At 63.4% G+C, this 204,208-nt stretch carries 180 protein-coding genes (1 of these 180 only partly in view); 67 read left to right on the top strand and 113 right to left on the bottom strand.

The features are described 5' to 3' along the window. The 7 genes from malQ to glgB form a co-directional block, all read left to right on the top strand. On the top strand, nucleotides 1–353 hold the 3' portion of the coding sequence (gene malQ, locus C1H69_RS17935) for a 4-alpha-glucanotransferase (RefSeq protein WP_102654746.1). The gene continues 1,765 nt to the left of window position 1, outside the view; only the last 353 of its 2,118 coding nucleotides appear in the window; the start codon falls outside the window, past its left edge; it ends in the stop codon at nucleotides 351–353. Continuing rightward, on the top strand, nucleotides 346–3,138 hold the full coding sequence (treY, locus tag C1H69_RS17940) for a malto-oligosyltrehalose synthase (protein WP_102654747.1): 2,793 nt from the start codon (nucleotides 346–348) through the stop codon (nucleotides 3,136–3,138). The genes malQ and treY overlap by 8 nt, the downstream gene beginning before the upstream one ends. Before the next feature lies 1 nt (nucleotide 3,139). After that, entirely contained in the window at nucleotides 3,140–3,868 is a 729-nt protein-coding gene (locus tag C1H69_RS17945; RefSeq protein ID WP_102654748.1) for a DUF2934 domain-containing protein, read from the top strand. A 61-nt stretch (nucleotides 3,869–3,929) separates the two neighbouring features. Beyond that, nucleotides 3,930–6,137: a glycogen debranching protein GlgX gene (glgX, locus tag C1H69_RS17950; protein ID WP_102654915.1), complete on the top strand. Its 2,208-nt coding sequence runs from the start codon at nucleotides 3,930–3,932 to the stop codon at nucleotides 6,135–6,137. Nucleotides 6,138–6,188: 51 nt separating this feature from the next. Further along, a complete protein-coding gene (locus tag C1H69_RS17955; protein WP_102654749.1) occupies nucleotides 6,189–8,240 on the top strand; it encodes an alpha-1,4-glucan--maltose-1-phosphate maltosyltransferase in 2,052 nt (683 codons plus the stop codon). 16 nt (nucleotides 8,241–8,256) lie between these two features. Continuing rightward, complete coding sequence (gene treS, locus C1H69_RS17960; protein WP_102654750.1) at nucleotides 8,257–11,607, top strand: maltose alpha-D-glucosyltransferase; 3,351 nt, start codon at nucleotides 8,257–8,259, stop codon at nucleotides 11,605–11,607. Next, entirely contained in the window at nucleotides 11,600–13,822 is a 2,223-nt protein-coding gene (gene glgB / locus C1H69_RS17965) for a 1,4-alpha-glucan branching protein GlgB (RefSeq protein WP_102654751.1), read from the top strand. Before treS ends, glgB begins: the two co-directional genes overlap by 8 nt. Before the next feature lie 163 nt (nucleotides 13,823–13,985). Here glgB and C1H69_RS17970 read toward each other — a convergent pair whose 3' ends face one another. The 7 genes from C1H69_RS17970 to doeA all read right to left on the bottom strand — a co-directional run bounded on the left by C1H69_RS17970 (nucleotide 13,986) and on the right by doeA (nucleotide 22,084). Continuing rightward, nucleotides 13,986–14,933, bottom strand: a complete 948-nt coding sequence (locus C1H69_RS17970) for a cyclodeaminase (protein WP_102654752.1) — start codon at nucleotides 14,931–14,933, stop codon at nucleotides 13,986–13,988. 41 nt (nucleotides 14,934–14,974) lie between these two features. After that, nucleotides 14,975–15,970, bottom strand: coding sequence for a hydroxyectoine utilization dehydratase EutB (eutB, locus tag C1H69_RS17975; RefSeq protein ID WP_102654916.1), 996 nt, complete (start codon nucleotides 15,968–15,970; stop codon nucleotides 14,975–14,977). 116 nt (nucleotides 15,971–16,086) lie between these two features. Beyond that, complete coding sequence (locus C1H69_RS17980; RefSeq protein ID WP_102654753.1) at nucleotides 16,087–17,511, bottom strand: aspartate aminotransferase family protein; 1,425 nt, start codon at nucleotides 17,509–17,511, stop codon at nucleotides 16,087–16,089. A gap of 102 nt (nucleotides 17,512–17,613) precedes the next feature. Further along, on the bottom strand, nucleotides 17,614–19,107 hold the full coding sequence (locus C1H69_RS17985; protein ID WP_102654754.1) for an NAD-dependent succinate-semialdehyde dehydrogenase: 1,494 nt from the start codon (nucleotides 19,105–19,107) through the stop codon (nucleotides 17,614–17,616). A 204-nt stretch (nucleotides 19,108–19,311) separates the two neighbouring features. Then, a complete protein-coding gene (locus tag C1H69_RS17990) occupies nucleotides 19,312–19,785 on the bottom strand; it encodes an Lrp/AsnC family transcriptional regulator (protein WP_102654755.1) in 474 nt (157 codons plus the stop codon). A 44-nt stretch (nucleotides 19,786–19,829) separates the two neighbouring features. Beyond that, on the bottom strand, nucleotides 19,830–20,843 hold the full coding sequence (gene doeB / locus C1H69_RS17995; RefSeq protein WP_102654756.1) for a N(2)-acetyl-L-2,4-diaminobutanoate deacetylase DoeB: 1,014 nt from the start codon (nucleotides 20,841–20,843) through the stop codon (nucleotides 19,830–19,832). A gap of 41 nt (nucleotides 20,844–20,884) precedes the next feature. Further along, the gene (gene doeA / locus C1H69_RS18000) at nucleotides 20,885–22,084 is read right to left on the bottom strand and encodes an ectoine hydrolase DoeA (RefSeq protein WP_102654757.1); all 1,200 of its coding nucleotides are present in this window, start codon (nucleotides 22,082–22,084) and stop codon (nucleotides 20,885–20,887) included. Nucleotides 22,085–22,292: 208 nt separating this feature from the next. On the opposite strand from doeA, the gene ehuR reads away from it, so the two are divergent. Continuing rightward, nucleotides 22,293–23,699, top strand: coding sequence for a MocR-like ectoine utilization transcription factor EhuR (gene ehuR, locus C1H69_RS18005; RefSeq protein WP_102654758.1), 1,407 nt, complete (start codon nucleotides 22,293–22,295; stop codon nucleotides 23,697–23,699). A 43-nt stretch (nucleotides 23,700–23,742) separates the two neighbouring features. Beyond that, complete coding sequence (locus C1H69_RS18010) at nucleotides 23,743–24,678, top strand: 2-hydroxyacid dehydrogenase (protein ID WP_102654759.1); 936 nt, start codon at nucleotides 23,743–23,745, stop codon at nucleotides 24,676–24,678. A 48-nt stretch (nucleotides 24,679–24,726) separates the two neighbouring features. Here the strand turns inward: C1H69_RS18010 and C1H69_RS18015 are convergent, their stop codons facing one another. Next, entirely contained in the window at nucleotides 24,727–26,349 is a 1,623-nt protein-coding gene (locus tag C1H69_RS18015) for a methyl-accepting chemotaxis protein (protein WP_102654760.1), read from the bottom strand. Between the two features lie 555 nt (nucleotides 26,350–26,904). Between C1H69_RS18015 and C1H69_RS18020 the strand changes: the two genes are divergently transcribed. From C1H69_RS18020 to C1H69_RS18060, 9 genes are all read left to right on the top strand, one after another. Then, nucleotides 26,905–27,471, top strand: coding sequence for a nicotinamidase (locus C1H69_RS18020; protein ID WP_205738537.1), 567 nt, complete (start codon nucleotides 26,905–26,907; stop codon nucleotides 27,469–27,471). Continuing rightward, nucleotides 27,468–28,853 carry a nicotinate phosphoribosyltransferase gene (locus tag C1H69_RS18025; RefSeq protein ID WP_102654761.1) on the top strand — a complete coding sequence of 462 codons (1,386 nt, stop codon included), beginning with the start codon at nucleotides 27,468–27,470 and terminating at the stop codon, nucleotides 28,851–28,853. Before C1H69_RS18020 ends, C1H69_RS18025 begins: the two co-directional genes overlap by 4 nt. 95 nt (nucleotides 28,854–28,948) lie before the next feature. Then, nucleotides 28,949–29,662, top strand: a complete 714-nt coding sequence (locus C1H69_RS18030) for a hypothetical protein (RefSeq protein ID WP_102654762.1) — start codon at nucleotides 28,949–28,951, stop codon at nucleotides 29,660–29,662. Nucleotides 29,663–29,798: 136 nt separating this feature from the next. Beyond that, a complete protein-coding gene (locus C1H69_RS18035; protein ID WP_102654918.1) occupies nucleotides 29,799–30,725 on the top strand; it encodes a LysO family transporter in 927 nt (308 codons plus the stop codon). Between the two features lie 99 nt (nucleotides 30,726–30,824). Next, nucleotides 30,825–32,081 carry an efflux RND transporter periplasmic adaptor subunit gene (locus tag C1H69_RS18040; RefSeq protein ID WP_102654763.1) on the top strand — a complete coding sequence of 419 codons (1,257 nt, stop codon included), beginning with the start codon at nucleotides 30,825–30,827 and terminating at the stop codon, nucleotides 32,079–32,081. Next, nucleotides 32,078–35,182, top strand: coding sequence for an efflux RND transporter permease subunit (locus C1H69_RS18045; RefSeq protein WP_102654764.1), 3,105 nt, complete (start codon nucleotides 32,078–32,080; stop codon nucleotides 35,180–35,182). The genes C1H69_RS18040 and C1H69_RS18045 overlap by 4 nt, the downstream gene beginning before the upstream one ends. Further along, the gene (locus C1H69_RS18050; RefSeq protein ID WP_102654765.1) at nucleotides 35,179–36,618 is read left to right on the top strand and encodes an ATP-binding protein; all 1,440 of its coding nucleotides are present in this window, start codon (nucleotides 35,179–35,181) and stop codon (nucleotides 36,616–36,618) included. The genes C1H69_RS18045 and C1H69_RS18050 overlap by 4 nt, the downstream gene beginning before the upstream one ends. Nucleotides 36,619–36,633: 15 nt before the next feature. Beyond that, the gene (locus C1H69_RS18055) at nucleotides 36,634–37,353 is read left to right on the top strand and encodes a response regulator (protein WP_102654766.1); all 720 of its coding nucleotides are present in this window, start codon (nucleotides 36,634–36,636) and stop codon (nucleotides 37,351–37,353) included. Nucleotides 37,354–37,563: 210 nt separating this feature from the next. Then, nucleotides 37,564–38,220 carry a hypothetical protein gene (locus C1H69_RS18060; protein WP_102654767.1) on the top strand — a complete coding sequence of 219 codons (657 nt, stop codon included), beginning with the start codon at nucleotides 37,564–37,566 and terminating at the stop codon, nucleotides 38,218–38,220. 87 nt (nucleotides 38,221–38,307) lie between these two features. Here the strand turns inward: C1H69_RS18060 and C1H69_RS18065 are convergent, their stop codons facing one another. The 3 genes from C1H69_RS18065 to C1H69_RS18075 form a co-directional block, all read right to left on the bottom strand. After that, nucleotides 38,308–39,627, bottom strand: a complete 1,320-nt coding sequence (locus tag C1H69_RS18065; RefSeq protein ID WP_102654768.1) for a TRAP transporter large permease — start codon at nucleotides 39,625–39,627, stop codon at nucleotides 38,308–38,310. After that, a complete protein-coding gene (locus tag C1H69_RS18070; protein ID WP_102654769.1) occupies nucleotides 39,624–40,220 on the bottom strand; it encodes a TRAP transporter small permease subunit in 597 nt (198 codons plus the stop codon). The genes C1H69_RS18065 and C1H69_RS18070 overlap by 4 nt, the downstream gene beginning before the upstream one ends. 100 nt (nucleotides 40,221–40,320) lie before the next feature. Beyond that, complete coding sequence (locus C1H69_RS18075; RefSeq protein ID WP_205738538.1) at nucleotides 40,321–41,511, bottom strand: TRAP transporter substrate-binding protein; 1,191 nt, start codon at nucleotides 41,509–41,511, stop codon at nucleotides 40,321–40,323. Between the two features lie 438 nt (nucleotides 41,512–41,949). On the opposite strand from C1H69_RS18075, the gene betT reads away from it, so the two are divergent. Both betT and dauA read left to right on the top strand, forming a co-directional pair. Then, complete coding sequence (gene betT, locus C1H69_RS18085; protein ID WP_102654771.1) at nucleotides 41,950–43,995, top strand: choline BCCT transporter BetT; 2,046 nt, start codon at nucleotides 41,950–41,952, stop codon at nucleotides 43,993–43,995. A gap of 148 nt (nucleotides 43,996–44,143) precedes the next feature. Beyond that, the gene (gene dauA / locus C1H69_RS18090) at nucleotides 44,144–45,889 is read left to right on the top strand and encodes a C4-dicarboxylic acid transporter DauA (RefSeq protein ID WP_102654772.1); all 1,746 of its coding nucleotides are present in this window, start codon (nucleotides 44,144–44,146) and stop codon (nucleotides 45,887–45,889) included. Nucleotide 45,890: 1 nt separating this feature from the next. On the opposite strand, the gene C1H69_RS18095 is transcribed toward dauA, so the two are convergent. From C1H69_RS18095 to exaC, 5 genes are all read right to left on the bottom strand, one after another. Beyond that, nucleotides 45,891–46,307: a secondary thiamine-phosphate synthase enzyme YjbQ gene (locus C1H69_RS18095; RefSeq protein WP_102654773.1), complete on the bottom strand. Its 417-nt coding sequence runs from the start codon at nucleotides 46,305–46,307 to the stop codon at nucleotides 45,891–45,893. A gap of 106 nt (nucleotides 46,308–46,413) precedes the next feature. Then, a complete protein-coding gene (locus C1H69_RS18100; protein ID WP_102654774.1) occupies nucleotides 46,414–46,845 on the bottom strand; it encodes a hypothetical protein in 432 nt (143 codons plus the stop codon). Beyond that, complete coding sequence (locus C1H69_RS18105) at nucleotides 46,842–47,795, bottom strand: alpha/beta fold hydrolase (RefSeq protein WP_102654775.1); 954 nt, start codon at nucleotides 47,793–47,795, stop codon at nucleotides 46,842–46,844. The genes C1H69_RS18100 and C1H69_RS18105 overlap by 4 nt, the downstream gene beginning before the upstream one ends. 198 nt (nucleotides 47,796–47,993) lie before the next feature. Next, nucleotides 47,994–49,022 carry an alcohol dehydrogenase AdhP gene (adhP, locus tag C1H69_RS18110; protein WP_102654776.1) on the bottom strand — a complete coding sequence of 343 codons (1,029 nt, stop codon included), beginning with the start codon at nucleotides 49,020–49,022 and terminating at the stop codon, nucleotides 47,994–47,996. 144 nt (nucleotides 49,023–49,166) lie between these two features. Beyond that, nucleotides 49,167–50,687, bottom strand: a complete 1,521-nt coding sequence (gene exaC, locus C1H69_RS18115; protein ID WP_102654777.1) for an acetaldehyde dehydrogenase ExaC — start codon at nucleotides 50,685–50,687, stop codon at nucleotides 49,167–49,169. 133 nt (nucleotides 50,688–50,820) lie between these two features. On the opposite strand from exaC, the gene C1H69_RS18120 reads away from it, so the two are divergent. Both C1H69_RS18120 and C1H69_RS18125 read left to right on the top strand, forming a co-directional pair. Beyond that, a complete protein-coding gene (locus C1H69_RS18120) occupies nucleotides 50,821–51,477 on the top strand; it encodes a LuxR C-terminal-related transcriptional regulator (protein ID WP_102654920.1) in 657 nt (218 codons plus the stop codon). 135 nt (nucleotides 51,478–51,612) lie between these two features. Then, on the top strand, nucleotides 51,613–52,881 hold the full coding sequence (locus C1H69_RS18125) for a PQQ-dependent sugar dehydrogenase (RefSeq protein ID WP_240609993.1): 1,269 nt from the start codon (nucleotides 51,613–51,615) through the stop codon (nucleotides 52,879–52,881). Nucleotides 52,882–52,908: 27 nt separating this feature from the next. Here the strand turns inward: C1H69_RS18125 and C1H69_RS18130 are convergent, their stop codons facing one another. From C1H69_RS18130 to C1H69_RS18150, 5 genes are all read right to left on the bottom strand, one after another. Further along, nucleotides 52,909–54,417 (bottom strand): hybrid sensor histidine kinase/response regulator, encoded by a 1,509-nt coding sequence (locus tag C1H69_RS18130; protein WP_102654779.1) that lies wholly within the window; start codon nucleotides 54,415–54,417, stop codon nucleotides 52,909–52,911. Next, nucleotides 54,356–55,543 (bottom strand): nitric oxide-sensing protein NosP, encoded by a 1,188-nt coding sequence (gene nosP, locus C1H69_RS18135; protein WP_102654780.1) that lies wholly within the window; start codon nucleotides 55,541–55,543, stop codon nucleotides 54,356–54,358. The genes C1H69_RS18130 and nosP overlap by 62 nt, the downstream gene beginning before the upstream one ends. Before the next feature lie 56 nt (nucleotides 55,544–55,599). Next, nucleotides 55,600–57,816 carry an ATP-binding protein gene (locus C1H69_RS18140; RefSeq protein WP_240609994.1) on the bottom strand — a complete coding sequence of 739 codons (2,217 nt, stop codon included), beginning with the start codon at nucleotides 57,814–57,816 and terminating at the stop codon, nucleotides 55,600–55,602. A gap of 9 nt (nucleotides 57,817–57,825) precedes the next feature. Continuing rightward, nucleotides 57,826–58,350 (bottom strand): putative pterin-binding protein, encoded by a 525-nt coding sequence (locus tag C1H69_RS18145; protein WP_240609995.1) that lies wholly within the window; start codon nucleotides 58,348–58,350, stop codon nucleotides 57,826–57,828. 105 nt (nucleotides 58,351–58,455) lie between these two features. Continuing rightward, nucleotides 58,456–59,271 carry a DUF2189 domain-containing protein gene (locus tag C1H69_RS18150; RefSeq protein ID WP_102654922.1) on the bottom strand — a complete coding sequence of 272 codons (816 nt, stop codon included), beginning with the start codon at nucleotides 59,269–59,271 and terminating at the stop codon, nucleotides 58,456–58,458. Between the two features lie 331 nt (nucleotides 59,272–59,602). On the opposite strand from C1H69_RS18150, the gene C1H69_RS18155 reads away from it, so the two are divergent. The 4 genes from C1H69_RS18155 (at nucleotide 59,603) to soxZ (ending at nucleotide 63,243) form a co-directional block, all read left to right on the top strand. Further along, a complete protein-coding gene (locus C1H69_RS18155) occupies nucleotides 59,603–59,938 on the top strand; it encodes a c-type cytochrome (RefSeq protein WP_102654782.1) in 336 nt (111 codons plus the stop codon). A gap of 15 nt (nucleotides 59,939–59,953) precedes the next feature. Then, nucleotides 59,954–61,264 (top strand): NAD(P)/FAD-dependent oxidoreductase, encoded by a 1,311-nt coding sequence (locus C1H69_RS18160; RefSeq protein WP_102654783.1) that lies wholly within the window; start codon nucleotides 59,954–59,956, stop codon nucleotides 61,262–61,264. 105 nt (nucleotides 61,265–61,369) lie between these two features. Beyond that, a complete protein-coding gene (locus tag C1H69_RS18165) occupies nucleotides 61,370–62,395 on the top strand; it encodes a YeeE/YedE family protein (protein ID WP_102654784.1) in 1,026 nt (341 codons plus the stop codon). Nucleotides 62,396–62,415: 20 nt separating this feature from the next. Further along, nucleotides 62,416–63,243 (top strand): thiosulfate oxidation carrier complex protein SoxZ, encoded by an 828-nt coding sequence (soxZ, locus tag C1H69_RS18170; RefSeq protein ID WP_102654785.1) that lies wholly within the window; start codon nucleotides 62,416–62,418, stop codon nucleotides 63,241–63,243. 5 nt (nucleotides 63,244–63,248) lie between these two features. Here the strand turns inward: soxZ and C1H69_RS18175 are convergent, their stop codons facing one another. The 17 genes from C1H69_RS18175 to C1H69_RS18250 form a co-directional block, all read right to left on the bottom strand. Beyond that, nucleotides 63,249–63,500 (bottom strand): hypothetical protein, encoded by a 252-nt coding sequence (locus C1H69_RS18175; RefSeq protein WP_276308779.1) that lies wholly within the window; start codon nucleotides 63,498–63,500, stop codon nucleotides 63,249–63,251. Then, nucleotides 63,448–63,819 (bottom strand): cupin domain-containing protein, encoded by a 372-nt coding sequence (locus tag C1H69_RS23200; RefSeq protein ID WP_165789528.1) that lies wholly within the window; start codon nucleotides 63,817–63,819, stop codon nucleotides 63,448–63,450. The genes C1H69_RS18175 and C1H69_RS23200 overlap by 53 nt, the downstream gene beginning before the upstream one ends. 1,042 nt (nucleotides 63,820–64,861) lie before the next feature. Next, nucleotides 64,862–65,629, bottom strand: a complete 768-nt coding sequence (locus C1H69_RS18180) for a hypothetical protein (RefSeq protein ID WP_133154994.1) — start codon at nucleotides 65,627–65,629, stop codon at nucleotides 64,862–64,864. A gap of 444 nt (nucleotides 65,630–66,073) precedes the next feature. Continuing rightward, nucleotides 66,074–66,502 carry a universal stress protein gene (locus C1H69_RS18185; RefSeq protein ID WP_102654788.1) on the bottom strand — a complete coding sequence of 143 codons (429 nt, stop codon included), beginning with the start codon at nucleotides 66,500–66,502 and terminating at the stop codon, nucleotides 66,074–66,076. Between the two features lie 12 nt (nucleotides 66,503–66,514). After that, nucleotides 66,515–69,109, bottom strand: a complete 2,595-nt coding sequence (locus C1H69_RS18190; protein WP_102654789.1) for a TRAP transporter permease — start codon at nucleotides 69,107–69,109, stop codon at nucleotides 66,515–66,517. A 132-nt stretch (nucleotides 69,110–69,241) separates the two neighbouring features. Beyond that, nucleotides 69,242–70,222, bottom strand: a complete 981-nt coding sequence (locus tag C1H69_RS18195) for a TAXI family TRAP transporter solute-binding subunit (protein ID WP_102654790.1) — start codon at nucleotides 70,220–70,222, stop codon at nucleotides 69,242–69,244. Between the two features lie 282 nt (nucleotides 70,223–70,504). Continuing rightward, complete coding sequence (locus C1H69_RS18200; protein WP_133154995.1) at nucleotides 70,505–70,795, bottom strand: hypothetical protein; 291 nt, start codon at nucleotides 70,793–70,795, stop codon at nucleotides 70,505–70,507. A gap of 108 nt (nucleotides 70,796–70,903) precedes the next feature. Next, nucleotides 70,904–72,208, bottom strand: coding sequence for a TRAP transporter large permease (locus C1H69_RS18205; protein ID WP_102654792.1), 1,305 nt, complete (start codon nucleotides 72,206–72,208; stop codon nucleotides 70,904–70,906). Next, nucleotides 72,198–72,677 (bottom strand): TRAP transporter small permease, encoded by a 480-nt coding sequence (locus C1H69_RS18210; protein ID WP_102654793.1) that lies wholly within the window; start codon nucleotides 72,675–72,677, stop codon nucleotides 72,198–72,200. The genes C1H69_RS18205 and C1H69_RS18210 overlap by 11 nt, the downstream gene beginning before the upstream one ends. A gap of 60 nt (nucleotides 72,678–72,737) precedes the next feature. Next, nucleotides 72,738–73,748 carry a DctP family TRAP transporter solute-binding subunit gene (locus C1H69_RS18215; RefSeq protein WP_102654794.1) on the bottom strand — a complete coding sequence of 337 codons (1,011 nt, stop codon included), beginning with the start codon at nucleotides 73,746–73,748 and terminating at the stop codon, nucleotides 72,738–72,740. Nucleotides 73,749–73,888: 140 nt separating this feature from the next. Beyond that, nucleotides 73,889–74,923 carry a LacI family DNA-binding transcriptional regulator gene (locus tag C1H69_RS18220; RefSeq protein WP_102654795.1) on the bottom strand — a complete coding sequence of 345 codons (1,035 nt, stop codon included), beginning with the start codon at nucleotides 74,921–74,923 and terminating at the stop codon, nucleotides 73,889–73,891. 123 nt (nucleotides 74,924–75,046) lie between these two features. Further along, complete coding sequence (kce, locus tag C1H69_RS18225) at nucleotides 75,047–75,979, bottom strand: 3,5-dioxohexanoate:acetyl-CoA acetone transferase (RefSeq protein WP_102654796.1); 933 nt, start codon at nucleotides 75,977–75,979, stop codon at nucleotides 75,047–75,049. A 25-nt stretch (nucleotides 75,980–76,004) separates the two neighbouring features. Then, nucleotides 76,005–76,940 carry a 3-hydroxyacyl-CoA dehydrogenase gene (locus C1H69_RS18230; protein ID WP_102654797.1) on the bottom strand — a complete coding sequence of 312 codons (936 nt, stop codon included), beginning with the start codon at nucleotides 76,938–76,940 and terminating at the stop codon, nucleotides 76,005–76,007. Between the two features lie 24 nt (nucleotides 76,941–76,964). Beyond that, nucleotides 76,965–77,738: an SDR family oxidoreductase gene (locus C1H69_RS18235; protein WP_102654798.1), complete on the bottom strand. Its 774-nt coding sequence runs from the start codon at nucleotides 77,736–77,738 to the stop codon at nucleotides 76,965–76,967. Nucleotides 77,739–77,771: 33 nt separating this feature from the next. Next, nucleotides 77,772–79,043 (bottom strand): TRAP transporter large permease, encoded by a 1,272-nt coding sequence (locus C1H69_RS18240; protein WP_102654799.1) that lies wholly within the window; start codon nucleotides 79,041–79,043, stop codon nucleotides 77,772–77,774. 2 nt (nucleotides 79,044–79,045) lie between these two features. Beyond that, entirely contained in the window at nucleotides 79,046–79,567 is a 522-nt protein-coding gene (locus C1H69_RS18245; protein ID WP_102654800.1) for a TRAP transporter small permease, read from the bottom strand. Nucleotides 79,568–79,632: 65 nt separating this feature from the next. Continuing rightward, the gene (locus C1H69_RS18250) at nucleotides 79,633–80,631 is read right to left on the bottom strand and encodes a TRAP transporter substrate-binding protein (RefSeq protein WP_102654801.1); all 999 of its coding nucleotides are present in this window, start codon (nucleotides 80,629–80,631) and stop codon (nucleotides 79,633–79,635) included. Between the two features lie 379 nt (nucleotides 80,632–81,010). On the opposite strand from C1H69_RS18250, the gene C1H69_RS18255 reads away from it, so the two are divergent. After that, nucleotides 81,011–81,871 (top strand): DMT family transporter, encoded by an 861-nt coding sequence (locus C1H69_RS18255; protein WP_102654802.1) that lies wholly within the window; start codon nucleotides 81,011–81,013, stop codon nucleotides 81,869–81,871. Nucleotides 81,872–81,883: 12 nt separating this feature from the next. Here the strand turns inward: C1H69_RS18255 and C1H69_RS18260 are convergent, their stop codons facing one another. From C1H69_RS18260 to C1H69_RS18345, 18 genes are all read right to left on the bottom strand, one after another. Continuing rightward, entirely contained in the window at nucleotides 81,884–82,399 is a 516-nt protein-coding gene (locus C1H69_RS18260) for a DUF192 domain-containing protein (protein WP_102654923.1), read from the bottom strand. Between the two features lie 122 nt (nucleotides 82,400–82,521). Next, the gene (locus tag C1H69_RS18265) at nucleotides 82,522–83,250 is read right to left on the bottom strand and encodes a GntR family transcriptional regulator (protein WP_102654803.1); all 729 of its coding nucleotides are present in this window, start codon (nucleotides 83,248–83,250) and stop codon (nucleotides 82,522–82,524) included. Between the two features lie 98 nt (nucleotides 83,251–83,348). Further along, a complete protein-coding gene (pyk, locus tag C1H69_RS18270) occupies nucleotides 83,349–84,836 on the bottom strand; it encodes a pyruvate kinase (RefSeq protein ID WP_102654804.1) in 1,488 nt (495 codons plus the stop codon). Continuing rightward, the gene (locus tag C1H69_RS18275; protein WP_102654805.1) at nucleotides 84,833–86,143 is read right to left on the bottom strand and encodes a glycerate kinase type-2 family protein; all 1,311 of its coding nucleotides are present in this window, start codon (nucleotides 86,141–86,143) and stop codon (nucleotides 84,833–84,835) included. Before C1H69_RS18275 ends, pyk begins: the two co-directional genes overlap by 4 nt. Before the next feature lie 201 nt (nucleotides 86,144–86,344). Then, the gene (locus C1H69_RS18280; RefSeq protein WP_102654806.1) at nucleotides 86,345–87,229 is read right to left on the bottom strand and encodes a 2-hydroxy-3-oxopropionate reductase; all 885 of its coding nucleotides are present in this window, start codon (nucleotides 87,227–87,229) and stop codon (nucleotides 86,345–86,347) included. Nucleotides 87,230–87,439: 210 nt separating this feature from the next. Then, the gene (gene hyi, locus C1H69_RS18285; RefSeq protein ID WP_102654807.1) at nucleotides 87,440–88,219 is read right to left on the bottom strand and encodes a hydroxypyruvate isomerase; all 780 of its coding nucleotides are present in this window, start codon (nucleotides 88,217–88,219) and stop codon (nucleotides 87,440–87,442) included. 208 nt (nucleotides 88,220–88,427) lie between these two features. Continuing rightward, complete coding sequence (gene gcl / locus C1H69_RS18290) at nucleotides 88,428–90,203, bottom strand: glyoxylate carboligase (protein WP_102654808.1); 1,776 nt, start codon at nucleotides 90,201–90,203, stop codon at nucleotides 88,428–88,430. Nucleotides 90,204–90,452: 249 nt separating this feature from the next. After that, nucleotides 90,453–91,181: an amino acid ABC transporter ATP-binding protein gene (locus C1H69_RS18295; RefSeq protein ID WP_102654809.1), complete on the bottom strand. Its 729-nt coding sequence runs from the start codon at nucleotides 91,179–91,181 to the stop codon at nucleotides 90,453–90,455. Further along, on the bottom strand, nucleotides 91,162–91,818 hold the full coding sequence (locus tag C1H69_RS18300) for an amino acid ABC transporter permease (RefSeq protein ID WP_102654810.1): 657 nt from the start codon (nucleotides 91,816–91,818) through the stop codon (nucleotides 91,162–91,164). Before C1H69_RS18300 ends, C1H69_RS18295 begins: the two co-directional genes overlap by 20 nt. Continuing rightward, nucleotides 91,815–92,492, bottom strand: coding sequence for an amino acid ABC transporter permease (locus C1H69_RS18305; RefSeq protein WP_102654811.1), 678 nt, complete (start codon nucleotides 92,490–92,492; stop codon nucleotides 91,815–91,817). Before C1H69_RS18305 ends, C1H69_RS18300 begins: the two co-directional genes overlap by 4 nt. Nucleotides 92,493–92,501: 9 nt before the next feature. Then, entirely contained in the window at nucleotides 92,502–93,329 is an 828-nt protein-coding gene (locus tag C1H69_RS18310; protein ID WP_422666911.1) for a transporter substrate-binding domain-containing protein, read from the bottom strand. Nucleotides 93,330–93,619: 290 nt separating this feature from the next. Next, nucleotides 93,620–94,300: an aspartate/glutamate racemase family protein gene (locus C1H69_RS18315; RefSeq protein WP_102654812.1), complete on the bottom strand. Its 681-nt coding sequence runs from the start codon at nucleotides 94,298–94,300 to the stop codon at nucleotides 93,620–93,622. Between the two features lie 66 nt (nucleotides 94,301–94,366). Then, entirely contained in the window at nucleotides 94,367–95,092 is a 726-nt protein-coding gene (locus C1H69_RS18320) for a GntR family transcriptional regulator (RefSeq protein ID WP_102654813.1), read from the bottom strand. Next, nucleotides 95,092–96,099, bottom strand: coding sequence for an ABC transporter ATP-binding protein (locus tag C1H69_RS18325; protein WP_102654814.1), 1,008 nt, complete (start codon nucleotides 96,097–96,099; stop codon nucleotides 95,092–95,094). Before C1H69_RS18325 ends, C1H69_RS18320 begins: the two co-directional genes overlap by 1 nt. Then, nucleotides 96,096–97,193, bottom strand: a complete 1,098-nt coding sequence (locus C1H69_RS18330; RefSeq protein WP_240609996.1) for an ABC transporter ATP-binding protein — start codon at nucleotides 97,191–97,193, stop codon at nucleotides 96,096–96,098. Before C1H69_RS18330 ends, C1H69_RS18325 begins: the two co-directional genes overlap by 4 nt. Next, complete coding sequence (locus tag C1H69_RS18335; protein WP_240609997.1) at nucleotides 97,190–98,083, bottom strand: ABC transporter permease; 894 nt, start codon at nucleotides 98,081–98,083, stop codon at nucleotides 97,190–97,192. The genes C1H69_RS18330 and C1H69_RS18335 overlap by 4 nt, the downstream gene beginning before the upstream one ends. 21 nt (nucleotides 98,084–98,104) lie before the next feature. Beyond that, complete coding sequence (locus tag C1H69_RS18340) at nucleotides 98,105–99,055, bottom strand: ABC transporter permease (RefSeq protein ID WP_240609998.1); 951 nt, start codon at nucleotides 99,053–99,055, stop codon at nucleotides 98,105–98,107. Between the two features lie 117 nt (nucleotides 99,056–99,172). Beyond that, nucleotides 99,173–100,750: an ABC transporter substrate-binding protein gene (locus C1H69_RS18345; protein WP_240609999.1), complete on the bottom strand. Its 1,578-nt coding sequence runs from the start codon at nucleotides 100,748–100,750 to the stop codon at nucleotides 99,173–99,175. On the opposite strand from C1H69_RS18345, the gene C1H69_RS23665 reads away from it, so the two are divergent. The 4 genes from C1H69_RS23665 to C1H69_RS18360 all read left to right on the top strand — a co-directional run bounded on the left by C1H69_RS23665 (nucleotide 100,743) and on the right by C1H69_RS18360 (nucleotide 106,090). Then, a complete protein-coding gene (locus tag C1H69_RS23665) occupies nucleotides 100,743–101,063 on the top strand; it encodes a hypothetical protein (protein ID WP_165789524.1) in 321 nt (106 codons plus the stop codon). The two genes, C1H69_RS18345 and C1H69_RS23665, sit on opposite strands and share 8 nt — an antisense overlap. Before the next feature lie 298 nt (nucleotides 101,064–101,361). Then, a complete protein-coding gene (locus C1H69_RS18350) occupies nucleotides 101,362–103,389 on the top strand; it encodes a TonB-dependent receptor plug domain-containing protein (protein ID WP_102654817.1) in 2,028 nt (675 codons plus the stop codon). A gap of 23 nt (nucleotides 103,390–103,412) precedes the next feature. Next, nucleotides 103,413–104,756 carry an ABC transporter substrate-binding protein gene (locus C1H69_RS18355; RefSeq protein WP_102654818.1) on the top strand — a complete coding sequence of 448 codons (1,344 nt, stop codon included), beginning with the start codon at nucleotides 103,413–103,415 and terminating at the stop codon, nucleotides 104,754–104,756. Then, nucleotides 104,753–106,090 carry a di-heme oxidoreductase family protein gene (locus C1H69_RS18360; RefSeq protein ID WP_102654819.1) on the top strand — a complete coding sequence of 446 codons (1,338 nt, stop codon included), beginning with the start codon at nucleotides 104,753–104,755 and terminating at the stop codon, nucleotides 106,088–106,090. The genes C1H69_RS18355 and C1H69_RS18360 overlap by 4 nt, the downstream gene beginning before the upstream one ends. 32 nt (nucleotides 106,091–106,122) lie before the next feature. Here the strand turns inward: C1H69_RS18360 and C1H69_RS18365 are convergent, their stop codons facing one another. From C1H69_RS18365 to C1H69_RS18375, 3 genes are all read right to left on the bottom strand, one after another. After that, entirely contained in the window at nucleotides 106,123–106,611 is a 489-nt protein-coding gene (locus C1H69_RS18365) for an ureidoglycolate lyase (RefSeq protein WP_102654820.1), read from the bottom strand. A gap of 17 nt (nucleotides 106,612–106,628) precedes the next feature. Continuing rightward, nucleotides 106,629–107,465 (bottom strand): bifunctional allantoicase/(S)-ureidoglycine aminohydrolase, encoded by an 837-nt coding sequence (locus tag C1H69_RS18370; protein WP_102654821.1) that lies wholly within the window; start codon nucleotides 107,463–107,465, stop codon nucleotides 106,629–106,631. 210 nt (nucleotides 107,466–107,675) lie between these two features. Beyond that, entirely contained in the window at nucleotides 107,676–108,533 is an 858-nt protein-coding gene (locus C1H69_RS18375) for a MurR/RpiR family transcriptional regulator (protein ID WP_165789530.1), read from the bottom strand. Nucleotides 108,534–108,671: 138 nt separating this feature from the next. Here C1H69_RS18375 and C1H69_RS18380 point away from each other — a divergent pair, with 138 nt between their 5' ends. After that, on the top strand, nucleotides 108,672–110,117 hold the full coding sequence (locus tag C1H69_RS18380) for a YfcC family protein (protein ID WP_102654822.1): 1,446 nt from the start codon (nucleotides 108,672–108,674) through the stop codon (nucleotides 110,115–110,117). A gap of 98 nt (nucleotides 110,118–110,215) precedes the next feature. Here the strand turns inward: C1H69_RS18380 and puuE are convergent, their stop codons facing one another. Beyond that, the gene (gene puuE / locus C1H69_RS18385) at nucleotides 110,216–111,151 is read right to left on the bottom strand and encodes an allantoinase PuuE (RefSeq protein ID WP_102654823.1); all 936 of its coding nucleotides are present in this window, start codon (nucleotides 111,149–111,151) and stop codon (nucleotides 110,216–110,218) included. 557 nt (nucleotides 111,152–111,708) lie between these two features. Here puuE and C1H69_RS18390 point away from each other — a divergent pair. After that, nucleotides 111,709–112,455, top strand: a complete 747-nt coding sequence (locus C1H69_RS18390) for an aspartate/glutamate racemase family protein (RefSeq protein ID WP_102654824.1) — start codon at nucleotides 111,709–111,711, stop codon at nucleotides 112,453–112,455. Between the two features lie 123 nt (nucleotides 112,456–112,578). After that, complete coding sequence (locus C1H69_RS18395) at nucleotides 112,579–113,949, top strand: NCS1 family transporter (RefSeq protein ID WP_205738539.1); 1,371 nt, start codon at nucleotides 112,579–112,581, stop codon at nucleotides 113,947–113,949. A 313-nt stretch (nucleotides 113,950–114,262) separates the two neighbouring features. On the opposite strand, the gene C1H69_RS18405 is transcribed toward C1H69_RS18395, so the two are convergent. From C1H69_RS18405 to uraH, 3 genes are all read right to left on the bottom strand, one after another. Beyond that, nucleotides 114,263–115,009 (bottom strand): GntR family transcriptional regulator, encoded by a 747-nt coding sequence (locus C1H69_RS18405; RefSeq protein ID WP_240610000.1) that lies wholly within the window; start codon nucleotides 115,007–115,009, stop codon nucleotides 114,263–114,265. A 160-nt stretch (nucleotides 115,010–115,169) separates the two neighbouring features. Further along, the gene (locus C1H69_RS18410) at nucleotides 115,170–116,375 is read right to left on the bottom strand and encodes a urate hydroxylase PuuD (RefSeq protein WP_102654826.1); all 1,206 of its coding nucleotides are present in this window, start codon (nucleotides 116,373–116,375) and stop codon (nucleotides 115,170–115,172) included. 92 nt (nucleotides 116,376–116,467) lie between these two features. Continuing rightward, complete coding sequence (uraH, locus tag C1H69_RS18415; RefSeq protein ID WP_102654827.1) at nucleotides 116,468–116,821, bottom strand: hydroxyisourate hydrolase; 354 nt, start codon at nucleotides 116,819–116,821, stop codon at nucleotides 116,468–116,470. A gap of 170 nt (nucleotides 116,822–116,991) precedes the next feature. Here uraH and uraD point away from each other — a divergent pair, with 170 nt between their 5' ends. Then, nucleotides 116,992–117,519, top strand: coding sequence for a 2-oxo-4-hydroxy-4-carboxy-5-ureidoimidazoline decarboxylase (uraD, locus tag C1H69_RS18420; protein WP_102654828.1), 528 nt, complete (start codon nucleotides 116,992–116,994; stop codon nucleotides 117,517–117,519). A 245-nt stretch (nucleotides 117,520–117,764) separates the two neighbouring features. Further along, nucleotides 117,765–119,156 carry a uracil-xanthine permease family protein gene (locus tag C1H69_RS18425; RefSeq protein ID WP_102654829.1) on the top strand — a complete coding sequence of 464 codons (1,392 nt, stop codon included), beginning with the start codon at nucleotides 117,765–117,767 and terminating at the stop codon, nucleotides 119,154–119,156. Between the two features lie 215 nt (nucleotides 119,157–119,371). Here C1H69_RS18425 and C1H69_RS18430 read toward each other — a convergent pair whose 3' ends face one another. After that, entirely contained in the window at nucleotides 119,372–119,737 is a 366-nt protein-coding gene (locus C1H69_RS18430; protein WP_102654830.1) for a hypothetical protein, read from the bottom strand. 441 nt (nucleotides 119,738–120,178) lie between these two features. On the opposite strand from C1H69_RS18430, the gene C1H69_RS18435 reads away from it, so the two are divergent. After that, entirely contained in the window at nucleotides 120,179–120,796 is a 618-nt protein-coding gene (locus C1H69_RS18435) for a phosphoribosyltransferase (RefSeq protein ID WP_102654831.1), read from the top strand. 107 nt (nucleotides 120,797–120,903) lie between these two features. Here C1H69_RS18435 and C1H69_RS18440 read toward each other — a convergent pair whose 3' ends face one another. The 3 genes from C1H69_RS18440 to C1H69_RS18450 all read right to left on the bottom strand — a co-directional run bounded on the left by C1H69_RS18440 (nucleotide 120,904) and on the right by C1H69_RS18450 (nucleotide 122,823). Then, entirely contained in the window at nucleotides 120,904–121,263 is a 360-nt protein-coding gene (locus C1H69_RS18440; RefSeq protein ID WP_102654832.1) for a phasin family protein, read from the bottom strand. A gap of 102 nt (nucleotides 121,264–121,365) precedes the next feature. Further along, entirely contained in the window at nucleotides 121,366–122,055 is a 690-nt protein-coding gene (locus tag C1H69_RS18445; protein ID WP_102654833.1) for a glutathione binding-like protein, read from the bottom strand. Between the two features lie 60 nt (nucleotides 122,056–122,115). Then, a complete protein-coding gene (locus C1H69_RS18450) occupies nucleotides 122,116–122,823 on the bottom strand; it encodes a glutathione S-transferase N-terminal domain-containing protein (protein ID WP_102654834.1) in 708 nt (235 codons plus the stop codon). 368 nt (nucleotides 122,824–123,191) lie between these two features. Between C1H69_RS18450 and C1H69_RS18455 the strand changes: the two genes are divergently transcribed. Next, nucleotides 123,192–124,892, top strand: coding sequence for an L-lactate permease (locus tag C1H69_RS18455; RefSeq protein WP_102654835.1), 1,701 nt, complete (start codon nucleotides 123,192–123,194; stop codon nucleotides 124,890–124,892). A gap of 84 nt (nucleotides 124,893–124,976) precedes the next feature. Here the strand turns inward: C1H69_RS18455 and C1H69_RS18460 are convergent, their stop codons facing one another. The 9 genes from C1H69_RS18460 to C1H69_RS18500 form a co-directional block, all read right to left on the bottom strand. Further along, nucleotides 124,977–125,501 (bottom strand): gamma carbonic anhydrase family protein, encoded by a 525-nt coding sequence (locus C1H69_RS18460; protein WP_102654836.1) that lies wholly within the window; start codon nucleotides 125,499–125,501, stop codon nucleotides 124,977–124,979. Nucleotides 125,502–125,588: 87 nt separating this feature from the next. Then, nucleotides 125,589–128,597 (bottom strand): FAD-binding and (Fe-S)-binding domain-containing protein, encoded by a 3,009-nt coding sequence (locus tag C1H69_RS18465; protein WP_102654837.1) that lies wholly within the window; start codon nucleotides 128,595–128,597, stop codon nucleotides 125,589–125,591. Beyond that, the gene (locus C1H69_RS18470; protein WP_102654838.1) at nucleotides 128,594–129,802 is read right to left on the bottom strand and encodes a pyridoxal-phosphate-dependent aminotransferase family protein; all 1,209 of its coding nucleotides are present in this window, start codon (nucleotides 129,800–129,802) and stop codon (nucleotides 128,594–128,596) included. Before C1H69_RS18470 ends, C1H69_RS18465 begins: the two co-directional genes overlap by 4 nt. A 74-nt stretch (nucleotides 129,803–129,876) precedes the next feature. Beyond that, nucleotides 129,877–131,067: a CaiB/BaiF CoA transferase family protein gene (locus tag C1H69_RS18475; RefSeq protein ID WP_102654930.1), complete on the bottom strand. Its 1,191-nt coding sequence runs from the start codon at nucleotides 131,065–131,067 to the stop codon at nucleotides 129,877–129,879. A gap of 20 nt (nucleotides 131,068–131,087) precedes the next feature. Beyond that, entirely contained in the window at nucleotides 131,088–131,873 is a 786-nt protein-coding gene (locus C1H69_RS18480) for an enoyl-CoA hydratase/isomerase family protein (RefSeq protein ID WP_102654839.1), read from the bottom strand. 68 nt (nucleotides 131,874–131,941) lie between these two features. After that, nucleotides 131,942–133,225: a TRAP transporter large permease gene (locus C1H69_RS18485; protein ID WP_205738540.1), complete on the bottom strand. Its 1,284-nt coding sequence runs from the start codon at nucleotides 133,223–133,225 to the stop codon at nucleotides 131,942–131,944. Between the two features lie 9 nt (nucleotides 133,226–133,234). After that, on the bottom strand, nucleotides 133,235–133,792 hold the full coding sequence (locus tag C1H69_RS18490; RefSeq protein WP_102654840.1) for a TRAP transporter small permease: 558 nt from the start codon (nucleotides 133,790–133,792) through the stop codon (nucleotides 133,235–133,237). A gap of 70 nt (nucleotides 133,793–133,862) precedes the next feature. Further along, nucleotides 133,863–134,843, bottom strand: coding sequence for a TRAP transporter substrate-binding protein (locus C1H69_RS18495; RefSeq protein WP_102654841.1), 981 nt, complete (start codon nucleotides 134,841–134,843; stop codon nucleotides 133,863–133,865). Nucleotides 134,844–135,213: 370 nt separating this feature from the next. Continuing rightward, a complete protein-coding gene (locus C1H69_RS18500; RefSeq protein WP_102654842.1) occupies nucleotides 135,214–135,678 on the bottom strand; it encodes a GlcG/HbpS family heme-binding protein in 465 nt (154 codons plus the stop codon). A gap of 215 nt (nucleotides 135,679–135,893) precedes the next feature. Between C1H69_RS18500 and C1H69_RS18505 the strand changes: the two genes are divergently transcribed. Next, nucleotides 135,894–136,577, top strand: coding sequence for a GntR family transcriptional regulator (locus C1H69_RS18505; RefSeq protein ID WP_102654843.1), 684 nt, complete (start codon nucleotides 135,894–135,896; stop codon nucleotides 136,575–136,577). Nucleotides 136,578–136,581: 4 nt separating this feature from the next. On the opposite strand, the gene glcC is transcribed toward C1H69_RS18505, so the two are convergent. Next, complete coding sequence (glcC, locus tag C1H69_RS18510) at nucleotides 136,582–137,358, bottom strand: transcriptional regulator GlcC (RefSeq protein ID WP_102654844.1); 777 nt, start codon at nucleotides 137,356–137,358, stop codon at nucleotides 136,582–136,584. Nucleotides 137,359–137,561: 203 nt separating this feature from the next. Between glcC and glcD the strand changes: the two genes are divergently transcribed. The 5 genes from glcD to C1H69_RS18535 all read left to right on the top strand — a co-directional run bounded on the left by glcD (nucleotide 137,562) and on the right by C1H69_RS18535 (nucleotide 142,497). Further along, nucleotides 137,562–139,064, top strand: a complete 1,503-nt coding sequence (gene glcD / locus C1H69_RS18515; RefSeq protein WP_102654845.1) for a glycolate oxidase subunit GlcD — start codon at nucleotides 137,562–137,564, stop codon at nucleotides 139,062–139,064. A gap of 2 nt (nucleotides 139,065–139,066) precedes the next feature. Continuing rightward, on the top strand, nucleotides 139,067–140,173 hold the full coding sequence (gene glcE, locus C1H69_RS18520) for a glycolate oxidase subunit GlcE (RefSeq protein ID WP_102654846.1): 1,107 nt from the start codon (nucleotides 139,067–139,069) through the stop codon (nucleotides 140,171–140,173). A 23-nt stretch (nucleotides 140,174–140,196) separates the two neighbouring features. Continuing rightward, nucleotides 140,197–141,447, top strand: coding sequence for a glycolate oxidase subunit GlcF (gene glcF, locus C1H69_RS18525; protein WP_102654847.1), 1,251 nt, complete (start codon nucleotides 140,197–140,199; stop codon nucleotides 141,445–141,447). A 169-nt stretch (nucleotides 141,448–141,616) separates the two neighbouring features. Then, the gene (locus C1H69_RS18530) at nucleotides 141,617–142,018 is read left to right on the top strand and encodes a GlcG/HbpS family heme-binding protein (RefSeq protein WP_102654848.1); all 402 of its coding nucleotides are present in this window, start codon (nucleotides 141,617–141,619) and stop codon (nucleotides 142,016–142,018) included. Nucleotides 142,019–142,245: 227 nt separating this feature from the next. Next, nucleotides 142,246–142,497 (top strand): hypothetical protein, encoded by a 252-nt coding sequence (locus C1H69_RS18535; RefSeq protein ID WP_102654849.1) that lies wholly within the window; start codon nucleotides 142,246–142,248, stop codon nucleotides 142,495–142,497. 46 nt (nucleotides 142,498–142,543) lie between these two features. Here C1H69_RS18535 and C1H69_RS18540 read toward each other — a convergent pair whose 3' ends face one another. Continuing rightward, nucleotides 142,544–143,473: a choline sulfate utilization transcriptional regulator gene (locus C1H69_RS18540; protein WP_102654850.1), complete on the bottom strand. Its 930-nt coding sequence runs from the start codon at nucleotides 143,471–143,473 to the stop codon at nucleotides 142,544–142,546. 137 nt (nucleotides 143,474–143,610) lie between these two features. Here C1H69_RS18540 and betC point away from each other — a divergent pair, with 137 nt between their 5' ends. The 6 genes from betC (at nucleotide 143,611) to C1H69_RS18575 (ending at nucleotide 150,858) form a co-directional block, all read left to right on the top strand. Continuing rightward, complete coding sequence (gene betC, locus C1H69_RS18545) at nucleotides 143,611–145,203, top strand: choline-sulfatase (RefSeq protein ID WP_102654851.1); 1,593 nt, start codon at nucleotides 143,611–143,613, stop codon at nucleotides 145,201–145,203. 81 nt (nucleotides 145,204–145,284) lie between these two features. Continuing rightward, nucleotides 145,285–146,925 carry a BCCT family transporter gene (locus C1H69_RS18550; protein WP_102654852.1) on the top strand — a complete coding sequence of 547 codons (1,641 nt, stop codon included), beginning with the start codon at nucleotides 145,285–145,287 and terminating at the stop codon, nucleotides 146,923–146,925. Nucleotides 146,926–146,980: 55 nt separating this feature from the next. Continuing rightward, a complete protein-coding gene (locus C1H69_RS18555; protein WP_102654853.1) occupies nucleotides 146,981–147,247 on the top strand; it encodes a DksA/TraR family C4-type zinc finger protein in 267 nt (88 codons plus the stop codon). Nucleotides 147,248–147,400: 153 nt separating this feature from the next. Further along, on the top strand, nucleotides 147,401–148,300 hold the full coding sequence (locus tag C1H69_RS18560; RefSeq protein ID WP_102654854.1) for a DMT family transporter: 900 nt from the start codon (nucleotides 147,401–147,403) through the stop codon (nucleotides 148,298–148,300). A gap of 406 nt (nucleotides 148,301–148,706) precedes the next feature. Further along, nucleotides 148,707–150,284 carry a catalase gene (locus C1H69_RS18570; protein WP_276308780.1) on the top strand — a complete coding sequence of 526 codons (1,578 nt, stop codon included), beginning with the start codon at nucleotides 148,707–148,709 and terminating at the stop codon, nucleotides 150,282–150,284. A 43-nt stretch (nucleotides 150,285–150,327) separates the two neighbouring features. Beyond that, a complete protein-coding gene (locus C1H69_RS18575; RefSeq protein ID WP_102654856.1) occupies nucleotides 150,328–150,858 on the top strand; it encodes an ankyrin repeat domain-containing protein in 531 nt (176 codons plus the stop codon). Nucleotides 150,859–150,975: 117 nt separating this feature from the next. On the opposite strand, the gene C1H69_RS18580 is transcribed toward C1H69_RS18575, so the two are convergent. Next, nucleotides 150,976–151,356, bottom strand: coding sequence for a hypothetical protein (locus C1H69_RS18580; RefSeq protein ID WP_133154996.1), 381 nt, complete (start codon nucleotides 151,354–151,356; stop codon nucleotides 150,976–150,978). A 109-nt stretch (nucleotides 151,357–151,465) separates the two neighbouring features. Between C1H69_RS18580 and C1H69_RS18585 the strand changes: the two genes are divergently transcribed. Then, on the top strand, nucleotides 151,466–152,026 hold the full coding sequence (locus tag C1H69_RS18585) for a gamma-glutamylcyclotransferase (protein ID WP_102654858.1): 561 nt from the start codon (nucleotides 151,466–151,468) through the stop codon (nucleotides 152,024–152,026). Here C1H69_RS18585 and C1H69_RS18590 read toward each other — a convergent pair. From C1H69_RS18590 to C1H69_RS18640, 11 genes are all read right to left on the bottom strand, one after another. Further along, entirely contained in the window at nucleotides 152,023–153,750 is a 1,728-nt protein-coding gene (locus C1H69_RS18590) for a GMC family oxidoreductase (RefSeq protein WP_102654859.1), read from the bottom strand. The genes C1H69_RS18585 and C1H69_RS18590 overlap by 4 nt on opposite strands. Further along, entirely contained in the window at nucleotides 153,740–155,167 is a 1,428-nt protein-coding gene (locus tag C1H69_RS18595; RefSeq protein ID WP_102654860.1) for an aldehyde dehydrogenase family protein, read from the bottom strand. The genes C1H69_RS18590 and C1H69_RS18595 overlap by 11 nt, the downstream gene beginning before the upstream one ends. Nucleotides 155,168–155,184: 17 nt before the next feature. After that, the gene (locus tag C1H69_RS18600) at nucleotides 155,185–156,636 is read right to left on the bottom strand and encodes an NAD-dependent succinate-semialdehyde dehydrogenase (protein WP_102654861.1); all 1,452 of its coding nucleotides are present in this window, start codon (nucleotides 156,634–156,636) and stop codon (nucleotides 155,185–155,187) included. A gap of 61 nt (nucleotides 156,637–156,697) precedes the next feature. Further along, nucleotides 156,698–157,621, bottom strand: a complete 924-nt coding sequence (locus C1H69_RS18605; protein WP_102654862.1) for a 2-hydroxyacid dehydrogenase — start codon at nucleotides 157,619–157,621, stop codon at nucleotides 156,698–156,700. Between the two features lie 14 nt (nucleotides 157,622–157,635). Continuing rightward, the gene (locus C1H69_RS18610; RefSeq protein ID WP_102654863.1) at nucleotides 157,636–158,466 is read right to left on the bottom strand and encodes a GNAT family N-acetyltransferase; all 831 of its coding nucleotides are present in this window, start codon (nucleotides 158,464–158,466) and stop codon (nucleotides 157,636–157,638) included. A 56-nt stretch (nucleotides 158,467–158,522) separates the two neighbouring features. Then, a complete protein-coding gene (locus C1H69_RS18615) occupies nucleotides 158,523–159,314 on the bottom strand; it encodes an ABC transporter permease (RefSeq protein WP_102654864.1) in 792 nt (263 codons plus the stop codon). Further along, on the bottom strand, nucleotides 159,311–160,213 hold the full coding sequence (locus C1H69_RS18620; protein ID WP_240610001.1) for an ABC transporter permease: 903 nt from the start codon (nucleotides 160,211–160,213) through the stop codon (nucleotides 159,311–159,313). The genes C1H69_RS18615 and C1H69_RS18620 overlap by 4 nt, the downstream gene beginning before the upstream one ends. Nucleotides 160,214–160,327: 114 nt before the next feature. Next, complete coding sequence (locus C1H69_RS18625; protein ID WP_240610002.1) at nucleotides 160,328–161,383, bottom strand: ABC transporter substrate-binding protein; 1,056 nt, start codon at nucleotides 161,381–161,383, stop codon at nucleotides 160,328–160,330. Nucleotides 161,384–161,610: 227 nt separating this feature from the next. Continuing rightward, on the bottom strand, nucleotides 161,611–162,918 hold the full coding sequence (locus C1H69_RS18630; protein WP_102654865.1) for an NAD(P)/FAD-dependent oxidoreductase: 1,308 nt from the start codon (nucleotides 162,916–162,918) through the stop codon (nucleotides 161,611–161,613). Between the two features lies 1 nt (nucleotide 162,919). Then, complete coding sequence (locus C1H69_RS18635; RefSeq protein ID WP_102654866.1) at nucleotides 162,920–163,618, bottom strand: HAD-IA family hydrolase; 699 nt, start codon at nucleotides 163,616–163,618, stop codon at nucleotides 162,920–162,922. A gap of 35 nt (nucleotides 163,619–163,653) precedes the next feature. Then, nucleotides 163,654–164,787: an ABC transporter ATP-binding protein gene (locus C1H69_RS18640; RefSeq protein ID WP_102654867.1), complete on the bottom strand. Its 1,134-nt coding sequence runs from the start codon at nucleotides 164,785–164,787 to the stop codon at nucleotides 163,654–163,656. A 109-nt stretch (nucleotides 164,788–164,896) separates the two neighbouring features. Here C1H69_RS18640 and C1H69_RS18645 point away from each other — a divergent pair, with 109 nt between their 5' ends. Further along, nucleotides 164,897–165,856, top strand: coding sequence for a LysR family transcriptional regulator (locus C1H69_RS18645; protein WP_102654868.1), 960 nt, complete (start codon nucleotides 164,897–164,899; stop codon nucleotides 165,854–165,856). Nucleotides 165,857–165,991: 135 nt separating this feature from the next. Here C1H69_RS18645 and C1H69_RS18650 read toward each other — a convergent pair whose 3' ends face one another. The 4 genes from C1H69_RS18650 to C1H69_RS18665 all read right to left on the bottom strand — a co-directional run bounded on the left by C1H69_RS18650 (nucleotide 165,992) and on the right by C1H69_RS18665 (nucleotide 170,480). Next, on the bottom strand, nucleotides 165,992–166,834 hold the full coding sequence (locus C1H69_RS18650) for a carbohydrate ABC transporter permease (RefSeq protein ID WP_102654869.1): 843 nt from the start codon (nucleotides 166,832–166,834) through the stop codon (nucleotides 165,992–165,994). A gap of 28 nt (nucleotides 166,835–166,862) precedes the next feature. Further along, nucleotides 166,863–167,723, bottom strand: a complete 861-nt coding sequence (locus tag C1H69_RS18655; RefSeq protein ID WP_102654870.1) for a carbohydrate ABC transporter permease — start codon at nucleotides 167,721–167,723, stop codon at nucleotides 166,863–166,865. 286 nt (nucleotides 167,724–168,009) lie between these two features. After that, complete coding sequence (locus tag C1H69_RS18660) at nucleotides 168,010–169,302, bottom strand: ABC transporter substrate-binding protein (protein WP_102654871.1); 1,293 nt, start codon at nucleotides 169,300–169,302, stop codon at nucleotides 168,010–168,012. After that, entirely contained in the window at nucleotides 169,299–170,480 is a 1,182-nt protein-coding gene (locus C1H69_RS18665) for an ABC transporter ATP-binding protein (protein ID WP_102654872.1), read from the bottom strand. Before C1H69_RS18665 ends, C1H69_RS18660 begins: the two co-directional genes overlap by 4 nt. 258 nt (nucleotides 170,481–170,738) lie before the next feature. Between C1H69_RS18665 and C1H69_RS18670 the strand changes: the two genes are divergently transcribed. Both C1H69_RS18670 and C1H69_RS18675 read left to right on the top strand, forming a co-directional pair. Beyond that, on the top strand, nucleotides 170,739–172,325 hold the full coding sequence (locus tag C1H69_RS18670) for a bifunctional GNAT family N-acetyltransferase/carbon-nitrogen hydrolase family protein (RefSeq protein WP_102654873.1): 1,587 nt from the start codon (nucleotides 170,739–170,741) through the stop codon (nucleotides 172,323–172,325). 4 nt (nucleotides 172,326–172,329) lie between these two features. Next, nucleotides 172,330–173,181, top strand: a complete 852-nt coding sequence (locus C1H69_RS18675; RefSeq protein ID WP_102654874.1) for a M90 family metallopeptidase — start codon at nucleotides 172,330–172,332, stop codon at nucleotides 173,179–173,181. Between the two features lie 60 nt (nucleotides 173,182–173,241). Here the strand turns inward: C1H69_RS18675 and C1H69_RS18680 are convergent, their stop codons facing one another. The 10 genes from C1H69_RS18680 to ltnD form a co-directional block, all read right to left on the bottom strand. Further along, nucleotides 173,242–174,129: an NAD(P)-dependent oxidoreductase gene (locus C1H69_RS18680; protein WP_102654875.1), complete on the bottom strand. Its 888-nt coding sequence runs from the start codon at nucleotides 174,127–174,129 to the stop codon at nucleotides 173,242–173,244. Nucleotides 174,130–174,155: 26 nt separating this feature from the next. Continuing rightward, the gene (locus C1H69_RS18685; protein WP_102654876.1) at nucleotides 174,156–175,616 is read right to left on the bottom strand and encodes an aldehyde dehydrogenase family protein; all 1,461 of its coding nucleotides are present in this window, start codon (nucleotides 175,614–175,616) and stop codon (nucleotides 174,156–174,158) included. A 50-nt stretch (nucleotides 175,617–175,666) separates the two neighbouring features. Further along, nucleotides 175,667–176,941, bottom strand: a complete 1,275-nt coding sequence (locus C1H69_RS18690; protein ID WP_102654877.1) for a TRAP transporter large permease — start codon at nucleotides 176,939–176,941, stop codon at nucleotides 175,667–175,669. Beyond that, a complete protein-coding gene (locus C1H69_RS18695) occupies nucleotides 176,938–177,534 on the bottom strand; it encodes a TRAP transporter small permease (protein WP_102654878.1) in 597 nt (198 codons plus the stop codon). The genes C1H69_RS18690 and C1H69_RS18695 overlap by 4 nt, the downstream gene beginning before the upstream one ends. A gap of 59 nt (nucleotides 177,535–177,593) precedes the next feature. Beyond that, nucleotides 177,594–178,601: a TRAP transporter substrate-binding protein gene (locus C1H69_RS18700; protein WP_102654879.1), complete on the bottom strand. Its 1,008-nt coding sequence runs from the start codon at nucleotides 178,599–178,601 to the stop codon at nucleotides 177,594–177,596. Nucleotides 178,602–178,668: 67 nt separating this feature from the next. After that, nucleotides 178,669–179,631, bottom strand: coding sequence for a D-erythronate dehydrogenase (gene denD / locus C1H69_RS18705; protein WP_102654880.1), 963 nt, complete (start codon nucleotides 179,629–179,631; stop codon nucleotides 178,669–178,671). A gap of 66 nt (nucleotides 179,632–179,697) precedes the next feature. After that, nucleotides 179,698–180,522: a 2-oxo-tetronate isomerase gene (otnI, locus tag C1H69_RS18710; protein WP_102654881.1), complete on the bottom strand. Its 825-nt coding sequence runs from the start codon at nucleotides 180,520–180,522 to the stop codon at nucleotides 179,698–179,700. A gap of 39 nt (nucleotides 180,523–180,561) precedes the next feature. After that, entirely contained in the window at nucleotides 180,562–181,209 is a 648-nt protein-coding gene (gene otnC / locus C1H69_RS18715) for a 3-oxo-tetronate 4-phosphate decarboxylase (protein WP_102654882.1), read from the bottom strand. Beyond that, nucleotides 181,206–182,516, bottom strand: coding sequence for a 3-oxo-tetronate kinase (otnK, locus tag C1H69_RS18720; RefSeq protein ID WP_102654883.1), 1,311 nt, complete (start codon nucleotides 182,514–182,516; stop codon nucleotides 181,206–181,208). Before otnK ends, otnC begins: the two co-directional genes overlap by 4 nt. A gap of 2 nt (nucleotides 182,517–182,518) precedes the next feature. Continuing rightward, nucleotides 182,519–183,454: an L-threonate dehydrogenase gene (ltnD, locus tag C1H69_RS18725; RefSeq protein ID WP_240610003.1), complete on the bottom strand. Its 936-nt coding sequence runs from the start codon at nucleotides 183,452–183,454 to the stop codon at nucleotides 182,519–182,521. A gap of 94 nt (nucleotides 183,455–183,548) precedes the next feature. Between ltnD and C1H69_RS18730 the strand changes: the two genes are divergently transcribed. Continuing rightward, a complete protein-coding gene (locus C1H69_RS18730; protein WP_102654884.1) occupies nucleotides 183,549–184,580 on the top strand; it encodes a LacI family DNA-binding transcriptional regulator in 1,032 nt (343 codons plus the stop codon). Between the two features lie 31 nt (nucleotides 184,581–184,611). Here the strand turns inward: C1H69_RS18730 and C1H69_RS18735 are convergent, their stop codons facing one another. Next, nucleotides 184,612–185,520 (bottom strand): LysR family transcriptional regulator, encoded by a 909-nt coding sequence (locus tag C1H69_RS18735; RefSeq protein ID WP_102654885.1) that lies wholly within the window; start codon nucleotides 185,518–185,520, stop codon nucleotides 184,612–184,614. A 131-nt stretch (nucleotides 185,521–185,651) separates the two neighbouring features. On the opposite strand from C1H69_RS18735, the gene C1H69_RS18740 reads away from it, so the two are divergent. From C1H69_RS18740 to C1H69_RS18755, 4 genes are all read left to right on the top strand, one after another. Further along, a complete protein-coding gene (locus C1H69_RS18740; RefSeq protein ID WP_102654886.1) occupies nucleotides 185,652–186,533 on the top strand; it encodes an alpha/beta fold hydrolase in 882 nt (293 codons plus the stop codon). A 10-nt stretch (nucleotides 186,534–186,543) separates the two neighbouring features. Further along, nucleotides 186,544–187,620, top strand: coding sequence for a tartrate dehydrogenase (locus tag C1H69_RS18745; protein WP_102654887.1), 1,077 nt, complete (start codon nucleotides 186,544–186,546; stop codon nucleotides 187,618–187,620). Nucleotides 187,621–187,737: 117 nt separating this feature from the next. After that, entirely contained in the window at nucleotides 187,738–189,126 is a 1,389-nt protein-coding gene (locus C1H69_RS18750; protein ID WP_102654888.1) for an NAD(P)/FAD-dependent oxidoreductase, read from the top strand. Between the two features lie 11 nt (nucleotides 189,127–189,137). Further along, complete coding sequence (locus C1H69_RS18755) at nucleotides 189,138–189,485, top strand: DUF5368 family protein (RefSeq protein ID WP_102654889.1); 348 nt, start codon at nucleotides 189,138–189,140, stop codon at nucleotides 189,483–189,485. Nucleotides 189,486–189,510: 25 nt separating this feature from the next. On the opposite strand, the gene C1H69_RS24250 is transcribed toward C1H69_RS18755, so the two are convergent. Both C1H69_RS24250 and C1H69_RS18760 read right to left on the bottom strand, forming a co-directional pair. Next, nucleotides 189,511–189,657 (bottom strand): hypothetical protein, encoded by a 147-nt coding sequence (locus C1H69_RS24250; protein ID WP_240610004.1) that lies wholly within the window; start codon nucleotides 189,655–189,657, stop codon nucleotides 189,511–189,513. After that, on the bottom strand, nucleotides 189,626–190,123 hold the full coding sequence (locus tag C1H69_RS18760) for a dihydrodipicolinate synthase family protein (protein WP_240610005.1): 498 nt from the start codon (nucleotides 190,121–190,123) through the stop codon (nucleotides 189,626–189,628). Before C1H69_RS18760 ends, C1H69_RS24250 begins: the two co-directional genes overlap by 32 nt. Before the next feature lie 135 nt (nucleotides 190,124–190,258). On the opposite strand from C1H69_RS18760, the gene C1H69_RS18765 reads away from it, so the two are divergent. Next, nucleotides 190,259–190,699: a hemerythrin domain-containing protein gene (locus C1H69_RS18765; RefSeq protein ID WP_102654890.1), complete on the top strand. Its 441-nt coding sequence runs from the start codon at nucleotides 190,259–190,261 to the stop codon at nucleotides 190,697–190,699. A 74-nt stretch (nucleotides 190,700–190,773) separates the two neighbouring features. Here the strand turns inward: C1H69_RS18765 and wrbA are convergent, their stop codons facing one another. Both wrbA and C1H69_RS18775 read right to left on the bottom strand, forming a co-directional pair. Beyond that, nucleotides 190,774–191,373, bottom strand: coding sequence for an NAD(P)H:quinone oxidoreductase (wrbA, locus tag C1H69_RS18770; protein ID WP_102654891.1), 600 nt, complete (start codon nucleotides 191,371–191,373; stop codon nucleotides 190,774–190,776). 120 nt (nucleotides 191,374–191,493) lie between these two features. After that, nucleotides 191,494–192,417 (bottom strand): class I SAM-dependent methyltransferase, encoded by a 924-nt coding sequence (locus tag C1H69_RS18775; protein WP_102654892.1) that lies wholly within the window; start codon nucleotides 192,415–192,417, stop codon nucleotides 191,494–191,496. Between the two features lie 191 nt (nucleotides 192,418–192,608). Here C1H69_RS18775 and C1H69_RS18780 point away from each other — a divergent pair, with 191 nt between their 5' ends. From C1H69_RS18780 to C1H69_RS18805, 6 genes are all read left to right on the top strand, one after another. Then, nucleotides 192,609–193,610 carry a succinylglutamate desuccinylase gene (locus tag C1H69_RS18780; protein ID WP_102654893.1) on the top strand — a complete coding sequence of 334 codons (1,002 nt, stop codon included), beginning with the start codon at nucleotides 192,609–192,611 and terminating at the stop codon, nucleotides 193,608–193,610. 198 nt (nucleotides 193,611–193,808) lie between these two features. After that, a complete protein-coding gene (locus C1H69_RS18785; protein WP_102654894.1) occupies nucleotides 193,809–194,579 on the top strand; it encodes an ABC transporter ATP-binding protein in 771 nt (256 codons plus the stop codon). 12 nt (nucleotides 194,580–194,591) lie between these two features. Further along, nucleotides 194,592–195,293: an ABC transporter permease gene (locus C1H69_RS18790; protein ID WP_102654895.1), complete on the top strand. Its 702-nt coding sequence runs from the start codon at nucleotides 194,592–194,594 to the stop codon at nucleotides 195,291–195,293. A 1-nt stretch (nucleotide 195,294) separates the two neighbouring features. Beyond that, nucleotides 195,295–196,020: an ABC transporter permease gene (locus tag C1H69_RS18795; RefSeq protein ID WP_102654896.1), complete on the top strand. Its 726-nt coding sequence runs from the start codon at nucleotides 195,295–195,297 to the stop codon at nucleotides 196,018–196,020. A 129-nt stretch (nucleotides 196,021–196,149) separates the two neighbouring features. Then, a complete protein-coding gene (locus C1H69_RS18800) occupies nucleotides 196,150–196,917 on the top strand; it encodes a transporter substrate-binding domain-containing protein (RefSeq protein WP_102654897.1) in 768 nt (255 codons plus the stop codon). A gap of 63 nt (nucleotides 196,918–196,980) precedes the next feature. Then, the gene (locus tag C1H69_RS18805) at nucleotides 196,981–197,748 is read left to right on the top strand and encodes a transporter substrate-binding domain-containing protein (protein ID WP_102654898.1); all 768 of its coding nucleotides are present in this window, start codon (nucleotides 196,981–196,983) and stop codon (nucleotides 197,746–197,748) included. Nucleotides 197,749–197,835: 87 nt separating this feature from the next. Here the strand turns inward: C1H69_RS18805 and cadR are convergent, their stop codons facing one another. Beyond that, nucleotides 197,836–198,294 (bottom strand): Cd(II)/Pb(II)-responsive transcriptional regulator, encoded by a 459-nt coding sequence (cadR, locus tag C1H69_RS18810; RefSeq protein WP_102654899.1) that lies wholly within the window; start codon nucleotides 198,292–198,294, stop codon nucleotides 197,836–197,838. Nucleotides 198,295–198,372: 78 nt separating this feature from the next. Here cadR and C1H69_RS18815 point away from each other — a divergent pair, with 78 nt between their 5' ends. After that, nucleotides 198,373–200,649: a heavy metal translocating P-type ATPase gene (locus tag C1H69_RS18815; RefSeq protein ID WP_102654900.1), complete on the top strand. Its 2,277-nt coding sequence runs from the start codon at nucleotides 198,373–198,375 to the stop codon at nucleotides 200,647–200,649. 7 nt (nucleotides 200,650–200,656) lie between these two features. Here the strand turns inward: C1H69_RS18815 and C1H69_RS18820 are convergent, their stop codons facing one another. From C1H69_RS18820 to C1H69_RS18830, 3 genes are read right to left on the bottom strand one after another with little or no spacing between them, the layout of a single operon-like run. Then, nucleotides 200,657–201,373 carry a glutamine amidotransferase-related protein gene (locus tag C1H69_RS18820; protein WP_102654901.1) on the bottom strand — a complete coding sequence of 239 codons (717 nt, stop codon included), beginning with the start codon at nucleotides 201,371–201,373 and terminating at the stop codon, nucleotides 200,657–200,659. Between the two features lie 20 nt (nucleotides 201,374–201,393). Beyond that, complete coding sequence (locus C1H69_RS18825) at nucleotides 201,394–202,569, bottom strand: iron-containing alcohol dehydrogenase (protein ID WP_102654902.1); 1,176 nt, start codon at nucleotides 202,567–202,569, stop codon at nucleotides 201,394–201,396. A 24-nt stretch (nucleotides 202,570–202,593) separates the two neighbouring features. Continuing rightward, nucleotides 202,594–203,979: an aldehyde dehydrogenase family protein gene (locus C1H69_RS18830; RefSeq protein ID WP_102654903.1), complete on the bottom strand. Its 1,386-nt coding sequence runs from the start codon at nucleotides 203,977–203,979 to the stop codon at nucleotides 202,594–202,596. Nucleotides 203,980–204,208: the final 229 nt, after the last annotated feature.

Here is a 204,208-nt window from a genome sequence, read left to right on the forward strand (position 1 = left end):
GCGGAGCGCGCGCTCGCCTGGCCCGGTCACTGGGGCTGCTGGATGCACAGGCGCCGACCAAGGCGCTGGACGCCGCCGACCTGCCCGTCTCACGGGTACTCGATGCCTGTGCGCACCGGCTGGGGCTCACTCCAGCACCGCTCGCCCTGCTACCGGTAGAGGACGCACTGGGCCTGGAAGAGCAGGCCAACCTGCCAGGCACTCTCGATGAGCATCCCAACTGGCGACGTCGCTGGGGGGACGACGCCAGCCATCTGCTGACCTCGAACGAGGCAAGACAGCGCCTGGCCACGCTGGACGAGGCGCGCCGGGAAGCGCATCACGACGCCAAGGGAGGGAGCCCCGGTGAATGATATCCGCGCCACCGTTCGCCTGCAGTTTCACCGCGGCTTCACTCTGGACGATGCCGCCGAGTGGGTCGGCTACTACGCCAGGCTCGGCATCAGCCATGTCTATGCGTCGCCGCTGCAGATGTCGCGTACCGGTTCGCCCCACGGCTACGACGGCATCGACCCGACCCGAATCGATCCGGAGCTCGGCGGCGAAGCGGCCCTCGAACGTCTGACAAGCCGGCTGCGGGCCCATGGCATGGGGCTGATCCTCGACATCGTGCCCAACCACATGGCGGTGGGCGGATCGCAGACCTCCTGGTGGCAGGACGTTCTCGCCTGGGGCCAAGAGAGTCCCTATGCCGAGTTCTTCGATATCGACTGGCATTCTCCCGACCCGCTCCTGGCCGGCAGGCTGTTATTACCCTTCCTCGGCAGCCCCTATGCCGACACGCTGTGTGGTGGCGAGCTCCTGTTACGCCACGAGCCGGCGGCGATGGACTTCCATGTGGCCTATCACGAGCATCGCTTTCCCATCGATCCGCGACGCCATGGCGACATCCTGCGCCTGGCCGAGTACGAGGCGCTGCGGGACCTGGCGCCACGCTTCGATGCCCTGCAGCAGCGTGAAGACGCCTATACCGCCGTTAACGACTGTCGCCATGAGCTACGCCAGGCGCTGGCGGAACCGGCCGCTCAACAGGCGCTGAGGCGAGCCCTGGCTCTGTTCGACGGCAGCACCGGGAGCGGCGCCATCCGCCTGCACGACCTGCTGGAGGGCCAGCGCTATCGCCTGGCCTGGTGGCGCACGGGGGCCGACGAGATCAATTGGCGGCGCTTCTTCGACATCAACGAACTCGGCGGACTGCGCATCGAACAGCCCGACGTCTTCGAAACGGTACACGCCCTGCCGCTGCGCCTGGTGGAACAGGGCTGGATCGACGGGCTGCGCATCGATCACATCGATGGCTTGGCCGACCCGCGTGGCTACTGCCACCGCCTGCGTGCCCGCCTGGGTCAGCTGCAGCAGCGTCGACCGGATGGTGTGGTGCGCCATGTGGCGATCTTCCTCGAGAAGATCCTTGCCGCCGACGAGACCCTGCATCGCGACTGGGGCGTGGACGGCACCACCGGCTACGAACTGATGAACGGGATCTCGGCCCTGCAGCACGACCCGGCCGGTGCCAAACCTCTACGCGACCTGTGGCGCGACGTGAGCGGGCGAACCGCCGACTTCCTCGACGAAGTGCGTCTGGCTCGGCGTGAGGTACTCGACAGCCTGTTGGCCAGCGAGTTCGAGGCCTGCACTCGTGCCCTGCACGCCATCGCCCGCCACTCTCTGGCGACCCGCGATGTCACCCTGGCGGCGGTGCGACGCGCGCTGGAAGCGCTGATCGTGCATTTCCCGGTCTACCGTACCTACGCCGATGACGGCGGCCGCCCAGAGCTCGATGCACCCTTTTTCGTCCAGGCCATGGCCGGCGCCCGGTGCGAGTTGAGCCCACCCGATGCCAGGGTACTGGAATCCCTCGAGCGCTGGCTGGGGGGCGAGGCGCCCGCCGATGTCGATGACCCCGAAGAGCGCGGGTTGCGCCGGCGGGCCATTGCGCGCTTTCAACAGCTCACGTCACCGGTGGCGGCAAAGGCCGTGGAGGACACCGCCGGCTACCGCTGCGCGCCGCTGATTTCGCGCAACGACGTGGGCTTCGATGGCGAACACTTCAGCCACACGCCACGGCAGTTCCACGACGCCAACGCCTGGCGGGCGCGCCACTTCCCCCATGGTCTGGTCGCGACCGCCACCCATGACCACAAGCGCGGTGAGGACGTGCGTGCCCGGCTGGCCGCACTGAGCGAGAACGCCACCGGCTTCGCCACCCGGGTCGAACGCTGGCGTGAACGGGCCGCGCCGCTGCGCCAATCGCTCGTCAGCGGGCCTGCCCCCTCCCCCGGCGACGAGCTGCTGCTCTATCAACTGTTGCTCGGGGCCTGGCCGCCGACGCTAGCCCGCCACGACGACGACGCCATGCATCGCTTCGCCGAGCGCCTCGCCCGGTGGCAGCGGAAGGCCCTGCGCGAAGCCAAGCTGCGCAGCCACTGGCTATGGCCCGACGAGGCCTACGAGACGGCCTGTCGCGACTACCTGCTGACGTTGCTCTCCTGCCCCGAGCTGTGCGAGGAGATCGAAGCGGCGGCGCGCGAGCTCGACCTGCCGGGTGCCCTCAACGGCTTGGTCCAGACGGCGCTGCGGCTGACCGTGCCCGGCATACCGGACCTCTACCAGGGCTGCGAGTTCTGGGACTACAGCCTGGTCGACCCCGACAACCGCCGCCCGGTCGATCACGACGCACGTCAGGCGACGCTCGATGAGCAGCGAGAGCCCATGGAGGCTCTGACCAACTGGCGGGACGGCGCCGTCAAACAGCTCCTGATCGCACGCCTGCTAGCGCTGCGGTGTTCCCATCGTGACCTCTTCATGCATGGCGACTACCGGGAATTGCCGCTCGCAGGCGAGCAGGCCGAGAGGTTGGTCGCCTTCTTGCGGCAGCATGCCGGCCAGCAGCTGCTGGTGGTGGTGCCGCGCCTGGCTACCGGCCTGCTGGCAGGTGCGAAACGACCCCAGGTACCACCGGCGCAGTGGGGCAACACCCGCTTGTCGATTTCCGACGAGCCGAACTGCATTTGGCAAAGCATGCTGTCCGGTACCACGCTGAGAGTGACCCACGAAAGCATCCCCGCCGGGGAGCTGCTGAGCGAGTTTCCCGTCGGCATCTATAGACGGGATATCCATAGGCAAAAGGAGAGCTAGGATGGCTGACGAAGAGCGCGTACGGAACCTGGCCCACAAGATCTGGGAATCGGAAGGTCGCCCCGAAGGACAGCAGCAACGTCACTGGGACATGGCACTGAGAATCATCACCGCAGGGAAAGAGGAGGGCATCGACACCGAATTCGAAGAGGTCGGCGAACCGGTGGAGGAGCCGCCGATTCTCGAGGAGGACCTGCCGCTGGAGGATGACGAGATCGGCATTCAGGAGAACCGGCTGCCGTTGGAGAGACCGGACGGCGAACCCGACTTCGACGAACTGCCCTACCGCGATGATCGCGACGTGGCACAGGACATTCCAGTGCAGGATCGCGCCAACCCGGGGCCCGCTCCGGCAGACCCTGAACCCACGGCGGCCTCTACCCGCCCGCTGCCGGCCGAGGAAGCAACGAGCACCGGTGCGCAGCATCAGGCCACCGCCAACCGAGGGGGACCGGACGCTCCGGCAATAGCCCCCGAGCCCGGCCCCGGGCCGCTCGAGCCCATGCCACCGGAGTCCGCCACGGCCAAGCGCGCCCGCAAGCCGCGCCGCGAAGACGACGGCTTGACCCGGCCCGACGCCACCGATACTTCCCAGGTGCCGGGGAAGACGGCCGAGCGCAGCAACAAGCGAGGAGCCGGGACGGGCGACAACGCGACGGAGCCGGGATCACCCACCGCCAAGAGCGGCAAGACCACGGGAGGCAGCAGCCGTGCAAAGCCTCGGAAGTGATTGAGGGGAGCGTGAACGACGCAGGGCGGGAATCCCGCAGCCATCAAGGACGATCATGACGATGAGCACGAGACGAGAGCCACAAGAGGGCGAGCCCGCCGTGACGGCCAACGAAATGCCCGGAGTGATCCGGCATTCGCGCGTGCGCGAAGGCTGGCCCTTCCCGCTGGGCGCGACCTGGGATGGACTGGGTGTGAATTTCGCCCTGTTCTCGGTCCACGCCACCAAGGTGGAGCTGTGCCTGTTCGACGAAAGCGGTACCCGAGAGGTGGAGCACATCGAGCTCCCCGAATATACCGACGAGGTATGGCACGGCTATCTGCCCGATGCCCGACCCGGCCAGCTATACGGCTATCGCGTTCATGGCCCCTATGCCCCGGAAGCGGGCCATCGCTTCAACCCCCACAAGCTGCTGCTCGACCCCTATGCCAAGCAGATCGTCGGTGACTTGACCTGGGACGAAGCGCTGTTCGGCTATACCATCGGCCACCCCGAAGGCGATCTCAGCTTCGATACCCGCGATAGCGCCTCCTTCATGCCGCGCTGCCGGGTGATCGATCCTGCCTTCACCTGGGGCCGCTCCCGCGGAATCCAGTTGCCCTGGGACCGCACCGTGATCTACGAAACCCACGTGCGCGGCTATACCATGCGCCACCCGGAGGTACCCGAGGCGCTGCGCGGTACCTTCTCGGGGCTGATGGTCAACGAAGTGGTCGACTATATCCGCTCGCTCGGGGTGTCGTCGGTGGAGCTGCTGCCGATCCATGCCTTCGTCGACGACCGGCACCTGCTCGAACGCGGGCTGCGCAACTATTGGGGCTACAACACCCTGGGCTTCTTCGCCCCCCACGCAGGCTACCTCACCGGCGATAACATCAACGAGCTCAAGCAGATGGTGGCCTGCTACCATGCCGCCGATCTCGAGGTGATCCTCGACGTGGTCTACAACCACACCGCCGAGGGCAACGAACTCGGCCCGACCCTGTCGCTCAAGGGCATCGACAACGCCTCCTACTATCGGCTGTTGCCCGAGGAGGCACGCTACTACATCGACGACACCGGTACCGGCAACACCCTCAACCTGAGCCACCCGCGGGTACTACAGATGGTGACCGACTCGCTGCGCTACTGGGCCACCGAGATGCGGATCGACGGCTTTCGCTTCGACCTGGCGACTATCCTGGGGCGCGAGCCCCACGGCTTCGACGAGGGCGGTGGCTTCCTCGACTCCTGCCGCCAGGACCCGATCCTGAGCCAGGTAAAGCTGATCGCCGAGCCTTGGGACTGCGGCCCCGGCGGATACCAGGTCGGAGGCTTCCCTCCAGGCTGGGCGGAATGGAACGACCGTTTCCGCGACACCACCCGCGCCTTCTGGCGCGGAGACGAGGGCCAGCTGGCCGAACTCGCTTCACGACTGATGGGCTCGGCTGATCTGTTCGACCGCCGCGGGCGCCGCCCCTTCGCCTCGGTCAACTTCGTCACCGCCCACGACGGCTTCACGCTGTATGATCTGGTGGCCTATGACGACAAGCACAACGAGGCCAACGGCGAGGACAACCAGGACGGCCACGACCACAACCTGTCGTGGAACCATGGCGAGGAGGGCCCCACCGCCGACCCGGAAATTCAGTCGCTGCGCCTGCGTCAGATCCGCAATCTCCTGGCCACCCTGCTGTTTTCCCAGGGCACACCGATGCTGCTCGCCGGCGACGAACTGCTGCGCACCCAGGGGGGCAACAACAACGCCTACTGCCAGGACAACGAGACCAGCTGGCTCGACTGGAACCTGAAGGGCGACGCCCACGACATGATCGAGACCGTGCGACGCCTCATCGAGCTGCGCCTTCGTTACCCCATCCTGCGCCGCGGTCGCTTCCTCTCCGGCGAGTACAACGAGGAGATGGGGCTCAGGGAAGTGACCTGGCTTGCCGCCGACGGCAGCGAGATGGACGTGGAGCGCTGGGAAGATCCGGCATCATGCAGCCTCGGGCTGCTGCTGGATGGGCGTGCCCGGCCCTCGGGCATTCGTCGCGTCGGCGATGATCGCTCACTGCTGATCCTGTTCAACGCCCACCATGAGCCGCTTTCCTTCCATCTGCCCGAGGTGCCTCGCGGCAACGGCTGGGTGTGCCGACTCGATACCAGCCAGACCCTGGAAATCGAACCCGCTCTCTGCCACTTCGGCGATAGCCGGACAGTAGAGGCTCGTTCACTGGTACTGCTCGAGTTATTCAGAGACCTCTCCGGGGCCACCGAAGCACGGGCATGAACCTGGCCGTTCCGAACGGCCATGGGGAGAATGACAACAGAGGAGCGCGAGATGAGTTCACCTCCGTATCCAGACCCCGGGAGCAGCCAGGCGCAAGAGCTGGTCCAAGGCGATGTCCTGGCCGCCATCCACGCACCGCGCATTGCCATCGAAGCCGTACAGCCATCGCTCGATCACGGACGATTCGCCGCCAAGGCCATCGTCGATGAGCCGGTCATCGTCACCGCGAACATCTTTGCCGACGGGCATGACGTGCTGGCAGCCGCCATTTGCTGGTACGACGATGAGGGCCGGCAGCATCGTGAACCCATGCACGCAGTGCAGCCGCGGGGACATGACATCTATCAGGGAAGCTTCACGCCCCACCGGGTGGGACGGCACGGCTTCATCATCGAGGCCTGGTGGGATATTTACGGCTCCTACCGCCACGAGCTCTCGAAGAAATACCAGGCGGGCATACCGGTCGGGCTCGAGCTGGAGGAGGGCCGGCGGATCATCGTCCAGGCCATCGAGTGCAATGAAGGCGAACTCAAGGAAGCACTTGAAGCCCTTCATGAGCGCTTCCAACGACTCGGGAACGAGGCCGAGCGGGTCTCATTGCTGCTCGATGGCGACACGGCGAAGCGGATGGAGGAAGCGGATGCCCGCCCACACCTGGTCCACAGTGACGTCCTCTATGCCCTGGATGTGGAGCGCCTCAAGGCGCGTTTCTCGAGCTGGTACGAACTCTTTCCCCGCTCGGAGACGGACACCCCGAATCGCCACGGCACTTTCCGAGATGTGCACAGGCGCCTTCCCATGATACGTGACATGGGCTTCGACGTGCTCTATTTCCCGCCCATTCACCCCGTCGGCCGCACACATCGCAAGGGACCCAACAATACGCTCGAAGCGGGACCGGACGACCCCGGCAGCCCCTATGCCATCGGCAGCGAGGAGGGAGGCCATGAAGCGCTTCATCCCGAACTGGGCACGCGAGAGGATTTCCGAAACCTGGTGCGGGTTGCCGCCGATCACGGCCTGGAAATCGCGCTGGACTTCGCCATCCAATGCTCGCCCGATCATCCCTGGCTCAGCGAGCACCCCGGCTGGTTCTCATGGCGCCCCGATGGGTCTATCCGCTACGCGGAGAACCCGCCCAAGAAATATCAGGATATCGTCAACGTCGACTTCTATGCCGAGGACGCGATTCCCTCGCTCTGGATCGAGCTACGAAACATCGTACAGGGCTGGATCGACGAAGGCGTGAAGATCTTTCGCGTCGACAATCCCCATACCAAGCCGCTGCCCTTCTGGGAGTGGTTGATCGCCGATATCCGCCGCCGCGACCCCTCGGTGATATTCCTTTCCGAAGCCTTCACCCGGCCAGCCATGATGCTGCGACTCGGCAAGCTGGGATTCACCCAAAGCTATACCTACTTCACGTGGCGCCATACCAAGCAAGAGCTGACGGAGTATTTCACCCAGTTGAACGAGTCACCGCTGCGGGAGGGGTACCGACCCAACTTCTTCGTCAACACACCGGACATCAACCCCTACTTTCTACAATCCTCCGGGCGGCCAGGCTTTCTGCAGCGCGCGGCCCTTGCTGCCCTGGGTGCGGGCTCATGGGGCATGTATTCCGGCTTCGAGCTGTGCGAGGGCGCACCGGTGCCGGGCAAGGAGGAGTATCTCGATTCGGAGAAGTACGAGATCCGGCCGCGCGACTATACCGCACCCGGCAACATCACCTACGAGATTGCCCAGCTCAACCGCATCCGCCGTGAGAACCCCGCCCTGCAGACCCACCTGGGCCTTGCCTTCTACACGGTGCACAACGAGAGAATCCTGCTCTTCGGCAAACGCACCGAAGCGCGGGACAACTTCATCCTCGCCGCCGTCAACCTGGACCCGTTCGAGGCTCAGGAAGGAGTTTTCGAGTTACCGCTGTGGGAGTTCGGGCTGCCTGACGACGCCACGCTCCAGGGGGAGGACCTGATGAGCGGACACCGCTGGACCTGGCATGGCAAGTGGCAATCGCTACGACTCGAGCCATGGCGGCAGCCGTTCGCCATCTGGCGCATTCGCCCGGTTCATCAGGCGCCAGCACGCATACCCAAATAGCGAAGAGGGCAAGGCCATGATGGATGCCAGCAGCGACACACATGCCGTCGAGACCATCGATTTTCTTGACGATCCCCTGTGGTACAAGGACGCCGTGATCTATCAGGTGCACGTCAAGTCGTTCTTCGATGCCAATGACGACGGCATCGGCGATTTCAAAGGGTTGATCGAGAAACTCGACTATATCGTCAGCCTCGGCGTGAACACCATCTGGGTTCTGCCGTTTTACCCCTCGCCACGACGCGACGACGGCTATGACATCGCCGAATATACCGGCGTCAGCCCCGACTACGGCACCCTGGAGGATGCCCGCCGCTTCATCGACGAAGCGCATCGGCGTGGGTTGCGAGTGCTGACCGAACTGGTCATCAACCATACCTCCGATCAACACGAATGGTTCCAGCGCGCCCGGCGGGAACCGCCGGGCTCACCGGAGCGCGACTTCTACGTATGGTCGGACACCGACCAGAAATATCCCGGCACGCGCATCATCTTTCTCGACACCGAAGCCTCCAACTGGACCTGGGACCCGGTAGCGGGCGCCTACTATTGGCATCGCTTCTATTCGCACCAGCCCGATCTCAACTTCGACAATCCGCAGGTGCTCGATGAGGTGCTCCAGGTCATGGAGTACTGGCTCGACATGGGAGTCGACGGCCTGCGCCTGGATGCGATTCCGTATCTGGTCGAACGCGAAGGCACCAACAATGAAAACCTGCCCGAGACCCATGAGGTGCTCAAGAAGATTCGAGCGGTGATCGACGAGCGCTATCCCGACCGCATGCTGCTCGCCGAGGCCAACCAATGGCCGGAGGACACCCAGCCCTATTTCGGCGACGGCGATGAGTGTCACATGGCGTTCCACTTCCCGCTGATGCCACGCATGTACATGGCCCTGGCCCAGGAGGATCGCTTCCCGATTACCGACATACTCCGCCAGACGCCGGAGATTCCCGCCACCTGCCAGTGGGCCATCTTCCTGCGCAACCACGACGAGTTGACGCTGGAGATGGTCACCGGCAAGGAGCGCGACTATCTCTGGAACCACTACGCCGCCGACCGCCGGGCACGGATAAACCTGGGAATACGCCGGCGCCTGGCGCCACTGCTGGAGCGCGACCGTCGGCGTATCGAACTGCTCAACAGCCTGCTGTTATCGATGCCTGGCACGCCGGTGCTCTACTACGGTGACGAGATCGGCATGGGCGACAACATTTATCTGGGCGACCGCGACGGAGTGCGCACGCCGATGCAGTGGTCGGTGGATCGCAACGGCGGCTTCTCCCGAGCCGATCCGGCAAGTCTCGTGCTGCCGTCAATCATGGATCCGCTCTACGGCTATCAAGCCGTCAACGTCGAGTCCCAATTGCGCGATCCGCACTCGTTGCTGAACAACATGCGACGCCTGCTCGCGGTGCGCGACCAGCACCGGACCTTCAGCCGCGGCACCATGCGTCCACTCTACCCGGCCAACCGGCACATACTCGCCTACCTTCGCGAGATGGTGCTGGACAACGGTGACGCGGAAACGCTGCTGTGCGTGGCCAACATGGCGCGCACCGCCCAGGCGGTGGAGATCGACCTTTCCGCCTTCGCCGGCCAGGTGCCGGTGGAGATGGTCGGCGGCAGCGCTTTCCCCCCGATCGGGCGGATACCGTACCTGCTCACCCTGCCGCCCTATGGCTTCTTCTGGTTTCTGCTGGCACCGGAGACCGCCATGCCGGAGTGGCACGTGCCAGCCCCCGAACCCATGCCTGAGTTCGTCACCCTCATCATAAAGAAGCAGCTCGAGGATATCTTCCAAGCCCCGGCGCGGCAGCTGCTCGAGCGTGAAACGCTGCCCAGCTACCTGCCCAAGCGACGCTGGTTCGCTACCAAGCAGGCGCGTATCGACCAGGTACGCATGCTCTACGTGACTCGCCTCGAGCACAGCCAGCACTCCATGCTGATCACGGAGCTGGAGGTTCAACACGCTCACGGCATCGAACGCTACCAGCTGCCCCTGGCGTTTCTCGGCGAGGAGGAGCAAGAGCAGACCAGCGCCCTGACTCAGCAGCTCGCCATGGCCCGTGTCCGCCGCTTCCACGAGGTGGGATTGCTGACCGATGCGCTGACACTGGACGCTTTCGCCCTGGCGGTTCTCGACGCCATGCGCCGAAGCGCCAAACTGCCTTGCGACACTGGCGAGATCCGTTTTCTGCCCACCGCCATCTTCGCCGAGCTGGAACTGCCCGAATCCCCGGATGTCGTGCACCAGACCGCGGAGCAGTCCAACAGCTCGGTGGTCATCGGCCGCCAGCTGGTAATCAAGCTGTTCCGGCGTCTGGAATCGGGCCTGCACCCCGAGGCGGAGATCGGCCGCTATCTCACCGAGCGGGGCTTTTCCCATATCGCTGCGCTGCATGGCGAAGTGACCCGCTTCGATGAGCAGGGCACGCCACAGACGCTGATGATTCTGCAGAGTTTCATCGACAACCAGGGCGATGCCTGGGCGTGGACCCGTGCCACGCTGGGACGCTCGGTTCGCGAGGCAATGGCAGATCGGGAGTTGGGGTACGACAGGAAACTCGATGAGACGGTTTACGGCGCCAGCGAGGAGCTGGAGGCTTTCGCCACCACGTTGGGCAAGCGCCTGGGCGAGATGCACGTCGTGCTGGGCTCGCCCAGTGACGACCCGGCCTTCCGCCCTGAGATTGCCCATGGCGCCCATGTCGGGCAGTGGGCGCGCCGGGTGCGTGAACGCGTCGAGGAGGCCCTGGTGCTGCTGGAGCGCCACCAGGCGTCCTGCACCGATGCCGAGCGGCAGCTGGCGGAACGGATCCTGGCCGGCCGCGACACTCTCTCGGCCGCCATCGACCCCATTGCGAACCTGGCCGAGGGCAGTCTCCTCATCCGTATTCACGGCGACCTGCACCTCGGCCAGGTGCTGGTGGCGCACGACGATGCCTACATCATCGATTTCGAGGGCGAGCCGGCCCGGCCGCTGGAGGAGCGCCGGGCCAAGGACAGCCCGCTGAGAGACGTCGCGGGAATGCTGCGCTCCTTCGACTACGCCTTTGCCCAGATGGAAGAGGCATACGCGGGCGGCGAAGGCGATGAGGCGCAGGCCGGCCATGACGCGGCGGAACACTGCCTGCTACGCGCTCGCCAGGCGTTCCTCAACGCCTATTGGCAGGCCACGCTGGCACTGCCGCACGAGTGGAAGCACCCGGCCGGCGCGGCCGCGGCGGTCGACCTGTTCGTCCTCGAGAAAACCGCCTATGAAATCACCTACGAGATGTTCAATCGCCCCGCCTGGCTGGGCGTGCCGCTGCGTGGCCTGGCAGCGATCGTCGAACAATTGAGCGAAGGAGAGCCACATGCCTGATTTCACCACCAGGCCCATGCAGGACAAGACCCTGTGGCTACCGGAGGATGAAGCGGAGGCCCTGACGCGCGGCACGCACGGCAACCCGTTCTCGGTACTCGGTATCCATGAGAGCGACGACGGCCATTACCTGCGGACCTTCCTGCCCGGCGCGCTGGGGGTGGATGTCCTCGACCGCCAGGACGGTTCCCTGTGCTGCTGCCTGACGGGCATGCAGGTGCCCGGGCTCTTCGCCGCCCGGCTGCCGCACACCGCCCCCTATACCCTGCGCATCCGCTGGACCAGCGGGGAACAGCTTACCGAAGACCCTTACAGCTTCGGCCTGCTGCTCGGCGAAACGGACCTCTACCTCATTGGCGAGGGCACTCACCGCCGTCTGGGGCAATGCCTGGGCGCACAACCGATGGAGATCGAGGGTATCACGGGCGTACGTTTCGCCGTGTGGGCTCCCAACGCTCGTCGAGTCTCGGTTGTCGGCTCCTTCAACGACTGGGACGGGCGACGCCACGTGATGCGCCTGCGCCATCCCGCGGGGGTATGGGAGCTGTTCGTTCCGCGTATCGGTCCGCGGGAGTCCTACAAGTACGAAATCCTCGAGGCTAACGGCGCACTCGGCCTGCGGGCCGACCCGGTGGCGCTAGCCACCGAGACACCACCGGGCACCGCCTCGGTGATCGCCGACACCACGCCCTTCACCTGGCACGACGAGGCATGGCTCGCTCGGCGCCACTCGGTGCATGCGCCGAACCGGCCGCTCAGCATCTACGAGGTGCATGCCGCCTCATGGCGCAAGCACGGCGGCGACAACGGCGAGCTCTACAGCTGGCGCGAACTCGCCGAACACCTGGTCCCTTACGTGCTGGAGATGGGCTTCACCCACGTCGAGCTGCTGCCCATCATGGAACACCCCTTCGGCGGTTCCTGGGGTTACCAGCCGCTGAGCCAGTTCGCCCCCAGCGGACGCTTCGGCATGCCCGCCGACTTCGCCTTCTTCGTCGATGCCTGCCACCGGGCGGGTCTCGGCGTGATTCTCGATTGGGTACCGGCTCACTTCCCCACCGACCCGCATGGCCTGGCACGCTTCGACGGCACTGCGCTTTACGAATACGAACACCCCTTCGAGGGCTTCCACCAGGACTGGGACACCTACATCTACAACCTGGGGAGACGCGAGGTCCATGGTTTCCTGCTGGCTTCGGCACTTCACTGGCTGCGGCATTTCCATGTCGATGCGCTGCGCGTCGACGCCGTTGCGTCGATGCTCTATCGCAACTACTCGCGCAATGAGGGCGAGTGGATTCCGAACAAGCATGGCGGCCATGAAAACCTCGAGACGATCGACTTTCTGCGTCACCTCAACGAGGTGGTAGCCAACGAAGTGCCCGGTGCCATGATGATCGCCGAGGAATCCACGGCCTGGCCCGGCGTCACCCGATCCACCGCCGAAGGTGCGCTAGGCTTCACCTACAAATGGAACATGGGCTGGATGCACGACACTCTGAACTATATCGGAGAGGACCCCATTCATCGCCGCCATCACCACCACAATATGACCTTTCCCATGGTCTATGCCTTCTCCGAGCGCTACGTGCTGCCGATCTCTCACGACGAAGTGGTCCACGGCAAGGGCTCGCTGATAGGAAAGATGCCCGGTGATGAGTGGCAGCAGTTCGCCAACCTGCGTGCCTACCTCGCCATCATGTGGACACAGCCCGGCAAGAAGCTGCTGTTCATGGGCTGCGAGTTCGGCCAGTGGCGCGAGTGGAGCCACGATCGCGAACTCGACTGGTCGCTGCTCGGCGAACCTCGCCATGCCGGCATTCGCCAGTTGCTTACCGACCTCAACCGGCTCTATGCGGAACATCCCGCGCTGCATGAATGCGACAGCGAGCCCCGGGGTTTCACCTGGGTGGTGAGCGACGATGACGATAATAGCGTCTTTGCCTGGCTACGCCTGAGCGCGACGGGCGAACCGATGCTGGTGGTCGCCAACATGACGCCGGTGCCCCGGGAGGGTTACCGCCTGGGCGTACCCCGCCCGGGATGCTGGGAAACCATCTTCAACAGCGACGCCGGGTGCTATGGCGGCTCCAACCTGGGCGTCCCGGGCCAGTTGATGACGGATGACGCGCCTCTTCACGGCCAGATCGCCAGCCTATCGATGACGCTACCACCGCTGGCGGTGGTGATACTGCGACCTGCCGAGCCGGCCTGAGCCGGCCTGAGCCGGCCTGGTTGATCACGCGCCATCGTCGACGGTTCCCAGCCCGACCCGTTCGACGTCCCGGTTTCCATGAGGAACAGAAGCGCAAGCGGCTGGGCGAGGCGCATGGGACCGAAAGTCGGACGACCCAAGGCAACATGGAACCGGAAGTCCTTCAGTCGGCGTGCAGACGGGTCAAGGCGAAGCCTGCAATGGCGGTATCCTGGACACCGGTCCCCGTCAAGTCGCAGACGGTAATGGCCGCCTCCGTCACCCGCAGTTTCTGATTTTCCGCAACCACTCTTCCCAGTTCATGAACCTTGAACGGAGTCGCCCGACCGGCAAATGCCTTCAACTCACCGTTGTTCTCGCTCTGCGCATGCGTGTCGCAGACGAAGGCGTCGGCACGGGTCAACACCGACGCGTCGAGCTCACGCTTCTCCGGGCTGTCGGAGCCCATGGCGGTGACATGCACGCCCTCGGGCAGGTCACGGGCATGCAGCAGCGGTACTCGCGACGGGGTGGTGGTGACGACGATATCGGCCTGTCGGCAGGCATCGTGCACGCGGTCATGGACATGGACGGCGACCCCTTGCTCCCGCATGCGCTCGGCGCAGGCCTCGGCGGCCTCGCGACGGCGTGCCCAGATGTCGACGGTATCGATGTCGCGCACCAGACGAAGCGCTTCGACCTGCCGCTTCGCCTGCTCACCCGCTCCCAGCACCGCCACTCGACGGCTGTTCTTGCGGGACAGGTGCTTGGCGGCAATGGCCCCGGCCAGTGCCGTGCGCGCCATGGTCAGGTAGCCTTCGTCGAAGAGCACGGCTTCCACCAGCCCGGTCTCGGCGGAGAAGACCATCATCAGACCATTGAGACTCGGCAAGCCACGTTCGGGATTATCGAAGGCGCCGGTGCTGACCTTGATGGCATAGCGCTCCCATCCTGCTATGTGGGCGGTCTTGACGTCGACCTCGCTATTGAACTCCTCCATGGACATCGACAGGATCGGCGGCTGTACCGCCTCGCCCTGCCCTAGCGCGGCAAAGCCGGCCTCCACCCGGGCCAGGGCCTCCAGGTCGATCTTGACCACCGCTTCGATGTCGGCGCGCTGGTAGAGCCGCATGAACACCTCCTGGCTGTAGCCCGGTTGATGCTGTATTCACCCTATCGATTGGCCATTCTCCGTGCCCGGTCGAAGGTTTCAAGGGACACGCCGTTGCCGGAGACGATCAGCGCCACGCGCTGCCCCCGCACCTCGATCTGGTGCTCGGCGATGGCGGCCAGGCCAACGGCGGCGGCACCTTCCACCAACATCTTCTCATGCTCGAGGAGATCGACCATGGCATGGGCGATTGCCGGCTCCGACACCTGATAATGGTCATCCATCACCTCATCCACCAGCGCCAGGGTGCAGCGATTGTCGAGCCCGATACCGCCACCCAGGGAGTCGCCCAGGCTCTCGATCTCCTCCACCTCGACGGGGCGACCCGCCCTGAGGCTCTCCCACATCGCCGCCCCCCGGGAAAGGCTGACACCGGTGATCCGGGTACCGGGGCGAATGGCCTTGATCGCCGCGCCGATGCCGCCCAGCAGCCCACCGCCGGAGAGCCCGACGATCACCTGGTCGAGTTCCGGTGCGTCTTCCATGAGTTCGATACCGATGGTGCCCTGCCCCGCGGCGATCAGCGGGTCGTCGAAAGGCGGGATCAGCGTCATGCCCTGATCGCGCACGAGGCGCTCGGCTTCACCGAAGGCCTCGTCCTGGCTCCGTCCGATGCGCCTGGCTTCGACACCCAACGCCTCGATGGCGGCCACCTTGTTGTCCGGCACCAGGCGCGAGAGACAGATCACCGCCGGCACGCCGAGGCGGGAAGCGGCAAGGGCCACCGCCCGACCATGATTGCCGGTGGAGGCAGTGGTGACGCCTGCATTGAGCGCATCGCGACCATGACGCTCGATCAGTGCCGCGATCATGTTGGTGGCACCCCGCAGCTTGAAGGCCCCGCTGGGCTGGCAGGTTTCCAGCTTCAGATGGATATCGGCATCGAAGCGTGCGGAGAGCGCCGCCGAGCGGACCAGCGGCGAGCGCACCACCCGGCCGGCGATGCGCTGGCGTGCCTCATAAACCAGGGCCGGCGTAACCCCATGACGTGGCAGCATGGTCATCTCTCGCGATCGTATCGGGTACGAACCCAAGCCGGACCACAAGGGTCCGGCTTGGGTACTGAACTCGAGTATAGCGACCCCTGCCGCGGCTCCCCACGGCAGAGTCACCGTCAGTTGACTGACATGGTGACCTCGAGAGCGCCTTCGCGGACCAGTTCGTCGGTCACCTTGTCCACCGCACGCCTGGCACGGGCAACGATCTCGTCGACTTCGGCGCGGGTGGTGGTCAGCGGTGGCGCAAAGCCCAGGATATCGCCCTGGGGCATGGCGCGCGCGATCAGGTTCTCGTCGAGTGCCGCGGCGGCAATACGCGGACCGACCTTGAGCGCCGGGTCGAAGTCCTCGCGACGGGTCGGGTCGGCGGAAAATTCCAGCGCCGCCAGCATGCCCACGCCACGCACGTTGCCCACCGCCGGGTGATCGCCGAAGGCGGCCTGCATCTGCCGCTGCAGGTAGGCGCCGGTCTCGGCGGCGTTCTGCGTCAAGCCTTCCCGCTCGATGATCGCCAGGTTGGCCAGGCCCGCGGCGCAGCCCAGGGCGTGACCGGAATAGGTCCAGCCGTGACCGATGGGACCGTACTCCCCGGTGCCCTGCTCGAGCACCGCCCACACCCGGTCGCCGACGATCACGCCGGAAAGCGGCTGGTAGGCGCTGGTCAGGCCCTTGGCCACGGTGATCAGGTCGGGCTTGATGCCGTAGTGGTGGCTGCCGAAGTCGGTGCCGATCCGCCCGAAGCCGCAGACCACCTCGTCGGCGATCAGCAGTATGTCGTACTTGGCCAGCACCGCCTGGATCTCGCTCCAGTAGCCTTCCGGCGGCGGCACGATACCGCCGGTGCCGAGCACCGGCTCGCCGATGAAGGCGGCCACGGTTTCCGGCCCCTCGGCCAGGATCATCTCCTCGAGCCTGGCCGCGCAGTGCGTCGAGAACTCGCGTTCGGTCATGCCTTCCAGCTCCGCGGCGCGCTGGTAGTAGAACGGCGCCTCGGTATGACGAATGGTATCGATGGGCAGGTCGAAGTGGTCGTGGAACGCCTTGAGGCCGGTCAACGAGCCGGAGGCGATACCGGAGCCGTGATAGCCGCGCATGCGCGAGATGACCTTCTTCTTCCGCGGACGACCCAGCACGTTGTTGTAGTAGCGCACGATCTTGAGCTGGGTCTCGTTGGCGTCAGAGCCTGACATGCCGTAGTAGACCTTGGACATGCCGGGACCGGCGAGCTCGAGGATCTTCTCGGACAGCGCGATCTGCGGCTCGTTGGAGTGCCCCACATAGGTGTGATAGTAGGAAAGTTCGAGCGCCTGCTGGTAGATGGCCTCGGCCACCTCGGTGCGGCCATAGCCGATGTTGACGCAGTACAGCCCGGCGAACCCGTCGATGAACTCGCGGCCGTCCTTGTCGACGATATGGATGCCCTTGCCACCGGTAATCACGCGACCCGGTGCATCGCCATGGGCGAAGTCGCGCAGGTGGGTGGAGGCGTGGAAGGTGACCTTGCGGTCACGCTCGATCAGATCGCGGTGCTGCTGGTTCATGGTGCCCTCTATATTCGATTTGATAGCAGTTCTTTTCCCGCGGCTTCCCGGCGACAGGGGCCGCTCTTTCTCAAATTCTTAGGCCTGGCGAGCCCTGCATCCCTAACTGCCCGACACCGATGGCATGGCACCCAGGCAGTAGTACTTCGTCTCCAGGAACTCGTCGATGCCGGTGATACCTCCTTCGCGCCCCAGCCCCGACTGCTTGACGCCGCCGAAGGGAACGGGCGGGCCGGTCATCTTCACCGAGTTGACGCTGACCATGCCGAACTCCAGCGCCCGCAGCAGCTTCCAGATACGGCGGATGTCATGGGTATAGACGTAGGCGGCGAGGCCATATTCGGTGTCGTTGGCCATCTCGATCACCTGGTCGTCGTCACTGTACGCGGTCACACCGGCCACCGGTGCAAAATTCTCTTCCCGCCATACCGTCATCTTCGGCGTCACCCCGGTCAGCAGGGTGGGCATGAAGAAGTTGGGGCCTGGCGCCTGGCTCTGGTCGCCGGACACCAGGGTGGCGCCCCGGGAGATCGCATCGTCGACGATCGCGGCGGCCTTCTCCACGGCCTGACGATGAATCAATGGCCCCAGGTCGATCTCGCTCTCCAGGCCATTGCCCACGGTCAGCGCCGCCATGCGCTCGGCGAAATGTTCGACGAACTCGTCATGGATCGACTCGTGCACCAGGATGCGGTTGGCTGCCAGGCAGTCCTGTCCGGCGGTCTGGAACTTGGCCGCCGCCGCGGCGAAGGCGGCCTCCCCGGGGTCCATGTCCGGTCCGACGATGAAGGGTGCGTTGCCGCCGAGCTCCATGGAGAGACGCTTGACGGTACCGGCGCTCTGCTCGATCAGCAGCTTTCCCACCCGGGTGGAGCCGGTGAATGACAGCGCCTTGACCCGCTCCTCGCCGCACAGGATCTTCGACACCTCGGCGGGCTCGCCCAGCACGACGTTGAACACCCCATCCGGAATGCCGGCACGCTCGGCCAGTTCAGCCAGGGCCAGCGCCGAGAAGGGCGTTTCCCCGGCTGGCTTGACGATCACCGGGCAGCCCGCGGCCATGGCGGCGGCGGCCTTGCGGGTGATCATCGCCAGCGGGAAGTTCCAGGGCGTGATCAACGCCGCGATACCCACCGGCTCCTTGAGGGTGCCCAGTGCCGCATTGGGGATGTGGCTGGGAATGGTCTCGCCGAAGGTGCGCTTGCCCTCCTCGGCGAACCAGCGCACGAAGCTGGCGCCATACTCGACTTCACCGCGGGCATCCGGCAGCGGCTTGCCCTGCTCCAGGGTCATCAGCTTGGCCAGGTCCTCACGGTTGGCCTGCAACAGGTCGTACCAGGCCAGCAGGCGCTCGCAGCGCTCGTCGGCACGCAGCGCGCGCCAATGGACGAAGGCCGCCTCGGCAGCGTCCACGGCCTCGCGGATCTGATGGGCTTCCAACCAGGGAATATGGCCCAGCGCCTCGCCCGTGGCGGGATCGAACACCGCCTCCTCCCGGCCGCCGTCACCATGGGTCCATTTGCCGTTCACATAGGCGTACTGGCGGAACAGGCGAGGATCGTCGAGTTGTACGGACGGAATAGTGGACAGTTTCATGGGTACCTCCCCTGACACCGGCCCAACCTGATCGTGCTTAGCCGGCAATGACAAAAATGGCCAAGCAGCCCGATGGCTGCTCGATGTGTATAGGGTAAGGGCCAAGAGGCGTCAGGACTTTTCGATCACTGTCATGTCCGATTCGTTTTTTTTTGTCCTTTGCCGTTAAGTTGCGGTTTTTTCTGCGCCTCCACATTCCCGGGCTCAGGCCAGGCCTTCTGGCAACAGGTGCGGGCTCTTCTGCTTGACCGTCTTGGTCACGATGTAGGTGAAGTAGCGCTCGATACCGACGTCGGAAATCAACCACTCGTCGATCAGGCGCTGGTAGGCATCGACCGAACCGCTCTCCACCTTGATCAGGTAGTCGACGCCGCCACCCACCGCCACGCATTCCGTGACCTCGGGGGTTTCGTGCACCAGCGCCTCGAAGCGGGCGAAGCTGGCCGCATTGTGCTGCTTGAGCTCGATTTGAACCCACACCGGCGTGCGGCGCACCAGGGCATCGGGATTGATGCGGGCACTATAGCCTTCGATGATGCCGGCCTTTTCCAGGCGTCGTACCCGCTCCCAGCAGGGGCTGACCGAAAGGCTGATGGCCTCGGCCAGCCTGGACTTGGTAATGCGCCCATCACGAGACAGTATTTCGAGGATTTTCAGGTCGTAGCGGTCGAGCTTCATGTTCTTTTTCAGATTCCTTGCGTCTATCAAGAGTCCTGGGCTCCTTAACCCAGGCTGTCTACCACTTCGGCAATGACCGCAAGGGTGTCCCCCATACCGACCTGTGCCGGAAAACGCCGGGCCGCCAGGATGCCGCTGCGGCCCGCACGGTACTCCACGGGCGGAGTGCCGCTGCGGGTCATGTCATAGACCCGGGCGATCACCTGCCCCTTCTCCACCTCATCGCCCAGCGCCAGGGTCAGTTCGAGCAGACCCGAGTGCTCACTCTGCACGTAGCAGCTGGCATCGGGCATATCCAGGTACACCTGGGGCTCGGCCGGCATTTCCACCTCGCCCTGAACCAGCCCGAAATGGATCAGGAAATTGCGTACGCCACGCTCGGTGATGGCCAGGCTTTCCGGTGTCGACGTGCCTCCGCCGCCCAGTTCGGTGGCCACGAACACCTTGCCCTGGCTCTCCACGGCGGTATCGAACAGCGCCGCGGCATCGAGCTCGAACATCATCATGGCGTAGGGGGCGCCGAAAGCCTTGGCGCCTTCCAGCGCCTGTCGCTGCTGCTCGGGGTTTTCCAGCACATGCGAGGCGCCGAAGGGAATGATGTCCAGGGTACGCCCACCGGAGTGCAGATCAAGCACGACATCGCACATCGGCGTCATGACCCGGGTGAAATAGTCGGCGATCCTTTCCGTCACCGTGCCATCCGGGTCGCCCGGAAAGCTGCGATTGAGATTGCCTCCGTCCATTGGCGAGGTACGCCTGCCGGCCATGGCGGCCGGTGCATTCATCATCGGCACGATGATCACGCGGCCACTCACCTCCCCGGCCTCGAGCTCGCTGGCAAGCTTGAGCAGAGTCGTGATGCCCTCGTACTCATCTCCATGATTGCCGCCAGTCAGCAGGGCCGTGGGCCCCGCGCCATTCTTGACCACGGTGACGGGAATCATCACCGCCCCCCAGGCCGATTCATCGTGGGAAATCGGCAATTTGAGGAAGCCATGCTGGACGCCATCGGCCTCGAAGTCGACAGTGGCGGAAATCGGGCTGGGTCGCTTGCTCATGTTGCCTACTCCTTGTTTTCGAACAGCCTTGTCGAACCGCGTCATTTCACGAACAGCTGGCGGGGAAAGTTGGCCAGTGTCTCGCAACCGGTTTCGGTGATCAGGATACATTCCGTGATTTCCAGCCCCCACTCCTCGTCCCACAGGCCGGGCATGAAATGGAAGGTCATGCCGGGCTTAAGAATGGTTTCATCCGACGGGCGCAGGCTCATGGTGCGCTCCCCCCAGTCCGGCGGATAGCTGATACCGATGGGATAACCGCAGCGGGCACCGCCACGGTCGAAGCCATACTTGTCCATGGCGGCGCCCAGCGCCATGGCGATATCCGCCGTGCGGTTGCCGGGCTTGGCCACGGCCAGGCCATTCTCGATGCCTTCGAGCAGCGCCGACTCGGCCCGTACGAATTCGGCGGGGGGCCTGCCGAGGAAAACCGTCCGCGACATGGGTGCATGGTAGCGCTTGTAGCAGCCGGCGATCTCGAAGAAGGTGCCTTCACCCTCGCGAAACGGCGTGTCGTCCCAGGTCAGATGGGGGGCCGCCGCATCCTTGCCGGTGGGCAGCATGGGCACGATGGCGGGATAGTCGCCGCCATGGACCTTGCCGTTCGCGTCGGTCCACCCCTCGATGCCCACCCGGTAGATCTCCGAGACGAGCTTGCTCTTGGGCAGCCCGGGTTCGACCATCTCGAGGATGCGTGAGTGCATCCCTTCGACGATCTTGCCGGCGACCCGCATGTAGGCGATTTCCTGCGGTGACTTGATCGACCGGCACCAGTTGACCAGCGAGTTGGCATCCATGAAGCGGGCATGGGGAAGCTCGCGCAACAGAGACTGGTAAGCCTTGGCGGAGAAATAGTAATTATCCATTTCCATGCCCACCACCCCTTCGTGCCAGCCCCGATCCGGCAGGATGGTCTGGGCGAGATAGTCCATGGGGTGCATGTCCGGATTCTGCACGTAGTAATCCGGGTAGTAGGTGATATTGTCCGGGTCCATCCAGCACGTGCGAAGCGCACCGTTCGCATCCATGCGCCGGCCATACCAGACCGGCTCCCCTTCCAGGCCAAGCAGCACGCACTGGTGCACATAGAAGGACCAGCCGTCATAGCCGGTCAGCCAGGCCATGTTGGAAGGATCACTGATGATCAGCACGTCGATGCCTCGACCGGCCATCTCGGCCCGCACCTTCCATAGGCGGCTTGCATATTCCTCACGAGTGAAAGGCAGGTTTACCTGGATCATGGGGCACTCGCCATCGCATCACCAATAACCGGCCGTCTCCAGAAGGAGAGGGCCGGGCCACGGGGGAGCGGTCATTGTCAGCGATTCATGAACCGCCGTGATAATTGTCATGATTCATCCTGCCAAAAGCCATGACAATTGCCAGTCAATGCCGCTAGGCGGATACTAGCACCACCCCTTGGTTGACGGTCAAAGGCTTTATTGCATCATGACAATTGATCTGACTCCGTACCTGACCGACACGGGCCCGAAGTACCTGGCCATCGCCCGCGCACTTTCCGAGGCGATTCGACAGGGTGAACTCACCCCCGGTACGCGGCTGCCTCCTCATCGCCAGTTGGCCGAGAGCCTGGCGGTCAGCGTGCAGACCGTGTCGCGTGCCTATGCGCAGGCGGAAAAGATGGGCCTGCTACAGGCACGCGTTGGCAGCGGCACCTGGGTCAACGCCCTGGATGACGCCCGGGAAACCGCCTATCTGCGTGGCCACGAGCCGCGCCACGAGAGCCCCCTGATCGATCTTTCCATCGCTCACCCGGTCTGCCCGCCCAGCCATCACCTGCGCTTTCGGCAGGTGCTGGTCGAACTGGCCGACCACGCCAATCCGGACGTCATCACCGCCTGCCGTCCGATTGCCGGGCTGCCGCATCAACGGGAGCGAGCCAGCGTCTGGCTCCAGACCCGGCTGGACGTACCCGGCGACATGGAAGACAGGGTCCTCTGCAATGGTGCCGCGCATGGGCTGATGCTGGCGGTCTCCAGCGTCGTGCAACACGGCGACCTGGTGCTGACCGAGGCTCTCACCGACCACGGTCTGATCGCCCTGTCACGCACCCTGGGCTTCCAGCTGCGCGGGGTGGCCATCGATGCCGAAGGCGTCATTCCAGAAGCGCTGGAGTCGGCCTGCCACCGCTTCAAACCACGCGCCGTCTACCTGACCCCGACCCAGCTCAACCCCACCGGCGCCACCATGAGCGAGGCGCGGCGTGACGCCGTGGCAGACGTGCTGATCCGCCACCGCGTCTGGTTGATCGAGGACGACGTTCACGCCTTGCTCGAAGCGCCCGGTCTGTCGCCGATCACGGCTCGCATTCCCCAGTTGGGCTTTCATGTCACCAGCCTGACCAAGGTCACCGTGCCGGGTGTGCGTGCCGGCTATCTCACCGTGCCTCGCGGCCAGCTGCATCACGCCCTGCCACGCATGCGGGCCACCACCTGGATGGCCACGCCACTGATCTTCGAGATCGCCGATCGCTGGATCGCCGATGGTACCGTGGAGGTGATGGCCGCCGAGCAGCGCGACCTGCTCGCGGAACGCCAGGCGCTGGCGGCCAGGCTGCTGGGACATCATGCGATGTTCTCCCGGCCGACCAGCCTGCACGTGTGGATAACGTTGCCCGATGCCTGGCGGGCCGAAGAGCTGCAGCAGCAGGCCGAGCAGGAGGGCCTGGCCATTACCACGGCAGTCCCGTTCATGGTGGAACAGACCCCGCCGCCGCGTCGCATCCGGGTGAGCCTGGGAGCCGAACAGGATATCGCTCGCCTGGAAGATGGCCTGAAACGGCTGGCCGTATTGCTCGACGAAGCACCGCCGCCCATGATGCAGATCGTGTACTGATCCCACCGCACTGATCTTACCGACCCAAGGAGATGCCTTCGCCATGCGTGTATTGCTCCATATCGACAACGCCGGAACCTGGCGCGACGCTCTGGCCGAACACCTGCCGGAGGCCGAGATCATCGTCAGCGATGACCTGGCCTCCCGACGCACGGGCGTGGATTACCTGGCGGCATGGAAGCCTCCCGCCGAGCTGCTGCGCGAGCAGACGCGCCTCAAGGGCATCATCAACCTGGGCGCCGGGGTCGACGCCCTGCTCAACAATCCCGGCCGGCCGAAGGGCGTTCCCATCGTCAAGCTGCGCGATGCCGGCATGGCCAGCCTGATCGGCGACTACGTGCGCTACGGCGTCCTGCACTTCCAGCGTGACTTCGACCGCTACCGCCGACAGCAGGCGCGCACGGAATGGCGGGAACACGCCGTGGACGACAAGCAGGATTGGCCTGTCGGCGTACTCGGCCTCGGCGCCATCGGAGCCAAGGTGGCCGACATGGTCGCCACCGACGGCTTTCCCGTCCATGGATGGAGCCGCTCGCCCAAGCAGCTTGCGGGTATCGCCTGCCATCACGGCGACGCCGGCCTGGCCGAGCTGCTCGGCCAGGTGCGCACGCTGGTACTGCTGCTACCCGATACCCGTTCGACCCGGCACATCATCAATGCCGAGACACTGGCCGCCCTGCCGGAAGGCGCCAGCCTGGTCAATCCCGGGCGCGGCACCCTGATCGATGAAGCCGCACTGCTGGATGCGCTGGGCGAAGGAGAAGAGGAGGGTCGGCTGCGCGGCGCCATCCTGGATGCCTTCCCGGAAGAGCCGTTGCCCCGGGAGAGTCCGCTCTGGTCGCATCCACGAATCTGGGTGACACCGCACATGGCCGGACCGACTCCGTTGCGTGACGCCGTCGGCCAGGTCGCCGAGACGATCCGCGCCTTCGAGGCCGGCGACGAGGTGGAAACCGTCGACCTCGAGGCGGGCTATTGAGTCAGTGCGTACCGCCGCGCTGCGGCGGCATGCAGGCGCTCAGACGAGTTAGGCCGGCCGCGGATCATACTCGAGCGCCGGCTGTCGAACCGCAGTCGTCTCCGCCGACCGGTGCTGTTGCGCTTCGATACGAAACCACATGACTTCCTGAACCAGCATCGCCACCTGGCTGCGCAGGGCTTCCGCTTCGCCGGCCGCCTGCTCGACCAGGGCTGCGTTCTGCTGTGTCACCCGGTCCATCTGGCCGACTGCGGTATTGACCTGCCCGATGCCGATGCGCTGTTCTCCCGATGCCGAGGCAATCTCCTCCATCAGGTCGGTCACTCGCGTCACGGCACCGACGACCTCCTGGATGGTGCTGCCCGTCTTCTCGACGAGTTCCGCGCCCTGACCGACCCGCTGATGCGAAGATTCGATCAGGACTCGAATCTCGCGTGAGGCGTCGGCGCTACGACTGGCCAGAGTACGCACTTCGCCAGCCACTACCGCGAAGCCACGGCCTTGTTCGCCTGCCCGGGCTGCTTCCACCGAGGCATTGAGAGCCAGAATGCTGGTCTGGAAGGCGATCGAGTCGATCACCTCGATGATGTCCTTCACCCGCCCCGCGCTCTGCGCAATGTCCTGCATCGTGGCGACGACGTTTTCCATCATCTCGCCGCCCTGATGCGCCGTCTGCCGGGCCTCGAGGGCCAACTGGCTGGCCACCTGAGCATTCTCGGCATTCTGACCCACCGTCTGCGTCAACTCTTCCATGCTCGAGGCGGTCTCCTCGATCGACGCGGCTTGCTGCTCGGTGCGAGCGGAGAGGTTCTGGTTGCCGATCACGATCTGGTCAACCCCTTCATCGATTCTCTCGGTACCTCGATGAATGTTCTCGAGCGATGCCACCAAGCGCAGGCGCATGCTCTCGATGCCTGCCAGCAAGCTGGTGTCGTCGCCGGCCCTGAGCGTCAGGGGTTGGGTCAGGTCGCCACCCGCGATCCGTCGCACCAATTCCCGGGCATGACGGGGGTCGCCGCCGAGACTCCTGAGCACGTCACGGATGATCCAGCCCATGGCCAGTGTAAGGAGTATGCCGATGCCAAGCAGCAGCAGTCCCAGTTCGATCAAGCTCTCCCAGAAGGCGGCATTGATGTCGTCCATGTAGACGCCCGCGACCAGGTCCCAATTCCAGCCGGGCACGCGCTGCACGTAGCTCATCTTCGGCACCTCCACCGAGCCGGCCTGGCTACGCTGGGACAGGTAGGCGACGAAACCGCCCGCCTGGGGGTCGCGGTCCGCCGCCGCCTTCAATTCCCGGTAGAGATAGAGCCCATTGTTGTCCTGGAAGTCGCGCATGGAGTCGCCCAGGGCTCGCCTGGGATGCGCCACGATCCGGATGTCGCTGTCGAAGGCGAAGATATAGCCATCCTCACCGAAACTGAGATTGGCCAGGCTCTCGATAGCCCTCGTCCGTGCCTCTTCGAGAGTCAGTTCACCACGCTCGGCGCGGGCGGAGAGGCTCGCCACCATGTCGCGTGCGCTGCCCACGAAGTATTCGAGGCTGGCGATCCGTTCCTGCAGCAGCCCCGCCCGCTTGTCGTAGGCCGTCCAACCCACCAGGACCAGCATACCTATCCACATCAGCCCCAGTGTCGCCCATAGCTTGGTACTCGTTGCCCAATTACGCATCTTTCTTACCCTTGAAGTTCGTCAGAGGAAAATCGAGGTCATGCGAGAGAACCGAAAGCGCACCGGCGACCTCGGCTCGTTCATCGACGGACCTGGCGGCCCGTTCTCGTTGTGGAAGTCACGCCGGCTGCGGCAGCCAGGCGATCACCAATAGCGGTAACGTCAGCGCCAGTAGGAACTGGCGCGACATGGGAATGCGATGTAGGGGATTTTTCATATACCTTCCTGCCGAACGTGAACGATATCGGAATGTGTCGGAACGTGGCTGACGTGGCGTGCCGTTGTTCTTGTGATAGTCGCCGGCGGCAGGTGCATGTCGGGCGGTCTACTTCGTGGCGAACGTCGCCGTATGCATGACACCGCCATGCATACTTCGGCCTCAACCGAAGAAACTTGAGCTTTTCAGTCAGGTTCTGACAGCCGATTTGACCGGTGCCATGCTTCATCTCGACATTTTCCGCCTGCCTCGTGCCATCGCCCCTTTCGGCCTACACGCCCGGCACCAGAAGGGATACGCTGGGAGATACCACTCACCGACCTCCCCGGAGGCGCGCAATGACGATGCAAGTGGACTATGGCCCCCATGACGTACTGCTGGTCGTGGACATGCAGAACGATTTCTGCGAGGGCGGCGCTCTGGCGGTTACCGGCGGCAGCGCCCTGGTGCCGGGCATCAATGCCGAGATCCAGGCGGCCCGGGCGGGTGGTGCCCTGGTGGTCGCCTCCCGGGACTGGCATCCCGTCGACCATGTGAGCTTCACGCATCGCGGTGGCCCCTGGCCGGTACACTGCGTACAGGACACCCCCGGCGCCGCCTTTCACCCCGACCTTGCCCTGCCCGAAGAAGCGATACGGGTCAGCAAGGCCACCGCCTTCGATGCCGATGCCTACTCCGCCTTCGACGGTACCGGCCTGGACGGTTATCTGCGGGGTCGCGGCATCAAGCGGGTCGTCCTCTGTGGCCTGGCCATGGACGTCTGCGTGCAGGCCACGGCTCAGGACGCCCGGCGGAAGGGGTTCGAGGTCCTGCTTCTCGCGCGGCTTACCGAACCTGTCGCAGGCGAAGCCCGGGACATCTGCAGCCGTGAACTCGAAGAGGCCGGTATCGAGGTCCAGACATGAACGGGCAGACTCCCGTTCAGGTCGAAGACGGCGAACTGGCCCTGCTCACCGACCTCTACCAGTTGACCATGCTGCAGGCCTACTGGAAGGAGGAGATGCACGAGCGAGCCACCTTCAGCCTGTACTTCCGCAAGCTGCCGCCTACCCGACGCTTCATGCTCGCCTGCGGCCAGCAACACGCCGCCGCCCTGGCCAGCCGGGTCCGCTTCTCGGCCTATTCATTGAAGCAGTTGTCCGAAACCGGTCGGTTTGACGAGGCCTTTCTCCACTGGCTGGCCGGCTTTCGCTTCAGTGGAGACATCTGGGCCCTGCCGGAAGGTACACCGGTGTTCCAGAACGAACCCTTCCTGGAGGTGGACGCCCCGATCGCCGAGGCACAGCTGCTCGAGAGCCTGATCATGAATCTGGTACAGCTCGAGACCGTGCTGGCTTCCAAGGCGGTACGCATCGTAATGGCCGCCCGGGGTCGCCCCGTCGTCGACTTCGGGCTGCGCCGCATGCATGGCGTCGATGCCGCCGTACGCGGCGTGCGCGCCTACCGCACCGCGGGGCTGGCGGGCACCAGCAACGTACTGGGAGGGCTGCGCCACGGCCTGCCCCTGAGCGGTACCATGGCGCACAGCTATGTGCTGGCCCACGACGACGAGCGCGATTCCTTCCGTTCCTTCGCTCGCCACTATCCGGGCACCACCCTGCTGGTGGACACCCACGATACCCTCGAGGGCGTGCGCAAGATCATCGAACTGATGGAGGAAGAGCCCGGGCTTGGCATCAGTGCCATCAGGCTGGACTCCGGCGACCTGGGCATCCTCGCTCACCGCGCCCGCGCCCTGCTCGATGAAGCCGGCCTCGACACCATCGGGATCATAGCCAGCAGCGGCCTCGACGAACACCAGATAGAGGCGCTGATCGCTGACGATACCCCCATCGATGCCTTCGGCGTCGGTACCCAGATGGGCGTCTCGGCCGATGCCCCGGTCATCGACCTCTCCTACAAGCTGGTGGAATATGCCGGGATACCGCGGGTCAAGCACTCAACGGGCAAGATCAACCTGCCCGGGCGCAAGCAGCTCTTCCGCCGGCGGGATGCCGACGGCACCTATCTGGGCGATATCATTGCCCGTCGCGAAGAGAGCATCGACGGCGCCGTGCCGCTGCTGGTGCCGCTGGTATGCGAGGGAAGGGTCGATCAGGAGCACATGGCCGGCGCCGAGCGGGCCCGCGAGCGGGTCGCGCAGGCCCTGACCCAGCTGCCGGCCGACCTGCGCCGCCTCGACCCGGGTGAAACCGACTACCCGGTGGAACTGAGCCCGGCGCTGCAACGCCTGCAGTCGGAACTGTCGCTCGCGCCTCTGAAACGCAAACGGCCCCGCGAACGATAGGCGCACGAGAAGACGGCGCTGGTCGAGAGTGGGGAACCCAATCCGTTTCCTCGCGTTCACACCCTAGTCTCTTCACGACTCCAGGCGGATCTCCCATGACCCGATCGATGCGTCTCCGTTGCATGCTGTCCTTGGCATTCTCCCTGCTTCTGGTTCCGGGGGTCGCCCCGGCTGGTGTGGCGGAGTCGGCCAATGACGACATGTCGGCGCAAGCCGCCTCCCCGCAACCCTTCAGCGCCAGGTATCGCCTGGAGGTGAGCGGCTGGCCCAATGCCACCATCGATCATCAGCTGATCCGCGAAAGCGGACACTGGCAAAGCCGGATGAAGGCGGCCATCGCCGTGGCACGAGGCAACGAGCGCAGCCGCTTCGTCATTACCCCGGAGGGTGCCCGTTCGGTGAACTACGCCAGTGGCTATTCGCTGCTCGGCATCGGCGGTGACTACCGGCTTGGAAGCGACGACCTTGCCGATCGCCCCGATCGCCAAACGGCGCTGTTCGAACTCTCTCGACGCGCCGTGAATGGCGATTGCAGGCAGGGGGCCGAATGCCGCCTGGTCTATCAGGATCATCGCGGCCGGGAGGAGATTCTCGATTATCGGGTACTGGACCGTGAACACCTGCAACTGCCGGCCGGTGAGTTCGATGCGGTCAAGGTCGAGGTCATCGATCGTGAAACCCCCGATCGTCAGATGATCTTCCACTTCCACCCCGAACTCCCCGGGCTGCTCCTGGCCGTGGACTATCGTCGCGACGGCAAGCGCAGCAGCCGGCTTTCACTCACTTCGCTGGACGTGAAGAGCCGGTAAGCGCGACCGGGTCCTCGCCCTTGACTCTCCCTGATGCCACCCACTTGCGCCCGGTACGCAGCGGGCCTGCATAAAGGCTGTTAAAGTGGGGCGCTTTTTCGCCGCCCTGGCGGCCATGACGAGGGAAGAGGTCTCGATGCTGACCGGGCTGTTGATCGTTCTATTGCCGCTGCTGTTGGGCTATCTGGTGCCGGTACGCCATGCCGGGCTGATGAATCTGATCAACCGCGGCGTCAACGCCTCGGTCTATGTCATCCTGCTGCTGATGGGAGTGAGCCTGGCCGGCCTCGACAACCTGGCACGGGAGCTGTCGCGCATGGGGGAGCAGGCGCTGCTGCTGTTCAGCGTCATTACCGCCGTGAACCTGACGGCATTGTGGTGGCTGTCCCGCCGACTCGGGCTTCGCTTCGCCCCCTCCCCGGTCGTCGCGAATGCGCCGACCACCAAGCTTGCCGCCATGGTCGGCTCCCTGTCGCTGGTGGCGGTCGTGGTCTTCGGAGTGCTGATTGGGCTTGCCCTGAGCTGGCTTGGCGGCCAGGGTGTCTTCACCGGCGCCGAACGGCTGGCCGAATGGGCACTCTATGCCCTGCTGGCCCTGATCGGCTGTCAGCTGCGCAACTCGGGCATGCCACTCAAGCAGATTCTCCTCAATCGGCACGGCCTGGCCATTGCCACGACCCTGGCAGCCAGTTCCCTGATCGGTGGTCTGATCGCGGCACCGCTACTCGGCCTGCACTGGAACGAAGGGTTGGCGCTGGCTTCGGGATTCGGCTGGTACTCGCTGTCCGGCATTCTGGTCGGCGATCAGCTTGGGCCCCTGCTGGGCGGCGTGGCCTTCTTCAATGACCTGGCCCGAGAGCTGCTGGCCTTCATCCTGATTCCGCTGCTGATCCAGCGTCACGCCCCCTTGACCATCGGCTATGGCGGGGCGACTTCCATGGATTTCACCCTGCCGGTGATCCAACAGCACGGCGGCGTGGCCTGCGTACCCATCGCCGTGGTCAGCGGCTTCATCCTGTCGCTGCTATCGCCGCCATTGATCCTCTTCTTCCTGTCGTTCTGAGCCGTGGGGATAACTTGCACACTGCTTGCATGATTCATGACTATTGGCTGCATGGCGTACCGCGACACTGTCGGGGCCCCTTCTCCCCATGAGCCCGCCATGCCCATTCCCACCGCTTCTCCGCGAGCGCTTCATCGCGCCTTTCCTATCGCTCGACAGAGAGGCCGCTTTCACCTTGGAGCCCTGCTTGCCCTGCTGGTATCGGCCGTGGGTCTGGCCACGGCATGGTGGCTGATCAGCCAGCCCCCCAGGGTGGAGAGGCGGATGGCTGTCGAAACACCACCGCCACTGGTCGATGTCGTCGTCGCCCAGCAGCGCGCTGCGGCGCCCGCCCTGCACGGTTTTGGCCGGGTCATCGCCGAACGCGAGGCACACCTGGCAAGCCGCGTCGCCGGACAGCTGTTGGACTTCGCCCCCGGTACACTACCCGGCATGGTGGTGGAGGCTGGCGCCCCGCTGGCTCACCTGGATGATGCCGACCTTCGCCTGGCCCTGCGTGAAGCCGAAGCGGCACTGGTACAGGCCCAGGCGCAGTTGGCCATGGAGCGCGGCGAACAGCAACGAGCCCAGGCGGAATATCAGAGTTTCGGCCGCGACCTGCCGGCCGACCGGCGTGCCCTGGTTCTGCGTGAGCCCCAATTGCGTGTCGCCGAGGCAGAAGTCGAGCGGGCCAGCACCGCCCGCGACAGGGCACGCCTCGATCTGGAACGCGCCACCCTGTCCGCCCCGTGGCGCGGTATGGTGCAGGCACGCCTGTTGGGTGCCGGCAGCGAGGTGACCAGTGGTACCGAACTGCTGCACCTGGTCGACGTGTCGCGTTTCTGGGTACGGGCATCGCTTCCTGGCGAAGCGCTCGCCTGGCTCGCTCCCGCCGCGGGAGAAGAGTCCGGCAGCCCGGTCGCGCTGACCAGCCGGGGCTGGCCCATCGGACACGAGCGGCATGGTGCATTGATCGCCGTGCTGCCAGCGCTGGAAGAGAATGGCCTGCAGGCGCAGCTCCTGGTCGCGGTGGACGATCCCCTTGGCCTGGACGGCAAGGCCCCGCCCCTTCGTCTCGGCGACGTGGTGCGGTTGGATTTCACCACGAACCCTCAGGCCGACCTGTTCGTTCTGCCTGCCGCCGCCCTGCGCCCCGGCGATGAGGTCTGGGTCCTGGATGAGGATAACCGGCTGCGCCGACGATCCGTGGACGTCGTTCATCTCAGCGACGACCGGGTGCTGCTGGGCGCCGGACTGGAGAATGATCTGCAGGTGGTGGTTTCCCAGCTCGGCCAGCCCCGCGAGGGGATGCGTCTGCGGCCTCGAGTGGCCGATGGCGAACGCCCGGCCGGTGCCGACAGGGAGCCCGCCACATGATGCGCCGCGGCCCCATTGCCTGGATGGTCAACCACGGCGTGGCCCCCAACCTTTTGATGCTGCTGCTCATCATCGGGGGGCTGATGGCATCGATGACCATCAAGAAGGAGGTGTTCCCCGACTTCGAGCTGGAAATCATCCATGTTGCCATCGGCTACCCCGGCGCCACCCCCGAGGAGGTGGAGCGCAGCCTATTGCTGCCCATGGAGGCGGCACTGGCCGACGTGGACGGTATCGACGAGCTGACCGCCACGGCCAACGAGAGCGCCGGCCGGGTTTCCGCCACCCTGGTCGATGGCGTCGAGGTGATGCGGGTCTATCAGGAGATCCAGCAGGCCATCAACGCCATCACCATTCTGCCCGCTGCCGCCGACCCGCCGCGCTTCAGCCTCGCCGGACGCTCGCGTAGCGTCATGAGCCTGCAGGTCCATGGCTGGGTGGACGAGCGCCTGCTCCACGATGTCGCCGAGGACATCCGGGCCGACCTGCAGGCCTCTCCCGGCATCTCCCGGGTGGAGCTTTCCGGCAATCGCGATCGCGAGATCCAGGTGCAGCTCGACGAGGAGGCCATGCGGCGATATGGCATCGATCACCGTCAGATGGCGAGCCGCATCAGCGACGAAGCCCTCGATCTGGCCAGCGGCCGACTGGCCACCAGCGAGGGGGAGTGGCTGATCCGCTACCAGGGACGCCGCGACGAAGCCCGGGAATTCGCCAATCTGCCAATCATCGGCACACAGGATGGCGGACAACTGAGGCTGGGCGATATCGCCAGGGTCGCAGACGGCTTCGCCGAAACCGACAGCGAGGTGCTGTTCAACGGGGACCCCGGCATCAGTCTGGAGGTCTACCAGATCGGCAACCAGACACCGATCGGCATTTCCGACGCCGTTGCGGCACAACTCGACCGGCTGCGGGCGAGCCTGCCCGAAGGGGTCAGCCTGAGCGTGTCGCGGGACAACTCCGAGGTCTACCGCGACCGCCTCTCCCTGCTGCTCAAGAACGCCTGGCAGGGATTGGCACTGGTGCTGGTGTTGATGGCGCTGTTTCTCGAGGCTCGCCTGGCCTTCTGGGTCACTCTGGGCATCCCTACCGCCTTCCTCGGCGCCATGTTGTTCCTCCCCTGGTTGGGCGTATCGCTCAACATGATGTCGATGTTCGCCTTCATCATCGCGCTGGGCATCGTGGTCGATGACGCCATCATGGTCGGTGAAAACATCCACAGCTACCGTGAACAGGGCCATTCGCTGCGCGAAGCCGCGGTGCGCGGAGCTCGTGAAATGGCGGTGCCGATCAGCTTCGCCATCCTTTCCAACATCGTCGCCTTCCTGCCGCTGCTGTTCCTGCCCGGCTTCCTGGGCATGATCTTCGCCGTGGTCCCGGTGGTGGTGGTCACGGTGTTCCTCGTCTCCTGGCTGGAGGCGCTGTTCATCCTGCCAGGCCACCTGGCACACCGGGCCGGGGGCCGCCAGAGCCCTGCCTGGCTGCAGCCGCTGGATCGCCTGCGCCGGGGCCTGCAGGGAGGTCTCGCACATTTCACCCACCACCAGTTCGCCCCTTTCCTGCAGCGGGCCCTGGATCAGCGACTGCTGACCGTGAGCCTGGCCATCACCGTGCTGATGATTTCCATCGCCTGGTCCATGAGTGGCCGACTGGGCTTTTCGCTGATGCCGCGAGCGGAGTCCGACCGGGTTCAGGCCACGGTGACGCTGCCCGTCGGCAGCCCCATCAGCGAGGACCGAAGAGTACGCGACCAGTTGTTGGGCAGCGCACTGTCGCTGAGCGAGCAGGACGACGGCCCACGTTTTTCTTCCACCCGAGCCCAGATCGACGGCGACCGGCTGAATGTGCGTCTCACCCTGGCAAGCGACAGCCTGGACGACTGGCCGCCCTCCCGGGTGGCGGCTGCATGGCGCGAGGCGGCCGGCGACTTTACGGGCGTGCAATCGGTACGCTTCGAGTCGGACGTTGGCGGCCCAGGCCAGGGCGCCGGCCTGACCCTGAGGCTCTCGCACCCGGATAGCCGGGCACTCGAGGCCGCGGCCCTCCGGCTGGCCGATGAGCTGGAGGAGCTCGAGGGGCTCACCGATATCGATAGCGGGCTGGCGGATGGCAAGCCACAGCTGGAGATGCGCCTGTCGGCCGAAGGCCGCTCCCTGGGCTTGACCGGCGCTGACCTGGCCGGCCAGTTGCGCGGCCCTCTGCAGGGTGTCACCGCGGTGGAACAATTCGTGGGACGTCACGAGATCAGCGTGGTGGTCAGGCTTCCCCGAGACGACAGGAACAGCCTGAGCGACCTGTACCTGCTGTCGATACGTACGCCGGATGGCCTGGAAGTGCCGCTGCATCGGGTGGCCGAGATCCACCTGGGCAAGGCCGCCACCACGCTGGAACGTATCGACGGCCGTCGCAGTATCAGCGTGACCGCCGAGGTCGACAGCGAAACCCAGGTCAATCAGATTCTGGGCACGCTGCAGGCCGATATCGTTCCTGCCCTGCAAGCAGGCTGGCCGGGCCTGGAAGTCGCGCCGGGTGGCCGTCAGCAGGAAACGGAGGATAATCTCTCGACACTGTCCCAGGCCGCCTGGCTGACGCTGATCGCACTCTATGCGCTGCTGGCGATTCCCTTCCGCAGCTATCTGCAGCCGCTGCTGATACTGGTCGCGATTCCCTTTGGCATCATTGGCGCCATGGCCGGCCACATGATCATGGGCTATGGCCTGTCGGTGATCAGCCTGATGGGCATGCTGGCACTCTCCGGAGTGGTCATCAACGATGCCCTGGTCCTCATCGATTATGCCAACCGACGCCGCCGGGAAGGCATGGGCGCACGCGAAGCCATCGTCGCTGCGGCTACACGGCGCATGCGTCCCATCTTGATGACGACCATGACGACCTTCCTGGGGCTTGCACCCATGATCTTCGAAACCTCTCGCCAGGCCCGTTTCATGATTCCCATGGCCATCTCGCTGGGTTTCGGCATGCTCTTCGCCACCGTGATCCTGCTGGTACTGGTACCCTGCCTCTACCTGATGCTGGAACGCCTGCGTGAACGCCTGGCCGGTCATGCCCACCCCTCTTCACAGGAGCCGACGCGATGAGCCTTCGCCTGCCCCGACTCGCCATCTCGCACCTGGGCGTCAAGCTGTTCGTGATTATCCTGGTGGTCAACGTGGGGATTGCCGGACTGGTTTTTCTTGCGGTGTCACGCAGCCTCGACCGCGGCTTCATCGACTACCTGGAAACGACCCAGGCCAGCCGGGCCGAGACCCTGGCCGAAGGGCTGGGCCAGGAATGGGCGCGGCGTGGCGGCTGGCAGTGGCTGCGCGACTCGCCTCCCGCCTGGCAGGGCCTGGTTCGCCAGCAGCTGTGGCCTGGCGAGGGGCCACCCGCCCATGGCATCGAGCGGCGCTTGGGCGATGCCCGGGATTTCGTGCTGCACGATTCCGAAGGGCTGCCGGTCATCGGCCTGTCTCCCGGCGGCCGCGAGATGGCCGCGGAGCTGCACTGGCTCCCCATCGAGCACGATGGCCAGCAGGTGGGCACGCTTGGCTATCGGCCGCCCCAGCAGTTGATGGCGCGGATGGATCGCATCTTTCTTGCGCGTCAGCAGCGCAATCTGGGTATCATCACCGCGGCCCTGAGCATGGCCTCGCTGCTGCTTGCCGGCGGGCTGGCCTGGTGGCTGGGACGCCGCACCCGCAGCATGGCCCTGGCCACCCGTCGGCTCACCGAAGGGGACTACAGCACTCGCCTGCCCGAGCAAGGGCGCGACGAGCTCTCGCGCCTGGCCAGCGACTTCAACGTGCTGGCCGCCACCCTGGAAGCCAGCCGTGAGGCCCGGGCCCGCTGGGTCTCGGATATCGCCCATGAGCTGCGCACGCCCCTGGCGGTCCTGCGCGGCGAGATCGAAGCCATGCAGGACGGTATACGCCCCTTCGATGAGGACAATCTTTACTCGCTCTCGCAAGAGGTGGGCCAATTGGAGCGCCTGGTTGCCGACTTGCGCCTGCTTTCCCAGAGCGATGCCGGTGCCCTCGAGGTACAGCTGGCTCCCCTGGACCTGGCCGAGAGCCTCGCCTCACGGCTCGATGAGGCCACCGGATGGCTCGACGACAGCGGCCTCGAGCTCGCCGTGTCAGTCCACAAGCCGGCCTGGATTCGCGGCGATGCCCGGCGTTTGCGCCAGCTGTGGACCATCCTGCTCGACAACAGCTGCGCCTATACCAATCCACCGGGCTTGCTGGAGGTCAGTCTGTCCCACCAGGGCGACCGGGTACGCATCATCTGGCAGGATAGCCCTCCCGGTGTGCCCGAAGCGGCCCTCGACCGGCTCACCGAGCGGCTCTACCGGGTCGAGGGTTCGCGTAACCGTGCCAGTGGGGGCAGTGGCCTGGGATTATCCATCGCCAGTGCACTGGTCAAGAGTCACGGCGGCACCATGCAGGCCTCCGCCTCCCCTCTGGGTGGGTTATGCTGGACCATTGAATTTCCCGTCCTGGAAAATGACCGTCGAAGCCGACAAGAAGCCGATTGAGGCTGGAGCAAACCCATGCGCGACCCCCATTCCCCCCGCGATACGCTGCTGATCGTCGAGGACGAACCCAAGATCGCCCGATTGGTGGCCGATTACCTCGAAGGCAGTGGTTTCACCACACACCATATCGACCATGGCGACGACGTCCTGCCCTGGCTGCAGAAACGCATGGCCGGTGACCTCATACCGGCCCTGGTGCTTCTCGACCTGATGCTGCCGGGCACCGACGGCCTGACACTTTGTCGCGAGATTCGTCAGCGCTGGCCGACACTGGCCGTGATCATGCTTACCGCCCGAGTGGAAGAAGTCGACCGCCTGCTGGGCCTGGAACTCGGCGCCGATGACTATATCTGCAAACCCTTCAGCCCACGGGAGGTGGTGGCCCGAGTCAAGGCAGTGCTTCGCCGCAGTCAGGCCGCACAGTATCCGGGGACGGTCAACGGCAGCAACCTGGAGCTGGACGACGATGGCTGGCGCGCCCTGGCCGACGGCAACGACCTGGGGCTGACCGCGGTGGAATACCAGTTGCTCAAGGTGATGATGCAGGCCCCGGGGCGTATCTTCTCCCGCGACCAATTGATGGACCGCATGTATCGCGACCATCGCATCGTCTCCGAGCGTACCGTGGACAGCCATGTGAAAAAGCTGCGCAAGAAGATCGCCGACGCCTGGCCGGAGCGCGAGATCATTCGCTCCGTCTATGGCGTGGGCTACAAGTACCAGCCGGAGGAATGACAGGCCCGGTCGCTCTCGCCTCACATTGGCGGCGTGCGCCGAGAATTGGGGTTCGCGGTGAACGAATGCGCGAAGAAAACTGCCCTATACCCAGCCACTCGGAATCGTCATTGATTGCATGATTCGTGCACGCTAGGTGCACAGGGATCAACGACACTGAATGCATCAACAGAGCGCAAACTTTCTTTGCACCGTAAAAGGAGTGACCCCATGCTTCGACTGACCCAACACAAACTTCTGCTGCCCGCCCTGCTCGCCATCGCCATCGCCCCGATGTCGCTCGCTGCCGCTGCCGCACCCGGCCAAGGCGACAGCAGCTGGAGTGAGCAGCGCCAGGAACGCTTCGAGGAGCAGCGCCAGGCCCTGTTCGAGCGTGCCGGCATCGATGACGAGACACGCGCCAGCCTGGAGGAAGCCCATGGCGAGCATCACCAGGCACTTCGCGAGCTGCACGAACAGCACCGCGAACGGATGGACGAGATCCTCGATGACGAACAGCGTGAGGCCCTGCGCGACGCCAAGCGGGAGATGCGCAAGGGGCACCATGCCGAGCGCCGTGATAGCCATCGACAGGGCATGCAGGAGCGCTTGAGCACCCTGGTCGACAGCTGGGAGCTCTCCGACGAGGAGCGCGAGCGGCTGACTGAGCTTCGCGAATCCCTCTATGCCGACATGCAGGAGCTGCGTGGCCAGAGCTTCGATTCCCGCGAGGAGCGTCGCGAGGCCTGGCAGGCGCTGCGTGACGAGCACCGGGAAGCGCTTGGCGAGCTGCTGACCGAAGAGCAGATCGAGGCGATGAAGGCCATGATGCAGCCGAGCGGCCACAAGGGCCACGGCAAGGGGCATGGCAAGCACCGCTCAAGCTGACTATCGATACCCGCCGTAAACGCATCAGGCCCGACTCGTGTCGGGCCTGATGCGTTGCGGAGAGCGTCAGTCCATCACGCCGGGCGGCTAGCCATACAGCACGCCCGGCAGCCAGAAGACGATATCCGGCACCACGTAGAGGATGAACATGGCCACGAACACCATCAGCAGGAAGGGAGTGACGCCGAGGAAGATGTCGTTGAGTTCGACTCCCTTGGGGGCGACACCCTTGAGATAGAACGCCGACATGGCCATGGGCGGCGTCATGAACGACGTCTGGATGTTCAACGCCACCAGCACGCCGAAGAACAGTGGATCGATGCCGAACATGTACAGCAGCGGCAGGAAGATCGGCACGAAGATGATGATGATCTCGGTCCACTCCAGCGGCCAGCCGAGCAGGAAGATCATCAACTGAGCCAGCAACAGGAATTGTAGCGGTGTCAGCGCCAGCCCGCTGATCCAGTGCTCGATCAACGAGTGACCGTCGAGCAGCGAGAACACCGAGGAGAAGATCCAGGAACCGACGAACAGCCAGCACACCATGGCGCTGGTACGCGCGGTGAGGAACACCGCCTCGCGCAGCCGGGCCAGGGTCAGCTGCCGGTAGGCCGCTGCCAGCAGGATGGCCCCCAGCGCCCCGATTCCAGCCGCTTCATGGGGCGTGGCCAGACCGAACAGGATCGCTCCCAGCACCGACATGATCAGGACGAACAGGGGGACGAAAGAGGTCAGCAATCCCCAGTAGACCCGCCCCAGCGGCACATTCAGTTTCTCGGCGGAAAGCTTGGGCGCCACCTTGGGGTTGATCATCGCCCGGCCCATCACATAGACGATGTACAGCCCCGCCAGCAGCAGGCCCGGCAGCAGCGCCGCGGCATAGAGTCGTACCACCGACACCCCTGCCATTGCCCCGTAGAGGATCAGCATGATGCTCGGCGGAATCAGGATGCCGAGACACCCCCCCGCACAGATCACCCCACTGGACAGACGCTTGTCGTAGCCGGCGTTGAGCATGGCCGGCAGTGCCAACAGGCCCATCAGCGTTACGACGGCCCCCACGATGCCCGTTGCCGTGGCAAAGAGGGCACAGGTGGCCAGGCTGGCCACTGCCAGTGAAGCCGGCATGCCGCGGGCCGCCAGTTGCAGGCTCAAGAACAACCTGTCGAGGATATTCGCCCGCTCGACCATGTATCCCATGAAAAGGAAGAGAGGCACCGCGATCAGCACGTCGTTGGACATGACGCCGTAGGCTCGCTGCACCAGCAGCGAGAAGATGATATCGCCGATGGCGAAGTAGCCGAACCCGATACCCATGGCGATCAGCGTGAAGGCGATGGGAAAGCCAAGCATGATCAGAATGACCAGTGTGCCCAGCATCAGGATACCGATTTCCGGTTCACTCATTGCCTGTTCTCCCCTGACTGTTTCCGGGCGGCGAGGATTTCATCCTGTTTGTTGATCGGAATGGCGATCTCTTCCACATCGCCGAGGCGACGTGGCCATAGGCCGTTTTTCAGGCACAGGATGCAGCGGCTGACCTCGGCGACGCCCTGCAGCGCCAGCAGGGCGGCACAGGCGGGGATCACGAACTTGTAGGGGTAGATCGGCGGCCCCCCCGGGGTGTAGGAGCTATGCTCGTTCTGGCGCAAGGAGACGGAAAAGAAATCCCAGCCGTAGAACAGCAAGGCAAAGATGCCCGGATAGAAAAAGACCAGATAGAGCGCGAGGTCCAAGCCTGCCTGGACCCGCAGCGGAAAGTGACGTGAGACCACGTCGGCCCGTACATGGGCATTGTGGGCCAGGGCATAGGCACCGCTCATCATGAACAGGGTGCCGTAGAGCATATAGCTGGTGTCATAGGCCCAGGTCGTCGGCGCTCCCATCGCGTAGCGCATGAAGACTTCGTAGCTGACCACGAAGGTCAGGATCAGGATCGCCCAGGCGAACGTCTTGCCCACCCAGGTACTGACATGGTCAATGAAGAAGATGAAGCGCATGCGAACCCCTCACCAACGGCTGCATCACCATCGGACGGATGATGCAGCCGAGAGACGGACCCGGCGCCCTCCTGGCACCGAGAGACGGACGGCCCATGGCCTAAAGGACGGTGGAGGTATCCGTTGGCAACTTTCCATAGAAGTGCTGGTAGGCGGGCTCCTTCGGCGTGTTCCCCTCGAGATGGAAACCCACTACACGCTCGCAGTACTCGCGCTGGTGGTCGACCACCTTCTTGAAGAACGGATTCCGGGACTCGCGCTCGATGACCACATCCCACGCCTCGAGCTGGGCCTGGAGTACCGAGTCTGGCGTAATGTAGGTCTGCACGCCCTGCTCCTCGCGCATGCCGTTGAGGTCCCGCGGGTAGCGCTCCATCGCCTTCCAGTACATTTCAGATGAGGCCGCCTTGGCGGCGTATTCGAGGATCGCCTGGAATTCGTCGGGCAGGCTGTCGTGCCGGGTCTTGTTGAAGATGATCTCGAAGGCCTCGCAGTCCTGATGGTAGCTGCGCAGCATCCAGGTCTTGCTGACATCGGGGAAGCCGAGCAGGCGATCCGAGGAGGGGTTGTTGAACTCGGCCCCATCGAGCAGGCCGCGGTCCATGGCGGGCACGATGTCGCCGCCACCCATGATGGTCACCGCCGCGCCGAACTCGTTCATCAGATCGGCGCCGAGACCCACCGTGCGGTACTTGAGACCGCGCAGGTCGTCGGCGCTGGTGATCGGCTCCTTGAACCAACCCAGGGCCTGGGTCGGCATGGGCCCGGTCTGGTAGCCTACCAGCGGCAGCTCCAGCATCTCCAGCAGCTCGGCATACAGTTCACTGCCACCACCGGTCCAGAACCAGGCCAGGAACTGATGTGCATCCCACCCAAAGGGCGGTGGAGTGCCGAACAGCGAAAACGCCTTGTGCTTGCCGTACCAGTAGGCCGTCACCCCATGACCGCCATCCAGTGCACCAGAGATGACCGCGTCCTGCAGTTGCAGCGCCCCCACCACCGCGCCGGCCGGTAACAGGTTGAGCCGCAGCCGACCACCGGACATCTCGTTGACGATGCGTACGTAATCGCCGGCAAACTCATGAAAGATATCCTGGTTCGGCCAGGTGCTCTGGAAGCGCAGCGTGGTGGTCTGGGCCACGGCTATGCTGGGAAAGCCTACGGCCGCAACGGCGCCGGCTCCTACTGCTGCGGCGGAACCCGTAAGGAAGCGGCGGCGCGATTGGCGATCGATGGCGGTGACTGTCTTGCTTTCGTCCGACTGAGCGGCCGGTGTCTGATCGTGTGCCATTGGGTACTCCGGAAATTATCGTTGTTCTGGTGTGTACCCGACAGGCCGAGCTGCGGCCTGATCGGTCGTCCCGAAGGCATCCCTGTCACCGCTGGCGCGGCACGCTCAAGCTACCTGCTTGCAGTCGGTTACATTATGTATAGCCGGGGCAACAGCTTATGCAAGACGTTTCCCCCCTTTTCTTGACAGTCGATGGCAGGACAGGACACGGGGTTGAAGCCTTGGCAGGATATGCGTATTTTATTTGAACGTTCATTTAAAAAAACGACCCCCGTCTTGGCATCATGGGTCCTTGTCAACCGCACCAGAAAGGGACCGACCGGCCTGTAGCCCGGCTTGATCCAGGCGTGCTTTCGATTGTGCGGAACAATCCACAGCGCGTCTCGCAGCCAAAGAAAAGACGGGAGGTATGTATCCACCAGACAGGAGTTCGCCTGCATGGCGCACGACAATCCTCCCGGACGACGCGACCGGCTCAATGCCGTGGTGTTCCACGGCTCGGTATCCGGCATCCTGGTTTTTCTCATTCTCACCATGATTTATACCGAGGAGGCCGGGGCCTTCTTCGACACCGGACTGGCCTGGGTCAGCCAAACCTTCGGCTGGTACTACATGCTGGCCATCGTGGCCTATCTAGTCTTCGTGATACTGATCGGCTGCTCGCGCTTCGGCAGTATACGTCTGGGCCCCGACCACTCCCGGCCCGAGTTCTCACTGCTCTCCTGGTCCGCGATGCTGTTCGCCGCGGGTATCGGCATCGATCTGCTGTTCTTCAGTGTTGCCGAGCCGGTGGCCCATTACCTGGCACCGCCGGACATGACACCGGAAAGTCAGGAGGCGATGCGTGCCGCCGTGGTGCAAACCTTCATGCACTGGGGGCTGTCGGGCTGGGGTCTCTACGTGCTGGTGGGAATGGCACTGGCCTACTTCAGCTATCGCCATCGTCTGCCACTGGCCATCCGCAGCGCACTCTATCCACTACTGGGCAAGCGCATCCATGGTCCCATCGGACACGCCGTGGATATCACGGCCGTTATCTCGACCGTTTTCGGTATCGCCACCAGCCTGGGTATCGGCGTGATGCAGCTCAATTACGGGCTCGCCTATATGTTCGATGTGCCCGAAAGCCTCTCTGTCCAGGTGCTGCTGATCGGCCTGGTCGTGATATTGGCCACTATTTCAGTGGTCAGCGGCGTGGAAAAGGGCATCCGCCGTCTGTCGGAATTCAATATGCTCCTGGCACTGGCCCTGCTGCTGTTCGTGCTGTTCCAGGGTCACACTCTGCAATTGCTCGACATGGCGGTGAACAATATCGGTGACTACCTGGCCGGCTTCGTGGCGAAGAGCTTCGATACCTACGCCTTCGCGGGTGAGGAAGCCAACGAGTGGAAGATGTGGTGGACGATCTTCTTCTGGGGCTGGTGGATCGCCTGGACACCGTTCGTCGGCCTGTTTCTGGCACGTATCTCACGTGGGCGTACGATTCGCGAATTCGTCGCCGGGGCGCTCGGTATCCCGTTGGCCTTCATGATGGTGTGGATGTCGGTATTCGGTAACAGTGGCATCGATCTGGTCGCCAACCAGGGGATCATCGAACTCGGCGAACAAGCGCTGAACACCCCCCAGACCACGATGTATACCCTGCTGGAGCACTACCCCTACATGGGCCTGACTGCCGCAGTAGTCACCGTGCTGGGTATCGTCTTCTTCATCACATCGGCGGATTCAGGGGCCCTGGTACTGGCCAACTTCACCTCGATCCTGTCCGACGTGAACCATGATGCCCCGGTATCCCTGCGCATCTTCTGGTCGGCTGTCATTGGCCTGGTCACGGTTGCCCTGTTGATGGCCGGTGGCCTGGCGGCCCTTCAGAGCGCCGTCGTCGTCACTGCCCTGCCCTTCTCGCTGGTGCTCTTCGCTATCATGCTGGGCATGGTCAAGGCATTGAAGCTGGAAGGCCGCAAGGCGGAAGCGCGGCGCCAGATCGCCGGGACCGCTCCTGGCGGTGACTGGCGCGAACGTCTCGACCGGGCACTGGACACTTCCACCCGAGCCGGGGCTGCCGCCACCATCGAACATGCCATCCGTCCGGCACTGACCCAGTTCGCCCAGGAACTGGAGAGTCGCGGCCAGAGCGCCAATGTCACCGAGGCACATATCGAAGGCGAGCCGCTATCGAGCCTTACCCTGCAAGTGGACCTGGAGAATGCGGCAAGCTTCGTCTATCAGGTGAGCCCCCACCGGATGCGTACCCCGAGCTTCCTGCCGGCCGATGACGACTACTATGTACGCCTCGATGTCTACCTCTCCGAAGGGGGGCTGGAGAAGGATCTCAATGGCTATACCCGAGGCCAGGTGATCGGTGACGTACTGTCGGAGTACGAGCGTCACCTGCATTTCCTGGCGCTTGCCGGTCAAGGCGGCTCCGTGCAGGCAATGCCCGGCTCCGTGGGTGAGCCTCCGCTGGAGGCGGCCCGATCCTGACTGGGTTCCTGGGGTCTGCAGCATCGGAACGGCGTCTCCCCCGGCGGGGTTTTCATTGCTCTTCGCCCGCCTCATACCTTGGCCGCCTTGTGGCAAGCCGTTGCCACGGCGTAGCGTAATGAACCACAGTTCGTCATCAGGAACCGTCATGTCTCTCCATCGCGACAAGTCCAGTTACCACCTCCCTGTCCCCGGCAGCGCCCTGATCTCGGCATGGCGTGAAGGCTACGGGCTGGCCGAGTTGAAGCGCGACCTGATGGCCGGCCTGACCATCGGCATCGTCGCCGTGCCGCTCTCCATGGCCCTGGCCATCGCCACGGGCGTGCCTCCCCAGCATGGGCTTTATACCGCCATCGTAGCCGGCGCCATCATTGCACTGACCGGCGGCTCACGCTTCAATATCTCCGGCCCCACCGCCGCCTTCGTGGTGATCCTGTTTCCCATCGTCGCCAGCCATGGTATCGGCGGGCTACTGATCGCCACCCTGATGGCAGGCATGATCCTGGTGGCACTGGGGCTGGCCCGTCTGGGTAGCCTCATACAGTTCGTGCCCTACCCGGTGGTGCTGGGTTTCACCGCCGGCATCGCGGTCGTGATAGCACTGCTGCAGATACCGGACTTCCTGGGCCTGGCCGGGGTCGAACTCGGCGATAGCACGCTCGACAACCTGGCCGTGATCGCCCGCGCCGTGCCGACCCTGGCGCCCGCCGAACTGGGGGTGGGCCTGGTCACGCTGGCCACCCTGATTCTCTGGCCGCGCCTCAAGCTACCGGTGCCGGCGCCCCTGGCCGGGCTGCTCATCGGTACGCTGGCCGCGTTGGCGATCAACCCGCTGGGGGTCGAAATCGATACCATCGCATCACGCTTCACCTGGGAGTTCCAAGGACAGAGCGGCAACGGTATCCCGCCCTTCGCTCCCGGCCTGGTCGTACCATGGCGCCTGCCGGGACCGGATGGCACCCCCCTGGTGGTGGACTTCGCGCTCATTCGCGAACTGCTCGGCCCGGCACTGGCGATTGCCATGCTGGCGGCCATCGAATCGCTGCTCTGTGCGGTCGTCGCGGATGGCCTGACCCGTACCCGACATGACCCCAATGCCGAATTGGTGGGACAGGGGGTGGGCAACATGGTGGTACCCTTCTTCGGCGGCATCACGGCCACCGCGGCGCTGGCTCGCACCGCCACCAATATCCGCAGCGGTGCCTTTTCGCCGGTCGCCGCCGTGGTGCACTCGCTGGTGGTGCTGCTGGCGGTAGTGGCATTCGCCGGCGTGCTGGGGCTCGTCCCCATGGCGGCACTGGCGGCACTGCTGTTCATCATTGCCTGGAACATGAGCGAGGCACGCCACTTCGCCCATACCTTGAAGAGCGCCCCGGGCAGCGACGTCGCCATACTCGTGATCTGCTTCGTGCTGACCGTGATCTTCGACATGGTGCTGGCGGTAGCGGTGGGGATCGGTCTCGCCGCGGCGCTGTTCATCCGACGCATGGCCGGGCTTACCCATGCCCGCCGGCTCGAACCCGGCGACAGTGACCAGGCCAGGGACCTGCCGCGGCAAGTCGCTCTCTATGACGTCAATGGCCCCCTCTTCTTCGGCGCTGCCGAGAAAGCCATCTCATCGCTGCGCGTGGTGGACCCGGAAGTGAAAGTGGTGATGCTGGACATGCGCGACGTACCGAGCCTCGACACCACCGCCATCGTCGCCCTGCAATCGCTGGTCGAGGAGCTACGCACACGGGAAGTGGGGCTGATCTTCATCGCCATGCCGGCACGCATGGTGATGAAGCTGCGCCGTGCCGGACTCTACCGGGAAACCGGACGGCTCGCCGCCGTGCGCCACCTGGATCATGCCCGTCGCCTGGCCGACCATTGGCTGGCCGAGCGGGAGACGTGAATCACTCCCCCTGGAAGGTGGCGATCAGCCGACGGGAGCCGCCATCGTCGCGATGCTCACCAAGCCAGATACCCTGCCAGGTGCCCAGCGCCAGGCGGCCGTCGCGCACCGCCAGGCTCAACTGGGTGCCGAGCAGGCTGGCACAGACATGGGCCGGCATGTCGTCGGGACCTTCCAGAGTGTGGCGAAAATAGGGCAGGTCGCCGGGAATGCGATCCCGCAGGAAGGCGTCCATATCGTGGCGAACATCCGGATCGGCATTCTCGTTGAGGGTCAGCGATGCCGAGGTGTGCAGCAGTTGCAGGTGCAGCAGGCCCACCGATACCTCACGCAGCCATGGCAGGCCGGCGACCTCCCCGGTAATCAGATGAAAGCCGCGAGAACGCGGCGTCAAGCGCAGCTCCTGCTGTTTCCACATGGTCAGTACCCTGGGGTGAGTGTTGTCGCCATGCTAGCGAAGTTCATGCTCCCTCGACCAGTTCGAAACGCGCCAGTTGGGTGGCTCGCACGCTGACCTCCGCCCCTTAGTCGGTGCCACGCCGACGCTCCCAAATCAGATGCACGGCCAGCGGCGCCAGCACCACGGCGGGCACCAGCAGCGTGAAACCGACCCGGGCATGATAGACCGACGACAGCACGTTCTGCTCAATGGCCACCACGCTACTGGCGATGCCGATGGCAACGGCCGCCAGCACCAGCACGAACCAAACCAGATGCGCCCGACGCAGGCTGCTGACACCGAAGCGCAGGAAGCCCACCGCAAGCCGCCAGGCCGCCAGGATGCCGAGCAGCTTGACCAGCATGCCCAAATCGAACGCCAGCAGCGTCGCTTGCATCTGCGGAATCGGGTAGGCCACATAGGTGAGCGGAACGAGCAGCGCCATCAGCAGGGTCAGCGGCAGGAGCAGCAGCACTACCTCGGCGAGCACTATCCACTTTCTGCCAGCCAGCATCATGCGTTCTCCTCCATGAAGACACGGGTGGCATCGGCCAGTTGAACCGGTGCAGTGAACACCAGCGTGTGGGCGATGTTCGGCAGCACCTGCAGTTCCCCCCGCGGCAGGCGCCGTGCAAGCATTTCGGCGAAGGCCTGGTGGGTGATCGGATCGTACTCGCCACGGATCACCAGGGCCGGCGCCTCGACCTCGCGCACCTTCTCCTCGATGGGGTCGGTCACCTGAAAGACATAGGAGCGAATCATGCGCCAGATCCCCGCCTTGCCGTACTCGGGCATCGTGACCTCGCCCAGCATCTCGGGGTTATAGGGCTCGTTCTGTCGCCAACGGACGAACTGCCAGAAGGTCGAGCGCTCGTCAGGCGGCGTGGTGGGCCCCTGCAGGATCAGGCGATCGGCCCGCTCGGGATAGCGCATGGCCAGGTCGACGATGACCTGACAGCCGAAGGAGTTACCGAGAAAGGAGGCACGCTCGAGGCCGATTGCGTCCATCCAGGCCACCAGCCACTCCGACATCCGGGGGATGCTGAGCACCTCGCCGGGGTCGCCGCTGTCGCCATAGCCCGGTATGTCGGGCACATAGACAGGAAAGTCGGAAGCCAGCTCACGGGCGGTGGGAATCATGTAGCGCCCGGAAAGGCCAGAGCCATGTATCAACACCAGCGGTGGCGCACCGGGCGGTGCAGCCTCGGTTGCCACCAGGGCGTGTAGCGAGACGCCGCGCACCTGCGTTCGCTGTGGCTCGAGCGGTCCACGGTCCAACCATTCATCCAACGGTGGCAGCGCCGGCGCGAAGAGCGCGTCGTCATTGTCGCCGCAGCCGACCAGCGCCAATGTGGCTCCGCCGATACCGAGCCGAAGAAAACGGCGGCGGCTCATGGCACTCGGCCGCCGCCGATCGTTTTCGCTGATGCCTCGAGGCATCTCCCTGGCATCGTATGGGGTCGTCATCCTGACTCCCTGTTGCCTGCATGCCTTCCCATGGCTCGACCACCAGATGACCAAGTGGCCATCTGGTGGTCGAGCCTCGCTCTAGTGACACTAGCCAGCCATCAGGCTGGTGTCCAACGCAGCGACCTGCCGCCGTCGGGATGACTCGTCGGTGACGACGACCCTTCTCGACGAAATCTCGGCAGCAACGCCCCGGCCTCAACCGGTCATGTCGAGAACGATTCGCCCCTCTATCTGGCCATCGATCATGCGTTGGAAGACATCGTTGATGTTTTCCAGCCTGTCGGTAGCCACCGTGGCCTTCACCTTGCCCTCGCCGGCGAAATCCAATGCCTCCTGCAGGTCGCTTCGGGTCCCGACGATGGAGCCCCGGATAGTGATGCCATTGAGTACGGTCTCGAAGATCGGCAGCGGAAAGTCACCTGGCGGCAGGCCGTTGAGCACCAGGGTGCCTCCGCGGCGCAGCATGCGCTGCGCCTGGTCGAAGGCCTTCGGCGACACCGCAGTGACCAGGGCCCCGTGAGCGCCACCGATCTCCTGCTTGAGGTAAACGGCGGGATCGGTCTCGAGGGCATTGACCGTGACGGTCGCACCCAGACGCTCGGCCAGTGCCAGCTTGCCGTCGTCGATATCCACCGCCGCCACGTTGAGTCCCATGGCCTTGGCGTACTGCACGGCCATGTGCCCCAGGCCACCGATGCCGGAGATCACCACCCACTGCCCCGGGCGGGTATCGGTCATCTTCAGGCCCTTGTAGACCGTGACCCCGGCGCACAGCACCGGTGCGATCTCGAGGAAGTCGATATTGTCCGGCAACAGCCCCACGAAGCCGGCATCCGCCAGGGTATAGTCGGCAAACCCGCCGTTGACCGAATAGCCCGTGTTCTGCTGCGATTCGCACAGGGTTTCCCAGCCACCCAGGCAGTGCTCGCAGTAACCACAGGCAGAATACAGCCAGGGCACCCCGACCCGGTCGCCCTCCTTGACATGCTTGACGCCCTGTCCAACCGCCACGATGTGGCCGACGCCTTCGTGTCCCGGAATGAAGGGCGGATTCGGCTTGACCGGCCAGTCACCATGGGCGGCATGCAGGTCGGTATGACATACCCCGGACGCCGCCACCTTGACCAGTATCTCACCGGCCTGCGGTCGAGGCACCTCGACCTCCTCGATGACCAGCGGCTCTCCGAATTTCCTTACCACAGCGGCTTTCATTGTTGTGTCCATCTTGCATCTCCTTGGTTGTCGGGCAGCGAGGCGCCACCCGGTACTTGCGGATCGCCAGGGGGGTCATGGAGCGGTGGTCCGCTCACGCGTGGTCTGTCATGAGACGCCCGGGTTGCGAACCCGGGCGTCGGTAGAATGGAGGTATTAGAAGAAGCCCAGCGGATTGGTATCGTAGCTCACCAGCAGGTTCTTGGTCTGCTGGTAGTGCTCGAGCGCGACCTTGTGGGTCTCGCGGCCGACGCCGGACTTCTTGTAGCCACCGAAAGCGGCGTGAGCCGGGTACTGGTGGTAACAGTTGGTCCAGACACGACCGGCCTGGATGCCGCGCCCCATGCGGAAGGCGACATTCATGTCACGGCTCCAGACCCCGGCGCCGAGGCCAAACTCGGTATCGTTGGCAATGGCCAGGGCCTCTTCCTCGTCCTTGAAGGTGGTCACGGCCACGACCGGGCCGAAGATCTCCTCCTGGAAGACGCGCATCCGGTTGTTGCCCTTGAGCAGGGTCGGCTGGATGTAGAAGCCTTTGTCGTAGGCGGGGTCGAAGCTCTCCTTGTCCCCGCCGGTGAGAAACTCGGCGCCCTCCTCACGGGCGATGTCCATGTAGGACATGATCTTGTCGAACTGTTCCTGGGAGGCCTGGGCGCCGACCTGCACGTCGGTATCCAGCGGATTCCCCCGCTTGATGGCACGGGTACGCTCCATGACCTTGGTCATGAAGTCCTCGTACATGCTCTCCTGGATCAGCGCCCGGGAGGGGCAGGTGCACACCTCGCCCTGATTGAAGAAGGCCAGTACCAGGCCCTCCACCGCCTTGTCGATGAATTCGGGCTCGGCATTCATGATGTCGGCGAAGTAGATGTTCGGCGACTTGCCCCCCAGCTCCACCGTCGAGGGGATGATGTTCTCGGCGGCGCACTTGAGGATATGCGAGCCCACCGGGGTGGAGCCGGTGAAGGCGATCTTGGCGATACGCTTGCTGGTGGCCAGGGCCTGGCCGGCCTCGGCGCCGTAGCCGTTGACGATATTGACCACACCGGCCGGCAGCAGGTCGCCGACCAGCTCCATCAGTTTGAGGATCGACGCCGGCGTCTGTTCGGCGGGCTTGAGCACCACGCAGTTGCCCGCGGCCAGCGCCGGGGCCAGCTTCCAGGTGGCCATCAGCAGCGGGAAATTCCAGGGGATGATCTGCCCCACCACGCCCAGCGGCTCATGAAAATGGTAGGCCACGGTATTGGCATCGATGTCGGCGGCGGTGCCCTCCTGGGCGCGGATGCAACTCGCGAAATACCGGAAGTGGTCGACGGCCAGCGGAATATCGGCGTTGAGCGTCTCGCGCACCGCCTTGCCGTTGTCCCAGGTTTCGGCGACGGCAAGCATTTCCAGATTCTGTTCGATACGGTCGGCTATCTTGAGCAGGATGTTGCTGCGCTCCGCCGCCGAGGTCTTGCCCCAGGCGGGGGCGGACTGGTGGGCGGCATCCAGCGCCTTCTCGATATCCTCGGCGGTGGAACGGGGAATCTCGCAGATCACCTCCCCGTTGACCGGGCTGATATTGTCGAAGTATTGCCCCTTCACCGGCGGGACGAACTCACCACCGATATAGTTGCCATAGCGCTTCTCGAAGGTGACGACCGAGCCGGAGTGACCGGGATTGGCATAGATCATGGCGTTGCTCCTGATATTATCGTTATGGGTAGTGACAACACTCAGTATTGGTCAACGAAGCAAAGTGCGACATACTCCCGTCGCAGGAGATGGGCTCGTTCCTTGGTAGGAGAGTTGACAGGAGATGCCCCCCATACACACCCTGATGGTCGCCGACGACCATCCTCTATTTCGTGACGCCCTCGGCGCCGTGCTTGCCATGGGGCTGCCCCAGTGTCGTCTTCTCGAGGCGGGCAGTCTGGCCGGCGCCCTGCATCAGCTAGCCGATCATGACGACCTCGATCTGTTACTGCTGGATCTGGATCTGCCCGATGCCGAAGGGTTGGCGGGTCTTGCGCAGCTTCGCGATGCCCTGCCCGATCTGCCGGTCGCCATTCTCTCCGCCGAACAGGACCGGCGTATCGTGCTCGAAGCCATCGACATGGGAGCCGTCGGGTATATCCCCAAGTCCACCCCTCGCGATGCCTTGCTGGCTGCCCTCACCCACATCCTGGCGGGACAGGTGTATCTTCCCCCGGCCATCATGCGGCGACCTCCGCCCATCCTGTCCGCCGAACCTCCCACGCCAGGAGCCGCCATCACCCCTCGCCTCGCCTCGCTGACCGGCAAGCAGCTGGAGGTGCTGGAGCAGATGGCGAAAGGGGAATCCAACAAGCAGATCGCCCGGGAGCTCGGCATTGCCGAAACCACGGTGAAGACTCACGTCTCGGCCATACTCCGCAAGCTTGGCGTCAACAGTCGCGTCCAGGCCATCGTGGCCGCCAGAGACTGGCCGCAGGAACCGCGCTAGCCAGCCGGAGTTCCTCGGTTGCCTCGACTCCCTCCTTGTTCTATAGAGCCCGCTTTCCTACGCTGAAGCTGGGCAGGCGATCACGCGTTCCTTTCTCCTCCCACCTTCGACATCGCCTGCAAGGAGCAACGCGACATGGTACGAAAAGGACTCTTCCCCTCTATGTCCCCCGCCCTTCGTGTCTTCCCTCTCTCGCGACTCGCCCTGGGCATTGCGGTCGGCATGGGGGTCAGCGGCCTGGCCCATGCCGAGGTAGAGATCGTCAACGACGAGGTGGCCTCGGCCGTGGAAACAGAAGAAAACACGATTCGCATCGTGCAGGTGGCCAGCAGCCTGGAACACCCCTGGTCGGTGGCCTGGCTGCCAGATGGCCGAATGCTCGTCACGGAGCGACCCGGCAACCTGTATCTGATCGATGATGACGAGGTAACCCAGGTCGGCAATCTGCCCAAGATCGATACCGACGAGGATCAATTGACGGCACCCGAAGGCGGCAACCAGGGTGGGTTGCTGGATATCGCCGTACATCCGGACTACGAGGAAAACGGCTGGATCTACTTCACCTACTCCAGCCCGGGTGACGACGATTCCGTCATGGGAGACGAGGAGTACGGCACCGGCACGGCCCTTAGCCGAGCTCGGCTAAGTGACGATGGCAGCGAACTCGTCGACGTCGAGCCGATCTATGCCCAGGTGCCGCGGACGGCCCCGGGCCGCCACTACGGCTCACGCATCGTCTTCCCTGGAGACGGCAGCGTGATGTTCTCCATTGGCGACCGCGGCATTCGCTATCCGTCCCAGGATCTTACCGACCCGGGCGGCTCGATTCTTCGCCTCCACGAGGATGGCGGGGCACATGAAGACAATCCATTCGTCAACATGGAGCCCGGCAACCTGCGCCCCGAGATCTTCTCCTTTGGCCACCGCAATAACCAGGGCCTGGCCCTGCACCCGGAAACCGGCGTCCTGTGGGCGACGGACCACGGGCCCTCGGGTGGTGGCGACCAGGTCTACCAGGTCGAGGCGGGCAACAATCATGGTTGGCCTCAGGTCTCGTTCGGCACGGAGTACGATACCGATGAATTCATCGGTATCGGTCAGGAAGCCCCCGGCGTCGTACCCCCGGTGCACTGGTGGGACTATACCGTGGCACCGTCGGGCATGGCCTTCTATACCGGTGAGGAGATCCCCGGCTGGCAAGGAAACCTGTTCGTCGGCTCGCTCTATGCGGAACAGCTGCACCGCCTGGTGCTGAATGGCGACAGCGTGGAACATGAGGAGATCCTGCTGGAGGAAGATGGCGTGGGACGCATCCGCGACGTGCGCCAAGGCCCCGATGGGCTGCTCTACTTCCTGACCGATGAGGAGGATGGCGGCCTGTATCGTCTGGAGCCCGACGCCTGAGCCTGCGGCTAGCCCCTCGCCAAGGGGCTAGCCGCTTTCCTGCGCTCGCTGGTGGCTCGAGAGATGCTGCAGGAGTGCCATGCGCAACCGGAGTGGCTTGAGCGGCTTCAGCAGACAGCCGAACCCCTGCTCCCTGGCGCGACCCTTGAGCGCGGCATCGTGGTTGGCCGTGATCACCAATACCGGCAGGGATGGAAAACGCTCTCGTACCAGGGCAGCCACTTCCAGTCCATCCGGCTCTCCCTCCGTCAAGTGATAGTCCACGATCAGCATATCCGGGGCCGGCGCCGACCCGAGCCCGGACAGGCCGGCGGATGTCGTTACCCGACATCCCCAGCCGCCGAGCAGCGCCTCCATTCCTTCACAGATGGCAGGGTCGTTATCGATCACCCAGATCCGCGCCCCTTCGAGCAGGCGCGTGCCTGAATGGGGCTCGTGTCGCGGCCACGTCATTACCGTATCGAGCTGCCCGTAGGGCACCAGAATCGAGAATTGCGAGCCGATATCCGGGCTCGACACCAGCGAAAGCCGATGCCCCAGCATGCCCGTGATGCGATCGACGATGGCCAGGCCAAGCCCCAATCCCCGATCGGCCTGACCCTTCCCCGCACTGCCACGGCGAAATTCGAGGAAGATTTCCTCACGCTGGGACTCGTGAATGCCGCTGCCGGTATCGGCCACCAGAATCTCGAGGCCATCAAGGCGTCTGCGACACCCCAACAGCACACGCCCTCTTTCGGTATAGCGAATCGCATTGCTGAGCAGGTTGCGGATCACCCGTGCCAACAGCGCCAGGTCGGAATTCACCACCCTATTGCTGCATACGTAACGCAATTCCAGATTCCTGGCCGCCGCGATCTGACGGTATTCATCGGCCAGCACATCCAGTAGCTCGTTGACACGAAAGGCCGCAATATCCGGCTTGAGCACACCGGCGTCGAGACGAGAGATATCCACCAGGGTACCAAGCAACGTCTCCACATCCTTGAGGGATCGACCGATGTGCCCTACCAGGCGCTGTGAATCGGCCGGCACCTCATGCTCACTCAGTGCGCTGGTGAAGAGCCGGGCGGCGTTCAGGGGCTGCAGCAGATCATGACTGACCGCAGCCAGGAACTTGGTCTTCGACAGGTTGGCCGCCTCCGCCTCGGCCTTGGCATCCCGCAGGCGCCGCTCGGTTTCACAGCGTACCGCTATCTCCTCACGGAGCTTGGCATTGACGTCACCCAGCTCGGCATTCGCCTGCCCCAGGGCGTTGTTCACCTGGCCAAGCTCCCCAAGGGTTCGCTGCAGTGTCTCGGTACGCTCACGCACCTGCTCGGCCAACAGGACGGAATGCTCGAAGGCCGCGTAGGGCGCGCCACCCGCCATGCCGCCTGACTCGACCCGCTCGATCAACGAGGCACAGATCCGCCTCAAGCGAGCATTCTCGTCCTGCAGCGCCCGCTCCCGCTCGCCGGGCTCCCGGGGCAGTTCAGGCGGGTGGACAAGATCCAATGGCGACCCCGGTGAACGTCTGGTTGATATGCATGCCATGGAGCTGTTCCCCGTAGGTATTGAAACCAACGACTCTCGACCACCCCAATAGCCGTGACGCCTCGTCCACCTGCGCCAGCGCTTCCAGCTCGAGGCGCCGGAGGAAGCAGTCGCATCCAATGACGACCACCGGCTCACCCAGGCGTTCACGGAGCCCCTGCAAGGTGGCCTGCAGATCGTCCAGCAGTGGAGCCGGCTGCATGGCAGTGAGTACGATGCCGTTTTCCACGGCGCAGTAGAAACTGAGGCTGCCGTCAGCATTGACGCTCTGGATGGAACGGACATAGTGCTGATCACCGATGCGTACCGCCAGCGGATGGCGGGCGAAGGTATCCGATTCCAGGGCGGCGACCGGAAGCCCCACCAGGCGGGCGTATTCCTCGGCGGCCGGAGCGGCATTGAGTTCCAGCACACGCCGCCGCTCACGGTCCGCTCGAGTGACGACCAGTTTTTCCTCTCGCGCCCGAAGATGGTGAGTGGTGAAGACGTCAAAGGGCAAGCGGGTACGGAACATCACCACCACGGCCGCTTCACTATGGAACCGTCCATCGCTGTAGACATGGGTATGGGCCAGCCGGTTGTCGTCACCGGCAGAGCCGCCGAAGCTGGGTATGCTGCCCAGGGCCGTATCGAGGGTAGCCAACACCTGCTCTTCACTGCTGGAGAGGCCATCGAGCAGTGTCAGGGCAAAGCTTCCTCCCCGCTCGAGTGCCGGTGACGCCTGTCGGCAGGTTTCCAGCAATTCGCTGGTCAGCCGCTGTGCCTGGAGCAGGTCGAAACCCTCCAGGTCCGTGATCAAGACATGGGAGATGGCAAAGGCGCGGCAGTCGAAACCGATGGCCACGATACAGCCCCGGCAATAACCGGCCGGGGTGATTTCTCCTGCCGTGGTACAGCCACAGAGCGCCACGCCACCGAAGGCTTCGCTCATGGCATCACCCAGCGTCGTCAGCGAATACTCCGCGCTGCAGAAGAACAGCACGAAGCCGAGCTCGGGATGGCGCAGCGCCACGGCCAGTTCACGAGCCGCAGCGTACGGGTCCCGCTGGGAACTGTAAGCGGTACCGACTGGCGGAACCTGGGTCAGCGGTTCAGGAGCCAAGATTTCGGTGACAAGAGGGTCCATGGCAAGACTCATCGGTTGTTTTCATCAGTGTAGGTTTCTTCGTGACGGTACGCCGACTACCTACCGTGACCATTGTCGCCCTCGACAGGCTTCGCCATTCGCTCTGCCAGCCATCGTTCCAGCGCCAGCAGAGTCGAAGGGATGGTGTTTTCGAGGGTCAGCAGTTCAGCCGCCGCCTCCCCGTGGCGCTCCTGATGGGCCCGCAGTTCCAGGCGCTGGGCCACGGCCGCGAGTTCGCGGGCACCCAGGCTGGCGGACTCCCCCCTGAGGCGATGTGCCACCGCCGCAAGGTCCGGCATGTCGCCCTCGGCAACGGCGGTCATCATGGCTTGGCTATACGACTGCAACTGGTCCCGATGCACGGCCATCAGTGACGCCAGTGCCGTGGCACCCAGGGAGTCCAGAAGCTCGTCGAGGGCTTGCTGATCCAGCTCGGCACCAGGAGACGCACCTTCCATTGCCTCGCGGGACGCCGGCTCGGGAAGGAAGCGCCGCAGGCAGTCCGCCAACTGTGCACGGCTGAGCGGCTTGGTCAGGTAATCGGTCATGCCCGCCGCCAGGCAGCGCGCACGTTCCGCCCCGGGCCCGCCAGCGGTCATCGCCACGATCGGCACCCCACTGCGCCAACCACCCATTTCACGTAGGTGGCGGGCCGTTTCCAGTCCATCCATTCCCGGCATCTGTACGTCCAGGAAGATCAGGTCAAAACCGTTCCGCCGAACCGCGTCCAGCGCGTCGGGCCCACTGCTGGTCACCTCGACCCGACACCCCAGGCGTTCCAGCATCGCCACCGCCACCTGCTGATTGACCGGATTGTCCTCCACCAGCAGCACATCGCCACCCACCTCCGGCGGCTGAACCAGGGCCGCTGGCATGCCTTCCGGGGAAACCTCGGCAGGCTCCAGGGGCAGCTCGACCCAGAATCGGCTGCCCTCCCCGGGCTGGCTGTCGACACCGATCTTCCCTCCCATGGCTTCCACCAGCCGTCGGGAAATGGCCAGGCCAAGCCCGGTACCTCCGTAGCGGCGTGCCGTGGAGGCATCGCCCTGACGGAAAGGTTCGAACAGCCAGTCGCGCTGATTCTCGACAATGCCAGGCCCGGTATCGCATACGGCAAGATCGAGCCATCCATCGACGGTCGTTCTTGCCTCGATGCGCACTTCACCATGATCCGTGAACTTGATGGCATTGGAGAGCAGATTGAGCAGAACCTGCCGCAAGCGAGCCGGGTCACCCATCATCCGGGTCGGCAAGGAGGGTGACAGCCGGGTCTTCAATGTCAGCCCCTTGGCTTCGGCATGAGGTGTGAACAGGTGGCAGGCATCCTCGATGAGGGTGGCCAACGATATCGGGTGACGCTCCAGCTCCAGCCGACCGGATTCGATCTTCGAGAAATCGAGTATGTCGTTGATCAGTTCCAGCAGCCGATCGGCACTGGTATGAAGGATTCGGGCGTACTCCCGGGAGCGCGAGTCCAGCGGCTGATCCATCAGCAGGTCGCTCATGCCGATAACCCCATTGAGGGGGGTACGTATCTCGTGGCTGACCGTGGCAAGAAATTCGGATTTCGCCTGGTTTGCCGACTCGGCACGATGGGCGGTGGCCTGGAGGTCGTGGCTGAGCGTCTCCAGCGAGCGTCGGGCGGCAGCGTTGTCACGCACCTCCCGCACCAGGAAGATCACCATCAGCAGCCCCGCCAGGCTCATGTTCACGATCATGGCCAACAGTAGGGCATACAGTGACTGCAGCACCCGGCGGTCCCGAGTGGCCGACTCGGCAAGATAACCGTTGATGGCGATGATCAACTGTTCGGTGATCGCACCGACGCTCTCCAGTTGGGTATCCAGTGCATGACGCCCGGCGCTATCGAGGCGCTCGAACGCTTGTAGCATGGCGTCGATCTCGTCCAGCTTCGCCACCAGTTCGGGAAACAGGCGGCGCACGGCGGGAATCCGGTCGAGCAGGTCGGTGACATCCCCCCGTTGGAGGAGATTGATACGACTATAGATCAGCTCGAAGCGCAGCCTGAGAGTGTCCGGTGCCTGGGCGTTTTCCAACCCCAGCGCCAGGTCACTGCGCAGTTGGATGATATCGCGGTCGAGCTTGTAAGCGTGCCAGGCGGCATCGCTGCCCACCGCCTGGTAGAGCCCTTCCTGACGCCAGGCAGCCAGCCCCACCACGACCAGGGCCGCGGCAAAGAACAGCACCACGGCCACGGCCCTAAGCTTGAATTTGAGGGGAAAGCGCCGCATGGCGTAGGCCATCTTCCGCATCAGCCACGATCAGGGCACATGGATGGTGCCCACATGCCAGACCGAGCGAAAGCGAATGGTTTCAGTGAGCAGTTCGGGGTGATCGTCGAAGGGATAAAGAACGAACACCGGCCCCAGATCGCGCACCGCGATGGCCTCGCCATCACGCTCGATCGCAAGAATGACATCGTAATCATGGAAATCGGTGACCGGGATTTCCGCCTCGAAGCCATTCAGGGCGTGTACCCGCGCGGTATCGCCACGCGCTCCAGCGGCATCGAGAATGGCGCGTACCAGCGGTCCCTTGAAGCGACCGACACCCTCGGTCCACGGTGTCTCGGTCTCGATGACCGACGGAGAGAGCGACATCAGCAGCGTTCTATCCAGATGCAGCTCGTCTCCCATGTTGGGGTGCTCGATGTCACCGGTCACACGCAGCATGACGTCTCCTTCCGGAGGCGGCAACGGCCCGGCAAGAGCTGGTACCGGCATGGCCCCGGCCAGCATGAGACTGAAGATGAACGCAAAACGGCAACGCTTTACTCGAGATATCATGGCAGCTCACAGGTCACTGATAGTGCCGCCAAGGTTACGCGAAACGCAAAAAAAGGTCAGGCAGGAAAAGAGACTGGGGGGCCATGGCCCCCCAGGGTGACACGGTCAGGTGGTGACCTTATCGACCGGCTCACAGCGTACCAGGTCCTCGTAGGCGTGCCAGCTGGCGTGCCCCAGTACCGGAAGGATCAGCGCCAGCCCGATGTAGAAGGTCAGCACCCCCACCAGCACACAGCCCGTCAGAATCACGGCCCAGAGCAACATGGGACGGAAATTCCGGGCCACCGAGCGCACACTCGCTTCGATGCCTTCCATGAAGGTCAGGTCCTGATCCATCAGAGTCGGAATGGCTACCACGCTGATGGTAAAGGCCCCAAAGGCCAGGACCGCGCCGATGGCCGTCCCCACGGCGATCAAGCCGAGACCTTGCGGCGTCGTGAGCAGCGATGCGTAGAGGGCCGCGGGCCCGGGTGCCTCGAAGCCGTAGAACAGCGCAAACAGCAACGTCGCCAGGCGAATCCAGGCCAGGAAGAAGATCATCATCATCAGACCCATCATCGCCAGCTGACCGGCGTGCGGGCGCCACGCGTTGAAGGCATCTCCCAGGTGGGGGGATCGATTGGCTTCAAGCGCCCGGCTGATGCCGTAGGAGCCCACCGCCACCAGCGGCCCGAGGAACATGAAGCCCGCCATCAGGGGCAGTAGCCAATGCCAGAGATCGAGCATGACGGCACCAAGGGTTATCGCAATGCTCAAACCGACCCAGAACATGCCGTAGGCCAGGCTGACGGCCGTTGCCTGGCGGAAATCCTCGAAGCCCGCGGCCAGCCAGGCCCTGGGTCTATCCATGCCAATGGGGTTGATCGTGATCTTCACAGTGGGCACCGATGACTGCCCCGTTGATCTTGTTGTTGCGTTCATATGCTTACCCCGTATGGTCGCCATGAGAAGGGACGAAGAAAGCGCCTTTCCAGTCGGGCTCCGGATGACGTCTTGTTATCTTCATACACGATCAATGTAGTTGACCTGACGCAAGAATGCCGGTCAGAAGTATCAACGCAGCCCTCGACGTAAGCACGATTGACTTCTGTCGGATAGGCGATCACTTGAACGGCCTAAAGGGCATAAGCGACAAGCATATATGCGCGCACTGGAATAACGGAATGCCAAAGGGTTCCTTCCTGGCAGCGTCATGAAGGAAGTAACATTCCGTAGCAAACTCCGACAAGAACTCCGATGAGGGAGCCTTACGATGAAACGGGTTTTCCACACGGCAGCGATGCTGTCGACGAGTACGTTGCTCCTGATGGGCATGGCCCCGCTGGCTGTCGCCGAGGAAACGTTCTCGAGCGCCCAACTCGACGTCATGGCGGGAAGCTGTGCCAACTGTCATGGCACCGATGGCCGCCTTTCCGGAAGCGTGCCCCCGATTGCCGGTCGACCTGCCACGCTGCTGGAATCACGCCTATTGGGCTTCAAGAATGATGAGGTGGCCGACACCACCATCATGAATCGCATTGCCGCCGGCTTCAGCGACGACGAACTCGCCGCTCTGGCGAAACACTTCTCCAATATCGATCCTCAATAGCAAGGGAGCGCCAACATGAGCCAGCAGCACAAACGTGACGGGTTTTCCCGCCGCCAGCTGATCAAGGGCATGGGTGCGGCCTCCCTGCTGCCGCTGATCGGCGGTGTGGCACCGTTCGCCATCGGTGGCCAGCATGCCGGACGTGTCGTCGTCGTCGGTGGCGGCTTCGGGGGAGCCACGGCCGCCAAGTACCTCAAGCGTGCCAACCCGGCCATCGAAGTCATTCTGGTGGAGCCGGCCGAGACCTTCTATACCTGTCCGTTCAGCAACCTGTACCTTGGCGGGCTGCGTGACATGCGCTCCATTGCACATGGTTATGACGAGCTCACCGACCGTTACGGCGTCCGGGTGATCCATGCCATGGCGGAAGATGTGGATACCGACTCCCGTGAGGTGATTCTTTCCACCGGCAGGCATCTCGACTATGACCGACTGGTGCTGTCTCCCGGTATCGACATCCGCTGGAACGCCCTTGAAGGCTACGATGAAGACGCCGCCGACAAGGCGCCACACGCCTGGAAGGCCGGCCCCCAGACCGAGCTGCTGCGCAGCCAGCTGCAAGACATGGAAGATGGCGGCACCTTCGTGATGGTGGCACCGGACAATCCCTTCCGCTGCCCACCGGGGCCCTATGAGCGTGCCAGCATGGTGGCTCACTACCTCTCGCAGCATAAACCCAGGTCCAAGGTGCTGATCCTCGACGCCAAGGACAACTTCTCCAAGCAGGGCCTGTTCACCGCCGGCTGGGAACAGCTTTATGGCGACCGCATCGAATGGGTCGGCCTCTCGAATGACGGCCGCGTGACTCGGGTCGATGCCGGCAGACTGGAAGTGGAAACCGAGTTCGGCACCGTTCACAAGGCCGACGTACTCAACGTGATCCCTCCCCAGAAGGCTGGCTGGATCGCCGAACGCGCCGGTGTCACCGACGACTCCGGATGGGTACCGGTGAAACCCGACACCTTCGAGTCTCGGCAGGTCGAGAATGTCTATGTGGTGGGAGACGCCACCGTGGCGGCACCGATGCCGAAATCCGGTTTCTGCGCCAATGCCCAGGCCAAGGTGGTGGCCGCGGCCATTGCCGCTTCCCTGGAGTCGCGTCCGGCTCCCGAAGCCTACTGGACCAACACCTGCTATAGCCTGATCGGCCCCGAGTACGGCATCTCGGTAGCGGGGGTCTATCGGGTCCAGGAGGGCGCGATCGCCGAGGTATCCGGCGGATTGAGTCCCGCTGATGCGCCTGCGGAGACCCGGGCCCTGGAGGCCGAATATGCCGTGGGCTGGTACAATGCCATCTGCCAGGATACCTGGGGGACCAGTACCTGAGACTCGCAGTGAGGCCATCGGTATAATGTGCGGGCCATCTGAACGATGGCCCCTTTTTCATTCACTGGGTTGTTACCTGTTCATTTCGACAAGGACCCCATCGTCATGAGCCATACCGAGCTGGTGGTCTGGGCGGGTCTTGCGATCGGCGTGCTGTTCGGCGCCGCCGGCCAGGCCTCCGGCTTCTGCCTGATGCGCGGCCTGGCCAACCGCTGGACCCGCCGGGACAGCAACAAGTTACGCAGCTTCGCCCTGGCCATGGCTACCGCCCTGCTTGGTAGCCAGGCACTGGAAGCCGTCGGCCTGGTGTCCCTGGGTAACTCCTTGTATCCCACCCCCGCTCCCTCCTGGCTGGCCATTCCGCTGGGTGGCGTGCTGTTCGGCTACGGCATGGTGCTGGCCAACGGCTGCGGCGCCCGCTCCCTGGTACTGCTGGGCAGCGGCAACCTGCGCAGCTTCGTGGTGCTGGTCTGCCTGGGGCTGGCCGCCTACATGGCGCTTTCCGGCGTCCTGGCCCCGCTGCGAATCCGGCTGGAGGACGCCACCACGCTCGCCCTTCCGGCCCGCGACCTGCCGCAGCTGGCCGGTGTGCCGGGTTGGCTGCCCGCACTCGTACTGGGCGGCGGACTGCTACTCTGGGTCATGCGTTCGAGCCAGTTTCGCGCCTCGCCACGGGAATGGCTGGGCGGGCTCCTCATCGGTGCCTTGGTGCCGGCAGGCTGGTACGTCACCGGGGTGCTCGGTTTCGATGATTTCGAACCGGTTCGCCTGGCCAGCCTGACGTTCATCGCCCCCATTGGCGAATCCCTGCAGTACCTGATGCTTTCCACCGGCACCCGGCTCGGCTTCGGCGTCAGCGTGGCAGGAGGTGTCATCGCAGGGGCACTGGCCACGGCCCTGGTACGCCGTGACTTCCACTGGCAGGGCTTCACCGGCCCCGGCCACATGGGCCGCAGCATGGCCGGGGGAACCTTGATGGGCATCGGAGGCGTCATGTCCCTGGGCTGTTCCATCGGCCAGGGACTGTCCGGTTTCTCGACACTCTCCCTGGCCACTTTCGCCGCATTGGCGGGTATCGTTGCCGGCGCTCGACTGGGAATCACCGGTCCCCTGTCACTGTCCAAGATCTGACCCTTTACCTGGAGGAACCCATGCGCTCGCCCCGTCCCGCTCGCCATGATGCTCTTCGCCGCCGGCTGTTGCGTAGCCTGGTTGCCACCCTGACGGGTATCGGCCTGTTCGGCCTGACCCTGCCGGCCCTGGCAGACGGGCCCTGGCAGCGCCTGGAGGCCACCCAGGCGGTACTGGGCGGCGCCACCCCCAGTACCAGGGGTCTGGTTCTCGACCTCCCCCACGTGTCGGAAGACGGTTCGGCCGTTGCCCTGACGGTTGGTTTCGACGGCGAACTGGAGGAGAACGATTACATCGAGCGGATCGACCTGTTTGCGGTCGACAACCCCTCTCCCGAGATAGCGACGTTCCACTTCACACCCATGAATGGCAAGCCGGAGGTCTCCACCCGAGTGAGGCTAAACGAAACCCAGGATGTGATTGCCATCGCCACCAGCCATCAAGGGGAGCGTTTCGCCACGGCAAGAGAGGTGCGCATCACCGTCAGCGGCTGCCTGATGCGCAACGGGAATGACCAGCCGGAGCCGCTATCCAGCCCGCGTGTCAGCGTCCCGTCCAGCTTCTCCGTCGGGGAACCGGAGGAGATTCGCACCCTCATCAACCACCCCATGGAAACCGGGCTGCGCGAAGGACCGGATGGCGAAACCCTGCCGCGCCATATCATCGAGCGCTTCACCGTGAGCGTGAACGGCGAAACCGCCTTCGAGGCCGAACTGCACCAGTCGGTCTCCGCCAACCCCTACCTGCGTTTCCATCTTGCCCCCGAGAACAGCGGCGAGGCACTCTTCGAATGGTTCGACGACAGCGGGGAGAGCGCCCGGCATGAGGTGGAGCTTTCCGTTGGCTGATGCTTTCAAGTCGTCACCCTGCCCGGCACCGCTTGCTCATCCAGGCGGATATCCTCCGCTATCGCACCTTTGTTCAGTCGGATCACGCGCTGGGCAAAGGCAATGGTTTCATTACGGTGGGCGATAGTGATGCGCGTCATGGGAAGTCCGCCCAGCAACTGCACCACATGCTGTTCGCTATGCAGATCAAGATGACTGGTTGCCTCATCCAGCGCAAGAATGCGCGGCTTCTTGTAAAGCGCCCGCGCCAGCAGCACGCGCTGCTTCTGTCCGCCGGGTCGCACCCTTGCGCATATAATCGTAGATCACCGGCTTGATATAACGATATTCCAGTCGTCCCACATTGACGTAGGATTCGAGATACTCCTCTTTTGGCACCTCATAGCCATTCATCAACTTGAAACTACGATCAGCAGCATCCGCCCGCTCGTAAATTTCGCTGATCTGGCCCCAGGAGATATCTATCCCCTGGATAGCTTTCCTGAACAGGCAAGGCTTCTTGTAGAGGTATTCAGAAGAAAATTCCTTCTTATCAATCCCAAAGTCAACATCTAATTTGTTTTCTATAAAATTCACTATTTAAACCCTTGTTCTTTAGCAGATTAACACATAAAAAAACATACCAAGCAGTCATGAAAAGCCAACTTTTCTTCTTTCCATACATATTAAGAGTGGCATCACGGAAAAACACTCTCCCAAGCCGAATTTCTATGACTTTATTTTTCTGACTTATGGTCTTTTATCATCCTATCAACAAGAAACATTCCCACCAAGGATGAGACAGCACTTGCATTTCTTTGATAGGCATCACCACTTATTTCAAAGTATAATGTTGAAACTGCACAAATCAAAGTCAAGGCAGTAAAAAAACAAATCATAAAAAACCTTAAAGCATCAATTTTTTCCGACATCATCAACACCTATTTACTTGGTTAAAAACACCTAACAACCAAGTAGCACTATAGAGTGCTACTTGGCCCCATATTAATTAATAGCTGGTTCCATCCCCATAGTCAGTTCCATCAAATACTTGGCTAACAGCATATCCTCCTAGGCCGGCTCCAGCTCCACCACCCAAAAACCTCCCTATATATCGACCGGCCACCACTCCAGTAACCGCTCCCGCTGGACCAAGCGCCGACCCTATCGCACCTCCCACATAACCTCCTACAGCACTTCCAGCGACTTGCCCCGCCTTTGCTGCTACCGCCCCTCCCACTCCTACTGCCGCAGCTTGAGCAGTACTATCACCACCCCCGACCAAACTCAACTATTGAACACTAAGCTCGCGCACTGTTTTCTCCTTTTATAAATTTAATAGCAGTAACATATAGACTCACCACGCCGATCCCCGAGAAAAGAAGACCATATGTAATAGATGAGTAGCTCTTACCAAAATACTCAGGAACAATCATCAAAAACGCTCCCCCTACCACTATAAGCCCACCCCCGGCGGAAACACTCTTGCAAATATCTTTTGCTTTTGGTTTATAACAAAAAATCTTTTCATCACTTTCTCTCCAAGATATTATACATAAAAATCACTTTACTCACAGACACTCCCCTTAAGCCTTACCCAATCTTAAAGTATTTAACAACCCCCATAAAAACAATAACTTCATTCGGTAAAAGTCTCCCGCTTTCCTATCACGGAATAAACTGGTTCCAATGCCCACTCATAGAGTCGGCGCCGATCCTGCACGATATCGGCCTCCAACAGCATGCCGGTCTGCAAAGGCTGCGGTGCGCCATAGACATTGATAAATTGCGCATCCAGTTCCACCGTGATCCGGTAGTAGAGATCGGCGCTTTCCGACGTTTCCGTCAGGGCGCTGGCGATATGCACAGGAAGCTCTTGGAGTGCATAAGGCGTCATCACCAGTTGCGTGACCGTTCCCCGGGTCATGCCGAAACGCTGGTAAGGATAGGCGGCGTGGCGCATCAGCTCTTGCTGGCGCTGTAGTTGCTGTTCGGCGAGGGCAGCACGGCGCTGTAAAAGCCGCAGCTCACCAGTGAAGCCTTCGTGTTCCTCATCGATAGTGCGTAGTCGGTTGTCCAGCATGCGCGACTGGCCTTCCAGACGCTCATCGGCCAAGAGGCGGTTGCGCTCCAGCAGTAGAAGTCGCTGGTTGAGTTGTTTGGCGATCAACTGCTCGGTGCCGCCCGCACCGCTGAAGCGCTCACCGGAGATAGTGAATAGTGTGTCACCAGACTCGACCGCTTGCCCCTCGATCACCTCGATGCTGGAAAGCACACCCGCCGTATGAGCCGTCAGGCGCAGTACGCCCTGCTCAGGCATGAGCAACCCAACCACAGTGGCCTTGCGGGTATAAGTACCGAAGTAACCAAAGGCCGCCACCAAGGCAGTGAACAGCAATGCCAACATGGCGGCTACCGTGTAACCCCAAGGCTGGTGAATCTGGACACTGCCGAGCTTTCTCGACACCCCGACCCTCGCCGCCGTTCGAAACAGACCCGATGGCTCGCCCATCACCGCCTCCCTTGCGTACATCCACCTGTCAGAGCCAGGCAATCTTCATGTTCTTTTGGTATCTTTTATACACAAACCTTAAAGATAATCAATCTCAATAGCGTTTAAAAATCAAATTGAGGAAAATGTCGCGATGGACGAATGACTAAACGAGGTGGGGCTTGTTGCCCTGGGAGGAGGATGTTCTGACATCCCGCATAGGCAAGGCATGTAAGCCAGACATGTGGAAAAGGCTCGCGATGCCAGTGAACTAGAGGTTTGCTGAGGCCAGCCCCCATGACGCAAATGCCCCGGCCGCTTACACGACCGGGGCGCCTGCGTTACGTGGGGTGCTGCCAATCAACGCACGATCATGACCGACATCTTCGAGTGATGAACCACGTGTTCGGCGTTGGGTCCGAGCACGTAGTCGGCGAACTTGCGCTTGTTGTGCGACGCCATCACGATCAGGTCGACATCAAGTTTCTTTGCCATCTTGATGATCGCCTCCCAGGGCGAGCCATCGACGATCACGGACTGCACCTTGATGTCGTCCGGCACGTGCTCGGCAATGAAGCGATGCTGCGCTTCCGACAGCGCCTCATGCGCCTTTTTCGAGAAATCGCGCGGGAAGTAGGAGCCCACCAGCGGCATGTGGTAGTCCGGCAGAACCGTCACCACATGCAGCGAGGCACCGAAGGTACGGCACAGGGTCAATGCCACGGGTAGCGCCTTGCCCCAGGAGCTCTCCTCGTTGAGATCCACCGACAGCAGAATCTTCTTGTACATGGTCTCCCCTCCTCAGGTGGCGCCGGCCACCGATGGTTGATGCCGGCGACGGCGCTGCAACAACACGACCAGGCCGAACACCAGGAAGCCCGGTATCCACATCCACTCCCTGGCCCAGCGGTCGACCGGCGCCAGAACCTCGATGATCTCCTGGTCGAAGTCAAAGCCGAGGTCAGCCGCGAGGCTGCCGAACTCGACGAAGTCGACCAGGGTCTGGTCGCCATCGACCCACAGTTCCATGCCCAGACGCTCCATTCGCTCCTCGGCCGTGTCGCCACGCGGCACCGGCACCAGGAGGTAAGTGGTCATGGAATCGCCGAAGGCGTCCTCACCGGCGATCCGTACCCGCAATTGACTGCCGTCATCCACCTCCGACAACGCCTGGGCGAACTCGCTCGGCGGCACCGATTCGTAGGGATCGTGGATCCTGTCCATCCAGAAACCGGGGCGGAACAGGGTGAACGCCACCAGCAGCAGCAGCAGCGACTCGTACCAGCGGCTACGCACCAGAAGATACCCCTGGGTACCCGCTGCGAAGATCAGCATGGCGATGGTGGCCACGATGAACACCACGATGCCCTGCAACCACCCCACATCGATCAGCAGTAAATCGGTATTGAAGATGAACAGGAACGGCAATGCCGCAGTACGCAGACTATAGTAGAACGCCTGGAAGCCAGTACGCAGCGGATCGCCGCCTGACACCGCCGCTGCGGCAAACGAGGCCAGCCCCACGGGAGGTGTCACGTCAGCCATGATGCCGAAGTAGAACACGAACAGGTGCACCGCGATAAGAGGCACGATCAGGCCGCTCTGTTGCCCCAGCAGCACGACCACCGGCGCCATCAGCGCCGATACCACGATGTAGTTGGCGGTGGTGGGCAGGCCCATGCCGAGAATCAGGCTGAGCAGCGCAGTCAGCAGCAGAACCAGCATCAGGTTGCCCATGGAGAGGATCTCCACCACATCGGCCAGGACCAGGCCCACGCCAGTCTGGGAGACCGCCCCTACCACGATGCCCGCGGTGGCGGTGGCGATACCGATGCCGATCATGTTGCGAGCCCCCGCCACCAGGCCCTCCCACAGGTCGAGGAAGCCTTCCTTGATATCGGCGATCAGGCTACTGCGACCGCGGAAGAAGGCGGTGATGGGGCGCTGGGTGATCATGATGAAAATCATGAGTACCGTGGCCCAGAAAGCCGACAGGCCTGGCGACAGACGCTCGACCATCAGACACCAGACCAGCACGATGACCGGCAGGATATAGTGCAGACCGACCATCAACGTGGGCTTCGTCCGGGGCAGCTTGAGAACCTTGGAATTCGGGTCGTCGAGCTCCAGTTCGGGGTAGTAGGAGCCGAGCTTGAGCAGCCCCACGTAAACCACGGTCAGCCCGCCCCCGATCACCCAGGGCGTGGCATTGCCCAGGAGAGGCTTGAGCCAGCCGAGTCCGTAGTAGACGGCAAATGACAGGGCCATCAACAGGATCAGGCCGGTGAGGAAACCAAGCACCTTGTTGAGGAAAGGCCGCGCCGGGTTGCTCGACGGCAACCCCTTCATGTCGGCCTTGAGCGCCTCCAGGTGAACGATGTACAAGAGGGCGATATAGGAGATCATCGCCGGCAGGAAGGCATGCCGGATGACTTCGACGTAGGGAATGCCGACATACTCGACCATCAGGAAGGCCGCTGCCCCCATCACCGGCGGCATGATCTGGCCATTGACCGAGGCGGCCACCTCCACCGCCCCGGCCTTCTCGGCAGGGTAGCCGACCCGTTTCATCATCGGAATGGTGAAAGTGCCGGTGGTGACGGTATTGGCTATGGAAGAACCGGAAATCAAGCCGGTCATGCCCGATGCCACCACGGCCGCCTTGGCGGGCCCGCCCTTGTAGTGTCCGAGCAGCGAGAAGGCCACCTTGATGAAATAGTTACCGGCGCCTGCCTTGTCCAGCAGGGCACCAAACAGGACGAAGAGAAAAACGAAGCTGGTCGATACCCCCAGGGCAATGCCAAAGACCCCCTGGGCGGTCAGCCACTGGTGATTGATCAGGCCGTAGAAACTGACCCCGCGGTGGGCGAGAATGCCCGGCATATAGGGGCCGAACAGCGAATAAAGGAGAAATACCGTGGCAACGATCATCAGCGGCGGGCCAAGGGCGCGTCGGGTGGCCTCGAGCAGCACCAGAATACCGACGATACCGATGATCACGTCCTGCAGCAGCGGCGACCCTGGTCGGTCGGAGAGCTCGGCATAGAAGAGAAACAGATAGGCCGCGCAGAAGGCACCGACCAGCGCCAGTATCCAATCCTGGATCGGTATGCGATCGCGGGGTGAACGCTTCAGCGCCGGATAGGCCATGAATGCCAGGAACATGGCGAAGGCAAGGTGGATCGACCTCGCTTCCGTGGCATTGAACACCCCGAAGCGGAAGATATAGGGTAGCGGCGAGGCAATCCAGAGCTGGAACAACGACCAGGCGGCGGCCACCCCAACCAGCAGTTTGCCGGGGGCTCCCAACGGCTTTCGCGCCCCGGTGTCGCTGGACGCGACCATGTCCTCGAGGTCGACCTCGGGTTGTCGGGATATCGTCTTTTCATCAGTCATTTAACGTCCTGCCCACTATCGCTTGACTTGAGGATAGCCTGAACATTCCACATGAATTGGCCCAAACAGATGCGCGGACCCCCTTGGGTCCGCGCATCCTTCACCGGAGGGTCAGCACCCTCTGGCCAAAGCTTACTCGATCCAGCCACGCTCACGATAGTAGCGCTCCGCGCCATCATGCAGCGGTGCGGTCAGACCATCGGAGATCATCTCTTCCTCGGTGAGGCCCTCGAACGCCGGATGCAGTCGCTTGAAGCGATCGAAGTTCTCGAATACGGCCTTGACGGTTTCGTAGACGATCTCTTCGTCGAGATCTGCATGAGTGACGAAGGTCGCCGCCACGCCGAAGGTCTCGATGTCTTCATCGTTGCCGCGATAGAGACCACCCGGGATCACCGACCGGGTGTAGTACGGGTATTCGTCGAGCAGGGCATCGATCTCGTCACCGGTAACCGGGATCAGCCTGGCATCGATAGTCGTCGTGGCTTCCTGGATGGACCCGTTGGGATGTCCTACCACATAGACCATGGCATCGATGTTGTTGTCCGACAGCGCGGCGGCCTGCTCGGCGGCATCCAGCTGAGAGGCCAGCGAGAAGGTATCGGTGTCCCAGCCCATGGCGTCCATCACCAGGTTCATGGTGTTGCGCTGACCGGAGCCCGGGTTGCCGATGTTGACACGCTTGTCGGGGAAATCGCTGAAGTGCTCGATGCCGGAGTCGGCACGGGCGACGACGGTCAGCGGCTCGCCATGCATGGTGAACACGGCACGCATGTCTTCCCAGGCGCCATCGGATTCGAAATTGGCCTCACCATGATAGGAACGATACTGGACGTCGGACTGCACGACACCCATGTCCAGTTCGCCGCTCCTCATGCCGTTGACGTTGGCCACGGAGCCACCAGTGGACGGGGCGTTGCAGCGAATGTTGTGCTCGTCGCTGCCGCGGTTGACCATACGACAGACGGACTGGCCGACGACGTAGTAGACGCCGGTCTGGCCACCAGTGCCGATGGTGATGTAGCGATCCTGCGCCACGGCCGGAGCAGAGAACATCGCTGCACCCAGCAGAGCACCGGAGAAGGTAGCCGCAGAAAAAACATGGCGTTTCATGAACACACCTCTTGACGTTGTAAGCAAGCTGACGTTGCCGTAGCAACGTCTTGATAGCAATCGTAACCCACGACCGCTAGCGGTCTTGACCGCTTCCCTCTACTTTAGCGAAAAAAACGCCTGCTTGATGAGTATCTTGACCAACGAAGACAAGTGTAACCATCCTTGACGTTTAGTGGGCGTTAATTTTTCCGCCTACGCACAGGCCAGGCGGCATCGTTGCAAGTTCCTGGCCATATTCGCAACGAATGTCGCCGAACGAGAGGGAAAACGGCACACGTTCTAGCGGCAGGCGCGCCGATAGCGTGCCTCCAGCTCGCGGCGCTCGCGTAGCTGACGAGTTCCCACCACACTGCCATCGCGCAGCAGCGCGATACGCTCGGCCAGGTCGCGGCAGTCCAGCACCGGGGGCTCATCGGGCACGCCCGGCGCGGCGGGGCTCGCTGGCGTGGCGGGCTCGCCCGACTGCGGCAGGACCTCCAGCGGGATCACCACCTCCACCTTGGGGCGCGGCCGCGCGTCCGGGTTACGTTCGCTGTGACGCTGCGCCTCGGCCTGCGGGGCAACGACCATCGGCGTCAGCACGAGAACGGCAGCGAGCCGGAAATAGTGGCCTTGCGGCATCAGCCTTCCTTATCATCAATGCGTTTATCCCCAGCTTAGCGCCTGCCGGCCACCGGGTCAGATGTTGTAGCCCAGCACACCGGGCAGCCACAAGGCAATCTGGGGAAAGATCGCGACGAGCGCCAGCGCACTGGCCATGGCCAGCACGAACAGCAGTGACCAGCCGATGGTCTGTTCCAGGCGGATCTTGGCAATCTCGGTGGTCACCATCAGGTTCACCGCCACGGGCGGCGTGAACTGACCTATGGCAATGTTCATCGCCAACAGGATTCCGAACCAGACCGGGTTCCATTCGAAGTGCTGCATCACCGGAATGAGGATCGGCATCATGATCAGGTAGATGGAAATGGCATCGAGCAGCATGCCGGCCACCAGTACCGCCAGCATGATCAGGACCAGCAACAGCACTCCGCTGTCGGACAGACCGATGATCCACTCCGCCAGGTGGCGGAAGGTACCGAGCATGGTACCCGCCCAGGCAAAGATGCCCGCCAAGGAGATGATCAACATGACCACGCCGGAAATCACTGCCGCTTCACCAAACAGTCCCCAGAGATCCTTGAGGCCGATCTCGCGAGTCAGGAACAGTCCCACCAGGATGCCGTAGGCCACGGCGACCACGGCGGCCTCGGTGGGCGTGAAGAGCCCGGAGCGCAGGCCGCCCAGGATCAGCACCGGGGCAAAGAGTGCCGGCAGGGCCTGCTTGAAGGTCTCCCCCACTTTCAGCTGTTCTGCCTGGGGCATGGCATGGCGGCCTTCCCAGCCATAGCGTTTCGAGACCAGTAGAGCCGGCACCAGCAGGGCCAGGCCGGCGAGAATGCCGGGTAACAGGCCGGCGGCGAACAGGGCCCGCAGATCGACGCCCGGCACCACGATGGAGTAGAGAATCAGCGCCACCGAAGGCGGGATCAGAATCGCCGTGGACGCCGATGCCGCAATCAGCGTGGCCGAGAAGGGTTTCGGGTAGCCGGCCTTGGTCATGCTGGGCAGCATGACCATCGCCACCGCGGCGGCATCCGCTGGCCCCGAGCCGCTCATCCCGCCCATGATCATGCAGACCAGCACCGCCACCAGCGCCAAGCCGCCATGGCGTTGGCCGATCAGGGCCTGAGCGAAGCGCACCAGGCGCAGCGCCACTCCGGCGCGTTCGAAGATCAGCCCCGTCATGATGAACAGTGGAATAGCGATCAGGGGATACTTGGCAATGCTGTTGTAGGTGTTGGTACCCAGTGTGGCCAGCATCTCGGGCGATAGTCCGATGAGGATGCCAACGGCACCCGACAGCGCCAACGAGAAGGCCACCGGCACCCCGGCGACAAGCAGCCCGGCAAAGGCCAGGATCATCCACAGGTCAGGGCTCATTGGCGAGCCTCCCGCTCAGACGATCGAGGGTCTGCTGGACCAGGCGTACCAGCATCGCCACCGCCAGTAGCGGCAACCACAGCAGATACCACCACTGCGGCAGGCCGAGCCCCGGCGACAGAGACCCCCACTGGTACTCCTCCCAGGTCAGCTTGCCGCCGAACCAGACGATCAGTCCCAGCACGCAGGCGCCGCAGAGTCCCTGGAAGAAAATCAGGGCCTTGCGCGGCCCCGGAGGCAGGGCGCGTTCGACCATCCCGATACGGATATGGCCATTGCGGCGAAGTGCCACCGAGGCACCGGCGAAGGACAGGACCACCAGCAGGAACACCGAGAACTCCTCGGTGAAGGCCAACGAACCGCCGGTCACATAACGGGTCACGACATTACCCAGGCTGATCAGCGAGATGATCGCCAGCGCCAGCGAGCCCAGCCAGCGCTCCGGCCTGGCATCAGGAGAATACTTCATGGGAGCCTCGCGGAAAGCAGGCTGGCCCCGTGCAGGGGCCAGCAGGGTTGGCGGAGCGGATCAGCGCGCGTCGATCGCTTCCTGCGCCGTATCGACCAGTTCCTTGCCGATTCGCGGACTCCACTTGTCGTAGACGCTGGCAGTCGCCTGCACGAACGCCTCATGCTGCTCCTCGGTCAGCTCGGTGACCTGCACGCCGCGCTCCCGGATGGCGGCCAGGCGCTCGCTCTCCTCCTCGCGAGTCATGGCGATCTCCCACTCGCCGGCTTCGACGGCGGTTTCGCGAAGGATTTCCCGGTCCTCTGCCGACAGGGAATCCCAGACGCGCTGGTTCACCGCAAAGATGAGCGGATCATTCATGTAGTTCCAGAGCGTGAGGTATTCCTGGCCAACCTGGTCGATACGCGACACATCGAATACCGACAGCGGGTTCTCCTGGCCATCGACGGCACCGGTGGTCAATGCCGGCTGTGCATCGGTCCAGCTCATCTGGGTAGGGTCGGCCCCCAGTGTGTTGAACGTGTCCTGGAACAGCGGAGAACCCACCACACGAATCTTCAGCCCATCCAGGTCACCGGGTTCGCTGATCGGACCGCGGGAATTGGAGAGCTGGCGGAAGCCATTCTCGCCCCACGCCAGCGGGATCACGCCGCGGGACTCGATGGCCTCGAAGATCATGTCGCCGGCCTCGCCCCCGGTCACGGCATCCACCGCATCCTCATCCGGCATGAAGAACGGCAGCGAGAACAGGTTGAGCTCCGGCACCTGGGGCGACCAGTTGATAGTGGACCCCACTGCCATATCGATCAAACCAGAGCGCATGGCGGAAAATTCCCGGGTCTGGTCGCCGGCCACCAGCTGGGAGTTGGGATAGACGCGCAGGGTCAGGCGACCCTCGGTGCGCTCTTCCACCAGCTCGGCCCACTTCTCGGCGGCCTGGCCCCAGGGAAAGGCGTCGGACAATACGGTGGATACGGAAAGCTCACGGGCCTGGGCGGACAGCGAGGCGGTGAGCATGGCGGCGCCGGCCAGGGCCGCGGCGAAACGGGTGAGTGGTCTGGCGGATGTCATGACGTGTCCTTGCAACAGGGGCCGGTACAGGAAAGCACGGCCGTGATTATCGTTCTGGGCTGATGCCTCTGATGTTATGACGTGCTGGATCGTGCCACGGCTTCGATATTCCATGAAGTCGCACGTTGAATGCCAGCGTCTCATGCTACCGGGCCAGGAGGGCTCCTGCGGGCCGGACGTCGCGTACTGCGCCGAACCATGGGGGCTACCGGCAGCTTGATATATTGTGGCTCCGTCTGGCTCCCGTGGATCTGGGCCAGCAACAGCTCCGTCGCCTTCATTATCATTTCATCGACGGGTTGCCTGAGGGTGGTCAACGAGTGACTCGGCCAGGCCGCCATGGGCATGTCATCGAAACCGATGACGGAGACATCATCCGGCACCGAAAGATTGAACTCGTGTCGGATGATCTCCATCGCCGCGATCGCCATGAGATCATTTGCCGCGAATATCCCATCCGGTACCACATGGGCGGAAAACAGGCGGCGCGTCGCGAAACAGGCATCGTCATAGCGATAGTTGCCCACGTCCATCGCATGGCATGTCAGGCCATGCTCCTCGAGCCCATCGAAAAAGCCCTCCTGGCGCTGGCCGCTGGTCGATGAATCAACCAGCCCGGCGAGAAAGGCGATACGACTGAGCCCAAGGGTAGCCAGATGGCTGGCTGCCCAGTAGCCGCCACGGTAATTATCACTGCCGACCTGGCTGATACCCGCATGGTTGACGGTACGGTTGATGATGACGACCGGAATGTCGAAATCCGCCACCGCCTTGGCCTGGCTACTGTCGATGGTGATCGCCAGCATCAGGACGCCCTCGACCTGGCTCTTAATGATGTCGTCGATGACCGCATCGAAATCCCTTCCGGGCGGGGCAAAGAACAGCAGCAGGTGGTAGCCCTGCTCCTGAAAGAAGCGGGACGCCTTCTCCAGGACGAAGGAGTAGAAGGGGTTCTCGAGACTGTAGGTGACGACGGCGATCGTCCTGCTTGATCGTGTTATCAACGAACGGGCGATCGTGTTCGGCCGATAGCCCAGTTCACGAGCCGCCTCCATGACTTTCTTCCGGGTCTTCTCCGAGACCTTGGCCGTCGGGGAAAAGCTGCGGCTGACCGCCGACTGGGATACGCCGGCCAACCTGGCCACGTCCCGGGATGTAACGGACTTCCTCTTCATTGATCACGCTCGCAGTAGACGCATGCATGGCGCCGTTTACCCGGTTCCCGGAGGGCTCACGCCCAGTGCTCGTACTCCCGCACTCCTGGCACCCGGCGAAAAGACGGCTGCTGTTTCAGGCCTCTAGAAGCCTACCCTGTCGGCACCCTTCAGCTGTAGCGTTTCCCGAGCCTCGTCGGGGGTCGCCACGGCGTACGACAAACCCTCGAGGATTGTGCGCACCTTGCGCACCTGGCTGGCATTGCTGTCGGCCAGTTGCCCCGGCCCCAGCCACAACGAGTCCTCAAGCCCCACCCTCACGTGCCCGCCCATCGCGGCGGCCTGGGCAGCAATTCTCATCTGGCTGCTGCCGGCTCCCAGTACCGACCAGGCGTAGTCATCCCCGAACAGGCGATTGGCGGTTCGCCGCATGTGCAAGACGTCCTCAGGGTGAGGGCCGATGCCGCCCAATATCCCGAATACGCTCTGCACGAAGACGCGGCCCGTGATGATGCCACGATCCATCAGGTTGCGCAGGCTGTAGAGATGGCCGATGTCATAGCATTCACACTCGAAGCGCGTCCCGTTGCGGGCGCCCAGCGTCATGGCCTTCTCGATGTCGGCGAAGGTGTTCTTGAATACCAGGTCACGGCTGTTCTCGAGATGTGCCAGCTCCCAGTCGTGCTCGAACTCGCGGAAGCGTTCGAGCATCGGGAATAGACCGAAATTCATTGATCCCATGTTCATCGATGCCAGTTCCGGCTTGAACTCCATGGCCGGCTGCATGCGCTCCTCCACCGTCATATGGGGGCTGCCGCCGGTGGTCAGGTTGATCACCGCATTGGTGGCTGCCTTGATCTTCGGCAGGAATTTTTCGAACACCGCGGGGTCCTGGGTCGGCTTGCCGGTTTCGGGGTCCCGCGCATGCAGGTGCAGGATGGACGCTCCCGCTTCGGCGGCGGCGATGGCCGCCTCGGTGATCTCCTCGGGAGTCACCGGCAGATGCGGCGACATCGAAGGGGTATGGATCGCGCCGGTGACGGCACAGGTGATGATGACTTTGCGTTGCGTCGCCATGAGTGTTCCTCGCAATGGTTGGCTTTCAATCGTTCCGGGTGGCGTGCTGGTGGGCCATCAGCGCCATGAGGCGACGATCCCGCCATGCCTGGCGCTCGGCCAGCCCCTCCCCGGGCAGCTCGTCGCGCCGCTCGGCATCAAGCCTTGCCAAGGTCTCGGGAGCCCAGGGGTCGGCGGCATCGCGCTGTAGATCGATGTCACGATAGAGCGGACCGTAGCGGCGCCCGTAGTCGATCACCCCCGCCGGCGCGTTGAGATCGATGGTCTCCAGGGGGCCCATGAAGGACCAGCGCAGCCCGAGGCCATGCTTGACGGTCTTGTCCAGGTCGGCTGCCGATACATAACCATCGCGGAACAGCCGCAGCGCCTCGTTGAGCAGCGCACCCTGGAGCCGGTTGAGAATGAAGCCCTGCACCTCCCTGCGTACCAGGATGGGGATTTGATCGATTGCCGCCATCAGTTGCATGGTGCGCTCGACCACCGCATCGGTCGTCGCCGGGGTCGGCACCACCTCGACCAGCGGTATGAGATAGGGCGGATTGACCGGGTGGGCGACCAGGCAACGCTCGGGATACCGCAGGTGCCCGGTGAAGCGCGAGGCTGCGATGCCGGATGTCGAGCTTGCCAGGATCGTCGTCGGTGAAACCACCGACTCTATCTGGGCATAGATACGGCACTTGGCCTCGACATCCTCGGGGCCGCACTCCTGCAGGTAGTCGGCGCCGGCCAGCGCCCGTTCGAGATCGGCCTCGACCCTGATCCGCGACATCACGCCTTCCGGGTCCTCGACCAGCCCGAACTCGACGAGGTCATCAAGGGATCGGCGAATGGCCCCGCGTGCCTTCGCCAGCGCCTGGGCATCGACATCGAAGAGGCACACCGGTAGCCCCGCTCGGGCAAAGACGATGGCCCAGGCGCGGCCAATCAGGCCGGCCCCCACCACCGCAGCGTGAGTTGTCATTGTTCTCTCCTGTTTACGCGATACTCAAAGGGATTCCACGTTGGCGCAGACGCTGAGCGCCTGGCCCGAGATGCTGGAGCCGCCGGGCGCCGCCAGGAACAGCGCCATGGCCGCGATATCGGTGGGCTCCACCATCTTGCGCATGGAGATCTTTGCGAGGTTTTCCTGCTCCATCTCGGCGTAGCCGATTTCCCGCTTGGCGGCGCGCTCCTCGATCACCCGCTCGATACGCGGACCACGCACGATGCCGGGCAGGATCGCATTGACCCGTACACCCGCGGGGCCAAGCTCGCAGGCCAGACTCTTGGTCAGCCCCACTACCGCCCACTTGCTGGCGGCGTAGGGCGTGCGATAGGCGAACCCCAGCCGGCCGGCCACCGAGGCCATGTTGATCAATAACCCTTCGCTGTCACGCAGGAGGCCGGCGGCCAGCCTGGCTACGTAGTATTGGCCATTGAGATTGACATCGATGGTCTGGCGCCAGGCATCGGGTTCGATCTCGTCGACACCACCGGTCGGGCCGGTAATACCCGCGTTGTTGACCACCACGTCCAGACCGCCCAGGCCGCTCGCCGCCTCGAACAGCGCCTCTACATCCGCCTCGCGACTCACGTCAGCCCGGGTGAAGCCAACCCCTTCCGGCAGATTTCCGGCCGCCTCGACGTCGATGTCGCAGACATGCACCCGGGCTCCTGCTTCATGAAAGGCGCGGGTAATGGCCAGGCCGATACCATTGGCACCCGCGGTGACCAGTACTCGGAGTCCTTGGCGTGGAACGAGGCTTTCAATGACTTGCATTTCGCGTCTCCTTGCAGTGAAAAAGCCCATCTGTCAGCGCAAAGATGGCAGCCAGGTGGAGAGAAAAGGCACCACGCTAATGATAAAAACATTCACCATAACGATGGCAACAAAAGGCAGGACAGCGTAGGAAAGCCTGGCCACGCCTACCTTGGATATCTGGGATGCCACGAAGAGATTCAGGCCGACCGGTGGCGTGAACATACCCATGGCCAGGTTGACCACCATAATGATGCCGAAATGGACCGGGTCGAACCCAAAGCTGATTGCAATCGGCAGCAAGATAGGTACGAAAATCAGGATCGCTGCCGCTGCCTCGATGAACATCCCGGCCATAAACAACAGCACATTGACAAGAATAATGAAAGTTATCGGGCTATCGATAGCGTCGACGACGTAATTGGAAATCATTGCCGGCACTCTCAAGCTCTGAAGAATTCTCCCATAGAGCCCTGCGGCACCGATAATGCTGAGAACGACAGCCGTGGTGATCGCCGCCTCTTGCAGAATACCGACGATATCCTTGAGCTTGATTTCCCGGTAGATGACGAAGCCAACCAGAAAGGAGTAAACCACCGCAATCACCGCCGCCTCGGTGGGGGTAAAGATACCGCCATAGATACCACCAAGGATGATGACTGGCATAAGAATCGCAAGGATCGCCTTCTTCCCGGCCTCCCCTACTTCGCGTAACGAGCTTCTCTCTCCACCACCGTGGCCATGGTGGCGGGCATAAAAATAAGCGAAGATCAGCAGGCTCACGGTAATCATCAGACCTGGGAATATTCCCGCCACGAACATGTCTCCTACGGAGACATTAGCCGCAATCCCATAGAGGATCAGGGGAATACTGGGAGGGATAATGACTCCAAGAGCTCCGGAAGCTGCCTGATTGGCCGACGCATAGCTGGCAGAGTATCCACTGGCAATCATCGCGGGAATCAGAATTGAACCGATGGCAGCCGTGGTCGCGGCTCCTGATCCAGAAATGGCGGCAAAGAACAGAGAGGTGACGATGGCAACCATGGCCAGCCCTCCGGTCATGCTACCCACCAGGGTATTGGAGAAGTCCACTAGGCGTTTGGAAATTCCGCCGCTCTGCATCAGATAGCCGGCCAGAATGAAGAAGGGGATTGCCATCAACGGAAAGGAATTGATCGAGGTAATGAACTGTTGGACTACGATCAACATCGGCATGAGATCCCCATGCCAGACCGTTATCGCCGAAGCCAGACCCAGGGAGAAAGCGATAGGCACGCCAACAATGAACAAACCAATCAGCAGCAGGAACAACAGCAAGGCCATGGTCACTCTCCCTGTATCTTGATACCGGCATCGTCTTTCTCGATGCCGAGAATCTCGTCAATCAGCAAGGCCACGGAGTTGACCAGAATGACAATGCCGCCAGCGGGTACGGCAAGGTAGGGCCACATCATCGAGATACGGGTACTGGGCGCGGTCTGGCTGGCGACCCGGCCCACCATTTCGAAGCCGTACTTGACCAGGATGAAAGCGAAGACAGCCGAGGAGAGGATGATCAGAATCCGGAACAGGCATGACACCCGGGGTCCGGCGAACTCGAGTACGATATCGATCGAGATCAGCAACCCCTTGCGATAGGCGTAACCCGCGCCGACGAACGTAAGCCAGATCATGGCAAACCGCGCGATCTCTGCGGAAAAGTAGAGCGGCCTTCCCACCACGAATCTCGCAAAGACCTGCCAGAAAATCAGCACGGTCATCAGCAGCAGCAGTGCGGCAAGCACCCAGCCAATCACACGGTTGAATAGCTCGATGCCGTCGTTGGTAAGCATCAGAAACTTCTTCATGGCGGCCTCTTTTCACAGGCACGACCTTCCCGGAAGCGGATGGTCCGCCTCCGGGAGGCCATGGTTCAGTGGTTGAAGTTGACCGCGGCTTCGACGAGCTCTTCACCAACCGTGGAGGACCACTTCTCGATCACCGGACTTACGGCGTCGCGAAACGGCTCGATATCCGGCTGGGTCACGGTCATGCCCAACTCTTCGAGCTGGACCAGATAGCGCTGTTCGAGCTCCTGGCTGGCCTCACGCTGCACCGGCAGGGCGATCTGCGCCGCTTCCAGAATGATGTCCTGGTCCTCTTCACTGAACGAGTTGAACAGATCGAGGCCCATCATCAGCGGAGCCGGCGAATAGACGTGCCGGGTAATGTTCAGATAATCCTGCACTTCATAGAAGTTGACGTCATAGATGGTTGGCAGCGGGTTCTCCTGGCTATCCATGACGCCTTGCTGGAGCGCGGTATAGACCTCGGTCCAGGCCATCGGTGTGGCGTTGGCGCCCAGCGCCTCCCAGGTGTCCACTTGTACGCGGCTCTCCTGGGTGCGGTGGTTGATGCCGCGAAGGTCATCGGGATGGTTCAGTGCCCGCACCGAGTTGGTGTTATGGCGGAAGCCGTTTTCCATCCAGGCCAGGATCTTGACGTTCATCTGCTCTTCGGCGAGCTGGGCCAGCTCCTCGCCATGCTCACTGTCAAGAAAGGCGTAGGCGTGTTCATGATCCTCGAAGACATAGGGCAGGTCGAAGAGCAGGAACTGATCGACAAAACCACCCATCGGGCCAGTGGAAGAGATCCCGGCATCGACGATGCCGAAACCCATGCCCTCTATCACCTCGCGCTCGGCGCCCAGGGCGTTATCGTAGTGTGGGTCGATCGTCAGGCGCCCTTCGGAGAGCCGCTCGAGTTCCTCACCGAACTTGAGTACGCCGATGCCCTGCTGGGAATCGGCCCCCAGTGGCAGGCTGACATCGATCGTGCGCTCGGTTCCGGCCTGCACGGCCGACACCATGGCGAGCGACAGGGCCGAGGCCAGGGCGGTCTTGCGAAAGATGGCGTGATGAATACTCGTCATGCTGTACTCCTTTCGATGCCGACGACAGCGGTGGAGCCTGAGCCGTCGATCAGGTTGTCGTTGTAATGAGGACACCGTTCGCCCATGAGGCCATGCCTCTTTGGACGAGCTCCTCTACTTCTAGCCCACTGAAGATACGTATTCAAACTATCCTAAAAAAACACGCAACAATAATTAGATAAGTGACTATTTAAAAAGAAAATATACTTTAGTATTAACATGTGCATACGTATTCAAGATACGTACCACTTTGCCAGATCTGATCGATCCGGGCCCAGCCTCGAGAGCCCGACAGACGAAAACGGTATGATGGTGTGCCTTGCCATAGGGCGCCGCGCGGCTCGCCGGGCCCCCTCATTGCCGAACAGGAAGCCGCTGGATGCCACTTCGAGACCTGCTGCTGGGCCTGCTGATCGTCGCCATCTGGGCCCTGAACATCATCGTCATCAAACTGGGGGTCGAGGAGCTGCCACCCCTGCTGCTTACCACCCTTCGCTTTATCCTGGTCGCGGCTCTGCTCGTGCCCTTCCATCCAGTGGCCAGGCACCAGTTGCCCTTCCTGCTGTTGCTGTCGATGACCTTCGGCACGCTGCATTTCGCGTTGCTGTTCATCGGCCTGGGGCAGGCCGAGGCCGGTACCGGCGCGCTGCTGGTGCAGATGGGAACGCCCTTCGCCACCCTGCTCGCGGTGATTTTCCTGGGCGAGCGTCTGAATGGCCGGCGCATGGTTGGTTTGGCGCTCTCTTTCGGCGGAGTGGTGATACTCGCCGGGGGGCCCAGCCTGCCCTCCCCGCTTCCCATGGCACTGCTACTGCTCAGCGCCCTGGGCTGGGCGGTGTCACAACTGCTGATCAAGCGTGGACCCAACATCGCCCCCATGGCACTGGCAGGCTGGGTGGCGCTATTCGCCATCCCCCAGGTGGGGCTCGGATCATGGTGGTTCGAGAGTGGCCAGATGGAAGCCATCGGCCAGGCCGGCTGGGCCGGCTGGGGAGCGGTTTTCTATACGGCGGTGATGTCGTCCATCGTTGCCTACGGCCTCTGGTACGGCCTGCTGCGGCGCCATCCGGTCAACCGACTGGCGCCTCTCAGCCTGTTGGTGCCGGTAGGAGCCGTGCTGCTTGGCGTGATCCTGCTGGGCGAGCACCTGAACGGCCATATCCTCGCCGGGGGCGCGCTGGTCATCGCCGGGGTCGCTCTGATCGTCATACGGTTCAAACGCCGCAGTTCGGTATCGTGAGCCCAGCCGATGTCATTCGACCGACCTGGTCGTCACGCAACCCGCTGGCCGTCCCGGCCAGTCGACGCAGTCGCCTACGCCGATACCACGCTCGGTGAAATAGCCGGCATTGACCTCCAGCGCCGCCAGATAGCTCGCCCCGGCCAACGTGGCCGGGCAGTCCGCCGGGTTATCCGAGCGGCAGGGTTGCATGGTGTGGACCGCCGCAATACGCCCTTGCGAATCGATGAAAGCGATGTCCAGGGGGATGCGGGTACGATACATCCAGAAGCCGCTACCGGCCGGCTGGAGACGATCATAAACGAAGAGCATGCCCGCCTCCGGATCGAGGTGATCCCGATCCATCAGACCAAACTGGCGCTGGGCCGTCGTGCGTGCCATTTCCACCTCGAGACGGTGAGCCTCCCGCCCCGTCTCGATGATCAGAGATTCGACCTCGAGATTCCCCGGAGGCTCGGCCGCGGCCGGCCAATACCAGGCCAGCATGACGATCATCAGCACTACCAGAGCGGACAGGGCCATTCGCATCGAGGATTTGTCCAAGTGATTCGAAGCCATCATGACGGCACCTTCTCCAGTAAGCCTTGTCCGAAAAGTCGGCGTGCCGCGGGGCGAAGCGGCGGCCACGGTGGGCATGCCAGCCCCGGGGGTCAGCTCACCTCTTTCTGGCCGAGAATCTCCATCAGGTCAATACGCGTCTCCCGGGCACTGAGATCAAGCAGGTTTTCCAGCGCCAGCAGGTGGTCATGTATACAGCGCCTCGCCGCCTCTCCTTCTCCCCTCCCGAGATGGACGAGCAGCGCGGGGTGATCCTCCGCCAGGTAGCAACTCGAGAGACCGGCACGCTTGTAGAGCGCGATGACGATGGAGGTGCGCAGGATCAGGTCGGTGAGCATCGCGCCCAGAACCCGGTTGGGCGACTGGTCGGCGAGCAGATGGTGAATCGCCAACGAATGTTCGATACGGGCGGGTTCATCGCCACGGGCATGGGCCTCGGCCTCGTACTCCACGAGCGTGTCGATGGCGTCCAGCTGCGTGTCGGCGAGACGACCGGCCAGCAGTGCCACCACCTCGCCCTCCACCAGGCGGCGGGCACCGAAGGTCTCCCGAGTCTCCTCGATGCTCGGCGCCCGCACCCGCGCCACCTGATTCGGATGCTGGGTGACCACATGGTCGGCGGCCAGGCGAGTCAGTGCCTTGCGCACCACCGAACGGCTGACACCGAAAATGTCACCCAGCGCCACCTCCGGCAGCCGGGTACCCGGCGGCAGGCGTTGCGTCAACACGGCATTACGCACCTTGTCGACGATGAATCGGTCGCTGATGCGCCCTCCCGCACGCGTCTCGGCGGCGACTTCCTCCTGCCAGGTACTGCTCATGGTACGGTTTCTCCCGTCTTCGTCATGAGAATACCTTCGCATGTTTGGTACAAGCTGGCCACACAAAGAGCGCTTTCTGTATACAAAGCCATGTCGGCTTAGCCAGCCCGATGCCGTTCATTCACATCCAGTATCTTCATCGTATTGGTTCCGCCATGGGCATCCATGTGATCGCCCCGGGTCAGAATGACATGATCCCCTGGCATGGCGATCCCCTGCTCCACCAGCAGCGCCAACGCCAGGTCATTGAGCTCCGCGGCTTCCATCTCGCTGGTGTCGAAGGGCAGCGAGACCACGCCGCGATAGAGCGCCATGCGCCGCTGCGCCACCGGGCTGTGGGCAAGCCCCACGATCGGCAGCCCTGAACGAATCCGCGAGGCGATCAGCGGCGTGTACCCCGTTGACGTCATGCAGGCAATGGCAGCCACCCCCGAGAGGTGGTTGGCGGCGTACATGGCCGACAGCGCGATGGTCTCGTCGATCTTCGAGAAACCCTCGTGGATGCGGTGACCGGACTCCTGGGCGATGCGTTCACGCTCGGCCCCCAGGCAGACCCGCTGCATGGCGTCGAGGGTCTCGACCGGGTAGTCGCCGGCGGCGGTCTCGGCGGACAACATCACCGCGTCGGTGCCGTCGAGCACGGCGTTGGCCACGTCGAATACCTCGGCACGGGTGGGCAACGGCGAGCCGATCATCGACTCCATCATCTGGGTGGCGGTGATCACCGCCCGGTTGAGCGTGCGAGCGCGCTTGATGATGCGCTTCTGCGTACCGATCAGCTTGGCATCGCCGATCTCCACGCCAAGGTCGCCACGCGCCACCATCACCGCCTCGCTGGCTTCGATGATGCCATCCAGGGTCGCCTCGTCGGCCACCGCCTCGGCCCGCTCGAGCTTGGCGACGAGACCGATCTCGCGCCCGGCCTCGCCCAGGAGTTCCCGCGCCTCGTGCATGTCGGCGGCACTGCGGGGAAACGACACGGCCAGGTAGTCCACGCCGATATCGATGGCCTCCCTGAGGTCGGCACGGTCCTTTTCGGTGAGGGCCGGGGCCGAGAGCCCGCCGCCCTCCTTGTTGATGCCCTTGTTGTTGGAAAGCTTGCCGCCCACCGCCACCACGGTATGGATTTCCTGTCCCTGGACCTTTTCCACCACGAGCACCAGACGACCGTCATCGAGCAGCAGCCGGTCGCCGGTCGTCACGTCATCCACCAACTGCTTGTACTCGCAACCCACGCGCCGGGCACTGCCGGCTTCGGTATCCATGGCCATGTCGAGCACGAAGGGCTGGCCTTCCTCGAGCTCCACGGGGCCTTCCTTGAAGCGGGCGATACGGATCTTGGGCCCCTGCAGGTCGCCCAGCGCCGCCACACTCTTTCCCAGACGAGTGGCGATCTCGCGAACGGCGGCCAGGCGGCGGCGATGATCTTCCGGTGAGCCATGGGAGAAGTTGAGTCGCACCACATCGACACCGGTTCGGATCATGGCCTCCAGCACACCGTCGCGGTCGCTGGCCGGCCCCAGGGTGGCAACGATCTTGGTACGACGAATGGGGGCGTGGATGGGGGCGTGGGGGGGAAGCGTCATGGTGTCCTCGGCAAGACCAGAATGGCACGGAAATCGTTGACGTTGGTGCGTGTCGGCCCGGTGACGATGAGCCGGTCCAGCGTCTCGAAGAAAGTATACGCGTCGTTGCGTGACAGGTAATCGGCGGGATCGAGGCCGAGTTCGCGGGCACGGGCCCAGTCGCCGGGGACGAACAGTGCACCGGCATTGTCCTCGGAGCCGTCGATTCCGTCGGTGTCGATGGCGAGGGCATGGATGCCTTCCGTGCCTTCGAGGGCCTCGTACAGGCCCAGCAGGTACTCCACGTTGCGCCCGCCACGCCCTTCGCCACGCACGGTGACACTGGTCTCGCCGCCGGAAAGGATCAGCAGCGGAGCATCGACCCGATCGCGCTCGTCGAGCGCCAGGCGCGCATGGGCCCGGCCCAGCTCGCGCGCCTCGCCTTCCAGGTCGTCACCCAGCACATGCACCGTCAGGCCGGCCTTCCCGGCAGCCTGCCTGGCCGCTTCGAGGGCATCGTGCGCCCTGGCCAGCACGACACTGTCGTCCCGGGCGAAATCCTCATCCCGGGGAGCGGGCGCGCGCCGGCTCTCCTGCAGATGGCGGCGCACGTTGTCCGGAATGGCAATGGCGTACCGCTCGAGTACCGCCAGGGCATCGGCCGGGGTCGAGGCATCGGGCAGGGTCGGCCCGGAGGCGATCAGCGACGGTTCGTCGCCGGGCACATCCGAGATCAGCCAGGTCACCACCTGGGCGGGATGCGCCGCCGCCGCCAGCCGCCCCCCCTTGATGGAAGAAAGGTGACGCCGCACGATATTGATCCGGCTGATCGGCGCGCCGCAGCGCAGCAGCTCACGGTTGATCGCCTGCTTGTCGGCCAGGGTGATGCCCGGAGCCGGCAGCGTCATCAATGCGGAACCGCCACCGGAGATCAGCCCGATCACCCTGTCCCGGGACGACAGGCCCTCGACCGCCTCGAGCATGCGTCGAGCGGCCTTCTCTCCGAGGTCATCCGGCATCGGGTGCGAGGCTTCCAGCACCTCGATGACGGCACAGTCGGCGCCATGACCGTAGCGAGTCACCACCAGGCCGGAGAGCGCCGCATCGGGACAACGCGCCTGCCAGGCACGTTCCAGCGCCGCCGCCATGGAGGCGGCGGCCTTGCCCGCGCCGACGACGACGGTACGTCCCGGCGGTGGGTCGGGCAGCAGGTCGGCCACCAGGGTGTCGGGGTGCACGGCGGAAATGGCGGTGCTGGCCAGGTCATGCAGCCAGGCGGCAACATCCACCGTGTGATCGAAAGGGGGGAGAGAAGCAGGGGCTTGCATTGGTGACACCTCGCAGCGGGGCCGATACCCGTTCGACGGTAGCAGCAGGGAGAGGGTAAAAAAAGCCCGACGGCGAGCGGCTTTCAGCCGGAGCCCCGCCACCGGGCCAAAGGCCACAAACGCGTGGCCAGGCGGGCGACGACCCGACGCCCGCCTCAAGGGAAGTTTCAATAGGCTGAACTTCCCCAGGGAACCGCTTTTCTAGCGACCGATCTCGTGATCCGCCAGCGCCTCCAGGGCACGCAGGATGCCGGCGTGATCCCAATCGGCCCCGCCATGGGCGGCGCAGGCCTGGAACAGCTGCTGGGCGTTGGCCGTGCCCGGCAGCGACAGGTTCAGGCTACGCGCGCCCTCCAGGGCCAGGTTGAGGTCCTTCTGGTGCAGGCGAATGCGGAACCCCGGGTCGAAGGTACGCTTGATCATGCGTTCGCCGTGCACGTCGAGGATCTTCGACTGGGCGAGGCCCCCGAGCAGCGATTCACGCACCTTGGCCACGTCGGCACCGGCCTTCGAGGCGAACAGCAGGCCCTCGGCCACCGCTTCGATGGTCAGGGCCACCACGATCTGGTTGGCCACCTTGCAGGTCTGCCCGGCACCGTGACCGCCGATATGGGTAATGGTCTTGCCCATCACCTCGAGGATCGGCCGGGCCCGCTCGAAGCCCTCCTCGGTCGCACCCACCATGATGGTCAGGGCCGCATTGATGGCTCCCCCTTCGCCGCCGGAGACCGGCGCATCGACATACTCCCCCCCGGCCTCGTGGATGCGCTTGGCGAAACCCTGGGTGGCGATGGGCGCGATCGAGCTCATGTCGATCACCAGGGTACCGGGCCTGAGCCCCTCGACGATGCCATTCTCGCCGAACAGCACCGTTTCGACGTCCGGGGTGTCCGGCACCATGGTGATGATGACGTCGGAAGCCTCGGCCACCGCCTTCGGGTCGGCGGCCACCTTGGCGCCCTTCTCGGCCAGGGTGGCGTCGAGGGTGCCGCGCTTGACGGTAACGAGTTCGTGGCCGGCATCCAGCAGATGCCCCGCCATGGGGCGACCCATGATGCCGAGGCCAATGAAACCGATCTTGCTCATGATATGTCTCCTGTCTGGCTTGTTATTGATGTCGCCTAAGCAACCACTCCGGAAGCAATTGCTCGTTGGTATCCGGGCGGGCGGCGGGGACCGGTCGCAGAGGAGGTCTTTTGCCAATGGATGGCAAAAGTAGCGCCCAGGGATGGGTTCACAGCGCCTCCTCGCAGACCGGTCGCCGACGCCCCCGCGCCCAGTACCGTGGCCTGCTGCTCAGTTCAGCGCCCGATCCAGCCAGCCCAGCCCCTCTTTCGTCGTCGTGGCCGGCTTGTACTCGCAGCCGATCCAACCGCTGTAGCCCAGCCGGTCGAGATGGTCGAACAGGAAGGGGTAGTGGATCTCGCCGGTGCCGGGCTCGTGGCGCCCCGGGTTGTCGGCCAGTTGCACGTGGGCGATGCGTTCCAGGTGCTTCTCGATGGTGGGCGCCAGGTCTCCTTCCATGATCTGCATATGATAGATGTCGTACTGCAGCTTGAGGTTGTCGCTGCCCACCTCGTCGAAGATCGCCAGCGCCTGTTCGGTGCGGTTGAGGAAGAAACCGGGGATGTCGCGGGTGTTGATCGGCTCGGCCAGCAGCAGGATGCCGGCGGCCTCGAGCGTCTCGGCGGCATAGCGCAGGTTCTCCACCAGGGTGCGCCGCGCCTGATCCTCGCTCACGCCTTGCGGCTGGATGCCGGCCAGGCAGTTGACCTGCTTGCAGCCCAGCACCGTGGCGTAGTCGATGGCTTGCTCGACCCCGGCGCGAAACTCCTCCACCCGGTCCGGATGGCAGGCGATGCCACGCTCACCGGCGCCCCAGTCACCGGCCGGCAGGTTGTGCAGCACCTGGGTGAGGTCGTGCTCGTCGAGGCGCGCCTTGAGTTCAGTGGCCGGGTAGTCGTAGGGAAAGAGGTACTCGACGCCCTTGAAGCCGGCGTCGGCGGCGGCCTTGAAGCGGTCGAGGAAATCCTCCTCGGTGAACAGCATGCTGAGGTTGGCGGCAAACTTGGGCATGGTTTGACTCCTTGGGTCGTGGCCAGGACTCGCGCTGTGCTGTCAGACGGGGCTGCCCCGGCGATAGGACTGCGAGGAGGCGCTGTGAACCCATCCCTGGGCGCTACCTTCGCCATCCATGGCGAAGGACCTCCTCTACGTCCTGTCCCCGGTGCCCCTCGGCGCGGCCTGCCAATCAATCGAAACGGTGTAATCCCGCGGCGTTTTCCTAGGTGAGCTGAGTGATCGAAGTGGGCGCATCCGCCCCCTCGTCGGCCAGCGCCTCGAACTCGTTGATGGCGTCGAGGTCGGTGCCCATGGCAATGTTGGTCACCCGTTCCAGGATGATCTCGACCACCACCGGCACGCGATGCTCGGCCATCAGCTCGCGGGCCCTCGTGAAGGCGGGGGCGATCTCGTCGGGCCGGGTGACACGCAGCGCCTTGCAGCCGAGCCCCTCGACCACCGAGACGTGATCGACGCCGTAATCGTTGATCTCCGGACAGTTGATGTTCTCGAAGGAGAGCTGCACGCAGTAGTCCATGTCGAAGCCGCGCTGGGCCTGGCGGATCAAGCCCAGGTAGGAGTTGTTCACCAGCACGTGGATATAGGGCAGCCGGAACTGCGCTCCGACCGCCAGTTCCTCGACCATGAACTGGAAATCGTAGTCACCGGAGAGCGCGACCACCTGGGCGTCCGGATCGGCACGGCAAACGCCCAGTGCCGCCGGGATCGTCCAGCCCAGAGGACCCGCCTGGCCGCAGTTGATCCAATGCCGTGGCTGGTAGGTGTGAAGGAACTGGGCGCCGGCGATCTGCGACAGGCCGATGGTGCTGACATAGCGGGTGTTCCTGCCGAAGACCCTGTTCATCTCCTCGTAGACCCGCTGCGGCTTGACCGGCACGTCGTCGAAATGCGTCTTGCGCAGCAGCGTGCGCTTGCGTTCCTGGCATGCTTCGGCCCACTCGCTGCGATCCTTCAGCCTGCCGGCTTCCTTCCATTCCCTGGCCACCTCGATGAACAGGGCCAGTGCCGCCTTGGCATCGGAGACGATGCCGTAGTCGGGGCCGAAGATACGCCCGATCTGGGTCGGCTCGATATCCACGTGGACGAATTTGCGCCCGCGAGTATAGGTCTCGATATTGCCCGTGTGGCGATTCGCCCAGCGGTTGCCGATACCCAACACGAAGTCGGACGCCAGCAGGGTCGCGTTGCCGTAACGATGAGAGGTCTGCAGCCCCACCATGCCGGCCATCAGCGGGTGGTCGTCCGGGATGGTGCCCCACCCCATCAGCGTCGGGATCACCGGCACACCGGTCAGCTCGGCGAATTCTGTCAGCAGATCGCTGGCATCGGCGTTGATGATCCCCCCGCCGGCGACGAGCAGCGGCCGCTCCGATTCATTGAGCATCGCAATGGCCTTCTCGACCTGGGCACGCGAAGCGCCGGGCTTGTAGGCCGGCAGCGGCTCGTAGGTATCGGGGTCGAACTCGATCTCGCTCATCTGCACGTCGATGGGCAGGTCGATCAGGACCGGACCGGGGCGCGAGGAGCGCATCAGTTGGAAGGCCTGCTGGAAGGCGCGCGGCACCTGGGCCGGCTCCAGCACGGTAACGGCCCACTTGGTGACCGGACCGGCAATGGCCTGGATATCCACCGCCTGGAAATCCTCCTTGTGCAGCTTGGCGCGGGGCGCCTGGCCGGTAATGCACAGGATGGGAATCGAATCGGCGGTAGCCGAGTAGAGGCCGGTGATCATATCGGTACCGGCGGGGCCGGATGTCCCGATACAGACCCCGATGTTACCGGCCCTGGTCCGGGTGTAACCCTCGGCCATGTGCGAGGCGCCCTCCACGTGCCGGGCCAGCAGGTGATCGATGCCGCCGACCTTGCGCATGGCGGCATAGAAGGGATTGATGGCGGCGCCGGGAACACCGAAGGCAACGTCGACGCCTTCCTTCCTGAGCACGTGAACGGCGGCTTCTGCTGCGGTCATGCGAGCCATGATGCATCCTCCAGTGAGAGGTTTTTATTTTTTGGAAAATATTTCTGTATATGGAGACTAGGCTTGGCGTCCCAAGGCGTCAAGATTTCATGGAAAATATTTTCATATATTTTTTCGAACAGAAAACGACCCAGGCAATGTCAGTCACCTGGGTCGTTATTGGCTCGCCAGAAGCCGCAACAGAAGGTCAGCCGGGGAGGACTCGATGGCTGTGTTGCATCTCCACAAACGTGCCTCCCCCAGGAACGCCTACAGAATAGCGGAGATGAATTGTTTCAACTCCGACGTTTCGGGGTGCTCGAAAAGCGTCCGGGGCGGCCCCTGCTCGTGAATCCTCCCCTGGTGCATGAAGACGACCCGGTCGGCGACATCATGGGCGAACTTCATCTCGTGAGTGACCAGGATCAGTGTCATGCCCTCCTTGGCCAACGCCTCCAGCACACGCAGCACCTCACCCACCAGTTCCGGGTCCAGAGCCGAGGTCACCTCGTCACAAAGCAGGACCTTGGGGTTCATGGCCAGGGCCCGGGCGATGGCCACCCGCTGCTGCTGGCCACCGGAAAGCTGTGCGGGGTAGGCATCGAACTTCTCCAGCATGCCGACCTTGTCGAGCACTTCCCTGGCCAACCGCTCGGCGACCGTCTTGTCGACGCCCCGCACGACAGTGGGCGCCAGCATGACGTTGTCGCCCACCGTCTTGTGCGGGAAAAGGTTGAAGCTCTGAAAGACCATGCCGACGTTCCGGCTCAAATCGTTGGGCGTCATGGCGCCGGCGTCGAGATGCTGCCCGGCTATCTCGATGGTACCGCCATCGTGCTGTTCGAGCTGGTTCAGGCAGCGTAGCAGGGTGCTTTTCCCGGAGCCGCTGCGCCCGATGATGGCCACGACTTCGCCTGATGCGACATCGAGATCCACCCCCTTGAGAACCTCCAGCTCACCAAAGGACTTGTGCAGATCCTTAACGCAAACCAGCGTCATATAGTTGTCTCTCCAGATGGCGCGAATAGCATGAAAGCGGGTAGCACAGGGCGAAGTAGAACAGTGCCACGAGCGCGAAGATGGTGAAGGGCGCGAAGGTCGCGTTGTTGAGCATGGTGCCGGCCCTGGTCAGTTCGACGAAGCCGATCACCGATGCCAGTGCCGTGCCCTTGATCACCTGCACCGAAAAGCCCACCGTTGGCGGCACCGAGAGGCGCAACGCCTGGGGCAGGATCACATGGCGCATCGTTTCCAGATAGTTCATCCCCAGCACGCGGGAGGCCTGCCACTGCCCCTTCGGAACCGCCTCGACACACCCCCGCCAGATATCGCAGAGAAAGGCGCTGGTGAACAGGATCAGGGCGACCGAGGCGGCCGCCCACGCTGAGACATTGAAACCCAGCGCCGCCGCACCGAAGAAGGCCAGGAACATCTGCATCAATAGTGGCGTACCCTGAAAGATATCCACATAGATATTGATCGGATACCTGAGCCACTTCGTTCCCGACAGGCGCAGCACGGTCAACACGAAGCCCAACGTCGCACCGCCGACGAAGGCGATCAGCGACAGTACCACTGTCCAGCGCGCCGCCAGCAGGAGGTTTCGGACGATATCCCACAAGGTGAAGTCGATCATGCATGTTCCCCCTGCCGATAGGCGAAGAGCCTGCGTCCGGCCAGCAGGAAGGTCTGCCGCATGCCGATCGCCAGCAACAGGTAGATGAGAGTAACCAGCAGGTACGCCTCGAAGCTTCGGAAATTACGCGATTGGATGAAGTTGGCCGCGTAGGTAAGGTCGTACACCGAAATCTGCGAGACCACCGCCGAGCCGAGCATGACGATGATGCATTGGCTGATCAGCGCGGGATAGATACGCGAGAAGGCGGGAATCAACACCACATGGCGATAGCTCTGCAGTGACGACATGCCCAGGGCACGAGCCGCTTCCAGTTGCCCACGAGCCGTCGACTCGATACCGGCGCGCAGGATTTCCGCGGAATACGCCGCCAGGTTCAGCGTCATGGCCAGGAACGCCGCCGTGATGGCGTCGATCCGGATACCCAATGCCGGCAAGCCGAAGAAAATGAAGAAAAGCTGAACGATGAAAGGGGTATTGCGTATCAACTCGACGTAACCGCCCAGGGCCATGCCTACCCAAGCGGCCGCATTCAGCCGGAGATAGGCGACGACGATGGCCAGCATCAGGCCGGCGAGCGTGGTCACCATGGTCAATACGACCGTGGTGAACAATCCTCTCAACAGCTCACCGAGGTATGGCGAAAGCGCCATGAAGTCCAGAGATATCCCCATATACCGGCCTCATGACCCGAAGTTTTCGGGCAATCCGGTGTGGAACCACTCCTGCGACATCCCTTCTAGCGTGCCATCCTGCAGGGCTTGGGCGATGAGTTCGTTGACCTTCTCCATCAGGGCCGGCTCGCCCTTGTTCATCCCGATGTGGCAGGGAGAATCCATGAGCTGATAGATCAGTTCGGGGGCACGCTGGCTATTGCGCTCGGCGATCTCGGCGGCGACCAAGTTGCCGGTGGCGATGTAGTTCACCTGGCCGGAGAGGAAGGCGGAGATGGTCGTGGCATTGTCCTCGAAGCGCTGGATTCTCGTCCCTTGTGGCGCGATTTCGGTCAATTCCATGTCCTCGACCGCGCCCCGGGTCACGCCGATGGTCTTGCCGTCGAGCTCTTCCGCTGCTTCGAGCGGCTCGTCCTGGCTGGTACCGAACACCCCCAGGAAGAACGGTGCGTAGGCATCGGAGAAATCGATCGCCGCCTCGCGCTCCGGGTTCTTGCCCAGGCTGGAGATCACCAGATCGACCTGGCGAGTCTGCAGGTACGGGATGCGGTTGGCGCTGGTCACCGTCACCAGCTCCAGCTCGACTCCCATCTCGTCGGCCAGGTATTGCGCCATGTCGATGTCATAGCCACGCGGCTGCATGGTGGTGCCCACCGAGCCGAATGGCGGGAAATCCTGGGGCACGGCGACACGCAGGGTGCCACGCTGTTCGATTTCGGCCAGCGTATCGGCCTGTGCCGGTTCGCTGACCATGACGGACGCCAGCATCGCCAATGCCATGACACCGACGCCTAGCGCACCTTTCCACCCCTTGAGCCCACGGTTTACGTATTGCATCGCTGCTTTCCTCGGTGTTGTGCTTGCATACAGGCACTTTTGGCACGCATGTCCCAAAAGCATCATGTGAGAAATCTTCGTTTCATTCTCAGGCAAAAAACGCGCCAACCAGAAAGTTATTCCATTCAGCCAACTCACTGGTCGGCCAGGAGCCTCCTCGCACATGACCATGTGTCCTGATGCGCCCTTGCCTGGCGCTCAAATGGTGTTGCGCGGCCAAGCCGCGCACTATCATGGCGCTCGAAGTGAAGAAAGAGGCATCTCTGCGTGCCCGGTTCACGTGCAAGCCCTCAGCCATGTTTCACGCCAGCGGTCAGCCGCATCAACGCCTGGGCCTGGGCGAGGGCGGCATCCAGGCAGTCGATCACCCGGCACTGACTGGCGATGTCCAGTTCCTTCGCCAACCCCGCGAAGGCGGCGCCCCCCACGATGACCACCTCCGGGGCCAGGCGCGTCTGCTGTTCACCCAGAGTGTCCACCAGGCGCTGGCGCGCGACATCGCGCTGCGCCGGCAGCGTCAGATCATCGATCGCGATGGCGTCGATGCCCCGGCAGTGCCGCGATACACCGAGGTCGTTGAGCATGTCCTCGATCATCCACGGCCAGCGGCGACCGGGGGTGATGATCGAGAACCTACCACCGAGTTGCATGGCGCTGAGCACCGAGGCCTCGAGCATGCCGACCACCGGCACCGGGCTGATCTCGCGCACCGCACTGATGCCCGGCTCGCCGAAGCAGGCCAGCAGAATGGCATCGAAACCGCGGGGGTCGCGTGCCAGATGCCGCTCGGCAAGCGCTACCACGGCAGCCGCGGACAGCGCGCAGTCCCGTCGCGAGGCGATATAGCCCACGCTGTCGACGGCTGTGTCAGCCACCACCTCGACGCCCGCCCCCAGCGACTGCCCGGCCTTGGCCGCCATTTGCTCCGTCATGGCCGTATTGGCATTGCCATTGAGCAGCAGTAAACGCATGCGCGCCTCCTTGATAGCGATGGTATGGCGTCCGGGTCACTCGATCGGTTCTCGACGCGAGAGGATTCAACGCCCGAAGATACTGTGCAGGTCCGGCGCCCCATCCTCCTCCTCGACGATCGACAGCGATGCTTCGATGGCCTTGAGATGCCGGTCCATGAAGGCCGCCGCACGCTCGCCGTTACCCTCTTCGAGGAAACGAATCAGCGCTTCATGATCGTGGGACTCGCAGCCCAGGTGGCCAGTACTGCCATAGACGGCGAGAATCAGCGACGAGCGCGAGCACAGCCGGCCGACGAACTCGGCCAGGGTGGCGTTGCCCGAGAGCTGAGCCAGGCGTTCATGAAAGGCCGCCGAAAGCTTGATGGCGGTGCTCTGCGCGCCGGCGCGCAGCGCCTCGCGTTCGCGTTTGGCCATGTCATGCAACGCAGCGGCCTCCGCCACCGTCGTCCTGCGCGCCGTGGCGGGCATCAAGCCACACTCGACCAGCCGGCGGGCCGCGAAGACATCCTTGGCTTCGGCCACGGTGGGCCGCGTGACGCGGGCTCCGCGGCGCGGTGTCAGAGTGACCATCTGCTCCAGTGCCAGGCGCTGCAGGATATTGCGAATCCCGGTGCGGCTGACACCGAACACCTCGGACAGCGCATCCTCGCGCAGCCGCGCACCGGGCTTGAGACGCTGTTCGATGATGGCGTCGCTGATCATCCGGTGGATCGCTTCATGGCGTTGCGCACCGTCACCGTTCTTGCCCTGTCGCTTGGCCGTGGACGCCTTGGCAACTTCCTTCGTCATCACGCTTCCAGCCGATGGCAGGCCGCCCAGTGGCTGACGCTCACCTCGCGCGCCGCGGGCAGCGTCTCGCGGCACGTGTCGACGGCCCGCGGGCAACGGGGGGCGAAGGCGCATCCCGATGGCAGTAACGAAAGGTCCGGCGGCGCGCCGGGAATCGCGTTCAAGCGCTGCCCCCGCTGCTCGCCGGAGGCACGCGATGCCATCAGGCCGATGGTATAGGGGTGACTCGGGCGGCCGATGATCTCGCCGACGCTGCCCGACTCCACGATGCGACCGGCGTACATCACGACGATACGGTCGGACACCTCGTTGGCCACGCCCACGTCGTGGGTCACGAAGATGATCGACATGCCGAGTTCGCGTTGCAGCTCCTTGAGCAGCAGCAGGATCTGGATCTGCACCGTGGCATCCAGCGCGGTGGTCGGCTCGTCGGCCAGCAGCAGCTTGGGGCGGCACGACAGCGCCAGGGCGATCATCGCGCGCTGGCTCATGCCGCCGGAAAGCTCGTGAGGATAGTTGCCCAGGCGCCGCTTGGCGGAGGGAATGCGCACCATCTCGAACAGCTCCAGGGCGCGAGCCAGCCCTTGCGCATGGCTGACGCCCTCGTGACGGCGCACCGTCTCGGCGATCTGGTCGCCGATACGGAACACCGGGTCGAAGGAGAGCATCGGCTCCTGGAAGATCATCGCCACGCTGCGCCCCCGGTAGCGGGAGAGCTCGCGACGTGACATGGCCAGCACGTCGCGGCCATCGACGTTGACGCGCCCGCGCAGATGGGCGCGCTTTTCTGGCAGCAGCCGCATCAGCGTACGCAGCGTGACGCTCTTTCCCGAGCCGCTCTCGCCCAGGATGGTGAGAATTTCACCGCGTTCCAGCGTCAGGTCGACGCCATTGACGGCGTGCACGTAACGCTCGGGAGACTGGAAACCGACATGCAGGTCCGCAATATCGACCAGACGTTGCGGCGCGTTGGCCTCGTCGCGGCCAGCGACGGCGGGATGATTCATGGGGATTCCTCCTGGGACGTCGCCAGCGATGCGTCGTCGAGGCCGCTGACCTCGGCGGCCCGCAGGCAGGCCGCCGAGTGCGCGCCATCGCCGAGCGCCATGAGATCCGGCTCCCGGCGATGGCACTCATCCACCACCAGCGGGCAACGCGGGCAGAAGCGGCAGCCGGGCGGCAGGTCGATGGGGTTGGGCGGATCGCCGACCAGCGGTGCCCGTTCGGTACGCCGGTTGGGGTCCATGGAGGGCATGGCCGACATCAGCGCACGGGTATAGGGGTGTGCGGGGGCGCGATAGAGCGCCTCGGTGTCGCCCATCTCGGCGACCTTGCCCAGGTACATGACCATGACGCGGTCGCTGATATAGCGCACCACGTTGAGATCGTGGGAAATGAACAGGTAAGTCAGGCCATACTCGCGCTTGAGATCCACGAGCAGGTTGAGCACCTGTGCCTCGACCGACTTGTCCAGTGCCGAGACCGCCTCGTCGAGGATCAGCAGGCGCGGCTCCAGCGCCAGGGCACGGGCGATATTGACCCGCTGGCGCTGACCGCCGGACAGTTCATGGGGATAACGGTTGGCGAACAGCGCCGGCGACAGCCCGACCTGATCGAGCAGGCGCCGCGCACGCTGCCGCGATTCGCGCCGGCCGAGGCCATGCACCTGCGGGCCGAAGGCGATGGACTCCTCGACACTCATGCGCGGATTGAGCGAGGAGTAGGAGTTCTGGAACACCATCTGCATCTGACGGCGCATCTCGCGCAGCGACAGGCCACCGAGGCCGCCCACCGGGTCGCCATCGAAGATCACCTCGCCGGCATCCGGTGCCAGCAGGTGCATCAGCAACCGCGCCGTGGTCGACTTTCCGCATCCCGACTCGCCGACGATGCCCAGGGTTTCGCCCTTGTGGACGTCGAAGTCGACGCCATCCACCGCATGCACCCTGGAAGCGGGCTTTCCCCAACCGTCGCGCTTGAGAATGAAGTGCTTGCGCAATCCCCGTACGCTGAGCAGGGGCTGGGCCTTGCCGCCACGATCGCGGGTCGGATCGAGCCGGACGGCGGGGTCATCGGTCAGGTGATTCGCCGTATTCATCATTTGACATCCATGGCCGAGCGCAGCCCGTCGCTGAGCATGTTGAAACAGATCGATACCGTGAAGATCATCAATCCCGGCAACACCGTGACCCAGGGATTGACGTAGATGGCATCGCGCATGGTGTTGAGCATCAGCCCCCATTCCGGTGTCGGCGGGCGCGCGCCCAACCCCAGGAAGGAGAGCCCCGAGGCCAGGATCATGCTGACGCTGATCAGCGAGGTGGCATAGACGAACACCGGCCCCAGCACGTTGCCCAGCACATGCCGGTGGATGATGGTCAGGCTGCCCGCGCCGCTGGCCCGTGCCGCTTCGATGTAGTCGACGCTGCGTACCTTGGTGGTCACGCTTTCGGCGACCCGCGCGATCGGCGGAATGAACACCACCGTCAGCGAAAACAGCGAGTTGACCAGCCCCGAGCCCAGTGCCCCGGCCAGGGCCACCGCCAGCAGCACGGCGGGAAAGGCATAGAACACATCGATCACCCGCATGATCGCGGTATTGGTGCGCCCGCCGACGAAACCGGCGACGATACCGATCATGCTGCCGATGAAAAAGGCATTGACCACCGGCATGACGCCGATCAGCAGCGATAGCCGCGCACCGTGGATCAGCCGCGACAGCACATCGCGCCCCAGTTCGTCGGTGCCCAGCGGGAAGCCCGGCGTACCGATCGGCTGCAGGCGGGTCAGCATGCTGGTGCTGTAGGGGCTGGCCGGGGCGAGCCAGGGGGCGAAGATCGCCATCAGCACGATCGCCAGCAGCACGAGACCGGCCACCATGGCCACCGGATCACGGCGCAAGCGCCCCCACACCGAATGCCAATACCCCTTGACGGGCGCCACCGGCAGCGTCCCGGCGGCACCTGGAGTGACCTGCATGGTGTCTGCCATGACCTTGACCTCCTTCATGTGTCAGCCACGCTTGATGCGTGGGTCGAGCTGCGCCTGCAGCAAGTCGACGATGAGGTTCAGCATGACGAAGAAGATCGCCAGCACCAGGATGGTGCCCTGCAGCACAGGCAGGTCACGCTGAAAGATGGCGTTGTTGAGCAGCAGGCCGGTGCCTGGCCACGAGAAGACCGTCTCGACCAGGATCGAGCCGCCGATCAGATAGCCCAGTTCCAGCCCCATCACCGCCAGCGCGGTGGGCGCCACGTTCTTCACCACATGCAGGAACACCCGCGTGCCCGCCAGTCCCTTGGCGCGCAGCGCCTCGACGAACTCGTTGGCCAGCACCTCGGCGACGACGGCCCGCACGGTGCGCGTCACCAGGCCCATGGGGATCACCGATAGCGTGATCGCCGGCAGAATCAGGTGGCGCAGGTAGGCCCATTCGAAGGCCCAGTCGCCGGAGCTGCCGGGGCCGGCGCCGGACGACGGCAACCAGTTCAACTCCACCGAGAACACGATCACCAGCAGCATGCCGAGCCAGTAGTGCGGGATGCTCACACTGCCGACGGCCAGGCCGGTGACCAGCCGATCCAGCAGCGAGCCTTGCCAGTAGCCGGCCAGGGTGCCGAACAGGCAACCCAGCGTGAAGCCGATCAGCGACGCGGCCACCGTCAACAGCAGGGTGTTCTTCAAGGCGCTGAACACCTCCGTGGCGACCGAACGGCCATTGGCCGCCGATAGCCCCAGGTCACCCTGCACGGCACGCAGCACCCAGCGCCCGAATTGCTCGGGCAGGGGCCGGTCGAAGCCGTAGGCGCGCTGGACCATCTGCACCACCTCGGATGGCGCGTCCGCCGATACCACGGCGTCCATCGGATCGCCGGGGGAGAGATGTACCAGCGAGAAGCAGAAGAGCCCGACCGCCAGGGTGACGGGGATGACGTAGAGTATCCGCTTCAGGAAATATGACACGATGCACGCTCCATGGGTCGTCGGCACCGCGACTCTTGCCAGCCAGTCGCGATGCCGTACCCCGATTCAGACGTCGATCGTCCGGTTCAGGAAACGCTGAATAAATCGGCGCCTCCCTCACTCTTCGATATAAACCGGCGTGAGATCCTGGAACCAGTTCTGAGACTGCACGAACCCCTTGACCCTGGGGTGCATGGCGCGCGGCCCCACATCGTGGGCCACCCACAGCCAGGCGGCGTCATCCACCATCTTGGCGTGGAACTCCGCCAGGATGGCGTCCTGGGCCTCCTGGTCGAACGTCACCCTGGCCTCGTCGAGCAGGCGGTCATACTCGGGATCGTCTACATAGCCCCAGTTGAAGCCATTGGGCGGCGCCAGGCTGGAGTGCATGAAGCGGTAGAAGCCGTTGAACGGGTCGAGCCAGGCGAAGGTGATATTGGTGGAGTGGGCACCACGGCTGGTCTGATGGTCGGCACCACGCCGCCAGTTGGGGAACAGTGACTCCCAGTCGAGCACCTCGAACTCCAGTTCGATGCCGACCTCCGCCAGGCTCTGCTGGATGTACTCGTTCATCGCCAGCGGCTGCATCTGGCCGGAACCCGAGGTGGAGATCAGCGCGCGGGCCTGCACCGGGTTGTCCGGGCCGTAGCCGCTCTCCTCCAGCAGGCGTAGCGCCTCTTCCGGGTCGTAGCGGATCTCGAACTCAGGCTCGCCGAACCAGGGGTGGTCGGGAGTGACGGTACCCACCGCCGGCGCCATCATGCCGCCCAGCAGCGCTTGCAGCCCTTCACGGTCCACCGCCAGGTTGGCCGCCTTGCGTACGTTGATGTCGCGCCACGGGCTGCCCTCCAGCATCGAGAACTGATAAGGCCAGGTATGCGGGTAGGGATTGCTGGTAATCGTCATGCCCTGCGACTCCATGCGTGGAATCGCATCGGCGGCCGGCGTTTCGATCCAGTCCACCTGATCGGACAGCAGCGCCGAGGTGCGCGAGCTGGACTCCGGCATCGGGATCAACACCACACGGTCCACCTGGGGAATGCGCTGCTCGTCCCAGTAATCGGCATTGGGTACCAGTTCCGCGCGTTCGCGCGGGACCAGCCGCGTCAGCTTGAACGGCCCGGTGCCGGAGGGCTGACGCGCGAACTCGTCCCAGTCGCCATCCAGCGCTTCCCACTGCGCGGGGCTGGAGAACAGCAGGAAGGTCAACTGGTAGGGGAACCAGGCGTCCGGCTCGCTGGTGGTGAAGAGAATGGTGTGGTCATCGACCTTCTCGTACTGGTCCATGGTGGGGATGCGCCCACGCACGTTGCCCGCCTGGCGTGCGTCGAACTGCGGCGAGTCCTCGTCGTAGATCTTGTCCAGGTTCCAGATCGCCGCGTCGGCGTTCCATTCGCTGCCATCATGGAACGTCACGTCCTCGCGCAGCACGAAGGTCCACTCCCGCGGATTCTCCTCGTCGACCTCCCAGGACTCCGCCAGCCCCGGTGTCAGACCACTGACCTCGTCGGCCGACGACAGGTCCCAGTTGATCAGGGCGTCGTAGATCGTGTAGCCGAGAAACCGATACCCCTCGAAGCCACTGTCGGGCTGGCCGGTGGTCAGTGGAATGTCCGACGCCGTCATCGCGATGCGCAATGTCTGTTCGGCCTTGGCGATAGCGGGCACCACCAGTGCGGCAAGCCCTATGGACAAGGCGACAGCCTTACCCGTTCGGCGCCATGTTTGCGTAGCATTTTTGTATACCATTATTGAGCCCTTCCCTCTTGGTTTGGCCAGCCAAGCGAATAATCGGCGCTGGGCTGTTCAATGCCTCATGCAAGAGAGGGGCCATAAAAGCGGCATGATGGAGGAAAAAGCGGACAACACTCACAACCATAAAATACAAAATGAACAAAAAGCGTATACAACAATTAGTTACACCGAGGCAAAACAAGCCGCCGCCAAGGAAGGCGCGCGACATGAGCCGCGCCATCCGTGGAATCAGGAAACGCTAGCGGCACCCTAACGCACCAACATGATTCAACCAGAGTGTGCCTGGCACCACGACAGCGCCTGGGTGCAAGGGCCAATTCGAATTGCCACGACAGCCTACCCACCGGGAACCGCTTCCCGCCCCCTCGGGAAGCTCAGAGCATTCTCCTCGACACCCTGTCAGGTTGTCGTGAACACTACGAACTATAGTGTAATATATATAACAAAATTCCCACAATTGCTACAAATAATACATTTAAATCAAATAGTTAAAAAATGGCATGAGTTTCGCTATATAAAAAAACAACTAAAATCAGCAAGGGAACAACAGCATGACATCCAGCAATTGCCCTCCGGGCAGCCCCTGGTTTCGCCACGTCGCACTGACCGGCGTATTGCTGTCGTGCCCGGGTATCGGCCTGGCGGATGATGGCGTGTTTCAACTGGGCACCATCCGTATCCTGGCACCCGAGCAGACCACACTGGACACCGGCACCAGCATCATCGACAGCGACACCCTGCGCCTGCACGACCGGGAAACCCTGGCCGAGGCGCTGGAACTGGCTCCCGGTGTCAGCCGCGGCTACGTCGGTGGGCGTGGCGAACAGATGGTCCATGTGCGTGGCTTCGACCGGGTGCAGGTACCCATCTACATCGATGGCATTCCCGCCTACGTGCCCTACGACGGCTTCGTCGACCTGGGACGCTTCACGACCCATGACCTGGCTCAGATAGAAGTCGCCAAGGGCTTCTCCTCGCTGCTTTATGGCCCCAATGCCCTGGGCGGCGCCATCAACCTGGTATCGAAGCGACCGACCGAGACCTTCGAGGGAGAGGTCGGCGGTGGCTTCGGGCTGGACTCGCGGGCGGACGTCAATCGCTATCGCCTCTACACCAACCTGGGTACCCGCCAGGATGACTGGTGGTTGCAGGTCGGGGCATCCTGGCTGAAGACCGACCATTTCCGGCTGCCGGACGGCTTCACCGCCAATAACATCCAGGAAGATGGCGGCAGGCGCGAAAACAGCCACAGCGAGGACAGCAAGCTGAACCTCAGGGTGGGTTACACCCCCAATGCCACCGACGAGTACGTCTTCGGTCATCTGCGCCAGCAAGGCGAAAAGGGCCAACCCGTTTACGCCGGCTCTCAGCCATTCACCAACGCCACCCGGCGCTGGTGGGAGTGGCCGGAGTGGGACAAGACCAGCACCTTTCTCGCCACCACCACCCAACTGGGCAGCCATAAACTACTGACGCGCGTCTACTACGACACCTATCAGAACACCCTGCTCGATTACGGGTACGAGGATGGCGTGCGCTCGGATACGCTGCAACCGGGCTATCCCAGCCGCTACGACGACTACACCTACGGCTTCTCCACCCAGGGCGACTTCGACCTCGGCGACGATACCCGCCTGCAGTTGGCCTATCACTTCAAGGACGACATCCACCGTTCCCAGGACGACGACAGCCCTCGCAGCCGTTACCAGGACCGCACCCACTACCTGGCCGCGGAAGGCACGCAACAGCTCTCCGACGACCTGACGCTGATCGCCGGCCTGGCCTGGGCCAGTCGCGAGGCCCGGGAGGCCACCAATGTCGTCAACGGCGTGCCGATGGAGGAGGAGAAGGGATCGAACACCGCGGTCAATGGACAGTTGGGCGTCACCTGGCAATCGGGCGAAGGCTTGTGGCGTGCCAGTTATGCCCGCAAGAGCCGTTTCGCCAACATCAGGGATCGTTACTCCTACCGTTTCGGCAGGGCCATACCCAACCCGGACCTGGCGACCGAGTACGCCGATCACTACGAGGTAGGCTACGACACGCCCCTGGCATCCAACTGGCAACTGAGCTCAGCGCTCTTTTACAGCGAGATTTCCGACAGCATCCAGTCGGTGACCGTCTCTCCCTCGGCCTGTACCAACCCCAGCCCCGACTGCACCCAGATGCAGAATATCGGCGAATCCCGCATGCAGGGCGTGGAACTGGGCGTTCAGGGCCACCTCGGCAACTGGGAGCTGAACGGCATCTACACCTGGCTGGATCGGAAAAACACCAGCGACCCCGATATCAAGCCGACCGGCACCCCCAGCCACAAGCTCTTCGCCGCCGCCACCTGGAATCACGACGCCTGGCGCGTCACCGGCCACGTGGATGCGGCGTCGGACCGCTACTCCTCCTCCGATGGGCTGGAGGTCGATGGCTTCGCCGTTTACGGCATCAAGGCGAGCTACACCTTCGATAACGCACTGCGCCTCGAAGGCGGCATACACAACCTGACCGATGAGCTCTATGAATACACGGAGGGATATCCCGAGCCCGGACGCCACTTCTCCGTCGGCTTCCACCTGCCATTGTAAAGAGCGCCCACAGGAGAAATGGCATGTATCCACCTGATGAGCCCAAGCACACCGAGGCATGCCACGCCGGGCTGTCGCGAAGACGATTCCTCCGCCTGCTCGCCCAAGGCGGCCTGCTGCTGGCCGCCGCCCCGCAGCCGCTGTCGGCGGCAACCCCGCCCGAGTCGGTCACGGTGCTGACCGGCTATCCCGACGAGATGATGCGGGTGTTCGAGGCGGCCTTCGAGCGAGCGCATCCCCACTACCGTTTGAACCTGCTGTGGCGGACGGCGAGCGACGCCCTGCCCTACCTGTTACAGGACGGCGCCGGCGTGGACGTCTACTGGTCGGCCTCGCCACGCACCTTTGCCCGGCTGAAGGCGGAGAACCGGCTCCAGCCGTTGCCGGTACAGGCCGAGGACCTGCCCGAGCGGATCGGCGGCACGCGTATCTCCGATCCACAAGGGCACTATCTCGCCACCGAAGTCGCGGGCTATGGCTTCGTGGTGAACGAAGCGGAGCTGGCTCGCCGCAGGGTTCCCTTGCCCAGGGATTGGCCGGACCTTGCCGACCCGCGCCTGGCCCGGGCCATCGTGCTGCCCACGCCGGGACAGGTAGGTTTCGCCTCGGTACTGGTGGATATCCCGTTGCAGCGCCACGGCTGGCCGCGGGGCTGGGCACTGTGGTCGGAAATCGCCGGGCTCTCCCGGCTGATCCCACGCGGAGGGAGCGGAGCGGCGGAAGAGGTCGCCGGTGGAGCGGCGGCCATCGGGCTCACCATCGACTTCTTCGCTCACTCCGCCATTGCCCGAGGCATGCCACTGCGTTTCATCTACCCGAAGCACGGCGGCATCAACCCCGCTCATGTCGCCCAACTCAAGGCGGCACCCAACCCCGAAGGCGCCCAGGCCTTCATTGACTTTCTCCTGTCGAGGGAAGGCCAGACCCTGCTGGCCCACCGGGACATCCACAAGCTCCCCGTTCGTCCCGATGTCTACGCCGGGCTTCCCGCCGATTACCACAACCCTTTCCAGGCGGCCGCGCGGGGTGGATATGCCTACGACAACGATGCCGGGCGCCCGCGTCTGGCGTTGGTCGCCTCGCTATTCGACACGATGCTCGCTCAGGACCATGCGCGGCTGGTCGATCTCTGGTCACGTATCCACCGCGCCGAGGACAGAGGCGAGGACATGCGCGCAATCCGGCGGGTCTTGTGCCGTCCCCCGATCGATGAGCGGGCGGCGGCGTCCGACACCCTGCTGGCCAGCTTCGCCAACCGCCTGGAGGGGAACAGAGACGCTCCCGGTGAAATGGAACGGCACTGGCGCCGGCAGGTCGACTCGACTCGCACCCACGTCGAAACGCTGCTGGACGGAGCCAATGCATGATCCGTCGCCTGCTGCCCGTCTCGCTGCTGCTGCTCGTCGGTGTGTCGGCCGCAGCGCCTCTGGAAACCACCGATGTCTCGGCCAATGCGTTTTCCTGGCCCATCGCCGGCCTGTCCGAGGAAGAGCGGCATGCCTTCCAGCGTGGACGCGGTCTGTTTCGTCAACCCTGGGTCATCGCCCCCTCCCATTCGCCGGAAAGCGATGGGCTCGGCCCATTGTACAACCGGCTGAGCTGCGTGGCCTGCCACCCCGCCAATGGCCGCGGCAGGGCTCCCGAGCGGCCGGAGCAGCGGATGCGGTCCATGCTGGTGCGCCTGTCCGTGCCCGGCGTGGACGCCGATGCCCCGCCACGGCCCCATCCGGCTTATGGCGATCAGCTCAACGAGGAGGGCATACCCGGTGTACCGGGTGAGGGCCGCGCCTCCATCGAATGGCTGGAGCATGAGGTTCTTCTGGACGACGGCACCAAGGTCTCGCTGCGCGAACCGCGCCTGCGCTTTTCCGAACTGGCCTATGGTCCGCTGGGAGCGGACATACAGACCTCCGCGCGTGTCGGGCAGCCATTGATCGGCATGGGGCTGCTGGATGCCATCACGCAGCGACAGCTCCAGACGCTGACTGACCGATCGCGCCGCCTGGGACTGAATGGCCGCGTCAACCAGGTCGACGACGTGCGGACGGGAGCGCCGGGCAGCGGGCGTTTCGGCCACAAGGCCAACCAACCCAACCTGCGCCAGCAGACGGCCGCGGCCATGCATGGCGACCTGGGCATCACCTCCTCCCTGTTCCCGGAGCAGAACTGCACTCCCGCACAGCTTGCCTGCCAACGGGCTCCCGAGGGCGGCCAGCCCGAACTCACGGACAGCCAACTGAATGACCTGGAATTCTATTTCGCGCATCTCGCCCCACCCGCGCGCCGGGACAGGGACTCCCCCCGGGTACAACGGGGCGAACGGCTCTTCCAGCGACTGGGGTGCCACGGTTGCCACCTGCCCAGCATCACCACGGGAGAGCATCCCCGTTTTCCACGCTTGTCACACCAGGCCATCCAACCCTATACGGACCTGTTGCTGCATGACATGGGCGAGGGGCTGGCCGATCACCGCCCCGATTTCAGCGCCGGCGGACGCGAGTGGCGGACCGCCCCGCTATGGGGGATCGGCCTCACGGAAACGGTCAATGGACACACCGAGTTCCTGCACGATGGTCGCGCCCGCAACCTGACGGAAGCCATCCTCTGGCATGGCGGTGAGGCGCAACGGTCGCGGGACGGTTTCGCCGCACTGGACCGGGACGCGCGCGAGGCGTTGCTGGCATTTCTGCGCTCGCTGTGAAAGCGGTGCCAGGCACGATCAAGCCACATCCATCAGTCGACGATGACCCGCAATGCCATCGGGTACTCGTCGCAGTTGTTGCCCTCGCCTCCGCGGTCGACGACCAGGAACTCGCCTTCCCGTTCGAGTACCGACTGAATGGCATGCCAGGTGCCGGCCCGGTAGTTCACCCCCTGCCGGCCGTCGGTGACGAAGGCACGCACGTCGGCCGGCTCGATGGCCTCGCCCGGCGGCGCCACCACGATCACGAAGCGTTCATCATGTAGCGGCATGAACGCCTGGCTGCCCTGCGGATGTCGCTCCAGAAACTCGAGCGTGAGCGGCAGTTCGACGGGCTGGCTGACGAAGATGCTGATCAGCGCCCTTGCCTCCTCGCCCAGGGTCTCGACCCTGGCCAGGTCGTGATAGCGTCGGGTACGGCCGGCGTTGATGTGAAAGTAGTCGGCCGTGCGCGTGTCGATGACATCGCCGAAGGGCGCGAAGACCTCCGGCGTCAGCGGTACTGCCTTGAGTTCGAGCATGGTCGTCTCCCTTGTGCTTACCTGCCGCCGGACAGACTGAGCTTCATGTGACGGTTCACATCCTTGTACAACAGGTAGCGGAACGGTCCGGGGCCGCCGGCGTAGCAGGCCTGCGGGCAGAAGGCACGCAGCCACATGAAGTCGCCGGCCTCGACCTCGACCCAGTCCTGGTTGAGATGATAGACCGCCTTGCCTTCCAGCACGTAGAGCCCGTGCTCCATGACGTGGGTCTCGTCGAAGGGGATCACCGCGCCCGGCTGGAACGTGACGATATTGACGTGCATGTCATGGCGCACGTCGGCCGGGTCGACGAAGCGGGTGGTGGCCCAGCGCCCATCGGTATCGGGCATCGGCGTCGGAGCGATATCGTTCTCGTTGACGACGAAGGCGTCCGGCACCTCGATGCCCTCGACGAATTCGTAGGCCTTGCGCACCCAGTGGAAACGTACCGGGGCGTCGGATTCATTGCGCAGTTGCCAATGACTACCCGGCGGCAGGAAGGCGTATCCACCCGGCGTCATGGGGTGACGCTCGCCCGCCAGCGTCAGGGTCATCTCCCCTTCCACCACGAACAGCACCCCCTCCGCCGCGGGGTCGAGCTCGGGCTTCTCGCTACCGCCACCCGGGGATACCTCCATGATGTACTGGGAGAAGGTCTCGGCGAAACCGGAGAGGGGCCTTGCCAGCACCCACAGGCGGGTCTCTTCCCAGAACGGCAGGTTGCTGGTCACGATGTCGCCGAACACCCCCTTGGGGATCACGGCATAGGCCTCTGTGAATACCGCCCGGTCCGAAAGCAGCTGGGTCTGGGGCGGATGACCACCGCGGGGGGCGTAGTAGGTTTTTATCGTCATGGCGCTTCCTTTATGACATGACAGCCCAATGGGCTCGACAGTCAGAAAAATGTCTGCTTGAATCTTGTGAAATTATCGTCTCACGATTACCTTGTCTAGAAACTTTTGTTTCATTTATCGGCAAAGGTTCCACCCATCATGCCCCGTAACCTGGACGCGACGGTCGCGGTCGACACGACGAACCCTGCCACCCTTGCCTGGGTCAGCGGATCACGGCGCCAGTTCGTCCAGCTCCTGGTAGAGTTCGCTGATCGCATCGATGCGGGCACGGCCTTGCCCCAGGCGCTGATGAAGCAACCCATTGACCAGCAGATTGATCAGACTCATGGCGCTGGCATAGCTGTCGAAAGCCGAGATGCTGTCAAGCGGGCATTCAAGCCACCAGTCGGCCTGCCCGGCATGGCTGGCCGCCGTGGCGTCACCGATCAGGAGCAGCCTGCAAGGCATGGCGGCCAGTTCCTCGACGAGGGCATCGAACATTCTGTGGCGTCGACGAAAACCGAACAGTACCACCAGGTCCTCTTTCTCCAGCCCGGCCAGTTCTTCGGCCAGCGACTGATTCGGCTGGGGAGCCAGCGAGACGTGGTCCCTCGCCTGGACGAGCTGTTGTCGAAAGTGCAGGGCCAACGGGTAGCTGTTGCGAAACCCCACCAGCACGACACGGCGGGCACGATCAAGGGCCTGCAAAATGGCCTCGAACGCCCCCGGCTCGACACTCGCAAGCAGACGACGAAGGTTCTCCTGTTCACGCTCGAAATGGCGCTTGAAGCGTTCGCTGGCCCCGACGGCCTCGGTATCGGTGACCAGCGGCATGCCAAGGCTTCTCAGCTGGCGAGCGTGGCGCTTGACGGCCTGGAAACTTTCGAAGCCGAGACGCCTGAAAAGCCGGCTGACAGTGGACTTCGACACGCCCGTCAGGCGCGCAAGATCCGCGGCGCTGTATACGGCCAGATCGTCGAAGTGATCGAGAATGAACGACGCCACGCGCTGTTCCTGGGCACTGAGCTCACCGTATCGAGCCGAGATTCGCTGGCCGATATGCGGCGACATGCCCACCTGTTGGGTCATCAAGAGAGACTCCTTATCACGACAGGCCCACCCGGCAGTGCCGGATACTCGTCATTTCGGCCCGCCATTCAGTGGAAATAGTGTCAACGATATTCGACAAAAGATAGCGACACCATCAACAACAACGCGAGGCATCCCATGTCCCACCCCAACACAGACGATAAAAGTACGGCCCGGAATGACAAGAGGCGTTTCGGTCAGATCCCCCACATTTACGTGATTCTCTTCGTCTTCATTGCCATCGCTGCGGTGGCAACCCATTTCGTACCGGCCGGCGAGTACGAGAGAGTACCGGGCCCTGACGGGCGCATCACCATCGATGCGGCCTCCTTCCAGTATGTCGAGCCCAATCCTGCCGGACTCGTCGACTTCATGCTGGCGATCCCCAACGGGCTGATGAGCGCCGGGGAAGTGGTGTTCTTCACCTTCATGATCGGCGGCATGTTCATGGTGCTGCGTCGCACGGGCATCATCGAGATCGGTGTCGACAAGCTCAGCCGGCGCTTTGCCAATCGAAGCCTGTTGATGATACCCGTGCTGATGACGGTATTTGCCGTGGTTGCCACCATCATCGGCACACAAGAGCTGGCGCTGGTCTATGTGCCCGTGATCCTGCCGCTGATGATCGCCCTGCGCTTCGATTCGGTGACCGCCGCCGCCGTGGCGTTATGCGCCACCACCGCGGGTTTCACCACCGGCATCCTGAACCCGATCAACACCGGCCTCGGCCAGCAACTCTCGGGCCTGCCGCTGTATTCCGGCTTCGGCCTGCGCGTCGTCGCCTTCGCGATCATCCTGGGCGCCGGGATCTTCTTCGTCATGCGCTATGCGCGCAAGGTCCATGACAATCCCGGGCTGAGCCTGATGGCAGGCGACGAGGCCGAAGCCGAGAAGCGTTCTCTCTACCAGCACGCCACCGACGAAGGCGCGTTGACCGCCAATGGCCGTCAGAAGCTGGCCGCCATCGCTACCTTTGCATTCTTCGGTCTCCTGGTTTACGGGGTGCTCCGCCAGGGCTGGTTCATGATGGAAATGGCCGGCCTGTTCATCATCATGGGCATCGTCGTCGGCTTGATCGCCGGCCTGACCACCGAGAGCATCTGCGAAGCCTTCAACAAGGGCTTCCGCGATGTGCTGGTCGGCGCCATGATCGCCGGGGTCGCACGCGGCGTGGCCGTGGTGCTGGAAGACGGTCAGATCATGGACACCTTGGTCATGGGGCTGGGCAACCTGGTGGGGGAACTGCCTACCATGCTGGCGGCCATTGGCATGTACTTCGCCCAGTTGGCGTTCAATTTCGTGGTGCCCTCCGGCAGCGGCCAGGCGCTCGTCACCATGCCCATAATGGCGCCACTCTCCGACCTGATCGGCGTCACGCGCCAGACGGCGGTACTGGCCTTCCAGCTCGGCGACGGCATGGGGAACATTCTCTACCCGACTTCCGGCTACTTCATGGCTACCCTGGCCATTGCCGGTGTCCCCTGGCAGAAGTGGGTGCGATTCTTCTTCCCCCTGTTTTGTGTATGGGTGCTGATCGCCATCGCTTTCATGGCCTTTGCCCAGATAACCCAGTGGACGGGCTGATCGCCGAAAGCCGCCTTGTCCGAGGCAGCGCGGCATTCCGCTCGGCGTGGCCAAGCGGAGCGCAACGATATCCGGCATCACCACCGCCCCGATGACCGCTATCGGCGAGCCGGGGCCGGATGATGGTCAGCCCAGTGGCGGGCGATATCCACACGACGGGCCACCCAGACCCGGTCGTGCGCCTCGATATGATCGAGGAAGCGCTGCAACGCGCGGAAGCGGCCGGGACGGCCGATCAGCCGGCAGTGCAGGCCGACCGAGAGCATCTTCGGCGTCTCGTCACCTTCGGCATAGAGCACATCGAAGGCATCGCGCAGGTAGGTGAAGAAGTGATCGGCGGTGTTGAACCCCTGCGGGGCCGCGAAGCGCATGTCGTTGCTGTCCAGCGTATAGGGCACGATCAGGTGATCGTGTTCGCGGCCCTGGCTGTCCGCCTCGCGAGTCCAGAACGGCAGGTCGTCGCCATAGTAGTCACTGTCGTAGAGGAAGCCGCCCTCGTCGAGTACCAGCCGGCGGGTATTGGGACTGTCACGGCCGGTGTACCAGCCCAGCGGCTTCTCGCCATAGAGATGCTGGAAGATTTCCATGGCGCGCTGCAGGTGCTCACGCTCGATATGTTCCGGTACGTCCTGGTAGTGAATCCAGCGGTAGCCGTGGCAGGCAATTTCATGCCCCAGCTCCTTGAAGGCATGGGCCACCTCGGGATGACGCTCCAGGGCCATGGCCACACCGAACACGGTCAGCGGCAGCCCGCGGCGCTCGAACTCCCTCAGGATGCGCCAGACCCCGGCCCGGGAGCCGTATTCATAGATCGATTCCATGCTCAGGTGGCGATCGGGAAAGGCCGGCGCCCCGATGATCTCGGAGAGAAACTGTTCGGAACCGGCATCACCATGCAGCACGCAATTCTCTCCACCCTCTTCGTAATTGAGCACGAACTGCACGGCAATCTTCGCCCTGCCGGGCCAGTTGGCATGGGGGGGGGTGCGGCCATGGCCGATCAGGTCGCGGGGGTAGTCACTGTCTGCGCTCATCAAGGGCTTTCCTCTTGTTCCTTACTGGTCCCACATGGAGCCGTGCTCAGCTTGCAACATCATGCGCAACACTTAATGTATACAATATAAAAATAGACTGTGTGCATTTCTATTGCAAGGCGTCAAGCCGGCTCTGTTTTCTGGCAATCGTAACGGCGTCTTGACGCGTCACCGACAACCACTTCTCACAGAATCATTTTTTGTATACAAAAATCAATCCTCATGTGCCGCGCATAAAGCCGCTGGAAAGCATGCCAGCCCCTTGCATGGTTTCCGTTCCGTCGGCCCGATGCCGGGCCTCCTGCTCCTGAAAACTGTATACATGAATTTATGTTTATAGTCGCCAAGGCCGGCGGGAAGGAACACATCTAGACCTAAGTCTAGTGCTACAAGGCCCTTGCCCGATACCGGAAAAAATCGCCAATCGGCTGTTTTAATGGCCTCATTCGCTTTTTTCTCATGGTGGAAGAAATGCTTGCATGGCAGCGCCTCTATGCCTATCTTTGTGTACAAAGATACATTTTATTGTTTACAAAAAATACCTGGAGACTTCGCCGATGCATCTACGTGTCATCAATCCCAACACCACCAGCGCCATGACGGCCAAGATCGGCGAGGCGGCCCGCCGTGTCGGCGCGCCGGGTACGCGTATCAGCGCTACCCAGCCCGACAGCGGGCCGGTTTCCATCGAAAGTCATTTCGATGAGGCGATCAGTGCCGTGGGCGTACTCGAAGAGGTGTTGACGGGAGAGCGTGAAGACGTCGACGCCTATGTGATCGCCTGTTTCGGCGACCCGGGTCTGATGGCGGCCCGTGAGCTGACCCGCGCTCCGGTGATCGGTATCGCCGAGGCGGCCTTCCATATGGCCACCCTCATCAGCACGCGCTTCTCGATCGTCACCACGCTCGGCCGTACCGGCATCATCGCCGAGCACCTGCTGGAGAATTACGGGTTCCGCCACCACTGCCGTCGGGTTCGTGCCGCCGAGATTCCCGTACTGGACCTGGAGGAAAACGGCTCGGTTGCCATGAGCCGAATCATCGACGAGTGCCGGCGCGCCAGGGATGAAGACAGCATCGGCGCCATCGTGCTCGGCTGCGGCGGCATGGCCGATCTCACCGGCGCAATCGCGAACGAGGTCGGCCTGCCCGTGATCGAGGGCGTCACGGCCGCCGTCAAGCTGGCCGAGGCCGTGGTCGGGCTGGGACTTGGCACCAGCAAATACGGCGACTTGGCCTTTCCACGCCCGAAGGCATTCACCGGCCGGTTCGAGCGCCTTTCCGGCCTGGCACCATCCCGTTAACGCATTCCTGGACAACAACGACACACCTCAGTACAGCAGCTCGCAGAGAAGCCCCCTGCCCGGCCCGCAGTCCGGGCAGGCAACAACGACAAATCGGAACGATACCCTTGCGAGGACATTACCATGAGCAACTCGATACCCAAGGCCCCATCCGTCGAAGTGGGCTTCCCACCTGACAGCCATGCCACCAAGGCCCCGGGGCAGGAGAGCCTGGCACCCCAGCAGACCCGCATCATGGGTCGCCCCTCCTACTTCCTGGCCTGGTTTGGCGGCTGTGTGTCGATCGGCACCTTTGCCATGGGCTCCAGCGTGGTGGGTACCCTCAATCTGATCCAGGCCACGCTGGCCATCGCCATCGGCTGCTTCGTCATCGGTATCGCCCTGGCCATCAATGGCGCCGCCGGCTACAAGTACGGCATTCCCTTCATGGTCCAGGCCCGCAGCGCCTTCGGCTTTGCCGGCACCCGCATACCCGGCCTGGTGCGGGCCGTTCCTGCAGTGGTGTGGTACGGCTTTCAGAGCTGGATCGGTGCAGGTGCCCTGAACATGGTGTCGGCCACGCTGTTCGGCTTCGACAACCTGATCTTCTACTTCATCACCTTTCAGTTACTGCAGATCGGCCTGTCGGTAATGGGCTTCCAGGGCATCAAGTGGCTGGAAAACATCGGCAGCGGTTTCATCCTGGTCTCGCTGATGTACATGTTCTATGCCACGGTGCAGCGCTATGGCGATGAGCTCTCGGCCAGCCTGCTGACCATGGAAGGCTCCTGGGGCATGCCGTTCTGGGGCGCCACCATGCTGTTCCTGGGTATCTACAGCACCATGATGCTCAACGTCAGCGACTATTCCCGAGAACACAAGCACGGCACCGGACCGGGCCTGCTGACCACCATCTACGCCATGTCGATCCTGCCCTGCACCCTGTTCATGGGGCTGATCGGCTACATGGTCTCCGAAGCCACCGGTACCGCCGATCCCATCCAGGTGTTCGCCAACGCCGTGGACAACACCCCACTGCTGATGGCCACCCTGCTGTTCATCGCCTTCGCCCAGGTCACCACCAACGTCCTCAACAACGTGGTACCGCCCACCTATGTGCTGATGGACGTGTTCAAGCTCAAGTTCCCCATCGCCACCGTGATCGTCGGCCTGCTGGCCTTCGCCACCTTCCCCTGGAAGCTGGTACAGCCCGAGTCCGCCGCTGGCCTGCAGCTGTTCGTCCAGACCTACTCCGCCTTCCTCGGCCCGATCTTCGCCATTCTGGTGGTCGACTACTACATCATTCGTCGTCGCACCCTGGACCTCGGCAAGCTATATGACGAGACCGGCCCCTACCAGGGCATCAACCATGCCGCGCTGATCGCCACCGCCGTTGGCATCCTGTCGGCTTTCACTTTCCCTGCCGTCTCCTGGTACGCCAGCCTGATTCCGGCCGGTGTTACCTACTACCTGTTGATGCAGCACTGGGCGCCCTGCCAGCGCTTCCGCCAGTAGCCCCATGGCCCCGTCAGGCAGCCGCCGGGCGGGGCCCCTCCAAAATCCCCTGCCTCGCCGTTGCCCACAACGCTCACCACATGGAGATCCGACCCGTGTTCCACTTCTCATCACGCGCTACCCGACTTGGCCTGGCCGCCTGCTGTCTGCCAGGCCTTCTTCTCATGTCATCTCTCGCCCACTCCGATCAGAACCGGGACGTGACGACTCCGAACGCTTCCGCCGCTATCGAGACGATCGTTCTCATCAACCCCAACTCCAACACTGACGCCACCCGCGCAGCGGTCGAGGTCATTCGGGGAGACGAGCCCGGTCAGGCGCCAAAGATCTGATGCAGATCCGGCGCCTCGGCCTCCTCCTCGATGATGGAAAGCGATGCCTCGATGGCCTTCAGGTGGCGGCTCATGAAAGCCTGGGCACGTTCACCGTTATGCGCCTCTAGATAACCGATCAGGTCATCATGGTCGTGGGACTCGCAGCCCAGGTGTCCCGCGTTGCCATAGACCGCCAGGATCAGGGAAGAGCGCGAACAGAGCTGGCCGACGAAGGCCGCCAGCGTCGCGTTGCCGGAGAGTTGCGCCAAGCGTTCGTGGAAGGCGGCGGAGAGCTTGATCGCCTTGCTCTGCTCTCCCGATCGCAGCGCCTCTCGCTCACGCTTCGCCATGTCGCGCAGTTCATGGACGTCATCCGCCGTGATGCGACGGGCCACTTCCGGCATCAGGCCACACTCGATCATCTGCCGGGCATCGAAGACATCCTTGGCTTCATCGGCTGTCGGACGGGTGACGCTCGCGCCCCGTCGCGGCGTCAACGTGACCAGTTGCTCCAGGGCAAGGCGTTGGAGAATCTTGCGGATACCCGTACGGCTGATGCCGAACACTTCGGCGAGTGCGTCTTCCCGTAGCCGCGCGCCGGGACGAAGACGATGTTCGATGATCGCATCGCTGATGGAACGATGAATCGCTTCGTGGCGCTCGGCACCGTCCCCGTTCTTGCCCAGCCGCCTGGGGCGAACGGTGTCCGCCTCCCCCTCGCCAGCGAGGCTCTGCCGCTGATTCATGGTATCCCTCCTTGTATGCCCCTCAGTGCCATTCATTGTATACGCATTACAGTCCGACTATCGATCCTCCGACGACGCACACAGCCCGCCGAATGGCGGGCCGTGTGACGTGGGTCAGTTGTCGGAGTCGAACCGTCTCAGGCCAGAACCGGCATGGGTCTCATTCCGCCCAGGCGGCGATGACGTCGCGTTCCTCATCGGTCATGCCGGTCATGTTGCCCAGCGGCATGTACTTGCTGGCCACCACCTGCTGGATCTGGCTCTTCTGGCTCAGGACCTGGTCTTCGGTGTCATAGGCAATGCCCGCTGGCGGCGCCGCGAAGCCAGGCTGGGTCGGCTCCCGGGAATGGCACGCCACGCAGTGCTGCTCGACCAGTGCCTGTACTTCCTCGAATGCCGGCGTGTCGGCAGCGCCGTTTCCCACCGCCGGTGTCTGCCCGATCGGTGCCGCTATCCAGAAGGCCACCGCAATCAGTGCCACCCCGGCGACAGGATAGGCCGGCTGAATCTTGCCCGAGTGCATCAGCACGAAGAACTGGCGGATCAAGGCCCCGGCAAAGATGAACAGCGACATGAGCACCCAGGCATACTCATGCGAATAGGCAAAGGAGTAGTGGTTGCTGATCATCAGCAACACCACGGGAAGCGTGAAATAGGTATTGTGCACCGAGCGCTGCTTGCCGCGCTTGCCATCCAGGGGGTTGGGCGCTTCACCGGCTTTCATGGCATTGACCATGCGACGCTGACCGGGAATGATCCAGAAGAACACGTTGGCCGACATGGCAGTGGCCATGACCGCACCGGTCAGCAGGAATGCCGCCCGACCAGAGAACATCTGCACGCTCAGATAGGCGACCACCACCATCAGCACGGCAACGGCCAGGCTGAGGATGCCGTCACGCTCCATGTTGGGGCTGATGCGCTTGCACATCTCGTTGTAGACGACCCAGCCACCCAGCAGAAACACCAGCGCCAGGACATTGGCCTGCCAGCCGGCCATGTTGGCGGCCCACTCCCAACTGCTGTTGGGGTTCACCAGGTAGAAGCCCGGGTTGACCATGTACAGGATGACGAACAGGGCAAAGCCGGACAGCCAGGTGGTATAGGATTTCCAGAATGACCAGTGCAGGTCGTCGGGGAGCTTCTCCGGACTCGTGGCATATTTCTGGTTATGGTAGAAACCGCCGCCATGGACGGCCCACATCTCGCCGAATACGCCTTTCTTCCGGCAGTTCTCGTCCTTCGGCGTTTTCAGGCCGTTATCCAGCATGACGAAGTAGATCGACTCGCCGATCCAGGCAATGGCCGCGATGACGTGAAGCCAGCGCAGCATGAAGTTGGCAAAATCGAGAATGTAGGATTGCATGAGGGGAGTCTCGCCTCGCTTGATTGTTGTGTAACCACCCGGGAACGCCAGCAGTGACCGTCTACCTCGCCAGGCCCCCTTGCGCAGTCGGGTCAGCTGCCACGATAGGTGGAATAGCCATAAGGAGAGAGCAGCAACGGCACATGGTAGTGCTGCGAGGCATCCGCCACTCCGAAGCGCAGGGGGATGACATCCAGGAACCGGGGCTCATCGGCCACCACACCTTGACGCCTCAGGTAGTCGCCAGCATGGAAAACCAGCTCGTACTCGCCTGCCACGAAGTCGTTGCCCTCGAGGATGGGGGCGTCGCAACGGCCATCATCATTGGTCACGATCGTCTTGAGCTGGGTGCGCTGCCCGCCTTCCAGCCGATATACCTCGATGGCGATTCCTTCACCGGGGCGGCCCTGCGCGGTATCCAGAACATGCGTGGTCAATCGTCCCATTGCTTTCTCCCGTACCTGGCTGGTGAAGCCTCTCATAGGCGAGGCATCAAGAACGCACTAGCATGAAGACAGTTTTAGCTCTTTTGGTGGTACATTTCAAAATTTTTTTGTATACAGTTCTCCAGGAAACGTATCGTGCCCGAACATCAATTCCCTCAGCGGAGACAACGATGAGCAACCAGACCCTCAACCCGCGCCCCAGCACTCTCGGCCGCGAGGCCTTTGTCGTCCAGTATGGCGACATCTATGAACACTCCCCCTGGGTAGCCGACCTGACCTGGCAACGGGGCCTGGGAAACGAGCAGGACACACCGCCCGGGCTGGCTGAGGCCATGGGACAGACGCTGAGAGACGCCACGCCAGAGCAGCAACTGGAAGTGATCCGCGCGCACCCGGACCTCGCCGGCAAGGCAGCCCTTGCCGGTGAATTGACCGACGACTCGACACGCGAGCAGGCCGGAGCCGGACTCGACCAGTGCACTCCCGAAGAGATGGCGCGCTTCGAACGCCTGAACGACGCCTACAAATCACGCTTCGGGTTTCCATTCGTGATGGCCGTCAAGGGCAATGACCGCCACGCCATCCTTGCCGCCTTCGAGACACGTCTCGAGAATTCCCGGGACGAGGAGCGCCTCACCGCCATCGAACAGATCAACCGCATTGCCCGCTTCCGCCTTGAGGCACGCCTCGGGGCCTGACGGTCGGCAGCGCCGACAGCTTGCCGGCGCTGCCGCTGACAGCGGCTATTTCGAGACAGGCCATCCGCAACATGACCAAAGGGTCAAAAAATAAAGGCAAGCTACTGAAAAAAAGGAAAAGAAAAAGAAAAGTACAAAAAAATCCACTTATTGTCTTTCAAAAAAAGAATGATTGTGTACATTTTACCCATGGCGTGGTGCCCAAAATAACACCACTGGATACAACAATAAGTGTGAGAGCTAACATGAACGACACGGAACAGGCTGCCTCCCAAACGAAGCCGTCGCGCACCATCAACCAGAATCCTGATGCCATGCCGCCGCTCGGCAAGGCCATTCCCCTTGGCTTGCAGCACATCATGGCGATGTTCGCCGGTAACGTGACACCGCCCATCATCATTGCCGGGGTCATTGGCGCCAGTGCCGGTGAACAGATATTCCTGATCCAGGTCGCCCTGTTCGTGGCCGGGGTTTCGACACTCATCCAGACCATCGGCGTCGGCCCTTTCGGCGCCCGCCTTCCCATCGTACAAGGCACCAGTTTCGGCTTCCTGCCGGTCGCCCTGCCGCTGGCCAAGGCCTTCGGCCTGCCGGCGGTGCTCGGGGCATCCTTCGTAGCCGGCCTGCTACAGGTGGTGCTGGGTGCCTTCCTCAAGAAGATCCGCCACTGGTTCTCACCCGTGGTCACCGGCATCGTGGTGTTGCTGATCGGCATCACCCTGATGCCGGTTGGTTTGAACTACGCCGCCGGTGGCGTTGGCTCGGATGACTTCGCCTCACCCACCAACCTGGCGCTGGCGTTCTTCGTGCTGATCGTCACCATCAGCGTGCACCAGTTGGGGCGTGGCTTCATCAAGGCCTCATCGATCCTGTTCGGCCTGGCGGCCGGCTACCTGGTGGCCATCGCCCTGGGCATGGTGGATTTCACCAACCTTGCCAACGCCGCCTGGTTTTCGGTACCCAAGCCGCTGGAATACGGCATGCAGTTCTCCATGACAGCCATCGTCGGCATGACGCTGATCATGTTCGTGGTGGGCCTGGAGACCATCGGCAATATCTCGGCCATCACTACCGGTGGCGCCGGCCGCCCCGCCAGGGACAAGGAGCTTTCCGGCGGCGTCATGGCCGACGGCGTGGCAACGTCGTTTGCGGCGGTATTCAACACCCTGCCCAACACCGCCTATGCCCAGAACGTCGGATTGATCACGCTGACGGGCGTAGTGAGCCGTCATGTGGTCACCATCGGTGGCCTGCTGCTGATCGCCATGGGCCTGTTTCCCAAGCTGGGCGGCCTGGTCGCGGCCATGCCCCATGCGGTACTGGGCGGTGCCGGTATCGTGATGTTCGGCATGATCGCTTCGGCGGGCCTCAAGATCATTCAGGAGTGCGAACTCGACCAGCGTGCCATGCTCATCATTGCCGTGGCATTGAGCCTGGGCATCGGCCTGCCGGCGGTGGAAGCGATCTCCGAGACCATGCCCGGCCAGGCCGGCCTGCTGCTGAAGTCCGGTCTCGTGCCGGCCGCCGTGGCTGCATTGGCGCTGGACGCCATCCTGCCTGGCAAGCCGGGCCGTCAGAAGCCAAATCCCGAAGAGCCGGTGATGACAAAGAGCAAGGGCGCCGAGGCCAACCCCTGATCACATCATGTGCCAGGCGGTGTCCGTCAAGGTCGCTGACCTTAGGTGGCGTCAAAGGACACACCGCCGATATGGCCCGCTCCCGCCTGGGGTACCGGCACGGCCGCTTCCAGAAACACCACGGGCGCCCTGGGGGCGCCCGTGAATTACATCATGTTGACTGCAACAGCATGGACCCATGGCCGATAACGGCTCAAGAACACGCCATTCTGCTCCTATTGCTGCACTGCGTCATTCTCATCCGCCGGATCGGGCTCGTCGCCCGCTTGAGTACCCTCTTGCCCTTCGATGCCCGCACCACCGGCTTCGCTCGGGTCACTGTCCACCCCATCGCCGTTAGTTTCGCCACCAGCTCCCGGCTCAGGCTCCTCCTCCCCTTCCCAGTCGGTTTCGCCCTCACCTTCCATGTCACCGGTGTCCGTCGCACCGTTCTCACCTCCCATGGTGGTTCCGTCATCCTGGTCGGCGGTGGTACCCATCTCCTCCTCTTCGGAATCTGCAGCAAATGCCAAGGGGGCGGCCACCAGGCCAACCACCACGCCAAACACGCCAATGCGCTTGAGAAACTCTTGAGACATCATGGCCAAATACTCCCTGTTCGAGTGTTTCAATAAATCTTCACTCATACAGCGATACCGGAAGGCTGTACCAGTACCGCCCATCCATGCCAAATAACGCACCTCCAAAGCCGTATCGAGCGGTGCCGCTCGACGGTTCGGAACGGCGTCACCCAACGCCCTTGACACCGGCTACCGATGCCAAGGCAAGGTGGTAGCGAACCACCGTGCTGCCAGCACAAGGACGATGAGTCATCTACAAGATAGTGCGTCCATATACCCATTGACATATAGCCGGCATGAAATCAGCAAAAGGTATAAATTAACGTGTTTTAAATAAATGAAGCTTCATTTAGCCAATGGGCCAACCCGCCTCCTTGCCGTCCAAACAAGCCACGGACAAGAAGGAATAAGCCGCCGTGCCTCTCTACACTGAAACGAGAATACCCGATCAGGAGGATTTCCATGTTTCGTGACCGTCTGGACGCCGCTGAGCGGCTCGCGCATGAACTCGAAACGGTCAAGGGCCAGAACCCGCTGATACTGGCCATCCCGCGAGGCGGCGTTCCCATGGGACGCTACCTCGCCGATGCGCTTGAAGGAGAGCTCGACGTGGTTCTGGTGCGCAAGGTCGGGGCACCGGGCAACCCTGAATTCGCCATTGGCGCCGTCAGTGAGGATGGCAGCGTACACCTGGACGAGGCTGCGGCACGTTTGTGCAGCGATGACTGGCTTGCCAGCGAGATCACGCGCCAACGCGAACTGATCAAGACCCGCCGCAGCCACTACACACCGATCCGCCCTCCTATCGACCCGGCTGGACGAATCGTTGTCGTCGTGGACGATGGCAGCGCCACGGGGGCCACCATGGCAGCCGCGCTGGCAACCCTGCGCCAGCGGAACCCCCAGCGCCTGATCGCAGCACTGGGGGTGGGGTCGCGGGATGCCCTCGCCCACCTGAAAACCCTGGCAGACGACGTCGTCTGCCTGGCAGCGCCTTCCCACTTCCAGGCCGTGGGGCAATTCTTTGACGACTTCGCCCAGGTAAGGGATGAGGACGTGTTGGACCTTCTGCCCCCGTAGCAGGAGGAAACGATTTTCGGCCCAATGCAACAACGCGGCGCAGCAAAAAGGGCCGGCGCCCCTTGGAGCGCCGGCCCTGATGTCATGGCCGCATGCTTACCTTCGACTTACTTGGCTGAGCTTGCCGTCTTGACGTTCTCTTCGGCCAGCTTCTGACCCTTCTGCAGGAATTCCTGGCCAAGGGTCACGACTTTTCGGGTATCGCCCTGCAGACGCTCGCCCAGATCCTGAGCGACTTTCTGCTGCGATTCCACGACCTGCTTGAGGCCTTCGGCATCCTTGATGTCGGACCAGGCCCGCGCCTGTGCCAGGCTCAGTTCGGTATAGGTACGAACCGCATTCAACTGGGTAGCCAGCAACTTCTCGCAGTACTCCAGTGTAAGCGAACCATAGGCACGCGCCGGGGTAATGAACAGGGCTTCGAACTGCTGGGTAGCTTTTTCGGTGGCTTTTTCGGACTTGCTCATGGAACACCTCCAGTATGCTTCGTGTGGTCAAGGCAGCTCCGCTCCGAAACCGCCTTGCTGCAGTGCAGCATAGCAGGCCGTTTTGTGCATCGCAACACGTTTTCAGCGCTGTCCGAACAGGTGCCTCCTGGCTTCCTCGTCCATCTCCACCCCGTTCTGTGGGTTGATCTCCTCGGCACGGGCATAGGCACGGGCAACCGCCGGGCGAGCCTCGACATTGCGGAACCAACGCAGCAGGTTAGGGAACTCCTCGATATCCAGCCCCTGTTTTTCATAAGGCTTGATCCAGGGCCATATGGCCATGTCGGCAATGGAATACTTGTCTCCTCCGACATACTCGTGATCCTCGAGCCGCTGGTCGAGCACCCCATAGAGTCGCGCCGTCTCACGAAGGTATCGTTCGATGGCGTAGTCAATCTTCTCGGGAGCGTAGTTGCGGAAATGATGGTTCTGCCCGGCCATGGGACCAAGCCCGCCCATCTGCCAGTACAGCCATTGCAGTACCACGTAACGCTCACGTCCTGCTCTGGGAAGAAAGTCGCCGGTCTTGTCGGCCAGGTATTCGAGAATGACCCCGGATTCGAACAGAGACAGCGGCTGGCCGCCATCCGCCGGGGCACAGTCGACAATGGCAGGGATGCGGTTATTGGGTGCTATTTCGAGAAACGACGGAGCGAATTGTTCGCCGCGGCCAATATTGATTGGATGGAGCTCGTAGTCGAGCCCCGTTTCCTCGAGGAAGATCGTGATCTTGTGACCATTGGGTGTGGTCCAGTAATAGAGTTCGACCATGGCAACCTCCTGTACAGGTAGACACCTTCCTGAGCCACCACTTGGCTATCTGCCCGCCTATCAGCGGTAGGCACCCTGGATGTCGGTGATGCGCATGGCATTGCGCCCCAAGCCATCGTGAAGATCAAGCATGCGCTCCAGCCAGGCGTGTACCGGATCGGCGTTGGAGACCAGGTCGGCACTGGAGACCACGCGCGCCCACAGGAAATTGCCGAACAGGATATAGTCCGCACCGGCGGGTGCGCTGCCGTCAACGAAGTCCGCATCACCGAGGCAGGCACGCAGCGGCTCCAGGGCCGCATCCAGTTGCGTCAGCCCTTTGGCCGGTGAATGGAATTCCTCGAGGGTGCGACCGAAGCGCTTCTCACGCGTCTCACGGAAGTAGGCGCGGTCCTTGGGGTGGATGGCATTGAGCAGATCCATGACGATGGTACGCATCATGGCGGGCGCCAGGGAACGTTCGGCATAGTACTTGAAGAAGCGTGCCCGGGACTCGGCCATGCCATCCCCCAGCAGCGGCGCCTCGGGATAGGTGCGATCCAGGTAGCGCAGAATGTCGTAGCTATCGACGACGGTCACGTCACCATCGACCAGTACCGGCACCTTGTCATGGCCGGCGAAGGTCAATGCCTCCTTCTCGGTGAATCGCCAAGGCCGCGTTTCCACGTCCAGCCCCTTGTGGGCCAGCGCATAGCGAACACGCCAGCAGTAGGGCGAGAAGCGCAGCCCCTCGTCGATGCCGCAGAGATCGTAAAGGACCCTTGCCATGCCGCCTCCCGGTTTCAATCAATGATCGTCAGTCGATAGTGCCAGCCTTTGCCGGGTATTGCCATCGACTCTCAGCGGGCTGATCAGGCAGCTAAAGACTTGTCCATTAGTCTAACCTTTTCAAGGTTGCCAGCCAGGACAAGAACTCAAAAAAAAATTATAACATAATGTTTTTCATGTCTTTTTATAAATAATGCATTAGCGATACATTCGAAAAACATTGGTCATACCAATTATCCAGGAATGGCATCCTTAACGCCGTCTCCGTATCTTCCCATGACGCACGACGACCGTGGGAATTTACGACACGGCCCGCCAATCGTTCCTACTGCCTAAACACCAACAAGACTGCGAGGTAACGTCAGCTCATGACGGATACGACACTTGCTCTACTTGCCTTCACGCCGCTGGTGCTCGCTGGTGTGCTGCTGATCGGGCTGCGCATGCCGGCCAAGACCGCCATGCCGGCGGTCTACGTGGTCACCGCGCTGATTGCCCTGTTCGCCTGGGACATGACCTTCACCCGGGTCATCGCCTCCTCGCTGCAGGGCCTGATACTCACCGTCTCTATCCTGTGGATCATCTTCGGCGCCATTCTGCTGTTGAATGCCATGAAGTACTCGGGAGGCATCGCCGCCATTCGCAACGGCTTCTCGGGCATCAGCCCCGACCGTCGGGTGCAGGCGATCATCGTCGCCTGGCTGTTCGGCTGCTTCATCGAGGGCGCCTCCGGCTTCGGCACCCCCGCCGCCGTGGCCGCACCGCTGATGGTGGCGCTGGGCTTCCCGGCCCTGGCCGCCGTGGTCGTCGGCATGATGATCCAGTCCACCCCGGTCTCCTTCGGTGCCGTGGGCACACCGATCGTGGTGGGTGTCACCGGGGGCGTGAACCAGAGCGCCATTACCGAGCGTCTGACCGCCGAGGGCGCCACCTGGGCCGAATACTTCCGCCTGATCACCGCCGAAGTCGCCATCGTCCACGGTATCGTCGGCATCCTGATGCCGCTGATCATGGTGGTGATCATGGTGCGTTTCTTCGGTGCCAACCGCTCGTGGAAGGAAGGCCTCTCCATCACGCCGTTCGCCATCTTCTCGGGCGTGGCCTTCGTGGTCCCCTATGTACTGGCCGGCGTGCTGCTGGGGCCGGAGTTCCCGTCGATGATCGGCGCCATGGTGGGTCTGGCCATTGTCGTGCCCGCCGCCCGCCGCGGTTTCCTGATTCCCAAGGACACCTGGGACTTCCCGCCACGCGAAGCCTGGCTGGATGAGTGGATCGGCAAGTTCGAGATCAAGCTGGACGACATGGCCGGCAAGACGCCGCTGTCCACCGCCATGGGCTGGGTGCCCTATGTGCTGCTGGCCGTGCTGCTGGTCATCTCGCGCACCGTGGAGCCGGTTCGCAGCGCGCTGAACTCGCTCACTTTCGGCTGGAGCAACATCCTGGGCGAAGCCGGCGTCTCGGGCAGCCTCGAACCGCTCTACCTGCCAGGCGGGATTCTGGTCTTCGTGGTACTGCTCACCGCCCTGATCCATCGCATGCGCGCCACTGAACTCAAGGCCGCCTTCAGCGAGTCGTCCCGCACCATCCTCGGCGCCGGTTTCGTGCTGATCTTCACCATTCCCATGGTGAGGATCCTGATCAACTCCGGCGTCAACGGAGCCGACCTGGTCTCGATGCCGGTGGCCATGGCGCAGTTCGTCGCCAACGGGGTGGGTGATGTCTATCCGTTCTTCGCTCCTGCCGTGGGTGCTCTTGGGGCCTTCATTGCCGGCTCCAACACCGCCGCCAACCTGATGCTGGCCGAGTTCCAGTTCAACGTGGCCGAAGCGCTCGGCGTCTCCACCGCGATGATGGTGGCCTTGCAGGCCGTGGGCGCTGCCGCCGGCAACATGATCGCCATCCACAACGTGGTGGCGGCCTCCGCCACCGTGGGCCTGCTGGGTCGCGAAGGCACGACGATCCGCAAGACCATCCTGCCGACGATCTACTACCTGGTGTTCACCGGCGCCATCGCCATGATCGCCATCTATGTGATCGGAGTCAGCGACCCGCTGATGGGTGCTGGCTGACGCCTGCCCTAGCCACGAAAAGCCCCCATGGCCCCTGAACTACACCCAGGGCCGTGGGGGCTTGTACTTTGGATCGTCAGGGCTTCAGCCGATGCGCTTGAGCTCCCGGGAATGGCGACCGCCGCGCTCGACGTAGCCGGCGGCGTTCTTCTTCAGGCCTTCGATAGCCTCGAAAGAGAGTTCCCTGATCACCTTGGCTGGCGCACCAACGATCAGCGAGTTGTCGGGAAATCTCGCCCCCTCCTTGACCACCGCCCCGGCGGCCACCAGGCAGTTCCGGCCAACCACCGCACCGTTGAGGATCACCGCCTGGATGCCGACCAGGCTGCCATCGCCGATGGTGCAGCCGTGCAGCATCGCCTGGTGCCCCACTGTCACACCCTTACCGACGGTCAGGGGAAAGCCGGGATCGGCATGAAGCACTGCACCGTCCTGGATGTTGCTCTCCTCGCCAACCTCAAGATGATCGGTGTCCCCGCGCAGCACCGCTTGGTACCAGATGCTGACATGGCGCCTCAGGGTCACCTGGCCTATCACGTCGGCTGTCTCGGCGATGTAGACCTCCTCGTGGATGTCCGGTCGATGTTCCCCATACTGATAGATCGCCATGATGCTCTCCTCCTGTCACGTGCCTGATTGCCACCCTAGGCGGCATGCGTTGCGAAGTGGCTCTTGAAGGTTGGTGCCAGCGCCGGATCAGGCCAGCGCCTGCTCCAGCAGCCGGGCCACGTGCACCGCCTCACGTGCGGTGCCATCCTTGATCTGGTGCCGGCAGCTGGTGCCGTCGGCCACCAGCACGGCGTCGTCACCACCCTCGCGTATCGCTGGCAGCAGCGACAGTTCGGCCATCTTCAGCGAAGCGTCATAGTGTTCCACCTCATAGCCGAAGCTACCCGCCATGCCGCAGCAGGACGACTCGATGGTTTCGACATCCAACCCGGGAATCCATGACAGTACCCGTTCGATCGGGCGCACGGCATCGAAAGCCTTCTGATGACAATGACCGTGAAGCATGGCCCGCCGGTGGCCAAGCGGCTTGAACGCCAGCTGCAACTCGCCGGCCTCGCTCGCCTTGACCAGGAACTCTTCGAACAGGAAGGCAACCTCGGACAGTGCCCTGGCCTCCTCGCCGAGGCCGTACTGCAGGAACTCGTCGCGCATGCTCAACAGGCACGACGGCTCGAGACCGACGATGGCCACACCACGGCGTACATAGGGCATCAGGTGCTCCAGGGTGCGACGCGCCTCGGCCTTGGCCTTGTCGAACTGGCCCGATGACAGGTAGGTGCGCCCGCAGCACAGCGGCCGCTCACCCTTGCGGGCATTGAGGTGCACCTGATAACCAGCGGCTTCCAGCACACGCTTGGCGGCCCTCGCGTTGTCACCCTCCATGTAGTTGTTGAAGGTATCGACGAACAGCAGCACCTCTCGGGCCGCAGGCGGCTGCTGTTCGTGAACTTCGGCCAGAAAGTTTCCGTGGAAGGCCGGCAACGATCGTTTCGGGGCCAGCCCCAGCGCCTGCTTGATGCCCCGGGCAAGGAACGGCACCCGCTCGATACGGTTGACCAGGCCGGAGCACTTGCTGGCCCAGGGCGCATAGCGCGGCATTTCGCCGACCATGCGGTCGCGCAGGGTCAGCCCCTTGGCGCTCACCCAAGCGGCACGCGCCTCGATCTTGAACTTGGCCATATCCACGCCAGTGGGGCAGTCGCGCTTGCAGCCCTTGCAGGAGACGCACAGATCGAGCGCCTCCTTGACGTCGTCGCTGGCCAACCCCTCCTCGCCCAGTTGACCGGAGAGCACCAGCCGCAGGGTATTGGCCCGCCCTCGGGTGAGATGCTGTTCGTCCTTTGTGATGCGGTAGCTGGGACACATGGTGCCGGCATCGAATTTGCGACAGTGGCCGTTGTTGTTGCACATCTCCACCGCCATGGCCAGGCCATGGGTGGGATCGCCGGCGCTGCCGGGTTCGCTCTGCTCACCGGTCAGTGGATCACGCTTGACGTTCCAGGCCGACCAGTCGAATACCGGTGTCAGCGGAATCGCCTGATAGCCCTTGGGGAAGCGGAAGTAGCGATCGTCGTCCATCGTCGGCGTGTCGACGATCTTGCCCGGATTGAGCAGGTTTTCCGGATCGAACAGCTGCTTGATCTCGCGAAAGGCGTCGTTGATCCTTGGCCCGAATTGCCAGGCCACCCACTCGCCGCGGCACAGGCCATCGCCGTGCTCGCCGGAGTAGGCCCCCTTGTACTCGCGCACCAGTTGGGATGCCTGCTCTGCGATCTCGCGCATCTTCTCACCGCCATCGCGCCGCATGTCGAGAATCGGGCGCACGTGCAGGGTGCCAACGCTGGCGTGGGCGTACCAGGTGCCCTCGGTACCGTAGCGGTGGAAGACCTCGGTCAACTTGTCGGTGTACTCGGCGAGATGCTCGAGCGGCACCGCACAGTCCTCGATGAAGGAGACCGGCTTGCCGTCGCCCTTCATGCTCATCATTATGTTGAGCCCGGCCTTGCGCACGTTCCACAGTGACTTCTGCTCGGCGCCATCGGGCATGGCGACCACGCTGTCCGGCAGGCCGAGGTCGGCCATCAGCTGATTGAGCTGATGCAACGACTCGAGCTGGGCATCATGGTCCTGACCGGCGAACTCGACCAGCAGGATAGCCTTGGGCTTGCCGACCAGCGCCTTCTCGATCACCTGGCGGAAGGCCGGATTCTCCAGCGACAGGTCGATCATGGTGCGGTCCACCAGTTCCACCGCAGAGGGGTCGAGCTTGACGATGTGCTGGGTGAAGTCCATCGCCTGATAAAAGGTGGGAAAGTTCACCACCCCCAGCACCTTGTGCTCGGGCAGCGGCGAGAGCCGCAGGGTAATGCGCCGGCTGACCCCGAGGGTCCCCTCCGAGCCCACCAGCAGGTGGGCCAGGTTGACACGGCCATCAGGATCGTAGGGCTTGGGATTCTGGCAGTCGAACAGGTCGAGATTGTAGCCCCCGACCCGGCGCAACACCTTGGGGAAATGCTCACGAATCTCCGGGCCGACCTTCTCGGCAATGACCTTCAACTTGTCGGCCAGCAGTCGCGCCTGCGACCTCTCGGCCATTTCGTCGACGAAGCCGAAGCTCACCTCGCTACCGTCGGCCAGCCGCGCCTCCACGCCGAGCACGTTGTGAACCATGTTGCCGTAGCGGATCGAGCGCGACCCACAGGAATTGTTGCCGACCATGCCACCGATAGTGCACTGGGCGCTGGTAGAGACATCCACCGGGTACCACAGCCCATGGGGCTTGAGCCAGGCGTTGAGATGGTCGAGCACGATGCCCGGCTCGACCATCACGGTACGCGCCTCGGCATCGAACTCGAGCACCCCGTCGAGGTAGCGCGTGGTGTCGATCACCAGCGCCTCACCCACCGTCTGACCGCACTGACTGGTGCCGGCGCCGCGTGCCAACACTGGTATCTTGGCGTCTCGAGCGATATCCAGCGCCAGCGACAGGTCGTCCTGATGGCGCGGGATCACCACGCCCACCGGCATCACCTGGTAGATCGAGGCATCCGTCGAGTAACGGCCCCGCGAGGCGTGATCGAACAGCACCTCGCCGGCCATCTCTCGCTGCAGGCGTGACGCCAACTCGGCCACCGGCTTGACCCTGGCATCGCGCGACAAGGGGGCAAAGCCGCGCATGTCATTACCGCTGCTCATTTGGCAGCCTCGAGCGGATGGTTGGCGAAGTGGTCCAGCGCCGCGGTTACACCGCTGCCCTTGAGAACCACACCGGCCAGTTTCATACCGGCCTCGCAGCCGCCCAGGGCGGCGACCAGTGTGAGGTCGTTGCAGTCACCCAGGTGACCGATGCGAAACATCTTGCCCTTGGCCTTGCCCAAACCCATGCCCAGCGATAGGTCGAAGCGCTCATAGATGAGCTGACGCACCTCATCGGCATCGACTCCTTCCGGCATCACCACGCCGGTCAGTACCGGCGAGTAAACCTCCGGATCCTGGCACTGGATCTCCAGACCCCACGCCTCCACCGCCTTGCGCACCCCGGCCGCCCAGCGCTGATGGCGTGCGAGCACGTGGTCGAGCCCCTCCTCGAGCAGCATGTCGAGGGCCTCGTTGAGGCCATAGAGCAGGTTGGTATTGGGCGTGTAGGGCCAGTAACCGTTTCTGTTGGCCTCAATGATCTCGTCCCAGGCCCAGAAGCTCTTGGGTAGCTTCGAGTCCTGGCTGGCCACAATGGCTTTGTCCGAAATGGCATTGAAGCTGATACCCGGCGGTAGCATCAGACCCTTCTGAGAACCGGAGACCGTCACGTCCACGCCCCACTCGTCGTGGCGATAATCGGCGCTGGCCAGTCCCGATATGGTATCGACCAGAAACAGGGCCGGGTGGGCGGCCGCGTCGATGGCCCGGCGTACCGCAGCGATATCACTGGTCACACCGGTAGAGGTCTCGTTATGCACCACACAGACCGCCTTGATCTGATGATCGATGTCCTCGCGCAGGCGCGCTTCGATCATGTCGGCCTGCACCCCATGCCGCCAGCCTTCCGCCCCCGTCAAGCCGAGGAACTCGGGTTCGAGGCCCAGGCGCAGGGCCATCTTCTGCCACAGGGCGGCGAAGTGACCGGTCTCGAACATCAGCACCTTATCACCCAGTGACAAGGTATTGACCAGCGCCGCCTCCCACGCACCGGTGCCCGAAGCCGGGTAGATGATGACCGGGCTTTCGGTCTTGAAAACCTTCTTGAGCTTGCCGAGTAGCTCGCATCCCAGTGCGCCGAACTCCGGCCCGCGATGGTCGATGGTAGGCAGGCTCATGGCACGCAGAATACGATCCGGTACCGGCGACGGGCCGGGGATCTGCAGAAAGTGGCGACCGGACGGATGAAAGTCGAGGTTCAGCATGATCTTGTCTCCTGGGCTACCTTGGAATTTTGTATTTTTGATAATGAATTCAATTTATCGCCTAAAAAAAGCACCTACTTGATGCAGCCTTCGGCCCGCAAGGTGTCAAGCTCGTCACGGGAGAGCCCCAAGCTCATCGTCAGCACTTCATCAGTATGCTGAGCAAACAGCGGGGCCGGTGAGCGAATCTGCGACGGCGTACGCGAAAACTTGCTGGGGAAACCGATGGTTTTCATCTTGCCGATCACCGGGTGGTCCATCTCCTCGACCATGCCCCGCGCCAGATAGTGCTCGTCCTGCATGGCCTGACCGAAGTCATTGATCGGCCCGGCGGGCACCCCGGCCTTGTCGCACAGCGCCAGCCAGTGGTCGGCGTCCTGCTCGGCCATGACCGCCTCGAGCAGAGCCTCGAGTTCCTCGACGTGCTGGCCGCGGTCGTAGTTGGTCAGGAAGCGTGGGTCGGCCATCAGGTCCTCGCGTGCCAGTACATCGCCGCAGAAACGCTCCCAGGTACGTTGATTGGCGCAACCCAGCATCAAATAGCCGTCGCGGGCCTTGATCGCCTGATACGGCGCCGACACGCGATGGCGCCAGCCGGTTGGTTCAGGGACCCTGCCCTCGGCGAAATAGGCCGCGGCTTCCCAGGCGAACCATGGCAGGCCACACTCGGTAATGGCGATATCGATGTGCTGCCCTTCACCGGTGTTCATCTTGTGGATATGGGCGGCGAGGATCGAGTAGACCGCGGTGATACCGGCGCCGATGTCATACACCGCGATGCCTGTCTTGAGTGGACGCTTACCCTTCTCGCCGGTCATCGACATCAGCCCGCTCATGCCCTGGGCGACCAGATCGAAACCGCCACGGTGGCTATAGGGGCCGGTTTGCCCATAACCGGAGATCGAGCAGTAGACGATGCCCGGATTGATCTCCTTGATGGTGTCGTAATCGATCTGCAACGACTTGGTAACCCCGGTGCGATAGTTCTCGACGATCACATCGGCGTCCTTGGCCAGGCGGTAGAAGATCTGCCGGGCGCGGTCATCCTTGAGGTTGAGCGAGATGCTCTTCTTGTTGCGGTTGATCTGCGAGAAGCAGGTCGACTCGTCGTTGATGTAGGGCCCCATCTGGCGACTATCATCACCGCCGTTGGTCTTCTCGACCTTGATGACCTCGGCGCCCATGTCGGCCAATACCATGGTGCAGTAGGGGCCGGCCATGATCTGGGAGATATCCAGGACTTTCATGTTCTGTAAGGGAAGCATTGGCCCCACCTCGCTTGTCATTAGTGACCCGTCCATTCGAACGGCGTCTTGTTGACGAACTTGTTGACTGCCGCCTTGAAGTCGTCGCTCATGTAGCAGGCAATGACCCAGTCGTCGCCGGCGTCATGCGCCGCCCGGCGCTGCTCCTGCACCCGCCCCACCAGCGCCTTGCTGGCCTGCACGGTGAGCGGCGCCCGCCTGGCGAACTGCGCAGCGATATCGGCCACCCGTTCACGAATCTGAACGGGCTCGATCACTGCATTGACCAAACCGGCATGGCTGGCCTCATCCGCACTGAACAGCTTGCCCATCATCAGGACTTCCTTGGTGCGGGCGATGCCAACCATATCGACCAGCCGTGATACATTGGTGATCGACAGGCAGTTGCCCAGCGTCTTGGCGATAGGTACCCCGAACTGCAGACTCGGCGTGCAGTAGCGGAAGTCGCAGACCATGGCCAAGGCTGCACCGCCGCCCACGCAGAAGCCCTCGAGCAACGCAATGGTCGGCTTGTTGAGTGCCTCGAGCTTACCCACCACACGATCGATACGCCTCTCGTAGCCAATGGCATCCTCGGGTTTCGAGAAATGGGCGAACTGGGTAATATCGGTGCCGGCCACAAAGGCTTCGCCACCAACGCCATGCAGCACCACTGCGTATACCTGATCGTCTGTCGCCAGTTGGTCGCAGTGAGCTTCCAGGGCATCGTACATCTCCCAGGTCATCGCATTGCGGCTTTGTGGACGGTTGAAGCCGAGCCAGGCCACGCCGTCCTGCACCTCGAACAGCAGGCTGTCGTTATGCATGAACTTGTTCTCCTTGATCTCCACTGAGCAGGCCAGCCAGTGGCCTGCTCATCTCTCGACAGGATCGGTCAGCCATAGATGAAGTTGACCAGCGCCAGGGCAAATGCCGGGATATAGGTGTTGATCATCAGGATCGTGAACAGCACACCGATGAACCACAGGTTGACCCTCGTCGTTTTCCAGATATCCGACTTGGCAATCGAGCACGAGGCGATCAAGACACTTGCAACCGGCGGCGTCTGCTGGCCGATGGCCAGGTTCAGCGTCACGATCAGGCCGAAGTGAACCGGATCGATGCCGACTTCCAGCACCAGCGGCAGCACGATCGGCACCACCAGGATGATCGCCGCGGCGGAGTGCAGGAAGATCCCCAGGATCAGGAAGATGATGTTGAGCAGCGCCAGAATCACATACTTGTTGCTGGTCCAATCGCTGATCTGCATGGCAATCGCTTGCGGGACGCGGGTCTCGGTCAGATATCCCCCGACCACCGCAGAGGCGGCCACCAGCAGCATCACCACCGCCGTCTGCACGCCGGCACTCTTGCACGACTCAATGAATGTCTTGACGGTGAACTCGCGGTAGATCACGGCACTGATGAAAATCGCCACGACCACAGCCAGCGCAGCCCCCTCTGTAGCAGTGACAATGCCGCCGAAGATGCCACCGAGGATGATCACCGGGATCATCAGTGCCCAGATCGCCTCCTTGAACGTCGTCCACAGCCGTGAGGCCTGGAAGCGCCCCTCCGATGGGAAGTTGTACTTGGTTGCCAAGTAGTAACACATGCCCGCCAGGGCAAGGGCCCCAAGCAATCCCGGGAAGATACCGGCAACGAACATCTGTACCACCGACTCACCAGACATCACGGCGTACAGGATCATCGGGATCGACGGCGGCAGGATGATGGCCAGACTCGCCGCAGAAGAGGAGATCGAGGCCGCAAATTCCTTGGAGTACCCCTTCTTGCGCATCGCCGGGATCATGATGCTGCCGATCGCCGATACCCCGGCCACCGACGACCCTGAAATCTCGGCGAAGAACACCGAGGCCCCGATGGTCACCATCGACAGGCCACCGCGGATGAACCCGAGCATGGCCGAGGCAAGGTCGATCAGACGCCGCGAGATGCTCGAGGCATTCATGATGGCGCCGGCTAGAATGAACAGCGGAATCGCAATCAGCGGAAAGTTGGTTGCCCCTTCGAACATCGTCATGCCGACCGTCGGCATCGCCATGCTGCCATAGGACATGAACGTTGCCACCGCTCCCACTATCGCCAGAGCAACCGCCACCGGCACATTGATCAGGATGAGGGCGATCAATGCCAGAAATATATAGAGTATGGTCATGACGTCTGCTTATCCTCGTGACTGACTGGTAGCTTTGACGGCATCGGCATCGATTCCTACTTCCTCTAGTTCATGATCGATAAAGCCAGCACCTTTTGCGCTCTTGATGACATCGGGGAGGCGTAACAGCTCAGCGATAATAAACAAGGCCGAGGCAATAGGGATCGCAGATTGGGTCAGTTGCATGGAAATTGCCGGAACACTGATCATATTGACCCCTTCGAGGATCAAGATCACCTGGTAACTGGCAAGCCCGAGGAAGATAAAGAAGCCGATGGTGATTGCTTCTGCAAGCAAAGTGATAGGAACTCGGACAGATGGAGGACACATATTGATCACACTGGGACAGCTGATATGCGCCCCTTTTGCCGCGGCCAGGGCAGCACCATAATAGGTTAACCAGGCCAGTAGAGTGGCAGCGATTTCGTCGTACCAGCTAAACGGCGAGCCCAGCAGGCGCGAGGCGAACCCCAGAGTTACGACACTGGCCAATCCTATTATTATCACTACGACTATCGCTTCAAGAAACGTGAAATACGCCTTCTTCAATGTCTTATAAGCACTCATTGAGACCTCCGGAAAGGATGAGGCGCGTCACGCGATTGGCGACACACCTCTGTCAGAGAAGCGCCAAGGATCAGTCTCGAAGAGCCATGACAATATCAATCAGGTCCTGACCGCCATCGACTTCGCTCGCGAACTTCTCGTAGATGGCCTGGGAAGCCTCGACAAAGGAATCGAAGTCTACTTCGTTGACTTCCATACCCGATTCGCGCATCTGCTCGAGGGTTTCATCATCCAATCGCTGGCCTTCATCGAGCACGAAATCCTCAATCTCAAGTGCCACTTCTTCCAAGACCACACGCACCTCTTCCGGCAGGCGATTCCAGCTGGCACCGGCTATCAGAAAAGCCGGAGTGTAGACGTGATTGGAAATCGACAAGTAATCCTGCACCTCATGCATACGCTGGGCATAGGTCTGAATGTAGGGATTTTCCTGGCCGTCCATCGCCCCTGTCTGCAGCGCGACAAACGCCTCGGAGAGCGCCATTGGTGACGGTGCGGCCCCGTAACTGCGGAACATCTCTATGCGCCACACGCCACCCGGCACGCGTAGTTTGATGCCACGCAAGTCCTCCGGCGTCTCGATAGGACGCACATTGTTGGTGATCTGACGGAAGCCATTTTCCCATACGCCGAGGATCTTGAAGCCGCGTGCTTCGGCAGCATCGTACAGCGGGCCGCGCACTACCTCTTCGCGTACGCGCTTCATATGCTCACGGTCTTCGATCAAATAGGGCATCTCGAACAGAGCGAACTGATCAGATTCGGAGCTCATCACCGTCGATGGTATGGACAGGTCCAGTGAGCCTAGCCGTAGACGGCGCATCATCGACTCATCGCTCCCTAGCTGGCTATTGCCGTAGACATTGACTTCGGCCACACCTTCGAGTCGCTCGTTGGCCAGCTCGGCAAAGCGATTGGCACTGATTTCGAACAGGGAACCTGGCCCGCCCACATGACCGAGACGTACTTCGATTTCATTGGCACTGACGTTGGTGGCTTGTACCCCAAACGCCAGAACGGTTGCTGCGAGAGCTGTTTTCAGGGATTTCATTGTACGCTCCACTATCGATTTGTTGTTATGTCACGTTCGCCAACGGGAAGACGCTACCCGCGATGGCGTGCTCCATCGTGGAAGTCAGCCTGGCGCTCAGGCTGCCTTCCAGATCAGATCGCCTCCGCCGCCCTGTCACCCGGACAGCACATGACGCCTGACCTCCGTTGATTCAATTTGAATTCAAAATTCATTATTAGGTATTAAACTTTAGTCTTGCCTTATTGACTGGCCCTCGACAGGCGTTCCATATCAGCCACTTGGTACAAGCCTTGGAAAACAAGGGGACGGTTTCGACAGGGGCAGGCGTCGGGGAAGGGGAACGTGCGGCCCATGGCCCGCACAGGGCAGGCCATGCATACGGAGTGTGCTATGACTCGGGTTCACACCCCCAGGTCAGGCCCGCAGCCTCGATACCGGCAATGGCCGCAGCTTCGTCCTCGGCGGAAGAGGCCCCACTGACGCCCACCGCACCAATCACCTGGTCACGGCCATCGAGGATCAGTACACCCCCGGCTACTGGAATGAAGTGCCCACCGGAGGCCGCCGCCACGCTTGCGAGAAAGGCCGGCCGCTCGGCATTGCGAGCCCCTACCACGCTACTGGCCACACCGTTGCCAAGTGAAGCGAAGGCCTTGCCTTGGGCAACGGGAAAGCGCAGCGGGGCGCAGCCATCCTCTCGCTCGGCTGCTACAACATGTCCGCCACTATCCAGAACCACGACGGTCAGCGGCTCCATGTCCCCGCTTCGGGCTCTGGCAAAGACTCCATCAAGGATGTTGCGGCCCTGCTCGCGAGTGATTTGTAGGCTGCTACGAAAGACCTTGCCTGCCATGATGGGGCTCCTGATCATGTATGTAGTTGTGATTATCGTTCGGGCCTGATTGCCCCAGCGCTGGGTAGTACGCCGGCATCACTTGCCGGCATTTTGAATTCATAATACCTTTTGCACTATCACGTCAATGTCGCCACCATTGGTGGTGGGTGGGTGCGGTAGCGACATCCTGGCAAGGACGCCCAGATGGTCGGCCGCGAACAAGGAACCTGAGCATGAGCAAGATTCAACATCGCAATCTTTATCGGGAAGTCGCCGATCGTATCCGTGAACTGATCGAGCATGGCGAGCTGATTCCAGGCGAGCGCATTTCGGAAAAGCAGCTGTGTGAAACGTTTGGGGTCTCACGCACGCCGCTGCGAGAAGCGCTCAAGGTACTGGCGTCTGAGGGCCTGGTCGAGCTGCTGCCCAACCGCGGCGCCAGGGTGATGCAACTGACGGTAAAAATGGTCAAGGATACCTATGACCTGATGGGCGCACTGGAGGGGTTATCAGGCGAGCTGGCCTGCCAACAGATCAGCGACGAGGAGATTGCCGCCATCTGCGATCTTCATGAGCAGATGCTCACGCACTATCGCAACCGAGAAATGCAGCCTTATTTCAAGATCAATCGCCGGATTCACGAAAGCATTCTGGCCGCCGCCAACAACGAGGTGTTGCAGGAGATGTACAATAACCTCAGCTATCGTGTGAAGCGGGTGCGCTATTCGAAGAAGATGACCGACAACTTCTGGCGCCAGGCGGTCAACGACCACGAAATGATGATCGAGGCGCTGAAGAAGCGCGACGGCAAGCGCCTGGGGCAGATCCTCCGCGACCATCTGTGCAACAAATTGGAAGTCGTGACGCTGGCCGGCGTCATCGAGAACGATGAGCTGATCAACGCCGCCAACGCCTGACCAGCTACTCCCACTCCTTCAGCCGCATGGCCGAGCGCTCCAACCGCTCGTCCTCCGCTTCGATCTCCCGCAGCTGCTCTCCGATACTGGCCAGGTGGTCGAGCGCCGCCCGTCGTGCCGCCTGGGGCTTGCCCTCCATCACCGTGCGATACAGGCGCGCATGCTGTTGGTTGATCATCCGGCGTGGCGCCTCGCGGTGATAGAGGTTCTTCACAGAAGCAAACACCGAACTGAGCAACAGATCGGTGAGACTCTGCAGGGTGTGCACCAGCACTGGATTGTGCGATGCCTGACAGATCGACAGATGGAAGCCGTGATCGAGATGGGCCAGCCGCTCGACCTCGATCTCCTCGCTGTCCCTGACGTAGTCGGCCATGGCGTCATAGCGGCGTTGGATGAGAACCCGATCGGTGGGCGTGGCACGCGCGGCAGCCAGCTTCGCCGACTCGCCTTCGAGCAACGAACGGACTTCGAGGAGATCGTACAGCGTACGCGGATGATCGCGCAGCAGATGCATCAGCGGGCTGTCGTCGCGTCCCGGCACCAGCGCCGCCACCACCGAGCCACGGCCCTGACGAGTCTCGATGATGCCCTTGCTGCGCAGCACGCGCAGGCCTTCTCGCAGCGAGGTGCGCGAGACACCCAGCCGCTCGCACAGCCTCCGCTCCGAGGGTAACAATTGGCCAGGACGAAACACCCCGTCGAGGATCAGCCTCTCGAGGCGGGCCGCCACCACATCGGGGGTGCGGACCGGTAACATCGAATCGATCTCCTGGTGCATGAGTTCTCCAGAGGGGTCGCGTAAACCGTGATGGTCTGTCATCCTGCCGCCAAGGGAAAATAATTGGAAACAGTTTCCATGATAATGGGCAGCAACTGGTCATACCAGAATACCAGAGGCTGGACAGCGCGCCGGAGAATCCGCAGATTGTGCTCACGCGATAATCACAACTCCGCCGCCATGACTCTCAACGAGGCGTCTCCATGAATATCCTCTACGATGAACGACTCGACGGTATGAAACCGCAACTGGACAAGGCCGCCATTCGCGACAGTCTTGTCCAGGCCATTCCCGGCCTGACGCTGCTGCATCGTGAAGAAGACCTGCATCCCTTCGAGTGCGATGGCCTCTCCGTCTATCGCACCCTGCCCATGCTGGTGGCACTGCCCGAGACGCTGGCACAGGTCGAACAACTGCTCAAGACCTGCCACCGTCTCGGCGTGCCGGTGGTCACCCGCGGTGCCGGCACCGGCCTCTCCGGTGGCGCCATGCCATTGGAACACGGCGTGCTTCTGGTGCTGTCGCGCTTCAGCCGCATTCTCGAGATCGACCCCGAGGCACGCATCGCCCGCGTCGAGCCCGGCGTGCGCAACCTGGCGATCTCCGAGGCGGCCTCACCCCATGGCCTCTACTACGCCCCCGACCCCTCTTCCCAGATCGCCTGTTCCATCGGCGGCAACGTGGCCGAGAACGCCGGTGGCGTGCATTGTCTCAAGTACGGGCTGACCGTGCATAACGTGATCAAGGTCGAGGTGCTGACCATCGAGGGCGAACACATGACCCTGGGCAGCGATGCCCTGGACGCCCCCGGCTTCGATCTGCTGGCGCTGTTCAATGGCTCCGAGGGCATGCTCGGCGTGGTCACCGAGATCACCGTCAAGCTGCTGCCCAAGCCCGAGACCGCCAAGGTGCTGATGGCCAGCTTCGACGACGTGGAAAAGGCCGGCAACGCCGTTGGCGCCATCATCGCCGCCGGCATCATTCCCGGTGGACTGGAGATGATGGACAACCTGGCGATCCGTGCCGCCGAGGATTTCATCGGCGCCGGCTATCCGGTGGAGGCCGCCGCCATCCTGCTCTGCGAACTGGACGGCGTGGAAGCCGACGTGGATGACGACTGCGCAACGGTACGCCGCGTACTCGAGGCGGCCGGCGCCACCGGTATCCAGCAAGCCCGCGACGATGCCGAACGCGCGCTGTTCTGGGCCGGTCGCAAGAATGCCTTCCCGGCGGTGGGCCGCATGTCGCCGGACTACTACTGCATGGACGGCACCATACCCCGCCGCGAGCTGGCCCGGGTGCTGAAGGGTATCTCCGACCTGTCCGAGCAGTACGGCCTGCGGGTGGCCAACGTTTTTCACGCCGGCGACGGCAACATGCACCCGCTGATCCTGTTCGATGCCAACACCCCGGGCGAGCTGGACGAGGCCGAGGCGCTGGGCGGCAAGATCCTCGAACTGTGCGTCGAGGTGGGTGGCACCATCACCGGCGAACACGGCGTCGGCCGCGAGAAGATCAACCAGATGTGCGCCCAGTTCCGCCCCGACGAGCTGGCCACCTTCCGTGCCGCCAAGGCCGCCTTCGACCCGAAGGAGCTGCTCAATCCGGGCAAGAACATACCCACGCCGGCCCGCTGCTCCGAATTCCGCACCATCAAGAGTGCGGAAGCCGCCGTCCCGACCCACTCGCAAGGCCGACCGGAGTGACCATGGCTACCATTGCAACAACGCCCCATGACCATGACGCCAGCGAGTCACTGGCCGAACGCATCCGCCAGGCCAGCGCCGAGGGAACGCCGCTGCGCATTGTCGGCGGCGATACCCGCGGCTTCTACGGCCGCCCGGTAGAAGGCGCCAAGCTTTCCACCCTCGAGCACCGCGGCGTCACCTTCTACGACCCGGTCGAACTGGTGGTATCGGTACGCAGCGGTACCCCGCTCGCTGAACTCGAAGCCGTACTGGCCGAGCAGGGTCAGATGCTGCCCTTCGAACCGCCCCGCTTCGGCATCTCCAGCACGGTGGGCGGCATGGTCGCCACCGGAATGTCCGGGCCGCGCCGCCCCTGGGCGGGCAGCGTGCGCGACTTCGTGCTGGGCACCCGCGTGATCAACCACGAGGGCATCGAACAGCGCTTCGGCGGCCAGGTGATGAAAAACGTTGCTGGCTACGATCTCTCCCGGCTGATGGTGGGCGCCCAGGGCACCCTGGGGCTGCTGACCGAAATCTCGTTCAAGGTGCTGCCCATCCCCGGCGCCGTCCACAGCCTGCGCATCGAGGTCTCCCTCGAACAAGCCCGCAACAGGCTGGCCGACTGGGGCCGGGAGCCGCTGCCGATCAGCGCCGCCACCTGGCTGGATGGCGCCCTGCACCTGCGCCTCGAGGGCGGGCCGAGTTCGGTTGCCGCCACTCGCGCACGCATCGGTGGTGACGATCTCGACGGGGGCTTCTGGAACGCGCTGCGGGATCTGGCGCTGGCTTTCCCCGCCAACGGCAACGATGACGCCCCACTGTGGCGCCTCTCTCTTCCCCACCGTACGCCGTCGCTGGCGCTCTCCAACACGCCGGAAGAGACCATGATCCATGACTGGGCCGGCGCTCAGCGCTGGCTCAAAAGTGACATCGACGCCGAAACCCTGCGTAGCGCCTGCCGGCAGGCCGGTGGCCATGCCACCTGTCTGGGCTCGCGCGAAGGGCCGGGAAGCGCCGAACCCTTCACCCCGCTGCCATCGGTCTTGCTGAAGTACCACCGCAACCTCAAGGCCGAGCTCGACCCGAAGGGAATCTTCAACCCCGGCCGGCTCTACGCGGCGTTTTGAGACGTATCGAGGAACCCTGAGACATGCAGACGCACTTTTCCGAGGAAGATCTCAAGAAGCCGCACATCCGCGAAGCCGACCGCGTGCTGCGCAGCTGCGTGCACTGCGGCTTCTGCAACGCCACCTGCCCCACCTATCAGCTGCTGGGCGATGAGCGCGACGGCCCCCGAGGGCGCATCTACCTGATGAAGGAGATGCTGGAAAACCCCGACGACGATGTAAACGTCACCGAACAGACTCGCCTGCACCTGGACCGCTGCCTGACCTGCCGCAACTGCGAGACCACCTGCCCTTCCGGCGTGGAGTACCACAAACTGCTCGACATCGGCCGTGCCGAGATCGAACGTCGCGTGCCACGCAAGGCCAGCGAGCGAGCGCAGCGCTATGCCCTGCGCAAGGCCCTGGTGGAACCCAGGCGCTTCCAGGCGTTGCTCAAGCTGGGCCAGACCTTCAAGCCGCTGGTGCCCGGCATACTCAAGGACAAGCTGCCCCCCGCACCGATAGACGCCGGGGCACGACCCGAGCACCAGCGCCATGAACGGCGGATGCTGATCCTCGAAGGCTGCGTGCAGCCGGGCCTCTCCCCCAATACCAATGCCGCCACGGCAAGGGTACTGGACCGGCTCGGCATCGGCCTCACCCCGGCAACCGAGGCGGGCTGCTGCGGCGCCATCGATTTCCACCTCAACGCCCAGAACGACGGCCGGGCTCGCATCCGTGCCAATATCGACGCCTGGTGGCCGCATGTCGAAGCCGGAGCGGAAGCCATCGTGCAGACCGCCAGCGGCTGCGGTGCCTTCGTCAAGGAGTACGGCGAGATGCTCGAAGGCGACCCCGACTACGCCGAGAAGGCCAGGCGGGTCAGTGAGCTGGCGAAGGATCTCGTCGAGGTACTGCGCGACGAGGACCTCGATACGCTGAAGGCAAAGGAGAGCCGCAAGCTCGCCTTCCACTGTCCCTGCACCCTGCAGCACGCCCAGAAGCTCGGCGGTGCGGTGGAAGGCGTGCTGGTCAAGCTCGGTTTCTCGCTGACCCCGGTGGCCGACGCCCACCTCTGCTGCGGCTCGGCGGGCACCTACTCCATCACCCAGCCGGAGCTTTCCACCCAACTGCGTGACAACAAGCTCAACGCCCTGGAGGCCGGCAAGCCCGAGCTCATCGTAACGGCCAACATCGGCTGCCAGACGCATCTTGCCGGCGCCGGAAGAACACCGGTAAGGCACTGGATAGAAGTCGTCGATGAAACATTACAACCCGCTATGGGAAGCGCTTGAAGACATTTTCCGCCACCGCATTGGATGAGCGCCGGGGGCAAGGCGAAGCGAGGGTCTTTTGCCATGGATGGCAAAAGTAGCGCCCATGGACGGGTTTACAGCGCCCTCGCGAAGACTTGTCGCCGGGAAGCTCATCGCCGGCAACAGTAGCTCAAATAAAGGAGAACCCATGAAAACCAAACCCGTACTCACCCTGACCGAAGTCAACGCCATTCTCGACGCCGCCCAGAAGGAAGCGGAAGCCAACGGCTGGGCGGTGACCATCGCCGTGGCCGACGACGGCGGCCACCTGCTCGGCCTGCGCCGCCTGGACGGTGCTCCAGCTATGACACCGGACATCGCCACCCAGAAGGCACGCAGCTCGGCACTGGGCGCGCGCGAGACCCAGGCCTTCGAGGAGATGATCAACGGCGGGCGCAACGCCTTCCTCTCCGCCCCGATGCAGGGCCTGCTCTCCGGCGGCGTGCCGGTGCTGGTCGAGGGGCAGATGGCCGGTACCGTCGGCGTCTCGGGCGTCAAGCCCGACCAGGACGTTCAAGTCGCCAAGGCGGGCATCGCCGCCGTCGACTGAGTCAAGACACCGCAAGCCAACGCGCCCCGCTGGTGAATATCAGCGGGGCGTTTTCGTATCGGCGCAGAAACCAGCGGGCAACTATACTGACAGCGGCCTGACCGATGCCCGGCCCGCCGAGACGGGAGCACCGACAGCAACGGGAATATCGGCCCGGGGCAAGACACCTGGCAGAGATATTCATTCGGGCCCAGCCGTCCGGCTGTGTCCATAGGGAGGGACCGACAATGATCAAGAAACTGTTTGCTGCGCTGGTGTTCATGGCCTTCGTCTCACCCGCCTGGGCTCATACCTGCCCTGCGCTGATGAATGACATCGACGAGGCCCTGGCGGACGAGGCCATGGTCGCCCCGCTCAGCGAGGATGAACTCGAGCAGGTTTACCAGCTTCGCCAGGAAGGCGAGGAAGCCCACAATGCCGGCGATCATGCTCGCTCCGAAGATTCATTGAACCAGGCCAAGGAAATCCTCGGCGTTTGACCGGATACCAGACGGGGGCCATTTGCCCTCGCCTGGCTTCCTTTCTTCACAGCACTGTGCGCTTATCCTGGGTTTCCTCGGCACAAGCCAGTACCCATTCTTGCAGCGCCCGCTTCGCTTCACCCGACGTATCCGGCCGCGTATCGATCAGCCCATAGCCACGCGACGAGCGCAGCCCCAACTCCTGCAGACCGACCAGCATGCCACTCTCGAGCATGTCATCGACCAACCCTCGCCATCCCATCCCGATGCCCTGTCCGGCGATCGCGGCCTGGATCAGCAACGTGTAGTTATTGAACGTCAGCTCCGAGGATTCCATATAGCCGATGCCCGCCAGTTGCTCGAAGTAACTCGGCCAGTCCAGCCAGCTCTGCCCCTGGTCAGCGGTCAAGGCCAACAATGGCAGCTCGGCAAGTCGCTCGGGAGACTCGATCGGCCCGTGCTGCTGCAGGAAGCCGGGGGCGCAGACCGGAAAGACCTCCTCCGGGAACAACCGCGGCACGCCGGACGCCAGGGTCCGTTCGTCACAGAACAGGATGGCCACGTCGACCTCCTGGGTGCGCCAGTCGAGCACGCCCTGGTTGGTCACGATGCGCACGTCGATATGCGGATGTCTTTTGCGGAAGCTCGGCAGCCGCGGCATCAGCCAATAGGCTGCAAACGAAAAGTCGGTGAGGATATTCACATGCGGGTGTCGGTACCTGTCCTGGAGCCGGTCGATGGTGCGATCGATGATCGCGAACCCCTCCTGCACACCGGCGAACAGCGCCTGCCCCGCCTCGGTCAATCTTACCCCGCGATAGATGCGCTCGAACAACGGCATGCCGAGCTGTTCTTCAAGGGCCCTGACCTGCTGGCTGACGGCCGACTGAGTCGAGCGCAGCTCTCTCGCCGCGGCCGTGAAGCTCAGGTGCCTGGCCGCCGCCTCGAACACCCGCAAACCATTGGGCGATGCTCTCCCGCCTACCCCAACCATTAGCCTACCTAATGTCTTCCATAAAAATTCAGCGCGTTTACAGGCCATGAGATTAGCAGAGAGACTGTCGTGCTAGCCAGCCACGGTTAGGCTCGAGCATGAAACCCTAGCGCGCAGCAACAAGCAAGAGAGGCCCCATGACGCCCAAGCAGCCCAACATCCTGTTCCTGATGGCCGACCAGGTGGCGGCCTCTGCCCTGCCCTTCTACGGGCACCCCCTGGTCAAGACGCCACATCTGTCGCGCCTGGCCGCCGAAGGCGTGGTCTTCGATTCGGCCTACTGCAACAGCCCGCTATGTGCACCGTCGCGCTTCACGCTGATGGCCGGCCAGCTGCCGTCGCGCATCGGCGGCTACGACAACGCCGCCGAGTTCGCCGCCGACACTCCGACCTTCGCCCACTACCTGCGCGACGCCGGCTACTGCACCGCGCTCACCGGCAAGATGCACTTCTGCGGCCCCGATCAGCTGCACGGCTTCGAGGAACGCCTGACCACCGACATCTACCCGGCCGACTTCGGCTGGTTCGTCGACTGGGAGGAGTTCGAGAATCGGCCGAGCTACTATCACAACATGTCCTCGGTGATTCAGGCCGGCCCCTGCGTGCGCTCCAACCAGCTCGACTTCGACGACGAGGTCACTTTCCGCGCCAAGCGCTTTCTACACGATTATGTTCGCAACAACCCGGTGCGCAACGGCGAGCAGCGCCCCTTCTGCCTGACCGTATCACTCACCCACCCCCACGACCCCTACACCATCCCCCGGGAGTACTGGGACCGCTACGACCACGACGCCATCGACATGCCGCGTGTGCCCTACTCGCGGGAATTGACGGACCCGCACTCCCAGCGCCTGCGTCATGTCTATCAGCTCGACGAAGACACTGTCAGCGACGAGCAGATCCGCAACGCCCGCCACGCCTATTACGGGGCGCTAAGCTACGTCGACGACCAGATCGGCGAGGTACTGAAGACCTTGAAAGAGACCGGCCTCGACGAAGACACCATCATCGTCTTCTCCGGCGACCACGGCGACATGCTCGGCGAGCGCGGCCTGTGGTACAAGATGAGCTGGTTCGAGGATTCCGCACGGGTGCCGATGATCGTTCACGCGCCGAGCCGCTTCACCCCGAACCGGGTGCACGAGTCGGTGTCGACCATGGACCTGCTGCCGACCTTCGCCGAGATCGCCCACGACGGCGCCGCACCGGAATACGCCGTGCCCATCGACGGCCGCAGCCTGCTACCGCACCTGACCGGCACCGGCGGCCATGACGAGGTGATCGGCGAATACCTCGGCGAGGGCGCCATCGCACCGCTGCTGATGATCCGCCGCGGACGCTACAAGTTCGTCCATACCGCACCCGACCCCGACCAGCTGTTCGACCTGGAGGCAGACCCGCTCGAGCTCGACAACCTGGCGGAAGACCCCGCCCACCTGGACCTGTGCAAGCAGTTCCGCGACGAGGTCGCCAGCCGCTGGGACTATGAGCGGCTGCACGGCGAGGTGATCGCCAGCCAGCGACGCCGCAAGCTGGTCTCACGGGCGCTCATGCAGGGCAAGGTCACGCCCTGGGACCACCAGCCGTTGTTCGATGCCAGCACCCAGTACATGCGCAACACCATCGACCTGGACGATCTCGAACGGCGAGCGCGCTTCCCGTTGGCCAGCAACATCCATGCATGCACCCTACGTCTACCGTCCCCGCGGCAAGCTAGACGGCTCCCCTGACACCAAGGCTGCACACTTATGAGAAGCCCCCGACGAACCTATGACCAATAATCAATAATCAAAATCAAGGAGAAATATCTCATGAGCTCCCCAAGCGACCCCGCGTCGCCCCCCTTGAATAGCGATATGCAAACCGATTATGTCGTTGGCCAGGACAATCTCGAAGGTCGACTAGGCCCCATCGGTTTCGACATTCACAATCCGGTCTTCGCCGTATCGGCACTCGCATCGGTCGTCTTCATCATCCTCACCCTGCTGTTCCCGGAGCGTGCGGGAAACCTCTTCCAGTCCATCGTCGGTTTCTCTACCGGGACGCTGGACTGGTATTTCATGATGGTGGTCGACTTCTTCATCCTGTTCTGCCTGGCGCTGGTCGTCTTGCCCTATGGCTCGGTCCGGCTGGGCGGTCCGGATGCCCGCCCCGACTACGGCTATCTCTCCTGGTTTGCGATGCTGTTCGCCGCCGGTATCGGCATCGGGCTGCTGTTCTTCGGCGTGCTGGAGCCGGTCTACCATGCCAACGTCTCGCTGCCGCTGGGCATTCCGTCTCCCTTTGGCGCCGATGGAGCCCTGAACCCAGGGGCCATTCCCGAGGCCACGGCCATGGGGCTGGCGGGCACCTATCTGCACTGGGGCATCCACGGCTGGGCCGTCTATGTGGTGATGGCCCTGGCGCTGTCCATTTTTACCTACAACAAGGGCCTGCCCTTCTCGATTCGCTCGGCCTTCTTCCCGATCCTCGGCGATCGCGTGTGGGGCTGGTGGGGCCATGCAATCGACATCCTGGCGGTGTTTTCCACCCTGTTCGGCCTCGCTACATCGCTGGGGCTTGGCGCCCAGCAGGCCAACGCGGGAATGAATTTCGTCTTCGGCCTGGAGGTCAGCACCACCGCCCAGGTCATCATCATCCTGCTGGTGACGGCGGCGGCACTGGTGTCGGTGTGGCGCGGGCTCGAGGGCGGCGTGAAGAAGCTTTCCGAGATCAACATGGTCCTGGCGGTGTTCTTCTTCTTCTTCGTACTGTTTGCCGGCCCGACCCTGGTGGCCCTGAGCGGTTTCTGGACCGGGCTTACGACCTATGTAAAGGAGTTCATACCCTTGTCGGCACCGATCGGCCGTGACGACGACGCCTATCGCCAGGCCTGGAGCATCTTCTACTGGGCCTGGTGGATCAGTTGGGCACCCTTCGTCGGCATGTTCATCGCGCGAGTGTCGCGCGGACGTACGATCCGCGAGTTCATACTCTGTGTGCTGCTGATTCCCAGCCTGTTCATCTTCATCTGGATGGGTGTCTTTGGCGCCACGGCGCTGGATCAACTCTACGCCAGCCCCGACACCAGCCTGGTCAAGAACTACGTGATCGACAACTACAGCCCCGAGCTGTCGCTGTTCGGCATGCTCAACGAACTGCCGTTGACTGGCCTGATGTCGACCCTTGGCATCGTGCTGGCGCTGATTTTCTTCGTCACCTCATCGGATTCCGGCTCTCTGGTGATCGATACCATTACTGCCGGTGGCAAGATCGATGCTCCCAGGCCTCAGCGGGTGTTCTGGGCAGCGGTGGAGGGACTGATTGCCATCGTGCTGCTTATCGGCGGCGGCCTGTCGGCGCTTCAGGCGGGGGTGACGGCGACGGCGATTCCGTTCTCCATCGTGATGCTGTTGATGTGCTATACCATCATCAAGGCGCTGAATGGCGAGCTGCGCCACAAACCCTCTTGAGGGACATTGACTGCGTTACTGAAACGGCTTGGTGAGAGCCAAAGGAGGCGACAGCATGGCAGGGGGCTGGTCAAGAGACGGCGCCGAACAGGAACAGATCGAGAGCACGGTGGAAGACGCGCTGCAGCGAGTGCGCAGCCAGCTTCCCACCGGTGAAAGCCTGACGCACTGCGAGGAATGCGACGAACCCATTCCCCAGGCACGCCGCGAGGCGATCAAGGGCGTACGCTTGTGCATCGCCTGCCAGAGTGAACGCGACAAGCAGCGGACGACCTATAGCGGATACAACCGCCGGGGCAGCAAGGACAGCCAACTGCGCTAGGTTGCTTACGTCCAGCCTGAAGCAGTACGGGCATGGTACCAGCCGGACACCTCGTTAGCGCCCTCATGACTTGCGGCGCCGTTCCAGCGCTATATGATGGAGTCTCTCCAGAGCCCCGGCCGCAGCGGGGCTTCTTCATGCTCTGAGGTCGTCATGCCGCTGCTCTATTTTCTGGCCCCGCTGGGCGCCGTGCTGATCTGGTCGGGCAACATGACCATCAACCAGCTCACCGTCGGCACCATCGCCCCCAGCAGTATCGCCTTCCTGCGCTGGTTGCTGGCGCTGGCCGTTCTCACGCCTTTCGTATTGCCCGCCGCCTGGCAGCACCGCGCGGCCATCCGCCGCCAGTGGCCCAAGCTCGCGGTACTGGGCCTGATCGGCATGGCGCTGTGGCAAGGCCTTGCCTACGTGGCTGCCGAAACCACCTCGGCCACCAACATGGGCATTCTCGCCGCCATGGTGCCACTGCTCACCGTGCTGCTCAGCGCGCTGATCCTGCGCGAGGCGCCAAGCGTGGGTGGAGCCCTGGGTGGTATGGTGGCACTACTCGGCGTAACCGTACTGCTGGGGCGAGGCAACCCGCTGTCGCTGCTGCAGTTGGAGGTCGCGCTGGGCGACCTGCTGATGGTGGTGGCCGCCACCTGCTATGCGCTCTACGGCGTGATGCTCAAGCGCTGGCCGCTGGATATGCCGCCCTGGGTGGTGCTCTACCTGCAGGCCTTCTTCGCCACGCTGCTTCTGTTGCCCGGTTACCTGCTGGGGCCGATGACCCCGGTGGACAGTCAGAATGTCTGGCTGATTCTCTATGCCGGCATCCCCGCCTCGATCATCACCACCTTCCTGTGGATGCGCGCCATCCGCCAGATCGGTGCCAACCAGGCCAGTATCTTCATCAACCTGATGCCGCTGTTCAGCGCCCTGATCGCCATGGCCTTCCTCAACGAGCAGGTCGCGCTGTTCCACCTGGTCGGCGGCATGCTGGTGCTGGCCGGGGTGATCATGGCGCAGACCCTGACCCAACCCCTGGTACGCAAGCCCATCGGTAACACATGACGCTGGACACCACGCATCTCAATCGACAGCGCATGCCCTTCGATACCGATGCCGAGATATGGCTGTTCGGCGACGGCTCCCTTTTCTCGATATCACCTCGTGCGAAATACCTATGACAACAAAAAACCCAAACCTCCTGCAACTCAAATAAACTCTCCATAAACAGCTCTATTAATTTAAAATCACTATCGAAAAAATATAATCTTTTTATTGGACAATCGACAAAGAATACAAGCACGAAAATACAAACAAAAAGGGCAAATTGTATTGATATAAATCAAAAAAAACTTCCGGATAAAAGAGCACTCTTGATTCCGAATCCTATGCCGTTATTTCGTTGGCATAGGCTTCATTCCCGAAAAAAAGGGAAGCACCAAGCTCATAATCACTTTAACAAGAGGCCTTCATGAAACCGACCGTATCCAGGAAATGTCTGTTCGCCACCACGACCATGCTAGCGATGGGTATTGGCAGCGCCCAGGCCGATCAGCTCACCCGTATGACCGGCGCCCCGGTGGGCGATAATCAGAACTCGCTGACTGCGGGCCCCAATGGTCCAGTACTCCTGCAGGATCATCATCTGATCGAGAAACTGGCCGCGTTCGACCGCGAACGCATTCCCGAACGAGTGGTACATGCCCGAGGTACCGGGGCCGAGGGCGTATTTCGTGCGACCGAGGATCTAAGCGACATTACGCGTGCCGTGCCCTTCCAGGCCGAAGGACAGGAGACGCCCGTATTCGTGCGCTTTTCGACCGTGATCCATCCCAGTGGCTCGCCGGAGTCCCTGCGCGATCCACGCGGCTTCGCGGTCAAGTTCTATACCGAGGAAGGTAATTGGGATCTGGTGGGCAACAATCTTCCCGTATTCTTCATTCGCGACGCGATCAAGTTTCCCGACATGATCCACTCGCTGAAGCCCGACCCGGTGACCAACCTCCAGGACCCCAATCGCTTCTTCGACTTCTTCTCGCATATCCCCGAAAGCACGCACATGTTCACCCAGCTCTACAGCTCACTGGGCATACCCACCAGCTACCGCAAGATGGACGGTGCCGGCGTGCACGCCTTCAAGTTCACCACCGAGGAGTGCAACTGGCAGTACGTGAAATTCACCTGGCGCGCCCAGCAGGGCGATCCCATGTTCGACGATCGCAGCCTGCTGGGGGTCAGCGGCTATCAGATGGATGAAGCCGCCGACGTACAGAGGACGGACTTCAACAATCTGACTCGCGATCTCTACACCGCGATCGACGAGGGCAACTACCCGGTGTGGGATCTGTACATCCAGACCCTCGATCCCAGTGAGTTGAACGACTTCGACTTCAATCCGCTGGACAATACCAAGATCTGGCCGGAGGAACTGATTCCCTCACGCAAGGTGGGCGAACTGACCCTCAACAAGGTACCCGACAACTTCTTCCAATCCACCGAACAGGCTGCCCTCGCGCCCAGCAACATGATTCCCGGTATCGAGCCCTCAGAGGATCGCATGCTGCAGGGTCGTCTGTTCTCCTATGCCGACACGCAGCGCTACCGCCTGGGTATCAATCACATGTACCTGCCGGTCAACGCCGCGCTCAGCGACGTCAATACCCATGCCCAGGATGGCGCGGGCTTCTCTCCGCCCCGCTCCGGCTCGGTGAACTACCAGCCCAGCCGCAGCGCGGAAGGCTACACCGACAACGCCGATCACGACTTCTGCCGCTATGATCTGGACGGTACCACTCAGCAGGAGGCCATCGAGAAGACGCATAACTTCGCCCAGGCGGGCGACTTCTACCGCAACCTGAGCGAAGAGGAGCAGGACGGTCTCATCGAGGCGCTCCACGCCGACCTCGGCCAGGTCGAGGACGAGGCGGTCCGCACCATCATGACCAGCTTCTTCTACAAGGCCGACAGCGACTACGGTACACGTCTCGCCGAGGCCGTAAACGTGGATCTGGCCGACGTGCAGGAACTGGCGGAAAGCTACGAAGACTAACGGGGGAGAAGGCGGCCATGGCCCACACCATGGCCGCTGCACCATGCCTATGCGTTATTTCCTATCACTGCTGATGCTGCTGACACTGCCCGCCCTGGGCAGTGAACATTTGATCGACGCCGCCCGCCAGGGCGACACCTCTGCCCTCGCCGAGCGGTATGCCCAGGGTGGCGATCTCGACACGGCCAACGAGAGCGGCCATACCCCCTTCATCATGGCTGCCTACCATAGCCATACTGACACCTTGGAATGGCTGTTGGCGCAAGGCGCCGAGCCCTGCGCGACGGACGACCAGGGCAACAACGTCTATATGGGCGTCGCCTTCAGGGGCCACGAACGGACCGCCCGCTGGCTACTGGACAACACCCGGTGCGATATCGATCACCGCAACCATGTCGGCCAGACGGCGCTGATGATGGCGGCACTGTTCGGTCGCGAGGCCATCGTGGAACTCTATCTGGAGCATGGCGCCGAGGCCGGCGTAGTCGACCTGCAAGGCAACACGGCAGCGACCCTGGCCGCAGGCCAGGGTCAAGCGCAGCTCGCCGAGCGGCTGAGGGCCGAATCGTCATGAGGGCAGGGGAGTACGGCTATGCATTGCCTGCCAGAGCGAACGCACCAGGCGTCAGCCACAATTCAACGGCGACAACCGCAGGGGCAGCGGGGACAGCCAGTTGCGCTGACTTCGATATCAGTCTCGAGGGCAGCGCACGAGCGCTACCGAAACACCGTCGCGATCGCGATAGGTCAGTGTCATCGTATTGCCATCGACCGCCATGGCGATACGCTCTCTGCTGGTCATACCCTCGCCCTCGCAGCGCAGGTCAGCCGTCCACTCCCCTTCACCGCTCTGGGAAGCCTCCATCTCGCAGACGTTTTCCCGGCCCTCGAAGCGACCTTCGGCAAAGAGGATCGCCGAGCCTGCACCACCGGGCTCGCACCAGTTCGGCTCCGCCGCCCAGCGGCCGTAAAGCAAGTCAGAGGCATCGTTCGGCGTCCCCTGTCCTCCACTACACGCCGACAGCACCAACAACGATAGCGCAGCGGCGTTTCCCGTATGTAGTAACCTCATTGACTGTCCCATCGCTTGTGGCGTGTCACCGGTATTCTATTATGCAATGCTGCACCAAGCCCCTATTGCGCCACGCCACACATGAAGGTCCCACTCGACAAGGCGAACCATGACGCTGGACACCACGCATATCAATCAACGGCGAATGCCCTTCGACGACCATGATGAGATTTGGCTGTTCGGCTACGGCTCGCTGATCTGGAAGGCCGGGTTTCCTTACCATGAGCGACGTCCCGCTCATATCGAAGGCTGGGCTCGTCGCTTCTGGCAAGGCTCGCATGATCATCGCGGCACCCCGGAGTCACCCGGCCGGGTGGTCACACTGATCAGCGAACCCGGCGCCATCTGCCAGGGCATGGCCTACCGGATCGACGCCGCGACCCTGAACCCATTGGACGTTCGTGAAAGGAACGGCTATCTGCGCGAGAGCGTGACGCTGCACTTCCCCGACAGCAGCCACGCCGAAGGGCTGATCTACCTCGCCACCGAGGACAACGCCGCCTTCCTCGGCGACGCGCCACTCGACGCCATGGCCGAGCAGATCGCCAATACCCACGGTCCCAGCGGCTCCAACCGCGACTATCTGTTGCACCTTGCGGCGTCCCTGGAAGACCTGGGTGCGGAAGATGAACATGTGTTTGCGCTGGCGGAGCGGGTGCGCCGCCTCTAGGCCGAAGCTACCGCCCCATCTTCCCTCCCGAGCATATCGGCGATACGCTCGGCGATCATTATCGTGGGAACGTTGGTATTGGCGCAGGGAATCGACGGCATCAACGAGGCGTCGCAGACATGCAGTCCCTCGACGCCATGCACCGCGCCACTGGCGTCGGTGACCGCCTGCGGATCGTCCACCTGGCCCATTCGACAGGTACCGGAGGGATGCCAGGTGCCACCGACATTCTCGGAGATGAAGCGCGTCAGTGCCGCGTCGTCCGATAGTAGCCGGTCAAGGGTCACACCTTGGGTGACGACCGCATGGATCAAGCGGCCGCGCCAGGGTCCCGCCATGTCGAGCAGTGCGCTCAATGCGCCGCGTCGCCATGCATTCCAGGTTCCCGGCATGGCGATCGCTGCCACCCTGGGTGAGTAGCTCGAGGCGAACACGCTATCGCGATAGCCCGCCATGGCCGAATCGCACAGGATATCGGCTCCGAAGCGCAGGGCCCGTTTCAGCCGCTCCAGATCGCGAGGGTCCGCCAGCATCCCGAAGTCTACCTCGGGCTCGTCGTGCGGATCGGGGCTTTTCAGCGTCACACGCCCACGCGAATACGACTTGTTGACCCAGAAGAACAGGGTACCCAGACGATAACCGATGGAGTGCCAGGCCGAGCGCGACAGGATGGCGCCATGCATATCACCGGCGACACAACCGGGCAAGCCGGAGGAAAAGCGCACGATCGCCTGCTCGTGATGGCCTTCGGGGAATGCGGTGCGGGCCGCTCTCGGCAGGAAAGCCGACACCGCGATGGAGGGATGCTCCATCAGATTGCCCCCCACACCCGGTAGATGATGGACGATGGGAATGCCGAGGGACGCCAGATGCTCGGCGGGACCGATGCCGCTGCGCATCAGCAGCGCGGGGGTATGGATGGCCCCGGCGCTGACGATGACCCGATCCGCCTCGATCTCCTCGCAGGCGCCATCCAGATGGCGCAACCTCGCGCCGATGGCACGCACCCCGTCGAACGTTACCCGGTCGGCGACGAGGTCGGTACGCAGGTGCAGGTTGGGACGCGCCCTGACCGAATCGCTCAGATACCCCACCGAAGTAGGAATGCGCTCGCCCTTCTCGCTCGTGGCTACGGCGCCGACATAGGTGCCGTCCACCCAGAGACCGTTCTGATCCTGCCGAAGGGGATGACCGCTCTCTCCCAGTGTGCGTATCACCGCCTGCACGAATGGGGATAATCGCTCCCATGACGGCCGCGCAATGCGCAATGGCCCATCGCCGCCATGCAGCTCTCCCGAGAAATCCACGTCGCGCTCCAGCTTGCGGAAATAAGGCAGACAGGCCTCCCAATGCCAGCCCTCCGCTCCCAACACCTGCCATTCATCGTAATCCGCCGGCGCGCCACGATTGGCCATCATCGCATTGATGGCCGAGCCACCACCGAGGATCCGCGCCTGTTCATAGCGGCGCGCCGGACGCACCTCACCCTCCCGCCGAACTCCCATCACGGCGGCGAGCCCACGCCAGATGTTGTGCGTGTCGAGATAGGCGCGCCCGGGATAGCCACTGCGGATGGCATCCGGCATGCTCCGCGCGGACAACCCCGCACCGGCCTCGATCAGACAGACGTCATTGCCGGGCGACGCCGACAGACGCGCGGCGAGCACGCTCCCCGCCGAACCGCCACCGAGAATCAGGTAACGCGTGACCGTCCTAGTCGCCATACCCCACGATCCCCTTGATCTCCAGGTAAGCCTCCAGCCCCCATTCGGCATACTCCCGACCGTTCCCCGAGCGCTTGTAACCGCCGAAGGGCGCGCCGGGATCCCAGGCAGGGCCGTTGATATGCACGCTGCCGGCACGCAGGCGCAGCGCGACGCGGCGTGCCCGCTCGAGATCGGCGGACTGCACGTAGGCGGCCAGACCGAACGGGCTGTCGTTGGCGATGGCGATCGCCTCCTCCTCGTCCCGGTAGGCGACCATCGACAGTACGGGGCCGAAGATCTCCTCGCGGGCAATCGTCATGTCGGGCGTGACCTGACCGAACACCGTCGGGCGCACGTAATATCCAAGAGGCATGTCGGCCGGCCGCTCGGGCCCCCCGGTGACGAGCCGGGCCCCCTCGTCGATACCGACGCGGATCATGTGCTGGACGCGCTCATATTGCAGTTGGCTCACCAGCGGGCCGAGCGTGGTGCCGGGCATGTCCGGTGGACCCACGCGATGCGCCTCCGCCGCCCGCCGCGCCACCTCGACGGATTCGTCGTAGCGTTCGGCCGGCACCAGCATGCGCGTCGGCGCATTGCACGACTGCCCGCTGTTGCCGAAGCACGCATCGACCCCCGCCTTCACCGCCGCCTCTATCGTCACGTCCGGAAGCAGAATATTGGCAGATTTGCCGCCCAGTTCCTGATGCACACGCTTGACCGTTGGCGCCGCCAACCTGGCGACTTCGATACCGGCGCGCGTCGAGCCGGTGATGGAGACCATGTCCACGTCAGGATGACGGCTCAGCGCGGCGCCAACGCTCTCGCCATCGCCATTGATCAGGTTGAAGACGCCTGGCGGCACCCCTGCGCTGTCCAGTACCTCGGCGAACAGTATCGCGTTCAGCGGCGCGACTTCGCTGGGCTTGAGCACCATCGTGCAACCGGCGGCGAGTGCAGGTGCCACCTTGCACACGATCTGGTTGATGGGCCAGTTCCACGGCGTGATCAGTGCCGCCACACCGATCGGCTCACGCGCCACCAGCGTCGAACCGCGGGCTTCGCGAAAGGGAAAGCTGGGGAGCACACGAATCAACTCTTCGAGATGCCACCGGCCAAGACCCACCTGCCAACGGCTTGCCAGCTCGCGCGGGGCCCCCACCTCCCGCATCACGATCTCGGCGAATTCGTCATAGCGTTCGAGATAAGCGTCGAGAATTCGACGCAGCAGCGCCAGGCGCTCGTCGAGAGGTGTCGTGGAAAAGGCGGGGAACGCGCGTCGAGCGGCCGCGACGGCACGCTCGACGTCCGCTTCACTCCCCATCGAAATCTCGCCGATGGGCCGTTCGGTGGCGGGATCGATGACCGCCAGACGCGACGCGCAAGCGGGAGGGGACCAGCGACCGTCGATATAGAAGTTCAGCGCATTGTCCATTGGCGTCATCTCCTCGCTCAGCGTACGCCGCCGACGCACAGGTACTTGATCTCGATATAGTCGTCGATGCCGTACTTGGAGCCTTCACGGCCGATGCCCGATTCCTTGACGCCACCGAAGGGCGCCACCTCGCTGGAGATGATGCCTTCGTTCAAGCCGACGATACCGAACTCGAGGGCTTCGGAAACCCGCCACGCCCGAGCCAGGTCGCGGGTATAGAAGTAGCTCGCCAGGCCGAAAGGGGTGTCGTTGGCCAGTCGCACGGCCTCCTCTTCATCATGGAAGCGGATCAGCGGTGCCACCGGGCCAAAGGTTTCCTCGCTCATCAGCAAGGCCGCGCGGGATACGTCGGTGAGAATCGCCGGCCACAGGAAGTTGCCGCCACGGGGATGCGGCTCACCTCCCGTCAGCAGGCGGGCGCCTCCCGCCACGGCATCCTCGATATGCTCATTGACCTTGGCCACGGCCCGCTCGTCGATCAATGGTCCCAGTGTCGTACCCTCCTCGAAGCCGTCACCCACCGCCAGCGCCTCGACGGCGATCTTGAGCTTGTCGGCGAAGCGCTCATAGACAGCGTCCTGCACGAAGACCCGGTTGGCGCACACGCAGGTCTGGCCGGTGTTGCGAAATTTCGATGCCATCACCCCAGCCACGGCGGCATCCAGATCGGCATCGTCGAAGACGATGAAGGGCGCGTTGCCACCCAGTTCCATGGACACCTTCTTGACGGTGTCGGCGCAGCGACGCAGCAGTTGCTTGCCAACTTCGGTGGAGCCGGTGAAGGAGAGCTTGCGCACCACCGGATTGTCGGCAAGTTCGTTACCCACCTCCGACGCCTGGCCGGTGACGATATTGAGCACGCCCTTGGGCACGCCGGCACTCTCGGCCAGTTCGGCCAACGCCAATGCCGAGAACGGCGTGGCGCTGGCCGGCTTGATGACGATGCTGCAACCCGCCGCCAGGGCGGCACCCGCCTTGCGGGTAATCATGGCGTTGGGAAAATTCCAGGGTGTGATCGCCGCCACTACACCCACCGGCTGCTTGAGCACCATGATGCGCTGACCCGCGGTAGTGCTGGGGATGATGTCCCCGTAGACTCGCTTGGCCTCTTCGGCGAACCACTCGATGAAGGCGGAACCGTAGGCGATCTCGCCACGTGCCTCGGCCAGCGGTTTGCCCTGTTCCAGGGTCAGCAGGCGAGCCAGCGCTTCCTGGTGTTGCATGCACAGCTCATGCCAGCGCCGCAACACGGTGGCGCGAGCCTTGGCGGTCAACGCCGCCCAGCCGGCACCGGCCACCTCGGCGGCGCGAATGGCGCCGCGGACCTCCTCGGCGGAGAGGCTTGGCACCCTACCGATGGCCTCCCCCGTCGAAGGATTGTGTACCGCCAGGGTCCGGCCATCGGCGGCCTCGACCCAGGCACCGTCGATATAGCATTGCTGACGCAGCAAGGATGTGGCTAGGCTCATCTCATTTCCTGTCATGGTGGTAAAAGAAACGAAGGCGTAAAAGAACCGGGATCGGCTGACGTCAATAACCGCGCCGGCGGTCAACGACGCCGACCATCTCACGTCCCGCTCGGTGCCGTGCGATGTTGTCCAGCACCATGGCCACCGCACTCTCCGGCTGGGTCATGCTGGCCACATGGGGCGTCAACAGGATGCGCGGGTGGTGCCACAAGGGATGGTCGGCGGGTGGCGGCTCGGGATCGCAGACGTCCAGCACGGCCGCCGACAGCTGGCCTCGGTCCAGTGCCTGCAGCAAATCCGCGTCGATTAGGTGGGCGCCGCGCCCGACGTTGACCAGGCAAGCGCCGCGCGGCAGGCGCTCGAACAGCGTGGCATCGAGGATGCCCCGGGTGCGTTCGGTGAGCGGCAGCAGACAGACCAGAATCTCGCTGCCGGCGAGGAAGTCTCCCAGGGCGCTCTCGCCGGCATAACACGTCACGCCAGCGAGTTGGCGAGGCGTACGGCTCCAGCCCCGGCAGGGAAATCCCAGGCCGCTCAAGCGCTCCGCGACTGCCGCTCCCAGTTGGCCCAGGCCGAGAATGCCCACCGAGCGGTACGCAGCGGGTCTTACCCGTCGAGGTTTCCATATCCCCATGCGCTGCTGACCGAGGTAATCGATCAGGTCACGATGCAGCGCCAGCACCGCCATGGCGACGTACTCCTGCATGGTGGCGACGATGCCCGGCTCCTGCATGCGCACCAGCGGCACGTGAGAGGGAATCGCCGCGAGATCGAACTGGTCGATGCCCGCGCCAAGCGAAAAGACGATCTCCAGATTGGCAAAGCGTTCAAGGGCATCCACCGGCTCCCAGGTACCCAGGTAACGCACCTCGGCGGGATCGCGCACCTCCGGCCAGAGCCGGAACGGCAACTCGGGGGCGTGTTGGGCAAACAGGCGCTGCCACTCCTGGCCACGCTCGGGATCAGCGTTGTAGACGAAGCACATCGTCGATTCTCCGATTAGCCCAGTGCCTGGCTGGCAAGGGCGAAGCGTATGGCGGAACCTTCAGCGCCGGATTCGCCGCCGAGCGTCATCCGACGCACACGGTCGACCTCCCGTAGCCCGCGCTCTCCGAGCCAGCCGGCCAACTCCGGGTCCGGGGTATCCACTCTCACGAAGCCTCCCTTCAGGCGCTCGAGCCAACTCTCGACCAGCCGCTTGGCGACAGGCAACGTGGTGGCGACGACCGGGCCGATGACGTGGCCATGCCCGAACTCGCGGCATATGGAGAATCCCGCCAGGCTGCCGTCCTCCTCCACGACCAGGGCCTCGCCATGCTCCAGCAGGGCATACAGCAGATGGTGCCGAGGGCTACCGACAGCCTGCGCATCGAGCGCCACCAGCGCCCCGACGTCACACGCCCGTGCGGCACGTACCACATACCGCTCCTCAACCGGCGCGCCAGTCACGACGTACCCCTGGCACTGGCACACGCAGGCGATATCCACGAAGCCCAGCGACCGGTACAGGCCGGTACCCTCGGCGGTGGCGTGCAGTTCGACACGCGATGCATCGATCCCGGCCAGCGCCGCTTCCATCAGCCTCCGGCCCAAGCCGCGACGTTGGTACATGGGCGATACGACCACCATCCCCAAGGTCGCCAACCCAGGATCGAACGACCAATGCATGGCGGTGGCGACGAGCCGCTCGTTCTCGACCAGGGCCAGCCCCTCACCAAGGGAGGTCAGCAACTGCCAATCGCGCCCGCGATGGGGCCAACCCGCCGCAGTGGAGAGGCCCACGGCCTGGTCGAGATGTCTCGCTTCCAGCGGCAATAGCCGTATGCTCATTCAAGGATCTCTCCATCGACGCGGCGGCCAGACGACCGCAATGATTGTTGTCCCGTTCAAGCCGGGGTCTGCTTGCGCGCCAGCACCATCATCATGACCAGTGCAAAGGACCCCGCCGTCAGCAGCGTACTGATAGCCGCGATGGTGGGGTCGATCTCGTCGCGCAACGCAGTGAACATGCGCACCGTCAGGGGCTGGTTCCGCCCACCCGAGATGAACAGCGCCACCATGGTTTCGTCCAACGCCTGAATGAAGGCGAAGATGGCACCGGTCAGGACGCTGGGCTTGATCTGCGGCAGGGTGACGGTCATGAAGCTGCGGAAGCGGTTCATGCCAAGACTCCTGGCGACCATCTCCTGGGTCTTGTCGAAGCCGTGCAGGCCCGCCGTCACCGCCGTCACCACATAGGGCAAGGCCAGCATCACATCGGCCATGATCAAGCCCGGGATGGTATGCAGCATCCCCGACAGGGCATAGATGAAGAACACGCCCGCCGCAACGATGATGACCGGCACGATCAGCGGCAGCAGCAGCACGATCTTCAGGTAGCGCATGATCCAGTGCGACGACGCATTGATGGCATAGGCCGCCGCCACGCCTATCGGTGTGGCGATCAAGGCCGTGGCACATGCCACGATCAGGCTGGTCCTGGCCGCCGACATCCAGCCTGCATGGCCGAAGAAGGCCTCGTACCAGCGCAGCGAATAGCTGGACGGCGGGAACGACAGGAAGCGGCTGTCCGAGAACGACATCGGCACCACGATCAGCACCGGCAGGATCAGGAACAGCAGCACCAGTACCACATAGCCGATGAAGAGGATTCGCCCCAGGGATAGCTTATGGTTCATTTCGCACCGAGTATCTTCTCAAGTGAGATCAAGCGCCCGACCACGTAGAAGATGGCCAGTACGCATACCAGCAGCACGACGCTGACTGCGCTAGCCGCCCCCCAGTCGCTGTAGAGCTGGATATTGCGGCTGACCAGCATCGACGCCATGACCGTACGTCCACCCCCCATGAGTTCCGGGGTGATGTAGAAGCCCAGGCACAGCACGAAGACCAGGGTCATGCCGGCGAGCACGCCGCTCATCGACAAGGGCAGGAACACGCGCAGGAAGACATGCAGCGGACTGCCGCCCAGGCTGGCCCCGGCCTGCATCAGGTCGTAGGGAATCTTCTGCATGGTGGCGTACAGCGGCAGCACCATGAACGGCAGCAGAATGTGCACGGTGGCGATGATCGTGCCCAGCTCGTTGTGCACCAGCGGCAGCGGGGCGTCGGTGATCCCGCTGGCCATCAGCGTCTGGTTGACCACCCCAGAGCGCTGCAACAGGATCAGCCAGGCATAGGCCCTGACCAGCACGCTGGTCCAGAACGGCAGGATGACCAGCGCCAGCACCAGCATTGCCCAGCGTTGTGGCAGTATCGAAGCGGCATAGGCAACCGGATAGCCCATCAGCAGTGCCAGCAGGGTGACGATAAAGCTGATACGAAACGTCAGGGCGAAGGTGTTCCAGTAGATCCCTTCGCTGAAAATCCGGCGGTAATGCTCCAGGCTGAAGCCTCCCTCGGCATACAGGGACTGCCAGAACAGCCATCCCATGGGCACCACCAGCAGCGTGAAGACCACCAGGATCGCCGGCAGCATCAACACCAGCATGATCGTTTGTTCTCGGCGCTGATATCGCTGGGAGGGATCGACGCCGATATGACCAAACGCGCCCTCATGAGCAGCAGTCGTTTTCAACGCGCGTCTCCTTTGAACTGATCCACAATAGCTGGATGGGGAGTTGCCATGTCCTGGTGCCGTGCAACATTCGAGCACGGCACCAGCGCACGTGGGGAAATGCCCGTGCTCCCCTTATTGCTGCATGAAACCCAACCACCGCCGCTCCGCCTCCTCGCCTTCGGGAGACGTCCACCAATCGTATGAGCTCAGCACCTGCAGGGCAGCGTTCTCCGGAGAGCTGGGAAGCTCCTGGGCACGCTCGTCGGATATCTTGCCGGTGTCGAAGGCAGCCGGATTGCCGGGGCCGTAATCGATGTGCAATGGCAAATTGGCCTGGTACTCGGGATCGATGGCCGCATTGAGGAACTCGATCGCGGTGTCCAGGTTGGGCGCACCCTTGATGATGCACAGGTGGGTGTTTTGAAGGATGCCCTCATTGTAGGTGAAGTCGGCACTCGCCCCCTCTTCGATGATGGCACTGACCCGACCGTTCCACATCATCACCATGTCCACTTCACCATCGTAAAGCAGCTGGGCGGACTGTCCGCCCGATGTCCACCAGGTGGTGATGTGCGGCTTGATCTCCTCGAGCTTGCCGAAGGCTCGATCCACATCCAGCGGATAAAGCTCATCGAGAGGCACGCCATCGGCCATCAGTGCGGCTTCCAGCGTCCCAAGCGGGTGATTGCGCAGCGAACGATTGCCTGGGAAGTCCTCGACATTCCAGAAGTCCGCCCAGCTCTGCGGTGGATTGCCGTCGAAAGCGTCTGGGTTGTAGGCCAACACGCTGGAGTAGAACTCATAAGCGACGGAGTAGGGCGTCTTGTACTCGTCAGGCATCGACTCCGCGTTGGGAATCCGACTGAAATCCAGGGGCTCGATCAAACCCTGCTCCCCACCCCTGACACAGTGAAAAGGTGGGGTATCCACCACGTCCCATACCGCCTGCCCGGTAGTGCCTTGAGTGCGGATCATCGGCCAGGCATCCGGCGCGCTGTCCTGGTGGATGGTAATGCCCAGCGCCTCGGCAACGGGGTCGAGTATCGCCACCGTCTGCGCTTCCTGGTAGGCCCCCCCTTGGGACACGAAAGTGATCTGCCCCGCCGCCAGACTCTGAGAGGACACCAGAACGGCGCCAAGCAAGAGGGATGAACCCAACGTGACGTTCATGCAACGATTGTGCTTCATCTTGTTATCTCCTTATTATCGCTATCGTCGTTACGGAAACACTGCACAAATGCCTACGCGAGGGAATCACCGCGTTGCGCGGTACTGGTGCGCCAGCCCGGTCGGAATCCTCACATATACCGCATATGCTCCGGTTCCTGCGTTCCGTGCGCCTTGCGCTTCACCTCGCTCGTCGATTTGTTCAGCATTTCCTTACTACCGCTATCATGTGGTGCAGTCGGTAGCGGTCAGCGCCCGAGTGCATCGAGGAACTGGTACCACCCTGCGACCATGCGCACCCCTACTTCGCGCAAGGGATAGCAGGGCACGGCCTTGAGGCGGTTGGCATCGAGCAGCGCCACCTCGGGAGCGTCACCCATGGCGAAATCGGCCGCCAGGCGCCCGAGCAGCGTGGACATCGCCACTCCGGCCCCGTTGTAGCCGACCGCGTAGCACAAGCGGTCGTCGAGTCTGCCGACATGGGGCAACCCATCCATCGTCATCGCCACGTGCCCCGACCAGCGGTAGGCAATACCGACATCGGCAAGCTCTGGAAACAACGACACCATGGCCTTGCGCAACGCACCGAACGCCACCTCGGAGTCACGTTTGCCGAACGCCCCCCGCCCGCCGAACACCAGCCGCCCGTCGACCTTGCGGAACCAGCGCATCATCCGGCGCGTCTCGCCATAGCTCCTCTCATGGATCAACAAGCGCTCCCGAAGCACCACGGGCAGTGGATCGGTAGCGATGATCGAACTGCGAAACGGCACCAGGCGCGACTTGATGGGTGCACTCACGGTGGTGAGATCCGAATAGGCGTTGGTGGTGACGATCACCTGCCGCGCCGCAATTTCCCCACGTGGTGTGATGACACGCACTCCGTCTCCCTCACGGCGGATGCCGGTCGCCGGGCTGCCCTCGAAGACGATATCGCCGTGCCGCCGGACGAGACCGCCGGCCAAACCCCTCACATAATCGAGCGGATGCAGGGAGCCGACACCGCTCGCCAGGACGCCACCGGTGAAGGCACGCGAGCCGGTTTCCTCGGCCACCTCGTCAGCGGACAAGCACCGCAACGAGCCGTCTCCCAGCTCACGCCGCATCCATTCCGCCTCATCGACTATCGTGCTCAGCGCCCGTTCGGTGTGCGCGCAGCGCAGGTTGCCGCAACGCGTGAAGCGGGCGTTTGTCAGCGCGTAGTCGTCGATGAGCGCTGCCACCTCGTCCACCGCCCGATGGCAAAGCCGGTGCATGGTGCGAGCCACCGGCATGCCATGGGCCTCGGCGATGGCGGGAAACGACAATCGGAACTTGGCCGATACCACGCCGCCATTGCGACCGCTGGCCCCCCAGCCGATGGGGTTGGCATCCACCACGATCGGCGCCATACCTTTTTCCACCAGGCGATGAGCCGCCGCCAGTCCCGTATAGCCTCCCCCGATGATGGCGACATCGGCCCGGGCATCGCCGGCAAGACGCGGAAAGCTCGCCTCCACACCTGTCGTGTCGCGCCATAGGGAAGGAACCTCGGCTCCTGGCAGCGGCTCACTCATGTCACACGCCCTCCACGGCGTCGGCCAGGGCCTTGAGCGTCGGGTAGTGGAAATCCGGCGTGGTCATCTGCTCGGGCTCCGGCGTGCCACCGAAGCCCGACAAGCCCTGACGGCGCTCGATCCAACAGGTCGTGTAACCGAGCGTCTTGGCGATGCCGATATCGTGATACTGGCTCTGGGCGACGTGCAGGATGTCCGAGAACTTGTAGCCATTGGCTGCCTGGCGCCCACGGTTGTAGGCGAAGAACAGCGGGTCGGGCTTGGCCACCCCGGTCTCGTCGCACGTCACGCTGTCGTCGAATGGATCATCGAGGGTATGCGAATAACTGGAGAACGCCACACGGTCGGCATTGGTCATGGCCACCAGCCGATAATGCTTGCGCAAGCGCTTGAGCGCCGCCACCGAATCCTCGAAAGCCGGCCAGCGGAATACCGCCATCTGGAAGGCCTCGGCCGACGCCGTATCGCCGGGCAGCCCCAACTCTCCGGCCAGGGAGCGATAGACATCCGCCATGGCACCGCTCGAGCGCCCCGGATAGCGCTCCCGCCCGCGCTTGTATGCCTCGAAGATGGTGTTGTCGCCAAGCGCATCGGTGGCATCGCCACCGATGCGACGCACCGCCTCCAGCAACCCTTTCTCAAAATCGATCAGCGTGCCCACGACGTCGAACGTCAGAACTTTGAAATTGGAAAGTTCCATGATCGTGAATGACTCCTGTTACTTGTGCTGTTGTGTCAGGCGACGTTCGCCGCCGTGTGTCGACATCCGGCGCGAGGCACGACGATGGTGTCCTCCGGATGCAGGGCCACTGTCAGGCTTGCGCCGATCGGTGGGATCTGGTGGTAAGCGGTGTGATGGCTGGGCTGGCGCAGCGTGATCGGCGTGCCATCCTCCAGCTCGAGAAAGAGCCTGAGACTGTCGCCCTGGTAGACGACTTCGCGAATGCGGCACGCCAGCCGGTTGACATCCGGGGCGTGTCGGCCATCGTCGATCAGCAGCTTTTCGGTCTGGATGGCCAGCAGCAATTCCGAGTGCTCGCCAGCATGCCCGGGTATCGTCTTGGCCGAGCGTATGGCGACCTTGCCGAGCCTGACATTGTGATCGTCGATCCGGGTCACCGGCAGCAGAGTCGAGTCGCCGATGAAGCTGGCCACGAAGGAGTCCCTGGGATCGTTGTGCAGCGTCTGCGGCGCACCGATCTGCACCAGCTTGCCATCCTTGAGGATCGCCACCCGGTCGCTCATGGTCAGCGCCTCGCGCTGGTCGTGGGTCACGTAGACGATGGTCGCGCCGAGCTTGCGATGCAATTGCCGCAATTCTATCTGCATCGTTTCGCGCAGTTGCTTGTCCAGCGCCGACAGCGGCTCGTCCATGAGAATCAGCCGCGGTTCGAAGACCATGGCCCGGGCCAGGGCCACCCGCTGGCGCTGACCGCCCGAGAGTTGGGAGATGCCGCGTTGCTGATAGCCGTCCAGCTCGACCATGGCCAACGCCTGACGTACCCGCTCAGGCCAGGTGGACTTGGGAAGACGCCGGGCACGCAGGGGAAAGGCCACGTTTTCACCGACGCTCATGTGTGGAAACAGCGCATAGCTCTGGAACACGATGCCGATGTTGCGCTTGTGGGGTGGCATGAAGGTCATGTCCTGATCGCCGACCCACACCGATCCCGCCGACGGCATCACGAAGCCCCCCAAGGCCCCGAGGAGCGTCGTCTTGCCCGAGCCGGATGGTCCCAACAGCGAGACAAACTCTCCTGGCTCAATATTTAAGGTTATATCGTCGAGGGCTACCGTATCGCCATAGCGTTTACTGACCGAACGAATGGAGACACCGACACTATCCTCCTTGCTATCTCGCTCACTCATGAAAAATCTCATCTTATTATTGTGAATGATGACTGGATGAGAATGAGTACAGCAGAAGGACGGATAGCCGGCAATTGCGAAATTCTTGGACCTGGCATAACGTGAAGTCATGCCTACATTGCGACGACAACTACCGAGCGCCAACGCACTCTTCGTTTTCGAGTCTGCTGCCCGCTGCGGCAACTTCACCAAGGCGGCGGCCGAGCTGGGCGTCACTCAGCCCGCGGTCAGCCGCATGCTGTCGCTGCTGGAGGAGTCTCTGGAGGTCAAGCTGTTCGTACGCACGCCCAGCGGCACCATGCTGACGGAGAGTGGGGACATCCTGTATCGGGGAGTGACCGACGGCTTTCGCGACATCGAGGCGGCGATCCAGGAGATTCGTGCTCGCAGCACCGGCCTGGAGACCGTCACGCTATCCGTCTCGACGGCGTTCACCACCCACTGGCTGATGCCGCGCATGCACAAGCTGCAGGCGCAATTCCCCTCTCTCGATCTGCGTTTCCAGTTGATTTCGGGCTACGTCAGTGGTTCGGTGGACGATGTCGACCTGGGCATACGCTTCGTGAGCGGAGAGGACATCCATCATCAGGCGGCCCTGATACTCCCGGAAATCCTGCTCCCCGTGTGCAGCCCCGCCTACCGCGAACAGCATCTGCCAGGCCCGACTGGCAACGGCACCACCACACTGATCAGCCTGAGTGACAGCCGCATCGATTGGTTCGAGCACTTCCCTCCGTTTCACCAGGACATGCACGGCGCGGCGCACTCACTGGTCTTCTCGGACTATGCCGTGGTGCTGCAGGCGGCACTGCTGGGACAGGGCGTCGCGGTTGGCTGGTTGAACGTCGTCTCCCACTGGCTCGACATCGGCTCCCTGGTCCCCGCCGCTCCCATGGCCATCGCCACCGAACGCCTCTGCCACCTGATTCACTCACGCAAGAAACCGCTGACCACTGCCGCCGCCGAGGTTTGCGACTGGATCATCGAAGAGACCCGTGTCGATCTCCTCGGCGTCGTCGAACGCTATCCCGAGCTGGAACTGGAACGGCTCATGACACCGCGCCTGTAATTCGGCCACCTTGCCCGGCTCACCGACCAGCCCCAGCCCTTGATGAAGTTCTGGAATTCTGGACACACCAAGCATTGGCGCAACGAGCCGTATTCGACGCCATGACAAGCCTACTTGCGAAGGTGTAGCGCGCCCCTACCGAATCCCCGCCCGCAGGAACGACTGCACGAACTGGCGCTGGAACAGCAGAAATGCCACCAGCAGCGGGGCGATGCTGAGCAGGGTGGCGGCACTGACGGTGGCCCAGTTCACGCCGGTTTCGGGTGCCGAGAAGATACCGAGCCCCACCGTCAGCGGACGGCTTTCCACCGAATTGGTGACCACCAGCGGCCACAGGAAGTTGTTCCAGTGGTGGCTGACCGAGACCAGGCCGTAGGCCAGGTAGGTGGGCTTGGCCAGCGGCACGTAGACCTTGAGCAGGATCGCCATCCAGCCGCAGCCCTCGATCCGGGCGGCGTCCTCCAGCTCCCGGGGAATGGTCTTGAAGGTCTGGCGCAGCAGGAAGATGCCGAAGGCGCTGGCCACGTAAGGCAAGCCGATGCCGGTGATGGTGTCGACCAGCCCCAGGCCGCTGGCGATTCGGTAGTTCTCGACGATCAGCACCTCGGGGAAGACGAACAGCTGGATCAGCACCAGCATGAACAGGACGTCCTTGCCGGGAATGGGAAAGCGGGCGAAGGCGAAGCCGGCCAGGGTGCAGACAACGAACTGCGCCAGCACGACCCCGGTGACCAGCAGGAAGGTATTGAGGTAATAGCGGGCGAACGGCGCCTGGGCCCAGGCGTTGGCGAAGTTTTCCAGGGTAAGCGGGGCGAAGAGGTCGAAGCGCACCATGTAGGCCGCCGGGTGGAAGGCCGCCCAGAATGCGTAGAGCAGCGGGAATACCCAGATGATCGCCAGCAGCCAGGCCGCTGTGGTCTCGAGACTCGGCATACGGAGCGCAAGCTTCCTGGCGGCGGAGAGGCTGGCTTGGCTCATGATCTCGCCTCCTGCAGGGATGGTGCGCTCATTGATAGTGCGTCCTGCGGTCGAGGATGGTGAACTTCACCGTGGCAACCACCGCCAGCACCAGCAGAATCACCACGGTGATGGTGGCGGCGTAGGTGCGGTCGAAGAACGAGAAGGCGTTCTCGTAGACGTAGTAGAGCAGCAGGTTGGTGGCGTTGTTGGGCCCGCCCTTGGTGAGGATGAACAGATGATCGACCACCCGCACGGCGTTGATCAGCGCATTGATCAGCACGAACAGGGTCGTGGGCATCAACAACGGGAAGGTCACCCGCCAGAAGAAGCTCCAGCGGCTGGAGCCTTCAAGGTCCGAGGCCTCCTTGAGCTCCGGCGGGATGCTCTGCAATGCCGCCAGATAGAAGATCATGAAGAAACCGGCCTCCTTCCATACGGTCATCACGATCACCGAGCCAAGCGCCACGCCGGGGTCGCCCAGCCAGTTGACCCCGGACATGCCGAATGCTCCGAGTATCTTGTTGAACAGGCCGATCTGCGGCGCGTAGAAGAACATCCAGATATTGGCGGCGGCGATCATGGGCAGGATGGTCGGCGTGAAGTAGGCCATGCGCACGAAGCCGCGCCCCGGCAGGCGGGCGTTGACGAACAGGGCCATGCCCAGCGCCAGGGCGATGGACGTGGGAATCGTGCCGAGCGCATAGATCAGGTTGTTGCGGGCCACCCGCCAGAAGGTTCGGTCCTCTATCAGCAACCGGTAGTTCTCGAGCCCGACGAACTCTGCGGGCTCGCCGCGAAAGCCGGGCAGGAACAGGCTGTTGACCAGCGTGGCGACGGTCGGCAGGTAGGCGAAGGTCGCCAGCAGTAGCGCCGCCGGCAGCAACAATAACGCGCCGTAGATCTGCATGCGTCGATCGGCGTTTTGTATCACTCGGATTGGCCTCCTGCGCCATGGCAGCACCGGGGGCAAGGCCTGCGAGGAGGCGCTGTGAATCCCTCCCTGGACGCTACATACGACCTGCGGCGCTCTCGCATCCTGCTCCGCTTGCAGGGCCGGTGCTGGCCATCCATGGCCAGCCCGTTCGCCGGGAAGAACTTCCCGCCTCCCCCCTGTCGAATGACCTCCTCTTCGGCCTTGCCCCCGGCCCCCTGTCTGCGTCGGTTCGAATTCTCGACGTTATGTCTTCGAAGCCTCAGCGAGAGCGAGCATAGCGGCGCAGGGCCGCATCGGCTTCGGCCTGGGCCTGTGTCAACGCCTCTTCGGGAGACGCCTGCCCGGTCAGCGCCGCCTGCACGGCGTTGTCCAGCGCCCGGCGTACGCGTCCGCCCTGGTAGGTGGCCAGTTCCGCAGTGCCGTGTTCGAGCTGGTCGCGGGCCACCGCCGCCGGCGGGAAGTCCTCGACGTAGTCACGCAGCAGCTCGGTCTCGTAGGAGTCGGGGCTGACCCCCATATAACCGGTCTCGATCGACCAGGCGGCGGCGCGCTCGGGGTCCGTCATCCAGCGGATGAAGGTCATTGCGGCACGCTGTTCGTCTTCGGTGGTGTCGTTGAAGATATAGAAGTTGCCACCGCCGGTGGGGCTGCCCCGCTGGGTGTTCATCGGCAGCATGGCCACGCCGAAGTCGAAAGACGCCTCGTTGCGCACCGCGGTGAGGTTGCCGGTGGTGTGCCACATCATGGCGGTGGCCTGCTCGATGAAGTTCTGGCGCAGGGTGCCCCACTCGATGGTGCCGTCGGGCATGGCCTGGTGCTCCCGGGAGAGCGATACCCAGTACTCCAGCGCCTCGATAGAAGCCGGGTCGTCGAAGTAGACCTCGGTGCCGTCTTCGCTCATCAGTCGATGACCGTTCTGGAAGGCGAACGCCTGGAACATCCAGTAGGGGTAACCGGTGGAGGGCACCATCACGCCCCACTGGTCGCCGCCGCTGGCTTCACGCACGGCAGCGGCCATCTCGGCCATTTCTTCCCAGTTCTCCGGCGGGGTCTCGGGGTCGAGCCCGGCGGCCTCGAAGGCATCCTTGTTCCAGTAGAGCACGATGGTGGAGCGCTGGAAGGGAATGCCATAGGTCTGGCCGTCGAGCTGGCCGTTTTCCATCAGCCCGGGATAGAAGCTGTCGAGCCAGTCGCGCTCCTCGTCACTCTCCACCAGATCGTCGAAAGCCACGATGGCGTCCTGCTCGATCAGGTCGAAGAGGTCGATGGAGAACAGCACCGAAAGCTGTGGAGCATCGCCCGCCTCGATGGCCGACATGGCGCGCACCCGGGTATCGTCATAGTTGCCGGCATAGATGGCGTTCACCGAGATATCGGGATGCTCGGCCTGAAAGTCCGCGACCAGGTCGTCGATGACGTCGGTCAACGCACCACCGACGGCAATGGGGTAGTACATCGTCAGTTCGACCGGGTCTTGAGCGGCGGCCTGACCGGCGGTCAGCAAGCCGGCGGCGGCCAGGCCGCACAGTGCGGGGGCAAGGCGTGCGTTCATGGATTGACTCCTGGTGAGTAGTTTCCGGAAGGACCGGGCGAGGTTTCCACCCCGCTTCTCTGCGCTGGTTGATTCTGTCTCAGGCGGCCGGGGGCCGCGGACAGGTCATATCCCTGGAGCGCCAGGCGCTGCCCGTCTCCAGAACTGAAGAAGTGCGCCGCCGAGGGCGCCCATTGCAGGCGGCAGGCCGTTCCCCCGTCCACGCCGGGAGCGCCGTCCAGGCGCGCACGCAGTTCCTGGTTGCCCACCCTGAGCCGCACGATGCTGTCGGCACCCAGGTACTCGGCATCGATCACCTCGGCCGGCACACCGCTGGCATCGGCAGGCAGCACGGCAATGTCCTCGGGGCGCACTCCCAGCAGGTGTCCCTTGGCGTCATGGGAAGCCACACTACAGTGCGGCTCGCCCTCGATGACGGCGCCATCGGCGGCGGCGGCGAGTGTCACCAGGTTCATCGCCGGGCTGCCGATGAAGCTTGCCGCGAAGGCCGTGGCCGGCCGGTTGTATAGCTCGTCGGGCGTCGCGTCCTGGACGATGCGTCCCGCCTCCATCAGGATCACCCGGTCTCCCATGCTCATGGCTTCCACCTGGTCGTGGGTCACGTAGATCACCGTCATGCCCAGCCGCTGCTGCAGGGCCTTGATCTCGCGGCGCATCTCGCCGCGCAGGCGGGCATCGAGGTTGGAAAGCGGCTCGTCCATCAGGCAGATGGGATGCTCGGAGATGATCGAACGCGCCAGCGCCACACGCTGGCGTTGCCCGCCCGAGAGCTGGGCCGGCTTGCGGTCGAGGTAGGCTTCCAGGTCGACCAGATGCGCCACCCGGGCGAGCCGCTCCCGGCGTTCGGCCCTGGGCACCTTGCGGCTGCGCAGGCCGAAGACGATGTTGTCGGCCACGCTCAGGTGGGGAAACAGCGCATAGGACTGGAACACCATGCTCAGGCCGCGATCCCCGGGCGGCAGGTACGTCACGTCACGCTCGCCGATCCGGATGCGCCCGTCGCTGGCCTGTTCGAGGCCGGCTATCATGCGCAGCGTCGTCGACTTGCCGCAGCCCGACGGGCCCAGCAGGATCACGAACTGCCCGGGTGAGACATCGAAGGAGATCCGGTCCACGGCGGCCTGGCCGCCCCAGGACTTGCTCACGGCCTCGAGCCGGATGCGTTTGTCGTCGTTCATGGCCCGCCCGTCATCATTGTCACGACAGGGATCAGGAAGGTCTGGTCTTGGTGCTTCCCTTGTCATGGTCGCAAGCGTCATGCTGCCCATATCACCCTCCCTGAATCAGCGTAGCCGCACTTCGGCCTCTTTGCGGTGCATCTTCACTCACTGATATGACAGGCGCATGACGCCGTGTGGCCAAGCCTTCGGAACAGGTCGGCAGCCGGCGGGTCCATGCTAGAATTCGGCTTTCACCCTGACAGGAACCGACGCGCCATGTCCCTCGACGATCTGCATCTGAACCTGCGCAACCTGACGCAGGACGATTACCCTCAGCTCAAGGCGCTGATGGATGCCGTCTATGACGATATTGGCGGTGCCTGGCCACAGCATTCCATCGACCGGCTGATCCAGGAGTTTCCCGATGGACAGATCGCCATCGAGGACGATGAACGTCTGGTCGGCGTCGCGCTGACCGTGCGGGTCGACTACGACGAATTCTCCAACCCCCACCAGTACGACGACCTGGTCGGCAACCGCGAGATCATCCTCAACGACCCGGAAGGCGATGCCATGTACGGGCTGGATGTGCTGATCCACCCCGACTACCGCGGCTACCGGCTGGGCCGGCGCCTCTACGAGGCACGCAAGGAACTGTGCCGTTCCATGAACCTGCGGGCGATCCTCGCCGGTGGGCGCATCCCCCAATACCACGAGCATGCCGACGAACTCTCGCCCGCCGAGTACATCGAGCAAGTGGCACGCAAGGAGATCCACGATCCGATCCTGTCGTTCCAGCTGGCCAATGACTTCCTCGTCAAGCGCCTGCTGCGCAAGTACCTGCCGGAAGACGAGAAGTCCCAGGGCTACGCCACGCTGCTGGAGTGGAACAACATCCTCTTCGAGCCCGCCGAGAGGGTGCTGGAGAATCGTCCCACCCAGGTGCGGATCGGTGCCGTGCAGTGGCAGATGCGCGAGTGCGCCTCGGTGGAGGCGGTGCTGCAGCAGGTCGAGTACTTCGTCGATGCCCTCTCCAACTACCAGAGCGATTTCGCGGTCTTCCCCGAGCTGTTCAACGCCCCGCTGATGGGGTTGCAGGACCGTGCCACCCAGCAGGACCAACTGGCCGCCATCCGCTTCCTGGCCGGCTTCACCGAACAGTTCAAGACCGAGCTGTCGCGCATGGCGGTCTCCTACAACATCAACATCGTCGCGGGTTCGATGATCGAGGTGGGCGAGGACGACCGGCTCTACAACATCAGCTACCTGTGCCATCGCGACGGCACCATCGAACAACAGGCCAAGCTGCACATCACCCCGCAGGAACGCCGGGAGTGGGTGATCGAAGGCGGCGACGAGCTGCGCGTGTTCGAGACCGATGCCGGCCGCGTGGGCATCCTGATCTGCTACGACGTGGAGTTTCCCGAGCTTGGCCGCCTGCTGGCCGACCAGGACATGGACATCCTCTTCGTGCCCTTCTGGACCGACACCAAGAACGGCTACCTGCGGGTGCGCCACTGCGCCCAGGCGCGGGCCATCGAGAACGAGTGCTACGTGGTACTGTGCGGCAGCGTCGGCAACGTGCCCTCGATCCGCAATCTCGATATCCAGTACGCCCAATCGTCGGTGTTCACGCCGTCGGACTTCGCCTTCCCACACGACGCAGTGCTCTCGGAGAGCACCCCCAATACCGAGATGGTCATCTTCTCGGACCTGGACCTGACCCGGCTTACCGTGGTGCGTGCCGAAGGCTCGGTGACCAACCTCAAGGACCGGCGCAAGGACCTGTTCGACCTGCGCTGGCGCGACTGGTCCTGGAAGTCCGGCAGCCTGACGCCGGGGGCCACCCCCGAGGAGCACTGAAGCCATGCTGGGCCGCTTGCGCCGCTGGCGGGCCGAGCGCTTCGCCGCTCGCCACCCCTTCCCCGCGGCGACCTGGGCCGAAGCACGCGCGCGCCTGCCGCTGCTAGCGGCACTCGACGACGACGAAGCCGAGCGCCTGGGACGCCGGGCCTGGCATTTCCTGCACGTCAAGCGGCTGAGCCTGCACCCCGAGCTTGCCGGGCAGACGCCCTTCGACCTGGCGGCCCAACTGGCGCTCTCCGCCCAGGCCTGCCTGCTGACGCTGGGCTGGCCCTTCGACGACCATGTCGACGCCTTCAGCGGCGTTCACGAGATCCTGATCCTGCCCGAGGCATTCCGCCGCCATGTGGAGGAGATGGACGAGTTCGGCGTGATGCACGAATACGTGGACGAACGGGCCGGCGAGACCTCGTCGCAGGGCCCGGTGGTGGTCGCCTTTCCCGATCTGATGGAGAGCGGCGGCCTCGACGGCTTCAACGTCGTGCTCCATGAGCTCGCCCACAAGCTCGACCTGGGCAATTCGCTGGATGTCGATGGCTTCCCGCCACTGCCCCGGGATATCGACCCGCAGGAGTGGCACCGGGTCTTCATCGGCGTATGGGACGACCTCCAGGCACACCTCGTCCGCGAGGAGCCCACCCCCATCGACGACTATGCCGCCAGCCACCCCGGGGAATGCTTTGCGGTGTGCTGCGAGTATTTCTTCACCGCTCCCGATGTACTCCACGAGGCCTACCCCGCCCTCTATGAACTGCTGACACGCTACTTTCGCCAGGACCCACTGGTGCGACTGCCCGATGACCACGCCCTCGCCTCCCATGACCGCCGGGGATACCATGATCGATCCGCGCCGTGACACCGAAGGCGTCGAGGTGCGCTGCGCGACGCGATTGGTGACCCGTTGCGATATCGGAGGTCAGCGCTTTGCCGGCCCGAGCAGGCTGACCAGCTCCGGAACGGGGCGGTCGGCGTAACCGGCATCGCTGATCGACTGGTATAGCGCCAGCACCGCATCGGCCACGCCATGGGCGGCATCGAGATCCTCCGTCATGGTGTGGTAGTAGCCGATATCCTTGAGGCCGTTGGCCACGCTGAAGCGGAAACCGGAAGCGTCGCCGGCGGCGATGTAGGGTCGCAGGCGCTCCAGGATCACGCCGCCGCCGCCGCCCTTGCCCAGCACGTCGAGAAATATCTCGTCTTCGATACCCGCCCGCCGCGACACCGCGGCGGCCTCGGCCAGCACCCCGGTAAAGCCCAGCGAAACGAAGTTGTGCAGCAGCTTGAGGGTGTGGCCCGCCCCGACCGGGCCGGCATGGGCGATGTTCTCGGCAAAGCACTCCAGCAGCGGCCGAACCTCCTGGAACAGTGCCTCCGGCGCCCCGACGATCAGATTCAGCCTGCCCTCGGCGGCCTCCTTGGGCGTGCGGGTCATGGCGGCATCCATGAAGCGTCCGCCGGCCTCCTCCACCCGGGCCGCCACCTTCCCGGTCGAACGGGGCAGCGCCGTGGAACAGTCGATCACCACGCCGCCTTCCCGCAATCCTTCCAATACCCCGCCGGGCTCGAACAGCACCGCTTCCACCTGGGGTGAGCCGGTCACACAGAGGATGACCATATCGGCGGCTTCAGCCACCTCACGGCCGCTCTCCTTCGTTACCGCGCCGGCTGACAGCAGGTGCTCCACCGGCTGGTTGCCGGGGTGGTCTAGAAAGCAGAGGGAGTGACCCCCACGCAGGATATTGGCGGCGATACCGTGGCCCATCAGGCCCACGCCCACCAGGCCCACTCGAAATGCCTGACTCATCGTGTCGCTCCTTCTGGTTGGATCACTCAGCCATGCTTGATGGCGACGGTCTTGAGACGGGTATAGCTCTTCAGGCCTTCGAAGCCCTTCTCCCGGCCATGCCCGGAGCGCCCGACGCCGCCGAAGGGCAGCTCGATGCCGCCCCCGGCACCGTAATTGTTGACGAACACCTGGCCGCTGCGAATGCCCTTGGCCAGTCGCAGCTGCCGACCTCCGTCGCGGGTCCACACCCCGGCACAGAGGCCGAAGTCGGTGGCATTGGCCAGCCGCAGGGCTTCCGCTTCGTCGGCAAAGGTCTGCACCGCCAGCACCGGGCCGAACAGCTCCTCCTGGAGTACGTCATGGCCGGCGGGAATATCCGTCAGTATCTGCGGCACCACGAAATGGCCACCGGAGGGAGCGCCAGCGGCCAGCTCTCCCCTTGCCGCCACGCGGATGCCATCCTCGGCGGCTGCCGCCAGGCGCGCTTCCAGCTTCGCCTGCTGGCGGGCATTGATCAACGGGCCGCAGTTGGCATCCGCCTCACCCGCATCGCAGCGCAGCGTCGAGAAGCGCTCGATCAACAGTTCCATCACGGCCTTGGCACAGCTCTCTTCCACCAGCAGGCGACTGCCCGCCGAGCAGGTCTGACCGGCGTTCTGGATGATCCCGCGGACCACCGCCTCCAGCGCGGCGTCCCTATCGGCATCCGCGAAGACGATCTGCGGCGACTTGCCGCCCAGCTCCATGGTCACCGGTACATGATGGACGGCGGCGGCCTGGGCAACATGCGTTCCCGTTTCCGGCGAGCCGGTAAACGAGAGATGGTCGATGCCGGGGTGAGCCGCCAGGGCAGCGCCCGCCTCCCTGCCTAGGCCGGGCACGACATTGAGCACACCGGGCGGCAGACCATGCTCGCAGGCCAACTGGGCCAGGCGCAAGCCGCTCAGGCAAGCGTCCTCGGCCGGCTTGAGCACTACGGTATTGCCAGCCGCCAACGCCGCCGCCACGCAGCGCCCGAAGATCTGGGCGGGGTAGTTCCAGGGAATGATCTGGGCGCAGACGCCATAAGGCTCGCGCAGGGTCATCACCGCAAAGTCGTTCTCGAAGGGGATGGTCTCGCCGTGCAGCTTGTCGGCTGCCCCTCCATAGAAGCGAAAGTAACGGGCGCAGGCCGTGATATCTCCCCGGGCCTGGGTCATCGGCTTGCCGGTATCGGCACACTCCAGAGCCGCCAGGTTGTCGTGATTCGCCTCGATGATCTCGGCGAAGGCGAGCAGCCATTCGCTGCGCCGCCGTGCCGTCCAGGACGACCAGTCGCCCAGCTCACCCGTAAAGGCGCTGCGGGCGGCCACGACCGCCGTTTCGACCTCCCACGACTGGCTACGGGCAATTTGCGTTATCACCTCTCCGCTGGAAGGCGTCCGTACCTCCAGCCGCTCGCGTGTCGCGACCCACTCACCGGCGATGAGCGCGTCGCGAGGTGGCATGACAAGTAAGGAAGACATCGTTGGTTCCTTGTTTTTGTTGACCGTTCTTGGGAAGAACACGTTGTACATCAATAGACCAGCCGAACCAGCCCCATGGAGATCCATGGCATGTAGGTGATCGCCATCAGGCAAACCATCAGCAACAGGACGAAACGCACTACCTGGGGCAGTATCTGCTCGAACGAGATCTTCGCCACCGCACAGGCGGCGAACAGGTTGACACCCAGCGGCGGCGTGATCATGCCCAGCGCCAGGTTGACCACCATGATCAGTCCGAAGTGCACGGGATGGATACCGAACTGAATGGCGATGGGCGTCAGGATTGGCGCCAGCACCAGAATCGCCGCCGAGGTCTCGACGAACATGCCAATCAACAGCAGCACCACGTTGACCACCAGCAGAAACATCAGCGGGTCGCTGATGATATCCGTGACCCAGGCGGCAATCTGTGCCGGCAACCCGCTGCGACTGAGCAGAAAGCTGAACAGCGTGGCGGCGGAGATGATCAGCATCACTGCCGCCGTCGAGATCACGCTCTGACGCAGGATCGGCCACAGGTCGTCCCACTTCAGCTCACGGTAGACGCATCCGCCCACCACCAGGGCGTAGAACACCGCGATGGCAGACGCCTCGGTCGGCGTGAATACGCCTCCGTAAATTCCGCCGAGTACCACTACCGGCATGAGTATGGCGGCCCAGGCGCGCCGAAAAGAGACGACGAAGCTGGCGCTGTCCCGATGATCATTCAGGCCATAGCCCTTGGCCTTGCAGAACAGGTAGAGGAACAGGATCAGGGCACTACCGACCAGCAGGCCCGGACCGACACCGGCGAGGAACAGCTGCCCGATGGAGGTATTGGTGCTGACCCCGAACAGAATCAATGGAATCGACGGCGGTATCAATACACCGAGCTCCGCCGACGAGGCCTGGATCGATGCCGCCAGCGGCCTGGGATAGCCATGCTTGACCATGGCCGGGATCAGGATGGCACCAATCGCGAAGGTAGTCGCCACGCTGGAGCCCGATACCGCAGCGAACATCATGCAGGTCAATACGCAGGTCATCGCCAGGCCACCCTGCACGCCACCGATGATCGACTTGGCCAGGTCCACCAGGCGCTGGGAGATGCCCCCCGCCGCCATCAGGTTACCGGCCAGGATGAAGAAGGGAATCGCCATCAGCGGGAATCTGTCGATGCCGATGAACATCTGCTGGGGCACCATCAGCAACGGCAGGTTCGAGAAAAACTCGATGCCGATGATCGAGGCCAGGACGATCGAGATGGCAATCGGCACCCCGGCGGCAAACAGGATGACCAGTGACAAGCCAATGACCAGATTCATTGGCGGGGCCCCTGCTCATCCACCTTTTCCGTCCGCACCTCATGGTTACCGGATGCCTGCCGGACGTCATGCAGCTCGATCTCGGGGCTGATCTCACTGTTGTCCGGGCCAATGGGCTCGCGTCCGGTCGCCTGAGCCAGCAGCCTGGCGATCACCGCCACGATGGCAAAGCTGGCACCGGTGGGAATCGCCGCATAAGCGTATGACATGGAAATATTCAGGCCCGACATGGTCTGATTGCTGACCCGCAGCGTCATCTGAATGCCGAAATGGATCAGCACCGCCAGCACCACCAGGCTGCACAGCACGATGGCGATCTCCAGTACCAGCACCAGCCGCTTGGGTACTAGTCGGTAAATGCTTTCCACGGCCATCATGTAGCCACCGCGATAGGTGGCGGCAGCCGCCATGAACACGCACCAGATCATCGCCGCCCGCGAGGCGACTTCGGTCCAGGTGGACGGCGCATTCAAGACGAATCGGGTCAGTACCTGATAGAAGCTGAGCGTGACCGAGACGATCAGCATGGCCACGGCAATCAGAATGGCCAAACGAGTCAGTTGATATTCCAGTCGAAGCAACACGACGGCCATATATCACCTCGCGTAGTGCAGCCTCCAGCAGCTTGCCGGAGACCGCTATTGGGGAGAGTTCAGCAGCTGGCGGCCTTTTCCTGGATACGCTCGAGCATTTCGCTGCCGTGCTGCGAGGTGAAGATCTCATAGGCCGGCTCGACCGCCTGCTGGAAGGGGCCTATGTCGATATCGGTCTTGACCGTCATGCCATTCTCCTCGAGAAGCGCCACTCCTTCGCGTTCCAGGCGCGAGACCTCCTCGCGGGTCGCCTCGGCCGAGGCACGGGCCGCCTCGTGGAACCACTCGCGTTCCTCGTCGCTCAATCCATCGAGCAGGATCGGCGAGCCGAGCACCGCAGATGGCGAATAGACGTGCCCGGTCAGCGACAGGTAGTCCTGCACCTCCCAGAAATTGGTGGCCACGATCACGGTGATCGGGTTCTCCTGGCCGTCCACGGTGCCCTGCTGCAGAGCGGTGAACAGCTCGGGGAACGCCATTGGGGTCGGGCGGGCACCCATTTGCCGGAACGCCTCCTGGTGCACCTCGTTCTCCATGGTGCGGACCCGCAGGCCATCGGCATCGGCTGGCGTGGCGATCTCACGCCGGCTATTGGTCATGTGGCGAAAGCCATTCTCGCTCCAGGCCAGGCCGACCAGCTCGTGGTCGCTCATCTTCTCGAGCAGTTCATCACCCAGCTCACTGTCGAGCACGCAGCGAGCCTGGTCATAGCTCTCGAACAGGAACGGCAGATCGAGCACGTAGGTTTCCGGCACGAAGTTGCCCAGCGGCCCGGTGGAGGTGATGACGACATCCACGGTGCCGATCTGCAGTCCCTCGATCATCTCCCGCTCGCCGCCCAGGGAACCGGACGTGTATTCGTTAACGGTGAAGGCCCCATCGCTCAGTTCTTCCAGCGTCGACTTGAAGGCCTGGGCACCGACGGCGTAATGGGAAGTGGACGATAGCGTGTGGCCCAGGCTGACCTCCTGGGCCGCCTGTGCGTTGGCGGCAACGACGGCCAGGGCACAGGTGGAAAGGCCACTGACTGTGGCGGTGAAGGTGCGGCGTGCGAATAGCGTTTTCATTGTTTTGTTACCTCTTCGTCGTGGAACACCTCGGGTTTCGTGCTGCCTGTCTCGGACAGGAGCGCCGTCATGCCTTTCCGTTCAGGAAGGCATCGACGATTTCACGCAGGCTGCCATCGCCCCGAAAACCCAGCTCTCGGGCGCGACGCGTGGTGAATCGGGAGGGCCAGCCGGACACGATGGCCGAGATGCGGGCATCGGGCTCATGACGCACGCGGGCAACCGCCTCGTCGCCCGCCACCTGGCGCAGGGTCTCGAGCATCTCCGCCACCGTGACCGTAATGCCCGGCAGCATGAAGGCACGGAAGGGCCCCAGGGCGTCGCCCGGTACCTCGGCCCCGTGTATGAGGGCCTCGATCACCTTTTCCGGTGACATCACGAACATCGCCAGGTCGGTGGACACCGGACATACCGCCTCCTCGCCGTTGAGGGGCTCGCGCAGGATGCTCGAGGCAAAGCTCGATGCCGCCGCGTTGGGACGCCCCGGGCGAATGATGATGGTCGGCAGGCGCAACACCCGACCGTCCACCAGGCCGCGACGACTGTAATCGTTGATCAAGAGCTCGCTCATGGCCTTCTGGGCACCGTAGGAATTCTGCGGCTGTAGCGCGGTCATGTCGTCGAGCACCTCGGGCAACTCGCCGCCATAGGCCGCCACCGAACTGGCCATGACCAGGCGCGTCTCGGCAAGGCCACGGGCATGACATCCCTCGAGCAGTGCCCGGGTGGCGTCGAAGTTGACCCGCATGCCGAGTTCCAGGTCCGTCTCTGCGGCGGCGCTGACGACGGCAGCCAGGTGGTAGATGACATCGGGCCCCGCGGCCAGCGCCGCGTCGAGTCCACCCGGCTCGGTGATATCCAGTGCCAGCCGTGTCACCTCGACCCCGTCGGTGGCCGGCATGGGTGGCTCGGCCATATCGACGAGCGTCAGGTGACGTATGGTTTGGCCATTGAGTTCACCCTCGGCCAGCAGCCGTTCCACGAGCTGCTGGCCGAGGAAGCCGGCGGCACCGGTAATGACAATATGCATGTGAGCCTCGCCTTCGTTATCGTTGTTGCGGTCGTGTTGCTGACATGTCGCCGTCGTGCGTGCCCTTCATCCGTTCGACCGGGTGTTCCTGGCGGCGTCAGGCGTCAGGCCATGCTCTCGCCCCCACTCCAGCCCTTGGCGGGTGCCGCCAGCGGGGCGATACTCGCAGCCCACCCAGCCGGCGTAGCCGAGCGATTCGAGACGTTCGAAGATGGCGGGATAGTGGATTTCCCCCCTGTCGGGCTCATGGCGCTGCGGTACCCCGGCGATCTGGATATGGCCAATGGCCCCGAATTGCCGCTCCAGGTGGCGAATCAGGTCGCCCTCCATGACCTGGCAGTGATAGAGATCGAACTGCAAGCGAAGGTTGTCGGCTCCCACCGCTTCGAGCACCGCCATGGCCTGGGCCTGGCGCGACAGGAAGTAACCCGGCATGTCCCGGGTATTGATCGGCTCGATCAGCACCTGGCACCCCACCTTCGCTGCCTCGTTGGCGGCGAAGCGCAGATTGTTCAGGTAAGTGGCGTGATGCGCCGCCCGAACCACGGCATCGGCATCGGCCGGCAGCAACCCGGCCATGGCGTGCACCCGCTGGCAGTCCAGCGCCTCGGCATAGCGCAGTGCCTCGACCACGGCGTCACGGAATTCCGCCTCGCGCCCCGGCAGGCTCGCCAGCCCACGCTCCCCCGCGTCCCAGTCACCGGGCGGCAGGTTGAACAGGACCTGCCGCAGGTCGCTCTCCTGTAGCGCCGCCTTCAGTGCCATGGGCTCATGCGCATAGGGAAACAGGTACTCGACGCCGTGAAAGCCGGCATCGGCGGCTGCCGCGAAGCGGTCCAGGAACGCATGCTCGGTGAACAGCATGCTGAGGTTGGCGGCCAGTCGAATCATGGGGGCATCCTGATCGTGTCGGATTCTGTCAAAGAGGGTTCAGTCGCGTGGAAAGCGCGCCTCGAGTTCGGCAACCTGCCCGGGTGTCAGGCAACGCGGGTTCTTCCCGCGCAGCAACAGGAAAAGCCTGGCGGTTTCCTCCAGCTCCTCGGTGGCGTGGACCGCCGCCTCCAGCGTCTTGCCGGCCACCACCGGGCCATGATTGGCCAGCAGCACCGCACTGTGCTTGCCCGCCAGGCCGCGCACCGCATTGCCCAGCGACGGGTCACCGGGCAGGTGATAGGGCACCAGGGGCAGCTTGCCCACCCGCATGACATAGTAGGCGGTCAGCGGCGGAATGCAGTCGCAGGGGTCGATCTCCGGCAGGCAGGAGACAGCCACTGAATGGGTCGAATGCAGGTGTACGATGGCGCCGGATCGGGGCCGCTCGTCATACATCGCCATGTGCAGGAAGCTCTCCTTGGTAGGCCGGTCACCCCCCAGCAGCCGCCCCTGCTCGTCCAGCCGCGAGATACGGGCGGGATCGAGCCGTCCCAGGCAGGCGTTGGTGGGTGTCATCAGCCAGCCTCCATTGTCCAGTCGCACGCTGATGTTGCCGCTGGAGCCCATGGTCAGCCCCCGAGCGAACAGCGACTCCCCGAGGGTGGCGATCTGCTCGCGCAGGCGATTCTCGTCATGCCCGCTCATCGCTTCGCCTCCCTCATGAGAACCTCGAAGGCCCGGGTGAAAAAATCGGCGTCGCCGAAGTTACCGGACTTCAGCGCCAGCGACAGCGGCGCCTCGTGGCCGGCCAGGGTCGCCTGGGTCCAGGGCACGCCGGGGGCAATCTGCTCGCCGATACGCATGGCGCGTACGCCCAGTGCCGAGACCACGGCCCCGGCGCTTTCGCCACCCGCCACCACCAGCCGCCCCACACCTTCCTCGACCAGGGTCGAGGCCAGCGTGCTCAGAGCCGCTTCGACCAATGCTCCGGCCCGTTCGACACCAAGCGCCTGCTGCGCCTGCCCGACCCGTTCGGCATCGGCCGAGGCATACAGCAGTACCGGGCCGCCGCCTGCCAGCTCACGACGGGCAAAGGCCAACGCCTCGGCCAGATGGGTGGCGCCTTCGGCCAGTGCCTGGGGGTCCAGCGCGAACCCGGGATGCCGTGCCAGAAAGTGGTCGACCTGAGACAGTGTCGCCTTCGAGCAACTCCCCGACAGCACCAGGGCACCGCCCGAGGCGGGTGCCAATAGCCCGGGACGGGTCACCTCGGCCAGCCAGCCCCGCCGCCGATACTGCTCCGGCAGCACCTGGCCCAGCCCGGAGCCACCGGTCACCAGGGGAAAGTCCACGACGGCTGCCGCCAGGGTTGCCAGGTCGGCTTCGTCCAGGGTGTCGCAGATCGCCTGACGAACCCCCTGCCGGGCCATGTCATCGAGGTGCCGGCGGGTCGCCTTGCTGCCCCGACTGATCACCGAGCGCGGCACCAGGCCAACGGGATGCGCGCTCTGGCGCGCCAACACCCGGACCAGGTCGGCATCGCGCATCGGGGTGAGCGGATGGTGCTCCATGCCACTCTCGTTGAGCAGCCGGTCGCCCACGAACAGGTGGCCCTGATAGACCGTGCGCCCATTGATCGGAAAGGCCGGCACCATCACCGTCTGACGGGCGCCAAGACGCTTGGCCAGCGCATCGCTGACCGGGCCGATATTGCCCTCGTCGGTGGAATCGAAGGTGGAGCAGTACTTGAAGAAGAATTGGCGTGCGCCCCGGGCCTGCAGCCACTCCAGTGCCGCCAGCGAATCGGCAACGGCCCTGTCCGCCGGACAGGAGCGGGACTTCAAGGCGATGACGACGGCATCGATGCCCCGGGAAGTATCGGTCAACGGCCCCAGCGCCTGGTCGGGCACGCCGTTCAACTGCACGCAGCGCATGCCGCCGCGCACCAGGTTATTGGCCAGGTCGGTGGCGCCGGTGAAGTCGTCGGCGATGGCACCCAATACGATAGCCACCGTCAGGCCCCCTCCGCATCACCGGCCGCTCCCGGCAGGGTGATGCCCGACAGCCGCTGATAGACCTTGATGACAGCCGAGTCGTCCTCCCTTCCGTAGCCGGCCCCCTTTGCGGCGGTGAACTGCTGCAGGGCGCTGGCGGCCACCGGTGTCGGCATGGCCAGTTCACGTCCCGTTTCATGGACGATATTCAGATCCTTGACGAAAATGTCGACGGCGGACAGCGGCGTATAGTCGCCGGCCAGAATGTGCGGCACGCGGTTCTCGAACATCCAGGAATTTCCCGCCGAATGGGTAATGACCTCATGGACGGTATCGGGATCGAGACCCATGCGGATACCCAGGGCCACCGCCTCCGCCGCCGCCGCGATATGCACGCCGGCCAGCAGCTGATTGACCAGCTTCATGCCGGAGCCGGTCCCCGGCACATCTCCCAGCCGGTGGACAATGGCCGCCACGGCATCGAACACGGACTCTGCCTTGGCGAAAGCCTCCGGGGAGCCCGACGCCATGACCGAGAGCTGTCCCGCCCTGGCCTTTACGGCACCGCCGCTGATCGGCGCGTCGAGCATCTCGAGGCCAGCGGCCGACAAGCGTTCACCAAGCCTGCGGGCCACGCTCGGCGCCACGGTGGCGCACTGGATCACCAGGCCGCCTGGAGCCATCCGCCCCGCCAGGCCATGGTCACCGAACAGCACCTGCTCGACCTGATCGGCATTGACCACGACCACCAGTACCACATCACAGCGTTCGGCCAGTTCGGCGGGCGACGCAACGCTTTGCCCCCCACTTCGCTCGAAGCGTTGGCGTGCCGGCTCGCTCACATCGCAGCCGATGACGTTCGCCCCCCTCTCCAGCAGGACCATCGCCGCCCCCATGCCCATGGCCCCAAGGCCGATCACACCCACTCGTGGTCCGCTTGCCGACGTGTCATTCACTTGTCGCCTCCTGTTAGCGCTACCATGTTAGCGCTAACATAGTTTTAGATGATCGCCAGAGCCGCAGCAAGGAAAGTGCCCAGGAGTACGACTAATGTCGGACAAGAGAAAAACGACACGCCGCCGCCGCGGATCGGAACAGCCCACCCTGCAACAGGTGGCGGACGCCGCCGGTGTCTCGGCCATTACCGTGTCACGTGCGCTGAATACCCCCGAGCGCGTCAATGCCGAAACGAGGGTCAAGGTGCTCGCCACCGTCGAGCGCCTAGGGTATGTACCGAACCTGGTGGCCGGAAGCCTTGCCTCGTCACGCTCGCGCTTTATCGCGGTGATCGTGCCCTCACTGGCCAACGCCGTCTTCATCGAGGTGATCCAGGGGCTACAGGACACCTTCGAGCGTCAGGGCTACCAGATCCTGCTCGGCAACACCGACTACAACATCGAGCGTGAATACCAGCTGATACGCACCTTTCTTGGCTGGTCCTGCTCGGCACTGGTCACCGCCGGCCTGCGCCACAGCGAAGCCTGCCGTAGCCTGCTCGGCAACTGGGACAAGCCGATCATGGAAGTCATGGAGCTGGGAGACGCCCTCGACCTGAACGTCGGCCTGGACCACCACGAAGCCGGACGCTGCATGGCGAGGCATCTGCTGGGGCAAGACTACCGGTCCATCGTCTACGTGGGCGCCTGCCTGGACCGGGACTACCGGGCCAGAATGCGGTTCGAGGGGCATCGCGAGGTGCTGCAGGCAGCAGGGCTGGCAGCGCCGATGATAGAGCTGGACCAGTTGGGCAGCCTCGACGCCGGGGCTGCCGGACTGGAACAGGTGCTGGACACCTGCCCCGGTGCCCATGCCATCCATTTCGCCAATGACGACCTGGCAGCCGGCGCGCTGCTGCGGGCACGGCGACTCGGCCTGACGATCCCGGGCGACATCGCCATCGCCGGCTTCAACGGACTGCCCCTGGGCCAGCATGTCACCCCGAGGCTGACCACCATACGCTCTCCCCGCGAGGACATGGGAAGACTGGCGGCCGAGGAGGTGTTGAAACGCCTCGACGCCAAGCGGGTGACGCGACGGCAGCACGACGTGGGTTTCGAGCTGCTGATCGGTGGCAGCACCTGATAGCGTGCCGACGGCCGCCTCCGCCAAGCGACTAGCGCGCCGGCACCCGTCCCGGCATCTCTTGTTCGAGAAAGTCGACGAAGGCACGAAGGCGAGCCGGCACGTGGCGGCGTTGCTGATAGACGGCATGAAAATCGGCACAGACTCCCTGCCACTCGGGCAGCAGTTCGATCAGGGCGCCGCTGGCCAGATACTCGTGAATATCCCACCAGGAGCGCAGGACGATGCCGTGTCCGTCCAGCGCCAGCCCCACGATCACCTCCCCGTCGTTACTGGCCAGGGGTCCCGCCACCTTGACCGATTGCTCCTGGCCACCACCGCGACGCTGGAATCGCCACACCGCGTAGTCGCTGTCGTTCTCGCGCAATACCAGGCAGGCGTGCGTGCCGAGATCGGCGGGGCCTGCCAGCGGCGGCATGCGCGCCACGTAGTCGGGTGAGGCGCACAGCACCCGGCGGTTGGCCAGGATACGCCGCGCTATCAGCCGGGAATCGGGCGGTTCTCCCACCCGAACGCCGATGTCGAACCCCTGGTCCCCCAGGCTCAGCGGGTAGTTGCTCAGTTCCAGCACGCCCTCGACGCCGGGGTATCGTGAACAGAAGGCCGAGAGCAGCGGCGCCACGTGGTGCCTGCCGAAGCCGAAGGTGGCATTGACCCGCAGCGGCCCGGAGAGAGCCGCCTGCTGTTCGCCCAGGGCCTCTTCCAACTCGGCCAGCTCCTCGAGGATCGCCGCCCCGCGCTCCAGGTAGCGCTCCCCCTCGGCGGTGAGGGCCAGGCTTCGCGTGGTGCGGCTGGCGAGTTCCACGCCGAGACGCGCCTCCAGCAGCTTGAGCCGCTTGCTGACCGCCGACAGCGACAGCCCCAGCTCCCGGGCCGCGGCGGTAAGGCTGCCGGTACGCGCCAGCCGCTGAAAGAAGGCCAGGTCATCGAGCTGCGCCATGTTTTCTCCACTTCAATTCAACAATACCTTGCCATTCAGCCTGATTATTCTTTCCCTGCCAATGGCTAGACTGTCACCCAGCCATCGTGAGTCGAGCCCTTGTGACTCGACCGGATAAAGGAGCAGGTGCCATGTTCGAGGGGTTTCGATCATTCGAGATCGATCATGACGGTATCCGCATTCCCGGCCGCATCGGCGGCTCGGGTCCGCCACTGCTGCTGCTGCACGGCCACCCCCAGAGCCATGTGATCTGGCATCGCCTGGCGGAGCCGCTGGCGCGGCACTATACGGTGGTGGCAACCGACCTGCGCGGCTACGGCGACGCGTCCAAGCCACCCGGCGAAGCCGACCACGCCAACTACAGCAAGCGAGCCATGGCGGCCGATCAGGTCGCGGTGATGCGCGAACTGGGCTTCGAGCGCTTCTTCCTGTGCGGCCACGACCGTGGCGGCCGGGTCGCCCACCGCCTGGTGATGGATCATCCCGAGTCGGTCGAGAAGCTGATGCTGCTCGATATCGCCCCCACCCTGGCGATGTACGAGAAAACCGACCGTACCTTCGCCACCGCCTACTTCCACTGGTTCTTCCTGATCCAGCCGGCACCGCTGCCGGAAACCCTGATCGAAGCCTCCCCGGCCAACTACGTCACCCGCACCATGGGCGGGCGCCACGCCAATCTGGATGCATTCGAGCCGGCGGCCATCGCCGAATACCAGCGCTGCCTGGCCCGACCCGGTTCCGCCCATGCACTGTGCGAGGACTATCGTGCCTCCAATACCATCGACCTGGAGCACGACCGCGCCGACCGCGAGGCAGGGCGGCGCATCGCCTGCCCCGTGCGGGTACTGTGGGGACGGCACGGCATCATCGAGCGCTGCTTCGATCCGTTGGCCGAATGGCGTGCCGTCGCCGACCAGGCCGACGGCGAGGCGCTGCCCTGCGGCCACTATATTCCCGAGGAAGCGCCGGATGTGCTACACGACCACATCCTCCAATTCATGAAAACGGCATGAGGAACTGACCATGACCCATCGTATCGCCGTCATACCCGGTGACGGCATCGGCAACGAAGTGATGCCCGAAGGCCTGCGCGCGCTGGAGGCAGCCGCCAGCCGGTTCGGCATCGACCTTGCCCTGGAGCATTTCGATTTCGCCTGCTGCGATTACTACGAGAAGCACGGCCAGATGATGCCCGACGACTGGTTCGACCAGCTCAAGGACTTCGATGCCATCTTCTACGGGGCGGTGGGCTGGCCGGCAACCGTTCCGGACCATGTCTCCCTGTGGGGCTCGCTGCTGCAGTTCCGCCGCCAGTTCGACCAGTACATCAACCTGCGCCCCTGCAAGCTGCTGCCGGGCATCAAGAGCCCCCTGGCCGATCGCAAGCCCGGCGATATCGACTTCTACGTGGTCCGCGAGAACACCGAGGGCGAGTACTCCAGCGTCGGCGGGAAAATGTTCGAGGGAACCGAACGTGAGGTGGTCATCCAGGAGACCGTGATGACGCGCTACGGCACCGACCGGGTGCTGAAGTACGCCTTCGACCTGGCGGCCTCCCGCCCCAGAAAAAAGCTGACCTCGGCCACCAAGTCCAACGGCATCGCCATCACCATGCCCTGGTGGGACGAGCGGGTCGTCGCCATGTCGGGCCACTATCCCGAGGTGAGCGTCGACAAGTTCCATATCGATATCCTGACCGCCAACTTCGTCATGCATCCCGACTGGTTCGACGTGGTGGTGGCCAGCAACCTGTTCGGCGACATCCTTTCCGACCTGGGCCCGGCCTGCACCGGTACCATCGGCGTGGCGCCCTCGGCCAACATCAATCCGGAGGGCAGGTTCCCCAGCCTGTTCGAGCCGGTTCATGGCAGCGCCCCGGACATCGCCGGCAAGGGCATCGCCAACCCCATCGGCCAGATCTGGTCCGGCGCCATGATGCTCGAGCACCTGGGCCACAAGGAGGCCGCCGATGCCATCGTAGAAGCCTTCGAGTCGGTGCTGAGCGAGGGCGACACGGCACTGATGACGCAGGATGTCCGGGGCACCGGCACCACCGAGTCGCTGGGACGCGCCATCGCAAGGCGTATTGCCACTTGTTGACCATCCGATTGATATGAGTCAAATAGCGGCGCGATAGCGGAGGCACCAGACTGTAGGAGCGGATAGAGTTATATCGATATAACCATAATAGCGTCGATATACGCAGGAGCCTCCGCCATGCCCCAACACCCTCTCGATCCGGTACGCCTGGATCGCCGCCGGCTTCTCCAATGGAGCGCCTGCGCCACCGGCTTGCTGTTCTCCGCGGGACTCCAAGCCAGGGCCCAGTCGTCCAACGCGCGCATCGTCATCGTCGGTGGCGGTGCCGCCGGCATGGCCATGGCCAACCGCCTGTCACGCCGCCTGGACGGTGCTCGCATCACTCTGATCGAACCGCGCGAGGTGCACCACTATCAGCCAGGCTGGACTCTCGTCGCCTCCGGAGTCTGGCGGCCGGAGAAGACCATGCGTTCCAACGCACGCTTCGTACCCGGCGGTGTCGACTGGGTTCGCCAGCCCGCCGCCGGCATCGATGCCCCCGGTCGCCAGGTCGAGCTCAGCGACGGCACCCGCCTCGACTATGACTATCTGGTGGTGGCCACCGGCCTGCAGCTCAACTATCACCTGATCGACGGCATGTCGCCCGAACTGGTCGGCACCCATGGCATCGGCAGCGTCTATGCCAGCATCGAGGGCGCGGCCCGCACCCGCGATACCATCGATGCCTGGATCGCCCAAGGCCAGGGCAAAGGCATCTTCACCGCGGCCCCCACCCCGGTGAAGTGTGCCGGCGCTCCGCTGAAGATGACCTTTACCACGCTGTCACGCCTGGAAGCCAGCGGCCGACGCAACGACTTCCAGGTCGATTTCCTGGCACCCGGCGACGCGCTGTTCTCGCAGCCGTGGGTCGATGACTTCGTCAAGCAGCGCTTCGACGAGCAGGGTGTCACTCGCCGCCATCACTATCGCCTTTCCGCCATCGACCCTCGGGCACGCGAAGCGGAATTCACCTTCGTCGGGCCGGACAGCGAGTTCACCTCGCACCATGAACTGCGCGAGGCGGAATTCTCCCGCGAGGACGGCCGAACAGTGGTCACCGACTATGATTTCATCCACGTGGTGCCACCGATGAGCGCGCCGGACTTCATCAAAACCAGCGACCTGGTCGCCCGGGACGGCCCCTTCCGCGGTGAATGGCTGGACGTGGATATCCACACCCTGCAGCACAACCGATATCCGGATGTATTCGGCATCGGCGATGTGATCGGCGCACCGATCAACAAGACCGCGGCCAGCGTCAAGGCTCAGGCCCCGGTGGTCGAGGCCAACCTGATGGCGCAGATGCAAGGCCAAACGCTGCCAGCCCGCCATAACGGTTATACCTCCTGTCCGATGATCACGGGCATCGGCAAGGCCATGCTGGTGGAGTTCGGCTACGACGACAACTTCGCCTTTCTGCCCTCCTTTCCCTTTATCGACCCCAAGGACGAGTCGTGGGTGGCCTGGGTAATGAAGGACCGCATGCTGCAGCCCGCCTACTATGCGGTATTGGAAGGCCAGGCCTGAGGAGACGCGACATGACATTTTCCGGCGCATTGACCATTCTGATGTACGCCTTGACCCCATTCCTGTGGCCGATTGCCGCTGGCGTGGTGGCATTGGTGGTCGTCCACCTGCTGGCCCGGCTGCGCGGCTACCGGATGATGGCATACCGCTGCCCGGGAGCCAGCCTGGCCGCCATGGCGGCGGGAGTATCCGCACTGTGGTGGATCCCGGCCTTCACTCATTCCCGGCTGGCCTATGTCAGCAGCGTCTTCGACTGGGTCGCCATGATCGCCGCCATCATCGGCATGTCCCTGGTCGTCTGGCTGGCGCTGCACCCGTTCAGCTATCTGTTGCGAGGACGGCGGTCTCGTTTCCTCTGACCTTCTCCACCTGATATGATCCAGGTCAGCCACTTAGCCCGGGCATCTCGAAGCCCGCCTCGGCCAGCTGTGCCAGCAACTGCCGCTGGCGCCCGTCATCCAGCTCGACCAGCGGTGGACGCACCCGCCGCCACTCGGCATCACCGGTATACCCGGCCAATGCCGCCTTCATCGCCGGAGTCATCGGGTAACCCTCGAACAGGTCGCGAACGCGGTTCAGCTCGGCCTGCCGGGCATCGGCACCGTCCTTCTGCCAGGTCTTCGCCAGTTCGGCAATGGGCTGCGGGTTGACTGGCCGTGGCACTAATGCACTCCGCTCCGCCGGCGCGTAGCGTCTCCAGCAGGAAGCGTTCGCTGCCGGCATGGACCTGAAAGCCATCGCCGGCAAAGCCGTCGATCAGCGTGCGGGTGTGCGCCCAGTCACCGCCGCTGTCCTTGATGCCCACCACCGTCTTCGGATAGGCCTTCACCAGGCGCTCGATCAGGGCCAGCGACAGCAGTACCTGAGCCACCGGCGGGATGTGGTAGAGATGGATGCGCAGTTTCGCGTCCCCTACCCGCTCGATCACCTCGGCGTAATAGGGGTGATCACTGGCGACCAGACGGATCCAGACATGGCAAGACTCCTGGGGCGGCATGCAGGATGGTGCCCCGCACAGCGGGGCATGGGACGGTTCCAGTCTAGCGGCTCCTCCCGTTGAGGGGGGATAGCGCCTTGCATCGCACCGCCAGCAGCGCTAGAGATAAGAGACACCCTCTGCAAGGAGCATCCCATGACCCTCTTCGAGGCTCTGCGCAAGGACCACGATGTCCAGCGCGACCTGCTGGAGCGCCTGCTGGGCACCCAGGGGGACAGTGAAATCCGTGATCAGCTGTACCAACGCCTGCGCGCCGAACTCCAGTACCACGCGGCCGCCGAGGAGCGTGCGCTCTACATCCCGATGATGGAGATCGACATGACCCAGGAGAAGGCACGGCACAGCGTGGCCGAGCACCACGAGATCGACGAGATGATCAAGGTGCTCGACGCCACTGGCTATTCATCGCCGGGTTGGCTGGCCAATGCCAGAAAGCTGCAGGATCTGGTGCTCCATCATCTGGAGGAGGAGGAGCATGAGGTCTTTCAACTGGCGGGCAGAGCGCTCGACGACGCCAGGAAGGCCGGTCTGTGCGACGAGTATCGCCAGGAAATGGCTCGGCAGCACGCCCGCTGACCTGCGGCAATGACGCCACTGTGAAAAGGGCCGCCCGGTTCTCCCGGGCGGCCCTTTGCTGAACGCTCGAACGATCAGTCGGCGAGACGAGCGGCAATCTTCGCCACGTGCTCGCCCTGGAAGCGGCAGATGGCCAACTCGCGGTCGTCGGGCTGGCGCGAGCCGTCGCCACCGGCCAGGGTCGAGGCACCGTAGGCGGAGCCTCCGCTCACTTTGGAGATATCGAACAGCTCGGTCGCACCGTAACCGATCGGCACGATCACCATGCCGTGGTGGGCCAGGGTGTTCCAGAAGGAGGTGATGGTGGTCTCGTTCCCGCTGCCGGTACCGGTGGAGGTGAAGACACTGGCGACCTTGCCGAACAGCCCCCCCTTGACCCATAGCCCGCCGGTCTGGTCGAGGAAGCTGCGCATCTGACCGGACATGTTGCCGAAGCGGGTCGGCGTGCCGAAGATCACGGCATCGTAATCGGCGAGTTCAGCGGGGCTGGCTTCCGGGGTGTCGAAATCCTGCTTGCCGCCGGCCTTGGCAAATGACTCGGCATCCATGGTCTCCGGTACGCGCTTGACGGACACTTCGACATCATCGACGCTGCGAGCACCTTCCGCCACGGCCTTGGCAAGGGTGTCGATATGGCCATACATGGAGTGATAGAGTACCAGTACCTTGGTCATTGCAGCTCTCCTGTCTCTGAACGTCTTCTGTACCATGCCGGTACAGCCTTGATGTCAGATGCCAGTATAGAAGCGCTGAGCATGCAGAAAAGCGAATGATTTCGACCAGGGGGTTCGATTTCATCGATTCGCTCGGCACCAGACGCCTTCGAGAATGCGCACCTTGCCCGCCGCCAGGTTGTCACGCAAATTGCGCCCCATCACGGGAAATTCCGCACCGAATATCTGCTCGGGCCCTGGCAGTGCATGGCCCTCCATCGTTCCTTCCTTCGCTTGCGCAATCCGCTGAGCGTTTTCACGACGGCTATGGCCCCGGCGCCAGGCCAGTGCCGACTCGGTGACATCCTCCACCACTTCCGGCTCGAAGCCGGCCAGGCCCAGGAGACGCATCAGCTGGTCTCGATCACGCAGATGACTGGTGGTCGGCCTGCGCGCCCAGGGAACCGGCAGGGCCAACGGCTCACGGTTGTCGCCTGCGATCACTTCATGCAGCAGTACGCGGCCGCCCGGCACGAGGAGCCTGCGCCATTCGGCCAGCACCCGCGGGCCATGCGGCATGTTCATCAGGGCATGCTGGCACCAGATGGCATCGAACGAAGCGGTATCGAGCGGTATCGCTGCCGCATCGGCACACAGGAAGCGGGTCCGCCCGGCAAGGCCGGTCGAGCGACTGAGCCACGCCGCCACATCGATGAAGCCTGGCGTGATATCCACGCCGATCACATCGCAACCATACTCCGCTGCCAATAGCCTGCTCGCCCCACCGGTGCCACAGCCCACGTCCAGCACGCGCGCGCCGGGATGGAGCCCGCCCAGGGAAGCCAGTGACCGGCTGGCCCGCCGTCCGCCCAGATGCAACTGATCGATACCGGCCGCTTCATCCGGGCTCAGGTGGTCCGGGTCGCGACCCGCCTGACGAAAAGCCTGCCGAAGTTGTTCGACCAGGGATCTACCCCGGGTTGCGGCCAGGGCATCATAATGGTCACCAAGCTCGCGTGCGTGGCCGTGCGAGCCGGTGATGGAATCGCTCGATTTGCTCGGCATGTCAGGCTCCTCGCCGGCAGGATGGTCCGGCGCCAGCCATGGTCGCCGACAGGGCGAGACCTGCGCAACCGACGGAGAACCACAGTTTCACTATCGCACCTGCGCTTTCACCAACCCGACGCGGGGGCTTGTGGCAAACGCCCGGGCGCAGGAAGGTGGCTCACAGTTCACGACTTGATCAGGACAAGGGCATGCTGGCGGAATGGATCGAATGCAGTCTCGAAGGTGGAGAGCCGTCCCGGCGCGACGGACGCGTTGCCGGTGGTCGGTTCACCATCCATGGACCGGGCATTCTCGAGCTGACTCCCGATACCCTGGCTGAAGCCGCCAGGGCCTGCGTCTTCTCGGTCGGCATCCATGGCAATGAAACCGCCCCGATCGAACTGCTCGGCAGCTGCCTGGCGCGTCTCGAGGCGGGTCTCATCCGATTGGGCGCGCCAGTCCTCGTCATCCTTGGCAACCTGGAAGCGATCCGACGCAGTGAGCGCTATGTGGAGACCAACCTCAACCGGCTGTTTCGCCGTGACCTGGGCGAGCGCGGGATGGAACCGGACCGGGCCCGCACGTTGATGACTAGCGTGGACGGCTTCTTTTCCCGCCACCCCGATCTCTCACCCCTGCACTATGACCTGCATACGGCAATTCGAGACAGTCGCTTTCCCCGCTTCGTGGTCGATCCTTTCGCTGAAACCGCCACCCAGCCCGAGCAATGGGCGTGGCTGGCCGCTGCCGACATTCAGGCCGCGCTACACCAGCATCGCCATAGCTGGACCTTCTCCCACTACTCGAAACATTATCATCGCGCCCAGGCCTTCACCCTGGAACTGGGCCGTGCGCTTCCCTTCGGCCATAACGACCTGGCGTCATTGGCCCCCATGGGCAGGCTATTGGAAACGCTGATCGCGGGCCGTATTCCCGAGATGGCTTTTCCATCGCGCATGGCATTCTTCCGGGTCGCCTTTGAGCTGGTGCGTGAATCCGAGTCGTTCCAGCTCTGCTTTCCCGATGACACGCCCAATTTCACCGAGTTCGCTCCCGGCACTCACCTGGCCGAGGATGCCAAGGCGGGCCCCTTCATCGTTGGCGACACCCCCCTGAGCGTGGTGTTTCCCAATGCCAAGGTGGAACTGGGTGCGAGGGCGGCGTTACTGGCCGAAGCGGCGAAACCACCTCCGACACCCTTTTTTCAGTGAATAACAACGCATCCAAAACAACAATCTGGAGAAATATCATGACTACCGCCCTCGCCATGCCAGACCAAGGTCGAACGGCACGACTGTCAGGCCTGCCTGCCCAAAGCGCGTCAGCCTGTTAGAATTCCCTCTTTTTCGTGCCTGCCCGCTAAACCGGTCCGTCGCCCCGGCGACTCGTCCCGATCTGGAGCCCGTTCCATGGCCGACACCCCGATTCCTCTGGAAGTGCGCAATATCAAGAAGCGTTTCGGCGATACCGAAGTGCTGAAGGGCCTGTCATTACAGGCCCGGAAAGGCGACGTCATCACCCTGATCGGGGCCTCGGGCTCCGGCAAGAGCACGTTTCTTCGCTGCATGAACCTGCTCGAGCAGCCCGATGAGGGCGACCTGATCGTTCATGGCGAGGAGGTTCTGTTCAAGCAGACCAGGCATGGCCGCGAACCGGCCGACTGGAAGCAGGTGGTGCGCATGCGCGCCAAACTGTCGATGGTTTTCCAGAGCTTCAATCTCTGGGCCCACATGACGCTGCTGGAAAACGTCATCGAGGCGCCGATTCATGTGCTCGGCAAGCCCAGGAAGGAAGCCATCGAACAGGGTCGGGCCCTGCTGGAGCGGGTCGGCCTGACCGAACGCGCCGACGCCTATCCGGCTCAGATGTCCGGTGGCCAGCAACAGCGCGGCGCCATTGCCCGGGCGCTGGCCATGGGCCCTGAAGTGATGCTGTTCGATGAGCCCACCTCGGCCCTCGACCCGGAACTGGTCGGCGATGTGCTACGAGTCATGCACGGCCTGGCCGACGAGGGGCGCACCATGGTGGTGGTGACCCACGAGATGGGCTTTGCACGGGACGTGTCCAGCCAGGTGATCTACCTGCACCAGGGCCTGGTGGAAGAAGCCGGCCCGCCCCAGGACGTGCTGGTCAATCCCACCTCGCCGCGGCTCAAGCAGTTCCTGGCGCCGAAGTACTGAGGAAGCTCGATTATGCTCGACCTACACGGCTACGGGCCACGGCTGCTGGAAGGCGCCGGGGTCACCATCCAGTTGGCGGTGCTCTCGCTGATGCTCGCCATCGTGCTGGGACTGCTGACCGCCAGCGCCAAGATGTCGCGCAGCTGGCTCCTGCACAAGATCGCGACCCTCTATACCACGGTGATTCGCGGCGTACCGGACCTGGTGTTGATGCTGCTGCTGTTCTTCGGCGGCCAGATGGCACTGAACGTCCTGACCGACATACTCTACGATCGCTCCGGCATCGATATCTTCATCAATCTCAACGCGTTCGCCGCCGGGGTGATCACCATCGGCTTCATCTTCGGCGCCTACATGGGAGAAACCTTCCGCGGCGCCTTCATGGCGGTTGACCATGGCCAGATCGAAGCCGGCAAGGCCTACGGCATGAGCGACTGGCTGGTCTTCCGTCGCATTCGTTTCCCGCTGATGATGCGTCATGCCCTGCCCGGCCTGTCCAACAACTGGATGGTGCTGCTCAAGACGACCGCGCTGGTATCGGTGATCGGCCTCTCGGACATGGTGCGCGTGGCCGCCGAGGCTTCCCGTGCCACCCACGAACCCTTCACCTTCCTGCTGCCGGTGGCCGCCATCTACCTGTTGATCGCCAGTGTCTCGGAGTGGATGTTCGCCCGCCTGCACAAGCGCTACAACGTCGGCTTCGGAGGGCATTGAAATGGAGCTCGTCAACTGGTTCAACGAACTGCTGGCCGGCAATCTGATCTTTACCCCCCAGACGCTGGGCTACTACTGGAACGGAGTGGTTACCACCACCCAACTGGTCTTTCTTTCGCTACTGGTCGGCCTGGTAATGGCCGTGCCACTGTCGATCCTGCGCGGCTCGAAACACAGGTGGATCAAACTGCCGATCTACGCCTACACCTATGTCTTTCGCGGTACGCCGCTGCTGATCCAGCTCTACATCATCTACTACGGCGTGGTCTTCGTCGACGGTATCCAGCAGACGTTCCTCTGGCCCTTGCTGCGGGAAGCGTTCTACCCGGCCCTGATCGCCTTTACGCTGAATACCGCCGCCTATACCACCGAAATCTTCCACGGCGCCATCAAGGCCACGGCCCGGGGCGAGATCGAAGCGGCGCGGGCCTACGGCATGTCCGATCGCATGATGATGCGCCGGATCATCCTGCCCAGCGCCTTCCGCCGTGCCCTGCCAGCCTATGGCAACGAAGTGATTTTCATGCTGCACGCCAGCGCCATCGCCAGCGTGGTCACACTGATGGATATCACCGGGGCCGCTCGCTTCGTCTACGCCCGTTACTATGCGCCCTTCGAGGCATTCCTGTTTGCCGCGGCCATCTATCTCTGTCTGACCTTCGCCATTCTTTATTTTTTCCGCTTCCTGGAACGTCGCCTACTCGCTCACCTCAGGCCGCAGAACTGAGAGGGCGATAGCGTCAAACAGGCGTTGGAAAATCTGTCGCCGGGGGCTTTCGACCCTGGCGCGGCTGCGCTAAATTCAGGCGCGACGTCACCGCATCGGTGCACGAGATGACAACAAGGAACTGAAAGCATGAAAAAACTGTTGACCGTATCCATCCTGGGCCTGGCGCTTGCCGCCGGCACGACTCAGGCGCGCGACTACGATCACGTGCGCTTCGGTGTGGACGTGCCCTACGAGCCCATGGAATACCGTACTCCGGAAGGGGAACTGACCGGCTTCGACATCGAGCTGGGCAACGCCCTGTGCGCCGAGATGGGCGTCACCTGCGAGTGGATCGAGCAGGAGTGGGACGGCATCGTCCCCGGCCTGATGGCGCGCAACTACGACGCCATCATGTCATCGATGACCATCAACGACGAGCGGCGCCAGTCCCTGCTGTTCTCCGATCCCTACATCACCATGCCCGGCGCCTGGTTCGCCCCGGCAGGAAGCGACCTGGAAGAAGCCAACGAGGAGACCCTGGCCGGCCTCTCCATCGGCGTGCAGCGCGGCACGACCTATGACAGCTATGCCACCGACGCCTTCGGCAGCACCGCCAATGTCAACCGCTACTCCACCGCCGACGACATGATGCTGGACATGGAGGCGCAGCGCCTGGACATCGTCTTCCTAGAGTTCGCGGTCGGCCAGTCCACCCTGCTCGACAGCGATGCCGGCGACTTCAAGGTAGTGGGCGAGATGGTCACCGAGCCCGCCGAGATCTTCGGCGAAGGCTTCGGCATCGCCTTCCGCCAGCGCGACACCGCACTGGCCGAGCGCTTCAACGAGGCTCTGGCCACGCTGAAGGAAGACGGCACCTACGACGAGATCTACGAGCGTTACTTCGGCGAAGAATGACCCCGCCGCCCCCCGGCCCGGCCGGGGGGCAACAACCGTGTCAGACAATAACAAGGATGATCCATGAAAAAGCGACTTTGCATTTCCCTGCTCGGCGCCGCCTTGGTTGCCGGCCAGGCCCAGGCCCGCGACAGCTACGATCACGTGCGCTTCGGCGTCGATGTTCCCTACGAGCCCATGGAGTACCGTACCCCGGAAGGAGAGCTGACCGGGTTCGACATCGATCTGGGCAACGCCCTGTGCGCCGAGATGGACATCACCTGCGAGTGGATCGAGCAACAGTGGGACGGCATCATTCCCGGCCTGATGGCGCGCAACTACGATGCGATCATGTCATCGATGACCATCAACGAGGAGCGCCGCGCCCAGGTCCTCTTCTCCGATCCTTACTTCACCCCGCCATCGGCCTGGTTCGGTCCTGTCGATACCGACATCGACATGCCCTCGGAAGAGACCCTGGAAGGTCTCACCCTGGGCGTGCAGCGCGGTACCCTCCAGGACAGCTATGCCACCGATTTCTATAATGACGTGGCCAACATACGGCGCTATGCCACCGCCGATGACATGCTGCTGGACATGGAATCGGGACGTCTCGACCTGGTCTTCGTCAACTACCCCGTGGGCAAGACCACGCTGCTCGACAGCGAGCGTGGCGACTATAAGGTGGTGGGCGAGATGATCCGCGAGCCGTACAAGTACTTTGGCGATGGCATCGCCATTGCCTTCCGTCCGCGTGACGAGGCCCTTGCCGAACGCTTCAACGAGGCCCTGGCCACGCTGAAGGAAAACGGCACCTACGACGAGATCCATGACCGGTACTTCACTGACTGAAGCGAGGCAGCGGCCACTCCACTCGGAGTGGCCTTCCTTGGTCCCAACCACGACGCCTCGCCCGGTGTAGAAGCGGTCAAGCCACGCTCAGCCGGAGCGATGAGCCCCTGGCACGTGGCTGCGTGCGTCCGGGACGGTCGGTGTCCTGTCGGGCAAAGGCTGAGACAGCTCCTGCAGGATGCCGCAATGACTGGCATCGGATTCACCGTTGCAACGCGACCGTAGCGTGACCAGTGCCTCTCGCAGCGCCTGAAGCTGTGCCAGCCGTGCCTCCACATGAGCCAGGTGATCGTCAATCAACTCATTGACGGCGTTGCACGGCTGACGGGGACGATCATGATGATCGAGAAGGGTGCGGATCTCGTCCAGGGTCATGTCCAGTGCACGGCAATGGCGGATGAAACGAAGCCGCTGGGCGTGCGCCCGGGCATAGAGCCGATAGTTCGCGCTACTACGGGCGGGCTCGGGCAGCAGTCCTTCCCGCTCGTAGTAACGGATGGTCTCCACCGGGCAGCTCGTGGCGGCGGCCAATTCACCGATTTTCATAAAACCTTCCTCGAAGCTTGACCCTATAGTGACTACAGGGTGTGTCATCAGCATAGACGATGACAAGGAGTCTCCACCATGCTCGAGAAGTCCCCATGTGTTGGCCACTGCGGTCCCGGTTCGCCTCGCACTGACGCACGACCCGCGGTTCCCCCCGCGGATACACAGGCATTGCGCCTGCGCATCGAGGCGATGGACTGCCCCACCGAGGAGTCACTGCTCCGCCGTGCACTCGACGGCACGCCGGGGGTCGTGGCGCTGGAGTTCGACCTGGTTGGCCGCGTATTGACCCTCCATCACCGTCATGCCGATGAGGACGCGATTCGCCAGCGCATCGCGGCCACCGGCATGACCGCAGAAAGCATCGATCCGGCGCATCGCGCCCAGACAGCCACCAGCAGGGAGAACTGGTGGCTGCTGGGCGCTGCCGCGTTGATGGCGGTCATCGCAGAGGCGGCCGAATGGCTGTCGCTGGCCACCCCCTGGCTGTCGGCGCTACTGGCCCTGACGGCTATCGGCCTGGTCGGCCTGCCGACCTGGAAGAAGGGCTTCATCGCCCTGCGTCACCGCATCTTGAACATCAACGCGCTGATGAGCGTGGCGGTCACCGGGGCGCTGCTGATCGGTCAATGGGCCGAGGCGGCCATGGTCATCGTGCTGTTCACCCTGGCCGAACGCATCGAGGCCCGCTCGCTGGGGCGTGCCCGCACGGCGATCCGCGACCTGCTGGCCTTGGCACCGGAGCGGGCCTTCGTACAGCGGAGTGATGGCCGCTTCGCCTGGCAGCCCGCCGCGGCGGTCCCGGTAGGTAGTCTGGTACGTGTCCGTGCCGGCGATCGCCTTGCCCTGGATGGCGAGGTCGCATCCGGACATCCGGTCCTGGATGAGTCACCGATTACCGGCGAGAGCCTGCCGGTGGACAAGGCGACCGGCGACAAGGTGTTCGCCGGCACCATCAACCGTGACGGCGAGTTCACCTACCGCACCACCAAGGCAGCCACCGAGACCACCCTGGCAAGGATCATCCATGCCGTGGAGCAGGCCCAGGCCAGCCGCGCGCCCACCCAGCGCTTCATCGATCGCTTTGCGGCCATCTATACCCCCGTGGTCTTCGCCATTGCCGTGCTGGTCGGGCTCACATGGCCGCTGCTGTTCGAGGTCACCTGGCTGGAGGGTATCTATCGTGCCCTGGTGCTGCTGGTCATTGCCTGCCCCTGCGCCCTGGTGATCTCGACCCCGGTGACCATCGTCAGCGGGCTCTCGGCGGCAGCCCGGGCCGGCATCCTGATCAAGGGCGGTACCTTCCTCGAGCAGGGCCACCGCCTGGGCACGCTGGCCTTCGACAAGACCGGCACCCTGACACGTGGCGAACCCGCCCAGCGCCACTGGCAGCCGCTCGACGACGAGCTGGATGAAGCGGGGCGCCTGCGGTTGCGTGCCCTGGCAGCGGGGATGGCCAGCCGTTCCGGGCATCCGGTGTCCACGGCCCTGGCCAGGGCCGCCGAGTCCGAGGGTATCGCGGCAATAGAGGTCGAAGCGGTCAGTGAGCAGCCAGGCCAGGGAATCACCGCGAATTACGAGGGCCGCGACCTGTGGTTGGGCAACCGCCGCCTGATGGCGCGTTTCGCCACTCAGAGCAACAGCCTGGAAGCGCTGATGGTGGAGCATGAGTCCCACGGCGAAACCCTGGTGGTCCTTGGCGAAGCGCACAGGCCGCTGGCGCTGTTCGCCGTCAGCGACCCCGTGCGGCCGGAGAGCCGGGATGCCGTCGAGGCGCTGCATGCCCGTGGCATAAGGACCCTGATGCTCAGCGGTGACAACACGACGAGCGTGGCCACCATTGCTGCCGAGGTCGGTATCCGAGAGGCCCACGGCGCCCTGCTGCCGGAGGACAAGCTGGCCATGATCGAGGCGCTCGTTCAGGCCCGGCCTCGGGCCGAGGCTGCCAACGGACCGGTCGGGATGGTGGGAGACGGCATCAATGACGCCCCTGCGCTGGCCCGTGCCGACATCGGCTTCGCCATGGGCGCCGCAGGCAGCGATGCCGCCATCGAGACCGCCGATGTGGCCCTGATGACCGATGATCCACGGCGCCTGGTCAGTTTCCTCGATATCTCCCGCGCCACCCACCGGGTGCTGATCCAGAACATCAGCCTGGCGCTGGGTATCAAGGCGGTCTTCCTGGCCCTCGCCTTTACCGGCAACGCCACCCTGTGGATGGCGGTGTTCGCCGATATGGGGGCCAGCCTGCTGGTGGTGGCCAACGGCCTTCGGCTGCTGCAAACACGGCCCGGCTCCCAGGCCCTGACCAGCCGTTCTCCGGGCCAGATACCCGCCCAACAGCCGCCCGGATAACGCCCCGTCAGGCGGAAACGGTGGCACGCCTCAGGAAGTTCAGAATCCAGCGCGCCATCAGGACATCGTCCACCGGGGAGGACAGCGATGCGTCACCTTCGCGTACCCGCTCGCTGCCTACCAGCTCGCGCCGCAGGCTCATCAGGTCCCGGGAATAGGGCTTGGTAAACTCGGGGTGCCCCTGGACACCCAGGAAATGCCCGCCCACCTGCATGAGGTAGGTGGGGCAGAAGTCGCTGCCGGCCAGCACCCTGGTGTCCGGTGGCAACCCGTTGACCTGGTCCTGGTGGCTGACCAGCAGGTTCAGGCCCGGCTGCCAGGGTTCCATCCAGCCGGCTCGTGCCTCGACACGGTTGAACGACATGCCCACGCCCCACCCCCTGGGGCTCTTGATCACTTCGCCACCCAGCGCCTTGGCCATCAGTTGGTGGCCAAAGCAGATGCCCACCAGCGGTTTGCCGGCCGTCCATAGCTCACGCACAAAGGCACACAGCGCGTCGACCCATTCCAGGCCGTCGTTGACGCCGAACTTCGACCCGGTGGTCATCCAGGCATCCACGGCATCGAGGTCGTCGGGAATCTCGCCATCCACACAGCGCCACACACGCAACTCCAGCGCAGGATCGACACGATGAAAGAGCGCCTCGAACATGTCCGGGTAGTTACCGTGGACCTCGCGCAGTTCCGGTGCCACATCGTCACACTGCAGAAGCCCTATACGCATTGATCAATCTCCCCGTGCTGTTACAGCCGCCCTTCCACGGCGGCAATGAAGATGTCGCGGTAACCTTCGGCATCGAAATCGAGGGGGTTGGTACCGGATGACGGATCGGCCACGGCCATCCGGCCCACCTTGTCGGCCTGCCGGGTATCGATGTCGAGCCCGGCCAGGGTATGGGGGATTCCCAGCCGTTCCCGCAGTTCCAGCACCCAGTCGATCACCGCCGCGGTGCCCGGCTGATCCAGGTCGAGATAACGACCCAGCCTGACCATGGGCTCACCGATGGCCCGTTCGTTGGCCCGCAGCACATAGGGCATCAGGATGGCATTGAGTGTTCCGTGATGCGCGTCATGCAGCGCGCCGAGCGGATGTGCCAGGGCATGCATGGCGCCCAGGCCCCGCTGGAAGGCGGTGGCGCCCATGCTCGAGGCCACCAGCATGTTCATGCGCGCCTCGAGATCGCTACCGTCGGCATGGGCACGCGGCAGGTAATGGTAGACACGACGCATGCCCTCGACGGCGATACCTTCGGCCATGGGATGGTAGCGCGGCGAGCACCAGGCCTCCATACAGTGTGACAGCGCGTCCATGCCGGTAGCGGCGGTAAGCGCGGGCGGTAGCCCCACCGTCAACTCCGGGTCGAGAATCACCGTCGCCGGTACCATGCCGGGGTGGAAGATGATGCGCTTGACGTGCTCCACCTCGTCGGTGATCACCGAGGCGCGCCCCACTTCCGAGCCGGTACCCGCCGTGGTGGGCACCGCGACCGCCGGAACGATCGCCTCACCATCGGCGTTCTTCCAGTTATCGCCGATGTCCTCCAGCGACCATAGCGACAGCCCCTCTCGCTGATTGGCCATCAGCGCCACCGCCTTGGCCGCGTCGAGCCCCGAGCCGCCACCGAAGGCGATCACCCCGTCGTGCCCACCGTCCTGGAAGGCCGCCACGCCGTCGAGCACGTTCTTGCCGGTGGGGTTCCCCTTGACCTGGCTGAAGACGGCAATGCCCAGGTCGCTGCCCCGGCAGGCCTGTACGATGTCCTGCATCATCGGCTGCGCGGCCAGGCCGGGGTCGGTGATCAGTAGCGGTGCCTGCATCCCGAGCGCCTTGCACGCCTCGGGCAGTTCGCGGATGCGCCCCACCCCGGTGAGGATATTGGCCGGATAGTTCCAGCCCATGGTGAACTGATCGAAGGTCATGTGCTTCTCCTGATCGTACCCGCATCAAGCATGCTTGAGATGGAAGGATTTGGGGCGGGTGAGCGTCTCATAGCCGATACGCGACAGGGAGCAGCCGCGCCCCGACTGCTTGACCCCTGTCCAGGCCAGCTCCGGGTCCAGGTAATCGCAGCGGTTGGTGAATACCGTACCGGCCTCGAGCCGTCGGGCCAGCGCCTCGCCCACGATCCTGTCCCGGGTGAAGATCGCCGCGGTAAGGCCGAAATCGCTGTCGTTCATCAGCGCGATGGCCTCGTCATCGGAATCCACCGCCATGATGCCGACCACCGGGCCGAAGTTCTCCTCGGTCATCACCCGCATCGCATGGTCCACGTCGGTCAGAACCTGGGGCGCCAGATAGGCACTGCCAGGGGTAGAAAGCGGATGATCGCCGGAATCGATCCACGCCCTGGCCCCGGCCGCAACCGCCTCCTCGATCTGGCCACGCACGAAGTCCGCGGCCGACGGCCTCACCAGCGGACCAAGGGTGGTTGCCGGGTCGGTGGGGTCGCCCAGCTTCAACTGCCTGGCCCAGGCCACGGCGCGCTCGACAAAGGCGTCGAAAATGTCGCGATGCACATAGATGCGTTCGATGCCACAGCAGCTCTGCCCGGAATTGAAGAAGGCACCGTCCATCACCCCGTCCACGGCGGCGTCGAGATCCACGTCGTTGCGTATGTAGGCCGGGTCCTTGCCCCCCAGCTCCAGACCGGTGGCGATGAACCGCCCGGCGGCGTTGCGCTCGACCATCTCCCCGCCGGGCACCGACCCGGTGAAGGAGACGTGGGCGACCCGTGTCTCGCGAATCAATGCCTCGGTGGCATCGTGGGACAGGTGCAAATGCTGGAAGACGCCTTCCGGTAGCCTGGCCTCGTCGAAGGCCTGCTGGATCCGTTCGGCGCATAGCGGTGTCTGGGCGGAGTGCTTGAGGATCACCGCATTGCCGGCCATGATCGATGGCACCACGGCATTCACCGCCGTCATGAAAGGGAAGTTCCACGGCGCGACGATGAACGACACGCCGAGCGGCTCGCGGGTGATATAGCGGGTGACGCCCGGCTTGTCGGCAAGCTCGACGGGCGCCAGGGCCGTCTCGGCCAGGGCGATCATGGTGCGCGCGCGCTCCTCGAAGCCACCGATCTCGCCACCGGCGACGGCAATCGGCCGCCCCATCTGCCAGGTCAGCTCCTCGGCCATCTCGTCGCGGCGTGCGACGAAGGCATCCACCATGCGCGAGCAGAACCGGGCGCGCTCGGCCAACGGCACGTCACGCCAGGCCCGCTGGGCCGTCACCGCCCGCGCCAGTGCCGCCTCGACCTCGGCCGGTTCGGCCTGTTGCCGCTCGACGTAGACCGAGCCGTCGACCGGGGAAATCGTCTTCTGTGTGGCCATATCCTGGCGCTCTCCTTTCGATTGCGAATCGCACCGCGGCTTGCCCGGCGACAGGCCACCGCGGGGGCGCTGTGAACCCCTCCCTGGACGCTACTTCTTCCTTCCCTGGAAGAAGACCCCCGCTCATGCCTGCCCCCGGCGCCGCGAGGTTCATCGCTCGCGGCTATCTCGGCGACAGGCCACCGCGGGGGCGCTGTGAACCCCTCCCTGGACGCTACTTCTTCCTTCC

The organism is Billgrantia endophytica, assembly GCF_002879615.1.
GTDB classification, from domain to species: Bacteria; Pseudomonadota; Gammaproteobacteria; order Pseudomonadales; family Halomonadaceae; genus Halomonas; species Halomonas endophytica.

What these genes read in the sequence shown, in the direction of transcription:
- C1H69_RS17945 (WP_102654748.1), top strand. Translation starts at nt 3,140, where the DNA reads ATGGCTGACGAAGAGCGCGTACGGAACCTGGCCCACAAGATCTGGGAA.
- glgX (WP_102654915.1), top strand. Translation starts at nt 3,930, where the DNA reads ATGAGCACGAGACGAGAGCCACAAGAGGGCGAGCCCGCCGTGACGGCC.
- C1H69_RS17955 (WP_102654749.1), top strand. Translation starts at nt 6,189, where the DNA reads ATGAGTTCACCTCCGTATCCAGACCCCGGGAGCAGCCAGGCGCAAGAG.
- treS (WP_102654750.1), top strand. Translation starts at nt 8,257, where the DNA reads ATGATGGATGCCAGCAGCGACACACATGCCGTCGAGACCATCGATTTT.
- glgB (WP_102654751.1), top strand. Translation starts at nt 11,600, where the DNA reads ATGCCTGATTTCACCACCAGGCCCATGCAGGACAAGACCCTGTGGCTA.
- C1H69_RS17970 (WP_102654752.1), bottom strand. Translation starts at nt 14,933, where the DNA reads ATGCGGCTCTACCAGCGCGCCGACATCGAAGCGGTGGTCAAGATCGAC.
- eutB (WP_102654916.1), bottom strand. Translation starts at nt 15,970, where the DNA reads ATGCTGCCACGTCATGGGGTTACGCCGGCCCTGGTTTATGAGGCACGC.
- C1H69_RS17980 (WP_102654753.1), bottom strand. Translation starts at nt 17,511, where the DNA reads ATGAACCAGCAGCACCGCGATCTGATCGAGCGTGACCGCAAGGTCACC.
- C1H69_RS17985 (WP_102654754.1), bottom strand. Translation starts at nt 19,107, where the DNA reads ATGAAACTGTCCACTATTCCGTCCGTACAACTCGACGATCCTCGCCTG.
- C1H69_RS17990 (WP_102654755.1), bottom strand. Translation starts at nt 19,785, where the DNA reads ATGAAGCTCGACCGCTACGACCTGAAAATCCTCGAAATACTGTCTCGT.
- doeB (WP_102654756.1), bottom strand. Translation starts at nt 20,843, where the DNA reads ATGAGCAAGCGACCCAGCCCGATTTCCGCCACTGTCGACTTCGAGGCC.
- doeA (WP_102654757.1), bottom strand. Translation starts at nt 22,084, where the DNA reads ATGATCCAGGTAAACCTGCCTTTCACTCGTGAGGAATATGCAAGCCGC.
- ehuR (WP_102654758.1), top strand. Translation starts at nt 22,293, where the DNA reads ATGACAATTGATCTGACTCCGTACCTGACCGACACGGGCCCGAAGTAC.
- C1H69_RS18010 (WP_102654759.1), top strand. Translation starts at nt 23,743, where the DNA reads ATGCGTGTATTGCTCCATATCGACAACGCCGGAACCTGGCGCGACGCT.
- C1H69_RS18015 (WP_102654760.1), bottom strand. Translation starts at nt 26,349, where the DNA reads ATGCGTAATTGGGCAACGAGTACCAAGCTATGGGCGACACTGGGGCTG.
- C1H69_RS18020 (WP_205738537.1), top strand. Translation starts at nt 26,905, where the DNA reads ATGACGATGCAAGTGGACTATGGCCCCCATGACGTACTGCTGGTCGTG.
- C1H69_RS18025 (WP_102654761.1), top strand. Translation starts at nt 27,468, where the DNA reads ATGAACGGGCAGACTCCCGTTCAGGTCGAAGACGGCGAACTGGCCCTG.
- C1H69_RS18030 (WP_102654762.1), top strand. Translation starts at nt 28,949, where the DNA reads ATGACCCGATCGATGCGTCTCCGTTGCATGCTGTCCTTGGCATTCTCC.
- C1H69_RS18035 (WP_102654918.1), top strand. Translation starts at nt 29,799, where the DNA reads ATGCTGACCGGGCTGTTGATCGTTCTATTGCCGCTGCTGTTGGGCTAT.
- C1H69_RS18040 (WP_102654763.1), top strand. Translation starts at nt 30,825, where the DNA reads ATGCCCATTCCCACCGCTTCTCCGCGAGCGCTTCATCGCGCCTTTCCT.
- C1H69_RS18045 (WP_102654764.1), top strand. Translation starts at nt 32,078, where the DNA reads ATGATGCGCCGCGGCCCCATTGCCTGGATGGTCAACCACGGCGTGGCC.
- C1H69_RS18050 (WP_102654765.1), top strand. Translation starts at nt 35,179, where the DNA reads ATGAGCCTTCGCCTGCCCCGACTCGCCATCTCGCACCTGGGCGTCAAG.
- C1H69_RS18055 (WP_102654766.1), top strand. Translation starts at nt 36,634, where the DNA reads ATGCGCGACCCCCATTCCCCCCGCGATACGCTGCTGATCGTCGAGGAC.
- C1H69_RS18060 (WP_102654767.1), top strand. Translation starts at nt 37,564, where the DNA reads ATGCTTCGACTGACCCAACACAAACTTCTGCTGCCCGCCCTGCTCGCC.
- C1H69_RS18065 (WP_102654768.1), bottom strand. Translation starts at nt 39,627, where the DNA reads ATGAGTGAACCGGAAATCGGTATCCTGATGCTGGGCACACTGGTCATT.
- C1H69_RS18070 (WP_102654769.1), bottom strand. Translation starts at nt 40,220, where the DNA reads ATGCGCTTCATCTTCTTCATTGACCATGTCAGTACCTGGGTGGGCAAG.
- C1H69_RS18075 (WP_205738538.1), bottom strand. Translation starts at nt 41,511, where the DNA reads ATGGCACACGATCAGACACCGGCCGCTCAGTCGGACGAAAGCAAGACA.
- betT (WP_102654771.1), top strand. Translation starts at nt 41,950, where the DNA reads ATGGCGCACGACAATCCTCCCGGACGACGCGACCGGCTCAATGCCGTG.
- dauA (WP_102654772.1), top strand. Translation starts at nt 44,144, where the DNA reads ATGTCTCTCCATCGCGACAAGTCCAGTTACCACCTCCCTGTCCCCGGC.
- C1H69_RS18095 (WP_102654773.1), bottom strand. Translation starts at nt 46,307, where the DNA reads ATGTGGAAACAGCAGGAGCTGCGCTTGACGCCGCGTTCTCGCGGCTTT.
- C1H69_RS18100 (WP_102654774.1), bottom strand. Translation starts at nt 46,845, where the DNA reads ATGATGCTGGCTGGCAGAAAGTGGATAGTGCTCGCCGAGGTAGTGCTG.
- C1H69_RS18105 (WP_102654775.1), bottom strand. Translation starts at nt 47,795, where the DNA reads ATGACGACCCCATACGATGCCAGGGAGATGCCTCGAGGCATCAGCGAA.
- adhP (WP_102654776.1), bottom strand. Translation starts at nt 49,022, where the DNA reads ATGGACACAACAATGAAAGCCGCTGTGGTAAGGAAATTCGGAGAGCCG.
- exaC (WP_102654777.1), bottom strand. Translation starts at nt 50,687, where the DNA reads ATGATCTATGCCAATCCCGGTCACTCCGGCTCGGTCGTCACCTTCGAG.
- C1H69_RS18125 (WP_240609993.1), top strand. Translation starts at nt 51,613, where the DNA reads ATGGTACGAAAAGGACTCTTCCCCTCTATGTCCCCCGCCCTTCGTGTC.
- C1H69_RS18130 (WP_102654779.1), bottom strand. Translation starts at nt 54,417, where the DNA reads ATGGCATGCATATCAACCAGACGTTCACCGGGGTCGCCATTGGATCTT.
- nosP (WP_102654780.1), bottom strand. Translation starts at nt 55,543, where the DNA reads ATGGACCCTCTTGTCACCGAAATCTTGGCTCCTGAACCGCTGACCCAG.
- C1H69_RS18140 (WP_240609994.1), bottom strand. Translation starts at nt 57,816, where the DNA reads ATGCGGAAGATGGCCTACGCCATGCGGCGCTTTCCCCTCAAATTCAAG.
- C1H69_RS18145 (WP_240609995.1), bottom strand. Translation starts at nt 58,350, where the DNA reads ATGATATCTCGAGTAAAGCGTTGCCGTTTTGCGTTCATCTTCAGTCTC.
- C1H69_RS18150 (WP_102654922.1), bottom strand. Translation starts at nt 59,271, where the DNA reads ATGAACGCAACAACAAGATCAACGGGGCAGTCATCGGTGCCCACTGTG.
- C1H69_RS18155 (WP_102654782.1), top strand. Translation starts at nt 59,603, where the DNA reads ATGAAACGGGTTTTCCACACGGCAGCGATGCTGTCGACGAGTACGTTG.
- C1H69_RS18160 (WP_102654783.1), top strand. Translation starts at nt 59,954, where the DNA reads ATGAGCCAGCAGCACAAACGTGACGGGTTTTCCCGCCGCCAGCTGATC.
- C1H69_RS18165 (WP_102654784.1), top strand. Translation starts at nt 61,370, where the DNA reads ATGAGCCATACCGAGCTGGTGGTCTGGGCGGGTCTTGCGATCGGCGTG.
- soxZ (WP_102654785.1), top strand. Translation starts at nt 62,416, where the DNA reads ATGCGCTCGCCCCGTCCCGCTCGCCATGATGCTCTTCGCCGCCGGCTG.
- C1H69_RS18180 (WP_133154994.1), bottom strand. Translation starts at nt 65,629, where the DNA reads ATGTTGGCATTGCTGTTCACTGCCTTGGTGGCGGCCTTTGGTTACTTC.
- C1H69_RS18185 (WP_102654788.1), bottom strand. Translation starts at nt 66,502, where the DNA reads ATGTACAAGAAGATTCTGCTGTCGGTGGATCTCAACGAGGAGAGCTCC.
- C1H69_RS18190 (WP_102654789.1), bottom strand. Translation starts at nt 69,109, where the DNA reads ATGACTGATGAAAAGACGATATCCCGACAACCCGAGGTCGACCTCGAG.
- C1H69_RS18195 (WP_102654790.1), bottom strand. Translation starts at nt 70,222, where the DNA reads ATGAAACGCCATGTTTTTTCTGCGGCTACCTTCTCCGGTGCTCTGCTG.
- C1H69_RS18200 (WP_133154995.1), bottom strand. Translation starts at nt 70,795, where the DNA reads ATGGTCGTTGCCCCGCAGGCCGAGGCGCAGCGTCACAGCGAACGTAAC.
- C1H69_RS18205 (WP_102654792.1), bottom strand. Translation starts at nt 72,208, where the DNA reads ATGAGCCCTGACCTGTGGATGATCCTGGCCTTTGCCGGGCTGCTTGTC.
- C1H69_RS18210 (WP_102654793.1), bottom strand. Translation starts at nt 72,677, where the DNA reads ATGAAGTATTCTCCTGATGCCAGGCCGGAGCGCTGGCTGGGCTCGCTG.
- C1H69_RS18215 (WP_102654794.1), bottom strand. Translation starts at nt 73,748, where the DNA reads ATGACATCCGCCAGACCACTCACCCGTTTCGCCGCGGCCCTGGCCGGC.
- C1H69_RS18220 (WP_102654795.1), bottom strand. Translation starts at nt 74,923, where the DNA reads ATGAAGAGGAAGTCCGTTACATCCCGGGACGTGGCCAGGTTGGCCGGC.
- kce (WP_102654796.1), bottom strand. Translation starts at nt 75,979, where the DNA reads ATGGCGACGCAACGCAAAGTCATCATCACCTGTGCCGTCACCGGCGCG.
- C1H69_RS18230 (WP_102654797.1), bottom strand. Translation starts at nt 76,940, where the DNA reads ATGACAACTCACGCTGCGGTGGTGGGGGCCGGCCTGATTGGCCGCGCC.
- C1H69_RS18235 (WP_102654798.1), bottom strand. Translation starts at nt 77,738, where the DNA reads ATGCAAGTCATTGAAAGCCTCGTTCCACGCCAAGGACTCCGAGTACTG.
- C1H69_RS18240 (WP_102654799.1), bottom strand. Translation starts at nt 79,043, where the DNA reads ATGGCCTTGCTGTTGTTCCTGCTGCTGATTGGTTTGTTCATTGTTGGC.
- C1H69_RS18245 (WP_102654800.1), bottom strand. Translation starts at nt 79,567, where the DNA reads ATGAAGAAGTTTCTGATGCTTACCAACGACGGCATCGAGCTATTCAAC.
- C1H69_RS18250 (WP_102654801.1), bottom strand. Translation starts at nt 80,631, where the DNA reads ATGACGAGTATTCATCACGCCATCTTTCGCAAGACCGCCCTGGCCTCG.
- C1H69_RS18255 (WP_102654802.1), top strand. Translation starts at nt 81,011, where the DNA reads ATGCCACTTCGAGACCTGCTGCTGGGCCTGCTGATCGTCGCCATCTGG.
- C1H69_RS18260 (WP_102654923.1), bottom strand. Translation starts at nt 82,399, where the DNA reads ATGCGAATGGCCCTGTCCGCTCTGGTAGTGCTGATGATCGTCATGCTG.
- C1H69_RS18265 (WP_102654803.1), bottom strand. Translation starts at nt 83,250, where the DNA reads ATGAGCAGTACCTGGCAGGAGGAAGTCGCCGCCGAGACGCGTGCGGGA.
- pyk (WP_102654804.1), bottom strand. Translation starts at nt 84,836, where the DNA reads ATGACGCTTCCCCCCCACGCCCCCATCCACGCCCCCATTCGTCGTACC.
- C1H69_RS18275 (WP_102654805.1), bottom strand. Translation starts at nt 86,143, where the DNA reads ATGCAAGCCCCTGCTTCTCTCCCCCCTTTCGATCACACGGTGGATGTT.
- C1H69_RS18280 (WP_102654806.1), bottom strand. Translation starts at nt 87,229, where the DNA reads ATGAGCAAGATCGGTTTCATTGGCCTCGGCATCATGGGTCGCCCCATG.
- hyi (WP_102654807.1), bottom strand. Translation starts at nt 88,219, where the DNA reads ATGCCCAAGTTTGCCGCCAACCTCAGCATGCTGTTCACCGAGGAGGAT.
- gcl (WP_102654808.1), bottom strand. Translation starts at nt 90,203, where the DNA reads ATGGCTCGCATGACCGCAGCAGAAGCCGCCGTTCACGTGCTCAGGAAG.
- C1H69_RS18295 (WP_102654809.1), bottom strand. Translation starts at nt 91,181, where the DNA reads ATGACGCTGGTTTGCGTTAAGGATCTGCACAAGTCCTTTGGTGAGCTG.
- C1H69_RS18300 (WP_102654810.1), bottom strand. Translation starts at nt 91,818, where the DNA reads ATGATCGACTTCACCTTGTGGGATATCGTCCGAAACCTCCTGCTGGCG.
- C1H69_RS18305 (WP_102654811.1), bottom strand. Translation starts at nt 92,492, where the DNA reads ATGGGGATATCTCTGGACTTCATGGCGCTTTCGCCATACCTCGGTGAG.
- C1H69_RS18310 (WP_422666911.1), bottom strand. Translation starts at nt 93,329, where the DNA reads ATGCAATACGTAAACCGTGGGCTCAAGGGGTGGAAAGGTGCGCTAGGC.
- C1H69_RS18315 (WP_102654812.1), bottom strand. Translation starts at nt 94,300, where the DNA reads ATGCGTTTACTGCTGCTCAATGGCAATGCCAATACGGCCATGACGGAG.
- C1H69_RS18320 (WP_102654813.1), bottom strand. Translation starts at nt 95,092, where the DNA reads ATGACGAAGGAAGTTGCCAAGGCGTCCACGGCCAAGCGACAGGGCAAG.
- C1H69_RS18325 (WP_102654814.1), bottom strand. Translation starts at nt 96,099, where the DNA reads ATGAATCATCCCGCCGTCGCTGGCCGCGACGAGGCCAACGCGCCGCAA.
- C1H69_RS18330 (WP_240609996.1), bottom strand. Translation starts at nt 97,193, where the DNA reads ATGATGAATACGGCGAATCACCTGACCGATGACCCCGCCGTCCGGCTC.
- C1H69_RS18335 (WP_240609997.1), bottom strand. Translation starts at nt 98,083, where the DNA reads ATGGCAGACACCATGCAGGTCACTCCAGGTGCCGCCGGGACGCTGCCG.
- C1H69_RS23665 (WP_165789524.1), top strand. Translation starts at nt 100,743, where the DNA reads ATGGACAAGGCGACAGCCTTACCCGTTCGGCGCCATGTTTGCGTAGCA.
- C1H69_RS18350 (WP_102654817.1), top strand. Translation starts at nt 101,362, where the DNA reads ATGACATCCAGCAATTGCCCTCCGGGCAGCCCCTGGTTTCGCCACGTC.
- C1H69_RS18355 (WP_102654818.1), top strand. Translation starts at nt 103,413, where the DNA reads ATGTATCCACCTGATGAGCCCAAGCACACCGAGGCATGCCACGCCGGG.
- C1H69_RS18360 (WP_102654819.1), top strand. Translation starts at nt 104,753, where the DNA reads ATGATCCGTCGCCTGCTGCCCGTCTCGCTGCTGCTGCTCGTCGGTGTG.
- C1H69_RS18365 (WP_102654820.1), bottom strand. Translation starts at nt 106,611, where the DNA reads ATGCTCGAACTCAAGGCAGTACCGCTGACGCCGGAGGTCTTCGCGCCC.
- C1H69_RS18370 (WP_102654821.1), bottom strand. Translation starts at nt 107,465, where the DNA reads ATGACGATAAAAACCTACTACGCCCCCCGCGGTGGTCATCCGCCCCAG.
- C1H69_RS18375 (WP_165789530.1), bottom strand. Translation starts at nt 108,533, where the DNA reads ATGACCCAACAGGTGGGCATGTCGCCGCATATCGGCCAGCGAATCTCG.
- C1H69_RS18380 (WP_102654822.1), top strand. Translation starts at nt 108,672, where the DNA reads ATGTCCCACCCCAACACAGACGATAAAAGTACGGCCCGGAATGACAAG.
- puuE (WP_102654823.1), bottom strand. Translation starts at nt 111,151, where the DNA reads ATGAGCGCAGACAGTGACTACCCCCGCGACCTGATCGGCCATGGCCGC.
- C1H69_RS18390 (WP_102654824.1), top strand. Translation starts at nt 111,709, where the DNA reads ATGCATCTACGTGTCATCAATCCCAACACCACCAGCGCCATGACGGCC.
- C1H69_RS18395 (WP_205738539.1), top strand. Translation starts at nt 112,579, where the DNA reads ATGAGCAACTCGATACCCAAGGCCCCATCCGTCGAAGTGGGCTTCCCA.
- C1H69_RS18405 (WP_240610000.1), bottom strand. Translation starts at nt 115,009, where the DNA reads ATGAATCAGCGGCAGAGCCTCGCTGGCGAGGGGGAGGCGGACACCGTT.
- C1H69_RS18410 (WP_102654826.1), bottom strand. Translation starts at nt 116,375, where the DNA reads ATGCAATCCTACATTCTCGATTTTGCCAACTTCATGCTGCGCTGGCTT.
- uraH (WP_102654827.1), bottom strand. Translation starts at nt 116,821, where the DNA reads ATGGGACGATTGACCACGCATGTTCTGGATACCGCGCAGGGCCGCCCC.
- uraD (WP_102654828.1), top strand. Translation starts at nt 116,992, where the DNA reads ATGAGCAACCAGACCCTCAACCCGCGCCCCAGCACTCTCGGCCGCGAG.
- C1H69_RS18425 (WP_102654829.1), top strand. Translation starts at nt 117,765, where the DNA reads ATGAACGACACGGAACAGGCTGCCTCCCAAACGAAGCCGTCGCGCACC.
- C1H69_RS18430 (WP_102654830.1), bottom strand. Translation starts at nt 119,737, where the DNA reads ATGATGTCTCAAGAGTTTCTCAAGCGCATTGGCGTGTTTGGCGTGGTG.
- C1H69_RS18435 (WP_102654831.1), top strand. Translation starts at nt 120,179, where the DNA reads ATGTTTCGTGACCGTCTGGACGCCGCTGAGCGGCTCGCGCATGAACTC.
- C1H69_RS18440 (WP_102654832.1), bottom strand. Translation starts at nt 121,263, where the DNA reads ATGAGCAAGTCCGAAAAAGCCACCGAAAAAGCTACCCAGCAGTTCGAA.
- C1H69_RS18445 (WP_102654833.1), bottom strand. Translation starts at nt 122,055, where the DNA reads ATGGTCGAACTCTATTACTGGACCACACCCAATGGTCACAAGATCACG.
- C1H69_RS18450 (WP_102654834.1), bottom strand. Translation starts at nt 122,823, where the DNA reads ATGGCAAGGGTCCTTTACGATCTCTGCGGCATCGACGAGGGGCTGCGC.
- C1H69_RS18455 (WP_102654835.1), top strand. Translation starts at nt 123,192, where the DNA reads ATGACGGATACGACACTTGCTCTACTTGCCTTCACGCCGCTGGTGCTC.
- C1H69_RS18460 (WP_102654836.1), bottom strand. Translation starts at nt 125,501, where the DNA reads ATGGCGATCTATCAGTATGGGGAACATCGACCGGACATCCACGAGGAG.
- C1H69_RS18465 (WP_102654837.1), bottom strand. Translation starts at nt 128,597, where the DNA reads ATGAGCAGCGGTAATGACATGCGCGGCTTTGCCCCCTTGTCGCGCGAT.
- C1H69_RS18470 (WP_102654838.1), bottom strand. Translation starts at nt 129,802, where the DNA reads ATGCTGAACCTCGACTTTCATCCGTCCGGTCGCCACTTTCTGCAGATC.
- C1H69_RS18475 (WP_102654930.1), bottom strand. Translation starts at nt 131,067, where the DNA reads ATGCTTCCCTTACAGAACATGAAAGTCCTGGATATCTCCCAGATCATG.
- C1H69_RS18480 (WP_102654839.1), bottom strand. Translation starts at nt 131,873, where the DNA reads ATGCATAACGACAGCCTGCTGTTCGAGGTGCAGGACGGCGTGGCCTGG.
- C1H69_RS18485 (WP_205738540.1), bottom strand. Translation starts at nt 133,225, where the DNA reads ATGACCATACTCTATATATTTCTGGCATTGATCGCCCTCATCCTGATC.
- C1H69_RS18490 (WP_102654840.1), bottom strand. Translation starts at nt 133,792, where the DNA reads ATGAGTGCTTATAAGACATTGAAGAAGGCGTATTTCACGTTTCTTGAA.
- C1H69_RS18495 (WP_102654841.1), bottom strand. Translation starts at nt 134,843, where the DNA reads ATGAAATCCCTGAAAACAGCTCTCGCAGCAACCGTTCTGGCGTTTGGG.
- C1H69_RS18500 (WP_102654842.1), bottom strand. Translation starts at nt 135,678, where the DNA reads ATGGCAGGCAAGGTCTTTCGTAGCAGCCTACAAATCACTCGCGAGCAG.
- C1H69_RS18505 (WP_102654843.1), top strand. Translation starts at nt 135,894, where the DNA reads ATGAGCAAGATTCAACATCGCAATCTTTATCGGGAAGTCGCCGATCGT.
- glcC (WP_102654844.1), bottom strand. Translation starts at nt 137,358, where the DNA reads ATGCACCAGGAGATCGATTCGATGTTACCGGTCCGCACCCCCGATGTG.
- glcD (WP_102654845.1), top strand. Translation starts at nt 137,562, where the DNA reads ATGAATATCCTCTACGATGAACGACTCGACGGTATGAAACCGCAACTG.
- glcE (WP_102654846.1), top strand. Translation starts at nt 139,067, where the DNA reads ATGGCTACCATTGCAACAACGCCCCATGACCATGACGCCAGCGAGTCA.
- glcF (WP_102654847.1), top strand. Translation starts at nt 140,197, where the DNA reads ATGCAGACGCACTTTTCCGAGGAAGATCTCAAGAAGCCGCACATCCGC.
- C1H69_RS18530 (WP_102654848.1), top strand. Translation starts at nt 141,617, where the DNA reads ATGAAAACCAAACCCGTACTCACCCTGACCGAAGTCAACGCCATTCTC.
- C1H69_RS18535 (WP_102654849.1), top strand. Translation starts at nt 142,246, where the DNA reads ATGATCAAGAAACTGTTTGCTGCGCTGGTGTTCATGGCCTTCGTCTCA.
- C1H69_RS18540 (WP_102654850.1), bottom strand. Translation starts at nt 143,473, where the DNA reads ATGGTTGGGGTAGGCGGGAGAGCATCGCCCAATGGTTTGCGGGTGTTC.
- betC (WP_102654851.1), top strand. Translation starts at nt 143,611, where the DNA reads ATGACGCCCAAGCAGCCCAACATCCTGTTCCTGATGGCCGACCAGGTG.
- C1H69_RS18550 (WP_102654852.1), top strand. Translation starts at nt 145,285, where the DNA reads ATGAGCTCCCCAAGCGACCCCGCGTCGCCCCCCTTGAATAGCGATATG.
- C1H69_RS18555 (WP_102654853.1), top strand. Translation starts at nt 146,981, where the DNA reads ATGGCAGGGGGCTGGTCAAGAGACGGCGCCGAACAGGAACAGATCGAG.
- C1H69_RS18560 (WP_102654854.1), top strand. Translation starts at nt 147,401, where the DNA reads ATGCCGCTGCTCTATTTTCTGGCCCCGCTGGGCGCCGTGCTGATCTGG.
- C1H69_RS18570 (WP_276308780.1), top strand. Translation starts at nt 148,707, where the DNA reads ATGAAACCGACCGTATCCAGGAAATGTCTGTTCGCCACCACGACCATG.
- C1H69_RS18575 (WP_102654856.1), top strand. Translation starts at nt 150,328, where the DNA reads ATGCCTATGCGTTATTTCCTATCACTGCTGATGCTGCTGACACTGCCC.
- C1H69_RS18580 (WP_133154996.1), bottom strand. Translation starts at nt 151,356, where the DNA reads ATGAGGTTACTACATACGGGAAACGCCGCTGCGCTATCGTTGTTGGTG.
- C1H69_RS18585 (WP_102654858.1), top strand. Translation starts at nt 151,466, where the DNA reads ATGACGCTGGACACCACGCATATCAATCAACGGCGAATGCCCTTCGAC.
- C1H69_RS18590 (WP_102654859.1), bottom strand. Translation starts at nt 153,750, where the DNA reads ATGGCGACTAGGACGGTCACGCGTTACCTGATTCTCGGTGGCGGTTCG.
- C1H69_RS18595 (WP_102654860.1), bottom strand. Translation starts at nt 155,167, where the DNA reads ATGGACAATGCGCTGAACTTCTATATCGACGGTCGCTGGTCCCCTCCC.
- C1H69_RS18600 (WP_102654861.1), bottom strand. Translation starts at nt 156,636, where the DNA reads ATGAGCCTAGCCACATCCTTGCTGCGTCAGCAATGCTATATCGACGGT.
- C1H69_RS18605 (WP_102654862.1), bottom strand. Translation starts at nt 157,621, where the DNA reads ATGTGCTTCGTCTACAACGCTGATCCCGAGCGTGGCCAGGAGTGGCAG.
- C1H69_RS18610 (WP_102654863.1), bottom strand. Translation starts at nt 158,466, where the DNA reads ATGAGCATACGGCTATTGCCGCTGGAAGCGAGACATCTCGACCAGGCC.
- C1H69_RS18615 (WP_102654864.1), bottom strand. Translation starts at nt 159,314, where the DNA reads ATGAACCATAAGCTATCCCTGGGGCGAATCCTCTTCATCGGCTATGTG.
- C1H69_RS18625 (WP_240610002.1), bottom strand. Translation starts at nt 161,383, where the DNA reads ATGAAGCACAATCGTTGCATGAACGTCACGTTGGGTTCATCCCTCTTG.
- C1H69_RS18630 (WP_102654865.1), bottom strand. Translation starts at nt 162,918, where the DNA reads ATGAGTGAGCCGCTGCCAGGAGCCGAGGTTCCTTCCCTATGGCGCGAC.
- C1H69_RS18635 (WP_102654866.1), bottom strand. Translation starts at nt 163,618, where the DNA reads ATGGAACTTTCCAATTTCAAAGTTCTGACGTTCGACGTCGTGGGCACG.
- C1H69_RS18640 (WP_102654867.1), bottom strand. Translation starts at nt 164,787, where the DNA reads ATGAGTGAGCGAGATAGCAAGGAGGATAGTGTCGGTGTCTCCATTCGT.
- C1H69_RS18645 (WP_102654868.1), top strand. Translation starts at nt 164,897, where the DNA reads ATGCCTACATTGCGACGACAACTACCGAGCGCCAACGCACTCTTCGTT.
- C1H69_RS18650 (WP_102654869.1), bottom strand. Translation starts at nt 166,834, where the DNA reads ATGAGCCAAGCCAGCCTCTCCGCCGCCAGGAAGCTTGCGCTCCGTATG.
- C1H69_RS18655 (WP_102654870.1), bottom strand. Translation starts at nt 167,723, where the DNA reads ATGCAGATCTACGGCGCGTTATTGTTGCTGCCGGCGGCGCTACTGCTG.
- C1H69_RS18660 (WP_102654871.1), bottom strand. Translation starts at nt 169,302, where the DNA reads ATGAACGCACGCCTTGCCCCCGCACTGTGCGGCCTGGCCGCCGCCGGC.
- C1H69_RS18665 (WP_102654872.1), bottom strand. Translation starts at nt 170,480, where the DNA reads ATGAACGACGACAAACGCATCCGGCTCGAGGCCGTGAGCAAGTCCTGG.
- C1H69_RS18670 (WP_102654873.1), top strand. Translation starts at nt 170,739, where the DNA reads ATGTCCCTCGACGATCTGCATCTGAACCTGCGCAACCTGACGCAGGAC.
- C1H69_RS18675 (WP_102654874.1), top strand. Translation starts at nt 172,330, where the DNA reads ATGCTGGGCCGCTTGCGCCGCTGGCGGGCCGAGCGCTTCGCCGCTCGC.
- C1H69_RS18680 (WP_102654875.1), bottom strand. Translation starts at nt 174,129, where the DNA reads ATGAGTCAGGCATTTCGAGTGGGCCTGGTGGGCGTGGGCCTGATGGGC.
- C1H69_RS18685 (WP_102654876.1), bottom strand. Translation starts at nt 175,616, where the DNA reads ATGTCTTCCTTACTTGTCATGCCACCTCGCGACGCGCTCATCGCCGGT.
- C1H69_RS18690 (WP_102654877.1), bottom strand. Translation starts at nt 176,941, where the DNA reads ATGAATCTGGTCATTGGCTTGTCACTGGTCATCCTGTTTGCCGCCGGG.
- C1H69_RS18695 (WP_102654878.1), bottom strand. Translation starts at nt 177,534, where the DNA reads ATGGCCGTCGTGTTGCTTCGACTGGAATATCAACTGACTCGTTTGGCC.
- C1H69_RS18700 (WP_102654879.1), bottom strand. Translation starts at nt 178,601, where the DNA reads ATGAAAACGCTATTCGCACGCCGCACCTTCACCGCCACAGTCAGTGGC.
- denD (WP_102654880.1), bottom strand. Translation starts at nt 179,631, where the DNA reads ATGCATATTGTCATTACCGGTGCCGCCGGCTTCCTCGGCCAGCAGCTC.
- otnI (WP_102654881.1), bottom strand. Translation starts at nt 180,522, where the DNA reads ATGATTCGACTGGCCGCCAACCTCAGCATGCTGTTCACCGAGCATGCG.
- otnC (WP_102654882.1), bottom strand. Translation starts at nt 181,209, where the DNA reads ATGAGCGGGCATGACGAGAATCGCCTGCGCGAGCAGATCGCCACCCTC.
- C1H69_RS18730 (WP_102654884.1), top strand. Translation starts at nt 183,549, where the DNA reads ATGTCGGACAAGAGAAAAACGACACGCCGCCGCCGCGGATCGGAACAG.
- C1H69_RS18735 (WP_102654885.1), bottom strand. Translation starts at nt 185,520, where the DNA reads ATGGCGCAGCTCGATGACCTGGCCTTCTTTCAGCGGCTGGCGCGTACC.
- C1H69_RS18740 (WP_102654886.1), top strand. Translation starts at nt 185,652, where the DNA reads ATGTTCGAGGGGTTTCGATCATTCGAGATCGATCATGACGGTATCCGC.
- C1H69_RS18745 (WP_102654887.1), top strand. Translation starts at nt 186,544, where the DNA reads ATGACCCATCGTATCGCCGTCATACCCGGTGACGGCATCGGCAACGAA.
- C1H69_RS18750 (WP_102654888.1), top strand. Translation starts at nt 187,738, where the DNA reads ATGCCCCAACACCCTCTCGATCCGGTACGCCTGGATCGCCGCCGGCTT.
- C1H69_RS18755 (WP_102654889.1), top strand. Translation starts at nt 189,138, where the DNA reads ATGACATTTTCCGGCGCATTGACCATTCTGATGTACGCCTTGACCCCA.
- C1H69_RS24250 (WP_240610004.1), bottom strand. Translation starts at nt 189,657, where the DNA reads ATGAAGGCGGCATTGGCCGGGTATACCGGTGATGCCGAGTGGCGGCGG.
- C1H69_RS18760 (WP_240610005.1), bottom strand. Translation starts at nt 190,123, where the DNA reads ATGCCGCCCCAGGAGTCTTGCCATGTCTGGATCCGTCTGGTCGCCAGT.
- C1H69_RS18765 (WP_102654890.1), top strand. Translation starts at nt 190,259, where the DNA reads ATGACCCTCTTCGAGGCTCTGCGCAAGGACCACGATGTCCAGCGCGAC.
- wrbA (WP_102654891.1), bottom strand. Translation starts at nt 191,373, where the DNA reads ATGACCAAGGTACTGGTACTCTATCACTCCATGTATGGCCATATCGAC.
- C1H69_RS18775 (WP_102654892.1), bottom strand. Translation starts at nt 192,417, where the DNA reads ATGCCGAGCAAATCGAGCGATTCCATCACCGGCTCGCACGGCCACGCA.
- C1H69_RS18780 (WP_102654893.1), top strand. Translation starts at nt 192,609, where the DNA reads ATGCTGGCGGAATGGATCGAATGCAGTCTCGAAGGTGGAGAGCCGTCC.
- C1H69_RS18785 (WP_102654894.1), top strand. Translation starts at nt 193,809, where the DNA reads ATGGCCGACACCCCGATTCCTCTGGAAGTGCGCAATATCAAGAAGCGT.
- C1H69_RS18790 (WP_102654895.1), top strand. Translation starts at nt 194,592, where the DNA reads ATGCTCGACCTACACGGCTACGGGCCACGGCTGCTGGAAGGCGCCGGG.
- C1H69_RS18795 (WP_102654896.1), top strand. Translation starts at nt 195,295, where the DNA reads ATGGAGCTCGTCAACTGGTTCAACGAACTGCTGGCCGGCAATCTGATC.
- C1H69_RS18800 (WP_102654897.1), top strand. Translation starts at nt 196,150, where the DNA reads ATGAAAAAACTGTTGACCGTATCCATCCTGGGCCTGGCGCTTGCCGCC.
- C1H69_RS18805 (WP_102654898.1), top strand. Translation starts at nt 196,981, where the DNA reads ATGAAAAAGCGACTTTGCATTTCCCTGCTCGGCGCCGCCTTGGTTGCC.
- cadR (WP_102654899.1), bottom strand. Translation starts at nt 198,294, where the DNA reads ATGAAAATCGGTGAATTGGCCGCCGCCACGAGCTGCCCGGTGGAGACC.
- C1H69_RS18815 (WP_102654900.1), top strand. Translation starts at nt 198,373, where the DNA reads ATGCTCGAGAAGTCCCCATGTGTTGGCCACTGCGGTCCCGGTTCGCCT.
- C1H69_RS18820 (WP_102654901.1), bottom strand. Translation starts at nt 201,373, where the DNA reads ATGCGTATAGGGCTTCTGCAGTGTGACGATGTGGCACCGGAACTGCGC.
- C1H69_RS18825 (WP_102654902.1), bottom strand. Translation starts at nt 202,569, where the DNA reads ATGACCTTCGATCAGTTCACCATGGGCTGGAACTATCCGGCCAATATC.
- C1H69_RS18830 (WP_102654903.1), bottom strand. Translation starts at nt 203,979, where the DNA reads ATGGCCACACAGAAGACGATTTCCCCGGTCGACGGCTCGGTCTACGTC.